Source organism: Clostridium uliginosum, from assembly GCF_900112485.1.
In the GTDB taxonomy this organism is placed as follows: domain Bacteria; phylum Bacillota; class Clostridia; order Clostridiales; family Clostridiaceae; genus Clostridium; species Clostridium uliginosum.
The window spans coordinates 57,672-288,357 of sequence record NZ_FOMG01000001.1; the positions used below are offsets into that span (position 1 = coordinate 57,672).

General features: G+C 28.1%; 202 protein-coding genes, 2 tRNA genes, 8 pseudogenes and 4 riboswitches (1 of these 216 running past the window's edge). Of the genes and pseudogenes, 91 read left to right on the forward strand and 121 right to left on the reverse strand.

Annotated features, from left to right (window positions below; genetic code table 11):
• From BM027_RS00265 to BM027_RS00335, 16 genes and pseudogenes are all read left to right on the forward strand, one after another.
• Positions 1–449, forward strand: the end of a protein-coding gene (locus tag BM027_RS00265; protein ID WP_090087435.1) for a phage portal protein. 838 nt of this gene lie to the left of the window's left edge; 449 of the gene's 1,287 nt are visible here — the last part of the coding sequence; its start codon lies off the left edge, out of view; its stop codon occupies positions 447–449.
• Between the two features lie 166 nt (positions 450–615).
• Positions 616–1,212 carry an HK97 family phage prohead protease gene (locus BM027_RS00270; RefSeq protein ID WP_090087438.1) on the forward strand — a complete coding sequence of 199 codons (597 nt, stop codon included), beginning with the start codon at positions 616–618 and terminating at the stop codon, positions 1,210–1,212.
• A 35-nt stretch (positions 1,213–1,247) separates the two neighbouring features.
• Positions 1,248–2,459 (forward strand): phage major capsid protein, encoded by a 1,212-nt coding sequence (locus tag BM027_RS00275; protein WP_242943256.1) that lies wholly within the window; start codon positions 1,248–1,250, stop codon positions 2,457–2,459.
• Positions 2,460–2,512: 53 nt separating this feature from the next.
• Positions 2,513–2,794 carry a head-tail connector protein gene (locus BM027_RS00280; RefSeq protein WP_090087445.1) on the forward strand — a complete coding sequence of 94 codons (282 nt, stop codon included), beginning with the start codon at positions 2,513–2,515 and terminating at the stop codon, positions 2,792–2,794.
• Positions 2,795–2,808: 14 nt separating this feature from the next.
• The gene (locus BM027_RS00285) at positions 2,809–3,150 is read left to right on the forward strand and encodes a phage head closure protein (protein ID WP_090087449.1); all 342 of its coding nucleotides are present in this window, start codon (positions 2,809–2,811) and stop codon (positions 3,148–3,150) included.
• Positions 3,150–3,557 (forward strand): hypothetical protein, encoded by a 408-nt coding sequence (locus BM027_RS00290; protein ID WP_090087453.1) that lies wholly within the window; start codon positions 3,150–3,152, stop codon positions 3,555–3,557. Before BM027_RS00285 ends, BM027_RS00290 begins: the two co-directional genes overlap by 1 nt.
• Before the next feature lie 4 nt (positions 3,558–3,561).
• The gene (locus tag BM027_RS00295; protein ID WP_090087456.1) at positions 3,562–3,891 is read left to right on the forward strand and encodes a hypothetical protein; all 330 of its coding nucleotides are present in this window, start codon (positions 3,562–3,564) and stop codon (positions 3,889–3,891) included.
• Positions 3,892–3,962: 71 nt separating this feature from the next.
• The gene (locus tag BM027_RS00300) at positions 3,963–4,562 is read left to right on the forward strand and encodes a major tail protein (RefSeq protein WP_090087459.1); all 600 of its coding nucleotides are present in this window, start codon (positions 3,963–3,965) and stop codon (positions 4,560–4,562) included.
• 106 nt (positions 4,563–4,668) lie between these two features.
• A complete protein-coding gene (locus BM027_RS00305) occupies positions 4,669–4,998 on the forward strand; it encodes a hypothetical protein (RefSeq protein ID WP_090087462.1) in 330 nt (109 codons plus the stop codon).
• Positions 4,999–5,228: 230 nt separating this feature from the next.
• On the forward strand, positions 5,229–9,584 hold the full coding sequence (locus tag BM027_RS00310; RefSeq protein ID WP_090087466.1) for a phage tail tape measure protein: 4,356 nt from the start codon (positions 5,229–5,231) through the stop codon (positions 9,582–9,584).
• A gap of 4 nt (positions 9,585–9,588) precedes the next feature.
• On the forward strand, positions 9,589–10,299 hold the full coding sequence (locus tag BM027_RS00315; protein ID WP_090087469.1) for a distal tail protein Dit: 711 nt from the start codon (positions 9,589–9,591) through the stop codon (positions 10,297–10,299).
• Between the two features lie 66 nt (positions 10,300–10,365).
• Positions 10,366–12,120 (forward strand): phage tail spike protein, encoded by a 1,755-nt coding sequence (locus tag BM027_RS00320; RefSeq protein WP_175559909.1) that lies wholly within the window; start codon positions 10,366–10,368, stop codon positions 12,118–12,120.
• Positions 12,117–12,353, forward strand: coding sequence for a BhlA/UviB family holin-like peptide (locus BM027_RS00325; RefSeq protein ID WP_278320172.1), 237 nt, complete (start codon positions 12,117–12,119; stop codon positions 12,351–12,353). The genes BM027_RS00320 and BM027_RS00325 overlap by 4 nt, the downstream gene beginning before the upstream one ends.
• An 87-nt stretch (positions 12,354–12,440) precedes the next feature.
• Positions 12,441–13,400 carry a hypothetical protein gene (locus BM027_RS00330; protein ID WP_090087472.1) on the forward strand — a complete coding sequence of 320 codons (960 nt, stop codon included), beginning with the start codon at positions 12,441–12,443 and terminating at the stop codon, positions 13,398–13,400.
• Positions 13,401–13,557: 157 nt separating this feature from the next.
• Entirely contained in the window at positions 13,558–13,722 is a 165-nt protein-coding gene (locus tag BM027_RS18100) for a hypothetical protein (protein WP_175559910.1), read from the forward strand.
• A gap of 351 nt (positions 13,723–14,073) precedes the next feature.
• Positions 14,074–14,322 (forward strand): annotated as a pseudogene (locus tag BM027_RS00335) (nitrite/sulfite reductase domain-containing protein); the annotation flags it as partial.
• Between the two features lie 113 nt (positions 14,323–14,435).
• Here BM027_RS00335 and BM027_RS00340 read toward each other — a convergent pair.
• The gene (locus tag BM027_RS00340) at positions 14,436–15,083 is read right to left on the reverse strand and encodes an FMN-dependent NADH-azoreductase (protein WP_090087476.1); all 648 of its coding nucleotides are present in this window, start codon (positions 15,081–15,083) and stop codon (positions 14,436–14,438) included.
• A gap of 138 nt (positions 15,084–15,221) precedes the next feature.
• Positions 15,222–16,232, reverse strand: coding sequence for a hypothetical protein (locus BM027_RS00345; RefSeq protein WP_090087480.1), 1,011 nt, complete (start codon positions 16,230–16,232; stop codon positions 15,222–15,224).
• A gap of 555 nt (positions 16,233–16,787) precedes the next feature.
• On the opposite strand from BM027_RS00345, the gene BM027_RS00350 reads away from it, so the two are divergent.
• From BM027_RS00350 to BM027_RS18775, 7 genes and pseudogenes are all read left to right on the forward strand, one after another.
• Positions 16,788–17,714 carry an NTP transferase domain-containing protein gene (locus tag BM027_RS00350; RefSeq protein ID WP_090087483.1) on the forward strand — a complete coding sequence of 309 codons (927 nt, stop codon included), beginning with the start codon at positions 16,788–16,790 and terminating at the stop codon, positions 17,712–17,714.
• 99 nt (positions 17,715–17,813) lie between these two features.
• Positions 17,814–20,378 carry a selenium-dependent xanthine dehydrogenase gene (gene xdh, locus BM027_RS00355; protein WP_090087487.1) on the forward strand — a complete coding sequence of 855 codons (2,565 nt, stop codon included), beginning with the start codon at positions 17,814–17,816 and terminating at the stop codon, positions 20,376–20,378.
• Between the two features lie 56 nt (positions 20,379–20,434).
• Entirely contained in the window at positions 20,435–21,040 is a 606-nt protein-coding gene (locus BM027_RS00360; RefSeq protein WP_090087490.1) for a nucleotidyltransferase family protein, read from the forward strand.
• A gap of 276 nt (positions 21,041–21,316) precedes the next feature.
• The gene (locus BM027_RS00370) at positions 21,317–23,449 is read left to right on the forward strand and encodes a xanthine dehydrogenase family protein molybdopterin-binding subunit (protein ID WP_090087497.1); all 2,133 of its coding nucleotides are present in this window, start codon (positions 21,317–21,319) and stop codon (positions 23,447–23,449) included.
• Positions 23,430–23,897, forward strand: a complete 468-nt coding sequence (locus BM027_RS00375) for a (2Fe-2S)-binding protein (protein WP_090087500.1) — start codon at positions 23,430–23,432, stop codon at positions 23,895–23,897. The genes BM027_RS00370 and BM027_RS00375 overlap by 20 nt, the downstream gene beginning before the upstream one ends.
• On the forward strand, positions 23,891–24,709 hold the full coding sequence (locus tag BM027_RS00380) for an FAD binding domain-containing protein (protein WP_090087503.1): 819 nt from the start codon (positions 23,891–23,893) through the stop codon (positions 24,707–24,709). The genes BM027_RS00375 and BM027_RS00380 overlap by 7 nt, the downstream gene beginning before the upstream one ends.
• A gap of 237 nt (positions 24,710–24,946) precedes the next feature.
• Positions 24,947–25,075, forward strand: a pseudogene (locus tag BM027_RS18775) (DUF255 domain-containing protein); the annotation flags it as partial.
• Positions 25,076–25,142: 67 nt separating this feature from the next.
• Here BM027_RS18775 and BM027_RS00385 read toward each other — a convergent pair.
• On the reverse strand, positions 25,143–25,826 hold the full coding sequence (locus BM027_RS00385; RefSeq protein ID WP_090087506.1) for a LysR family transcriptional regulator substrate-binding protein: 684 nt from the start codon (positions 25,824–25,826) through the stop codon (positions 25,143–25,145).
• A 59-nt stretch (positions 25,827–25,885) separates the two neighbouring features.
• Here BM027_RS00385 and brnQ point away from each other — a divergent pair, with 59 nt between their 5' ends.
• The 11 genes and pseudogenes from brnQ to BM027_RS00440 all read left to right on the forward strand — a co-directional run bounded on the left by brnQ (position 25,886) and on the right by BM027_RS00440 (position 38,560).
• Positions 25,886–27,241 (forward strand): branched-chain amino acid transport system II carrier protein, encoded by a 1,356-nt coding sequence (gene brnQ / locus BM027_RS00390; protein WP_090087511.1) that lies wholly within the window; start codon positions 25,886–25,888, stop codon positions 27,239–27,241.
• Between the two features lie 372 nt (positions 27,242–27,613).
• Positions 27,614–29,663, forward strand: a pseudogene (locus BM027_RS00395) (thioredoxin domain-containing protein).
• 359 nt (positions 29,664–30,022) lie between these two features.
• Positions 30,023–30,562 carry a cysteine hydrolase family protein gene (locus BM027_RS00400; RefSeq protein WP_090087514.1) on the forward strand — a complete coding sequence of 180 codons (540 nt, stop codon included), beginning with the start codon at positions 30,023–30,025 and terminating at the stop codon, positions 30,560–30,562.
• Positions 30,563–30,743: 181 nt separating this feature from the next.
• Positions 30,744–32,858 (forward strand): SPFH domain-containing protein, encoded by a 2,115-nt coding sequence (locus BM027_RS00405; protein WP_090087517.1) that lies wholly within the window; start codon positions 30,744–30,746, stop codon positions 32,856–32,858.
• Between the two features lie 292 nt (positions 32,859–33,150).
• Positions 33,151–33,279, forward strand: a pseudogene (locus BM027_RS00410) (GNAT family N-acetyltransferase); the annotation flags it as partial.
• 106 nt (positions 33,280–33,385) lie between these two features.
• A complete protein-coding gene (locus tag BM027_RS00415; RefSeq protein WP_090087520.1) occupies positions 33,386–33,871 on the forward strand; it encodes a DNA-deoxyinosine glycosylase in 486 nt (161 codons plus the stop codon).
• Between the two features lie 1,165 nt (positions 33,872–35,036).
• Complete coding sequence (locus BM027_RS00420) at positions 35,037–35,843, forward strand: YitT family protein (protein WP_423230308.1); 807 nt, start codon at positions 35,037–35,039, stop codon at positions 35,841–35,843.
• A 182-nt stretch (positions 35,844–36,025) separates the two neighbouring features.
• Entirely contained in the window at positions 36,026–36,223 is a 198-nt protein-coding gene (locus tag BM027_RS00425; RefSeq protein ID WP_090087529.1) for a hypothetical protein, read from the forward strand.
• Positions 36,224–36,249: 26 nt separating this feature from the next.
• Entirely contained in the window at positions 36,250–36,864 is a 615-nt protein-coding gene (locus tag BM027_RS00430) for a DUF488 domain-containing protein (RefSeq protein WP_090087532.1), read from the forward strand.
• Between the two features lie 165 nt (positions 36,865–37,029).
• Positions 37,030–37,518: a L,D-transpeptidase gene (locus tag BM027_RS00435; RefSeq protein WP_090087535.1), complete on the forward strand. Its 489-nt coding sequence runs from the start codon at positions 37,030–37,032 to the stop codon at positions 37,516–37,518.
• Positions 37,519–37,714: 196 nt separating this feature from the next.
• On the forward strand, positions 37,715–38,560 hold the full coding sequence (locus tag BM027_RS00440) for a metallophosphoesterase (protein ID WP_090087538.1): 846 nt from the start codon (positions 37,715–37,717) through the stop codon (positions 38,558–38,560).
• Between the two features lie 240 nt (positions 38,561–38,800).
• Here the strand turns inward: BM027_RS00440 and BM027_RS00445 are convergent, their stop codons facing one another.
• Both BM027_RS00445 and BM027_RS00450 read right to left on the reverse strand, forming a co-directional pair.
• The gene (locus tag BM027_RS00445) at positions 38,801–39,430 is read right to left on the reverse strand and encodes a hypothetical protein (protein WP_090087540.1); all 630 of its coding nucleotides are present in this window, start codon (positions 39,428–39,430) and stop codon (positions 38,801–38,803) included.
• 269 nt (positions 39,431–39,699) lie between these two features.
• Positions 39,700–39,927 carry a hypothetical protein gene (locus BM027_RS00450; protein ID WP_090087543.1) on the reverse strand — a complete coding sequence of 76 codons (228 nt, stop codon included), beginning with the start codon at positions 39,925–39,927 and terminating at the stop codon, positions 39,700–39,702.
• Positions 39,928–40,030: 103 nt separating this feature from the next.
• On the opposite strand from BM027_RS00450, the gene BM027_RS18835 reads away from it, so the two are divergent.
• From BM027_RS18835 to thiM, 5 genes are all read left to right on the forward strand, one after another.
• Complete coding sequence (locus BM027_RS18835; RefSeq protein WP_139209525.1) at positions 40,031–40,153, forward strand: oleate hydratase; 123 nt, start codon at positions 40,031–40,033, stop codon at positions 40,151–40,153.
• 407 nt (positions 40,154–40,560) lie between these two features.
• The gene (locus BM027_RS00455) at positions 40,561–41,187 is read left to right on the forward strand and encodes a DUF47 domain-containing protein (RefSeq protein WP_090087548.1); all 627 of its coding nucleotides are present in this window, start codon (positions 40,561–40,563) and stop codon (positions 41,185–41,187) included.
• Positions 41,180–42,178 carry an inorganic phosphate transporter gene (locus BM027_RS00460; RefSeq protein ID WP_090087551.1) on the forward strand — a complete coding sequence of 333 codons (999 nt, stop codon included), beginning with the start codon at positions 41,180–41,182 and terminating at the stop codon, positions 42,176–42,178. The genes BM027_RS00455 and BM027_RS00460 overlap by 8 nt, the downstream gene beginning before the upstream one ends.
• A gap of 244 nt (positions 42,179–42,422) precedes the next feature.
• Positions 42,423–43,421, forward strand: a complete 999-nt coding sequence (locus tag BM027_RS00465; protein WP_090087554.1) for an inorganic phosphate transporter — start codon at positions 42,423–42,425, stop codon at positions 43,419–43,421.
• 60 nt (positions 43,422–43,481) lie between these two features.
• Positions 43,482–43,593: riboswitch (TPP riboswitch) on the forward strand.
• A gap of 177 nt (positions 43,594–43,770) precedes the next feature.
• Entirely contained in the window at positions 43,771–44,595 is an 825-nt protein-coding gene (thiM, locus tag BM027_RS00470) for a hydroxyethylthiazole kinase (RefSeq protein ID WP_090087558.1), read from the forward strand.
• A 175-nt stretch (positions 44,596–44,770) separates the two neighbouring features.
• On the opposite strand, the gene BM027_RS00475 is transcribed toward thiM, so the two are convergent.
• Entirely contained in the window at positions 44,771–45,883 is a 1,113-nt protein-coding gene (locus BM027_RS00475) for a DEAD/DEAH box helicase (protein WP_090087561.1), read from the reverse strand.
• 476 nt (positions 45,884–46,359) lie between these two features.
• On the opposite strand from BM027_RS00475, the gene BM027_RS00485 reads away from it, so the two are divergent.
• Positions 46,360–46,575 carry a hypothetical protein gene (locus BM027_RS00485; protein ID WP_090087564.1) on the forward strand — a complete coding sequence of 72 codons (216 nt, stop codon included), beginning with the start codon at positions 46,360–46,362 and terminating at the stop codon, positions 46,573–46,575.
• 247 nt (positions 46,576–46,822) lie between these two features.
• Positions 46,823–48,598, forward strand: a complete 1,776-nt coding sequence (locus BM027_RS00490; RefSeq protein ID WP_090087567.1) for a M3 family oligoendopeptidase — start codon at positions 46,823–46,825, stop codon at positions 48,596–48,598.
• A gap of 329 nt (positions 48,599–48,927) precedes the next feature.
• Here BM027_RS00490 and BM027_RS00495 read toward each other — a convergent pair whose 3' ends face one another.
• Complete coding sequence (locus tag BM027_RS00495) at positions 48,928–49,323, reverse strand: bacteriohemerythrin (protein WP_090087571.1); 396 nt, start codon at positions 49,321–49,323, stop codon at positions 48,928–48,930.
• A 462-nt stretch (positions 49,324–49,785) separates the two neighbouring features.
• On the opposite strand from BM027_RS00495, the gene BM027_RS00500 reads away from it, so the two are divergent.
• The 18 genes from BM027_RS00500 (at position 49,786) to miaB (ending at position 69,880) form a co-directional block, all read left to right on the forward strand.
• Complete coding sequence (locus tag BM027_RS00500) at positions 49,786–50,412, forward strand: GntR family transcriptional regulator (RefSeq protein WP_090087576.1); 627 nt, start codon at positions 49,786–49,788, stop codon at positions 50,410–50,412.
• 229 nt (positions 50,413–50,641) lie between these two features.
• The gene (locus tag BM027_RS00505; RefSeq protein WP_090087579.1) at positions 50,642–51,769 is read left to right on the forward strand and encodes an ABC transporter ATP-binding protein; all 1,128 of its coding nucleotides are present in this window, start codon (positions 50,642–50,644) and stop codon (positions 51,767–51,769) included.
• A gap of 4 nt (positions 51,770–51,773) precedes the next feature.
• Complete coding sequence (locus tag BM027_RS00510; protein ID WP_090087582.1) at positions 51,774–53,351, forward strand: ABC transporter permease/substrate-binding protein; 1,578 nt, start codon at positions 51,774–51,776, stop codon at positions 53,349–53,351.
• A gap of 420 nt (positions 53,352–53,771) precedes the next feature.
• Complete coding sequence (locus tag BM027_RS00515) at positions 53,772–54,422, forward strand: HAD family hydrolase (protein WP_090087586.1); 651 nt, start codon at positions 53,772–53,774, stop codon at positions 54,420–54,422.
• A gap of 51 nt (positions 54,423–54,473) precedes the next feature.
• Entirely contained in the window at positions 54,474–55,253 is a 780-nt protein-coding gene (locus tag BM027_RS00520) for a PHP-associated domain-containing protein (RefSeq protein ID WP_090087590.1), read from the forward strand.
• A 281-nt stretch (positions 55,254–55,534) separates the two neighbouring features.
• Complete coding sequence (locus tag BM027_RS00525; RefSeq protein WP_090087594.1) at positions 55,535–55,705, forward strand: aspartyl-phosphate phosphatase Spo0E family protein; 171 nt, start codon at positions 55,535–55,537, stop codon at positions 55,703–55,705.
• Positions 55,706–56,008: 303 nt separating this feature from the next.
• Complete coding sequence (locus BM027_RS00530; RefSeq protein ID WP_090087596.1) at positions 56,009–57,046, forward strand: alpha/beta hydrolase; 1,038 nt, start codon at positions 56,009–56,011, stop codon at positions 57,044–57,046.
• 431 nt (positions 57,047–57,477) lie between these two features.
• A complete protein-coding gene (locus tag BM027_RS00535; RefSeq protein ID WP_090087599.1) occupies positions 57,478–58,080 on the forward strand; it encodes an NUDIX hydrolase in 603 nt (200 codons plus the stop codon).
• 93 nt (positions 58,081–58,173) lie between these two features.
• Positions 58,174–58,899 (forward strand): ABC transporter ATP-binding protein, encoded by a 726-nt coding sequence (locus tag BM027_RS00540; protein ID WP_090087603.1) that lies wholly within the window; start codon positions 58,174–58,176, stop codon positions 58,897–58,899.
• Positions 58,892–60,526, forward strand: coding sequence for a putative ABC transporter permease subunit (locus BM027_RS00545; RefSeq protein WP_090087607.1), 1,635 nt, complete (start codon positions 58,892–58,894; stop codon positions 60,524–60,526). The genes BM027_RS00540 and BM027_RS00545 overlap by 8 nt, the downstream gene beginning before the upstream one ends.
• Positions 60,527–60,817: 291 nt before the next feature.
• Positions 60,818–62,023: an Mbeg1-like protein gene (locus BM027_RS00550; protein WP_090087611.1), complete on the forward strand. Its 1,206-nt coding sequence runs from the start codon at positions 60,818–60,820 to the stop codon at positions 62,021–62,023.
• A gap of 285 nt (positions 62,024–62,308) precedes the next feature.
• Positions 62,309–62,953, forward strand: coding sequence for a pentapeptide repeat-containing protein (locus BM027_RS00555; protein WP_090087614.1), 645 nt, complete (start codon positions 62,309–62,311; stop codon positions 62,951–62,953).
• A 95-nt stretch (positions 62,954–63,048) separates the two neighbouring features.
• Positions 63,049–63,237 (forward strand): hypothetical protein, encoded by a 189-nt coding sequence (locus tag BM027_RS00560; RefSeq protein ID WP_090087618.1) that lies wholly within the window; start codon positions 63,049–63,051, stop codon positions 63,235–63,237.
• A gap of 160 nt (positions 63,238–63,397) precedes the next feature.
• A complete protein-coding gene (locus tag BM027_RS00565) occupies positions 63,398–64,612 on the forward strand; it encodes a BaiN/RdsA family NAD(P)/FAD-dependent oxidoreductase (protein WP_090087621.1) in 1,215 nt (404 codons plus the stop codon).
• A gap of 81 nt (positions 64,613–64,693) precedes the next feature.
• Entirely contained in the window at positions 64,694–65,347 is a 654-nt protein-coding gene (gene cmk / locus BM027_RS00570) for a (d)CMP kinase (RefSeq protein ID WP_090087625.1), read from the forward strand.
• 28 nt (positions 65,348–65,375) lie between these two features.
• Positions 65,376–67,283, forward strand: coding sequence for a bifunctional 4-hydroxy-3-methylbut-2-enyl diphosphate reductase/30S ribosomal protein S1 (locus BM027_RS00575; RefSeq protein ID WP_090087630.1), 1,908 nt, complete (start codon positions 65,376–65,378; stop codon positions 67,281–67,283).
• A 247-nt stretch (positions 67,284–67,530) separates the two neighbouring features.
• A complete protein-coding gene (locus BM027_RS00580; protein WP_090087635.1) occupies positions 67,531–68,382 on the forward strand; it encodes a GNAT family N-acetyltransferase in 852 nt (283 codons plus the stop codon).
• A gap of 163 nt (positions 68,383–68,545) precedes the next feature.
• Positions 68,546–69,880, forward strand: coding sequence for a tRNA (N6-isopentenyl adenosine(37)-C2)-methylthiotransferase MiaB (gene miaB, locus BM027_RS00585; protein ID WP_090087639.1), 1,335 nt, complete (start codon positions 68,546–68,548; stop codon positions 69,878–69,880).
• 227 nt (positions 69,881–70,107) lie between these two features.
• Here the strand turns inward: miaB and ybaK are convergent, their stop codons facing one another.
• The gene (ybaK, locus tag BM027_RS00590; protein WP_090087643.1) at positions 70,108–70,584 is read right to left on the reverse strand and encodes a Cys-tRNA(Pro) deacylase; all 477 of its coding nucleotides are present in this window, start codon (positions 70,582–70,584) and stop codon (positions 70,108–70,110) included.
• Positions 70,585–71,279: 695 nt separating this feature from the next.
• On the opposite strand from ybaK, the gene BM027_RS00595 reads away from it, so the two are divergent.
• Positions 71,280–72,269 (forward strand): tyrosine recombinase XerC, encoded by a 990-nt coding sequence (locus tag BM027_RS00595; protein WP_090087646.1) that lies wholly within the window; start codon positions 71,280–71,282, stop codon positions 72,267–72,269.
• Positions 72,270–72,599: 330 nt separating this feature from the next.
• Here the strand turns inward: BM027_RS00595 and BM027_RS00600 are convergent, their stop codons facing one another.
• The gene (locus tag BM027_RS00600; protein ID WP_090087650.1) at positions 72,600–73,106 is read right to left on the reverse strand and encodes a hypothetical protein; all 507 of its coding nucleotides are present in this window, start codon (positions 73,104–73,106) and stop codon (positions 72,600–72,602) included.
• Positions 73,107–73,413: 307 nt separating this feature from the next.
• Positions 73,414–73,839: a hypothetical protein gene (locus tag BM027_RS00605; RefSeq protein WP_090087653.1), complete on the reverse strand. Its 426-nt coding sequence runs from the start codon at positions 73,837–73,839 to the stop codon at positions 73,414–73,416.
• A 288-nt stretch (positions 73,840–74,127) separates the two neighbouring features.
• Here BM027_RS00605 and lexA point away from each other — a divergent pair, with 288 nt between their 5' ends.
• Positions 74,128–74,736, forward strand: a complete 609-nt coding sequence (lexA, locus tag BM027_RS00610) for a transcriptional repressor LexA (protein WP_090087657.1) — start codon at positions 74,128–74,130, stop codon at positions 74,734–74,736.
• Between the two features lie 74 nt (positions 74,737–74,810).
• Here the strand turns inward: lexA and BM027_RS00615 are convergent, their stop codons facing one another.
• The 4 genes from BM027_RS00615 to mutL form a co-directional block, all read right to left on the reverse strand.
• Entirely contained in the window at positions 74,811–76,100 is a 1,290-nt protein-coding gene (locus BM027_RS00615; RefSeq protein WP_090087660.1) for a methionine gamma-lyase family protein, read from the reverse strand.
• 301 nt (positions 76,101–76,401) lie between these two features.
• On the reverse strand, positions 76,402–76,635 hold the full coding sequence (hfq, locus tag BM027_RS00620) for an RNA chaperone Hfq (protein ID WP_090087663.1): 234 nt from the start codon (positions 76,633–76,635) through the stop codon (positions 76,402–76,404).
• A gap of 52 nt (positions 76,636–76,687) precedes the next feature.
• Positions 76,688–77,617 (reverse strand): tRNA (adenosine(37)-N6)-dimethylallyltransferase MiaA, encoded by a 930-nt coding sequence (gene miaA, locus BM027_RS00625; RefSeq protein ID WP_090087666.1) that lies wholly within the window; start codon positions 77,615–77,617, stop codon positions 76,688–76,690.
• 51 nt (positions 77,618–77,668) lie between these two features.
• Complete coding sequence (gene mutL, locus BM027_RS00630; protein WP_090087670.1) at positions 77,669–79,720, reverse strand: DNA mismatch repair endonuclease MutL; 2,052 nt, start codon at positions 79,718–79,720, stop codon at positions 77,669–77,671.
• A 210-nt stretch (positions 79,721–79,930) separates the two neighbouring features.
• Between mutL and BM027_RS18110 the strand changes: the two genes are divergently transcribed.
• A complete protein-coding gene (locus BM027_RS18110) occupies positions 79,931–80,077 on the forward strand; it encodes a hypothetical protein (RefSeq protein WP_175559911.1) in 147 nt (48 codons plus the stop codon).
• Positions 80,078–80,917: 840 nt separating this feature from the next.
• Here BM027_RS18110 and mutS read toward each other — a convergent pair.
• The 14 genes and pseudogenes from mutS to BM027_RS00705 all read right to left on the reverse strand — a co-directional run.
• Positions 80,918–83,341, reverse strand: a pseudogene (mutS, locus tag BM027_RS00635) (DNA mismatch repair protein MutS); the annotation flags it as partial.
• A gap of 76 nt (positions 83,342–83,417) precedes the next feature.
• Positions 83,418–84,758, reverse strand: coding sequence for an MATE family efflux transporter (locus BM027_RS00640; RefSeq protein ID WP_090087676.1), 1,341 nt, complete (start codon positions 84,756–84,758; stop codon positions 83,418–83,420).
• A 278-nt stretch (positions 84,759–85,036) separates the two neighbouring features.
• Entirely contained in the window at positions 85,037–85,411 is a 375-nt protein-coding gene (gene panD / locus BM027_RS00645) for an aspartate 1-decarboxylase (protein ID WP_090087681.1), read from the reverse strand.
• A gap of 81 nt (positions 85,412–85,492) precedes the next feature.
• Entirely contained in the window at positions 85,493–86,329 is an 837-nt protein-coding gene (gene panC, locus BM027_RS00650) for a pantoate--beta-alanine ligase (RefSeq protein WP_090087684.1), read from the reverse strand.
• A gap of 192 nt (positions 86,330–86,521) precedes the next feature.
• Complete coding sequence (gene panB / locus BM027_RS00655; RefSeq protein ID WP_090087686.1) at positions 86,522–87,349, reverse strand: 3-methyl-2-oxobutanoate hydroxymethyltransferase; 828 nt, start codon at positions 87,347–87,349, stop codon at positions 86,522–86,524.
• Positions 87,349–88,347, reverse strand: a complete 999-nt coding sequence (locus BM027_RS00660) for a Rossmann-like and DUF2520 domain-containing protein (RefSeq protein WP_090087690.1) — start codon at positions 88,345–88,347, stop codon at positions 87,349–87,351. The genes panB and BM027_RS00660 overlap by 1 nt, the downstream gene beginning before the upstream one ends.
• 230 nt (positions 88,348–88,577) lie before the next feature.
• Positions 88,578–89,273 (reverse strand): MgtC/SapB family protein, encoded by a 696-nt coding sequence (locus BM027_RS00665; protein WP_090087693.1) that lies wholly within the window; start codon positions 89,271–89,273, stop codon positions 88,578–88,580.
• Between the two features lie 53 nt (positions 89,274–89,326).
• Positions 89,327–92,590, reverse strand: coding sequence for a DEAD/DEAH box helicase (locus tag BM027_RS00670; protein ID WP_090087698.1), 3,264 nt, complete (start codon positions 92,588–92,590; stop codon positions 89,327–89,329).
• A gap of 88 nt (positions 92,591–92,678) precedes the next feature.
• On the reverse strand, positions 92,679–92,867 hold the full coding sequence (locus BM027_RS00675; protein ID WP_090087704.1) for a hypothetical protein: 189 nt from the start codon (positions 92,865–92,867) through the stop codon (positions 92,679–92,681).
• Positions 92,868–92,959: 92 nt separating this feature from the next.
• On the reverse strand, positions 92,960–94,900 hold the full coding sequence (locus BM027_RS00680) for an ABC-F family ATP-binding cassette domain-containing protein (protein WP_090087709.1): 1,941 nt from the start codon (positions 94,898–94,900) through the stop codon (positions 92,960–92,962).
• A gap of 344 nt (positions 94,901–95,244) precedes the next feature.
• On the reverse strand, positions 95,245–95,907 hold the full coding sequence (locus BM027_RS00685) for a hypothetical protein (protein ID WP_090087712.1): 663 nt from the start codon (positions 95,905–95,907) through the stop codon (positions 95,245–95,247).
• 240 nt (positions 95,908–96,147) lie between these two features.
• Positions 96,148–96,762: a class I SAM-dependent methyltransferase gene (locus BM027_RS00690; RefSeq protein WP_090087715.1), complete on the reverse strand. Its 615-nt coding sequence runs from the start codon at positions 96,760–96,762 to the stop codon at positions 96,148–96,150.
• Between the two features lie 14 nt (positions 96,763–96,776).
• Positions 96,777–97,793, reverse strand: coding sequence for a GNAT family N-acetyltransferase (locus BM027_RS18390; protein WP_242943259.1), 1,017 nt, complete (start codon positions 97,791–97,793; stop codon positions 96,777–96,779).
• Positions 97,794–98,137: 344 nt separating this feature from the next.
• Positions 98,138–99,004 carry an SDR family oxidoreductase gene (locus tag BM027_RS00705; protein ID WP_090087718.1) on the reverse strand — a complete coding sequence of 289 codons (867 nt, stop codon included), beginning with the start codon at positions 99,002–99,004 and terminating at the stop codon, positions 98,138–98,140.
• 203 nt (positions 99,005–99,207) lie between these two features.
• Here BM027_RS00705 and BM027_RS00710 point away from each other — a divergent pair, with 203 nt between their 5' ends.
• The 7 genes from BM027_RS00710 to BM027_RS00740 all read left to right on the forward strand — a co-directional run bounded on the left by BM027_RS00710 (position 99,208) and on the right by BM027_RS00740 (position 107,468).
• Positions 99,208–100,119: a M15 family metallopeptidase gene (locus BM027_RS00710; protein WP_090087722.1), complete on the forward strand. Its 912-nt coding sequence runs from the start codon at positions 99,208–99,210 to the stop codon at positions 100,117–100,119.
• Between the two features lie 31 nt (positions 100,120–100,150).
• Positions 100,151–101,263 carry an amidase domain-containing protein gene (locus BM027_RS00715; protein WP_090087726.1) on the forward strand — a complete coding sequence of 371 codons (1,113 nt, stop codon included), beginning with the start codon at positions 100,151–100,153 and terminating at the stop codon, positions 101,261–101,263.
• A 669-nt stretch (positions 101,264–101,932) separates the two neighbouring features.
• Entirely contained in the window at positions 101,933–103,498 is a 1,566-nt protein-coding gene (locus tag BM027_RS00720) for an ABC transporter substrate-binding protein (protein ID WP_090087729.1), read from the forward strand.
• 75 nt (positions 103,499–103,573) lie between these two features.
• A complete protein-coding gene (locus tag BM027_RS00725; RefSeq protein ID WP_090087732.1) occupies positions 103,574–104,578 on the forward strand; it encodes an ABC transporter permease in 1,005 nt (334 codons plus the stop codon).
• Between the two features lie 15 nt (positions 104,579–104,593).
• A complete protein-coding gene (gene nikC / locus BM027_RS00730) occupies positions 104,594–105,502 on the forward strand; it encodes a nickel transporter permease (RefSeq protein WP_090087735.1) in 909 nt (302 codons plus the stop codon).
• A gap of 15 nt (positions 105,503–105,517) precedes the next feature.
• Entirely contained in the window at positions 105,518–106,498 is a 981-nt protein-coding gene (locus BM027_RS00735) for an ABC transporter ATP-binding protein (RefSeq protein ID WP_090087738.1), read from the forward strand.
• Positions 106,491–107,468, forward strand: a complete 978-nt coding sequence (locus BM027_RS00740) for an ABC transporter ATP-binding protein (protein WP_090087741.1) — start codon at positions 106,491–106,493, stop codon at positions 107,466–107,468. The genes BM027_RS00735 and BM027_RS00740 overlap by 8 nt, the downstream gene beginning before the upstream one ends.
• Positions 107,469–107,685: 217 nt before the next feature.
• On the opposite strand, the gene BM027_RS00745 is transcribed toward BM027_RS00740, so the two are convergent.
• A complete protein-coding gene (locus BM027_RS00745; RefSeq protein WP_090087745.1) occupies positions 107,686–108,189 on the reverse strand; it encodes an AAA family ATPase in 504 nt (167 codons plus the stop codon).
• Between the two features lie 263 nt (positions 108,190–108,452).
• Between BM027_RS00745 and BM027_RS00750 the strand changes: the two genes are divergently transcribed.
• Positions 108,453–108,527, forward strand: a tRNA-Cys gene (locus BM027_RS00750).
• Between the two features lie 110 nt (positions 108,528–108,637).
• Here BM027_RS00750 and BM027_RS00755 read toward each other — a convergent pair.
• The 4 genes from BM027_RS00755 to BM027_RS00770 form a co-directional block, all read right to left on the reverse strand.
• Positions 108,638–109,948, reverse strand: coding sequence for a Na+/H+ antiporter NhaC family protein (locus BM027_RS00755; RefSeq protein ID WP_090087747.1), 1,311 nt, complete (start codon positions 109,946–109,948; stop codon positions 108,638–108,640).
• Between the two features lie 99 nt (positions 109,949–110,047).
• Positions 110,048–110,204, reverse strand: a riboswitch (SAM riboswitch).
• A gap of 277 nt (positions 110,205–110,481) precedes the next feature.
• Positions 110,482–112,281 (reverse strand): heme NO-binding domain-containing protein, encoded by a 1,800-nt coding sequence (locus tag BM027_RS00760; RefSeq protein ID WP_090087751.1) that lies wholly within the window; start codon positions 112,279–112,281, stop codon positions 110,482–110,484.
• 425 nt (positions 112,282–112,706) lie between these two features.
• Positions 112,707–114,929, reverse strand: a complete 2,223-nt coding sequence (locus tag BM027_RS00765) for a sensor histidine kinase (RefSeq protein WP_341465511.1) — start codon at positions 114,927–114,929, stop codon at positions 112,707–112,709.
• Entirely contained in the window at positions 114,901–115,605 is a 705-nt protein-coding gene (locus tag BM027_RS00770; RefSeq protein WP_090087755.1) for a response regulator transcription factor, read from the reverse strand. The genes BM027_RS00765 and BM027_RS00770 overlap by 29 nt, the downstream gene beginning before the upstream one ends.
• A gap of 916 nt (positions 115,606–116,521) precedes the next feature.
• Between BM027_RS00770 and BM027_RS18115 the strand changes: the two genes are divergently transcribed.
• Both BM027_RS18115 and BM027_RS00780 read left to right on the forward strand, forming a co-directional pair.
• The gene (locus BM027_RS18115; protein ID WP_090087758.1) at positions 116,522–116,677 is read left to right on the forward strand and encodes a hypothetical protein; all 156 of its coding nucleotides are present in this window, start codon (positions 116,522–116,524) and stop codon (positions 116,675–116,677) included.
• A 101-nt stretch (positions 116,678–116,778) separates the two neighbouring features.
• Positions 116,779–117,978, forward strand: a complete 1,200-nt coding sequence (locus BM027_RS00780) for an alanyl-tRNA editing protein (protein ID WP_090087762.1) — start codon at positions 116,779–116,781, stop codon at positions 117,976–117,978.
• A 94-nt stretch (positions 117,979–118,072) separates the two neighbouring features.
• Here BM027_RS00780 and BM027_RS00785 read toward each other — a convergent pair whose 3' ends face one another.
• From BM027_RS00785 to BM027_RS00905, 25 genes are all read right to left on the reverse strand, one after another.
• Complete coding sequence (locus BM027_RS00785; RefSeq protein ID WP_090087766.1) at positions 118,073–118,621, reverse strand: BMC domain-containing protein; 549 nt, start codon at positions 118,619–118,621, stop codon at positions 118,073–118,075.
• A gap of 131 nt (positions 118,622–118,752) precedes the next feature.
• On the reverse strand, positions 118,753–120,078 hold the full coding sequence (locus BM027_RS00790) for a 4Fe-4S dicluster domain-containing protein (RefSeq protein WP_090087770.1): 1,326 nt from the start codon (positions 120,076–120,078) through the stop codon (positions 118,753–118,755).
• A gap of 17 nt (positions 120,079–120,095) precedes the next feature.
• Positions 120,096–121,565: an aldehyde dehydrogenase family protein gene (locus BM027_RS00795; RefSeq protein WP_090087774.1), complete on the reverse strand. Its 1,470-nt coding sequence runs from the start codon at positions 121,563–121,565 to the stop codon at positions 120,096–120,098.
• A gap of 20 nt (positions 121,566–121,585) precedes the next feature.
• The gene (locus BM027_RS00800; RefSeq protein ID WP_090087778.1) at positions 121,586–121,855 is read right to left on the reverse strand and encodes a EutN/CcmL family microcompartment protein; all 270 of its coding nucleotides are present in this window, start codon (positions 121,853–121,855) and stop codon (positions 121,586–121,588) included.
• A gap of 10 nt (positions 121,856–121,865) precedes the next feature.
• Positions 121,866–122,720, reverse strand: coding sequence for a flavoprotein (locus BM027_RS00805; protein WP_090087783.1), 855 nt, complete (start codon positions 122,718–122,720; stop codon positions 121,866–121,868).
• A gap of 10 nt (positions 122,721–122,730) precedes the next feature.
• On the reverse strand, positions 122,731–123,552 hold the full coding sequence (eutJ, locus tag BM027_RS00810) for an ethanolamine utilization protein EutJ (RefSeq protein ID WP_090087787.1): 822 nt from the start codon (positions 123,550–123,552) through the stop codon (positions 122,731–122,733).
• Between the two features lie 2 nt (positions 123,553–123,554).
• The gene (locus BM027_RS00815) at positions 123,555–124,211 is read right to left on the reverse strand and encodes a phosphate propanoyltransferase (RefSeq protein ID WP_090087790.1); all 657 of its coding nucleotides are present in this window, start codon (positions 124,209–124,211) and stop codon (positions 123,555–123,557) included.
• 19 nt (positions 124,212–124,230) lie between these two features.
• Positions 124,231–124,509, reverse strand: a complete 279-nt coding sequence (pduA, locus tag BM027_RS00820; RefSeq protein WP_090087795.1) for a propanediol utilization microcompartment protein PduA — start codon at positions 124,507–124,509, stop codon at positions 124,231–124,233.
• Positions 124,510–124,583: 74 nt separating this feature from the next.
• Positions 124,584–124,868 (reverse strand): propanediol utilization microcompartment protein PduA, encoded by a 285-nt coding sequence (pduA, locus tag BM027_RS00825; protein WP_242943263.1) that lies wholly within the window; start codon positions 124,866–124,868, stop codon positions 124,584–124,586.
• Between the two features lie 10 nt (positions 124,869–124,878).
• On the reverse strand, positions 124,879–125,433 hold the full coding sequence (locus tag BM027_RS18640) for a BMC domain-containing protein (RefSeq protein WP_139209520.1): 555 nt from the start codon (positions 125,431–125,433) through the stop codon (positions 124,879–124,881).
• 37 nt (positions 125,434–125,470) lie between these two features.
• A complete protein-coding gene (gene pduB, locus BM027_RS00835) occupies positions 125,471–126,316 on the reverse strand; it encodes a propanediol utilization microcompartment protein PduB (RefSeq protein ID WP_090087832.1) in 846 nt (281 codons plus the stop codon).
• Positions 126,317–126,784: 468 nt separating this feature from the next.
• Positions 126,785–127,948, reverse strand: a complete 1,164-nt coding sequence (locus BM027_RS00840) for a 1-propanol dehydrogenase PduQ (protein WP_090087834.1) — start codon at positions 127,946–127,948, stop codon at positions 126,785–126,787.
• A 312-nt stretch (positions 127,949–128,260) separates the two neighbouring features.
• Entirely contained in the window at positions 128,261–128,560 is a 300-nt protein-coding gene (locus BM027_RS00845; protein ID WP_090087836.1) for a hypothetical protein, read from the reverse strand.
• A 172-nt stretch (positions 128,561–128,732) separates the two neighbouring features.
• Entirely contained in the window at positions 128,733–129,509 is a 777-nt protein-coding gene (gene trpA / locus BM027_RS00850; RefSeq protein WP_090087838.1) for a tryptophan synthase subunit alpha, read from the reverse strand.
• A complete protein-coding gene (gene trpB / locus BM027_RS00855; RefSeq protein WP_090087840.1) occupies positions 129,502–130,680 on the reverse strand; it encodes a tryptophan synthase subunit beta in 1,179 nt (392 codons plus the stop codon). Before trpB ends, trpA begins: the two co-directional genes overlap by 8 nt.
• Positions 130,664–131,308, reverse strand: coding sequence for a phosphoribosylanthranilate isomerase (locus BM027_RS00860; protein ID WP_090087842.1), 645 nt, complete (start codon positions 131,306–131,308; stop codon positions 130,664–130,666). The genes trpB and BM027_RS00860 overlap by 17 nt, the downstream gene beginning before the upstream one ends.
• On the reverse strand, positions 131,295–132,095 hold the full coding sequence (gene trpC, locus BM027_RS00865) for an indole-3-glycerol phosphate synthase TrpC (RefSeq protein WP_090087845.1): 801 nt from the start codon (positions 132,093–132,095) through the stop codon (positions 131,295–131,297). Before trpC ends, BM027_RS00860 begins: the two co-directional genes overlap by 14 nt.
• Before the next feature lie 11 nt (positions 132,096–132,106).
• Entirely contained in the window at positions 132,107–133,114 is a 1,008-nt protein-coding gene (gene trpD / locus BM027_RS00870; protein ID WP_090087848.1) for an anthranilate phosphoribosyltransferase, read from the reverse strand.
• Positions 133,101–133,682 (reverse strand): anthranilate synthase component II, encoded by a 582-nt coding sequence (locus BM027_RS00875; protein ID WP_090087850.1) that lies wholly within the window; start codon positions 133,680–133,682, stop codon positions 133,101–133,103. The genes trpD and BM027_RS00875 overlap by 14 nt, the downstream gene beginning before the upstream one ends.
• On the reverse strand, positions 133,679–135,070 hold the full coding sequence (gene trpE / locus BM027_RS00880) for an anthranilate synthase component I (protein ID WP_090087852.1): 1,392 nt from the start codon (positions 135,068–135,070) through the stop codon (positions 133,679–133,681). The genes BM027_RS00875 and trpE overlap by 4 nt, the downstream gene beginning before the upstream one ends.
• 723 nt (positions 135,071–135,793) lie before the next feature.
• The gene (locus tag BM027_RS00885; RefSeq protein ID WP_090087864.1) at positions 135,794–136,648 is read right to left on the reverse strand and encodes a cysteine ABC transporter substrate-binding protein; all 855 of its coding nucleotides are present in this window, start codon (positions 136,646–136,648) and stop codon (positions 135,794–135,796) included.
• A gap of 13 nt (positions 136,649–136,661) precedes the next feature.
• On the reverse strand, positions 136,662–137,408 hold the full coding sequence (locus BM027_RS00890; RefSeq protein ID WP_090087866.1) for an amino acid ABC transporter ATP-binding protein: 747 nt from the start codon (positions 137,406–137,408) through the stop codon (positions 136,662–136,664).
• 17 nt (positions 137,409–137,425) lie between these two features.
• Complete coding sequence (locus BM027_RS00895; RefSeq protein WP_090087869.1) at positions 137,426–138,103, reverse strand: amino acid ABC transporter permease; 678 nt, start codon at positions 138,101–138,103, stop codon at positions 137,426–137,428.
• Positions 138,084–138,743 (reverse strand): amino acid ABC transporter permease, encoded by a 660-nt coding sequence (locus BM027_RS00900; RefSeq protein WP_090087872.1) that lies wholly within the window; start codon positions 138,741–138,743, stop codon positions 138,084–138,086. Before BM027_RS00900 ends, BM027_RS00895 begins: the two co-directional genes overlap by 20 nt.
• 307 nt (positions 138,744–139,050) lie before the next feature.
• Positions 139,051–139,290: a TIGR04540 family protein gene (locus BM027_RS00905; protein ID WP_090087875.1), complete on the reverse strand. Its 240-nt coding sequence runs from the start codon at positions 139,288–139,290 to the stop codon at positions 139,051–139,053.
• Between the two features lie 402 nt (positions 139,291–139,692).
• On the opposite strand from BM027_RS00905, the gene BM027_RS00910 reads away from it, so the two are divergent.
• Positions 139,693–140,031: a DUF4234 domain-containing protein gene (locus tag BM027_RS00910; RefSeq protein WP_090087877.1), complete on the forward strand. Its 339-nt coding sequence runs from the start codon at positions 139,693–139,695 to the stop codon at positions 140,029–140,031.
• A 13-nt stretch (positions 140,032–140,044) separates the two neighbouring features.
• Complete coding sequence (locus BM027_RS00915) at positions 140,045–140,440, forward strand: DUF2752 domain-containing protein (RefSeq protein WP_207647590.1); 396 nt, start codon at positions 140,045–140,047, stop codon at positions 140,438–140,440.
• Between the two features lie 140 nt (positions 140,441–140,580).
• On the opposite strand, the gene pdxT is transcribed toward BM027_RS00915, so the two are convergent.
• The 7 genes from pdxT to BM027_RS00950 form a co-directional block, all read right to left on the reverse strand.
• Positions 140,581–141,147 carry a pyridoxal 5'-phosphate synthase glutaminase subunit PdxT gene (pdxT, locus tag BM027_RS00920; protein WP_090087879.1) on the reverse strand — a complete coding sequence of 189 codons (567 nt, stop codon included), beginning with the start codon at positions 141,145–141,147 and terminating at the stop codon, positions 140,581–140,583.
• A 3-nt stretch (positions 141,148–141,150) separates the two neighbouring features.
• A complete protein-coding gene (gene pdxS / locus BM027_RS00925) occupies positions 141,151–142,020 on the reverse strand; it encodes a pyridoxal 5'-phosphate synthase lyase subunit PdxS (protein WP_090087881.1) in 870 nt (289 codons plus the stop codon).
• A 327-nt stretch (positions 142,021–142,347) separates the two neighbouring features.
• Entirely contained in the window at positions 142,348–144,300 is a 1,953-nt protein-coding gene (locus BM027_RS00930) for an elongation factor G (protein ID WP_090087883.1), read from the reverse strand.
• Between the two features lie 315 nt (positions 144,301–144,615).
• On the reverse strand, positions 144,616–145,734 hold the full coding sequence (locus tag BM027_RS00935; protein WP_090087885.1) for an alpha/beta fold hydrolase: 1,119 nt from the start codon (positions 145,732–145,734) through the stop codon (positions 144,616–144,618).
• A 174-nt stretch (positions 145,735–145,908) separates the two neighbouring features.
• Positions 145,909–146,250 carry a hypothetical protein gene (locus tag BM027_RS00940; RefSeq protein ID WP_090087887.1) on the reverse strand — a complete coding sequence of 114 codons (342 nt, stop codon included), beginning with the start codon at positions 146,248–146,250 and terminating at the stop codon, positions 145,909–145,911.
• 179 nt (positions 146,251–146,429) lie between these two features.
• Entirely contained in the window at positions 146,430–147,185 is a 756-nt protein-coding gene (locus BM027_RS00945) for an exodeoxyribonuclease III (protein ID WP_090088158.1), read from the reverse strand.
• Between the two features lie 163 nt (positions 147,186–147,348).
• A complete protein-coding gene (locus BM027_RS00950; protein ID WP_090087889.1) occupies positions 147,349–148,002 on the reverse strand; it encodes a TIGR00266 family protein in 654 nt (217 codons plus the stop codon).
• A 333-nt stretch (positions 148,003–148,335) separates the two neighbouring features.
• Here BM027_RS00950 and BM027_RS00955 point away from each other — a divergent pair, with 333 nt between their 5' ends.
• On the forward strand, positions 148,336–148,539 hold the full coding sequence (locus BM027_RS00955; RefSeq protein WP_090087892.1) for a heavy-metal-associated domain-containing protein: 204 nt from the start codon (positions 148,336–148,338) through the stop codon (positions 148,537–148,539).
• 294 nt (positions 148,540–148,833) lie between these two features.
• On the opposite strand, the gene BM027_RS00960 is transcribed toward BM027_RS00955, so the two are convergent.
• Together BM027_RS00960 and BM027_RS00965 are read right to left on the reverse strand one after the other, a co-directional pair.
• A complete protein-coding gene (locus BM027_RS00960) occupies positions 148,834–150,843 on the reverse strand; it encodes a methyl-accepting chemotaxis protein (protein ID WP_090087894.1) in 2,010 nt (669 codons plus the stop codon).
• 503 nt (positions 150,844–151,346) lie between these two features.
• Complete coding sequence (locus tag BM027_RS00965; protein ID WP_090087897.1) at positions 151,347–153,485, reverse strand: YgiQ family radical SAM protein; 2,139 nt, start codon at positions 153,483–153,485, stop codon at positions 151,347–151,349.
• A gap of 240 nt (positions 153,486–153,725) precedes the next feature.
• Between BM027_RS00965 and BM027_RS18120 the strand changes: the two genes are divergently transcribed.
• On the forward strand, positions 153,726–153,863 hold the full coding sequence (locus BM027_RS18120; RefSeq protein WP_175559912.1) for a hypothetical protein: 138 nt from the start codon (positions 153,726–153,728) through the stop codon (positions 153,861–153,863).
• Positions 153,864–154,124: 261 nt separating this feature from the next.
• On the opposite strand, the gene BM027_RS00970 is transcribed toward BM027_RS18120, so the two are convergent.
• The 7 genes from BM027_RS00970 to wsfD form a co-directional block, all read right to left on the reverse strand.
• Positions 154,125–155,480 (reverse strand): PFL family protein, encoded by a 1,356-nt coding sequence (locus BM027_RS00970; protein ID WP_090087899.1) that lies wholly within the window; start codon positions 155,478–155,480, stop codon positions 154,125–154,127.
• Between the two features lie 13 nt (positions 155,481–155,493).
• Positions 155,494–155,763: an ACT domain-containing protein gene (locus BM027_RS00975; protein WP_090087901.1), complete on the reverse strand. Its 270-nt coding sequence runs from the start codon at positions 155,761–155,763 to the stop codon at positions 155,494–155,496.
• A gap of 178 nt (positions 155,764–155,941) precedes the next feature.
• A complete protein-coding gene (locus BM027_RS00980) occupies positions 155,942–158,080 on the reverse strand; it encodes a cellulose biosynthesis cyclic di-GMP-binding regulatory protein BcsB (RefSeq protein WP_090087904.1) in 2,139 nt (712 codons plus the stop codon).
• A gap of 15 nt (positions 158,081–158,095) precedes the next feature.
• Positions 158,096–159,346, reverse strand: coding sequence for a glycosyltransferase family 2 protein (locus tag BM027_RS00985; protein ID WP_090087906.1), 1,251 nt, complete (start codon positions 159,344–159,346; stop codon positions 158,096–158,098).
• 14 nt (positions 159,347–159,360) lie between these two features.
• Positions 159,361–160,833 carry a DUF2334 domain-containing protein gene (locus BM027_RS00990; RefSeq protein ID WP_090087909.1) on the reverse strand — a complete coding sequence of 491 codons (1,473 nt, stop codon included), beginning with the start codon at positions 160,831–160,833 and terminating at the stop codon, positions 159,361–159,363.
• Entirely contained in the window at positions 160,817–161,671 is an 855-nt protein-coding gene (locus BM027_RS00995) for a GGDEF domain-containing protein (RefSeq protein ID WP_090087911.1), read from the reverse strand. The genes BM027_RS00990 and BM027_RS00995 overlap by 17 nt, the downstream gene beginning before the upstream one ends.
• A gap of 13 nt (positions 161,672–161,684) precedes the next feature.
• On the reverse strand, positions 161,685–163,139 hold the full coding sequence (gene wsfD / locus BM027_RS01000; protein ID WP_090087914.1) for a glycan biosynthesis hexose transferase WsfD: 1,455 nt from the start codon (positions 163,137–163,139) through the stop codon (positions 161,685–161,687).
• A gap of 417 nt (positions 163,140–163,556) precedes the next feature.
• Here wsfD and BM027_RS01005 point away from each other — a divergent pair, with 417 nt between their 5' ends.
• Positions 163,557–164,657: an acyltransferase family protein gene (locus BM027_RS01005; protein WP_175559913.1), complete on the forward strand. Its 1,101-nt coding sequence runs from the start codon at positions 163,557–163,559 to the stop codon at positions 164,655–164,657.
• Between the two features lie 923 nt (positions 164,658–165,580).
• Here BM027_RS01005 and BM027_RS01015 read toward each other — a convergent pair.
• The 3 genes from BM027_RS01015 to BM027_RS01025 form a co-directional block, all read right to left on the reverse strand.
• The gene (locus tag BM027_RS01015; RefSeq protein WP_090087921.1) at positions 165,581–166,084 is read right to left on the reverse strand and encodes a QueT transporter family protein; all 504 of its coding nucleotides are present in this window, start codon (positions 166,082–166,084) and stop codon (positions 165,581–165,583) included.
• A 384-nt stretch (positions 166,085–166,468) separates the two neighbouring features.
• The gene (gene galE, locus BM027_RS01020) at positions 166,469–167,458 is read right to left on the reverse strand and encodes a UDP-glucose 4-epimerase GalE (RefSeq protein WP_090087923.1); all 990 of its coding nucleotides are present in this window, start codon (positions 167,456–167,458) and stop codon (positions 166,469–166,471) included.
• Positions 167,459–167,688: 230 nt separating this feature from the next.
• A complete protein-coding gene (locus BM027_RS01025; protein ID WP_090087925.1) occupies positions 167,689–168,372 on the reverse strand; it encodes a GTP pyrophosphokinase in 684 nt (227 codons plus the stop codon).
• A 275-nt stretch (positions 168,373–168,647) separates the two neighbouring features.
• Here BM027_RS01025 and BM027_RS18125 point away from each other — a divergent pair, with 275 nt between their 5' ends.
• Entirely contained in the window at positions 168,648–168,797 is a 150-nt protein-coding gene (locus BM027_RS18125; protein WP_175559914.1) for a hypothetical protein, read from the forward strand.
• A 337-nt stretch (positions 168,798–169,134) separates the two neighbouring features.
• Positions 169,135–169,230, reverse strand: a riboswitch (purine riboswitch).
• A gap of 195 nt (positions 169,231–169,425) precedes the next feature.
• Here BM027_RS18125 and BM027_RS01030 read toward each other — a convergent pair.
• Positions 169,426–170,733 (reverse strand): amidohydrolase, encoded by a 1,308-nt coding sequence (locus tag BM027_RS01030; protein ID WP_090087928.1) that lies wholly within the window; start codon positions 170,731–170,733, stop codon positions 169,426–169,428.
• Between the two features lie 332 nt (positions 170,734–171,065).
• Here BM027_RS01030 and BM027_RS01035 point away from each other — a divergent pair.
• Positions 171,066–171,141, forward strand: a tRNA-Met gene (locus BM027_RS01035).
• Positions 171,142–171,211: 70 nt separating this feature from the next.
• On the opposite strand, the gene BM027_RS01040 is transcribed toward BM027_RS01035, so the two are convergent.
• The 24 genes and pseudogenes from BM027_RS01040 to BM027_RS01150 form a co-directional block, all read right to left on the reverse strand.
• On the reverse strand, positions 171,212–171,553 hold the full coding sequence (locus tag BM027_RS01040) for a hypothetical protein (protein WP_090087930.1): 342 nt from the start codon (positions 171,551–171,553) through the stop codon (positions 171,212–171,214).
• A gap of 102 nt (positions 171,554–171,655) precedes the next feature.
• Entirely contained in the window at positions 171,656–171,838 is a 183-nt protein-coding gene (locus BM027_RS17920; protein ID WP_139209521.1) for a hypothetical protein, read from the reverse strand.
• Between the two features lie 176 nt (positions 171,839–172,014).
• On the reverse strand, positions 172,015–172,995 hold the full coding sequence (locus BM027_RS01045; RefSeq protein ID WP_090087932.1) for a hypothetical protein: 981 nt from the start codon (positions 172,993–172,995) through the stop codon (positions 172,015–172,017).
• Between the two features lie 321 nt (positions 172,996–173,316).
• Positions 173,317–175,041 (reverse strand): methyl-accepting chemotaxis protein, encoded by a 1,725-nt coding sequence (locus tag BM027_RS01050; protein ID WP_090087935.1) that lies wholly within the window; start codon positions 175,039–175,041, stop codon positions 173,317–173,319.
• Positions 175,042–175,073: 32 nt separating this feature from the next.
• Positions 175,074–176,042: a hypothetical protein gene (locus BM027_RS01055; protein ID WP_090087937.1), complete on the reverse strand. Its 969-nt coding sequence runs from the start codon at positions 176,040–176,042 to the stop codon at positions 175,074–175,076.
• 498 nt (positions 176,043–176,540) lie between these two features.
• Positions 176,541–176,819 carry a hypothetical protein gene (locus BM027_RS18400; RefSeq protein ID WP_242943260.1) on the reverse strand — a complete coding sequence of 93 codons (279 nt, stop codon included), beginning with the start codon at positions 176,817–176,819 and terminating at the stop codon, positions 176,541–176,543.
• Positions 176,820–177,128: 309 nt separating this feature from the next.
• Positions 177,129–177,569, reverse strand: a complete 441-nt coding sequence (locus BM027_RS01065; protein ID WP_139209522.1) for a hypothetical protein — start codon at positions 177,567–177,569, stop codon at positions 177,129–177,131.
• A gap of 107 nt (positions 177,570–177,676) precedes the next feature.
• On the reverse strand, positions 177,677–177,838 hold the full coding sequence (locus BM027_RS01070) for a zinc-ribbon domain-containing protein (protein WP_090087942.1): 162 nt from the start codon (positions 177,836–177,838) through the stop codon (positions 177,677–177,679).
• Between the two features lie 299 nt (positions 177,839–178,137).
• Positions 178,138–178,845: a hypothetical protein gene (locus tag BM027_RS01075; RefSeq protein WP_090087945.1), complete on the reverse strand. Its 708-nt coding sequence runs from the start codon at positions 178,843–178,845 to the stop codon at positions 178,138–178,140.
• 124 nt (positions 178,846–178,969) lie between these two features.
• Positions 178,970–179,191 (reverse strand): YdbC family protein, encoded by a 222-nt coding sequence (locus tag BM027_RS01080; RefSeq protein WP_090087947.1) that lies wholly within the window; start codon positions 179,189–179,191, stop codon positions 178,970–178,972.
• A 291-nt stretch (positions 179,192–179,482) separates the two neighbouring features.
• Positions 179,483–181,072 (reverse strand): type I restriction-modification system subunit M, encoded by a 1,590-nt coding sequence (locus BM027_RS01085; protein ID WP_090087950.1) that lies wholly within the window; start codon positions 181,070–181,072, stop codon positions 179,483–179,485.
• Between the two features lie 32 nt (positions 181,073–181,104).
• Positions 181,105–182,274, reverse strand: a complete 1,170-nt coding sequence (locus tag BM027_RS01090; protein ID WP_175559915.1) for a restriction endonuclease subunit S — start codon at positions 182,272–182,274, stop codon at positions 181,105–181,107.
• Between the two features lie 48 nt (positions 182,275–182,322).
• Positions 182,323–185,532 (reverse strand): type I restriction endonuclease subunit R, encoded by a 3,210-nt coding sequence (locus tag BM027_RS01095; protein ID WP_090087954.1) that lies wholly within the window; start codon positions 185,530–185,532, stop codon positions 182,323–182,325.
• Positions 185,532–186,104, reverse strand: a complete 573-nt coding sequence (locus BM027_RS01100) for a restriction endonuclease subunit S (RefSeq protein ID WP_090087957.1) — start codon at positions 186,102–186,104, stop codon at positions 185,532–185,534. The genes BM027_RS01095 and BM027_RS01100 overlap by 1 nt, the downstream gene beginning before the upstream one ends.
• A 335-nt stretch (positions 186,105–186,439) precedes the next feature.
• Positions 186,440–186,964: a hypothetical protein gene (locus BM027_RS01105; RefSeq protein WP_090087959.1), complete on the reverse strand. Its 525-nt coding sequence runs from the start codon at positions 186,962–186,964 to the stop codon at positions 186,440–186,442.
• A gap of 2 nt (positions 186,965–186,966) precedes the next feature.
• Positions 186,967–188,139 carry an AAA family ATPase gene (locus BM027_RS01110; RefSeq protein WP_090087962.1) on the reverse strand — a complete coding sequence of 391 codons (1,173 nt, stop codon included), beginning with the start codon at positions 188,137–188,139 and terminating at the stop codon, positions 186,967–186,969.
• A gap of 265 nt (positions 188,140–188,404) precedes the next feature.
• A pseudogene (locus BM027_RS18995) lies at positions 188,405–188,497 on the reverse strand (PC4/YdbC family ssDNA-binding protein); the annotation flags it as partial.
• A gap of 369 nt (positions 188,498–188,866) precedes the next feature.
• The gene (locus tag BM027_RS01120) at positions 188,867–190,162 is read right to left on the reverse strand and encodes an IS110 family RNA-guided transposase (RefSeq protein ID WP_090087965.1); all 1,296 of its coding nucleotides are present in this window, start codon (positions 190,160–190,162) and stop codon (positions 188,867–188,869) included.
• An 827-nt stretch (positions 190,163–190,989) separates the two neighbouring features.
• A complete protein-coding gene (locus BM027_RS01125; RefSeq protein WP_090087967.1) occupies positions 190,990–191,562 on the reverse strand; it encodes a xanthine phosphoribosyltransferase in 573 nt (190 codons plus the stop codon).
• Between the two features lie 4 nt (positions 191,563–191,566).
• Positions 191,567–192,886, reverse strand: coding sequence for a nucleobase:cation symporter-2 family protein (locus BM027_RS01130; RefSeq protein WP_242943264.1), 1,320 nt, complete (start codon positions 192,884–192,886; stop codon positions 191,567–191,569).
• A gap of 179 nt (positions 192,887–193,065) precedes the next feature.
• Positions 193,066–193,168, reverse strand: a riboswitch (purine riboswitch).
• Positions 193,169–193,278: 110 nt separating this feature from the next.
• Entirely contained in the window at positions 193,279–193,950 is a 672-nt protein-coding gene (fsa, locus tag BM027_RS01135; protein ID WP_090087970.1) for a fructose-6-phosphate aldolase, read from the reverse strand.
• A 344-nt stretch (positions 193,951–194,294) separates the two neighbouring features.
• Entirely contained in the window at positions 194,295–195,134 is an 840-nt protein-coding gene (locus tag BM027_RS01140) for a glycyl-radical enzyme activating protein (RefSeq protein ID WP_090087971.1), read from the reverse strand.
• A 14-nt stretch (positions 195,135–195,148) separates the two neighbouring features.
• Entirely contained in the window at positions 195,149–197,440 is a 2,292-nt protein-coding gene (locus BM027_RS01145; protein ID WP_090087974.1) for a formate C-acetyltransferase, read from the reverse strand.
• Positions 197,441–197,498: 58 nt separating this feature from the next.
• A complete protein-coding gene (locus BM027_RS01150) occupies positions 197,499–198,368 on the reverse strand; it encodes an SDR family oxidoreductase (RefSeq protein ID WP_207647591.1) in 870 nt (289 codons plus the stop codon).
• Positions 198,369–198,848: 480 nt separating this feature from the next.
• Between BM027_RS01150 and BM027_RS01155 the strand changes: the two genes are divergently transcribed.
• A complete protein-coding gene (locus tag BM027_RS01155; protein WP_090087980.1) occupies positions 198,849–199,610 on the forward strand; it encodes a DeoR/GlpR family DNA-binding transcription regulator in 762 nt (253 codons plus the stop codon).
• A gap of 162 nt (positions 199,611–199,772) precedes the next feature.
• Here the strand turns inward: BM027_RS01155 and BM027_RS01160 are convergent, their stop codons facing one another.
• A complete protein-coding gene (locus BM027_RS01160; protein ID WP_090087982.1) occupies positions 199,773–201,332 on the reverse strand; it encodes a PucR family transcriptional regulator in 1,560 nt (519 codons plus the stop codon).
• Positions 201,333–201,480: 148 nt separating this feature from the next.
• Between BM027_RS01160 and BM027_RS01165 the strand changes: the two genes are divergently transcribed.
• The 3 genes from BM027_RS01165 (at position 201,481) to BM027_RS01175 (ending at position 205,213) form a co-directional block, all read left to right on the forward strand.
• The gene (locus BM027_RS01165; RefSeq protein ID WP_090087984.1) at positions 201,481–203,421 is read left to right on the forward strand and encodes an NAD(P)/FAD-dependent oxidoreductase; all 1,941 of its coding nucleotides are present in this window, start codon (positions 201,481–201,483) and stop codon (positions 203,419–203,421) included.
• A 44-nt stretch (positions 203,422–203,465) separates the two neighbouring features.
• Positions 203,466–204,245, forward strand: a complete 780-nt coding sequence (locus BM027_RS01170; RefSeq protein WP_090087987.1) for an acetoacetate decarboxylase family protein — start codon at positions 203,466–203,468, stop codon at positions 204,243–204,245.
• A 200-nt stretch (positions 204,246–204,445) separates the two neighbouring features.
• Complete coding sequence (locus tag BM027_RS01175) at positions 204,446–205,213, forward strand: SDR family NAD(P)-dependent oxidoreductase (RefSeq protein ID WP_090087990.1); 768 nt, start codon at positions 204,446–204,448, stop codon at positions 205,211–205,213.
• A 171-nt stretch (positions 205,214–205,384) separates the two neighbouring features.
• Here the strand turns inward: BM027_RS01175 and BM027_RS01180 are convergent, their stop codons facing one another.
• On the reverse strand, positions 205,385–208,312 hold the full coding sequence (locus tag BM027_RS01180; RefSeq protein ID WP_090087992.1) for a helicase C-terminal domain-containing protein: 2,928 nt from the start codon (positions 208,310–208,312) through the stop codon (positions 205,385–205,387).
• A 253-nt stretch (positions 208,313–208,565) separates the two neighbouring features.
• On the opposite strand from BM027_RS01180, the gene BM027_RS01185 reads away from it, so the two are divergent.
• On the forward strand, positions 208,566–209,090 hold the full coding sequence (locus BM027_RS01185) for a hypothetical protein (protein ID WP_090087995.1): 525 nt from the start codon (positions 208,566–208,568) through the stop codon (positions 209,088–209,090).
• A gap of 310 nt (positions 209,091–209,400) precedes the next feature.
• Here the strand turns inward: BM027_RS01185 and BM027_RS01190 are convergent, their stop codons facing one another.
• Positions 209,401–209,619: a hypothetical protein gene (locus tag BM027_RS01190; protein ID WP_090087997.1), complete on the reverse strand. Its 219-nt coding sequence runs from the start codon at positions 209,617–209,619 to the stop codon at positions 209,401–209,403.
• A gap of 171 nt (positions 209,620–209,790) precedes the next feature.
• Entirely contained in the window at positions 209,791–209,979 is a 189-nt protein-coding gene (locus BM027_RS01195) for a hypothetical protein (protein ID WP_090087999.1), read from the reverse strand.
• 351 nt (positions 209,980–210,330) lie between these two features.
• Between BM027_RS01195 and BM027_RS01200 the strand changes: the two genes are divergently transcribed.
• Positions 210,331–210,705 carry a phage holin family protein gene (locus tag BM027_RS01200; RefSeq protein WP_090088002.1) on the forward strand — a complete coding sequence of 125 codons (375 nt, stop codon included), beginning with the start codon at positions 210,331–210,333 and terminating at the stop codon, positions 210,703–210,705.
• Positions 210,706–211,045: 340 nt separating this feature from the next.
• Here the strand turns inward: BM027_RS01200 and BM027_RS01205 are convergent.
• The 5 genes and pseudogenes from BM027_RS01205 to BM027_RS01220 form a co-directional block, all read right to left on the reverse strand.
• Positions 211,046–211,348: pseudogene (locus BM027_RS01205) on the reverse strand (ComEC/Rec2 family competence protein); the annotation flags it as partial.
• Between the two features lie 52 nt (positions 211,349–211,400).
• Positions 211,401–211,583 (reverse strand): helix-turn-helix transcriptional regulator, encoded by a 183-nt coding sequence (locus BM027_RS01210; protein WP_341465512.1) that lies wholly within the window; start codon positions 211,581–211,583, stop codon positions 211,401–211,403.
• A 69-nt stretch (positions 211,584–211,652) separates the two neighbouring features.
• The gene (locus BM027_RS01215; RefSeq protein ID WP_090088005.1) at positions 211,653–211,925 is read right to left on the reverse strand and encodes a hypothetical protein; all 273 of its coding nucleotides are present in this window, start codon (positions 211,923–211,925) and stop codon (positions 211,653–211,655) included.
• A gap of 218 nt (positions 211,926–212,143) precedes the next feature.
• The gene (locus tag BM027_RS18130) at positions 212,144–212,314 is read right to left on the reverse strand and encodes a hypothetical protein (RefSeq protein ID WP_175559916.1); all 171 of its coding nucleotides are present in this window, start codon (positions 212,312–212,314) and stop codon (positions 212,144–212,146) included.
• A gap of 219 nt (positions 212,315–212,533) precedes the next feature.
• Complete coding sequence (locus tag BM027_RS01220) at positions 212,534–212,746, reverse strand: hypothetical protein (protein WP_242943261.1); 213 nt, start codon at positions 212,744–212,746, stop codon at positions 212,534–212,536.
• 176 nt (positions 212,747–212,922) lie between these two features.
• Here BM027_RS01220 and BM027_RS01230 point away from each other — a divergent pair.
• Positions 212,923–213,411, forward strand: a pseudogene (locus BM027_RS01230) (site-specific integrase).
• A 46-nt stretch (positions 213,412–213,457) separates the two neighbouring features.
• Here BM027_RS01230 and BM027_RS01235 read toward each other — a convergent pair.
• Positions 213,458–213,961: a hypothetical protein gene (locus BM027_RS01235; RefSeq protein WP_090088010.1), complete on the reverse strand. Its 504-nt coding sequence runs from the start codon at positions 213,959–213,961 to the stop codon at positions 213,458–213,460.
• 320 nt (positions 213,962–214,281) lie between these two features.
• On the opposite strand from BM027_RS01235, the gene BM027_RS01240 reads away from it, so the two are divergent.
• Complete coding sequence (locus tag BM027_RS01240; protein ID WP_090088012.1) at positions 214,282–214,701, forward strand: hypothetical protein; 420 nt, start codon at positions 214,282–214,284, stop codon at positions 214,699–214,701.
• 182 nt (positions 214,702–214,883) lie between these two features.
• Here BM027_RS01240 and BM027_RS01245 read toward each other — a convergent pair whose 3' ends face one another.
• The 5 genes from BM027_RS01245 to BM027_RS01265 form a co-directional block, all read right to left on the reverse strand.
• Complete coding sequence (locus BM027_RS01245; RefSeq protein WP_090088014.1) at positions 214,884–217,073, reverse strand: DNA topoisomerase III; 2,190 nt, start codon at positions 217,071–217,073, stop codon at positions 214,884–214,886.
• A 168-nt stretch (positions 217,074–217,241) separates the two neighbouring features.
• Positions 217,242–217,433, reverse strand: coding sequence for a YwbE family protein (locus tag BM027_RS01250; RefSeq protein WP_090088017.1), 192 nt, complete (start codon positions 217,431–217,433; stop codon positions 217,242–217,244).
• Positions 217,434–217,477: 44 nt separating this feature from the next.
• Positions 217,478–217,999 (reverse strand): metal-dependent hydrolase, encoded by a 522-nt coding sequence (locus BM027_RS01255; protein ID WP_090088019.1) that lies wholly within the window; start codon positions 217,997–217,999, stop codon positions 217,478–217,480.
• A 430-nt stretch (positions 218,000–218,429) separates the two neighbouring features.
• Positions 218,430–218,660, reverse strand: a complete 231-nt coding sequence (locus tag BM027_RS01260; protein ID WP_090088021.1) for a hypothetical protein — start codon at positions 218,658–218,660, stop codon at positions 218,430–218,432.
• Positions 218,661–218,894: 234 nt separating this feature from the next.
• Positions 218,895–219,458 carry a beta-class carbonic anhydrase gene (locus BM027_RS01265; protein ID WP_090088024.1) on the reverse strand — a complete coding sequence of 188 codons (564 nt, stop codon included), beginning with the start codon at positions 219,456–219,458 and terminating at the stop codon, positions 218,895–218,897.
• A gap of 565 nt (positions 219,459–220,023) precedes the next feature.
• Between BM027_RS01265 and BM027_RS01270 the strand changes: the two genes are divergently transcribed.
• Positions 220,024–220,233 carry a cold-shock protein gene (locus BM027_RS01270; protein ID WP_090088027.1) on the forward strand — a complete coding sequence of 70 codons (210 nt, stop codon included), beginning with the start codon at positions 220,024–220,026 and terminating at the stop codon, positions 220,231–220,233.
• 93 nt (positions 220,234–220,326) lie between these two features.
• Here the strand turns inward: BM027_RS01270 and BM027_RS01275 are convergent, their stop codons facing one another.
• The gene (locus tag BM027_RS01275; RefSeq protein ID WP_090088030.1) at positions 220,327–222,360 is read right to left on the reverse strand and encodes a penicillin-binding transpeptidase domain-containing protein; all 2,034 of its coding nucleotides are present in this window, start codon (positions 222,358–222,360) and stop codon (positions 220,327–220,329) included.
• Between the two features lie 198 nt (positions 222,361–222,558).
• Between BM027_RS01275 and BM027_RS01280 the strand changes: the two genes are divergently transcribed.
• Together BM027_RS01280 and BM027_RS01285 are read left to right on the forward strand one after the other, a co-directional pair.
• A complete protein-coding gene (locus BM027_RS01280) occupies positions 222,559–223,128 on the forward strand; it encodes a LemA family protein (protein ID WP_090088032.1) in 570 nt (189 codons plus the stop codon).
• Between the two features lie 2 nt (positions 223,129–223,130).
• Positions 223,131–223,916, forward strand: coding sequence for a TPM domain-containing protein (locus BM027_RS01285; protein ID WP_090088034.1), 786 nt, complete (start codon positions 223,131–223,133; stop codon positions 223,914–223,916).
• Positions 223,917–223,987: 71 nt separating this feature from the next.
• On the opposite strand, the gene BM027_RS01290 is transcribed toward BM027_RS01285, so the two are convergent.
• Positions 223,988–224,257 carry a late competence development ComFB family protein gene (locus tag BM027_RS01290; RefSeq protein WP_090088164.1) on the reverse strand — a complete coding sequence of 90 codons (270 nt, stop codon included), beginning with the start codon at positions 224,255–224,257 and terminating at the stop codon, positions 223,988–223,990.
• Positions 224,258–224,500: 243 nt separating this feature from the next.
• Positions 224,501–224,983 carry a methylated-DNA--[protein]-cysteine S-methyltransferase gene (locus BM027_RS01295; RefSeq protein ID WP_090088036.1) on the reverse strand — a complete coding sequence of 161 codons (483 nt, stop codon included), beginning with the start codon at positions 224,981–224,983 and terminating at the stop codon, positions 224,501–224,503.
• Positions 224,984–225,552: 569 nt separating this feature from the next.
• On the opposite strand from BM027_RS01295, the gene BM027_RS01305 reads away from it, so the two are divergent.
• Positions 225,553–228,024 carry a GxGYxYP domain-containing protein gene (locus BM027_RS01305; RefSeq protein WP_090088038.1) on the forward strand — a complete coding sequence of 824 codons (2,472 nt, stop codon included), beginning with the start codon at positions 225,553–225,555 and terminating at the stop codon, positions 228,022–228,024.
• 442 nt (positions 228,025–228,466) lie between these two features.
• Here the strand turns inward: BM027_RS01305 and katG are convergent, their stop codons facing one another.
• A complete protein-coding gene (gene katG / locus BM027_RS01310; protein ID WP_090088041.1) occupies positions 228,467–230,662 on the reverse strand; it encodes a catalase/peroxidase HPI in 2,196 nt (731 codons plus the stop codon).
• Positions 230,663–230,686: the final 24 nt, after the last annotated feature.

Genomic DNA, 230,686 nt, shown 5'->3' on the forward strand with positions numbered 1-230,686 from the left:
AAAGTTTTATAAAAATAGTTCTAAATCCAATTATAAATTCTTTGGAAAGTGCAATAAATAAAGCATTATTACTTGAAGATGAAAAGAAACAAGGGTATTTCTTTAAATTAGATGTAAATGAACTAACTAGAGCAGACATAGATACTAGATTCTTAGCTTATAAAACTTCTTTAGATGCAGGAATAGAATCTGTTAATGAAATAAGAATGAAGGAAAATTTAGAGCCAGTAAACGGACTAGATATTCATAAAATGACTATTGGACAGGCACTCTATAATAGTAAAAATGGTAGTTGGTTTGTTCCAAATACTGGTGTCACTACTAAAGATGGCGAGGTGGTTAATAATGAAACTGATAAACAAACTAAAGTCGATAGTAACAGTGAAAACGATAGAAATATCGGAGAAGATAAAGCTGATTTACAAAAGGAAAAAGTACAAAATAATTAAATATTTTAAAGATAATAGTGAAGATTTATGGTTTCTAGGAGCAATAATATCTTCTTTTTTATTTATATTAATTAAATTTGGATTGATTTATACTTTGCTACTTATAACTTTTATATGTAGCTTAAAGTGTATTTTAATATACATTAGCAAGAATAGGAGGGATTAGATGGAAATACGTAGATTAAATGATAATACTATACATATTGCAGGATATGTTAATGCTGTTTGCAGAGATAGCAAAGAAATACGAGCATTTGGAAAGAGTTTTGTTGAGCAAGTTAGACCTAAAGTTTTTGAAAAAGCACTAAGAAAAAATAATGATGTTAAATTATTATATAATCACATTGAAAATCGTTGTCTTGGTGATACTAAAACTAATGTTGAACTATACGAAGATGCAATTGGACTTCATATAAATGCTGATATACAAGACGATGAAGTTAGAATGGATTCTGATAAAGGAAAATTAAAAGGTTTTAGCTTTGGATTTAATAAGTTAAAAGACAGTTGGGAAACAATAGCAGACGGGAAAGAAAGAAGATATTTAGAGGATATTAAATTAAATGAGATATCTTTATTATCAATGACACCTGCATATTCGGGAACGGTTGTCGAAACTAGAGCAGATGGTGAAGAATCTGAAATATTAGAATTAAGATTTATTGAAAATAAGCAAGAAGAAATTAAGGAAACTAGAAAAGAAAATAATGTTGATATGAGTTCTGTTTATGATACAGAACTATTTTTATGTAAAAATTTATAAATACAAAAAAATACAAATTTGAAAGGATGATAATAATGAAAGAATTACAAGAAAAGAGAAATGCATTAATAACTGAAATGGAGGGTTTAGTAAACAAAGCTAAACAAGAAACTAGAGCATTCGATGAAACTGAATTAGCTAGAGTTGATGAAATTAAGAAAGAAATAAAAGGAATTGATGTAACTATTAAGGCAGAGGAAGAAATGAGAAGCTTTGAAAAAGTAGAAGACAAGCAAGAAGAAAGAAAGGATAATGACAAAGTGGAAGAAAAAAGAAGTCAAAACGAAATCGACAACGAGGAATTAAGAGCAATATTTACTGGAGAAATAAAACCAATTAAACCAATTAAACAAGAAACTAGAGCAGATGCAATGAATACCCAAATTGATAATAAAGGTGGTATTGTTGTAAATAAGGAATTAACTGGCGAGATTATAAAACAATTAGTTGATAGAAGCGATGTAATGAAATTTTTCAATAATACTTCGATTGCTGGGAGTTGCAGAATACCTAAAAAGGCAGGAAGTGGAACTGCAACTTGGGAGGATGAACAATTAAAACCAAATCCAGATTCAAAATCTACAACTCCAACTTTAGATATTTTAGAATTAGGACAAAATAGATTATATAGAGAATCGGCTTTAACACAACAAATGTTAAATACACAAGAAATAGATTTAAAAGCTTTTGTATTAGACGATATAAGTGAAACCATGGATGATGCTATAGAAGATGCAATATTTAATGGAGATGGAGTTAAGAAGCCAACTGGACTTATTGCGGGAATCAAAGTCGCTAATAAAATATCTCTAGCAACTAGAGCAACAATAAGTTTTGATGATATTAAGAAATGTAAAGGTAAATTAAAGAGAGAAGCACAAAAGGGTGCATCTTGGTTTATGGCACAAGATACATTTACTGCTTTAGACTTAATTAAAGATGCAGAAGGTAGATATATTTTACAACCAGACATTACTGGTGCTAGTGGTTATACAATGTTAGGTTTACCTATTGTAATTACAGATGCTATCCCAACAATGGATGTAACTGGTGCTAAAACTGTAATAGTATTAGCAAACCCAAAAGCTTATCATACTAATATCCAAAAAACTTTAGCCCTTTATGTGTATGATGATTCTACTTACAAAAGAGCTGGATTAGTTGGTTATGGTTCTGACATTTATTTAGATGGTAAAGTAAAAGATGACCAAATGGTAGCTTGCATAGTAAATAAAGCAACTGCTTAATTTGAGAGGGTGTAAAAACCCTTTCTCAAATTAAGATGGAAAGGGTGAATTATATGAAAATAAATGAAGTAACAACAGAATTACTAATAAATTATTGCAACGCTTATGAAGAAGATAGCGGTTTATTAGAGATATTTAAGGATGCCAGTATAAATTATATTAAGAGCTACACAGGATTAACAATAGAAGAAATGAACAGTATGGATGATTTAACAATAGCTCTGTTAGTTCTGGTAAGTGGAATGTTTGACAATAGGAGTATTGAAGCTGATAAAAGTAATATTAATCTTATATTAGATAGTATTTTAGGATTACATTCTAAAAATTTGGTTTAAGGTGGTGTTTGAATTTGAAAATTATTGATAGTGGAGAATTTAAGCATCCTATACAAATTGAAAGATTAAGTAGTGGAGTTGATGAAGATAATATTCCCATCGAAGGATGGAATGATATAATACCAAATAAAATTTTTAGAGCAAAAATTAAAAATATGAATGGTTATGAAATAATTGTTGCACAAGGTGACACGTCTATAAATAAAAAAAGATTTTATATTAGATATAAAAAAGATTTAAATTTAACAACTAAAGATAGAATTGTTTATAATAAGCAATTTTATAATATAACTTATGTGAGTGATATAGAAGAAGCACACATGTATTATGAAATTGTAGTAGAGTTGGTAAATTAATGAGTGTAGAAATTAAAGGTATAAATAATCTAATTAATAGAATTGGAAAATTATCTAATATTGAGTCTGAAAAAGTGGTTATTGAAGTTGCTGAGGATATGGCAAAAGTAATAAAAGAAAAGGCTAGTACATTTAGTGAAAATTCGGAAGAGATAAAAGCTTTTAAGCCCAAGAAATTTGGAAAAAGTACCTATATAGACGTAGGCTTAAAAAGTTCTGAAAGTGATTGGGATAAAATAAAAGGTATGTATTTTAATAATTATGGTTATCATCCACGTGGTGGTGCTACTCTTGTTAACGAGCATATAATGTGGTTCGATGAAACTGTGCAAGGTAAAGAAAATCAAGTAAAGACTAGGTTGAAAGCTAAACTAAAAGAAGAAGTAAAAAAATGTTGGGAGGGATGATTGTGTGGAAATAGGAGATTTATTAAAACAATCTTTAAAAGATTTAACGCTACCTTCTTACTATTTAAAAAGACCTAATGATACGAAAGAATGTATAGTGTATACCTATATTGAAACTCCTAGCATGTATGGAGATAATAAAGAATTAGCAAGTAAATATACAATATTATTGAATGTGTATACTGTACAAAGTAAAATTGAAAAAACTAAAAAAAATGTAAAAGATGTAATACTTAATAGTGGATTTAAGAAGAAAATAATTTTACAACCAGTTCAAGAAAAAAATGAAATATACAACATTGCAATGCAATTTACAATTGCTTTAAAAAATTAGACTTTGAGCAATAGTCTTAAAACAGGCTTTATTTTAATACAAAAAAATCAAAATTTGAAAGGATGATAATAATGGCAGAAGAAACAGTTAAAGAATTTAGAAGCATGATAGGGGTTAAAAATATACATTTTGCACCTTATAAAGATGGAATTTGGAAAGAACCAATAAAAGTTAATGGATTACAAGAATTAAGTATTAAAAATACAGTTGCAGAAGGTAGTTTAATAGGTGATATGAGGAAATTAAAATCTAAATCTAAAAAAACAGGGTTAGAAGTTGATTTAACAGTTGCAGAGTGGACACCTTCCATACAAGCTATGCTAGAAGGTTGCTTTAACGAAAATGGAGAGTTAGAATCTAGTCCCGATGACGTAGACCAAGCAGTTGCATTACTTTGGAAAGAAGTATATGACAACGGTGATGAAGTTTATAATGTTGTTTATAATACTAAAATACACAGAGAAAATGCTTTTGAGGGTAAAGGAAATGATGACAAAATTGATTTTGCAGTTACTAAATTAGTAGGTAGTGGTTTAGCAGTAACTAATCCTAATACAGGAAAACCAACTTTTTCTTTAAAATTAGATACAGCAGATGAAAAAGTTGATAAAAATAAAGTTACTAACTTCTTTACAGCAATTCAATTTAGAGGACTAAAACCAACAGCTTAATAATTGATTTATAGAAGACATTACTTAATTGTAGTGTCTTCTATTAAGTTAATTATAAATATTAGCTTAACCAAAAATAAAACAAATATGAAAGGATTGATTATTAATGAGCAATTTGAAAAGAAAAATTGAAAATATAACAATTGATAAGAAAGATTACATAATGGCTTTCGACATGAATAGTTGCGAGGTATTTAAAGAACTAAGTGGACAAAGTATATTAAATAGTTTGCTTAAACTAAATGAACTTGAGGATATGACAGTATTATATTTTATTGCTAGTACATTAAGAGATAAAGAAACAGAGAAAATACTAGGTAATAAGCTATTTAATGGTGATTTTGATTTATTTAGTTTGGTAATTACATTGTTACCAACAGTTATTAATATAGTAACAAGTGGATTTCCACAGGCTGAGGAAAACGAAAAAAACTAAAAAGCAATAATAGGGAATTAGAAGATTTAGATATTGACTATCTCTATTATTGCTATACAAAAATATTAGGAAATTCTGAGAGTGAATTTTGGATTAGTACACCACGTAAAATTTTTAAATTATTGGATATATATGGAGAAATTAACAATCCAAAACATAGTAATAGTGGATATAACGAGAGTACAGAGAAGAAAACTTATAAAGTATTAGATTAGAAGGGAGGGTAATAGATGGCTGATAATGAGAAACTAATAGTCGAATTAGGTATTAAAAATAATAATGTTAATAAAGAAATTTCTAATATAAATAGAGAACTAAAAAACTTAGATAAAGAAGTTAAAAGCACCGATAAAACTACTAAACAATATGGACAAACTAATGATACTCTAAAAGTAAAATTAAGTAGTTTAGAAAAAATGTATAGTCTTAATGCGAAAAAGTTAGAAGATTATAAAAAGAAAATGCAATCTACAACCGATACTATTAAAAAGCAAGAAGAAAAGATCTCTAACATGAAATTGCAAGGACAAGATACGGTTAAAGCAGAGGAACAACTTGCACGAATGAAACAAACTTTATCTAATGTAGGGCATCAAGCGAAAATAACTGAAAATGATATGAAAGGTTTAGAAGGTGCTATAAAGGAAACTAACACAGCTTTAAAAGATACTAATGTAAGTACATATAAACAAAAGTTAGATAATTTAAGTAAAAGTTGTGCTAGTACAAGCGAAACACTTAAAAGTGCTGGTACTACTGCTAGTAACTTAGGGGGAAATATACTAAAAGCTACTGCACCATTGGTCGCTTTAGGAACTATTAGTACTAAAATGGCTAGTGATTTTGAAACAAGTTTTGCACAAGTTACAACTATTGCAGACGAAAATGTAGTAAGTAATGATAAGATGAAAAAATCTATAATGGATTTAAGCAACCAGACTGGTATTAGTAGTAATGAGATTGCAGGAAATGTTTATGATGCAATTTCTGCTGGTCAAAAAACAGGTGATGCAGTTAACTTTGTATCAAATTCTACAAAATTAGCCAAGGCTGGATTCGCTGAGGCTGGTCAATCACTCGATTTGTTAACTACTATTTTGAACTCTTATGGGATGGAAGCTTCAGAAGTTACTAACGTATCAGACAAACTTATAACCACTCAAAATGTTGGTAAAACTACAGTTGCCCAACTTTCAGAAAGTATGGGTAAAGTAATTCCGACTGCAAAGGCAGTAGGCGTTAATCTAGATAACGTTTCAACGTCTTATGCATTATTAACTGCAAAAGGTATCGCAACTTCAGAAGCTGGAACATATGTATCATCAATGTTGAATGAACTTGGTAAAAATGGTACTACTGCTAGTAAAACACTTAAACAAATGAGTGGAAGCACATTTCAAGAGTTAATTGCAAGTGGTAAGTCGCTCGGTGACATACTTGCAATTATGGATGAAGGTGCAAAGAAAAATGGCAAATCTCTATTAGATATGTTTGGAAGTGCTGAAGCTGGTAAAGCAGGTATGGTTATAGCAACTAATGCTGGTAAAGATTACAATGATATTTTAAAACAAATGGAACAATCTGCTGGAGCTACCCAAATAGCTTTTAATAAGATGGATGCAACTCCTGCTGAAAGAATGGCAAAGAGTATAAACAAATCTAAAAATGAAATGATAAGATTAGGTCAGAATATATTGCCTATGATGGATGAAGTATCTTCTGCTATAGGCAAGGTGGCAGATTGGTTCGGTAAACTAACAGCAGAGCAACAACAAACTATTATAAAAACTACTTTATTTACAGCAACATTTGGTGGAGCATTAAAGATATTAGGTGTTTTTACAAGTGGATTAGGTGGTCTAGTTGGTAATATAGGTAAAGTATCTAGTACCCTTTCTAAACTTAGTAAGGTTGGAAAAGTTGCAGAAGAAGTAGAGGGATTAGCTACTGCTACGGAAGTTGCTGGGGTAGGTTTTGCAGGATTATCTACTGCTATATTACCAATTGGAATTGCTTTAGCAACAGTTGGTGCAGGAGTATATGCTTACAATCAGTATCAAGACGGAATGTCTAAATCTTGTGTTACAAGTCGAGAAGAATTAGGTCTATTAAAAACAACATTAATAGAATTAAATGGAGTACATGTTCAATCTCAAGATGAGTTGGAAAAAAGTGGTCTAGCATATAAAAAGCTGGGCGATGATTTAGGAGAAGACTTTAAAAAGAAAGTTGAAGATTCTACAAAAACTATCAATGATTTTAACTACGAATTAGGATTAGTAAATGTTGATGAGGTATTGACTGCCGATGAAGCAGATGGACTTACCACTAGAGTTAATGGAATGGTTAATAGTGCATTAGAAGCGATTAAATCAAAAAGTTCTGAAACACAATCTGAATTATCTAAAATGTTTTTGGTTAAAGATAATCAGATCGACGAATCTGAACAGAAAGTTTTAGATTTTGTAAATACTACAGGGGATAAGGAAATCGAAGAAGTAAATAAGCTACAAGGCGAAATACAAGAAATATACAAAGGTGCAGTAGATAACAAACGTGGACTTAACGAACAAGAGATTACAGATGTTAAAGAAAAAGTTGCAAGAATACAACAAATAGAATTAGAAGCACAAACAAATAACCAAGCTGAACAATTATATGCTAAAAATCAATTTACTGAAAGAATTAAAAAAGCTGATGCAAATACATCGGTGGAATTATTAACTGAACGTAAAAAAGCAATAGACACAGAAACAACAGATTTACTTGCTAATTATCAAACTCAATTAGATATGTTACAACAACAAAAATTAAAAGCACAAGAGCAGGGTAATGCCGATGCAGAAGCAAATATACAAACACAAATTGACATTAAGACAAAGGAAAAAGATGAAATAGTAAAAAAAGAGCAGGAAAAATGGGACGAAGCAAAAAAAGTAATGGATGAGCAACAACCACAAATGATAGGTAAATATAACGAATTTACAGGAGCAATGTTATCTGAGACAGACATAAAGGCTAATCAAATTCTAAAAAAAATGAAAGAAAACTATGTAGGATTAAATGAGATTACAGATAGTGGATATTACACAATTAAAAATACTGCTACAAATGCGATGGAAGAAATTTATGTAAATGTAGATGAAAATACTGGGAAAATAACTGGTTGTTGGAATAAGACACGTGGCGAGTGTGGTGGTGCTACAGATACGATGGCAAAAGATGCAAATAAACTTGGTAGAGAATATATGTCTAGTACAAGCACAATACAAAAAGCATTACAGGATACTACAAATACTACTGTTAATTCTAAAGGACAGATTGTAAATTCAAATGGAGATATAGTTGGAAGTTTTGAAAAAGTAACAGATAGTGCTGGAAATACTTTAACTAAAGTAAAAGATATTAACGGTAATCCAATCGAAATAAAAGATAATAGTGGACAAGTTATAGAAGACATGAGTGGCGTAAGAAAAAAAATAGAAGAAATACCACCGAAAAAAGATATTACATTTAACTTTTTCCAAAATGGACTTAATGAAATAACTAATGCATTAGGCAAAATAGGTACAAAGTCTTCGAAAATTAGAGACTTTGTAGATAATCATGCTACTGGTACTAATAATTATAGTGGTGGATTAAGTACAGTTGATGAAAAAGGAATTGAATTAGCAAGTAATAACAGCGTTGCCATGTTGGGCAGTTATTATGGTAATAGCTTGGCATATATTCCAAAAGGGACAGGTATTAGAACCCATATGCAAAGTATTAGTGATATGAAAGCAGAAGTTAGTAGGCAAGTTAATAATACAGTTGGTGGAGCATTAATTAATACATTATCTAAATCTTTTAATGAGTTGACTAAAATACAGAAAGAAAATAATAAAAAGCAACAAAATGAAATACAAGAAAATAAGAAGAGAAATAAAGAAAATAAAGATTTTCAGAAGGGTATCCTTTATAATGGAAAGTTTATATCTAATGAAAATATAAAAGAAATGAAGGCTTTAAGTAAAGAAGTAAATGGGTTGACATTAGATGGAAAATATTTTGCAAATGAAGCATTAAAGTATATGAGAGCAAAAGCAGATACGAATGGTAATATATTACCAGAAACTGAAAATGAAAAACAAAAAAAAGAGAAAAGAAGATTAAATGATGGATTAACAATAGGAAGTACATTCTATGATAAAGAAGCTTTGGAAAAAATGAAAGTTTGTGCAGATGGGATATATGGAATATGGGTAGAAGGAAAATTTATTAACAATGAAAATGTTAAAGAAATGAGAAAACAACAAAGGAAACAACTTAAATCTGTTAAAGTGAATGGAGAATATTATAGTAAAAACTCCCCAAAATCAAAGTCCTTAGTTGAACATTCTAATAATTATAAGCAAGAAGTAGATTATAACAAAATTGGTAAGCAAGTAGCAAATGCTATGAAAGATATTATACAAGGTCTAGGAATAGAGATAGATGTAAAAAATTATTTAGATAGTAAAGAAATAAGTAATGTACTAACGGATACAGTAATAAATAAACTAGGAAAAATAGATAGAAATAGTAGAGTTAGTAAGGGTAGGTGATGTAATGGGTTATGATATTATTTTTAATATGCAAAGAGCGAGTGATTTAGATTTAGAGGTCGTAAAAAGACCTTTTATTCCTTTGCCTAAAAGACGATTTAAAACTAAAGATATAGAAGGACATGATGGTTCTTATTTTATTGACGAAGGAACTTACGAAGACATGACAATATCTATAGAATTTAATTTTATAGAAGATGATTTAGATAATATAAGACAACGTGTTAGAAATATTATGTTTTGGTTAGAAAATATAATAGATAATAAATTAAAATTAGATGATAATTGGGACTATTATTATAAAGTAAAAAAAGTAGAAGTTGATAATTTTGGATATGGGGAATTATATGAAATACAAAATTTTACTGCTACTTTTACAGTAGAACCATATCAATATTTAAGTTATTCTAAGAAAGAAAAACCTTTATATAAGAATATGCATAATGCTTTTTATATGTCTAAACCTATTTATCGTATCGTCGGAATTGGGAATTGTAACTTTACTGTTAATGGAACGACAATTAATTGCAATGTAGATAAAGAATTAATTATAGATACGGAAAACGATAAAATATTAGAAGCTGATAAAACTTTAGCAATTGGTAAAACTAACATAAAAGCTATGCAAGATTTATATTTAAGGCATGGAATTAATAATATTTCCTTATCTGACGGTTTTAAAGCTTTTTATACTCCAAATTATAGAGTTATTTAGACTAGTAGAAATACTAGTCTTTTATTATGTTCAAATTTAAATTTTTAACAGAGAGGAAGTGATAAATTGAAATTATATCTTAATTTAATACAATTATATACTAGTAATAAGCAAGATTTAACTAAGAATGGAATTATATTAAATCCTATAAATGGGAAAATACACGTTGTTTTAAATAGTGAGAATGAGCTAGAAATAGAAGTAATTTTAGATAAAGATGGATTATATAAACATATAAATAGAGGTTGTCTTATAGCAACACAAACTCCCGAATTTAATAGAGAGCAACAAGCATATAGAATTTATAATACTGTAAAAAATATGAGTTCTAATACAATGACAGTTTATGCTCGACATATCCAATTCGATTTAAATAAGAAAGTTATATTTAATAAAAATGTGCAAGGTAAGGGACAGGAAGTAATAGAGAAATTGCTAGAAGACACTAATTTCAAAGGCACTAGTGAAAGCAATATAACAGATATTAGACAATATAAAATGAGAAATATAACTAATATTTTGAATGGTTCTGAGGAAGATTCTTTCTTGAAAATATGGGGTGGCGAAATTGAGTGTAATAATTATAAATTAAATATTCCATTAAAGCGTGGTAAAGACCGAGGGGTACGAATAAGTTTTGGCTACAATTTAGAAGACATAGAAGAAGATATTAATTCCGATGAACTTGTTACAAGGATATTTCCTTATAGTGGAGATTTAGTTCTAAGTGAAAATACACCTTATGTAGATAGTCCTTTAATTGCAAAATATCAAGATATATATGAACAACCTGTTGAAATGTCTGATATTAAAGTAAAAGAAAAGACAAAAAATAGTGATGGTAATGATACAACTAGCAAGGATGCAGAAGGCTTTGAAACTAGAGCAGAAGCAGAAGCTGAAATGATAAAAAGGTGTAAAAAACTATATGACGAAGGTGCTGACAAAATAAAAGCAAACTATAAAGTAAAAATGCAAGACTTATCTAAAACAATTGAGTATAAACAACTTGGATATGATGTGCTAGAAAAAATATGTTTAGGAGATACAGTACATTGTTATAACAAAAATATTGATATTGAAGTAAGTGCAAGATGTATTTCTTATGAGTGGGATATTGTTAATGAGGAATTTATTGAAATAGAATTAGGACAATTTATATCAAATTTTATAGATAATAATTTAAATGATTTAGATAATCTTTATAGAAAAATAGTATTGACTGAACAATTTATAACGCTTAGGGTTGATAGCTTAGATAATACTTTGCATAGTGAAATAAAGTTGACAGAAGATGCAATTAGAGCAGAAGCAGAGGATACAAAAAAAGGATTGATAAGCAAAATAGAATTAACAGCAAAAGGACTAACAGAAGATTACACAAACAAAACTGATGATTTACATACAGAAATAACAAAGACCGCAAAAGGACTTGAAAGCAAAGTAAGTAAAGGTGAAGATTTTGGAACAGAATTAGAGCAAAATGCTAAAAGCGTATTAATCGCTATTAAAGATGAAACGGATATGAACGTTATTTTCGACCATAACGGACAAACAATTAAAAATGGTGCATTAATAGTTAAAGATTCTAAAAATAAAACAATAATGAGGTTTAATCAAAACGGTTCGGCTGGGGTTAAGGATTTGTATATAGAGGATGTGGAAAAGGGTAGCCAATTTTATACAACACTTCTAAACATGCCACACTTAGACTGCCAACATCTATGTCCTGAAAAATTAGTAATAGAACATAAAAATTTTTATATCGATGACGGCTATGACTTAAAACAATATATTAAAAAAATAATTTCTGAATCATGATTATATTTATAAAAACAGATGTCGATTATATAGAACAAGAATTATTAAAAATGTCGCTTTCCTATGGGATATTTGCAATGCTATTTGTATATTTATTTTTCTATATGCTGAAAGATAGTAAGGCTAGAGAAGTTAAATATCAGAAAATAATAGATAAGCTGACTAATAAGTTTGCAATTGTTGAAAAAATTAAGAATGATGTTGATTATATAAGAGAGAAGATTTCAAAATAAAAGTATTAAAATTTTTACAAAATATTTACTACTTGTCCAAAAAGATGTAAGATTATAGTAGTTTATGTTTTTGTAAGAGGAGATTCTATGAATATTAATATATTTTGGACAAGTATTGCAATAATAGTTTTTTTATATAATTTAATAAAGTCAAAAAGATTTAGGAAACTTATATTTAATTTTGTTATACAAACAATAATCGTAGCAATTAAGACTTTTATACCGTTAGCGTTGTTGAGATTTTTAACAAAACCAGATACATATATGCAGTATAGATATATTTATATTATAGGAATGGTTTTATCAGCAATTATAGTATTAAGATTTGTATTGAGAATTATATATAATAAGAATTTTAATTCATATACGGATTTGCTTTATTCTTTTGGTGCAATATGTATCTTTTTGGGTAATTTAAGTGTTAATATTCAATCTGATAAATTAATACAATACCTATTTGAATTTAATACAAGTTCATATGTGATACAAATATTTTTATTTCATATATATTTGTTGATTAATATGTTTATAATTATTTGTGGAATAATAACTTTTACAATGTTAACAATAAAAAGTATAATACCAATAATAGAAAAAGTTGTAGGTGATGACATAGAAACAATAAAATTTGTAATAAGAAAACTAGTATCGTGGATAATAATTTCAAATAAAAAAATTGAAAAGATATTTAAAATTGATATTATTGAATTTTTTAATAATTGTATCAATCCATTTAAAGAAATAAGTATTAAACCATTATATAAGAACATACCTAAATTAAAATTAATTTTTCTTTTTGCATACTTAATAACAGGAATATTAGTAATACATTATTGGAATGATTTAATTTATTATACTAAATTCAATATAACTATACCAAAAGAAAAAATGGATAGTTTTACTGATTATAGACTTATTTTTATAATTCCTTTAATAGGAATATTTGTAAATAATGTATTTAAAAAGGAAGATGTTAAGATAGAAAAGAGTAAGATTAATAATGATAAGGAAGAAAATTTTGAAATAGAATCATCTATTTTTGATTAAATAATTTTTTTGTTTAGGTAAGAATATGAAATATATTCTTACCTTTTTTTTGTGAATTTAATTTATAGAAATTATTAAATATTTTCATTGTGAAGAGCAATGAGGAGAAATCTTTATTGTTCTTTTTTATGCATAAAAATAGAAGGAGGAATAGATAATGGGTAATAATAAGATTGTAACTAAGAATAAAATTGGAAATAGAGAAGTAACAATAACAATAACCTGCAATAAGCCATCAAAAGAGGCTTTAAAAAATTTAGCAGATGGTATACTATATTTATATAGTAAAAATAGCAATGAGGAGGCGATAGCTAATGGATAAGATTGCTATATACTTAAGAAAATCTAAAGGAGAAATTGAAGATTTAGAAAAACATAAAGAACAACTTATTGAATTAGCAAATAAAAATAAATGGCAATATGATTAGCACCGTGGAGTTTATTCACTGTCCTATTTTTTTGCCTTTTAATTCAATTAGGCATTGAAGTTTATGTTAATTAGGTATATTATTAAACCAATAAATAAATTAAGAATTAAACCAATATATTAGTGTAATAAAATTAATATTTATTGGTGTGTAAAATATTGATTGTAGTATGTGTAAACTAAGCAATATCAAGGTTTACAGGCGTTTTAGATAATCTATTAAAAAATCCAAGAAAACCTACTAATAGTAAAGATGTTGGAATAATTGCTGATAAAACTGGATTTATTGTAACAGCTGGAGGATCAGCGGGTTATAATCCAAGAATAGCAGATATTATTGCTAAAGATATAACAGAGAAGCAAGCGTTAAAGTTAGTAGATAATATTTTTATATATTATAAGGAAGATGCAGAGGATGGAGAAAAACTAGGATTTTTTATTGATAGAGTTGGAATTGATAAATTTAATGAAGAAGTTCTTAAAGATATATTTTAATTGTATTTTTAAAGCAGAGAATAAGTGCCTGCATAGTCAAAAGATAACATAAAAAAATACCTATAGGCTAAACACTTTTTTAACGTGTCTAGTATATAGGTATTAGTTTATATCTATCTTAATACTTCTTCAATAACATTATCAATCTTTTCCATTGCTTCTTTTATAGCTTGTGTTCTCTCTTCTTCAGTATAGCCAGTTCCGTCTACTAATAATTCTTCAAATCTTTTTATTCCAATAAATTTCATTATATCATGTACATAATTTAATCCTTTATTCATTACCATTCTTAATATCCAAGGAATAGATGCTCCTGATGATTGTATATATATCATACCTCTTTTTTTATCAGTTAATAAACCTTCTATTTTATCCTTTTCCATATGTATGGTTTTTCCCTCCATTACTATGCAATCAATATATTCCTTTAATGGAGAAGGAAAAGAAAGACTCCACATTGGTGCTGCAATTACATATAAATCTGCTTCCTTAAACTGATCTGCTAATTTGACCATTTTATGAACTTCTTCTTTTTCATGTTGATTTAGTTTATTAAAATCATTTTCTTTTATCATACAATTTCTTTTTTCAAAATACTGATACTCTAATCTGGGTATATGACATTTATACAAATCTAATTCTTCAAGTTCAAAATCATTATGTTTATTTAAAAATTTGTTTACTAATGCTCTTCCAACTGTTTTGCTAGCTGACATTTCCTCTGGCTTTGAGTTTACTGTTATATAAAGTAACTTTTTCATAATATCCACCTCTTAAGTTTAATTTTCTACTTTAGTATTAACTAATTAATAAATATTATTAAGGCACATTCAAAAAAATAACTATTCAGAATGTTAGTCTATTTTTTTGAATGTGCCTTAACAGAATAATTAACTTTTTTAAAATGAAGAATTACTATAAAAATAAGGTTTCCAATTATCATGAATTTTTTCTTCTCTAATAGAGTAAGTAATATTCTTATAATTATCTATATATGAATTTAATAGTTTAATTTTAGAATTAAAGGAGTTAGAGAAAGCTTTAAGTGATTCAGGTATTAATTTTAATGATGAGTTGAATATTTCTAGTGGATTATAATATCCATTATTTCTAGTAGATGAAATCATTTTATAAGCATCATTACTAGCTTCATTAGCTAATTCATTTATCTTATTCTTTAAATTTTCATCATAATCACTTGGATAAGTTACTTCTAGGGTGATTCTATAACCTATGTTTCTAGATTTTACACACGGTATTTGACTTGTAACCTTATCATCATCTAAATAACCTATGGTTTGAGTTATAAAATCTTCTTTAACTTCAGGAATATCTATAGAAGCTAAAGTTTGAGCATATACATCTCTAGTTCCATCTAATGAATAATCTTTTTTATTACTTAGTAATGATATATCGTCTTGTCTTAAATTTTCACATTTTTCACAAGTATCTTCAAAATTAGATCTATCGTAGCACACAAAAGAATCAATCCTTCTTAAATCTAATCCAAAATAAACCCAATTTCTACCGAGCCATCTGAATCCAGATACAGAAACTCTATCAACATTAAACAAAAAAGTCCAATAGCTTCTACCATTTCTTTCCCAAATATATGTGAATTTATAAAGACAAAATCTTATAGAATTTTGACTAACAGCTTTAGTTCCTGGGCCACCTATACCTGCATTAAAATTTTGAACTCCTGTATCTTTTTTACTAGGAATATAATTTGGTGGTGCAGATTGAGGCATCCCAGGGGGATTAAAGCCTCCACCTGGATAATTACCTACAGGAGGAATTTTATCACCATGTGGTTTTTTTCTGTAAAAAGATTCATAGGGAATAGATGAAAATTCATAGTTTAAAGAATTCATATTGTCTTCATAATTATCATCGTTTCTATTTAACATTTATTTTTAGCCCCTCATTAATTAGTTATAAATAATATATTCATAAAAATTAAATGTGCTATATTTATAAGTTATAAATATTATTAAGAATATTAGATAATCATAAAAATATGGGAAAATAATCAATTATATCCAGTATGACACTCACTTTTTTAGCTTTCCTGACTTATTGAACAAAATGGGGAAATGGGGTAAGCGCAAATTATATATATTTTGGAAAAATGAACAAAATATTGAGTAGGTTAGATAAAAGTTTCTTGAAAATTATTGAATTAATGTATAAAATTAAAACAAAAGTGAAAGTACAGATATTTAGCATGATCAATCCAATTATTAATAATAAGATAATTCTATTAAAAAGTTATTTTCAGCGAGGATGACCGTAAAATTATACTCATTTGTAAATAGCTTTATAAAAAGAAATTTAGGAATTATATGAAATTTAAATCAAAAAAATAGAGCAGTCATAAGAAATACAAAGTTTTCGTGAAAGCATAAATAAAAAAAAGAGGGTGTCAAGCTTGATACTACTCGGACAGAACAAGAGGTATGAATATGAAAAAAAAGGAAAATAAGATAACGGGCGGTATAATTGTTGCAGCAGGAAAAAATGAACCAAGTCCACTATTGAAAATTGGTTCCATTACGGCAGTAAAAAGAATTGTTTTAACCTTTCAACAGGTTGGGATCTCGCCAATTGTGGTGATTACTGGATATCAAGCTGAAGAAATAGAACATGATTTAGCTAATTACGGAGTTATATTTTTGCGAAATCAACAGTATGAAAACTCACAGATGTTTGATTCTGCAAAAATCGGACTAGATTTTTTACAGAACAAATGTGACCAGGTAATATTCAATCCAGTGAATATTCCAATGTTTACACCAGAAACCATTCAAGGGATGATGGAATGTGGCAAAAAGGTGCTTTCGCCATCTTATCATGGGAAAGCTGGACATCCTCTTTTGATATCTTCTGAATTAATTCCTAAAATCATAAAATATGATGGTAATATGGGAATGCGAGGAGCTCTTCAGAATATTGGGGTTGAGAGACAATGGATGGATATAGAAGATGAAGGTATTCTTCATGATACGGATGATATTGATCGGTTGGATCAACTTTTAAAAAAACATAATCAGCATATCCTGCATCCTTTTATTAAAATCAGTATTGAAAAAGAATCCCTGTTTTTTAATTCAAGAACAAAATTGCTTTTGCTTTTGATTCAAGATACACACTCTGTGCGAAGTGCATGCAGACATATTGCATTGTCTTATAGTAAAGCATGGAGTATGCTAAATCAGTTGGAACAGGAGCTCGGGTATGCAGTAGTTGAAAGAAAACATGGTGGCAGCAATGGGGGAAAAACTTATTTAACAAAAGAAGGTATTGAGCTTTTAGAAAAATATCAGCAATTTGAACAGAATGTACGGCAGTACGCAAAAGAGGAATTTGACAAAATTATTCTGAAAATATAAAGCAAGTTCTTTTGACAAAGAATTTGATGAAACTTACCTCCTATTTTATAATAATTATAGAAATAAATTATTAAATTATTATAAAATAGGAGGTAAGTTATGTTTACACTAAATATCAATGGTAAAGATGCAATTTCACAGATTGATAAACCTTTATTATCTTTTTTAAGAGATGATTTGAGAATTACTTCTGCAAAGGATGGTTGCAGTGAAGGAGCATGTGGAACATGTACTGTTTTAGTGGATGGAAAAGCGGTAAAAGCCTGTATACAAAAAGTATCAAAATTTGCAGGAAAACAGATTTTAACTGTTGAAGGTTTAAGCGATAGAGAAAAAGAAGTTTATGAGTATTGTTTTGGAGAAGCAGGTGCGGTTCAATGTGGCTTTTGTATTCCAGGGATGATAATCTGTGCAAAATCATTGTTAGATGTTAATCTTAATCCAACTAGAGCAGATGTAAAGAAAGCAATCAATGGTAATATATGTCGTTGTACTGGGTATAAAAAAATTGAAGAAGCTATTTTAATGTCTGCAGAATATTTTAGGGACAACCTTGCAATCCCACCTGCTCCAACAAAATTGAAAATGGCACAAAAATTTAAGCGCGTTGATGTAGTAGAAAAAGTAAATGGAACAGGTATTTTCGTAGATGATATTAAATTACCTGAAATGATATATGCAAAAGCAGTTCGTTCCAAATATCCAAGAGCTATTGTAAATAAAATTGATATTAGTAAAGCAGAAGCTCATCCAGATTGTTTGAAGATTTTGCTTGCCAAGGATGTTCCTAATAATGTTATTGGACATATAAAGCAAGACTGGGATGTAATGATTGCTGAAGGCGGCATAACTAGATATGTAGGAGATGCATTAGCATTAGTAGCAACTTATCATAAAGATAAACTTGATGAAGTATGTCAATTGGTTGAAGTTGATTATACTGAATTGAAACCGATTACTTGCCCAACAGATGCTTTAAAGGCAGATGCACCTTTAATCCATGCTGATGGAAATATTATGAGTCGTGATATTCTTCAACGTGGTAACGCTAATGAAGCAATTAAAAATTCTAAATACGTGGTAACAAGAAAATATAAGACACCATTTCAGGAACATGGATTTATGGAACCAGAATGTGCAATTGCTATGCCTGAAGGAAAAGATGGTATTTTGTTGTATTCTGGTTCACAGTCTGTATATGATGAACAACGTGAAATTTCAAATATGCTTCAGATTCCAATAGAAAAAGTACATTGTCATTCTCAACTTGTTGGAGGTGGATTTGGTGGTAAGGAAGATATGAGTGTTCAACATCATGCAGCATTAATGGCATGGTATACGAAAAAACCAGTCAAAGTAAAATTTTCAAGACAGGAAAGTCTGGATTACCATACTAAACGTCATCCAATGGAAATGGAGTTTACAACTGCTTGTGATGAAAACGGTTATTTGACAGCTATGAAAGGTATTATTATTGCTGATACAGGTGCATATGCATCTCTTGGTGGACCTGTATTACAACGAGCATGTACCCACGCACCTGGGCCATATAATTATCAGAATATTGATATCTTAGGAATGTCAGTTTATACAAATAATGTTGTTAGTGGAGCCTTCAGAGGTTTTGGTGTAATACAAAGTTGTTTTGCTACTGAAAACAATATAAATTTATTGGCAGAAATGGTGGGTATTTCACCATGGGAAATCCGTTATCGTAACGCAATTCGTCCTGGTCAGGTATTACCAAATGGTCAGATAGCCGATGAAAGCGTTGCCATGGCAGAATGTTTGGAAGCTGTTAAGGATGTATATGAATCAAATCAATATGCAGGTATTGCTATAGCATTCAAAAATAGCGGAACTGGTGTAGGAAATAAGGATATTGGGCGTTGTATTTTATCGATTGAGGATGGTAAAGTTCATATTCGAACTTCTGCAGCATGTATGGGGCAGGGGATTGCAACAATGTGTACTACTGTGTTATGTGAGACAACTGGTTTAGATCCGGCTTTTATCACACATGAAAGAGCAGATACTGTTCGTACACCTAATTCAGGAACTAGTACGGCTTCCAGACAAACTGTAGTAACTGGTGAAGCTATAAGACGAGTATCAGAAAAATTGAAAGCGGAACTAGATAAAGGATTAACGCTAAGTAATTTGGAAGGTAGAGAATTTTATGGAGAGTATTCTGCAAAGACAGATCCAATGGGAGCTATAAAAGAAAATCCAATCAGCCATGTAAGTTATAGTTATGGAGCTCAGGTTGTCATTCTTAATAAAGAAGGAAAAGTTGAAAAAGTAGTTGCAGCATATGATGTTGGAACACCTGTTAATATTCAATCTGTTGAAGGACAGATTGAAGGTGGTATCATCATGGGATTAGGCTATGCTATGACAGAAGAATTTAAAGTTGAAGGTGGTTATCCTAAGACAAAATTAGGTACATTAGGACTTATAAGAGCAAAGGATGCTCCAGAACTTGAAGTTATTCTTGTACAAAGTAAAGACAAAATCTCTGAAACTTATGGTGCAAAAGGTTGTGGAGAATTATGTTTAATTCCAACAGCTCCTGCTTGTTCCCATGCTTATTATAGATTAGATGGCAAATTCCGTGCTCAGTTGCCATTAAAAGATACATTTTATAAAAAGTCAAAAAAATAATAGTATGTAAAGGGAATTATCTTAGTACTGTTTGATTTAGAAAGTGAGGTATATAAATGGAGATAAATGGTATTATACTAGCCGCAGGTTTATCTAGTCGGATGAAAGCATTTAAACCGCTTTTAAAATTGAAGGAAAAAACTATGATTGAACACAGTGTTGATAGTATGTTTCATGCTGGAGTAAATCAAGTCATTGTGGTATTGGGATATCATGCTGAAGATGTTGAAACTCTACTACGTAATGAATATGATTGCTCACGATTATCATTTATATATAATGGGAAATATGCAGAAACTGATATGATAACATCTGTTAAAATTGGAATATCAGCATTGGCTACCTGTGATGCTTTTTATCTTCTTCCTGGTGATATGCCAGCTATTAAAACTAAAACTTTTCTTATGGTGAAAGAGGCTATGGGTAGGACCAATGCTATGGTGGCTTTCCCTACTATTAATGGACATAAAAAACATCCGCCTTTGATTTCTTGGAAATGTATAGATTTTATTCTTAAGTTTCATGGAGATGGCGGTCTTCGGGAAGTATGGAAGCAGCTTGAAAACCAGATAGTAACAGTTCCTGTTGAAGATTTTGGATGTACGATAGATGCAGATACAAAGGAAGAATTCAATAGATTAGAACAATATATGGAAGGCTAGATTTTATCCTGAATAATTTATTTTTTGGAAACACACATTATATAAGGCACAATCAAAAAAATAACAAGTCCATTTGCCAGCCTATTTCCCCATGATGCTGCATCGGCAAATTGACCTAATAGACCCGCTATGAGGGCAATCCGTCTCTTTGCCTGATGAAAAATATTCATGGCAACTTTGGACTTGTTATTTATTTTTATGTGCCTAATACCGTGATTGTAAGGATTAAGGTGTTTATGCAAACACCTATTAATAAATATATAGGAGGCACTCTATATGGAAAATATAAGTATATCTGTAAAGAAAAAGGATCATGAATCTAAAATAACTGGTAGTGCTCTTTATGTGGATGATTATGTAATGGAGGGTATGCTTTATGGCAAGTTGCTGCACTCTGCAAAGGCAAAGGCAAGAATCACCAATATTTCTCTTCCAAAATTACCTGATGGTTATTTTGTTGTTGACAAGAAGGACGTAACAGGTGTAAACCGCGTTCATATTGTTGAAGAAGACACTCCAGTTTATGTTGAAGATACTGTAGAATATGTTGGTGAACCAATTTTAATGGTTGTTGGACCTGATTTTAAAGAAGTTGAGAGAATTTTGAATGAGATTATTGTAGCATATGAAGAAGAAGTTCATATTTTGGATATGCGTAAATCTGATACAGTTTTTTTCAATTACAACTATGCAAAAGGAGATATAGATAAGATTTTAAAAGAAGCTGATCGTGTTTTTATAGAGACATTTCAGACTGGTTATCAAGAACAAGCTTATCTTGAAACTCAAGGCATGATTGCTTATCCTCATGATGGACGAATGACTGTACGAGGTTCTATGCAGTGTCCATACTATGTCCTTGGTGCAGTTACCAAAGCATTGGGCTATGAGGAGAAGGATGTACAGATTATCCAAGATGTTACGGGTGGAGGCTTTGGTGGTAAGGAAGCATTTCCTTCAATACTTGCTTGTCAGATTGCAGTAGCGGCAAAAAAGGTAAATAAACCAGTTAAGGTTATATTTGATAGAAGGGAAGACATGGAGTTTACTTCAAAACGTCATCCATCTATCTCTACCTATAAAGTAGCTATTAAAAACGGTAAAATTACTGGCATGGATATTGATGTTTTATTTAACAGTGGTGCATACACTACACTTTCTCCAGTTGTTTTACAACGTGGCTTGATTTGTGCAAATGGCGTATATCGTGTAGACAATCTTCGTGTTGTAGGACGTGCCGTTAAGACCAATACTGTACCTTGCGGCGCATACCGTGGTTTTGGTGCACCTCAGACTTTCTTTGCAGTAGAGATGATCATGGATCATATTGCAAAAGAAATGGGCGTTGATTCTCTTAAGCTTAAAGAAGAATATATTGTTAAGCAAGGTGACGCTACATCTACTAGTGGCAAGTATCATTTTCATGTACCTCTACCTGAAATGATTGAACAGATTGATAAACTTGCCAATTACCGTGCAAAACGCAATAAGTATAAGATTCAGAATGGTAGATATCGTAAAGGTATTGGAATGTCTTTGTTCTTTCATGGATGTGGTTTTACTGGAAGTGGAGAGCGTGACTTTATTAAGGCTGTTGCAAAAATAAGGAAGAATTCAGATGATACTGTAGAGATTCTTGCAAGTAATTCGGATATAGGACAAGGCCTTAAGACTACTTTTTCTAAAATTGTTGCAGATACCCTTGGTATTTCTTATGATAAGGTGTTTATAAATAACCCAGACACCGATCGTGTTCCTGATTCAGGTCCAACTGTAGCAAGTCGTTCTTTGATGACAGTTGGCGAATTATTAAGGCGTGCATCAGATAGACTTAAGAAAGAGTGGAAAGCAGGAGAAGTTCAAGTTATAGAAGAACATTTCGTTGAACCTGATTTTGTAATTCCATTCAGTCTTGATGAATTCAAGGGAGATGCTTATCCAACCTATTCTTGGAGTGTAAATGCTATTGAAGTGGAAGTAGATACACTTACTGCCACAACAAAGATACTTGGAGCATGGGGAAGCTTTGATGTTGGTGTTCCAATTGACATGAATATTATACAAGGGCAGATGCAGGGAGGTTTCCTTCAAGGTATTGGATATGCATCTATGGAACAGATGAATTACAATGATAAAGGTATGATTCGTAATAATAGTTTCAGTGATTACATTATTCCTACAGCAGTAGATGTACCAAATCTAGTCACTGAAATTATTAATAATCCATATACTCACGGTCCATATGGAGCAAAAGGTGCAGGTGAGCTTCCTCTTGTTGGTGCAGCTCCAGCTTATGTTGAAGCTATGGAAAATGCCCTTGATGCAAACCTAAACAAAATTCCATTCACAACAGAAGACACAATGAGAGTTTTACAGGAGGTGCTAAAAAATGATAAAATTTATTCTTAATGGCAAAGAGGTCACATCCACTGCCAAAGCAAATGAACGATTACTAGATGTTCTTAGAAATGAATTCCGTATTACTGGTGTAAAGTGCGGTTGTAAAGAAGGCGAATGTGGTGCTTGTTCTGTAATTCTTGATGGTAGGTTAGTTAATTCCTGTATGGTAGCTATTGGTAGCATTGAAGGAAGTGCTGTTGTCACCATTGAAGGTTATAGAGAAACTGAACGGTTTGCAGTTCTTGATGAGGCATATGCATCAGTCAGTGCTGTACAGTGTGGTTTTTGTATTCCAGGTATGATTCTTGCATCTGAATGTATTCTTGCCAAGAATCCAAACCCTACCGAAGCAGAGATTCGTGAAGGAATTTCCGGTAATCTTTGTAGATGCACAGGTTATAATGCCATAGTTAAAGCTATTGGCATTGCAGCAAAGGAGGGGAAAGGATTATGGTAAATGGTTATAAACCAACATCTTTAAAAGAAGCATTGGACACCTTAGCAAAAGAATCTGTTACTCCTTACGCTGGAGGTACTGATCTTATGATTAAACCAGATGAAAATGCCACATATTTATTCCTTAATAAAGTACCAGAAATGAAAAATATAGTAGAAGATAAGGAATATATTCGTATTGGTGCAGCATGTACTTTTACTGATATTATTGAAAATGAGCTTACTCCAGCCATTCTAAAGGAAGCAGTTTCACACATCGCAGCACCAGCAATTCGCAACCTTGGTACTGTTGGTGGAAATATTTGCAACGGATCTTCGAAGGCGGACAGTGCAATGATCTTTTTTGCCACAGACTCTAAACTACGTCTTGTAAGTAACAGAGGTGAACGGGTGATTCCTATTACTGAATTCTATCTTGGTAGAAAGAAGACTACTCTTGATAAAGATGAACTACTTGTTGAGATTCTTATGAGTAGAAAGGGTTTAAATAATTACTACTATAAGAAGGTTGGAGAAAGAAATGCTTTGGCAATTTCAAGAGTATCTTTTGCTGCTGTCCTTAACGTAGAAGCTGGTACAATTGCTAACTGTATGATAGCATTCGGTGCAGTTAGCGATGTTGTCATCAGACGAGCAGATATTGATGCAATGCTTATCGGCAAAACTATTGAAGATGCAAAGGCTGTCAAGGAAGAGTATCTTGCAGCATATGATCAGGCGATTGTTCCTATCAGAGGCAGAATTTCAGCAGAATACAGAAAAACTGTCTGTATGAATTTACTTCGTGACTTTCTTGAAAGCAATGGAATCTGATTCGTTCGTAATTAACCACATAATCAATTTAATTTAAAATAAGCATATAAGTGAATAAAAAAAGTTATTTATATAATAAGGCTAGGGAGCAATAAAAAACTTCTTAGCCTATTTTTTGCTTGTTTAATAAAATGGTTCTGTTTTAAAACCGTGTTGATATTAAAACAGAGCCAAATTATTAAAACAGTTATAAAGAAAATTATATGAAATATAGATAATCATAGAGGCGGTGATCTTATGTGTATTAATAAGAAATCCAATAGATTAATTAAGGGAAAATCTATTGGATTTCTTTAACATGCTTACAATCCAATTAACTGGTATCCATGGAGCGATGAAGCTTTTGAAAAAGCTAAGAAAGAGGAATAACCAATATTCTTAAGTATTGGTTATTCAAAATGTCATTGGTGTAACTCCAGTTACTGAAACCAATTTAATTATATTTAGGATAATTGTAACTTATAATGAAATCATACATTTTTTTTACAGCAGGTGACATACATTCTATATTTAGTACGGATATGCCAATAATTCTGCTTGCATCAGGCTTGATAGGGTAGATGTCTACAGGGTATGAAATATCCTGCATGATTAGTTTAGGTATCAAGCAGATGCCAAATCCATGACTTACTAGAGTTATAGTGGATAAATCATCTACCACATGATAAGCAGATTTTATTTTTAAATTATGGGTTGCTAAGTAGTTTTGAATATCAGCATCACAGCTTGTACGTTGAATTACGAAGGCTTCGTTTTTAATTTCATCTAAGGTTATATAATCTGACTGAGATACTGAATAATTTTTTGGAACAACACAAACAAGTGGATCGTTGTATAGTGGATGAATAGGAAGTTTTCCAGCACTTGAAACAGACAAAAATCCAAGATCAACTATACCTGATTTAATCCATTTAATTATATCATCATAAGTACCTTGAAATATTTCTATAGAAATATTTGGGTGAATGGTATTATAGTCACGTACTAAAGAAGGAAGCCAGTTAGTGCAGACACTATTAAAGCATCCGATTCTTACAGTACCTTTTACTAATCTATATAAGTATATTATAATAGAAAAATGAATAAAGGTATTATCAAAAAATGGAAATAAAAACATTTTAGTGAAAAGAACAATAAAATTTTTAATAATATCAAAACATTTAAGGAGGATTATTTATGAAACAAAAGCTAAGCTATCAGCAAAATTTACTGATAGGTTCATTATTATTTGGACTATTTTTTGGTGCGGGTAACTTGATTTTTCCAGTACAAATGGGACAAGAAGCTGGAAACCATATTTTTGCAGCGACTATTGGATTTTTAATTACAGGTGTAGGATTGCCAATGCTTGGGATTATTGCATCAGCTATTTCAAAAAGTGAAAGTTTATTTGATATGGCGAGGCCTATTAGTTCTCGCTATGCAAGTATATTCACTTGCTTATTATACTTAACAATTGGTCCATTATTTGCAATTCCACGTACTGCAACTGTTGCATTTGAGGTAGGAATTCATCCTTTTATTTCAGATGAATATTTGAAGCTCGGACTAATTATTTTCTCATTTATATTTTTTGCTTTTACTATTTATTTTTCATTAAAGCCAGGGCAGATTTTAGATTGGGTAGGCAAATATCTTACTCCTATTTTTTTAGTACTATTATCGATATTATTAATTGCTACATTTGTAAGTTCAATGGGGAAAGTAAGTGAGTATCCAGCTCAAGGAAATTATGCTGCTCAGCCATTATTTACTGGTTTGTTAGATGGGTATAATACTATGGATGCTTTAGCTTCTGTAGCTTTTGCTATTATTATTATTTCTAATATTAAAAAATTAGGTATTAAAGATTCCCGCTTAATTGCTATTGAAACATGCAAATCGGGTTTAGTTAGTATTGTTGCTATGGCTATTATTTATGGGTCATTAGCTTATATGGGAGCTACAAGCTTAGGTAGTGTAAGTCGTGCAGATAATGGAGGAAGTATTTTATCTATGGTCAGCAATCATTACTTTGGTGTTGTTGGTAAAGTATTATTAGCAGCTATTGTAGGAGTTGCATGTGTAAAAACAGCTATTGGTTTAATCACTTCCTGTTCTGAAATGTTTAGTGAAATGTTTCCAAAATCAATTTCCTATAAAAAATATGCTATTATTTTTACACTTTTTTCATTTGTAATTGCTAATTTTGGATTAAGTAATCTTATACAGTTATCTATACCAGTGCTTATGTTTCTTTATCCATTAGTAATTACTTTAATTTTATTGTCGCTATTAACTCCGTTTATTAATAAGCAAAGTGATGTTTATAAATGGACAACTGGGTTAACAATTATTGCAGCATTTTTTGACTTATGTAAATCATTACCACAATATATGCAAGAAAATGTTGTAGTTACACAAATTGTTAATTTTGCTCATTTATATTTACCTGGATTTGATTATGGATTTGGATGGATATTACCAGCACTTTGTGGTTTTTTTATAGGATTAATTATTTGGATTATTCGTAAAAAAAACATACACAGATAAAAAAAGTGCGAAGTGCAACCAAGAACATATAACATTTTTTGATGATACGGAAGTGAAGTAGTAAATTTGTCAGTGGTGTCACTCCAGTTACTATAACCAATAAAAATATTTATATTTCAATACATACAACATCTTATATTATTATAAGGTGTTTTTACTACATTTGGGTACCGCCATTATTAAACAGAACTCAAGGGAATAGACAGTTAAGATGCTTTTATTATATTTTGTGTCTACCAGGGTGGTTACAGTCCAAATTGATTATTTTGGGAGATGTAAATGATATTATGACTTTATTATATAATGCTAAATGCATATATTTTTCAGCAGTAGAGAAACTATTAAAAATAAGAAAAGAAAGAAGGTGATATTATGTTTTCTACAGTAAAAGCCAATAACTTAATAAATGAGAAATCTCCTTACTTGCTTCAGCATGCTTATAATCCTATTAACTGGTATGCATGGAGTGATGAAGCTTTTGATAAAGCAAAAAAAGAAGATAAACCTATATTTTTAAGTATTGGTTATTCATAGATGCGGTTTGTCAACATGTCATTGGTGCCATGTAATGGCACATGAATCTTTTGAAGATACAGAGGTTGCAAAAATTATTAATGAGAATTTTATAGCAATAAAGGTAGATCGAGAAGAAAGGCCTGATGTAGATAGTGTTTATATGACTGTTTGCCAAGCTTTAACTCATCATGGAGGATGGCCACTTACAATAATAATGACTCCAGATCAAAAACCTTTTTTTGCAGGAACTTATTTTCCTAAGAAATCTAGATACAATATGCCAGGGCTTATAGATATTTTATATTCTATAAGCACTCATTGGGAAGATAATAAAAGCAAGCTTATATCATCTAGTGAAAGTATTTTATCAGAGCTTGATAAATACTATGAAGGGGAAAGTAGAAATGTTAAATTAAGTTCTAAAACATTAGAAAATGGTTATAATCAACTTTCACATGTCTTTGATAAAACTTATGGAGGATTTGGAGCTGCTCCTAAGTTTCCAACACCACATAAAATTATGTTTTTGCTTAGATATTATAAAACACATAAAGATATTAAAGCTTTAGAAATGGCTGAAAAAACTTTAGATTGTATGTATAAAGGTGGATTATTTGACCATGTTGGTTTTGGATTTTCTAGATATTCAACTGACAATAAGTGGTTAGTGCCACATTTTGAGAAAATGCTTTACGATAATGCACTATTAATTATTGCATATCTTGAAGGCTATGAAGTTACTAAAAATAAACTATATAAAGATGTAGCAGAAAAAGCATTAGAGTATGTATTTAAAGAGCTTAGAAGTGAAAAAGGTGGATTTTATTGTGCAGAAGATGCAGATAGTGAAGGAGAAGAAGGAAAATATTATGTATTTAATCCTTTAGAAATTTTAGAAGTTTTAGGTGAAGATGATGGAACTTATTTTAATGAATATTTTGATATAACGGCTAATGGAAACTTTGAAAGTAAAAGTATTCCTAACTTAATAAAGAATAGTAATTTTAATAAAGATAATGACAAAATAAATGATTTACGAGAGAGATTACTTGAATATCGAAGTAAAAGAATGAAATTACATAAAGATGATAAAATTCTTACATCTTGGAATGGACTTATGATAGCAGCACTTGCTAAGGCATATAAGGTTCTTGAAGATGAAAGATACTTTGAATATGCTAAAAAGGCAGTTAATTTTATTTTTGATAATTTAGTTGATGAAAATAAAAGATTACTTGCTAGATATAGAGATGAAGAATCTCGTCATAAAGCATATTTAGATGATTATGCTTTTCTTTGCTTTGGACTTATAGAACTTTATGAAAGTAGCTTTGATGTTACATTTTTAAAGAAAGCTATTGATTTAAGCGAAGATATGATTAACTTATTCTGGGATAATGAAAAACAAGGATTTTTCCTTTATGGAGAAGATGGAGAAAAATTAATAGCTAGACCTAAAGAACTTTTTGATGGGGCAATGCCATCAGGAAATTCTGTTGCAGCTTATAATTTAATAAAACTCGCAAGAATTACTGGAGATGCTAATTTTGAAGATATAGCAGAAAAACAACTTGACTTTATTTGTGGAGCTTTATTTAGTGAAGAAATAAATCACTCATTCTTTTTAATTGCAGCATCATTTGCATTAAATCCATCAAAAGAATTAGTATGTGTTATTAAAGATAAAAGTGATGAGGAAAAAATTAAAGATTTACTAAGCGAAAAACAAACATTTAATTTAACAACAATAATTAAAACTAATGAAAATAAAAAGGAGATAGAAGAGATAATACCATTTATTAAAGATTATGATTTTGTAACTGATAAGTCCACATATTATTTATGTGAGGGCAAATCATGCTTATCACCAATTAATAATATTGATGAATTAAAAAAATTACTATAATAGAATGATTATTTGAGATTTAAAATAAAAAATAATCATTCAAAATTTAAAAGTGCACCACAAAGTCTGAGTCATAGATTTTGTGGTGCATTGTTGTCTTTTATTTTATTGTAGATGTAAGCAATAAGGTAGGTAATATTAAGTAGTAAAGATCTCCATAAAGCAACACTTATTGCTCAAAGTTTAAGATTTAGTGATGTATTAAGTAGTCAACAGTGGATGGATAATAAATAATATATATACAGTATTTATAGTGTACAAAATTATTGGGTTATTATAATGTGCTTATAGCATAATTTTGATACTTAAGATATAATAAGTAAAAAAATAGATTATATAATAATTTAGGAGGAATTAATATGAATAAAATAGCATTACTTGTTGTAGATATTCAGGAGGGCTTAGTAGTGAAGAATCCTTTTAATAAGGAAATAACTATTAATAATATAGAGTTATTAATTAAAGAATGTAGAACTAATAATGTAGAGGTGATTTATGTAAGACATGATGGTGGAGAAGGAGATGAATTAGAATCAGGTTCTAAAGGTTGGCAAATTTATGATAAAATAGCACCTAAAAATTCAGAAAAGATTATAGAAAAACAATATAATAGCTCATTTAAAAATACTGAGTTAAAGGAATATTTAGATAGCAAAAATATAGATACACTAATTCTAGTTGGAATGCAAACTGAATATTGTATAGATACAACTTGTAAAGTTGCTTTTGAATATGGATTTAAATTAATTATTCCAGAAGAAACAAATACTACATTTGATAATGGCTGTATATCTGGAAAAGATATATATAAATATTATAACTTTAAGATCTGGAAAAATAGATTTGCAAGATTGGAAAAAGTACAAGATGTTATCAAATTATTTACTAGATCAATTTAAATAACGATTAACTATTGCTATTAATGCACTAAAAAATATATTGGACAAAAGATACAAGAAGAACGTTTACTTGATAAATTTTGTATTATTTAGGTATATTTATATTTGATATTTAAAATATAAAGAGTATTATTTAAAATATTAAGAGTATTATTTAGATAAGTATGAAATTTAGAAAGGAATGATTATATTGGAAAGTATTAAACATGTTGTTTTAATTATAGCTGGTTTAATGGCCTTATATTTATTGATATTTAAGGTATTAGGACTTAGAATAATTGGAACAAATGAAGTGGGGGTTGTGGAGAAGTGGTGGTCTCCAAAAGGAAATTTAAAAGACGGAAAATTTATTGCACTTAATGGAGAAGCAGGATTTCAACCAGATGTTTTGAGAACTGGTATATACCTTAAATCATGTTTAATATATAAAGTTGAAAAATGTCCTTTAGTAACTATACCTCAAGGACAAATAGGATATATATTTGCTAGAGATGGACAACCTTTAAATGAAACTCAAACTTTAGGTAGAGTTGTAGAGTGTGCCAATTTTCAAGATACTAGAGCTTTTTTAGCTAATGGAGGACAGAAAGGGCCACAAAGATCTATTCTTAGAGAGGGAACCTTTGCTTTTAATCTTAGTGCTTTTATTATTTTCACAGAAGCTACTGATTATTATATAAACATTGGCAATAATCTAGAAGTAAAACAGATACAAAGAATGTCTGATGACTTAAGAGCAAAAAATGGTTTTAGACCGCTAGTAATTAAAGAAGGTACTAAAAATGCATTAGGGGAAGCTATTAAAGATCCTATGGGAATTGTAACAGTACAAGATGGACCTTCTTTAGCAAATGGAGAGATAATAGCTCCAGTGGTTGGAGAGGATTCTTCAGACCCAGAAACTTATCATAACAACTTCCAAAATACCGAAGCTTTTTTAAAGGCTGGAGGATATAGAGGAAAGCAGTATCAAGTAATTAGTGATGGTACTTATTTTATAAATCGTTTATTTGCAAGTATAGATATTATTCCAAAGACAATCATTCCTGTTGGTTTTGCAGGGGTAGTAAATTCATTTGTTGGTAAAAAAGGTATTGATGTAACTGATAGCACTTACACTCATGGAGAACTTGTGGAAGAGGGTTGTAAGGGGATATGGGCAAATCCATTAAAACCAGGTAAGTATTCATATAATCTTTCAGCAGGAATTTTAACTCAAGTTCCTACTACTAATTTTATATTGAAATGGGTTCAATCTGAGGTAGGTGGACACAAATTTGATGAAAATTTAAAAGAGGTAACCTTAATAACTATGGATGCTTTTGAACCAACATTACCACTTTCAGTTGTTGTCCATATTGATTACAAAAAAGCGCCTCTAGTTATTCAAAGATTTGGAGATATAAAGAGGTTAGTTGATCAAACCCTTGACCCAATGGTTTCCTCATACTTTAAGAATATAGGTCAAAAAATGACATTAATAGAGCTTATTCAAAATCGTTCTGAAATTCAAAAACAGTCTACTGAGGAAATGAAGTCAAAGTTTCAAAATTATAACTTAGAACTTGAAGAAGTGTTAATTGGAACACCTTCACCAAACGGAGACAAGAAAATTGAAGAAATTCTAAAACAATTAAGTGATAGACAATTGGCCAAAGAAAAGATTGAAACTTATAATAGTCAAATGAAGGCAAGTGAAAAAGAGAAGGAATTAAAAGAATTCCAAGCTAAAGCAGAACAACAATCAGAGCTTACTAAGTCAGAAACTAATATTAAAATTCAAGATAATATTGGTAAAGCAGAACTTCAAAAAGCTAAACAAGATGCTGAAAGACAAAAAACTCTTGCAGATGCAGAATCATATAAGGTTAAGAGACTCGGAGAAGCAGAGGCAGAAATGAAAGCAAGACTTGGTATTGCACAAGCTATTGCCACTAAAGAACAAGTTAATGCTTACGGTGGACCTCAATATCAAGTAATCCAAGATGTAATGACTAAATTTACAGAAGCTATTAAAGAAGGAAAAATTAATATAGTACCTAATAATGTAGTTACTATGGGAGGAGCCGAAAATAGCGGCAATGTAAATGCTGTAGAGAGTCTACTTGCAGTTTTATTATCTGAAAAGATAGGTATTGATTTTAAAACTAATACTGAAGAAAGTGACTTTGCTAAGAAGATGAAAGAAGATATATATAAGAAAATGAATGAAGAAAAAACTGACTATAATGTAAAGTCTAAAGAAGAATGTGAAGTAAAAGAAAAACCTGTTATAGAGCAAAAAGATTTAAAATAAAATTAAGGGACATGAAAGAAAATAATAGACAAGCATATTAGTCTAATATTTTTTAAAATGTCTCTAAGTGTGAAAAGTTAAGCTAAGAAGTCCTAGATATAATCTAGAATTTTTTAGCTTTTTTATTGATATAGACTCTAATCAGGCAATTATTGAATTAATATGGATTGAAAAATTATACTATATAAATATGAAAAATATGGTTTATAAAATGTTATAATTGATTTTATAATCTAATAAACAACAGTAAACATTAAAGTCCTTGCCCATTGCCAAACAACTTGGAATTAACAAAACACTAATTTGTTGTGATAAAGATAATATAGGTTCTGCGAAAACAATTATAAACAATGGTGGAGTTTTAGAAAATGAAGTAATAGAAGATGGAGAAATAACTCAAAGATATTGGATAGAAGTTTAATTTATGAATTAGTTCACATAATACTTAAACATTTGAAGAATTAAAAGCTTATAGAGAAAAGTCAAAAAAATAGTTGACAATTTAAGATGAAGAAAGGATGTTTTATATGTCACAAGTGATACAAACACTTGAACCAATTTATGATGGGAATTCAAAGATATTAATATTAGGTACATTTCCATCTGTAAAATCAAGAGAGGCACAATTTTATTATCAAAATCCTAGAAATAGATTTTGGAAGGTTATATCTGAAATTGTACAATGTAAGGAATATGATACAACTGAACAAAAAAAGAGTATGCTTACAAATAATAAAATGGCAGTTTGGGATGTAATAGAGAGCTGTGAAATTAAAGGTTCAAGTGATAGTAGTATTAAAAATGTAATACCTGCAGATTTAACAATTATATTAGACAATGCTAATATTGAAAAAATATATGCAAATGGAGATAAAGCTTTTAAGCTATATATGAAATACACATATCCAGTAACAAAAAGAGAGATTATAAAGTTGCCTTCAACCAGTCCAGCAAATGCTGCATTTTCATTAGAAAGGTTAATAAAGCATTGGGAAATTTTAAAAGACTATTGATAATATAGTTAATTTAATCTCATTGTCTAACACCAAATATACGTTGCATCTTTTACTTGTTATTTTCTTTAATATGCGTAAGTACTAATATCTGTATGAGCGGTACTATATGTTTTTGTTATTAATTTCATAGTATTATTATTTGCATAATTGAAGAAAATAGTAGTGTAACACTGTGATTAAAATTTTAGGAGGTATAAATGCTATGAGTGAAAAAAAGGATTGCTCTTGTGCAAGCCAACAAGAAAAAGAAAAGAAAGAAAATAATTGTGGAACTAAACATAGTAAAAAGACGCATAAAAAAGACTGATAGTACTTAACTTGTATAATAATCGGAAGAATGAAAATTTTTGACATTCTTCCGACCAACAATAAGTTATGATATTTTAAATTCTTTCTAATAATTTATCATAGTTAATCAATTAAACATTTTCTTTCATAGGCCTAACTTTCCTGGTAGAATATTTTTTTTATTAACATCAAACGATTTTTTAATGTCTAACATATATTCACCTTTCATAACTTCTTTGATTGTTTCAGCAACTAAAAAATAGTTTCGAGTCGTAGCTTTAAGATTTACATCTGAAAAGTTTTTTAGTAAAAATTGCATTAATAGGTTTATGAGTATCACTTTGTACTTCAATACTAAGTAAACTTAATGTTGTTATTTTTTCAACAGTTATAATTTTTCACCTCTTTTATCTTGTTCCATGTAATATGTATGGAAGCAATAGATTAGTACATACTACCATTAAAGATAATTTGCGAAGCAAAATAATCTTTAAAATTAAATAATATGGTATTTATAAATCTATGTTATGATTAATAAGAACATATTTTATGTGAATTAAGTCATGAAAGGAGGAGAATGCAAACTAATAGTTAGCTTTAGGATATCCAATAAGTAAGGTTACATTATAAAAATAGTTTATTTGGTAATTGAAGAAAAAGTATTTCGTATGTTCATATAGTTTAGAATACTTTTGCGTTAATAACTATAATATTGAAGTAAGATGAATACATATAGTAATTTCTTTATTTAATATGCTATAAGCAAATCATTAAACGAAGTTCTAATTCACAAATGTATCAATAAATTTAAAGGAGATGTTATATGAAAAAGAAGCATCACAACGTTTTAGTTAGTATTAAGAAGATCTTTTTTATGATATTAGGTTCAATTTTAGCATCAATAGGTCTTGAGATATTCTTAATACCTAACAATATAATTGATGGTGGAATGACTGGAATATCTATTATTGCAAGTTACTTAACAAATGTTCAACTAGGAATATTTATATTTATATTTAATTTGCCTTTTGTTATTGTAGGTTACAGGCAAATCGGAAAGACATTTGCTATTTCAACTATATTTTCAGTAATATGCTTATCAACAGGTGTAACACTACTTCATCCGGTTTCTGGTATAACACAAGATATACTTCTAGCAACTATATTTGGTGGTATTATACTTGGAGTAGGAGTAGGATTAATTATAAGAAATGGTGGTTCATTAGATGGAACTGAAATTATTGCTATAATCTTAGAGAAAAGAAGTGCATTTTCTATTGGAGAAATAGTGATGTTCTTTAATCTGTTCATATTGGGAAGTTCGGGTTTTATATTTGGCTGGGATAGAGCAATGTATTCTTTAATAGCCTATTTTATTGCTTTTAAGACAATAGATATTACTGTTGAAGGGCTTAATGAATCAAAAGCAGTAATTATTGTATCTGACAAGAATAAGGAAATTTCTGATGCAATAATAGCAAGACTTGGTAGGGGAATTACCTTATTAGATGGAAAAGGTGCCTATAGTGGTACTCAGACGAATGTCATATATGTAGTTTTATCTAGGCTTGAGATAGCTAAATTAAAAAATATTGTAAATGGATTTGATGAAGAGGCATTAATTACAATTACAAGTGTTGAAGGTACTGGGAAAAAATATATAAAGAAAGCCATACACTAAACATTAGTGATTTATATATGTTATTTGGTAAACTTCTTATATCATATAAAAGCATCAGTAATTAAATATAAAAAATAACTTATTAAAATACCATATTATTCAACATGGATTTGTGGTATTTTTTCTTGTACAATTATTTTAATATGGTAAAAATAAAGGTGATTATTTGAGGGGGCGATTATTTGAAATTAAAAGCTCAAAAACTAACAGAGAAACAAGCTAAACAGATATCTACATGGAAATATGAAGGTGAATATGAAATATATAATTTGCCTGCATGGGATGATATGGTTAAAGAGCAATATTCACTATGCGATGAATTAAAAAGAGAAAGATTTATAGCTTATCTTAATGAAGAAAATAAAAACGTAAATATTTAATATGATTATGAAAAGGAGCGTAATATATGGATATATACACAATTGGACATTCAAATTATCCTGTAGAGAAATTAATAGATATGTTAAAGCATTATGATATTAATTGTGTTGTAGATATAAGAGGAACTCCCTATTCTAAATATAATGTTCAATATAATAAAGAAACTATAGCTCATACTTTGACAGAAGCAGGTTTTATATATATTTATATGGCTAAAGAGCTTGCAGCAAACAGAGAAAATAAAGTGTCTTATAATGAAGAAGGATATTCTGATTTTGAAAAAGTGGTTACTGAAAAAGATTTTTTAAAGGGGATTGAACGATTAAAATCAGGATGTGAAAAAGGTTATAAAATAGCACTTCTTGGAGCTATGCAAGACCCAATAAGATGTCATAGAAGTATATTAGTTGGGCGAGCTTTAAGAAAAAATAAATTTAATGTTAAGCATATATTGGATGACTATTCATTAGCATCTCAAGAAAATATAGAAGAAAATCTTTTAAACAAGTATTTCATCAATAGAGCTCAAATAACAATAGATAGTTTGCTTGGAAATTATATGAATGATAAAGAAATGATTGAAGAAGCTTACAGATTAGCGAACAAAGAAATTGGATATAGAATTGAAAACTTAAAATAGGAAGTAAATTATTTCTATATTAAAGCAAGTACATCTTTTGATTTTGATTTGTTTTAATATAAGAATAGTTTTAATATAGAGATTTTGACTTAAATAAGCTCAAAAAAGTCAAAAGTAATACAAGTTACATATACTACTTTTATATTAATAAATAGGACGTTAAATATGAAATTTTTATTTAGACTATTTAGAAGCAAAGAAGATAAAAGTACAAGAGCAGATAATGATAAGTACAATTCTAATATTACAAATTACGTGAATTTAAATAATTTTTCAAGTGCAACTGACTATTTTATTTGGGTAGATCTTAAAAATTTTAAAGTAAATATTTTTGAAGGAAGTACAAATAAATGGGCTTTAGTTCATAGTTATTTATGTACCATAGGGAAATTATCTACGCCAACTCCAAAGGGAACTTATACAGTTGGAGTAAAAGGTCTTTATTTTGGAGTAAATAAAGGATATAAATGTTGGTACTATACTCAATTTAAAGGAAATTATTTATTCCATTCAATAATATATAATTTAGATGGATCTATTAGAGATGGAAGACTTGGAATGGCATTATCTGATGGATGTATACGACTAGCTAAAACAAATGCTAAATGGATTTGGGACAACATTCCTAGTAGAACTAAAGTAGTTATTAGTTAAACAAACAAAATAATAATGTAGAAGTATATATTTATATTTTATTAAATTAAGTTTGAGGGCAAAGATGAATAAATTAGATTACAAAAAATAAAAATCCAAACTCTTATTTACATTTTATAATTGCTATGTTTAAAAGTATACTAGTATTAGTACTGATATTTTTTAATAGAATTCTTAGTATTAATGGAGGAAAAATATGAATAAAAATTTAATGCTTTTATTAGGATTAACTATTACAAGTACCTTTATATATTTTGATAATAATTTATTAAAGGTATCTAAATATAAAGTTAAAAGTAAAAAGATACCACGTGAATTTAATAATTTTAAACTTATGCACTTATCTGATCTTCATAGTAAGAGCTTTGGAAAAGATAATAGTAAACTGATTAAAAAAATTTATATGGAAAATCCTAATATTATTGTGATGACTGGAGATATGGTTAATAAATATGATACTGAATTTGATGAATTCTTAAGGTTGGCTGAAGAGTTAAGTAAAAAGTATGCTATATACTATATTGTAGGAAACCACGAGCAAAGATTAAAAAAGGATAATCTTATTTTCCTTATAAACCAATTAAGAAAACTTGGGATTAGGGTTTTAAATAATGAAAAAATAAAGTTAATTAAAGGTGAAGAGTTTATTAATCTTTATGGAATGAGTATTCCTCTTTTGTATTATAAGGTAGGAAAGAATAAAGTTAATTTTAGAGAAGATACAATGAAAGAACTATTAGGAAACTATAATGATAAAAATTATAGTATTTTGTTAACACATAATCCATTATATTTTGATACATATGCAAAATATAATGTAGATTTAACTCTTTGTGGTCATGTACATGGTGGGATGATAAGGTTACCTTTTATAGGCGCAATACTTTCACCTGAAAGAAAGTTTTTTCCTAAATACAATTCTGGAGAATATGAAATAAATAAGAAAAAGCTTATTGTAAGCAGAGGGATTGGACATAGCATGCCTGGAATAAGAATTTTAAACCGTCCAGAAATAGTGATCATAACTTTATCTTTAAATTAACGCTATGTTTTAATAGAGTATTGATATTTTTATATAATAGCGAACTTGCATTGAAATTTATATAACAATATTAACACGATTTTAAAACATATCGTTAATTAAAAAGTATTGTCTTAAAATTCAAAGTGCACCTAGTTAAAAAGACTGTGTTTACCTAACAAGATGCACTTCATAGTATTATAATATAATCTAGTTATTCTTTTATATTATTAGATAATTAATTCTATATCTATTTTATATTTACTTACATGTTTTAGTTGGAGATCCTAAAAGAAAACCAACACAGCCTGAAACGAAATCTCTCATTTGTGATAGTGGTGCAAGTGAGGTTTCACTTAAATTAGAGGAGTTTCTTGCTATGACTATTACAATGAGAGAAATAACACCGATTACAGTAGCAATTATAATTTGTTGATTGCTTGTTTCTTGTTCAGGGATAGTTTCATCTGGGTGATTTTCAATAGAAATTTCCCCAGTATTATCATTAGAAGATTGAGTTTGATTGGATATAAATCCTATACTATTTTTGGGAGTACTAACATTATCTTTTATTGATTTTGTAGGATTCTCAGCATCTGAGGATAAGGAATTTCCATCTAAAATTTTACCTTTTTTAGAAGAATCATTTTGTTTAGTTACAGATTTTTTAATGAAATTAGCACTTAAAAAATATCCAAAAATAGATGCAGATGTTGTTCTGATTATAACATCAACGCTACTTGTGTCCTGTAAAATAATTTCATGTGAAAATAAGTTATATATAGATTGACTCATGAGAATAATCATAAAAATTATAAGGCATTTGTCAATCAACTTAATTTTTTTTAATGATTTGTTTACTGATATCAATAAGTTACGTAACATATTCATGATATACACCTCTATAATTGTCACCAATATAGATGACTTTTAGTTATAGCACTGTAACATTTTTTCTTGTGTGAATACTTTTTTATTCGTACTGATTTGTATTGATTTATAAAAAAATTTTAATAAAATCCATTATATTTATTATATTAAAAATATTATTAAGTTGTTACATATTTATAAAAACAATAATGATAAGTTAGTTTATATAGAGGAATATAGTAAATATTATTCAAATTAGGATAAGGAAAAATGATAGGCTCTATATTAGTTTAGTATCTTAGTCTATTAGCTAAATAATTTTTGTGTACTGCATTAATGAAAAAACCTGTAATTTCTTCATTAATTTTATTATCCGAATTAGAAGTAACGTTAGTTACTTCTAATTTTTTTATTTGTTTAACAGGGGATATCTTTACATCACTCATTAAAATATCTACTCCTTCTTTTATAATAGATTTCCTTCTTCCTTGTTGATATGTTATGTACATAATTTTCATGGAATATACCTCCTTGATATTATGGTGATTAATTAATGAGAAAACATATATCATCATCAATACATTTAATATATGATTCAAATTAAGTAAACATTACAATAATATTCCAAAATATTTAATTAACTTAGCTTTCATTGGACAATATACAGAATTACCTGATGTTGTATCATTTACAGCTGAAATGTTTGTACGTACAGCTCAAAATGCTGTGTATTCATTTTTTTGATTTACATGATACAAAGGTTATACCTAAATTCTATAAAATGAAAAACAGATATAAGATTTCTTCTTGGTGCTGCTACATCAATGATGAGCTAATACAAAATTATAAAAGGGGACTTAATTATAGTTACCTTTTATATGCATATAAATAGAAATATGTTTTGAAATATAGTTATAATTTTAAAAAAAAGTCGTAATTTATAAACAAATAATAAAAGAATTTACTAAAACATATAATTAAATTCAATAAAAGTTTCCATAATTTTTAAAAATAAATCGGCAATATTAAAATTAGGTTAATTTTTTTAAAAATAGTTTAAAATTGAGTACAAATAGAATATACTTAAACTGAATTTATAAAGTATTAAATAATACTATAGGTGTTTATATTTTACAGGGAGATGTGATAGTATGTTCAAATTTAATCCAAAAGAAGATAAATTTCATAAAATGTTTTTAGAAGCGGCAAGAAATGTAAACGAAGGGGCAGTGGCTTTAAGAGTGAGTTTGGATTCTTTATCCAATAAAGAATTTGAGGTTAACAAGATTGAGGAGCTAGAACATAAAGGAGATAGATTAGTAAATGATGTTGTTAAAGAATTAAATGAAGCATTTATAACTCCAATAGATAGGGAAGATATATATGCACTAATTAAGAAAATGGATGATATATTAGATTTGATTAATTCAACAATGCATAGATTTGTAATGTATGATATTATGGAAAGTACTGATGAATCTAAACTTTTAGCTGATATGATAGTAGAGTGCACTAAACATATTTTAGAATTAATGAATGGACTTATTTCAGTAGGTAACAAAGCAAAACGCATAAAAGAAACAATTATAAGTATACATAAAATAGAAAGTGAAGCAGATTGTTTATTTAGAAAAACAGTAGCAGAATTATTTAAGAATGAAACAAACGCCATAGAAGTTATAAAATGGAAGGAAATATATCAAATTTTAGAAAATACTATTGATAAGTGTGAAAAGGTTGCAAATACTGTTGAGGGAGTTGTCATTAAGAATGCATAGTACAATGGCCATAACAATACTAATAGTAATATTAGTATTAGTATTTGACTTTATCAATGGATTTCATGACACAGCTACAGCTGTTGCTACTTCTATTACTACAAGAGCACTTACACCAAAAACTGCAATAATAATATGCTCAATATTTAATTTTATCGGTGCATTTACTGGAACCGCAGTTGCTAAAACAGTAGGTGAGAATATTGTTAGTAATGCATCTATAGAACAATGGGTTATATTGGGGGTTTTGATTTCAGCTATAATATGGAATTTAATCACATGGTATTTTGGTATTCCAAGTAGTTCATCTCATGCATTAATAGGAGCATTAGTAGGCGGAGGAATAGCTTATAATGGTTCATTTAACGTGGTTAATTGGTATAATCTTTTTCATAGTGTAGTAATATGGTTATTTATTTCGCCAGTTATAGGATTTACAGTAGGTTATATAATAATGATATTATTGAACTGGATTTTAAAGCCTTTTAAAATTCATGTAGTAAATAAAATATTTTTAAAACTTCAAGTTGTTGCAGGTGCACTTATGGCTTTAAATCATGGGGGAAATGATGCTCAAAAATCTATGGGAATCATAACAATGGCGTTAGTAAGTGGTAAATTTATTCAAGCATTTGAGGTTCCTACATGGGTTATAGTATGTTGTGCTTCAGCTATGGCACTTGGAACTTCAGTAGGTGGAAAAAAGATTATTAAAACTATGGGAAGTGGAATGGCAAAACTGACACCAGTAAATGGGTTTGCAGCTCAAACAGGTGCAGCAGCAGTAATATTTATTGCAACGTTATTCCATGCTCCAGTTAGTACAACTCATATAATTTCAACAACTGTAATGGGTGTAGGAGCATCTAAAAGATTTAAATCAGTAAAATGGGGCGTAGCTAAAAATATAGTTTGGGCTTGGGTTTTAACTATACCAATAACAGCAAGTCTTTCAGCATTAATTATAACTATGATTAAGCTATTTGTATAATTAAAAAAATTTATACATTTCAATAGTTATATAGCATGCACAGTACATATTTCTCTAAACCTAATAAGGCATATTCAAAAAAATAAACATATAGATAAGCTAGTTAAAGGCAAGCAATATAAAAATTATATTAGCTTTATTAAAAGTAGTCTAACATTTAGGTAAAATAGAATATAATTTAACGGGGCTATAATATTTAATAATAAGTCGGGTATTTATATTTTATAAGGAGATGTAGTTAAGAATGCATAGTACTATGACAATAACAATATTAATAGTATTTTTAGTAATAATATTTGATTTTATCAATGGATTTCATGATACAGCTACAGCAGTTGCTACTTCTATTACTACAAGAGCACTTACTCCAGCAACGGCTATATTAGTATGTGCAGTATTTAATTTTATGGGTGCATTTACTGGAACAGCTGTTGCTAAAACAGTAGGTGAGAATATTGTAAGTAATGCATCCATAGAGCAATGGGTTATATTGGGAGTTTTAATTTCGGCTATAATATGGAATTTAATTACATGGTATTTTGGTATTCCAAGCAGTTCATCTCATGCATTAATAGGATCATTAGTAGGCGGAGGAATAGCTTATAATGGTTCATTTAACGTGGTTAATTGGTATAATCTTTTTCATAGTGTAGTAATATGGTTATTTATCTCACCAGTTATAGGATTTGTAGTAGGATATATAATAATGATATTATTGAACTGGATTTTAAAGCCATTTAAAATCCATGTAGTAAATAAAATATTTTTAAAACTTCAGATTATTGCAGGAGCATTTATGGCTTTTAACCATGGGGGAAATGATGCTCAAAAATCTATGGGAATAATAACAATGGCATTATTAAGTGGCAAAGTTATTCAAACATTTGAGGTTCCCACATGGGTTATAGTAGTTTGTGCTTCGGCTATGGCACTTGGAACTTCTATAGGTGGGAAGAAAATTATTAAAACTATGGGAAGTGGAATGGCAAAATTAACACCAGTAAATGGATTTGCAGCTCAAACAGGTGGATCATTAGTAATATTATTGGCAACATTATTCCATGCTCCGGTTAGCACAACTCATATAATTACAACAACCGTAATGGGCGTTGGAGCGTCTAAAACATTTAAATGTGTAAAATGGGGCGTAGCTAAAAATATAGTTTGGGCTTGGGTTTTAACTATACCAATAACAGCGTCTATTTCTGCATTAATAATATTTATAGGTAAGTTATTTATATAATTTTTTATTTTGGAAATTAGTAGTTGTTTTACATATTTATATATAGTATAATATAAAAAAATTAAATACTATGGGAGCTTGTTTATTCAGGCTGAGAGGAAGCAAAATGTAGTTTCGACCATTAAACCTGATTTGGATAATGCCAACGTAGGGAATATACATTAACTTGTTTTTAGTGGGATATACCTTTATTGGTATATCCCATATTTTATTTTTAGTCAATAAATTGATAAGTCATATTCAAATAATAGCAAGTTAGTACGTTTAGTCTATTTTATGTCATACTACGCAGGTACGCTTGTCCAATAAATAAAATATTATTAATAATTAGAATGTGGAGGATAAAAATATGTTTGAAAAAATTTTAGAAAATGTGCACAGTAGAACACCCCTTGTACATTGCATTACAAATTATGTTACCGTTAATGATTGTGCAAATATAGTTTTAGCAAGTGGAGGTTCTCCAATTATGGCAGATGATATTAATGAGGTTGATGATATTACATCCCTGTGTAATTCACTTGTTATAAATATGGGAACACTAAATGAATTCACAGTGTCATCAATGATAGCTGCAGGAAAAAAAGCAAATCAAATATCTAATCCTGTAATACTCGATCCTGTTGGGGTAGGTGCATCAAAATTTAGGAATGAAACAATGCTTAATCTTTTATGTGATATAAGATTTTCAGTTATAAGAGGAAATATCTCTGAGATAAAAACAGTTTATAAAGGCAATGGTATAACCAATGGAGTTGATGCTGACAAAAGAGATTATGTAAATGAAAGTAATATTGGAGAGATAATTGAGTTAGCTAAAGAACTTAGTAAAAAGACAGGTGCAATAATTGTTATAACAGGAGCTATTGATATTGTAGCAGATTCTAAAAAAGCTTATATCATAAAAAATGGTCATCCGCTTATGGCAAAGGTAACTGGAACAGGATGTATGCTTACAGCTGTAATTGGTAGCTTTTGTGGAGCAAATGAAGAAAATATGTTGGAAGCAACAGCAGCGGCTGTATGTACAATGGGACTTTGTGGTGAACTTGCGTTTGAAAAGTTGAGTAAAACTGATGGTGGTACAGCTACATATAGAATGTATTTAATAGATTATATGAGTAAAATGACAAATGAAATGTTAAATGAGGGTATGAAAATAAAAATGTCATAAAGAGCAATATTTTTGTATATTGTAAATGAGGAATATAAAATAACAAGTCAAAGATGTGAAGGATATTTTTCATTGTACTGACTTGTTATTTATATATACATGCCTAATGTTAAAAAGGGGATTATCTTAAAATACAAATAACTTTTGATTTAAGATAATCTCCTAAATTTAAGGTTTAAAGAGTTAATTCTCTTCTTGGTATTTTGAATTTGATTTTTCTTTCTATTTCGTCTAAAGTTTTTTGATTTTTGGGATCTATGAACATACAAGTATAGCCTTCTTCTCCAGCTCTTCCTGTTCTACCTATACGGTGAATGTAGTCTTCAGCAGTTTCTGGGATATCATAGTTATATATATGGGTAACTCCACTCACATCCAATCCTCTTGAGGCTACATCCGTAGCTATAAGATATTGGATATCTGCTTTTCTGAACGATTTCATTATTCTTTCACGTTTTGCTTGTGGTATATCGCTATGTAGCTTTTCACATTTAATACCACGTTTACTAAGTCCCATTTCAAGTTCATCAGCTCTTCTTTTAGTTCTACAGAATATAATAGCCATAAATGGATTATCTTCAGCTAAAACAGAACATAAAGAATCTTGTTTTCTTCTGTCTGTAGTTTCTACAACAAATTGTTTAATGTTATCAAGTGTAATTACTTCTTCTTTTGTTACACTAATAACTGTAGGATCAGTCATGTATCTATAAGCTAATTTTTTAACTTGTGAATTCATAGTTGCAGAGAAACAAAGTGTTTGATGATTCTTAGGAGCTTTATTAATAATCGTTTCAACTTCATTTTTAAAGCCCATAAATAACATTTGATCAGCTTCATCTAAAACTAAAGTCTTTAATTTACTAAGATCAACAGTTCCTCTTTTTATGTGATCTAAAAGTCTACCAGGAGTTGCAATAACTAAATGAATATTTTTTTGTAGTTTTTTAATTTGTGATCCAACATCTTTTCCACCATAAGCTGCTAAAATATTTATATCTTTCGCACTCTTAAGTTTTGTAGCTTCTTCAGTTATTTGAATTGCAAGTTCTCTTGTTGGAGAGATAATTAATGCTTGAATTGAATTTGTAGTTGTTGATATGTTTTCAATAATAGGAAGCAAAAAGGCAAGGGTTTTTCCCGTACCAGTTTGTGCTTCAGCTATAACATCTTTCCCATCTTTAATTATTGCAATACTTTCTTCTTGAATTGGAGTTGGCTTGGTAATACCAGATTTTTGTAATAGATTTATTATGTCGTCATTAATGCCTAATTGTTTAAAATTCATTATTTCATACCTTTCATTTTAGAGTGTCATGTTACAATCCATGTGGTGTAATACCTGTCATTGATTCTATTCTAACAAGATATTGACCGTCTGGAGAGTTTATCATAACGTCATCACCTAATTTGTGTTTATAAATAGCCTTACCTAGTGGATATTCGATACTTGTAAATCAATATAATATTATCAACATTTGAAAAAACAGTATATTTAGATTTTAACATAAATAGTATTATGATAGAAGTCGAAGATTGTCAAGGAAGCTAATTATATCAGAAAATATATAGTAAATTTGTGTCTATAAACATTGATATGAAACTTGGAAAAAGGATAGTATATTTTTAAAATATGAATTTTAATGTCAATTAATAATGTAGCAAAAGATAATTTATTATACATTATTATACAAAATTGTATAATAAGAAGGATATTGCCAAATATTATAGAAATATATAATATACAGGAGGGAGGGAGGATTTATGAGAATAACTATTAAATTTTCTCCAGAAGATGTGTGCGATATGAGTTTTTGCGATCAAAATAATTGTGGAGATGATATAAGAGTAGATACTTCGGCGATTCGTAATTTAGAGGACTGGTTAAGTAATGATAAAACTTCGGTGATTATAAATTGTACACATGGTGGTAAAAGGGCATTAGTTAAAAATAATATACTTTATGCAACTATAAATTAATAAATTTTAATTTATACAATATTATATAGACAAGCCACTGTATATTAAGGGGATGCCTCAAATATAAAGCCATATTTGTATTTTGAGACGTCCCTATTAATTTATTTATAGTGGATTAAAAAATAAAAATAGTGCAACTTGTAATAAGTTTGACAATATAAGTTAATGACTTATAATAAATGTATAAAAAGAGAATTATTAAACATGTTAAAAGAGTTTTAAGTATGTGATTAGGGGTGAATTAAGTATGGAATTAAATTGGAGTTTGAACGAAATGTATCCATCATTTAATAGTGATGAATTTAAGAAAGATATTGAGAATATTGGTGAAGTGATAAGAGATATCAATGATTGGGCAAAAGATATAGTTAAAAATAATGATAATGTTGTAATAAAGCTTGAAGAATACATAGAAAAATTTACAACATTCATAGATTTATCCAGCAAACTTGGTATGTTCATAAATCTTAATTTAAGTGTAAATACAAAGGACAAAGATGCACTGAAATATTCAGATATTCTAGATAATAAGTTAACAGATTTGGTAGAAGCATCTACTAAGATTCAAAGATGGATTAGTAATATAGATGATATAGATGCAGTTATAAATAAGTCAAAATTACTTGAAGAACATGAATTTATATTAAAGAATATAATTGAAGCAAGTAAGTATTTACTTAGTAATAAAGAAGAGAGCATAATAGCTAGTATGCAAAATACAGGTTCTAATGCTTGGCTTAAGCTGAAGGATAATTTAATATCTACATTAAAAGTTGATATTGAACAAGATGGCAAAATTAATGAATTGCCTCTTACTGTAGTTCTTAATATGTCTCACGATAAAAATCCAAAAGTAAGAAAGAAAGCTTATGAGGCAGAAATAGCATCTTATAAAAAAGTAGAAGATGGAGTAGCAGCAGCACTTAATGGAATAAAGGGTGAAGTTTTAACAATTTGTGAATTTAGGGGTTATAACTCTCCTTTAGAAAAGACACTTGTAGAATCAAGAATGGATGGAGAGTCGTTAGATGCAATGCTCTCAGCTATGAAGGAAAGCCTTCCAGTCTTTAGAAAATATCTAAAACGAAAGGGAGAAATGTTAGGTCATAATAATGGTCTTCCATTTTATGATTTGTATGCACCAGTTTGTGATGCAGACATGAAATTTACTTATGAAGAAGGCACTAAGTTCGTGGAAAAGAATTTTAGAACTTTCAGTAATAATTTAGGTGATTTCGCAAGAAAAGCTATTGATAATAACTGGATAGATGTTAAGCCAAAAGAAGGAAAGGTTGGTGGAGCCTTCTGTGAAAATATTCATTTCTTAGGAGAAAGTAGATTTTTACTAAACTATGGAGATAGCTTTAGTGATGTTGTAACACTTGCTCATGAATTAGGTCATGGTTTCCACGGAGAATGTTTAAATAATGAGACTACATTAAATTCTGATTATCCAATGCCAATAGCTGAAACTGCATCTACATTCTGTGAGACAATAATTAAAAAGGCTGCAGTTAAGGAAGCTACAAAGGACGATGCTTTAGCTATTCTTGAAGCTGAAATTAGTGATTGTACTCAAGTAATTGTTGATATATATTCTAGATTTTTATTTGAAAAGTCACTTTTTGAAGCAAGAAAAGAAAGTGCTTTAGGCGTTGAAGAAATAAAAGAACTTATGCTAAAGTCTCAAAGAGAAGCTTATGGAGATGGTTTAGATCCAAATTACTTACATCCATATATGTGGACTTGGAAGCCACACTATTATTATGCAGATAGTAATTTTTATAATTTTCCTTATGCGTTTGGATTATTATTTGCCAAAGGATTATATGCACAGTATCTTAAAAAGGCAGATACTTTCCCAAAAGATTATGAAAAACTTCTTTCAATTACAGGGAAAAATAAGATGTCAGATATAACAAAAGTTATGGGAATAGACATTCATGATAAGAACTTTTGGAAAAGCTCTTTAAAAACTGTTGAAGACGATATAGAAATGTTCATTGATCTTAGTAAAAGATAATAAATTGTAATCCATTTTTCAAACTATAAAAAACATGCAGAAAAATAGGTAAGGTATTTTAAAAAAATATACCTTACCTAACAAATACTATTCTTAAGGCACATTCAAAAAAATAACAGACTAGTATGCTTGTCTATTTTGCGTCATACTGCGTTAGTAAATTCAGCAAATAGCTCGCTATTAATTGAACTTGCTTCCTTGTCTGACACGAAATATACGACGCATCTTTGGCCTATTATTTTCTTTCATGTGCTTAATAGAAAGTTTAAATAATCTAAGTAATTAACTTATACAGCTTATTTTGTTATAGATAATTGAAAAAAGCATATTTATCTTTTCTCTCCTATAAGTTTATCATTTTTAAATATATGTTCAGTTAACCAATCATTTAAAAATTGTAGGATGCTTATTATATAATCATCTTGATTTTCATCAATACTTTTTAAATCTACATCATTAAGTTTTTTGATAAATGCTTCATGTTCTATTTTTTGAGTAAACATTTTTTTATAATTTATACTTTCCATATAAGCCTCTTCTGCTTTAAAATGAAAAGCAGTATAGTCTTGTAATTCTTCTATTAAAGCTACTACTTTATCATATTTATCAAGTGTATACTCATTTTTTAATAGCATATAAGTTCTATCAGCTATGTCAAAAAGCATTTTGTGTTGCTCATCAATAAATTCTATTCCTGTTTTGTATTCTTCTTTCATTTCATACATCATTAAACCCTTCTTTCTAAAATTTTAATGGATTTTTTTAATTATTATATACTACAATTATACACTGACACTTAATATTTTTCCATGACTAAAATTTTTATTTTTATGTTGTATTGAAATTTAATTTAAGCAAAATTTTCAATACACATAAAAAATCAGCATCTGCAAACATTAAAATGAGATGATTGATAACCACTATATGAAATAATTATAGTAATTACAAAGAGGAGGATAAATTACTTTTTATTATGACGTTAATGCAACATACCTCTATATAAAAAACTAAACACAAAAAACAACTAATAATAATTAAAGGAAGTTAAAAAGGCATAAATAAATTTAATCTTTAATTCTAAAACTTGAAAAGTATTGGACTTAAATATATAATTAATACAAATAAAATATATGAAATAAAATAAGAAAATATTTTAGCAATGTGATTGTAGGAGAATGAGAATAAATATGGATAAAAAACTAAAAATAGTACGTCCAGTATATCAACAAATAGCTGCTGATATTGCTTCTAAAATAGCAACTGGACAGTATAAAATTGGTGAAAAAATATATGCACGATCACTTCTAGCAAGTCAGTATGGTGTTTCATCAGAAACTGCTAGGCGTGCCATTTGCATATTGTCGGATGTGAATATTGTAGATACCACTAAAGGAAGTGGAGTAATCATAAAATCTTGTGAAAATGCAATTAAGTTCTTAAAACAATATGATGATATTAAAACTATAAATGATTTGAAAAAAGACATATTATGTAGTGTAGAACGCCAGACAAATGAAAATAATTATTTAAAAGAGAAGTTAATTGAATTAATTGATAAAACAGAACGTTTTAAATCAATAAATCCTTTTATGCCATTTGAAATATGTATACGCAAAGAAACACCATATATGGGAAAAACAATAGCAGATATTAATTTTTGGCATAATACTTCTGCAACTATTATAGCAATAAAAAGAGATGATTCTCTTATAATGTCACCAGGGCCTTATGCACTTTTATGTGAAAATGATATTTTTTATTTTATTGGTGACAAAAATTGTTATGAACGAGTAAACACTTATTTGTATCCTTAGGCACATTTAAAAAAATAATAGATCAGTATGCTTCTCTATTTTGCGCCATACAAGAAGGCGAATATACGATGCATCTTTGGTCTGTTATTTTCTTTTATGTGACTTAATTAATCATATAAAGAGGGTGTGATAAAACTAAACTGTGTTTTATCACACCCTCTTTATTATTGACAAAAGTAACAACTTTATTATATTATTAAGTTGTTACTTACTGAAAGGAGAGATTTTATTGATAGAATTTAAAAATGTACGTAAGTTTTTTAATAATAAAACTGTGTTGAAAGATATTTCTTTTAAAATTAATAGAGGTGAATTGGTTGCTATAATCGGTGCAAGTGGATGTGGTAAGACTACAACATTAAAAATGATAAACCGCATTATAAAACCCTCTTCAGGTCATATTTTAATTAATGGTAAGGATATTAGTTCTAAAGATATTATTAAATTAAGACGTAATATGGGTTACGTCATTCAGCAAACAGGATTGTTTCCACATATGACTGTTAAAGAAAATATTGAAATAATTCTTCGTGTAGAAAAGCATAATGAGGAATTTATTAAAGATAGAACCTATGAAGTTATGGAGATGGTAGGACTAGATGCAGAAGAGTATTTAGATCGTTATCCAGTTGAATTAAGTGGAGGACAACAACAAAGAATTGGTGTAGCAAGAGCATTTGCTACAAGTCCTGAAATAATTTTAATGGATGAACCCTTTAGTGCACTTGATCCAATAACACGTATGCAACTTCAAGATGAATTAATTGATTTACAAGCACAACTAAAAAAGACTATTGTTTTTGTAACACATGACATGGATGAAGCAATAAAAATTGCAGATAAAATTTGTATAATGAATGATGGAGAAATTGTTCAATATGATACTCCAGAAAACATCCTAAAAAATCCATGTAATGACTTTGTAAGTGAATTTATTGGAAAGAATCGAATATGGGATTCACCTGAATTTATAAAGGCAAAAGATATTATGATTGAAAATCCAATTATTTGTTATCCTAATATTTCATTGTTAAAGTGTATTAAAAAAATGAATGCTTCAAAAGTTGATAGTTTAATGGTTGTTAATAAGTACAATCACCTTTTGGGAATTGTTAGTGCAAAGCATATCCAAAATAAAACAGATAAAAATGTATCTGTACAAACTGTTATGAACGTTAACTATATAAAAGCAGATCCAGAGGATAGTATAATTGGTGTCCTTGAGCTTGTTAAGAAAAATAAGATATCTAAAGTTCCTGTTCTTAATAAAGAAGGCCTGCTTAAAGGATTAATTACAAAGAGTAGTTTGGTTACAACGCTTAGTCAACAATTTTTAGATACTGAGGAGGTGGATTAATTAGATGGAATTTTTAGATTATTTAATGCAAATAAAGGGACAAGTTTTATCATTATTAATCGAACATATAAAATTAACTGCTTTAGCTGTTATAATTGCAATTACAATTGGGGTTCCAGTGGGTATATTAATAAGCTATATTAAAAAACTTAACAAACCAGTTTTAGGATTAGCTAATATAATTCAGGCAATTCCCAGCATGGCATTACTAGGTTTTGCAATTCCTTTTTTAGGAATAGGACAAACTCCTGCTGTTGTGATGGTAGTGCTATATTCATTATTACCGATTATAAAAAATACCTATATTGGGATTGAAAGTATTAATCATCAAACTTTAGAAGCTGCAAGAGGAATTGGACTAACAAAATTTCAAATTCTTGCAAAGGTTCAAATACCACTTGCATTACCAGTTATTATGGCTGGGGTTAGAATATCTTCTGTAACAGCAGTGGGATTAATGACAATGGCTGCATTTATTGGTGGTGGTGGTTTAGGCTATTTAGTATTCTCAGGAATAAGAACAGTTAATAATTATCAAATTTTAGCTGGAGCTATACCTGCATGCTTTTTAGCACTGTTAGTTGATTTTGGAATTGGAATAGTAGAAAAATTAGTTACTCCAGTTAGTTTGCAAAAGTCTTATAGACAAAAAGGTTCATTAAAACATAAGAAATGCAAAAGCAAAAAAGTTATTCTTGCAAGTACTGCTTGTATATTAGCAGTACTTTTAACTATAATTGGAATATCTAATATAAATACAAATACAAATGATAGGACTATATCAATTGCTAGTAAGGACTATACAGAACAAGAGATTTTATGTCAATTGCTTTCTGAATTAATAGAAGCAAAGACTGATATTTCTGTAAAACGTAATCCATCACTTGGTAGTACACAAGTTTGTTTTTCTGCATTAAAAACTGGTGAAATTGATATGTATGTAGACTATAGTGGAACTTGCTACGGAGATATATTAAAAAATCCACCTATCACAAATGTTGAGAAAGTATATAATACTGTTAAAACCGAGTTTAAACAACAATTTAATATCGAAGTACTTAAACAGATGGGATTTAATAATACTTATGCTTTAGCTGTAAAAAAAGAAACAGCAGATAAATATGATTTGAAATCAATTAGTGACATTAAAGCAGTTGCTGACAAGCTTGTTACAACCACAACATTAGAATTTCTTAACAGAGAAGATGGTATTATTGGATTAACAAAAATGTATGATTTTAATTTTAAAAAAGTTATTGGTATTGATGGGAGTCCACGTTATACTGCTTTAATTAATAATGAAAGTGATGTTATAGATGCATTTTCAACAGATGGACTATTAAAGAAGTTTGACCTAACAATTTTAGAAGATGACAAGGAGTTTTTCCCACCATATTATGCAATTCCACTTATTCGTTCGGAAACATTAGAAAAGTATCCTGAAATAGTTCCTATTGTTGAACAATTAGGAGAAGTACTTAGTAATAATATTATGAGTGAACTTAATTATCAAGTAGATGAATTAAAAAAAGATCCAAAGCAAGTTGCAATAGAGTTTTTAAAAAATAATAATCTTATTTAGTTTTAATACATAAAAACTAAAAATAAATTTGAATGTATTAAATATAATTCAATAAGAAAAAATTGAGGATATTTATAAAAATTAATTTTTATATTGTCAGCTAAAAGCTATACCATATAAGTCTATATAAGGTATAGCTTTTTTGCAATAACAACATATTATAAAAAATCAGACAAATAATCATTTATTATATATTCTAAAAATTACTGTTAATTTGAATTTATTTAGTATGGCTGGTATTTCTTTAGAGATTGACCATATAAATAATGAATTATATTAATTAGAACAATATAGATAAGATATTTAAATTTTAAATTAGACTGTATTTAATTGGCACATAATGTGCAGATAGTGTAAAGTTATATTATAATAGTAATATAAAAAATATGGTTAATGAGGGAAAAAGAGGGGGATTATTTTATGAAAGCAGTAATATTTGACATGGATGGAGTTATTATTGATAGTGAACCAATGCATTTTGATATTGATCTAAAAACTATGCAGCATTTTGGATGCAATATTATAAGGAGTAACTTAGAAAAATATGCAGGTATGACTAATCCAGATATTTGTAAGCAATTAAAAAAAGAATATAATATAAAAGAGTCAATAGATGAGATTATTGCATATCAAATGGATAAAAAAATTAAGTTTATAAATGAAGAAAATATAGAACCAATAGATGGAATAAGAGAATTATTATTAGAACTTAATAATAATAGAATTCCTATTGCAATTGGATCTTCATCACCTAGAGGGTTTGTAGAAACTGTTTTGTTGAAATTTGGAATAATAGACTATTTTAATGTTATAGTAACTGGAGATGAAGTTGAACAAGGAAAACCAGCACCAGATATTTATATTGAAGTGGCCAAGAAATTAAAATTAGATGTAAAAGAGTGTATAGTAGTTGAAGATTCTAGAAATGGTGTTATAGCAGCTAAAAATGCAGGTATGAGCTGTATAGGTTTTAATAATATAAATTCAGGAAATCAAGATTTATCAAAAGCAGACATTACTGTTAATTCAATAAGAGAAATTAATATCACAAATTTAAGTATAAGTTATTAATATAATAGTAAGAAGTATTTAAGTAATATTTAACGCCAAGAGAGGTGAAATATGAATATAGATTTTCACGTGCACAGTATATTAAGTAAAAAGCTTGAATTTGACTCTGAATTATTTTTACAAGGAATAGAATATGCAAAGGAAAGTGGACTAAATGCATTTGTTTTATGTGAACATTTTAATGCAGTAGATTTAATGTCTATTTATTCGTACTTAAGAAATAATTATAAATATCAAGGAGATAGATATTTAGTAAATGGATTTTCAGTATTTGTCGGCATGGAAGTTGATATAAAAAATGGTGGACATATAATTGTATGTGGAAATAGAGATTCTATATTAAAAATTAGAGAGAGACTTGAATTTCATATAAAAAGATCTAATTTTATTGCTTTTGAAGAATTATTAGATATTGGAGAGAAGTATGAGTGCTTAATGATTGGAAGTCATCCTTATAGACCAAAACATAAATTATATTTACAACCATTAAATTTATTAGCAAGACTAGATGCATTAGATTTAAATACAAAAGATATATATAAAAGAGGATTAGAAATTGTTGAAGAAGAGGTATCTAATTTATCTAAAATCCTTAATATTCCGTATGTAACAGGTAGTGATACCCACTACCCAATACAGCTTGGAACTGTAAGAACATGTTTTGAAGCTGAGTGTGACACTATAAAAGATCTTAAAGAGTGTATAAGAAATAAAAATTTTAAAATAGAAGTATCAAAAGCACTTAAATTAAAAGTCTATTCAGCTAAAATCACTAAAAATAATATAAAAAAATTAAAGAAAAATATGAAAGAAGATTTTAAAAAAGAATAAGATGCTTTTTGAGTATAAGTTATCTATACACTATTAGTGTTTAGTAATGGGGATAGCAAAGTCACTCACAAAAACTTAATTACGGTTTTTTATAAATCAATGTAGTTTGAATTGTAAAGTGATTACTCATATAATGCCTCATAAATTTTCAAAATATCTTTTAACAAAAAGACACTTATAGAAATATAGGTGTCTTTTTTATATAACAAATTATATGAAATTACAATTAAAGATAATAACTCCTTTACTAGCTATAATTAAATAGCAAAAGGAGGGATATTATGGAAAAAATTGAAGCGGTAAATAAAAAGATTTGCGAAATGAGACAATTATTACAGGATTTAATTAATGAAAAATCAAACTTATTAGATCCGGAAGTCATTATTGTAAGTCAAGAACTTGATAAAGCTTTGAATGAGTATAATAATTTACTCAAAAAAGTAAACAAGTAGAACAAATGGGAGAGGTTGAAAAACCTCTCCTTATACTTTGAAAATAGAATTAGGAGCAGGTCACAGTTGTAATTTTAAATGTTTGGAAATTAAATTGGAATCAAAATTATATTCGTTGGTAATATTGTACAGATATAAACCTCAGTAATACATAAATTAGATGGTTCTATTATTTTAATAAATATAAAATCAAAGAGAAATAAGTAATATATGACTGTGTATTAAATTATTTATATAGGAGAAATTATTTATAAGTGTACTACTTAATAATTTTATATTGAAACATTATTGGAGGTAAATAATATGAAAAGGAACATTAAGATGATAGGAGTTGTTCTATTTATAGTTATTATAACTGCTTTTTTTATTATAAAAAACTTAACTGAAACAAGTGATGGTAAGATTAATACATATATTGCAGTAAACTTGCAATTGGAGAAAATGTTTAATCCTAAATCAATTCAGGGTAAATCAATTGAAGAAGTTAGAGAACATTTAAATAAGCAATCTACTAAATGGTCAAAAAAACCTATACCATTTTCGAATATTAAAAATATTACAATAGAAGTAAGCTCTGAAAAAATACCAGTACGAATATATACACCAGAAGATAGTGAGAAGTTACCTATAATTATTTATTCACATGGTGGCAGCTGGATTGGAGGAAGCCTTGATACTCATGACAATGTTTGTAGGAAACTTTCGCAGAATACAAAAGCAATTGTAATATCTGTGGATTATTGCCTTGCTCCAGAAAATCCTTTCCCTGCTGGACTTAATAATGTATATAATATACTCAAATGGACTTATGAAAATGCAGAAAGTATAAATGGAGATAAAAAACATATAGCTATTTCAGGAGACAGTTCTGGAGGAAATCTTTCTGCTGCTGTTGCCTTAATGGCACGAGATAAAAATGATCTTCACATAGATTGTCAAGTATTAATATATCCATCCACAAATATATCTGAACTAAATAGTAAATCTTGGTCTTACTTTTCTAACGATTTTAATATTTCAACGGAAGACATGGAAAAATACATTTCATTATATGTACCAAGAAAAGAAGATAGAAAAAATCCCTATGCATCTCCACTTTTAGCTAAAGATTTTAAAGAATTACCTGATACACTTGTGATAACAGCAGAAATTGATCCTCTTCGAAGTGAAGATGAAGCTTATGCTGAGAAATTAAAGGAAGCTGGTATTCAAGTAGATGTTATAAGATATGATGGTGTTACTCATGGATTTATTACAATGGATAAAATAACAGGAAAGGCAGATAAAGCGTTAAATCAAATTTCTTCATATCTCCAAAAGGAATTTAAAAAGTATAAATAATAATAAACATAAAAAAATCTAATTTTAATTGCCTAGTAGTATTTTATTTAAACCTATTATTTAAATAGTTAAGGTGCATGGAATACTATTTATACAAATGATATAATGGTTTTAGAGGATTAATGTTTGGGCAATAAATAGGATTATAAAAACAACTTTGAATTTTAAAATAGTTATGGAAAATATTTTGATACATTAAAATAGTAATTATTTTAGAGGTAAGTTGGACTTTGGAGTTTAATTTACCTTGAATTTTGTTATTATAAAAAAATATTATTATAATAAATTTAATAATATTTTATTGAAATATATTAATTATAAATATCCTATTTAAAACAATAATTCCAAAATACTTTGTAATTAATAAATAGACTAAATATATAAATTCTAATAATATTTAGCTAAATTTAAGTAAAGAGAGACAATAAGATATGAATATAGAGAAAATTAAAGATAAGATTGAAAAAATAACTCCATATATTAATGGGTGGGAAAGAATGAAAAGAGCTTCTGTAATTATACCATTAGTAGAAATTGAGGATGAAGTATATGTATTATTTGAAGTAAGAGCAAAGAAACTAATAAGTCAGCCGGGAGACATATGTTTTCCAGGTGGAAAGATAGATGGAGATGAAATTCCAAAGGAAACTGCATTAAGAGAAGCATTTGAAGAATTAGGATTGAAAAACATTGATATTATAAAAGAATTAGATATTGTTATTAGGCATGATAGCACGATAATACATCCTTTTTTAGGAATTGTAAATGACATTGAAACAATAAAGATAAATGAAAGTGAAGTAGATCATGTATTTTATGTTCCTCTTCAGTATTTATTAACTTATGAACCAGTAGAGTCAATTGGAAAATTAGTAGTTAAAAGAGCAGAAGATTTTCCATATAATTTAATTGTTAATGGAGAAAGTTACAAGTTTAGAGAAGGTAAATATAGATCCTTATTTTATAAATATAAAGATTATGTTATTTGGGGAATTACAGCGGAAATGCTAAAAAGCTTACTAGATAAATTGTAATCATTTACTATGATTTATTAATAAATTTAAGATTCATTTAAGCTTTTATACAATTAAAATGTAGTATACTAGTTTTTAAGGAGGAATAAATTTATGATAAATATAGACAATATAACAAAAAGTTACAATGGTAATTATAAAGCAGTAGATGATTTGAACTTAGAAATAAAAGATGGAGAGATATTTGGGTTATTAGGACCTAATGGTGCAGGTAAAACAACAACTATTAAAATGATAACTGGTATAATAGCGCCAACTATGGGGAACATAGAAATTAATGGCATTAATATTAATAAAGAACCAGTTAAGGCTAAAGAACAATTTGGTTATGTTCCAGATAGTCCAGATATGTTTTTAAGATTAAAGGGAATAGAATATTTAAATTTTATGGCAGATGTTTATGGAGTTTCAATAGAAGACAGGTTAACCAGAATAAATGAAATGTCACAAAGATTTGAAATGAGTTCTGTTATAGGTGATAAGATACAAACATACTCACATGGTATGAGACAAAAGATTGTTTTGATGGGAGTTATAATTCATAGACCAAAGGTATGGATTTTAGATGAACCAATGACTGGATTAGATCCCAAATCATCATTTATATTAAAAGAAATGATGAGAGAACATGCAGATGCAGGTAATACTGTACTTTTCTCTACTCATGTATTGGAAGTTGCAGAAAAGGTATGTGATAAGGTAGCTATAATTAATAAAGGGCAATTAATATTTAATGGAACCTTAGATAATATGAGAAATGAATTTAAAGCAAATGAATCTTTAGAAGAAATGTTCTTGGAGATGACTGGCAATGAATAGACTTAAGTTAATAACAAAGTATTTTATAAAAGATGCCCTAAATGAGATGTTTGCAAGTAGTAAAATTGCACCTGGTTTTATAGTAGCATTAATGATTTTTTTAATTGGTATTTTTTCTCTTCCTTTTACTTTTATGGTAGGTGAAGGATATGAAGCATTTTACTCTGTAGGTCAAGAAGGGTTACTATTAGCTATTGTATTATCAGTGGGATCATCAGTTACTTTTTTATTTGGTATATATACAGTAATGAATGTTTTTTATTTTTCTAATGATATAGAAGAAATACTACCACTTCCCTTTAAAAGTAGTGAAATAATATTTGGTAAATTTACAGCGGTATTACTTAATATGTACATATATACTGGAATGCTCGTGTTACCACTTATAGTCTATGGTATTACATCAAAAGCAAGTTTGATATATTACTTGTATGCAATAATTGTGCTTATAATAACGCCTATACTTCCAATGGTATTAGCTTCGCTTATATGTATTGCACTTATGAGATTTACGAGTTTGTCTAAACATAAAGATGCATTTAGAATGTTTACTGGATGTTTATCACTAATACTAATTGTTGCATTTAACTCTTTTACTCGAGGTTCAGGCAGAAACATGACTTCAGAACAAGTTCTTCACAAGTTTGCAGAAGGCAACAATAATATGATGGATATGATGACTAGTGTGTTTATAACAAATAAATTTTCATCATATGGACTTTTATATAATAATGAATTTAAAGGTTTATTATACATATTAATATCTGTGCTTTTAAGTATAATACTTTTTATTATATATTATAACGTTGGAGGAAAATTATATCTAAAAGGTATAATAGGAATTTCAGAGTCTTATAGTAAGAGGGAAAATATCTTAGAGAATGGAAAAGCTAACAAATTAATAAAGACAAGCTCACCAATAAAAGCGTTAATTAAGAGGGATATTAAGGTTGTACTTAGAACACCTCAATTCTTCATTAATTGTGTAGCAATGATATTTTATATGCCAGCAATAATGGGAATGGCTATGCTATCAGGGGGACAACTATCAGAGTTTAGAAGTTTGTTGAAGAATGGTACAGATTGGTATGCAATTGCTATAGTTATTGCTTTTATAGGTGGAACCATATGTATAATTACAGGAGGAGCAGGTGTAACCTGCCTTTCAAGAGAAGGTAAAGATTTTCTAGTATCAAAGTATATTCCTGTTGATTATAAAACCCAATTACATTCAAAAATTTTATCGTCATTATGTATAAATGAATTTGGATCAGCAATAATTGCTTTAGTATTAATATTAGTAGGAGCAAACCCACTATTATTTATATTAGGAACAATATCATCAGTTGGAGCAATAGAGTTAATAACTTTGTTTGGAATATATATAGATTTCAAATCTCCAAAACTAGATTGGGAAAATGAAAAAGCGATGTTTAAAAATAACTATATGCCCTTACTTATTATGCTTATTATATTTTTATTAGGTGTTATACTTGTACTTGCAGCTGTAATATTGAAAAATTATATAATAGTATTTAGTATTTCTATGGCTATAGTGCTTGTTGGAACTTATATTTTATATAGAAGTCTAATTAAGTTAGCTTATAAAGTATATAATGAAAAATAATAATTACAATTAACAATTAAAAAGTGCACCACAAAGTCTGAGTCGTAGATTTTGTGGTGCATTCTTATTCTTATAAACATAAAAAACTTAATTTATATATGTCTTATTAAATATATTTTATTACTGTATGATAAACTAACTGTAGCATCTTAATTAGAACTTATATATTAGAATTGTTAAATTAACAAATCTAGATAATAGTTTATATAGAGTTATCTTAAAAAGAATTAAAATATTAAATAGAACATATATATATAAATTAGTACAGTATTTTAATTATGGAGGAGAATAATGTCTGACTTAAATAATAGTGAGTTGTTATTATTATCAAATTTTATATATCTTAAATGGGATAAATTTAAAAATAAAAATGTTGGCAAAATTGTGCATGATATGTTATATAGAGGAAAACTAAATGCAGCTATTGTGACGAATGGTGAATGTGTTGAAACTGTAAAAAGAGATGAATGGATAAATGTATTAAGGCAAATTAAAGATAATTCTAATTTAACAAGTTTAAAAATAGAGAATATCAAAAGTGATAATAGTGGAATAAGAACAGCTTGTTTTGTTGATAATCATAGTAATAACGCAACTGTAGTTTTTAGAGGAACTAAAACTAAAGAAGAGTGGGGTGACAATGGACAAGGTGCTTATAAAATTGATACGCCTGATCAAATAATTGCTCTAGACTATGTAAATAGTCTTACTTATCACAATATTACTGTAACAGGGCATTCTAAAGGTGGAAATAAAGCTAAATATGTAGCACTTTTATGTGATAAAGTTAATAAATGTGTTTCTTTTGATGGACAAGGCTTTTCTAATGAGTTTACTGATAAATATGAGAAATTTATAACTAAAAATAATAAAAAAATTATATCTATTAGTGCAAAATATGATTATGTTAATTGCTTGCTTAATTCACTTGATGAAGAAAAAATATATATAGACACAAAATTTCAAAGTAATCCTCTATATTATCATAAGGCTAGTATAATGCTTGATGGTAATGGTAATTTAAGACCACAAACGAAACAATGTATTTTTTCGAATATAATATATAACTTTTCAACATCTTTAATATCTGATACTCCAGAACCATATAAAAGTTTTACTATAAATGGAATGATTGAAATTATAGAACTGTTTTTATGTGGAATAAAATTAGAACAGATTATTTTAAAAATCGTTGGAGATACTGTACTAACATTAGGATATACAAAACACTATAAACTAAAAAAAGAATTTACACTAGCTTATTATCTGTTAAGTAGTCTAATCACACCATTCATGTTCTGGAATGATTTTGTAAAAGCAGAAGAAAGTAAATCAAAAGAATTATTGGACCAAATAATATTAAAAATAAATAATTTAGAAGAGGGTATAGTAGAAAAGGTTAAGAAGATAGGGGATGAAGGGGAACAGGTTGCCTATTGTATTAGCAATGCTAATAGTAATTTTATTAAAGCATTAGAAAGTGATGTTATAATGTAGTTAAGTAATCAATGTTCAAAAAAGTATAAACTTATATTTATTAAATGAATAAAGCGCTAATCGTTGATGGATTAACGCTTTATTTTTTATGATGTAAAAAATAATGAGAGTATAAGTTAATAAGATATTAATAATATTTTTTAAAAATCAATTTTATATTGTAGATCATTTTATATATTTGTTCAAAGTTATGGTAAAATAAATATTATGAATATAAAACATAGCCAAAAAATAAGACATTATAATAAAGTTAAAATTTATTAGGAAAAATAGAGGAGCATAAATATGTCGGATTTAAATAAGTTATTAAAACCTAAACTATTAAATTTTTTAGAAGAAGATAAGGATATTAACTATTCATTAGGTAATGAAAAGTATCTTTCAAATAGTTTAATTAAAGATTGTACAGTAGATTATATAAATGAAGAAAAGGTAGAAATAAACGGTTCTCATTTTATAAATGTTGTATTTTACGAGTGCTCTTTTAGAAAGATAGATTTATTAGATGTTGTATTTGAAAATTGTGATTTATCAAATATTGATTTTTTAGAAGGTAGTATACATAGAGTAGAATTTAAAAATTGTAAGCTTACAGGAAGTAATTTTAGTGAATGTAGTTTTCAAAATGTATTTTTTTTAGAATGTTTAGGAAAGTATTCTTACTTTTCATATTCAAAGATGAAGTTAATAAATTTTAAAGATTGCAATATGGACAATGTAAGTTTTTTAGAATGTAATTTTAATAAAATATCTTTTAAGAACTGTAATTTAGTTCAAGGAAATTTTACAAATACAATTCTTAAAGGAATAGATTTTACAGATAGTGATATTTCTTCAATTATATTAACAGGAAAAGAGCTGAGAGGTTCAATAGTATCACCAATGCAAGCTATGGAATTAGCTAAGATACTTGGGGTTATTATTAAGTGAGTTTCCAAATTTGATTATATATGCTGCAATAAGAAATATTCAATTAATTTTTATTAAAGTGACGATTCTAATTATATTAGTGATGGAGTGATTTTATGAAAATGCAATACGATAAAATAGATATTATATTCAGATTAATTTATGGTGTTTTAGCTATGATGTACATCTTTGTTTTTATGAATAAGTTGAAAGTTTCTTCTAACGTAAACATAATTGTTTGTTTTAGTTTTATAGGCTGTTCAGCTATTTATAGATTTGTTAGAAGAAAATTTATAAAAAAGTAGTCTCTTGAATATTTGTATTATATTTTTTGTTAGGAAATTTGCCTACATAAAATAATTCAAGGTAATTTTTAAAATTAAATTAGTTATATAATAAGTCATACATATGCTGTATAATTGACTTTGATGAAAAATATCAAAAGAACTGGAGCTGATTTTTTTAATGAGTAAAGTTATTGTTATTGGAGCAGGACCTGCGGGTATGATGGCTGCAATAACAGCTGGAAAAGAACATGAAGTAATATTATTAGATGGTAATGAGAGGATTGGTAAAAAGCTTTTTATAACAGGAAAGGGTAGATGTAATGTCACTAATGCAAAGGACATATCTGACTTTTTTGATTATATACCTGGAAATCCTCATTTTTTATATAGTTCCTTATATACTTTTACGAATGAAGATACTATAAAATTATTTGAAAATGAAGGAATTAAATTGAAGGTTGAAAGAGGGGATAGAGTGTTCCCTGAATCAGATAAATCTTCAGATATAATTAGAGGACTATCTAATGCACTTAGCAGGGCTAATGTTAAAATTAGACTTAATTCAAAAGTGACGAATATAGGCGTTGAAAATGGCCAAATAACTCATGTCGAAATAAACAATGAAGAAATTTTAAAAGGAGATTACTTTATTATTGCAAGTGGAGGAGCTTCATATCCTTTAACTGGTTCAAGAGGGGAAGGACAAAATTTTGCTAAGAAACTTGGACATAAGATAGTTAAACTTACGCCATCATTAGTACCAATAGAAATTAAGGATAGTGCTACTAAAGATCTTATGGGATTATCTTTGAAAAATGTGGAAGTAACTATAAAGGATAATGATAAAATGGTATATAATAACTTTGGAGAAATGTTATTTACTCATTTTGGATTATCAGGACCTCTTATCTTAAGTGGAAGTAGATTTGTAAAAGACGGTAAATCTTATACAATTTATATAGACTTAAAGCCAGCATTAAATATTGGAGAACTAGATAAAAGAATACAAAAAGATTTTAAAAAATATTTAAATAAAGATTTTAAAAACGCATTAGATGATTTGTTACCTAAAAAATTAATTCCATTTATTATTTCTTTATCTGAGATTCCAGAAGAGAAAAAGGTAAATGAAATTACTAAAGAAGAGAGAAGAAAACTAGTTGATATTATCAAAGGAATGAAATTAGAGATTAAGGGATTAAGACCACTTGCAGAAGCGATTGTAACAGCTGGTGGAGTAAGCACAAAAGAAATTGATCCTTCTACGATGAAATCAAAAATTATTAATAATCTTTCTTTTGCAGGAGAAGTTATAGATGTCGATGCCTTTACTGGAGGGTATAACGTTCAAATTGCATTATCAACTGGATACATAGCAGGTAGCAATATTTAAGCATTCTTAAATATTATCTTGTTTGAACTAGTAAAAAATCATATAATTATATTAAAGGTTTTTAGAAATGAGGAAGAAATTTTGAGAATATCAGTAGCAATAGATGGACCAGCAGGAGCAGGTAAAAGTACAATAGCTAAATTAGTAGGTAAGGAATTTAACCTTATGTATATAAATACAGGAGCCATGTATAGAGCAGTAGCATTAAAATCTAAGGAGAATAATTTATCTCCCAAAGATATTGATAAAATATGTGACTTAATAAGTAGTATGGAAATGCATTTTGAAAATGATGATTTGATTTTAAATAATGAAAATATCCAAGATGAAATAACTCTTCCTGAAATAAGCAGTATCGTATCTTCTTATGCATCAATAGCAGAGGTAAGATCAAAACTTGTAAAGCTTCAAAGGGATATGTCCAATAAATTTGATGTAATAATGGATGGTAGAGATATAGGAACTGTTGTCTTAAAAAATGCAAGCTTTAAATTCTTTTTAACAGCAACACCAGAAGAAAGAGCAAATAGGAGATATAAAGAATTAAAGGATAGAAACATAGAATGTTCATATGATGAAATATTAAAAGATATTAAAAGTAGAGATTATAAAGATACTCATAGAGATATAGATCCATTAAGAAAAGCACATGATGCTATTGAAATTGATACTACAGGCTTAAATATATCAGAGGTTACGGAAAAAATTAATTCTTATATAAGACAAAAACTATAAACATATAGGAGCTAAGGAGAGTATACTAATGAGGGAAATAGTTTTAGCTAAAAACTCTGGGTTTTGTTTTGGCGTGAAAAGAGCTGTAGATGAAGCTATAAAAATACAAAAACAAGAGGGGAAAAAAATTTATACATTAGGACCATTAATACATAATAATGATGTAGTAGACTTTTTAAAAGAAAACAAAATATATCCTATTGAATTGGAAGATATAAATAATCTAAATAAAAATGACATCATTGTTATACGATCTCATGGAGTACCTGAAGGAGTATTAAAATCACTTGAAAAAATTGGATTAAAGGTTATAAATGCAACTTGTCCATTTGTAACTATTATTCAAAAAAAAGTTAAAAAATATTCAAAGCTAGGATATGATATAGTGATACTGGGAGATGCTAATCATCCAGAAGTAATAGGAATAAATGGCTGGTGTGATAACAAAGCCATAATTTCAAAGGATGGTAACTTTGCATGTGATTTACCATCAAAGGTTTGCGTGGTATCTCAAACAACTGAAAAAGTTCATAATTGGGAAAATATGCTTAAAAATCTTTCTACAAAAGTTAAAGAAATTTTAGCATTTAACACAATATGTGCAGCTACAGAGGTTAGACAAAGAAGCACATATAAAATATCAAGAGAAGTAGATTCTATGATAGTTATTGGAGGGAAAAATAGCTCTAATACTACTAAATTATATCAAATTGCAAAAAGTAATTGTGAAAATACAATACACATAGAAAATATAAATGAGTTGCCTAGTGAATTTATTAAAAGTAATATAAAAAAAATAGGAATTACAGCTGGTGCATCTACACCAGATTGGATTATTAAGGAGGTAATTGGAATTATGAATAACGAAGAAAATATTAATTATGATGATCAATTATCATTAATGAATAAACTTGATAAAAGGTTTTCAATTGGTGATAAAGTTGATGGCGAAATACTTTCAAAAAATAGAGATGCTATTGTAGTTTCATTAGTAGGATATAAAGCAGATGGAGTTATCCCATTTAATGAATTAACTTCAAAAGTAGAACCTACAAGCTTAGCGGAAAGCTTTAATATTGGAGATAAAATTAAAGCTAAGGTTATAAAACTACAAAATCCAGATGGATATGTTGTTTTATCACGATTAGAATACGAAAGAGAAGAAACTCTTAAAGAACTTGAAGTATTATTTAATGAGGGAAAAACTTTTAATGTAACAATTAAAGAAGCTAGAGAAAAAGGGTTAGTTGCATATTATAATGGAGTAAGAATTTTTATTCCAGCTTCACAAATTGATACTAAGTTTACTAAAAATAAAGATATGTTCGTTAATCAAACGTTAGAGGTTAAATTAATAGATTACTCTATTAAAGATCCTATAAAGATAATTGCATCAAGAAGAGTATTATTAGAAGTAGTTAGAAATGAAGAAGAAGCAAAGGCCTGGGAAGTATTAAATATTGGAGATATAGTTAAAGCAGAAGTAAAAAGATTCACGGCGTTTGGAGCATTTGCAGAAATTAATGGAATAGATGGTCTATTGCATTTGTCACAAATATCATGGAATCATGTTAAAAATATAGAAGATGTATTAAAGAAAGGTCAAATCATAGATGTTAAAATTATTGGTATTGACAAAGAAAATAAAAAGTTGTCTTTAAGCAGAAAAGAATTACTTTCAAAACCTTGGGATAATGTTAAAGAAAAATATCCAGAAGGATCTATAGTGCTTGGAAAAGTTGTAAGACTTAATGATTTTGGTGCATTTGTGGAATTAGAGCCTGGTGTAGATGGTTTAGTTCACATTTCAAAGATTTCATATAACAGAATAGAACATCCCTCGGAAGTTTTAGCAATAGGTGATGAAGTTAAAGCTAAGATTTTAGGGGTAGATGAAGAAAAGAAAAGAGTGAGTTTAAGTATAAAAGATATTTAATTATGTATTAAATGACAAGAACCTAAATATAAATTATATGAGGGTTCTTTTTTTATGCTTAACTGCAAATTACTCAATTATCACAACTTATAAATTGATGATGTATTTATAAATATGTTTAAGACTGTATTGTATTCATATGACAAATATAATTTAGAGATTTCAAGAAAAATTAGTAATTAACTAAAATTGACTAAAATTATTAAAAATAATATACTTTATTTATTATAGAAGTGAGGAAAATTTTATGATTATAATAGAAAAACTATCATTAATTAATATAAAATATTTTAAAAGATTATATAGTGAAAGTAAATGCAAATGTATATATAATAAAGATTTTTTTGAAATCTATAATACAAAGTCCTTTATTTCACAGTATATAAAAAGAAAACAAGTAAAGTTATTCAAAATTAATAATAAATATATTGGATATTTGTGGTTAGAATATCCATTAGAACAAATTTACAAAATTCTAGCTCTTTATATACAAGATGAATATATAGATAAGGTAAAAAAAGAGTTATCATTACTATTATCTAATAAATCCTTAGTATTTGATTCATTAGATAATAAATTAACTTATCAAATAATGAGAAAGCTAGGATTTAAACCGGTGAGAATAACTTTATTAATGAAACTTGAAGCTTCTAATTGTAAATTTTATCAATATGATATAGATAACTTTAAGTTTTTTACTGAAAATGAAGATGAAAAGCTAAGATGTTTTGTTCAAAATTCTGTATTTGATGAAAATAATAGAATTCCTTTAGTTCCATATGATATACATTTAGAAGAAGATGAAGACTATTATATAAATGATTTTTGCGTATTTGTAATGAGAGGATATAAAGCTATTGGATATGGGCAAGTTATTTTTAGACAAGGACTATATACTATAGTTAATGTAGGGATATTAGAAGGGTATAGAGGAAATGGATATGGAGAAAAATTAATAAGATATTTAGTACATTTATGTTATAAAAAAAATGTAAAAGATGTGCATATACAAGTAGAAACAACTAATTATAACGCATTGAAGCTATATACTAAAGTGGGATTTAAAGAATATGGTAAGATTACAACATGGACTAAGTGATTCTATTTAGTAATTATTTTAAAAAATTCATTAATACTAAAATAAAAAACTTTTAAAAAATGCATAAATTTAATATAATATAGATAGTGCATAGTAAAATGCAATAAAAAGTTTAAAATATAGGCTAACTAAAAGATGCTTTATACAAAGGAGATTATGATATATGTCAAATACTATAGGTTTAAAATATTATATAGAAACCTGGGGCTGTCAAATGAATGAAGAAGATTCAGAAAAACTTTCAGGTATGTTAAAGAGAATAGGCTATATCCACACTGAAAATAGGGAAGAAGCTTCAATAATATTATTCAATACTTGTTGTGTTAGAGAAAATGCGGAAAACAAAGCTTTTGGGAATTTATGGATGCTTAGAAGACTTAAAGAAAAGAATCCTAATTTAATTATAGGAATATGTGGTTGTATGATGCAACAAAAAGGAATGGCAGATAATGTTCTAAAAAGATTTCCTTTTGTAGACATTATTTTCGGAACACATAATGCATATAAATTTCCTGAGTACTTACATAGAGTACAAACTGAAGGAGTACAGGTTAAGGAGATATTAGACAAGGAAACAGAAATAACAGAAGGTATTCCAATAGATAGAAAAAGTGATGTAAAAGCTTTTGTAACTATAATGTATGGATGTAATAACTTTTGTACATATTGCGTAGTTCCTTATGTTAGAGGAAGAGAAAGAAGTAGAAAATATGAAGATATAGAGAAAGAAATTAAAGAATTAGTAGCTAACGGATATAAAGAAATAACCTTATTAGGCCAAAATGTTAATTCTTATGGTAAAGGACTAGAAAATGAAATTACTTTTGCAGATCTTTTAAGAAAAATTAATGAAATTGAAGGTATTGAGAGAATTAGATTTATGACATCTCACCCTAAAGATTTAAATTTAGATGTTATTAAAGCTATTAAAGAATGTGATAAACTATGTGAACAAATTCATCTTCCAGTACAAAGTGGATCAGATAGAATATTAAAAGAGATGAATAGACATTATAATAAAGAACAATATTTAGAACTTGCTAAAAAGATTAGAGAAGAAATTCCAGAAGTAACATTTTCAACTGATATAATTGTAGGCTTTCCTGGAGAAACAGAAGAAGATTTCAATGAAACATTAGAACTAGTTAAAGAAGTTCAATATGATGCTGCATTTACTTATCTTTATTCAAGAAGAAATCATACACCAGCAGACAAGATGACAAATCAAATACCTGAAGAGGTTAAGCATGAGAGATTTGATAGATTGGTTAAAGTGGTTAATGAGGGGATTGCAAAAGGAAATAAAGCTACAGAAGGTAGGGTAGTACAAGTTTTAGTTGAAGGTTTCAGTAAAAATGATGAAACAAAATTAACTGGTAGAACAAGAAATTCAAGATTAGTAAATTTTGAGGGTCCTATAGAATTAGTAGGAAAATTAGTAAATGTTAAAATTACTAAAGCTAATTCATTCTCGTTAATTGGAAAAATTGAGGAGTAGAGAAGAGTGTAACAATTTTACAACTCAATAGAAGAGTATAAAGCTAGTATTTACAAAACACATAGTTTGTAAATACTAGCTTCATTTTATTAAACAACTTTATGCTTTTGTTTAAATACTTCGCTCTGTTTTAAAACATAGCCAAACACTTAAGGGCAGTTTCTTTAATCTTGTATAAGAATATCAAAAAAATTGCCTCATAGATATCTTACAAAAGTGAATTTAAGTTATTTTATGATATCTTCAAATGAACAATCTATAACTTTTTCAAGATCATTTGGATTCATTTCAATTTGGTATCCTATTTTACCAGCACTAAATACTATTGATTCAAAGCAAAGAGCTTCTTCTTGTAGGAAAGTCTTGAATACTTTTTTCATTCCGAGTGGGGAACACCCACCTCTGATATATCCAGTAATCTTATTAATATCTTTAACATGAATCATTTCTATATTTTTTTCATTGGCAACTTTGCTCGCCTTTTTCATGTCTAATTCTTCAGCAACAGGAATTACAAAAACATAAAATTCTTTAGAATGTCCTTGAGTTACTAAAGTCTTAAATACTTGATTAACATCTATGTCTAATTTATTTGCAACGGCCACGCCGTCTATTTTTCCATCTTTGTTTTCATAACTATGAGTTTGATATGTAATCTTGTGTGTATCTAAAATTCTCATAGCATTAGTTTTTACTTGAGCCATAAAAGTTTTCCTCCTTAAATTTAAAAAAATATTTAAATTTTCATTTGTTTTCAACTCTAAAAGTTGAGCATTTGAATTATCATATACATATATCTATAATTATACAGCATTAGTACTTTTTTAACCAACCGCTAAATATATTAAAATTATATAAAACTGTTTTTTAATACTATGAATTGAACTTTTTATCGATAGTAGATTTCCTAATATAATTTAAAAGTTGAATTCATTTATTTCTCAGAATTGATGTTATAATTTATTGAATATAAGTAATAACTTTCAAAAAAATAAAAATTATAATATTTTAAAAGTCTTTGAAATATTATAATAAGTTAGCGAAGTTTGTAATTTATAAAATGGCTATATTTCATAAATCAACTCAAATGTATTATATAAGAATATGATAAAACATAAAACAGCTTACACATCATAGATTCGAATAATGAAGATATAAATACAATATTTAATGTATTATATAGTTAAACTAGATTTGGGCAATATATATATGATGCTAATAAAAATACCAATCAATAATTTCGCTAAATATACATTTAGCGAAATTATTGATTAAATTTAGAAATACTGTTATAATATACTTAAAGCTAGTGGACAAGCCATTTTTAAGTGCTTTTGCTATTAAAATATACGTTTTTCACATTTGCTTTTAAATTATATAGATTAATTAGGAGAAAAAAATGAAATATGATATTAATATATTAAAGAATAATAATTTACCAGAATGTGTAATGGATTTTTTAAATTATTTAGAAACAATTAAAAGCAAATCGCATAATACAATTGATGCATATAGAATTGATTTAACTATATTTTTTAGATTTATGATGATATATAAAGGCTTTGTAAAAGATGATAAAATTGAATTTGAAGAAATAGATATAAGTAATATAAATATCGATTTCCTTAGAGATATTAAGCTTAGAGATCTATATGCTTTTATGTCATTCACAGAAAAATATAGAGAAAATAGTGCTTATGCAAGAGCTAGAAAAGTCGCTACATTAAAGTCATTTTTTAAATATCTTCAAGGAAAAGCCAAAATTATTATTGATAATCCAACAATTGAACTTGAATCTCCTAAGATAAATAAAAGGCAACCGGTTTATCTTACTTTAGATCAAAGTTTGCATCTACTCCAATCTTTAGATAAAAATGATAAAAACTATCAACGAGATTATTGTATTTTAATCTTGTTTTTAAATTGTGGTATGAGACTTTCAGAGCTTTGCAGTATTCAAAGAGACAAAATTAGAAATGACACTTTAACCATTATTGGTAAAGGTGATAAAGAAAGAACTGTTTATTTAAATGAAGCATGTTTAAAATCTATAAATAACTATTTAAAAGTTAGGAATGATTTAAAAGCTTTACCAGTTCATAAAAAATTTCTATTTCTTTCTTCAAGAAATAGTCCAATAAATAAAAGAACGGTTGAAATAATGATAAAAAAACATATAACAAATGCAGGTTTAACAGATGCTAAATACACTCCTCATAAATTAAGGCATACTGCTGCTACCCTTATGTATAAATACGGAAATGTAGATATAAGAAGTCTTCAAAGTATTTTGGGACATGAAAATATTTCAACAACTCAAATTTATACTCATGTTGATGACGATACATTGAGAGATGCTGTAAAATCAAATCCACTTTCAAAATTATAGTATCCCCTCCTTTTTTATATCTATATTAGTAAATTTGATTTTGAATGAAAAGTAAGAGTAACTTTTAAATCAAAAATGCTTTACTACTCTACTATTAATATGAAATTTAGTATTGCTTTAAAAAGACATATTGAATTTCATATTTTTAAAAAAGTAACTACATTATTATAAACATAGCAACAATCACTTTACATAATATTTATAATGTAATTATAATATGAAATTCAAAATAATGTATCAACCATATAAAACTTCATAAAAAAGGATAAAATAAATTTATTGTTCTAATTTATTTTATCCTTTTGTTTAATATGTATTATTGATAATTATTTATGGAATTATTGTGTTTCCAAGGGTTGTATTAAACTGATCAATATATTTTTTGTCTTTTCCCTCATATACTATAAGGCTATTTCCTTTTCTATAATAGTAAGGTTTATTGGTATACCCTACATCAGCTCCGTTTATAGACATTCCATTAGCTGAAATTGTATTAATATCCGCTTGCAACTTATCAGCAGAATCATACTCGTAAATACGTACTCTATCATTTCCTAGCATATAATCCGTTTCTGTTCCTTTAAAGTATTCCTTTTTACCTTCTGCTGAATCCTTAAGTTTATACCCGGCATTTACAATATCATTTTTTAAATCAATTGCAGTATATTTTATATTATTTCCAACATTAGCTACGTCATCTTTAACTTTTTCAGCACTTTGTTCTATATTAGTTTTTGCATTTTTATCAGTAGTTTTTGCTGAATTACACCCACCTATTAATACTACAGTTGATAACATTGAAACTAAAGTTAACGTTAAAATTGATTTTCGTTTCATAAAATTCACCTCTTATCTAACAATATTTCAAAAGTAGTTTATGTGAAAATAAGTATTGTATACATCAAGTAAATAATTAGCTTATTTAACCTATGTAATATTTATTGCAACTTATATAATATATGTATGTATATATTTCTAAAAATCATTCTTCATTTGAATTTATTCAGTATCTCTATTATCTATTTAGAGGTTAACCATATAGATAATGAATTATATTAATTAGAACATCTATATAAAATACAACAGAACCAGTAACCTTAAAATTTAATGTTACTGGTTCTGTTATTTCATTAATTTATCATTTTTAGTTCTTATTTTTAAATCTTCTTACACCAGGATATATTTCTTCTGTCATGTCTTCGATATTTGATTCATCAAACATTGAAGAATCATCTAAATATTCAATATGATCAAATGCATCTTCATATTCTGAATCTTCTACAGATTTAACTTCTTCTAATTCCTTGAAATTTTGAAATTTAGCATATAAAGCTTTTAAATCAACCTTATTTTCTTCTAACTCTTTTACTTCTTCAACATCTAAAGAAGCTTTTAAATCATTTAAAAATTCTTCTTCTAAGATCTTATTTTCTTCTTTTGTTTTTGCAATATCTTCAATTTTAATTGCTTTAGTGTCCATACCACTAATTTCTAGGCATTTACCACAATTATCACATAATTTATTTTCATATATATCACAGTAATCATCCTCAGTATATTTACTTTTCATTTATAGCACACCTCTATTTCTAATATGAAATCATCATTATATTATATCAAAACCACTCTTTTAAAGCAAATTTTAGAATTGCTTATTTTAACAAAGTAAATCTTGAAATTTTTATCAGAGATTCCTTAGTATATCTTTTGAATAGATATGAGCTTGCTTGTAGTCTTAATAGTAGATATAGATAGACTTCTTACTGCACTTTTTAAAATAATCATATAACAGAACGTAAGTTTGTTATATGGTAAAAGCTATGTTATAATATCTGTAAAGATAGCGAGGTGCATAAGAATGATAGAGAGCAAAGATAGGCAATCAGAAATATATGAATTTTTAAAAACCTATACAGAGAATAAAGGATATCCACCTTCAGTAAGAGAGATATGTGAAGCTGTTTCATTAAAATCAACTTCAACTGTACATGGTCATTTAAAAAGATTAGAAAAAAAAGGTCTTATTAAAAGAGATCCGACAAAACCAAGAGCACTAGAGATAGTTGAACTTTCTAATGCTAAGAGAGAAATGATTAATATTCCTGTAGTTGGTAAAATAACAGCGGGAATACCTATACTTGCTACTGAAAATATAGAGGACTCTTTTCCTATATCTCTTGATTACATAAAACATAACAACGAATTATTTATATTAAGAGTTTCTGGGGAAAGTATGGTTAATGCAGGAATTAGAGATAATGATTTAGCTATTATCGAAAGTTCTAATGAAGCATTAAATGGAGATATAGTAGTTGCTTTGATTGGTGAAGAAGCAACAATTAAAAGATTCTTTAAAGAAACTAATCATATCAGATTACAACCTGAAAATGATACAATGGATCCAATTATCGTGGATGATTGCCAAGTTCTCGGGAAATTAGTGGGAATATTTAGATCTTATAAGTAAAAAAGAGGATATATGAGCACAATGCGATACATTGTAAATAGTGCTCATATATTCTCTTTTTTATTAAACATAGATTATTTGATATCTAAAACTTTACTTAATCCTATTAAAACACCTATTTTACCATGATCAAAGTTTAATCCACCTTGTATATAAGCTATATATGGTTCTCTTATAGGGCCATCTGCTGATAATTCAATAGTTGATCCTGATATAAAGGCACCCGCAGCCATGATGATTTCGCTATCATAACCTGGCATTGCCCATGGTTCACATGTGGCAAAAGCATCTATTGGTGAACCAGCTTGAATTCCATTGCAAAACTGTATTAACTTTTTAGGATTTCCAAATTCAATAGCTTGGATGATATCTGTTCTTTTATCTGTTGACGCAGGAAACCCTTTAAATCCTGCAAGTTCCATTATTCGTGCACAAAAAATAGCGGTTTTAACAGCTTCCATAGCTACATGAGGAGCTGAAAAAAGTCCTTGATAGAAACTTCTCATAAGACCATAAGTTGCACCATACTCTCCTCCTATTCCAGGTACAGTCAATCTATATGAGGCTTGGTCAACATATTCCTTTTTTCCAACAACATATCCACCACCTGGAGCAATTCCGCCTCCAATGTTTTTCATAAGTGAGCCTGCCATAAGATCAGCGCCAACTTCAGTTGGTTCAATATTTTCAATGAATTCACCATAACAATTGTCAACAAATATTATTACATCTTGTCTTACCTTTTTAATTTGTTTAATAACTTCTTCTATTTCTGAAACTAAAAATGATTTTCTAGAAGCATATCCTGTACTTCTTTGAATATGTATTAACTTAATGCTACTATCAGCTACTAATGTATTTTTAATTTCATCAAATTTAAACTTACCTTGTTTATCTAATTCGATAACTTCAGTTAGAACTCCATACTCATCTAAAGAGCCCATATTTTTTTTATCTGAAAGTCCTAAAACTCCAAGTAATGTATCATAAGGCATACCTGAAACACATAGTATTTTATCTCCTGGTCGCACATTTCCAATTATAGCTGCGCCAATAGCATGAGTACCACTTACAAAATGAGGTCTAACTAGTCCAGCCTCTGCTCTAAAAATTCTAGCATAAACTCTATCTAATGCATCTCTTCCTAAATCATCAATTCCATATCCGGTTGTATTTGTAAAGTGTGAATCACTTATTCTTTCATCTTGAAAAGCCTTTAACACTTTAAGTTGATTAAATTCTCTTATTTCATCATACTCACTGAAAATATTTTCAGTATCTTTGATAGCTTGTTTATATAATGTTAATGCCTCTTCATTAAGATTATAATTATTAATTAAAAATTCTTCTGTTATCTTTAACATATTGTGTATTCTCCTCCTAAGTGTAATATAACTATATTAGGCATATAAAAGAAAATAACAAGTCAAAGATACGATTTATATTTTGTCTTAAGATAAGTTCAACTAAATTCATCTGTAGTATAAAACTCCACCTGAAAAGTTTCACTTTATGTCAGACAATAAGATAAGTTTAGCTCGTAACTTATTATTAGCTCGTTTTACTGACACAGTATGACGCAAAATAAGCTAACATGCTGACTTGTTATTTTTTTGTAATATGTCTTATATCAAAAAGAAATAGGCAATAAATTTTGCCTATTTACTAACTTTCATTATCCACAAATAAAATTGGTTTATCTGGAGTTACAGTTGTTATCGCATGCTTGTATATAAGCATTTGATTTCCTTCTGAATCTAAAACAACAGTAAAACTGTCAAATCCTTTTACAATTCCTTTTAATTGAAATCCATTTGAAATATATATTATTACGGGGATTTTATTTTTTCTTGCTCCATTTAAAAAAATATCTTGTAAATTATTTTGCTGTTTATTCATCAAACTATAGTTACCTCCATTGCATTATTTTGCTTTTAAAGATATTATAACTCTACTTATTACTTATGTCATTAATAATTTTAGTTAATATTTTCTCATCAGATAATTTATCTTTATCTAAAAAAACGCACCTTGGATCTCTTCTAAACCAAGTTAATTGTCTTTTAGCATAGTTTCTAGAACCTTGTTTTATTAAATTAATAGATTCTTCTAAAGAAATTTTATCTTCTAGATAATAAAGTATTTCTTTATATCCGATTCCTTGCATAGACTGCATATTTGAAGTATATCCTAGTTTTTTCAATTCTATACATTCTTCTACCAGTCCTTGAGCCATCATAATATCAACTCTTTTATTTATTCTAGTATAAAGTTTTTCTCTATCCATTGTTAGTACATAATAGAAAATATCATAATCAGTTTTATAAAAATCATCCCCAGCATTATATGAACTAAAAGGTTTGCCGGTACTTTTATATACTTCTAAGGCCCTTATTACTCTTTTTCTATTATTAGGATGAATATCATTATGACTTATAGGATCAATTGATTTAAGCATATCATGAATATAGTTATTTCCATGTTCTTGTGCTAACTCTTCTAAGTATCTTCTATACTCATCATCTTTTTCAGATTCAGTAAATGTTACATTACAAGTTAAAGCATTAATATAAAGGCCCGTACCCCCAACTATCATTGGTAATTTACTTCTACTTATAATATCAGCTAGTGACTTTTCACCCATTTCTTTAAAATCAGCTACTGAAAATTGAATTTCAGGAGATACAATATCTATCATATGATGTTTAACATCTCTCATTTCTTCTTTTGTAACTTTAGCAGAACCAATATCCATTTGTTTATAAATTTGCATTGAATCTGCTGATATAATTTCTCCATCTAGTATTTCTCCAAGTTTTATAGAAAGTTCTGTCTTACCCACAGCTGTAGGGCCACCCAGAACTAATATCTTCTGTTTCATTTCACCATTCCTTTATATATACAATAAAATTTTATATGGGTAATATTTTATTTAAACAATTCTTTTGAATTTCTTATCTATATCTATATTAGTAAATTGAATTATTGTAGGTCTTCCATGTGGACAATGGAAAGGATCATCTATATATCTTAATTCCTCAATTAAATTTACCATTTCAAGTTCACTTAAAGTATCATTTCCTTTAACCGCTGCTTTACATGCCTTAGTGGCTATTGCATTATATTTAACCTCACTAGTCTTACCACTACCTAAATTCTTAATATTATCAAGAATCTCTAAAAACAAAGTTTTAGGATTAAGTTTACCTAAAAAATATGGGACTTCTTTTAAGGCAATTGATGTCCCTCCAAATTCTTCTAAAGTAAAACCGGCCATTTTAAATATCTCTTTATTTTCCTCAAAGTAAGAATAATCATCTACCGTTAAATCAATAAGTGTTGGGACTATTAATGGTTGTATTATTAATCCGCCATCATTTATATCCTTTAAATATTTTTCAAACATAATTTTTTCATGTGCTGCATGTTGATCTATCATATAAAGAGTTCCATTATATTCACCTAATACATAAGTCTTATTATATTGACCAATTATTTTTATATCAGGAAATTTAGCAACCTTAATTGAACCTTCATCTTGAGATTTATTACTATTAATACTTGTTTGTAAAGAATTAGTCACATTGCTTTTATTATTATTTTGTTGATTAGCTGTAAATTCAGTTGTATCAGTGTCAGAGGTACATTTTTTATATTCTTGTGGTAACGAAGAATTAGCTTTTAAAAATGGACTTTCATTCGCGAAAGAACAAGCGTTCGCCACTTCATGTTCATTTATAAGCTCATTATTATTACTTTTTAAGTCTACAGGGATACTACAAACAGATTTTTCTTTATCTAATGCATAAATTTCTTGGTTATTTTCGTTAATACAAGTATTTACTGCATTTAATGGGGTTTTTTCTAAAAAAGAACACTTGTTCGATATAACTTTTTCTTGCTCTTCTTCTATCTTAAAAGTTATTTCTTCAATGCTTAAATTATTGCTTTTAGATTTATCACTTTCTTCTTCTGGAATAGCAAATTTATTAAAAACTTCTTCTTTTAAAGCAGTATGTACTACTCCAAATATTTTTTTAAATATAAATCTATCATCATTAAATTTAACCTCTGCTTTTGCTGGATGAATATTAACATCTATATATTCTGGGTATATTTCAATGAATAATATAAAAAAAGGAAATTTGCTTATTGTTGAGAATGACTTAAAAGCTTGTTCTACAGCAATTCCTAAACTTTTATTCTTTATATACCTATTATTCACAAAAATACTTTGATTGTTTCTAGATCCTCTGGCTATTTCTTCTTTACCTACATAACCATAGATTGTGACAAGGTCTGAAGTATCTTCAAAATATAATATGTTATCAGTTATACTCTTTCCATAAATAGTTCTTATAACATCTTTAAGATTTCCATTACCAAATGTATGAATTACTTTCTTACCATTATTATATAACTTAAAGCTAATATTAGGATTTGATAAAGAAATTCTGGTTATAATATCATTAATTAAAGAAGCTTCTTTTGAAGTGGATTTTAAAAATTTCTTTCTTGCAGGTACATTAAAGAATAAATCTTTTACTTCTATTAGTGTACCTTTATTAACTCCACATTCTGTTACTTCTGATGCATTACCACCTTTAATTATAATTTCATATCCATATTCTTCGCCTTCTTGCTTAGACTTTAAATTAACTTTAGATACAGATGCAATTGATGGAAGTGCTTCTCCTCTAAATCCTAATGTGCTTATGTTATATATATCTTCAGATATCTTAATTTTACTAGTGGCATGAGGTAAGAAAGCTTTAACTATATCATCTTTAAAGATTCCATCCCCATCATCAACAATTCTAATAAGTGAAGTTCCACCTTCTTCTATTTCAATTAATATATTCTTAGAATTTGCATCTATGGAATTTTCAACTAATTCTTTTACTACTGAAGAGGGTCTTTCAACAACTTCTCCAGCTGCAATTTTATTTGCTGTGTCCTCGTTTAAAATATTAATTCTTTTCAAATTAAGTTATCCTCCTTTCATGTTTACAATTCTATTTTGAATGAACCAAATTATTTAAAAAATTTTATTTTTCTTTCAAATGTATTATATCTAATTTACATAAGAATAACAATTTAAGTTAGTATACAAAACATAAGATAAATAATATTTTTTAATAATATGGATAAACTAATAGAGAAATTTAATTATTTCTAATATGGAGGGTTTAATATGAATAATGAACATTCTTATAATTCATGCAAGAAAAGTACATCTGATCCAGCATCACGAAATTATGCTAAAGAAGTAAAGAATAAAGCTAATGAAAAAAGTCCTTATGGAGAAGAGGAACCTTCTGCACGTACTACGTATAAATAGCTTATAATTTTCAATTAAAATTAATACATAAATAATTAATCACTCGCTAATCGAATGGTTAATTATTTATACTTCTTAATTTTGCAATATTATAACAATTAGTTTTTATAATATTTGCTATGTCTTTCAAATCATCAAGAGTTATATTTATTTAATAAATATAACTCTATTTTAAAAAATTCACTTGGGAATATATATTATAAATTAATGTTGTGATAACCTTATTGATGATGGAATTCTATTACTTAAACTTATACTAATTTCTTGTATATACCAATTAAAATGTATTAAATTACTTGCAAAATTCAGTTTCATAATAAAATAATATTGCTTATTATAGATGACTAATACTAGATTATTATTTTACCGTTCCAAAACCTTTAAGAGGATAGAAGCTAAATTCATGAGAATAAAATACTATAATTACTGAAGTTTTTTAGCTTCTGCAACTAGCTTATATAAAGTATTCATAGCTTCCATAGGATTTAATGATAATATATCTACATTACTTAATTCCTTAAGTAGAGCTTGTTTTTCCATAAAAGTAAAATCAAGTTGTAGATTATCAATTGAAGTTTCTTCTTTTTTATGCTTCTTATCATTAGATTTTTTATGATCTGAGTCACTACTTATAGAAAATTCATTTGTATAAGCATTTTCTGTTGTCACTTCTGTTACTTCACTTATCATATGTGCACTTGAAGTTGAAACATCACAGTTATTTGTTTCATTTGGCTTAACTTCAGACTCAAATTTAGTTCCAGCTTCACATATAGATTCATTTGTTATAACTTCATTAGAAACATTGTCACAAGCTGCTTCTTTGTTATCCATATTTGTTACCTTATGAATATCAAAACTATTTTCTCCCTCTAAACCTAGCAGTATTTCTTTAGCTCTATTTATTACATCCTCTGGAAGACCAGCAAGTTTAGCAACTTCTATACCATAAGATTCATCTGCTCCACCTTCAACTATCTTTCTTAAGAATATAACACTATCTTTCATTTTTTTAACTGCTACAGAATAGTTTTTAACTCCATCTAATATTCCTTCTAGCTTTGTTAATTCATGATAGTGAGTTGCAAATAATGTTTTGCATCTTAAATTCTTATTTCCAGTTATATATTCAATAACTGACCAAGCAATGCTAAGTCCATCATAAGTTGAAGTACCACGTCCTACTTCATCTAAAAGCACTAAACTCTTTGATGTTGCATTCTTAAGAATATTAGATACTTCCCACATTTCAACCATGAATGTTGACTTACCACCAGCTAAGTCATCAGATGCTCCTATTCTAGTAAATATCTTATCACAAATTGATATATTTGCAGAAGAAGCTGGTACAAATGAACCTATTTGAGCCATTAATGTAATTAGTGCCACTTGTCTCATATATGTAGATTTACCTGCCATGTTAGGTCCTGTAATTAATAATAACTCTTTATCAGTTTGATTTAAGGTTGTGTTATTAGATACAAAGTCACCTTTTCCAATTACTTTCTCTACAACAGGATGTCTTCCATCATTTATTTCAATTATACCCTCTTCATTTAAACTAGGTTTAACATAATCATTCTCTAAAGCTATTAACGATAATGTAGAAATTGCATCTAAACTTGAAATTATTCTAGCACTTCTTTTAAGTCTTGAAATTTCTTTTTCTACATTATCACGAATTTCACCAAATAAAGAGTATTCTAAATTAATAAGCTTTTCTTCTGCACCTAAAATTTTATCCTCCATAGTCTTAAGTTCTTCTGTTATGTATCTTTCAGCATTAGATAGGGTTTGTTTTCTTATATATCTTCCCTCAGGAATAGAACTATAATTTGATTTTGAAATTTCAATGTAATATCCGAATACTTTATTGTAGCCTACTTTTAAAGACTTGATTCCAGTAAAGTCTCTTTCTCTATTTTCAAGGGCTACAATCCACTCTTTGCCATGGAGCTTTGTTTGCCTAAGTTCATCAATCTTTACATTATAGCCATCTTTTATTATATTTCCTTCTTTTATGCTTAAAGATGGATCTTCTTTAATTGAAGAGGATAAAAGTTTTCTTACATCAGATAATTCATCTAAGTTTTCATAGTACTCTTTTAAAAGCTCAGAATTTGCATCCTTTAAAAGCTCCTTAATATAAGGTATTTTTTCTAAAGAAGCTTTAAGAGATAGCATATCCTTTGCATTTACATTTTTATTAGAGATCTTACCTACAATTCTTTCTATATCATAGATTTCTTTCAGAGAATTTCTTAAATCTTCATTATAGCTTATGGAATTAAATACTTCATTAACTCCATTTAATCTTTTTTCTATTTCAGATTTTATTATTAAAGGTTCATCTATCCATTTTCTTAAGGTTCTTCCACCCATAGATGTAGCACTTTTATCAATTACCCATAAAAGCGAACCCTTTTTATTCTTTTCTCTTATGCTTTCTGTAAGTTCTAAGTTTCTTCTAGAATTACCATCTATAGTCATATAATTTACTATTTCATATTGTTCTAATAAATTTATGTTAGTTAAGCTCATTTGTTGAGTTTCATAGATGTACTTAAGTAATATTCTACTAACTAATTCACGAGTTTCAACAAGCCCAGCTACTTCCACATCTGAGAACTGTTCTATGAGTTCTTCTTTTGTAACAGCGAATTCACTAAAGTTCTTCTTTGATATAAGAGCTGTAGTTGCATCTTTTATATCTTTTATAAGAGAGTTACTTAAATTTTCATCTACTAAAATTTCTTTAGGAGAAACCTTTGAAATTTCATCTAATAAGCTTATTTTTATATTATCAAAAGAAGTAGTTTTAAATTCACCAGTACTAATATCAGAAGTTGCTATAGCAAACTTTTCATCATTTTCATATATAGCCATTAAATAAGTATTGTCATTTTCAAGGTTGCTATTGCCATCTACGAAAGTACCTGGTGTGATAATTTTAACAACACCTCTTTTAACAATTCCTTTAGCTTGCTTTGGATCTTCAAGTTGCTCACATATTGCAACTTTATATCCTTTATTAATAAGCCTTGGAATATAAGCTGCGGCTGCATGATGTGGAATTCCACACATAGGAGCTCTTTCATCAAGCCCACAGCTTTTACCTGTTAAAACAAGTTCAAGTTCGCGAGATACAGTAATTGCATCGTCAAAAAACATTTCATAAAAATCACCTAATCTATAAAATAGAATACAATCACTATATTCTTCCTTAGTCTTCATGTATTCAACCATCATTGGCGTTAAAGCCATAATTATTTCCTCCTTTAAATGCTTCCTCAAAGTGAGAACGTCTTAACTCTAAAATCAATACTATTTTATCACAGGGTTAAGCAGTAATCAAAAACAACAATTTTTTTCTATATTTCAAATATGCTGGCACCTCATAGGAAAGCATAACTATCCATCCGAATAAGCAACTAAATGCAATACCTGCTATGCCATAACGTGGTGCTAGTATATATGATAAGATTACTCTAGATAATATTTGCACAAAAGTAGAAATTAAAGTAATTTTCAGATCCCCCATTCCTCTAAAATAGCCCTGAAGTCCATTTGTTAAACCAGGTAATATATAGAAAAATGCCATGCTTTCTAAATAAATTACACCAAGATGAATAACTTGTGCACCACTGTCTGGTACAAAAAGTTGCATTACACTTCTTGCTCCTAAATACACTGGTGCTATTAAAATAAGCCAATAAATAACTTCTATTAACATACCATAGTGAAAAGCTTTTTTTATACGATCAAACTTTTCACCGCCTCTGTTTTGTGCAATAAATGTAGTCATAGCACTAGAAATGCTCTGCTCAGGATTTAAAGCAAAATCATCTATACGAGTAACAGCATTAAATGCTGCTATACTATTAACTCCGAGTGGATTAACAGAGCCTTGAACTAACAATTTACCTATATAAAGGCAAGTCTGTTGGAGGGCCGTAACCCAACTATAGTTTATTGTGTTTTTTAAAAGGGATGTATCTACCGTTATTTCACTTTTAGAAAAACGCAAAATAGGTATTTTTTTATATACATATATAATACATAAAATAGATGATACAGCTTGGGAAATTACAGTAGCAATAGCTGTTCCTAATACACCTAATTTTAAAACAACTACAAAAATAACAGCCAAAATAGCATTTAATATAGATGAAAATATTAAAAATAGAATAGGTGTTTTAGAGTCACCCATGCTACGTAAGGTAGCTGAATATATGTTGTATAAAAATGTAAATATCAATCCACAAAAAATTGTTCTTAAGTACAAATTTGCCTCTGGCACAATTTCAATGGGAGTTTGTGTAATCAATAAAATATTCTTGGATAGAAAGAAACAAATTATACTCATAATGATGGTGAAACCTAATCCAACTATCATTGATGTAGAAATTTCTCTTTTAAGTTTTTTAATATTCCCCTCACCAAAATATTCACTCATTAAAACAGATGTACCCATGCAGATACCAACAATAAAAAATATAACAATATTCATTATTGGATTTGCTGCCCCGACTGCTGCAAGAGAACTTGTCCCCACAAAATGTCCTACTATAATAGAATCTACTGCATTATAAGTTAGTTGAAACATGTTACCTAAAACCATAGGTATAGCAAATTTTACTAACTGTTTTGGTATATTACCACTTGTCATATCATTTGTCACAATATGTCCTCCTTTAATGTGTCAATTTCTGTAATTAATTATTGAATAACTTACTGCAATTGGAGTTGTGACTCATCATTTTATATTTTTATTTATAATATTTACTCCAATTATATATCTTACCACTAAAATATATAATTGTTAATATAATGTAAAAGACTGTAGAAAGATTTTAAAAAATCTTTCTACAGTCTTTTCAAAGTCATATTGGTTAATTTTTCATATAAATTATAGTTGGTTTTAAAGCCTAAATATATACTTCCACTTTATATATTAAATTATTCATTTGATTCATAATTTGTTACTTCTTTTATTGTGTTATCATCTTCCATAAATACAACTGTTGGTTCATGCTTCTTAGCTTCATCTTCATTCAGTTGGCAATAAGCTATAATTATAACCTTATCTCCTGGCTGAACTAATCTAGCTGCAGCTCCATTTAAACAAATGATTCCTGAATCCCTCTTTCCTGGAATTACATATGTTTCTAATCTAGCTCCATTGTTTATATCAACTATTTGAACTTTTTCATTTTCTAATATGTTTGCAGCTTCCATTAAAGTTTTATCTATAGTAATGCTTCCTACATAATTTAGCTCAGCTTGAGTTATTGTAGCTCTGTGTATTTTTCCTTTTAACATTGTAAGTATCATTCTTAATTCCTCCTAAGCATATGCAAAGTTTTGTGGAGTGAGTATTAATTAGATTAAGTATAACCGCACTATAAAACTACACTAAAATATAAAGTTATCTATTAATCGTATCTTTCCTATAAAAACAGCTATTGCAACTAATACACTCTTTTCTATATTCTCAACATTTTCTAATGATTCACTATCTACTATTTCTACATAATCTATTTTAGCTAAGGGTTCTTTAGTTATCTCTTTTTTTATAATGTTTCTAATTTTCCCTACACTTTTTTCACGATTTTTTATTTCTTTTCTAGCTAAAGATAGACTTCTGCTTAGTACTAATGCTGCTTTTCTTTCTTCATCTGAAAGATAAATATTTCTTGAGCTCTTAGCTAGTCCATCCTCTTCACGAATTATTGGACATGTCACTATCTCTACATCTATATTTAAGTCTCTAACCATTCTTTTTATAACAGCTACTTGTTGAGCATCCTTTTGTCCAAAGTAAGCTTTATCTGGAGTAACTATATTTAAAAATTTAGAAACAACTAAACAAACTCCATCAAAATGTCCAGGTCTTTTTGCTCCACAAAGTACACTTGTAAGTCCTGATACACTAACTCCTGTAGATTTGTTATCAAAATACATTTCTTTTGATATTGGATTAAAGACTACACTTGCTCCCGCATTCATGCAAAGAGTTAAATCTTTATCAATATCTCTTGGATAGCTATCATAATCTTCATTAGGCCCAAATTGTGTTGGATTAACAAATACACTAACTACAACCTTATCATTTTCAGATACAGCTTTTTTAATTAAGCTTTCATGTCCTTCATGTAAAGATCCCATAGTTGGTACAAAACCAACTGTGAATCCTTCTCTTTTCCATGCTTTAATCAAACTTCTAAGTTCTTTTATCTCTTTTACTAACATTGGTTCTTACCATCCTTTATTCTTAAATATAGTTTATTTCCACAAAAATAATCATTCATTTCTATTAGGTATATTCAAAAATCTTAATTAATAAAAAAATTGTCAAGGCGACTGTGGAGCCGTCGATTTTTTTCACGCATCTGCCTTTTCGAACGTATTTGAGAAAAATCTGGCAGGCGAAGTTATTTAAAATTAGTATAACTTCTCAAGTTCACTTTCATCAATCTTGAAGCTATGTTTATCTTCTGGAAAAGAGCCATCTTGAACTTCTGAAATATAACCTTTGATAGCTTCTTTCATAACAGTTCCCACATTTGCATATTGTTTAACAAATTTCGGAACAAAATCATTAAACATTCCTAGCATATCTTGGTACACTAGAATTTGGCCATCACAATTTTCACCTGCGCCTATACCGATAGTTGGAATTGAAACTACTTGTGTAATTAACTCTGCAACTTTTTTAGGCACACATTCAAGTACAAGTGCAAATGCTCCAGCATCTTCTATTAATTTAGCATCTTCTATTAGTTTTCTTGCAGTCTCTTCACTTTTACCTTGTATTTTAAATCCACCAAAGGCATTAACAGATTGAGGTGTTAGCCCCAAATGTCCCATTACAGGAATTTGAGCATTTACAATAGCTCTAATTTGTTCTATAACATGTGCACCACCCTCTAGTTTTACTGCATGTGCTCCACCTTCTTTAATCATTCTGCCTGCATTTTTTACTGCTTGTTCTGCTGAAACATGATAAGAAAGAAATGGCATATCACTTACTATCAAAGCATTCTTTGCTCCTTTTTTAACAGCTTTTGTATGATAGATAATTTCATCTACTGTAACTGAAAGAGTATCCTGTTCACCTTTAATTACCATGCCAAGAGAATCTCCAATCAAAATTCCATTTATCCCACACTCGTCAATAATTTTTGCCATTGAATAATCGTAAGCAGTAAGCATAGTTAATTTTTTTCTTTGATTTTTAAACTCTCTAAAAGTTAGTGCTGAGTTTTTCATTACTCTAATCCCCCTAAAATTTTATAAATTTCTGCATGTTTTTTTGAATTATTCATTAAATTTTTTATTGCATTTTCCTTATTAACATTCACAGATTCATTTTTATTTATAAATTCTATTTGTGTATCATTTAAATTTTTAGTGTTTTTATTATCTTTTAAGGATACAAGATTCAATAAGTTTAATGACAAAATTTTATAAAGTTCTTTATGCTCTTCTTTTAAAACAGATAAATGTTTAGTTATAGGAACAACATCTCCTCTTAAAACAGGGCCTGTTAAAGATTTCACAAATCCTTTTTCTGAAATACTCTTAATATTACCTTGAACTAATGGATAGATAGCCATAATAGCATCTTTCTCACTTAGTCCAAGTTCCTTAAGATAGCTTGTTCCTATATCTAATAATGATAAAGTTAAATTAGATACAAAAACATTTGCTAAATGATAAAGTGAAGAGGTTTGCTCACCCCTTATAAAAAACTTATTCCCTAAACTTCTAACAAGATGTATAACATCTGTATACTGATCAGTCACCTTCCCTTCAATTGAAAAATAAATACTTTCTAATTCTTTTAAATCTGTATCTTTTTTAGAAAATGCGAATATTGGGTGTATAGAATAGATTAATGCGCCAGAATTTTTTGCATTAGATAATATTGTTGATGATAATGAGCCACTTGTATGGCAAATAGATTTGTTATTAAGATCAAACTTTGATAATTTTTTATCTATAATTGAAATGATGTCATCAGGTGTTGTAATGAATAATATATCACTTTCATTAATAATGTCTTCTAAGTTATTATAAAATTTTGATTTAGTAGTATTAGCTGCTTCTATAGTTGTTTTGATAGTTTTTCCATAAAAGCCAGTTAACTCTATTCCTTTATGGGTAAAGTAGTGAGCTAAGGATACACCTACCTTCCCTGGACCAATAAATCCAATTTTAATAGTATCACCTCCATGTGTGATACAACATCCTAATTTCAATCTCATTCATTATAGATATGAGTTGTTATATATTTTTAATGCTTTAAAATTTCTGGTGAGGCTCCATAAGATACCACCCAAAATTATTTTAACACCATATAAAAAATTGTACAATAACTTAAATTACGTATTGTTATAAATTTTTGCATACAAAAATAACTCAATATACTAATTTAACAGTATATTGAGTTATGACTCTTAAAAAAATAATAAATTATTTTTGGCTTGAATTTTTTTTACATTACTTCTTCAGCAGAACATACACCATCAATATTATGAAGATTTAAAATATATTCTGTATGATCACATTTTCTATTTAATTTTAAGGTCATTATTAATCCAATTATTTTCTTATTATCTTCATTTAATTTTTTAACTTCAATATTAGATATCTTTGTTCCATCTTTTTTAACAGATTGAATAAAGTTTGTAACTCCTGCTATATCTTCAAGTTCTACGATTATATCCATAACTCTTGAATGAGTTTGCATATATGTGTCTAATTTATGAAGTCCTGTTACTACTCCAAGTAAAAAGACACATGAGATAATTGCACCTTCATAAAAACCAATTCCAATTGCTAAGCCCATACAAGCACAAGCCCAAAGTCCTGCAGCAGTTGTAAGTCCTTTAACCTGACTTTTTCCAACTACTATAATAGTTCCAGCACCTAAAAATCCAATTCCACTTATCACTTGTGCACCCATTCTACTTGCATCAGTTGTCAAATGAAGCACATCAGTCATATATTGACTTGTTATCATAATAATGGTAGCACCTATACATACTAAAATATGAGTTCTAAATCCTGCTGGTCTATTTTTTCTTCCTCTCTCAGCTCCAATAATTCCAGCACAAATTGTTGCTAGAGTAAGTCTTAAAATTATTGATACAGTATTAATTTCTCGTAAATAAAGCATTAAGTCTTGCATATAATCACCTGCCTGAATAATTTTTACTTTAAATTCTTTTAAACTTTATTGTTTTAATTAAATAAATTTAATATTTCATCTTCCTTTAATGTATTTATAAATGACCCTACATTTAAGTCATCTCCTAATATTTTATCTATTAACTCTCTCTTAACATCTTGAAGTTCTACTATCTTTTCTTCAATAGTTCCTTGAGCTATAAGCTTTATAACTTCAACAGTATTTTGTTGACCTATTCTATGAGCTCTATCAGTAGCTTGATCTTCAACTGCGGGATTCCACCATGGGTCAAAATGTATTACTATATCCGCGCTTGTTAAATTAAGCCCTGTACCTCCAGCTTTTAAAGATACTAAAAACACTGAATTTTTTCCATCATTAAATTCATCTACCAATTTCATTCTATTTAGTGAAGATACTGAACCATCTAAATAAGAAAATAAAATATTGTTTTCTTCAAGCAATTTTCCTATATTTTTAAGTACAGATGTAAATTGAGAAAATACTAATATCTTATGTCCTTCAGCTATACTTTGTTCAAGTAAATCTATAAGTGCTTCTATTTTTCCACTTCCACCTAAGTAATTTTCCATTATTACTGATGGATCTAAACATATTTGACGTAATTTTGTTATATAAGATAAAATTTCTATCTTACTATTTTTAAATTCGTCATCTTCAACTTTTTTCTTTATTAGATCCTTTGCATAATCAGAATAAGTTTTATAAACTGTCTTTTGCTCATCACTTAAAGGAACAAGTAACCTCTTCTCAATCTTATCTGGCAATTCTTTTATTACATTTTTCTTATATCTTCTTAAAATAAATGGTTTTACTAACCTATTTATCTCTTCTAAAATTTCTTTTTCTTCTTCAAGCCTTCTATAATATCTTGTAGTAAATCTTTTTTCATTAAACAAGTATCCAGGCATTACAAAGTCAAAGATTGACCAAAGTTCCATTAAAGAATTTTCTATTGGCGTACCTGTTAAAGCAAATCTTCCTTTTGCATTTATGTTCTTAACTGCTTTTGCGCTAAGTGATGAAGGATTTTTGATATTTTGAGCTTCATCCAAAATACAATAATCAAACTCCATAGTATATAAATCTAAATCTCTTCTAAGTAGGTTGTATGTTGTAATAATAACATCATATTCTTTATAACATTTAATCAATTCTTCTCGTTCTTCTTTACCTCCATTTATTATACATACATTCATAGAGGGAGCAAATTTTTTGAATTCGTTAAACCAGTTATATATTAGTGATGTAGGTGCTACTATTAAAGAATTTGACTTAGATTTTGATAATAAAAATACTATGGTTTGTAGGGTCTTTCCAAGCCCCATCTCATCTCCTAGTATTCCTCCAAATCCTAAGTAATCTAAAGTTCTAAACCAATTGTAGCCATCTCTTTGATATTCTCTAAGTTTAGCTTGAATACCATAAGGCATTTGAAATGATTTGTCTTTAATATTCTTAAGTCTATCCTTAAGCTCTTTTATTTCTTCACGTCCTGTTATAAATCTAAGATCCTTATCTTCTAGGTATTGCTCTAAATACGCCCCTTTATTTTCTGGAATTTTTATAATATTATTATTTAATGTTTCATCTAAAAGTAAATTATCTAAGAGAATGAGAGCTTCTTTTAAATTTTCATCTTCTAAATCTAAAAATTCTCCATTTTCAAGCTTATAATATTTCAGATTATTTCTAAAGCTTCTAAGTATATTAGAAGTTTCTTCTTTAGATATATCCCCTAAAATAAATTCAAAATCAAAATAATTAAACTTCCCTTTTCTTATTTCTCCTTTAAAATCTGATTTAGTTAGATGCTTAAGTCCTTTAAAACGCTCAGAATAAAAAACTTCACCATAATTTTGTAATTTCTCTATTTCATACTTAAAAAACTTGAAAATATCATCATCATCCCTTAAAAATATAAACTTATTATTTATATCTTCAAAGCCAAGTCTTTTTAATAAAGCATAAACTTCTCTTTCTTTTTGGGCATTTCTATATATAACCTTATCCTTAAATTCTTCAAAATAATTAAATTCATGTCCTTCGTAAGAAACTTTAAATATTAAGGTTACATTATCTCTATCTTTATCAAAATAGAATTTAATCTTAAGCGGAGCTATTACCACCTTGTTTTTTATTGATTTAGATAATGTCAATTCATTACTTAAATATTGTATTGATGGTATTAATTCTTTTAAAATTCTTTTTTCTTCACTTTTATTAAATGTTACTCCAGAGGTAGCGTTAAATACTTTAAGATAAGGAGTTAACCTTTCACATTGCTCTACTGATGGAATATATATTGAAGTTCCATATAAAAACACATCTTCGTTTTGAGTAAGAGCTTCAGGCATACCTGTTGGTGCTTCTAATATTAATTTATTATTCTTCTCGCATAATGAAAATGGAATTGGTATATCCTCATATAATATTTCAGAGTCTATTATTCTACAGAAAAAACCATCCCCTAAATAAATTCTATGATTTTTTATTACCTCTAAAAAAGACTTAACTAATATATCTGGAATTGTTATTGTCTTACCATTTATTAATTTGTCCTGATTTTTTCTAAAATGACTGTTTGAAGCCTCTAAGTCATTTATTTTATATATAAACTTAATTAATCTTCTATCTTCAAAAGAAAGGCTTTGATTATTTATATTAAAGGTAAAATCTTTGCCATATTTAACTGGCATTTTATTATACATACATGTTAAAAATTGATTTATATCTCTTAATATATACATCTTATTGGTTTGATTTTTAAGTCCTATTTTAAATTCTGCTTGAATCTTAGATGACCAATTATTTCTATTTAATGTTATCTCAAACTTCACTTTTTCTTGAGGTTTATTATTTAACAATAAGGATAAAATATCTTCTTTATTAGAAGAGGAGAATACCTCATTATCTTTGTTATCATTTGAATTCTCTAAAAATATAAATTCTTTTCTTAAATCTTCATCATTATCAAGCTTCTTTAAGAATCCATAAAACGAAGCAACCAAATGTTTACAACAATAATTATCCTTAGAAAATTCCTTTTTTTCAAAATCGAGGCAACTACAATAAGTTCCAACCACTTCTTTTGTCTTACTATCAATTTCAATTTTACATGAATATTCACTAAAAAGACTTTCTGATATAACAGACGACATTATATCTATCATATGCTTATCTACATCTACTTTTAAATCTTTTATTAAATCATTTTTTAATATATTCTCTGCTTTTAATCTATTCTTTCCGCCTATGCTTTTATTAAATCCCTCTAACAAAATTTGCTTTATCATATAATCACCTACAATTGACAATGTACAATGAACAATTGTATACGAAATTCCTAAATTGTTCATTGAGCACTATGCTTTTCACATTAATTTAATTATTAATTTCTTTAGTTGTTCTTATTAACGAAATATCTATATATTCTGATTTAGAAAATCCCTTTCTAAAATACCTTATTTGCTTATATTTTTTCCCTTCAAGTTCTATATCTAGAAGATCGATTCTATCTCCTTTAAATACTGTAGGTTCTTTTTTACCTTTTAAAAATACATGTAATTCCATAATTCGGTCCTCCTTAAGTCTATTAACTAATAGTAATGAACCAATATACATAATATTATAGACTTGCTATTTTTTATGTTAACTTACAACTTTTATTTATTCTTATTTGTTGAATATTCTTCTATCGCTACTGCAATTTCATTTAAATGTTCCCATCTTTCATACTTGTTATCTAACTCTTCTTGAAGTTTTTCTTTATCTTTCATTAATTCATTAAGTTTTCCATAATTCGTAGCATTTTTTTCTAAGTTTTTTTCAACCTTTTCTATCTTTTCTTCTAATGCAGATATATCCTCATCTATTGTTTCAAATTCTTTTTGCTCTTTAAATGTAAACTTTGGTTTATCTTCTTTGTTCTTAACTCTTTCTTTAGAATCTTTTTTAGAGCTATTTTCAGATTTTTGAGAAGTTATATTTTGATTACTTTTTTCTATTTCTTTTGAAATTAAAAAATCACTATAATTTCCATTATACTCTTTAATTTGCCCAGAGCCTTCATATGAAAATATCTTATTACAAATTCTATCTAAGAAATATCTATCATGCGATACCACAATAACTATGCCCATAAAATCATCTAAAAAGGCTTCAAGAATTTTTAGAGTTTCTATATCTAAGTCATTAGTAGGTTCATCTAATATTAAAAAGTTAGGTGATTCCATAAGAACTCTAAGAAGATGAAGTCTTCTTCTTTCTCCACCTGATAATTTTTCAATTGGAGTGTACTGCATTGTACTATCAAATAAAAATCTCTCACACATTGAAGAGGCCATTATTTTAGTTCCATCTTCTGTTGGAATATATTCCCCACCTTCTTTAACATAATCAATTACTCTAAGACTTGGTTGCATATGAGCATTATCTTGAGCAAAACACCCTATCTTAACTGTATCACCTATTTCAATTTTTCCACTATCTAAAGGTAATAATCCTCTAATTAAATTAACTAAAGTTGTTTTACCTGCTCCATTTTCTCCAATTATTCCAATCCTATCATCTCTTAAAAATATGTAATTAAAGTCTTTTATAACTTCTTTTTCTCCAAATGATTTACATACATTATATAGTTCAACTATCTTTTTGCCGAGTCTACTTCCAATAAATGAAATATGTATATCTTCTTGCCTTGCAATTGTTGTAGTATTTACTAAATCATCAAACCTTTGAAGTCTAGCTTTTTGCTTTGTAGTTCTAGCCTTAGCTCCTCTTCTTACCCACTTTAATTCATTTCTTATTAAAGCATCTCTTTTTTCTCCTTGAATTTGCTCAGTCTCAAGTCTTTCAACTTTCTTTTCTAAAAATGCAGTATAGTTACCAGGATAAGTATACATATTTCCTCTATCTAGTTCTATAATCCTATTTGTTACTATATCAAGAAAATACCTATCATGAGTAATCATTAAAAGAGCACCCTTTCTTGCATTTAAAAATTCCTCAAGCCATTCTATAGAGTTAGCATCTAAGTGATTTGTTGGTTCATCTAATATAAGTAATTCACATGGAGTTATAAGCGCTGATGCTAATGCAACCCTCTTCTTTTGACCACCAGATAAATTATCCATTTTTTCATTATAATTATCTATTCCAAGCTTATTTAAAATACTCTTTGCATCACTTTCTAAATCCCATAAGTTAAGCGAATCTATTTGTCCTTGAAGTTTAATCAATTTATTATTCAAATTCTCAAAATCTTCACTATTAGCAGTATTTATTAATTCCAACAACTCCTCATACTCCCTAAGAAGCTTCATCTCTTTCTTATCATCTCTAAATATTTGTTCTAAAACAGTGGCACCACTTTTAAAATCTGGATTTTGAGCAAGGTATTCTATTCTTACATTCTTTCCTTTTGTTATAGATCCATCAAAGAACTCCTCTTTTCCAGCGACAATTTTTAAAAATGTTGATTTTCCTGTACCATTAATGCCGATAAGACCAATTTTATCACCGTCATTAATTCCTAATGATACATTATTAAATAAAATTTTCTCACTATAACTTTTATTTATATTTTCTAAAGTAATTATATTCATTTAAATTAAAAACTCCTTCATAATAATCTACTAACTATTTTAACACATTTTCAAAAATAGTACCTTCTACATATTAATTCTTTGTGCTTTTAAGTTGCTATAGGTTGCATTTTACTTGCCTATATTCCATAGATTTTATTAAGAAAACCGTTGCTACCACTAGATTATGTCGTAATAATGTATTTTAAATAAAATTTATTTTATTATTCATAGTATTTTCTGGATCTATGTTAATATAGTAGGATTACATTTATATACTCCGTAATGTATTTTAGTAACTTATTTGCATTTTACTCGTAAAGAATAATAAAAAAACACCTAAGATAACTAAATCCTAAGTGTTTCTAAAAAATGTTTACCCTTATTAACTTAATCAAATCAATAGTTCCATTATACTCTCCTCTTGCTTCATTTACTTTTATTGCTAATCTGTTACAATTTAATTTTTTGATTTTTGAAAGTTTTCCTAAATAACTTGCTGCTCCAATACCTCTATCTAATAATGTTAATATATCTAACCCTATTTTGGTAGCATCAAATGTTTCTTTATGTGGTGATTCATTTTTAAAATGTTCATGCAATAAATCTGAAGGTTTTCCTTTTATTTCTTTCACACAATCAAAAAAATTACTAATTTTATTATTTATCGATTCATTAATAATTCCTCTTGTTGTTACATATTTACATGCATCAATTCCTAAATCTGATATTGAATCTAACAATGTATTGACAAAATCTAAAGCACCATAGCCTATACTTTTTATTGCATCTCCTGGCGAATTATGATCTTTATAACTACTTTTATCATATGCTTTAAATGCACTTACCCCTTCAGCACAGGGTGCTGACTTATCTGCTTCTCCTAGAATATATTCACCATCTAATGATTTAAATTTTACCATTGTTCCTTCTTCATATTTCTTACTTGAATCAAAAGTTTCTATATCACTTATATTTTTTAATTCTATTCCTGATTTAGGGATTCCATTATGCAAATTAGATTGCATAACAACATTTATATTGTGTCAGAAATATCCTTACCTTTTTTATTCTTAAGAATATACTTAATATTATTATAAGAGGCGAAAAAACTATAATTAAACCTGCTACTTTATTATTTACAAACAACAATGTATTATCATTTGAAAAAACTGATGTTTGAAAGTTGTAATACGACTTAAATGTTAATTTGGAATTCATATTTCTTTAGATAAGCTCTTAATCCCCTACACAATCATTTCATTTTATCAGTACATCTTTTGAACTATGTAATCAATATATCCTTGTTTGATTTTTTGACCTTCATAAATTCTTTCTAAAATTCTATTTTCTTTAAATAAAATTTTCATATCTTTAAAATGCAATTCACCTTCATTGATATTATAGTAAGTATGAATGACTTTTTCTCCTCTTTCTATCTGAAAAAATTCATTTTCTCCAACTTCATCCCCATTTCCATATCCACTGTCATGTAATGAAAGAAAATTTATACAACATACTCCACCAGGCTTTAGAACTCTCTTAATCTCATTGATAGATTTTGTAATATCTTTTTTTGTCATATGAAAAATAGAATTATAAGAATAAATATAGCTTATTGATTCATTTTCAAATGGTAATTTTCTCATATCTCCTTTAGAAATATTAAGTTCAAAACTAAATTGTTCTGAAAAAATTTTAGCCTTTTCTATTTGTGAATCGTTAATTTCAATTCCATATGTTTTGTATCCAAACTCTGAAAAAATAGCAAGTGGTGGATAATCTCCCCCTGCTCCGCAATCTAATATACTTTTTTCCAAATTATACTCATTACAATAATTTAAAAACCTATATAACTGTGGTTGTTTAATTAAAAATTTCATATAATACCCTCCCATTAATAAGAAAATTCCATCTTAATAAATTCATCAGAACCTATTAATGTGTCTTTATTATAAATATCTATAGTTTTAAAACCTGCTTTTTTATAACATTTAATTGCTCTTTGGTTAAAAGATCGAACTTCTAAAACGATTTTCTTATTACCATATTTTCTCTTACATTCACTTTTTAACAAAGCCATAATATTGTTACCTAATCCTTGTCCACATAAAGATGGTTTTAATCCAAGTCCAATTAAAACAAAGTCACTATTGTTTATGAACCTTATATATCCACATAAATCATCAAGTTCATTAATTACCGCCACAAACTCATTTTGTCTTTTTGTTTCTATTGCAATAGCCCAATTTTCTTTAACAATAATATGCCATTTAGGAAAATTATATATAGAATAGTTATTATCATATTTCCAATTACATATTTGTTTTGCATAATTTTCAGTAAAATTTTCTACTCTAAAATTCATAGATTTAGTATGTTTATTATATAATCTGTAATAATAAAATGGTTTCTCTTCAGTTTCACCAGAATTCAATATCATTCTTGTCTCAACCTTTATAAAATCAGATTTTTCTATAACTCTTTGTGAAGAAAGATTATCTAATTCAACAATTGCAATCAAATAATCAAGATTTAAATTATCAAATGCCCATTTAGTCATAGCTTTCGTAGCCTCAGTTATGTATCCTTTGTTACTGAATTTTTCTGAAACAAAATAAGCTATTTCAATTTCATTATCTACTTCTTCTTTATTTCCTATTCCAATCATTCCTATTAATCTACCATTTGTTTTAATAGTAACTGCTAACATTATTCTTGCAGTTGTCCTTGTTACTATTAGATATTGTTTTTCAATCCATTCTATCCATTTTTCTCTAATATCTACAGACGACTCCCAATCAGGCATCCATTTTAGAATATTGGGTTCATTGCAGATTGCATTTAATTTTACTGTATCATTTACAGAAAATTGTCTTAATATAAGCCGTTCTGTTTCTATACAAATATTCATTTTTTTCACCTCGTTTTTTTATTTACATTTGTGTACTACTAATCCTAGAGTTTTTTATTCATTATTAATGAAGTATTCTTATTTATAATCTTTCATTATTAAAATTATACTAATTATGTATATTAATGTCTAAGTATTATTAAAGTTCCAAATAAAGTCTGAACATTTTCTCTCACTTTATTTTTCATATTCCCTACCTTACCTCTTCTTTTCTTCATTAAAAAAAGAGCTAAGGCTATTACTCCTTAACTCTTGATTTTACTGGGATTACTCATTCTTTTTATTTCATTGGTTTATAAGATTTGTTTTAAGTCTAATATATTTATTCATTATTTATTGGATGTCTATGAATTTACTATTTCTCCACCATTAATATGGATAGTTTGACCTGTAATATATGAAGCACATTCTGACGCTAAAAATACATAAGCTCCAGCACATTCAACTGGTTGACCCGCTCTACCCATTGGAGTATTTGAGCCATGATTTGAGGTTTTTACTGCATCAAAACTTGATGGTATAAGTGGTGTCCAAATAGGTCCCGGTGCAACAGCATTTACTCTTATTCCAGTTTTTCCTTTTGCTAAAGCAGTTGATAAACTCCTTGTAAATGATACAATAGCTCCTTTAGTCATTGAATAATCTATTAATGTTTCATTTCCCTTAAACGCTACTACTGAAGTTGTATTTATTATACTAGCTCCACTTTTTAAATGATTCATAGCTGCTCTTGTCATATAAAAAGTACCATATGCATTAGTCTTAAATGTCTTATCAAATTGCTCATCAGATATTTTCTTGATATCACTACATTCATATTGCACAGCTGCATTATTCACTAATATATCTATTTTCCCATATTCACTAATAGTTTTTTCCATAATGCTATTGCAGAAACTAACATCACTAATATCACCAGCTATAAGTGTACACTTTTTACCCATATTATCTATAAGTTTTTTAGTTTCTTCAGCATCTTTATGTTCATTATAATAAACAATTACTATATTTGCTCCTTGATTTGCATAAGCAATTGCAACAGCCCTACCTATTCCACTATCGCCCCCAGTAATTATAGCCACTTTATTATTTAAAATATCACCCTTTTTATTATATGTGGGGTCATTATATATAGGCGCTGGATTCATCTCATATTCAAAGCCTGGATGTTGATTTTGATGTTGAGATGGAAAAGATGTTGGAAAATTCATGTTACTTCCTCCTTTGATTGAATATTTTATATAAAGTATTATGTCCAAACATAAAAAAAATATCATTTTACCTACTTAATTATATTCTTTGACTTTTATATTATTCTGCTAATAATTTAAAAACATACATTAAAATCCATCACATATTAGAATAATTCTTTGGATAAACTATATTTACATAGTTTTAAATGGTGGTGAACATAATGATAAAAAAATTAAGTATTTTTATAATATGTCTTTTAGTTACTGTCAATATACCTATTACATCAAAAGCATCTGAAGATATAGACTATATAATAGAAATGAAACAGGATATTTTAACTCTTATGTTAGCTTACCCAGATTATATAGTTGGAGTAGAAAAAAATAATGATGATAAAGTTTATCTAATTATGAAATCTGGCAAGAAAATTATTTATGACGATAAAATCGAGAAAAGTCATGAAGAAAAATTAGAAAATCCGGATCTCCAAGATATGTTAGAACAGGATTATCCTCTTGATAAAAGTAACAGTATTATGGATAAAACCTTTGATCCAGGAAGAGCTAGACATTATGAACTTTTAAGTGAAGTTTATGGAAATTCTAGAAAGTCTATCGAATCAAACTTAATTAGCTTAAAATATGGCTATACTAATTATCAATTTAACAGTAAAAATAATGCTAATACATCTTTAGAAGCAGCATTAAAAGAACTTATCCCTCTTTCAAAAACTAGAGGTGATATAGGAAGTATTCTTTACCCTGCTAGTGGAACTTATAATTATAGAGTTATATCAGGTACTGGTAGATTAAGTCCTCACTCTTATGGGATAGCAATTGATTTAAAAAGTGATAAAAAAGATTATTGGAAATGGAGTTCAGACAAAGAAGGCGAAAAAAGACTTTCACAGTACCCTAAAGAATTAGTAGAAGCATTTGAAAAAAACAATTTTGTGTGGGGAGGAAAATGGGGTCATTTTGATATTTTACATTTTGAGTATAGACCAGAAATAATATTAAAAGCTAAATATTTCAGCACTTGGAATAATAATAGCAAATGGTATGAAGGTGCTCCTTTAGAAGAGGAAGCTACTAAAAAATATATTGATATAATTGAACAAGAATTACAGTAGAATAATATTCATTTAGAAAGAGGTAGTACTTATGTGGATATCTAAGTTTAAGAAAAACTCATCAATATTCATAGGAATTATTATAATTGCACTTATATGTTTATGTATCAATGTTTGTAGCGAACAAAAAGTCTTAGCACTTACTGATACTGATTCTGAAGTAAAAAGTTATGTAGAAAATATATTTTCAATAAAAAGCAAAGCAATATTAACTCAAGACTTAGACTGCTTAGAGCATATATATGCTACTGATACTAAATTGGGACAATGGGCTTATGAGTATGAAGAAAAAAAGGTAAAATATATAAATAACTGGGCACAAAAACAAGGAGTTAAATTTACAGATATAACACCTAAGATATTAATCACAAAATGTAAAGTTAAAAAAGACAAAGCTTCTTTTTTTGTGTTATGTGATACAGAATATAAATACATCTATCTAAATGAGCCACAGCTAGTTAATAATTCAAGAATTGGAACATCTCATTCTCTTCAATTAACTAATAAAGATGGAAAATGGATAATAGCAAAGGAATGGTATACAGATCCTTTTGCCGATTCGTTAAGTTTAGAAAATATTAAAGCGGATGACATTAAACAATATATCACTTCACAACAAGCTAGAGATCTTTCTAATATTAATGAAAGAAGAAAAAATGCAATGGAATATGCAGAAAAATATTGTGGCTTATCAACTATTGAAGAACATGAATTTAAATATAATAAAAAGTATAAAAATTTCAACTGTGAGGGAGGAGATTGTGCAAACTTTGCTTCACAGGTATTGCATGAAGGGGGCAAATTCAAAAAAAATTCTGCATGGAATTATGAAAAAGGAAATGCAACAGCACCTTGGGTAAATGCTGGCAAGTTTACTTACTACATGTTAAATAGCGGAAGAGCATCAGTTATTTCTACTGGAAATTATGAAAAAGTATATAAGGCTTCCTATAAACTTCTTCCTGGTGATTTTGTAGCTTATGAAAAAAAAGGAGATATAACTCATGTATCTGTGGTTACTGGAGTTGATTCGAAAGGATACTCCTTAGTAACTTGTCATAATACAGATAGAAATAATGTTCCCTGGGATTTAGGATGGAGTGATAAAAAAATGAAGTTTTGGCTAATTAGAGTAAATTACTGATTATAAACAGATTTTTATATCGTTGATTTTTAATTTTATATATCATCCCCCCCTGTTGAGTGTGTATAATTGTACAAAATCAACAGGGGTTTTTTAAGGTTCTTAAAGTAAATTCCTCTGTCCATGAGCTTTATACTACAATATCAACACTCTGTTGAAACAGTGCCTAATTTTAAGGTGTTATTTTGTGTTTTGTATTTTAAATTTTATTAGATTTTTTTATTGTGTTTTTATTTTTTAAGTAAAGGTATGCTACGTTAACGTTATATTGTATAAACTACTTACTCCTACTTGAAATTTCTCTATAATAATTACAAATATTATCTTACGACTTTTTTCTTCATTTTTAATAATCACTAAAATTATCTTCAATTTAAAAGTTTGTAAATTATCATATCGTTAACTTTTTTTAATTTTTCTTATATAATATACAAAGTATCCATTATATTTATACTGATTTGTTTATAAAATATATACTTTTTTATATAAGTATGATATAATCATATAAATTATCAAATGGTAAATTTAAGTATTATTTGAATTATTATGTAAAATATATTTAAGCTATTTAAAAAATAATACTGTTTATATTTAAAATTACATAATATCATTTATTCTTTTTTAATATCCTATAAAGGATAATATTTATAATAATGAGGGGGCTATTTTATGAAAAAGAAAGTATTATCGCTTATTTTATCAGCGATACTTGCTACTACTTTTCTTGTAGGTTGTGGTGGACAAGCTACAAGCACAAAAAACTCGACTGGCAATAAAACATTTATTTTTGCTCAAGGCGCTGATCCAAGGGGACTTGATCCTGCTTTTGTTGATGATGGTGAATCAGCTAAAGTAATTTGTAATGTTTATGAAGGATTAGTGTCCTATGGAGATGACAATACAGATGTTAAACCCTGTTTAGCTGAAAGCTGGGACATTAGTAATGATGGCACTGAATACACATTTCATCTTAAAAAGGGTGTGAAATTCCACGATGGGACTGATTTTAATGCAGATGCAGTAATTAAATCTGTTCAAAGACAATTACCTCCAAATGCAACTGATGACATGCCTTATGCTTCATTTACATTTGCTGGAGTTAATAAGGTTGAAGCTCTTGATAACAATACAGTTAAATTCACACTTAATGCTCCAAGTACTCCATTTTTATCAAATCTTGCAATGGCACTTGCAGCTCCAATTGTAAGTCCAACTGCACTTGAAAAATATAATGGTAACCTAAATGAACATCCAGTTGGTACTGGTCCTTTCAAATTTGTATCTTGGGACAAAGGAGAAAAAGTTACAATTGAAAAAAATAATGATTATTGGGGTGAAAAGCCTATCTTAGACAAAGTAGTAATTAAAATTACTAAAGAAAATTCAGTAAGAGCTAGTGAACTTATGACTGGTTCTATTGATGCTATGGATGGATTAGATCCAAATGATGTTCCAAAATTAAAAGAAAAACAAATAAATATATTTAACGAACCTGGAATGAATATAAACTACATGGCCTTTAACTGTGAAAGAGCTCCATTTAATAATCCAAAACTAAGAGAAGCTTTATCATATGCTATTAATCGTGAAGATTTAGTTCAATACTTATATCAAGGTTATGCAGATGTTGCAAAAACACAACTTCCAAGTTTTATACCTGGATATAAAAAAGATGTAACTTCATATGGATATGATCCTGATAAATCAAAAGCAATGTTAAAAGAACTAGGACAAGAAAATCTTAATATAAAGATGATTACTTATTCAAATCCTAGACCTTACAACTCTGTTGGTGGTCAAAAACTCGCAGAAGCAGTTCAAAATTCCTTAAGCAAAGTTGGTGTTACTGCAACTATTGATGTGTATCAATGGACTGAATATAAAGAAAAGACACAACAAGGTGAAGGTGAGATATTATTCTACGGTTGGAATGGAGATAATGGAGATGCAGATAACTTCTTGTCATTACTTGATAGTAAAGAAATTGCTAGTAGTTTAAATGTAGCTAGATATTCAAATCCTAAAGTAGATGAGTTGTTAGCTAAAGGTAGAAAATTACCTAATGGAGATGAAAGAAAAGCTTTATATGGTGATCTTCAAGATTTACTTGCTAAAGATGCAGCATGGGTTCCAATTTCATATGCAAAGCAAATGGCAGCTTCAACTCCAAAGATTAAAAACTTTACAATTCACCCAACTGGTACAGTCTTCTTTAAAAATATAGATAAAGAATAAAATCTAAATCATATTTTTAGAGGCTCCGATAAAATCGGAGCCTCATAATTTAACATTAAAAAAAGAGGTGAATTTATGATCAAGTATATAATTAAAAGAATATTACTACTTATACCAGTACTTTTTGGAGTTTCAATATTAGTATTTTTAGTAATGCATGTATTTAGTTCTGATCCAACTTCAATAATTTTAGGGCAACATGCAAGTCAAGATCAAATTCTTTCTTTAAGAGAACAATTAGGATTAAATGACCCATTATACATTCAATATTTTGATTTTATGAAAGGTATGTCACAAGGAAATTTTGGTGATTCTCTTATAACTAAAACAGCTGTAGCAAAAGAAATTTTTTCTAGATTTCCTGCAACTATTGAGCTTGCTCTTGTTGCAATAATTGTAGCTTCAATAGTTGGTGTTACTTTAGGCGTTCTTTCAGCTGTAAAACAAAATTCAATTATAGATTATCTTTGTATGGGAAGTTCTTTAATTGGAGTGTCAATGCCAATATTTTGGCTCGGATTAATTTTAATTGTTGTATTTTCAGTTAACTTGCATATATTACCAGTTTCAGGTCGTGCAACTATTGGTTTGGAGCCTGTTAAAGTTACAGGATTATATCTTTTAGACAGCTTATTATCAGGCAATATGATTGCATTTTGGGATTCATTAAAGCACATGATGCTTCCTGTAATAGCATTAGCTTCATATTCAACAGCTATTATAGCTCGTATGACTCGTTCTACTATGCTTGAAGTTTTAGGTCAAGATTATATAAGAACTGCTAGATCCAAAGGACTTGTTGAAAATATAGTTATTAGAAGTCACGGACTTAGAAATGCATTAATTCCAATCTCTACTGTTATTGGACTTCAATTAGGATCACTACTAGGTGGCGCTGTTTTAACAGAAACAGTTTTCTCATGGCCTGGTATAGGTAGTTATACAATTGATGCTATTTTAAAATCAGATTATCCAGTTGTACAAGGATCTGTTATCATAATGGCAATAGTATTTGTTATGGTAAATTTATTAGTAGATTTACTTTATGCATATATAGATCCTCGTATAAAATACTCTTAAAGGAGGACCTATATTATGGATACTAATTTAATACAAGAAAGCTCTACTTATTTAAATGAAGAAAAATTTTCAAGAAATACTATATTAGATAGATTTAAAAATTTTATGTCATTATTGATATCAAACCGTGCTGCTTTAATTGGTTTAATTTTTATTACTTTAATAGTTTTAATAGCAATATTCGGTAAATTTTTAATGCCGTACGATCCTTATAGTGGAGAGTTATCCAATTCTCTTCAAACACCTTCAGCTACTCACTTTTTTGGTACTGATGAACAAGGAAGAGATATTTTTAGTAGAGTAATTGATGGTACTAAAATATCTTTAAGAGTTGGTCTTATTTCTGTTGCTATAGCCTTATCAATAGGAACTGTAATAGGTTCAATTTGTGGTTACTTTGGTGGTAATATTGATATGTTCTTAATGAGAATAATGGATATAATTCTTGCTTTCCCTTCCCTACTTTTAGCAATTGCTTTTATGAGTGCTCTTGGAAAAGGCCTTGACAAAGCTGTTATTGCTATCAGTATAGTTACGATTCCAGAATATGCTCGTATAGTACGTGGATGTGTATTATCTGTACGTGAAAGTGAATATATACAAGCTGCAAAAGCTATTGGAAATAATGATTTTGTTATAATTTTTAAGCATGTGCTTCCTAATATTTTATCTCCAATAATTGTTCGTGCTACACTAGGTATTTCTAGTGCAATTTTAGAAACATCAGCACTTGGATTCCTTGGACTTGGAGTTCAACCACCTCTTGCTGAATGGGGAACTATGCTTGGTGCTGGTAGAAGTTACTTCTATAATGCTCCTCACATAATTTTATTCCCTGGATTTGCAATTACACTTACGGTCCTAGCTTTTAATTTATTAGGAGATGGGCTTAGAGATGCTTTAGATCCTAAGCTAAATGCATAAGGGGGGAATTTAAAAATGCTACTTGATATAAAAAACTTAAAAACAGAATTTATAACTAAAAAAGGTACTATTACAGCTGTAAACGGAGTAGATTTTAATGTAGATAAAGGCGAGGTAGTTGCTATAGTTGGTGAATCTGGTAGTGGTAAGAGTGTTACTTCCCTATCTATAATGGGACTTCATTCGAGAACTAGTAAAACAAAGATGTCTGGAGAAATATTATTTAAATCTGAAAATTTACTTGAAAAGTCAGAAAAAGAAATGCAAAATTTACGTGGTAAACAGTTGTCTATGATTTTTCAAGAACCAATGACCTCTTTAAACCCTGTTTTTACAATTGGAAGACAAATTACTGAAGCAATTATTAAACATGAAGGTTTAAATAAAAAGGAAGCAAGAAACAGAGCAATAGAAATGCTAACTTTAGTTGGTATTCCTTCTCCAGAAGCAAGAATAGATAACTACCCTCATCAATTAAGTGGTGGTATGAGACAAAGGGTTATGATTGCAATCGCGCTTAGCTGTAATCCAGAACTTTTAATTGCCGATGAACCTACTACTGCACTTGATGTTACAATCCAAGCACAGATTCTTGAACTTATGCTCGAATTAAAAAACAAACTTGGTACTGCAATTTTACTTATTACTCATGACTTAGGAGTTGTTGCTGAGGTTGCTGATAGAGTTGTTGTTATGTATTGTGGCAAAGTGGTTGAAAAAGCTTTAATAAAAGATATTTTTAAAGATCCGAAACATCCTTATACTAAAGGCTTGCTTAATTCTATTCCTAAAATAGAGGATGATGTTGAAAGATTATTTATTATACCTGGTACTGTTCCTAATCCACTAGAATTACCAACTGGATGTACTTTTAGGAATAGATGTCCAAATTGTATGGATAAATGCACATATGAATCACCTCCTTTAATATCTTTAGAAAATAGAGAAGTTCGTTGTTTCTTATATAAAAATAAGGAGGATGAAAATAATGGATAAATTAATGGAAATTAAAAATTTAAAAAAATTTTTCCCTGTATCCTCTTCAGGATTTTTTCAAAAACCTCAGTCTGTCCAAGCTGTTGATGATGTTTCTTTTGATATATATAAAGGTGAAACATTAGGAATCGTAGGAGAATCTGGTTGTGGTAAATCTACCCTGGGAAGACTTCTTGTTAATTTATTAGATTCTACTTCAGGTGAAATATTATTTGAAGGAAAAGACATAAATGAAATTAGAAAAGATAATAGAAAAAATATAAGCAAAAATATTCAAATCATATTTCAAGATCCATACGCATCATTAAATCCTAGAATGAAGATTGGAGATATAATAAAAGAACCTATGAAAGTAAATAATATTGCAAATGGTAAAGAACTTGAACATAAAGTTAATGAACTTCTAAGATATGTTGGACTTGCTCCTTACCATAAAGATAGATATCCACATGAATTTAGTGGTGGTCAAAGACAAAGAGTTGGAATAGCACGTGCAATATCAGTTAACCCCAAAATTATAGTTTGTGATGAAGCTGTATCAGCATTGGACGTATCAATTCAAGCTCAGATTTTAAACCTTTTGTCAGATCTTCAACACAAATTAGGATTTACTTATTTGTTTATAGCACATGGCTTAAATGTTGTTAAGCATATTAGTAATAGAGTTGGTGTTATGTACCTTGGTAAATTAGTTGAAATCGGAGATGTAGATTCTCTCTACTCTAACCCACTTCATCCATATACTAAAGCATTATTATCCGCTATACCTATTCCTAATCCTGAAGTTAAAAAAGAAAGAATTATATTATCAGGTGACGTACCAAGTCCTATAAATCCACCAAGCGGTTGTAGATTTCATACAAGATGTCCAAAGTGCATGGATGTTTGCAAACACTTTGAACCTAAATTTGTTGAATTAGAGACTGGGCATAAAATTGCTTGTCATTTATATGATAAAAATAATGAATAATAGATTAAAAGACTTTCTATGTTATGCATTAGAGAGTCTTTTGTTTTCACATTTACATAATCATATTTATCAATATCTATAATTAAAACTTCTGGAGCATTATAATGATCACTAACTCATTTAAGGCACATTCAAAAAAATAACAAGGAAGTCAGCTAGTCTATTTCGTATCTTTGACTTGTTATTTTCTTTCATGTACCTAACTTATAATTTCAAATTATTGAATAATATTTTTGATTTCATTTACAATTGTAGTTATTTCTTTAAATGTAGTATCCACTTTTAATGTATCCATTTTTGAATAGAGATCTAACCTTTCTAAGCTTCTATTAATACTATTTTTTTCTCTTTTACCTTCTAATATGTCAAGACCAACTCTTTTTATCAACTCATCTTTAGAACATGTCAAGGTTATTTTATAGATATTAAATGATTTTGTTTGCATATTATCTAATATTAGGTTCATAATATAATCACTATCAATAACCCAATTAAATATTACATATTCCAGTGATGAATTCATTAAGAAATTATTTAATATATAAGTTATATTCTTTATAACCATTTCCTTATTTTCTTCATTTACGGTAAAAGGATTAATCATCCAGCACCAATCACCATCTAGCCATGCTGAGTTTGGTAAAGTTTTATGTAAATTTTCACATATAGAAGTTTTTCCTACACCCATTGTTCCATTTATTATTATAAATTTTTTAATCATTTCTCCACCTCTTACATTAAACTGTTACTTTATTGAAATTTAAAGCATGCTCTTAATATAAAGTTTCAATACACTTAATGAAAATATATATTATAACTATATTTTATTTTCTCCTGGATTAAATGTAAAGTTATGCTTGAACATAAAAAGTAGAAGCTATTATTAATAATTAAAAATACATATAATAAATTTTATTATATGTGTAACACTTTTGGGCAAAATTACTAATATATTTATATAGAGAAAATTAAATAATTTTGTATGGCACTATAGCCAAGCGGTAAGGCAGAGGTCTGCAAAACCTTTATTCTCCAGTTCAAATCTGGATGGTGCCTCCACAATAAAAGCTAGTAAACTTGGAATTTTATTATTTCCCTGGTTTACTAGCTTTTTTATCTTCTTAAAAACACTCACATTTTACTCATACTAAAAGTACTTTTTCATAATATTAAGATACTTTTTCTTTTATATTTAATTTTTCAGATTTATTTCTATGATACCAGAACATTGATATTACTGCGCATACTCCCATTAAGTATGGATATAATAAATATTTCATTATAGCAAAGGGGGATATTCCCGCCAATCCAGATGCTGAAATCAATTGAGCTCCATAAGGAATCATTCCTTGAAAAACACAAGAAAACATATCCATTATTCCAGCAACTCTTTTAGGTTCTAAATCAAACTCATCTGAAATATTTTTAGCTATTGGTCCTACAGTTACTATAGCTATAGTGTTATTTGCAGTACATACATCTACTAAACTTACTAAAATCGCTATTCCAAATTCTGCATCTCTCTTATTTTTAAATTTCTTTAGACCTTTCTTTAATATATATTCTATTCCACCATTTTCTTTAATTAAAGCTATTGTTCCTGCTATTAATAAAGATATAATTATCAATTCACTCATTCCAGATATTCCGTTAGAAATTGAACTACATAATCCAATAATATTAAAGCTACCATAAGCAAAACCAATAATTGCTGCAATAATCGTTCCACCAAATAAAACAACCATAACATTTAATCCAAATAATGATGATGCTATCACTACAATATATGGAATAATTTTCACCAAGCTATAGTTTAATGCTTGTACATCTGTTGCTACTGCATTTCTTGTTAATATAGCAAAAATTATTGTTGTTATTATTGCTGCTGGAAGTACAATTCTAAAATTCATTTTAAATTTATCCTTCATTTGACAGCCTTGAGTTCTTGTTGCTGCTATAGTTGTATCTGAAATTATTGATAAATTATCTCCAAACATAGCTCCACTAACAACAGCTCCAACTGCTATAGCTACTACAACTCCAGTTTTATCTGCTATGCCAACTGCAATTGGAACTAATGCAACTATAGTTCCCATAGATGTACCAACTGAAAGAGCTATAAAACATGCAATTAAAAACAAACCAACAATTAATAAATTGCTTGGTAATATTGATAAGCCTAAATTTACAGTTGAATCTACTGCTCCCATATCTTTTGCAACTTGAGCAAATGCTCCTGCAAGTATAAATATTAATATCATTAAAATAACATTATTATCTCCTGCTCCTTTACAAAAAATCTCTAATTTTTCATTCAGACTCTTTCCTCTGTTCATAATTAATGCCGTTACTGCTGATGCTAAAAATGGAATTATTATTGATACTGCATACATATCTCCAGCTAACAAAGATACCCCAACATAAACTACTAAAAATACCAATAATGGTATTAGTGATTTTATACTTCCTTGTTTTTTCATTAAGATTCTCTCCTCATATTGTTAATTTTGAAATTTTAAGCAAAAAATTAAAGCTTCAACCAGTAGTGAAGCTTTACATATTCTTATACTATATTAAACTCCTTATCTAATAGGATTTAGCACCACATCTTTTAAGTTAAGTCGATTTGCTAATTAAAAAGCTTTTATTAGTACCTTAGCAATACTTAATTCTTAACTACTAAAAGTAGGTTGCTGGGCTTCATAGGGCCAGTCCCTCCACCACTCTTGATAAGTTATTCTTTTTTCAAGTGTAATTTTAACAATATAATTAACTGCTGTCAACTACTAAAGTTATACTCTAACCTATTAATACATATGTTGTAATTTATAAACTTATGGTAAAAACTATTTTAAAATTGGTATATTAATATTTATACTGTAGCATCATTATTGAAACATATATAATAAATACATTACAAAATTAATTTAGGTAGAAATTAATTTTGTAATAATATTATATTAATTACACTGTTAAAATATTATTTTATTAAAGTTTATTTAATTTATCAATATTAAATTTTATACTTCTCCAAATCATTTTTAAAAGTTTCAGTAATTCCTTTAAAATCATGTATATTATCTATAAGTTTTTTAATCTCATTAGTATAGTTTATTACATTAGCACTTACTTCCTCAGAAGATGCTGAATTTTCCTGTGCAATAGCTGCTAAAGATTCTATACTATCATAAACATTAGTTATAGAATTAGCTTCAGTATTTAGTTTATTTATAGTGTCTATCATCGAAGTAGCTACACTTTGTACAGATTGATTAGATTCAAAGCTTATATTTCTAACAACACCTAAATTATCAGTCTCCTTTTCTAATACAACATATTGAATTTCTATATCTCCTACTAAAGACTTTATTTCATCAACAAACTGTTTTAAATTAGAGTTTATTTCTTGCACTGCCTCTTTAGACTGTTCAGCTAACTTTCTTATAGCCTCCGCTACAACTGCAAATCCCCTACCTTGTTCACCAGCTCTAGCTGCCTCAATAGATGCATTTAGAGCTAATAAATTGGTCTGATCAGATATTCCTGAAACTATAGAAACTATGTTAGTTATATCTTTTGCTTTACCTTCAAGATGTGTGCCTTTAACTTTAACCTCATTAAATTTTTCTAGAGATGTTAAAATATTTTTACTAGCACTATCTACATTTTCATAGCTATTATTTATCTTTTGCATTGCATCTTCAAGTTGTAATTTGTTTGTGTTTTCATTTTCAACTATACCTCTTAAATCTTCAATATTTCCATTAAGTGCTTGTACTGCAATATCTGTATTTTGTGCTTGTATAACAGCACCATTTGCAACCTGCTCCACAACACCACCTATCTCATTAGATGTGTGATCCATTGAAGCAGATATCTTATTTATTGTATCTACAAAAGTATTCATTTCATCTGTAATACCTTTAAATCCAACAAAATCAGCTTGTATAACTTTTTTATGTTTCTTAATCAAAATATATATTTCCTCAAAAAAATCATTTGTTACAATTTTTCCATCAATGTTATATTGATTATTTATAATTCGTTCAAGTTCTTCTTTTATTGCATCCATAGGAGACATCATTAAAGAAATTCCAACAAATGCTCCAATACCAGCTATAAAACTTCCAATTAATGCTTTAATTATATTGTCAAGACCTAACATAGGTATCATAACTATTGCAGATATCAAAAATGTAAATACTCCAGCCTTAACCCCAAAACTTTTTATAAATCCTAATGAAAGCAATTTGTTAAAGAAATATTTCTTAGTATAATATATATCCTTATCAAAAATAAGCTTTAACTTTAGTTCAGTGTTAGTTTTTGATATCTCTTCTATCTGTACTTTTTCATTGAAATGTTCACATGATCCGTCTAACATCCCAAGAAAATAATCAAACATACCTCTCGATGAATTATAACTAAATATAGCTTCCCTTCTTGAAATAGGCTCAATTAATACTAACGGTGGCTTTGCTCCAGCAAATTTTTTTGTCATTACTACATGTACATCAAACATAGATTTCAAAAATGAATATACATTATCATGTCTAAAAAATGCTGGATAATCCTTACTAAAAGATTTTATATTATCTTGTCCAATTTTTCTCCATAGCATACCAACTTCCATATTTTTTTCCTTTGCTATATATGAAATTATCTTTTTTACCTCTTGATCATCTACATTTTCAATAGGTGAAAATATTTTAGTACTTCTCCAACCCACATAATCCATTGCTTTATCAACTATTGAATCTCCAAACAGCTTCCTATTTGTCTTCATCCAGGTTGCTACAACTGTTCCTTTCATTAACATATACCTCCTAATTTATTTTTAAATAATAATTATTATTTCCTTGTAATGTCTATTATACACTAATATAGATTTATTAGTAATATTATATTTTTAGAATAACTTATATATTAGATAAATTCTTATATATTCATAATAATTTACTCTTTAAATATTTTAGACTTTAATTATAGATATTTTATTTTGAGGTATATTTTTTAATTTTATTAATTTTTTATTGTGTATTATATTTAATAAAGGTATGTTGTGTTAACGTTTGATTATTCTTATACTTATGACTAAAAAAATTCTGAAATAACAAGTATAACAGATTATATTCTAAATATAAAAAGAACCTATACAAATAAATTCCTTTTTATAGACTTCTATTTGTATAAGTTCCATTTTAGTTTTCAATATAGACTTATTCATTTATAGTATTATTATCTCTTAAATTCAATTATTACTTTGAATAAATCACCATCAATATCAATATTAAAATTTCCTCCTTGAAGCTCAACAAAGCTTTTTGCTATTGCAAGACCAAGGCCAGAACCTTCTGTATTACGAGATTTATCTCCTCTTTCAAATCTTTCCACAATATCAAGTGGTGCAAAATCAATTTCAACAGCAGACATATTCTTTAATGTAATTTCTACACTCTCTTCTTTTTCTAAAATATCTATATATACTCTTGAATTTTTCATAGCATATTTACTAATATTACTTAAAAGATTTTCAAAAATTCTAAATGTTTTTTGACTATCTAGCTGTAAAATACTTTTATTTTCTGGGAAATTATTCCTGAAAATCAATCCAGATTTCTTTATTTTATCCTCCAATTCAATCTCTATTTGCCTCATTAATTCTACTATATCTACATTAACTAAATTTAAATTAACATTACCGCTTGTTGCTTTACTTACTTCAAATAAATCTTCAATTAAAAACTTTAATCTTTGTGATTTTTTATCTAAAGTATCAATATAAGATTTACGATCTTCTTCATTTATATTTTCATCTTTTAATAGATCTATATAAGTTATTATTGATGTAAGAGGAGTTTTTAAGTCATGAGATACATTTGATATAAGCTCAGTTTTCATTTTTTGGCTTTTAACTTCTTCATCAACAGCATTTTTAAATCCCATTTGTATTCTTTCTACTTCTTCCTTAAAAGGGTTGAACACTCCTAAATCTTCTTGTATTTGTACATCTAGATTTCCTTCTGCGATTTTATTTGTAGCATCTAAAAGAATTCCAAATTTATTCTTTATACCAGTATAATATTTTCTAAGTAAATAGAATAACACTATACTATAAATAAAAGATAAAAATACTCCCAAAAACCAAAACATACAAAATATTGACATTATAATTAGATTAAGGCCAATCACTTTTATGATAAATTTATTAGATTTCTCAGTTAAATCTATATGTGCTACATAATTAATAACTTTACTTAAAAACTTCTTTATTAATCTTAATATTTTAATAATAAGTAAGTTTTCCTTAAAATACTTAACTATTCCTATAGTAAATATGTGTTTTAAAAGCATAGCACCCACAAATATTAAATATATTATTACTATCCACATACCTATATTGATAACATCTGTAAATACTGTATCTAGTCTTGTATTTATATTAAAGTCTAATAATTTTTTAACTAATCTACTATCTAATGTGAAAAATATGGCAGCACCTGACCCTACTGCTGAAAAAAATGCTGTGCACCCAAATATAAAACAATTTATTTCAAAAGGGATTTTTAATACACTTTTAATTCCAAACACTTCTTTACCTTTTTTATATGGAACTACTAATGATAAAATTAATATACTTGCAAATACCATCATTACATATAATACTACAGCATTAAAATTCACATTATTTTCCAGCAAGTTTGCTTTTTTACTTATAAAATCTGAATATTTTAAATCCTTTGGAATTGCATAAACAAAAGTTGTATTTACAATAGGATTAAATTTAACACTATCCCCCTGTATATTAGCTTTTTCTTTCATACTAAAATTTGAAAAGCTGTTTCTCACGTTGTATCCATAAGCACCATGAACATTTTTTACTTCTATTACACCCTTTTCATCGAAATTAACAACCATATACCAATCATAAATTTTGTTTAAATTCTCAATATTGCTAGCATTTTCAGTACCCTCTGCTAGTAATGAATCTAAATTATTATTAGTATTTGTCTTAACTTTTTTTCCATCTTTGTCTAATACCAAATAATTGAGGTTTTTTAAGTCATCCTGTGACATTCCACTCCACTCGTTTAATGTTGTCTTTATTTGTTCTACTACCAAATTATAATCAACGTCTGTTTTATCTGTATTCTCTTTAATGTATACTTGATCATAAGTCAATGCTTGTCCCTTTTCCTTTTCTAAAACATCTTTATATAAAACATAGCTGAACTCATGAATATTTTCTAAAAGACTTATACTTTCATAAGGAGACCTAACATTATCGCCCTGTTTTGCCATATTTTTTATTGTAGGATAAAGACTACATATCAATATTGATAAAATAAACATTACTATAATTGCTATTATATTTATATTATATGATTTTTTATTGACATCTAACTTTTTTTCTCTTTCTTCATTAAACTTTTTATTGTTTTTCAATTTTATACCCAACACCCCACACCACCTTTAAATATTTCGGATTTTTCGGATTAATTTCTATTTTTTCTCTTATATTTCTTACATGAACCATAACTGTATCAGTATTAACAGCTTTTTCATTCCATACCTTTTCATATATATCATCTGCTGAAAATACTATTCCTGAATTTTTCATTAATAAATTCAATATTTTAAATTCTATAGGAGTAAACTTTACTATATCTCCATCCACTATAACTTCCTTTGTATCAATATTTAATTCAAGTCCTCCAATCACAAAACTGTTATTCTCTTTTTCTGAATTATTTACCAACTTCAAATATTTAGAATACCTTCTAAGCTGTGAATTAACTCTAGCTAAAAGTTCCATTGGATTAAATGGTTTGGTAACATAATCGTCAGCCCCTATATTAAGTCCCATTATTTTATCCATTTCTTCCGATTTTGCTGATAACATAATAACAGGAAAGTCATGACATTCCCTAAGCTTAACAGTCATTTTAATTCCATCCATCTTAGGCATCATTATATCTACAATAGCTAAATGTAGAGTCTCTTTATTTATAATTTCTAAACCTTCTAATCCATTATTAGCCTTAAAAACATTGTATCCTTGATTCTTTAAATATATTGCAATAGCATCAGCTATTTCTTTTTCATCTTCCACAATTAAAACATTATATGATTTCATAGTACTTACACCCTCACTAAAAATAATATTAGGCATTTAAAGTAAATTAATTTTTCTATAATACCTTACAATATATATAATATCATAGGATGTCCAAACAACTTCTTATGTTTATACTGAATCCTTTAATAGTATATTTACCTTCTTACTATGTTTTCATTTTAATCACAACCTTTCATGTAATGATTAAAGTATAACTTTTATAATTAAAGATACTCTTCAGCAAAAATGAAAGATTTTCTAAAGAAAATTCCAAAATTATCTTAAATCCTATTGGTAATAATTAATAGTCAAATATAAAAATAAACTGATTTAATTTTTAAAACCTATGTTTTAATATAGTGTTGATATTGTTACATTTTTGTGAAGCGTGCATTAGAATTTAACTTTTAGAACTCTTAAGTGAGAGTCCAAATTTTACATTTGGTATCTCAAACTTACTCAGCGAACGTATGTGAGTCGAGTTTCCTTGAGTATTGTCACATTAGTTGCTTGTCCAAAACTTGTTTTTGGAACAAGCTGGAATGGGACAATACTAATTAAGATGTTCTTAAGTTCAATTCTTTAGCACGCTGAACAATATGTAACAATATCAACACGGTTTTAAAACATAGCCTTTTTTTAAAATATTATATGTATACCTTAAAATTATATTGCTGATAAAGTTGCAACATAGTAAATTAAGAACTTAATATGATTAATTATACATTTATTCATATTAATAACCACTTTAATAATTAAGAATTTGCTAATACTATAAACAAAGTTCTTTGTTTCAGATGGGGTTTTGGAGCTATCTGAAGCTTAGAAATTGTTATCTATGAGCGTGCATCCGTCATCTTACACTTGTATAAGCTAAAGTGTTAAAGATGCTAGCTATTGGATAAGTATATTAAAATTTAAGGAGATGATTTGTTTGGATACTCAAAATAAAAAGGTGTCTTCAAAAGAAAATTATTTAAAAAATGGATCTAAAACTCAAGGTCAAATGGCCAAAAGTAGTTTTAATACTACTATAGAAGAGCCTGCTTTAAATGAAAGTGGAATAGAGGCTAAAAAGAAAGGATTCTAAAATTCATCCTTTCCAAAAGTATATTTTACTTTTGGAAAGGATATTTTCTGCTATAATATACTTAAGACATATTCAAAAAAATAATTTTTAGGAGTACATTAATGGAAAAACTTTTTTACGAAGATCAATATTTGACAAATTTTACAGCAGAAATTATAGAAATACAAGAACTTAACGGTAAATTTCATGTAGTTTTAGATAAAACAGCATTCTTCCCTGGTGGAGGTGGTCAATACTGTGATTTAGGATCTATTGGAGAACATGAAGTTTTAGATGTTTATGAAAAAGATAATTTAATTTATCATATTGTAGAAAAAAAGCCAATAAAGATACATAAAGTTAAATGTTCACTTGACTGGAATAGGCGAAGTGATGGAATGAATCAGCATTTAGCACAACACGTTTTATCAGCATGTTTCTTTAAACTTTTTAACATAAATACTATAGCTGTTCATCATGGAAATGAAGTAAGCACTATAGATTTTCAAACACCTTTAAATGAAGAACAAATTAAAAAGTCAGAAAGGTATGCTAATAAAATTATAGGTGAAGCCTTAAAAGTAGAATTTTTAATTCCTTCAAAAAAAGATCTTAAAAGCATGAATCTCAGAAGAGATCTTCCTAATACTAATGAAGAAATTAGAATTGTTAAAATAGGTGATTTAGATATTAATGCTTGTTGCGGTGTTCACCCAAGCTCTACATTAGATCTTAGACTTATAAAAATAAAGAAATGGGAAAAACATAAACAAGGAACTAGAATAGAATTTCTTGCTGGCACAAAAGCTATAAATGATTCTTTCTTAAAAGATGATTTTTCAAGCTCTATCTGTAAATACTTAAATTGTAATGAAAATGAAGCTGTAAATGGAATTAAAAACTTAAATAACAATCTTAAGGAATCAAATGAAGAAAATAAAAAACTTAAAATTGATTTAGCTAAATATGAAGTTAAAGAAATGATTGAAAACGCTAATAAAATTGGAGAGATTAATGTTGTAAAAAAAATATATACTAACCAAAATGTTAAGTATGTAAGTAATCTTATCTCTAAGCTTACTGAAATCAAAAATACAATTGTGCTTATAGCAGTAATTTCTGATGAAAAGGCTAATCTTATATTTTCATGCTCTAAAAATTTAATAAACATTAGTATGAATGAAATTTTAAAAGATGCAATAACGCTTATAGATGGCAGGGGTGGTGGAAGTCTTACCTTAGCTCAAGGTGCTGGAAAAAATAATTCTAATTTAGAAAGCACGTTAGATTATGCATTTAACAAAATAAAAAATACTCCATAAAATTACATAATAAGAAAAATCAACCGTTATCTCTTTAACTCTTTGGTTGATTTTTTATTATAATTTTTTATAGCATTTCTAATTATAATATCTTTTATAATAGTGTTGGAATTAATTCTTTACTTGGAGATGGAATTACAACAGTTGTTATAATATCTCCAGTTTCCGCAAGTCTAGTTTCTGCGGCCTCTACAGCTGCTTTAACCGCTGATACTTCTCCTGTAATTAATATGAATCCTTTTCCGCCAAGGCCTCTAGCTACTCTTACCTCTAATAAATCTACATTTGCAGCTTTTAAAGCTGTATCTCCTGCAATTATAGCTGCAACTGCAGATATTGTTTCAACAATTCCAATTGAAGAAATTTCATCATAGTCAGCAGTTGCTGTTATAGCTGGAAATACCTTTTCATGTACATTAGCTATAACATAATCGCTAATAAGGTAACTTAGTCCAATATCTCTACCTACTTGCACAGCATTTGTTACTGCCCCTACATCACCAGATAACATTATAATATACTTTCCTGGACATAATGGCGTAGATAATATCAATTCAACATTTGCAGATTTAACCATTTCATCTGCTGCTTGAATTCCTTTTGCAATACTTTTAAATTCTAGTAATCCAATAGATCTTCCCATTTGATATTTCCTCTCTTTCCTAGCATATATTTATAGAACTCTAAATAATACACACTCATAACTTTATATTGTTTTAATCAAATTCACTAATATTTATAAGATGTAAGTACATATAAACTATTAATTTAATACTATTTTGATATAACTATAGCATCATCTGTAATTTCTTTTATAACTCCATCTATGCTAGCATGAATTTTTGCTCCTAATTTATCACTAGCAATATCACCTATTAGATCTCCTTTGTTGACTCTATCACCAACTTTAACGATTGGTTCTGCTTTAGCTCCTATATGTTGTGATCTTAAAATTACAACTTCTAAGAAATCATATTCCTTATTATCAAGAGGTGCTTTAGCATCGTATTTCTCTATATTAAGTCTTTGTTTAAGCTTATGAACTGGGAATTTTCTGTATTCCCTAAATTCATCACATTTTTCTGGTGCAGCATGATTGGGATTTTTTATTCCATTTTTAGCTAATTGACCTTTAAAAAATCCATTTAACTTCCAAGGTTGAAGTCCCATAACACAAACTTGTTCGCAAAGTCCACATTCGCTACATAAGAATGCACTTGTTGGTAGCACCTCTTTACTACATGTGCCTCCATAACTTGCAATTCTCATCATCTTATCAGGTTCCATTTTGTGTCCAAGTAGGTGTCTTGGACATACTTCTGTACATAAAGAACAGTGACAACATGCTGTTCGTGCTTGTTTTATCATAGCTTGTATACTTCTATTTTTTGAGGTTACTATATTATGATCCTTAGGAAGAACTATCAAACCCTTTGTATTTTTCTTTATTGGCATATTAATGTCTGCTATAAGTTTTCCCATCATTGGACCACCATCTACTACTTCAAAATCATCTATTAAAGTTCCACCAGCTAAATCAAGAGCTTGTTTCACAGAAATTCCTATAGGTACTTTAATTGTAATAGGGTTTTTGACTTCTCCTGTTACTGTTAAGTATTTTTCTGTAACTGGACGTCCTTCTAATGCATTATATACATTGAGTAATGTCTCTACATTAATTACTATAACTCCAACATTTAATGGGATTCCTCCTTCTGGAACAATCTTTTTTGTTACTTCATAAACAGTTACCTGTTCATCTCCTGCTGGATAAAAGTTTCCAAGTTCAAATAATTCTAATTTAGGATAATCTCCAATTTTCTCATTTAAATGTTTAATCGCTTCTTTATACTTTCCTTTTAATGCAATAACTCCTCTTTTTGCATCAGTTTCTTCAACTACTTTATTTAATGCATATAAGAGTTCACCTGCTTTTTGATCCATTAATTGTTGATCTACCTTAAGCAAAGGTTCACATTCTGCTCCGTTTACAATAACACATTCTACCTTAGCATTTAATTTTACATGAGTTGGAAAACCAGCACCACCTGCACCAATTAGTCCACCATCCTTTATTAAATCTAAAAAGCTTTTTCCCACGACTCTCATCCCCAATTCTATTTAATAGAGAAATTATCTACCATTACGCATCTTCTTTTTCTTGTAAATGTCTTAGCAGATGTTAATCCTTCACCTGTTGGTCCTGCAATAGTAAATGTTCCATGTCCTTCTGCTCCATAACCAATACCTGCATATGAAGGTGCATTTTTTACAAAAATAGTTGTTTGAACTGCTTTTGCAAATTTGCTTAAATTATCAATATGTTTTGAGTGCATTATAGCAGTGTGTCTATTTCCATGTTCTAATTCAACACCCAATTCTATTGCTTCATCTACATTTTTAACTCTTATTACAGGAAGGATTGGCATCATAAGTTCTTCTACAGCAAATGGATGATTTCTATCAACTTCTGCAAAAACTACTCTTATGCTTGGATCTATATTTATTCCAAGTTGTCTCATAATATAATCTGCATTCTTACCAACAAATTTCTTATTAACTGTTCCCTTTTCAGTTAATACTAAATTTTCTAATTGTTTAATCAAATTCTTATCAGTTATTTCCACTGCACAATATTTTGACATACATGTCTTTAAATAATCTGCAACTTTATCTACTACTATAACTTCCTTTTCACATATGCATGGTAAGTTATTATCAAAGCTACAACCATCTATAATATCAATAGCAGCTTTTTCTATATCAGCAGTTTCATCTACAACTACTGGTGGATTTCCAGCTCCAGCTCCTATTGCTTTTTTACCTGATGATAAAGCAATCTTAACTATACCAGGACCACCTGTTGCACAAATCATAGTAACCTTTGGATGACTAAGCATTATATTTGTACTTTCAATACTTGGTTTTCTAACGGTAACTATAAGATTTTTAGGTCCATTTATACTTTCTATTGCCTTATTAATAAGTTGTACTATAAATACTGAAACGTCTTTAGCACCTGGATGAGGTGAGAATATAACTGTATTTCCAGCTGCAAGCATTGAAAGACCATTGTTTATTATTGTTTCAGTTGGATTTGTTGAAGGTGCAATTGCTCCTATAACTCCAAATGGAGACATTTCATAAAGAGTTAAACCACCATCTCCTGTTGTAACTCCAGCTTCAAGATCTTCTACACCTGGAGTTTTATCTAATGCAAGTTTATTTTTTAATACCTTATCTTCATATCTTCCCATACCAGTCTCTTCAAAAGTTCTACGAGAAATTTCTTCTACATTTTTTCTAACTTCAGCTTTAAAAGCTTCAAGTATTTGAGTTCTTTTATCTAAGCCAAATTTTCTATATTCTTGTTCTGCTATCCATGCGTGTTCAATTGCATCATTCATATCTTCAAATACACCAAGTTCTCCCTCTGAAGACATATTAGTGTTTGCAAATCCAATTATTTTCTTTTCAATATTCATAATTGGATTTGCACTTGATGCTTCAACTGAGCCATTTCCTGTAAGTTCTTTAACAACATTTTTAACTATACTTTCTATATCAATCATATTAAAATCATTCATTAAATCGTTCCCCCTAATTATTAATTATTAACTTCTATATTGTCCACTATAGCTACAATTGCCCTATCTATAGGATTCTTTTCCTCATCAAACACTTGTCGTGCTGAACTACCAGTAGACACTAATACAATTTCTCCGGTACCTGCTCCAACAGAATCTATTGCTACTTCACTATTACCAATTGGATTATAATCAGTATTTAATGGTTGTACTATAAGTATTTTTTTTCCTACGAGTGCTTCATTCTTAGTTGTAGCAACAATTACTCCAACAACTTTTGCTAAATACATATCTTTGTACCTACCTTTTAATTATTTGTATTCCAATCTCATCTGCTAAATCTCTTGCAAGGGCTGTAATTATCGAATAACTTGGAACTACAATCTTTTTATTTTCACTATTTAAAGCAATATCTTCTTTAGAAATAATTTTTTTATTTAATTCATATTCTGAAGATATTTCTTCAGTCTGAATGCTATTAATCTCCGATGCCATATTATTTTCATTATTAATTTTAGGTACTATTCTATCTTTAATTTTAATTGATTCATTCTCTTCAGAATTATCTTGCATTGCATAATCAAATAAATCTATTGAATTAATCAACTTTATACCATACGACTCCAATTTATCTAAATATCCCTTAATCATATTAATGTATGCAATAGGTATTTTTTTATAAGAATTATCACTTTTCTTTAAATTGTCTAAATCTGCTGCATTTTTTGAAACTATGATTTTAGTACCATTTATAATACATTTTGATATAAATGCTGTTGGCAATGTATCACTAATTCCTGTTGCTATCTTTGCTATGGAGTTTATACTTAAATTTGCACATATTATCAAATCAAATTCTTCATTGTATATAACCTTATTATCTTGACACTTACCATCTATATAAATATCTTCTAAATTGAAAATATCATTTATTACATTCATATCAATAACATTTAAAGCAGCCTGCGATAAAACTGCCGTCATGTTTACTCCATGATTTTTTAACTCTCTTATCTGCATAATACTTTCTTCTAAACCTATTGTAGTACCTGTAAAAATCACAGCAACTTTTTTATCACTTTTATTAATTATTTGATTATCTATTTTAGCCATTACTTCTTTTAAGACAGCTTGGACAAGTTCATCTAAATTCAAATTTATCACCTCACTTAATACAGCTAGCCGCAATACCCAAAGGTGTAACTAAAAGTGGTCTCTTAGGTTTTATAGTTTCAATACCTATAACTTTTTGGAAAACTTCCTCAAATTCACTAAAGCTACAAGCTCCTCCTACTACATATATTTTTTCAACAGGATATCCTTGTAAATGCCTTTTAACAATATGAGCCATTTTTTCTACTACAGGCCTGACTAATAAAAAGTTTTCCTTTTCCTTTTCTGCATTTTTTTTCAGTTCTTCAGCTTCTTCAAAAGATATTTTATAATTCCCTGCAAGTACCAAACTCATATGAGTTCCGCCAGTTGGTTCATCAGCAGTATATAAAACCTTCCTATCTTTTAAAATACTTACTCCTGTAGTTCCACCACCTACATCAACTACTGCGCCATCTTGAATTTCTAAAATTGCTGCAGCTGCTGTTGGCTCATCAACAATACTTACAACTTCAATATCTGCAGCCTCTAATACATTTCCTATAGCTTTTACATTGCCACTTAAAGTACCAGGTGGAATAGCTGTTGATCCATAAGTTATTTGTGTGCCTAAAATATCTTCCACCTCAGCTTTTAGCTTTCTTACAATTTCTACAGCTCCAATGTAATCCACTACTAATCCGTCTTTTACAACAGATGCTGGATATGATGCTCCAGCAACTGGATTATTAAATTCATCTACCACTGAAAGTACAATATTTGCTGTACCTAAATCTACTCCCACTTTTAGGTTATTGCTATATTTGTTGCACTTTTTATCTTTTATTAGATTGTAAAAAATATCCAAACTATTGTTTGCATCAATTAAACTCATAGCTAAACCCCTTCAACTTTAGTTATTTTTATCATGTCTCCATTTTTTAATCCAGAAGCATTTGCTTCTTCTATATCAACATGCATTTCAGGTATATAATCATCACAAACTCTAATGAGTACATTATGAAAAGTTACCTTCCTCGGACCATAACTATCTACACATACCAATTCACCATCTTTATATCCATACTTATTAGCATAAGCTGAAGATAAATGAATATGTCTTGAAGCAACAATTACACCACTATCTATTTTAATTTCTCCTCTTGGTCCTCTAAGGGTTATTCCTGGAGTTCCATCAAGTTTACCAGATTGTCTGATAGGTGCATCTACACCTAATTTAATTTTATCTGATATTGAAACTTCTAACTGAGTAGCTTCTCTTAATGGTCCAAGTACTCTTATTCTTTCAAAAAATCCTTTTGGCCCAATTGCTTCAACTGTCTCATCATAAGCATATTGTCCTGGTTGCTTTAATTCTTTCATTATATTAGGCTTGTATCCTTCTCCAAATAAAACCTCCAGCTCTTTAAGTCCAAGATGAATATGCTTATTAGATATACCTACCGGCACTAAACTGTCATCATATTTGTTCAATTCTTTAAGTACTGCACTTGTAACAGCTCGTACAATTTTTTCTATATCTACTTGAACCATATGAAATTCCTACCCCCTCCTAGTTGTTAGATTGTGGTAATATTTTTTCAGTATCCATGTGTGGTCTTGGTATTACATGAACAGACACTACTTCTCCTACTTTTTGTGCTGCTGCAGCGCCTGCATCTGTTGCTGCTTTTACTGCTCCAACATCTCCTCTTACCATTACTGTAACTAATCCTGATCCTATTTTTTCATATCCCACTAATGTTACATTTGCACTTTTGACCATTGCGTCTGCTGCTTCTATAGCACCTATAAGTCCTTTTGTTTCTACCATTCCTAATGCATCTTTCATATTGAAATTCCTCCTCTTATAAATTTAAAATTGATTTTATTTACATAACAAATTTAATATTTTTTGAATGTGCCTTATTCAACATTTACTTTAGGTAATAATTTTTCAGTATCCATATGTGGTCTTGGTATTACATGAACAGACACTACTTCTCCTACTTTTTGTGCTGCTGCAGCTCCTGCATCTGTTGCTGCTTTTACTGCTCCAACATCTCCTCTTACCATTACTGTAACTAATCCTGATCCTATTTTTTCATATCCTACCAATGTTACATTTGCACTTTTAACCATTGCATCTGCTGCTTCTATAGCACCTATAAGTCCTTTTGTTTCTACCATTCCTAATGCATCATGCATAATAATATCCCCCTTATTTTTTTATTTCGTTATAATGTATACAAGAAATTCTAACGTCTCCTTTTTTTCTAGAACATTTTGGATCCATACATAAATTACAAATTTCCTTTTTCTCTTGCTTTAAAGGTTCTGTTTTATTTGGTTTTTCTTCTAAAACTGTTACTTCTTCTTTTTTATTATTTAATAACTTTTCATCAAAAACCTTATCTTGAAGTTCTGTTTCTTGTATCTTTAAATCTTTAGCCACTGGATTTTTATTTTCATCTTGCAAACATACTCCAACAGTATCATTAGTAAATATCATATCTTTAATTTCAGCATTTGGCCTTGGTATAATCGCTGTTGATAATACTTTATTTACTCTTTGTGCTGCTGCAAAAGCAGATTGTATAGCAGCATTCACTGCACCAACATCACCTTTGATTTTAACAACCATTGTTCCACCTTTTGAATTTTCATACCCTATTAACTCTACATTTGATGATTTTATAGCAGTATCTGCCGCTTCAATTGCTGCTACAAGTCCAACTGTTTCAATAAGTCCTAAAGCAAAGTTTTCCAGATCCATCACCTCCTTTAATAAAGTTAGAATTGAACAACTATTTTTAAATATATGGAGTTGTTTGTGAAATAGGTGTCCCTCCCATCATTGATAAAAGCTTAAGACCTACTTCTCTAGCCACTAAGATGGCTTGTTTAACAGCTTCTGCGTCTCCACTAATTGTTGTAACACATTCGTTGCTGTGACTAGTTTTATGTGCGGGTGACCAATATTCAATTATCTCAACATTTGCAGATTTCATAGCAGTATCTGCAAGTAGAAGCCCTATTGCTGCTGGTGCACCTACAATTATTCCAAAAGCTTTTCCAATCGGTGCCTTGAATGCTTTATTGCAAGCATAGCTTGCTCTTGCAGTATATTGAAATTCTAAATGCCCCCCTTCGTTTATATAAAGATCACCAAATGTTCTATTTAAATCATTTAATGTAATCTCTACTGCTTGTCTTACATCTGACACATCCTCTGCTCCAAATAAAATCAAAATTCCATGTCCTGCACCACCTTTTGTATCTCTTGCAAGTTCCACTGATATAACTTCTGCATTAGTTGCTTTAACAGCTTCATCAGCTGACATTATTTGAGCACCAGCCCCTGTTCGAGCTCCTATTATGCCAATTGATTTATATTTCTTATCAATATTCATCATCTCGTGTAATGAGTGATCAAGATTTGCAATTACAAGTCCTATTGTATCTCCTATGGCAGTGTCAACAAATTCTGTAAGGCAGAATTGTTTATTGCTTTGGTTTTCTACTAAACTTTGCTTATTATATTTTTCATTTTCTTTATTTACTACTACTTGCTTAATTGGAGTTTCTATTTTTCCAATGGGTTTTTCTATTTTTTTTAGGACCTCTGACATAATTTCTTTTATCAATTGGTCATTCAAAATTCATCTCCCCTTTAGAATTTATCATTTTAAGTTTTGGCATAATTTACTTAGCTATAACTAGGAACTTCTATAAAATTAACAGCTAATTAGTTCTCATTTTATTTTTAGTAATACTTACGTTAACTGGTTGTAATGTTAAAAATATTTGAAAATTACACCTTTAAGTAAGTTTTATTTTTGGTAATATTATTTTTACTTGTCTAAAAGCAACACAATATTTAATATATACTTTGTTAAAAAAAGAACAAATGAAAATATTTTAATTTCATGTTTTTCTTTTTAAAAAATACTTTTTAAAGGATTATACGCAATTAATGTCATTTTACATCATGTTTAGTACAATATATTCATAGTAATTAAACATTTTTACCAATATAGTAATTAATTTGGTATTATAATTGCTTTGTCATGTTAATTATTTAACAAATATTTTTAAAAAAAATTGTCCTTTTTTACTTAATTACATTACTTTCCATAGTAAGCCTTCATTAAAACACTGCATATTCCTTTTTCATTAGTAACTCTTGGATTTCCTAAAGTACACATATCTTTCATTGCAGTTTCGCACATTGATTTCATAGCAGAGTTAAACGCATTTTCATCAACACCTAAATCTTTTATAGCAAGTGGTATATTTACTGATTGTAATAATGCTTTTAATGCCTTTACAAACATAACTACCCCTTCTTTAAAATCAGACTGTGGTAACCCTAAAAGTCTAGCTATTTCACTATATCTTTTTGCAGTTTTAAAATCATAACAATCATTTTCATCAAACAATGATGAATTATATTCTACAACATATGGTAATAATATTGCATTAGCTCTACCATGAGTTATCTTAAATGTTGCTCCTAATGTATGTGCTATACTATGATTTATTCCAAGTCCAGCATTTTCAAAAGCGATTCCTGCCATGCAAGAGGCATTATGAATTTTTGTTCTACTTTCTTGATCTAAACCATTTTTATATACTTTTTCAGTATAATCAAATACAGTTTCTATTGCACTCTTAGCTAGTGCGTCTGTATAATCTGATGACCCTACTGATACGTAAGCTTCAAGTGCATGAGTTAATACATCTAATGCTGTATCTGCTGTAACAGTAGGTGGCACTGTTTTTGTAAATATCCAATCAAGTAAAGCCACATCTGCATACATTTCATCACTTTTTAGTGGTATTTTTGTATGTGTTGCTGCATCAGTTATAACAGCATATGATGTTACTTCAGATCCAGTTCCACTAGTACTAGGAATTGCTATGAACAATGGTTTTTGTTGGTTTGAAGAAGGTACTTTTTTTTGTAATACATTTAAGAAATAAATCATGGCCTTTGATGCATCTATTACAGATCCTCCTCCAACTGCAATTATAGTGTCACCACCATAATCCAAAAATCTTTTAAATCCATGTGTAACTACTTCCATTGTAGGTTCTGGTTGTACTTCTGAGAATATTTCATATTTAATTGAGTTTTCTTCAAGTATATTAGTTACATTATCAGTTACTCCAATATCAAACATAACTTTATCTGTAACTATAAATACTCCTTTTGAGTTTAATTTCTCCAAATATTGTATAGCATTATCTTCATACAATATTTGTGTTGGAATTCTAAAATTTTTCATCTACTCTATACCCCCATATTGTTTAGAGAATATATAGCTTGTTAATATAATAACATTCCTAATTATTTTGATTTTACCATATTTTATAAATATTTCAATATATTTTTAAAAAAAATTTGAAATATTTATTTTCATATGATTATTGCATAATTTAATTCGCATTATATAGTATTTTAAATATTATATCTTATGTCTTTAGTTAATTATATCAAATTTCTGAATATTTGTACAATTGTTTTTTTATTTTTTTGTTAATATTTTAACTTATTTTGAAAAACTTATTACAACAACCATAATTTTGTGTTTTGAAGTTTATATTTTAGAATTTACTTTTTCGTAAAGCTCATTTAAATATTCAACCTCTACATTATTTTCTATTAACTTATCTATTCTATTTTTTATCATAGTTAAAGTGCTTTTTGCTTCTCTTAAATCTTTATCTTTAACACACTTACTCGCATAAGTTATCAAATAATCTATTTTCAAAACATCTTCTGCTAGTTTTTCTTTATCTTGATTAACTAAATCAACTAATAAAGAATAAACCTTAGGACTTGTTGTTGCCTTAGTGTCTTTTAATAAATCATTGTTTCTACTATTTTTCTTTGCCATTTATAGCACCTCTTTTCTAGCAAAATTATATCACAACTAAAACATGTATGTTACATAAAATTTAATACAACATACATGCATGTTGAACAATTTTGATATTTTCTAACATATTTATGGAAACAATTCCTACTACTATTCTTTATTGATTTAAAATAGTAGTAGATACATTATTTTATAAATCTATCTCTTTCCTAATTTCTTCTATAAATTCATATGCATTATCTCTACTTTCACTCATTCTCCTAATAATTGCACTTCCAATAATTACTCCATCACAAAATTCCTTCACTTGTTTTACAACCTCTTTAGATGATATTCCAAAGCCTAAACATATTGGGACATCGCTAATAGTCTTAACAATATTCAAGTAATCAGTAATATCTCTACTTAATACACTTCTTTCTCCTGTTGTTCCATTAGAAGAAACGCAATAAACAAAGCCTTTAGCTCCATTTGTTATTTTTTCTATTCTTTGTTTAGAAGTAGGTGCAACTAGTGGAATTAAGTATACTCCATTAGATTCAGCCATTTCTTTAAGTTCTCCTCTTTCTTCAAGTGGAATATCTGGAATTATTAAGCCATCGAAACCTGCTTCCCCTGCTTCTTTTAAAAATTCATCTACCCCATAGTGATGAACTAAATTATAATATATCATTATAACAAGAGGAATTTCACTTTGCTCTCTTATCTTTCTTCCACAAATAAAAATATCCTTAACCTTTATTCCACCTTTTAACGCCCTAGTATAAGCATTTTGAATAACAGGTCCATCTGCTAACGGATCGCTAAATGGTACTCCAATTTCTACAATGCTAGCACCCGCTTTTTCAAGTTTTAATACTGCTTGAACTGTCTCATCTAAAGTAGGGTCGCCATTGGCTACAAACGGAATTAATGCTTTCTTATTTTCTTCTTTTAATTTATTAAAAATTAAATCTATTCTATTCATAATGATCCTCCATATATTTTATTATTGTATCCATATCTTTGTCTCCCCTGCCTGAAATATTTATTATAAGTATATTATCTTTAGGAAGAGTTTTCGCAAATTTTCTAGCACAAGCTACAGCATGTGATGATTCAAGGGCTGGTACTATTCCTTCTATCTTTGTTAAATATAAAAAAGCATCTACAGCTTCTTTATCTGTTATACCAACATACTTTGCTCTTTCTGTTTCACAAAGATATGCATGTTCTGGTCCAACTGATGGATAATCAAGACCTGCTGATATTGAATATGCCTCTTTTATTTGTCCATCATCATCCTTTAAAACATAAGACATCATTCCATGTAACACTCCTGTTTGTTTGCTTTGAAGTGCTGCTGCATGTTCTCCAGTTTCTATGCCATAACCTGCCCCTTCAACGCCTATGAGATTAACATCCTTATCTTTTATAAATGGATAAAAAATTCCCATAGCGTTACTACCACCACCTACTGGTGCAATAATATAATTTGGAAGTCGTCCTTCTCTTTCTAAAATTTGTTCTCTAGCTTCATCTCCAATAACTCTTTGAAAATTCCTAACCATTACTGGATATGGATGGGGTCCTGCTACAGTTCCCATTATATAATAAGTATCATCAACATTTGAAACCCAATATCTAATAGCTTCATTAACCGCATCTTTTAATGTTCCATTTCCACTTGTAATAGATATAACTTTAGCACCTAAAAGTTCCATCTTCTTAACATTTAAAGCTTGTCTTCTTATATCCTCCTCTCCCATAAATATTTTACATTCCATTTTAAACTTAGCTGCTACTGTTGCTGTTGCTACTCCATGTTGACCTGCTCCTGTTTCTGCTATAACCTTTTTCTTACCCATTCTCTTCGCCAAAAGAATTTGTCCTATAGTATTATTTATTTTATGGGCTCCTGTATGATTTAAATCTTCTCTCTTAAGATAAATCTTAGCCCCGCCTAAATCTTCTGTCATATTTTCTGCATAATACAATGAGCTTGGCCTTCCTACATAATCTTTTAGATAATATCTATATTCATTCATAAATTCTTCATCATTTATAGCTCTTTCATATTCTTCCTCTAGCTCATTTAAAGCATTCATAAGCGTCTCTGGAACATATTGTCCTCCAAATTGATTAAATCTTCCCTTCATAGTTTTCCCTCACTTTTCTTATTAGTTTTTTCATTTTTTCAAAAGATTTCATTCTTTCTCCATTTTTATTTATAAATTCAACACCGGATGAAACATCTATCCCATTAGGATTTGTAGCTTCTATTCCAGCTAAAACATTCTCTTCATTTATTCCTCCTGCAAGAAAAAACTCATTATTAGCTATTTCTTCTTTTTTTATATTACTCCAAGAAAAAATTTCTCCACTTCCAGGGTTTAGTCCATCTAGTATAAAATTATCAATATAATCACTTTTGTACTTTTGCAAATTTATTTTTTTATCTATCGATAATGCCTTCCATATTTTAATTTGGTGATTTATAGACCTTCTCAATAACTCTATATAATTCTCATCTTCATAACCATGAAGTTGAATCACATCTAAAGGTACTTCTTTAAGCACGTCTAAGATTTCTTCAATAGAATTATTTCTAAACACGCCAACTTTTTTTATTTCATCTATTAATCCTATGCTTAATAAACAAGCTGTTTTTTTATCTATTTTACGTTTACTCTCTGTAAATACAAAACCTATATACTCAGGCCTTAATTCATTCACATAATCTATTTCCTCAAGATTTGTTATTCCGCAAATCTTAATTTTTACCATTTCTAAACTCCATATATGCGTTAATAAAAGTTTCGTTGTTTATATTTCGCATAAACATTTCACCTACTAAAATTCCATCTGCACCTATCTCTTTTATCATTTTCAAATCATCTATGCACTTTATTCCACTTTCAGATATAATAACCTTATCGCTCGGAATATACTTTATTAAATCTTTGCTTATATCTGTTGAAGTTTGAAATGTTTTTAAATTTCTATTATTTATTCCTATAATTTCACATCCACAGTCTAATGCTATATCTAATTCTTCTTTATTATGAACTTCAACTAAAGGTTCTAAATTGAACTTTTTCGCTTCATTATAAAAGTCATATAGTTTATCCTTTAATATACTTACAATAAGAAGAATTCCATCAGCTCCTAAAACCTTACTTTCATAAATTTGATAAAAATCTATGATAAAATCTTTCCTTAGCACAGGACAATCAACTTTACTTTTTACTTCCTTAATATACTCATCTTTTCCTAAAAAGAAATCTTCTTCTGTTAAAACTGAAGCTACATCTATTCCTAATTTATTGTAGTAATCTCCAATACACGAAATATTAAAATCATGTAGAATTATCCCTTTTGATGGAGATGCTTTTTTAAATTCTCCAATTACAGATAACCCTTCCTTTTTTAAATTACTTTTAAACTTATTTCCCTTCAAATTGTTTTTCTGAAGTAAATCAAATGCTTTTTCATATATATCTTGTAACGGAATAATAAGTTTTCTATCATAAACTCGTTTTGTTTTTCTATCTACAATATCATCTAAAATCAAATTTTCTCCTCCTAACAGTAAGCTACAAGTTCTTGATATTTTCTATAAGCGTCTCCACTATCTATTAATTCTTTAGCTTTTTTAACTCCTTCTTCTAATGACTCTGCTCGCTTTCCAACATATAGTGCAGCACCACTATTTAAAACTACTATATCTTTTCTTGCGCCTCTTTCACCTTTTAAAATATTTAATATTATTTCAGAATTTTCTTTTGGTGTTCCTCCTTTTATTTGATCTGATTTTGCTTTTTTTATTCCAAAATCTTCAGGATTTATCTTATAAGTTCTTAATTTTCCATCTTTAATTTCACATACACTCGTTGTTGTGGTTGTTGTAATTTCATCTAAACCATCATCTCCATTAACAACCATAGCCCTCTCTAATCCAAGATTTAATAGAACTTCTCCAACAGTTTCAATTAAAGTACCATCGTATATTCCTAAAAGCTGTCCTCTTATTGGTGCTGGATTAGAAAGTGGTCCAATAAGATTAAATAATGTTCTTGTTGAGAGTTCCTTTCTCTCTTTTGCTACATTTTTCATAGCACGATGATAGTTTGGAGCAAATAAGAATGCCATTCCAACATCTTCTATAACCTTTTTGCTTTCTTTTTCATTAAAATCAACCCTTATTTTAAGTTCTTTTAATACATCTGAACTTCCGCTTTTACTTGAAACTGCTCCATTTCCATGCTTTGCAACCTTAACTCCACCACTTGATGCAACAATTGCTACTGCTGTAGATATATTAAAAGTGTTTCCACCATCTCCACCTGTACCACAAGTATCTATTAAATTTTCACTATTTAAATCAATAGGAATCATATTATCTCTTAATGCCTTTACAGCACCTAAAATTTCATTAGTTTTTTCTCCTTTTACTCTGAGTCCTATTAAAAATCCACCTATTTGAGATGAAGTGGCTTCACCCTTCATTATTTGATTTATTGCTGCTCTTGCTTCTTCTTGACTTAAATCTTCTTTTATTACTATTTTTTTAATTGCATCATCTATATTCATAACAAACCCCCTCTACAAAATTTCCGATTATTTTTTTACCCTTTGGTGTATATATAGATTCTGGGTGAAATTGAAGTCCAAAAACTTTGTTTTTTTTATGCTTTATTGCCATAATATCTCCAGTATCCACAGTTTCTCCAATCACCTCAAGCTCGTCTGGAAGTGAATTTTTATCCACTATTAATGAATGATATCTCATAACGTCTAATTTTCTACTAATCCCTTCAAAAATATCCTTTCCTTTAACTTGAATTTTTGAACTTTTCCCATGATATATTTGATTAGCTCTTATTACATTTCCACCATATGCAGTTGCTATAGCTTGATGTCCTAAGCATATACCAAGTATAGGAATTTTATCTCCTAATTCTTTTATAATATTTACAGATTCACCTGCATTCTCTGGCCTTCCAGGTCCTGGTGAAATAACTATTCCTCTTACTTTCAAGTTTATTAAATCTTCTGAAGTTACTTCATCATTTCTAATAACCTTAACATCTGTAAATTCACTTAAATACTGATACAAATTAAAAGTGAAAGAATCATAATTATCTATTAACGCTATCATTTTAATACCTCCTTTAACACCATTAATTTATTTTGTATTTCATCAAACTCTTTTTCTGGCACTGAATCATATACAATTCCCGCTCCCGCTTGAAGATATGCAACCTTATCTTTTAAAATTAGTGTTCTTATTGCAATCGCCATATCCATATCTCCACCATAAGAAAAATATCCGACAGCCCCTCCATAAATTCCTCTTTTAGAATTTTCAAGTCCTTCAATTATTTGAATTGCCCTTATCTTTGGAGCTCCAGACACAGTTCCTGCTGGAAGGCAGGCAGATAATGCATCAAAGGCATCATTATCCTCGCTTATATCTCCAGTTACTGTTGTTGTAATATGCATAACATGAGAAAATTTTTCAACTTTCATAAAATCATTGACTTTCACAGTTCCTATTCTACTTATTTTTCCTATATCATTTCGTCCTAAGTCTACTAACATAACATGCTCTGCTATTTCTTTTTCATCTTCTAATAATTCTTTTGCTAATTTATCATCTTCCTTTTCATCTTTTCCTCTTTTTCTTGTTCCTGCTATAGGATTTGTGGCAACTTTATTTTTTCTTACACTCACAAGACTTTCTGGAGAAGATCCTATTACTTGATAAGTCTCATAATCAATTAAAAACATATATGGTGAAGGATTTTCTTCTCTAAGTCTTCTATATATTTCAAAAGGAGTTTTTTTTGTGTTACAAAACATCCTTTGAGAAAGTACAATTTGAAATATATCTCCTTCTAATATGTGCTCTTTAGCTTTTTTAACATTTTCGATAAACTGCTCTTTAGAGCTTTCAAAACTAAAACTAACATCTTCTTCTTGCCTATTATTAGCATTAATAGTTATATTTTTATTAATCTCTTGAAGATATTCTTTTTGTTTATCTATAATTTCTGCATAACTTCTTTTATCATCTTTAAAAATATTATCTATGATATAAACTTTATGAGTGAAATGGTCATAACAAATATAGTTCTTATAAAAATTAAATCTAATTATAGGTACCTTTAATTCATCTTCATTTTGAAAATTCAACTTTTTTTCATATAACGAAATTGAATCATAACCCATATATCCTATTCCCCCACCTTTAAAAGAAAATATATTACTTTCATTATCAAATTTAATTTGCACTTCTTTCTTTACTTTTAATATATTTTCTTTTTTATCTCCTTTAATTTCTACATAAGGATTTTCTCCTAAAAAAGAGTATCTTCCAAAATGATTTTCTTTTGTGCCCCCTTCTAAAATGAATTTTCTTCTTCCTTTCAATCCATTAAATATTCTTATGGGAGTAATTTCATCTCCTCTAAACTCACTTATTACAGAAAATATAACTCCTTTTTTTCTTTTAATTTGAAATTGTTCTTCTGAAATATTAATCATATCTATTTCACCCCTTCTATTAAATTAAAAAACATTGCTTTTTGCTTATATTTGTATCTCTGTTATAAATTTTTTTATAAATTTTATAATATTTTATATAAAAAAAAGCCACTTCATCCTAATTAATGGGACAAAGTGACTTGTGGTGCCACCCATTTTCTATATGCAACTAAAGCAATTCTTGAATTGCAGTGGAATTTATTAATCAGAATACTTCTTTATGATTAAAACATTTTATCCAAAACAACTGTACATTATACACTTATTTATATTTCGGATAAAAATTCTAATAAAAACAAAAAAGTATTTCATCCTAAACAGGACGAAATACTAAAATTCCGTTTATACCACCTATATGTTGTATATACTTTATCAGGTACGAATAATATAAAAATTACTTTATACCCTGTCATTTTAACGGCTGACTCCCGTATACTCCTACTATAATTCAAAGTATCACCTCAAAGACCCATTCAATAATAGCTACAGTACTTGGATCACACCATACCAAATTCTCTGGAACTAAACTCTATTATCTACTCTCTCTCATCACAGGCTTTAACTGTAATGTTATTATATTCAATATGATTATATATATCTACCATCAAATACGGCCTTAAAATGAGCTTATATTAATAATATATATGATAATCTATATAATGCTCAATTAATCTCATTATTTCTTATTAATATAATAATTATATTGTTTTATATTTTTATCCTCTAATTTTGTTCTCCACCTTCAATTATTATATCTTTATAATTTATTGAATCTCCATACGCTGGTAATAAAGTTGCTTCATAAGCTTCTTTTATAAAGTTTTCTTTTCCAAGTTCTTTAAGATCATTATTAATCCAATCTAATAACTCTTTATTACCCTTTTTAACAGCTGGAGCAATTGTATCTTGATCTCCTAGTGATGACATTGCAACATTATAGCCTTTATTTTCTCTTGCCCATGCAAAAAGTAGTGTATTATCATGTGCTAAAGCTGCTCCTCTGCCATCTTTTAAAGCTTCAAATGTTTCTGTATTTTGATCAAACTTTAATAGTTCTATATCTGGATAATTTTTTGTAAAATAAGCATCTGCAGTTGTACCTTTGTTTACTATTAGTTTTTTACCTTTTAATTGATCTAATGAAGTAACCTCTCCACCTTTAGAAACAACACCCAATCCAACTTTCATATATGGATTTGCAAAATCAACTGCTTCTTTTCTTTCATCTGTAACTGTAAAATTAGCTAAAATTATATCTACCTTATTGGATTGCAAAAACTCAACTCTGCTTGCTGCTTCAACTAATACAAATTCTACTTTAGATTCATCTCCAAGCAAATCCTTTGCAAGTCTTTTTCCTATATACACATCAAACCCTTGATTTTCTCCATTTGAGTCAACAAATCCAAATGGTGGCTTATCACTAAATACACCTATTCTAACTACACCACGCTTTTTAATTGCCTCTATTGATCCATCAGTAGAAGCATTTGAACCTTTTTGTCCGCAACCTGTAAGCACCCCTACCGCTAATACAAGCGTTAATAATATTCCTACTATTTTTTTACTGTTTTTCATTATTACATCCCCCTTAATTTTGATATTTAAATATATTTAAAAATCTCTTAGCCCTTTCGGTCTTTGGATTTTCAAAAAACTCTTTAGATGTTCCAGTTTCACATATCCTACCACCATCCATGAAAATTATTCTATCAGCCACTTCTTTTGCAAAATTCATTTCATGAGTTACAATTATCATTGTCATTCCACCTTTTGCAAGTTCTAACATCACATCTAAAACTTCTCTCACCATTTCAGGATCTAAAGCTGCTGTAACTTCATCAAATAACATTATTTCTGGATTCATACATAAAGCCCTAACTATTGCAATTCTTTGTTTTTGTCCACCTGATAATTTCCTGGGAAATTCTTCCTTTTTATCTAGAAGCCCTATTCTCTTTAATAACTCTTTTGCTTGAGTTTCTGCCTCTTTTCTATTTCTTTTTTGAGCTTTAGTTGGTCCAAGTAAAATATTACCTATAACATTCATATGTGGAAATAATTCATAACTTTGAAATACCATTCCTATCTTTTGTCTTACTTCAGTCCACTTAATATCCTTTTCTACTACCCCATAATTTCCAAAACATATTGTCCCATCATTAATTTTTTCAAGTCCATTTAGACATCTAAGAAATGTACTTTTTCCACAACCTGATGGTCCAAGAATTACAATTACCTCACCTTTATGAACCTCTAAATTTATATCTTCAAGTGCTAACACTTCATCATAATTCTTTTTTAGTCCTTCTACCTTTAACACAATTTCATTTTCCATGTTTTGTCCTCCTCAACTTATCCTATCCATTTGTTCTCTAATACCTTTGACAATTTTGAAAGTGGATAACAAATTATAAAATAAAGAAAAAATATAAATCCGTATACCCAAAAAGATGCTGTTGGTGCTTTTAAAATCGATGTTTCTACTATTTGTTGTCCAACTTTAACTACTTCAACAACTCCAATTAAAACAACTAAAGAAGTGGTTTTTATCATTCTCGTAGCTAAATTTATTGCTCCTGGTATTATTCTTTTTATTGCTTGGGGAATTAAAACATAAATAAATATCTTTACATTATCTAATCCCAGTGCTATTCCTGCTTCTTCTTGATGCTTTGGTATTGATGTAATTGCTCCTCTAACAATATCGCCCATTTCTGCAATACCCCAAAATGAAAAGACTATTATAGATACAATTTCTCCATCTAAATTAAGATTAAATGTTTTAGCAACTCCAAAGTATAATATGAATAACCATACTAAAATTGGTATTATTCTAATTGCTTCAAGATAAAATCTGCATATAGCTTTTATTACCTTATTTTTTGAAGTCATTATTACTCCAAATATTACTCCAAATATTAATGCTATTAATACTGATATCAATGCGATTCTAGCTGTTATTAATAATCCTTGCAGTATTCTCTCTAAATTATTTCCTTGAAAGAGCACTTTATAATCCATATTGAGCATAACGTGATCTCCTTTCAAGTACAGTTGTAAGTATTGAAATAGGAAGAAGTATTATTAAATATGCTACTACTAACATAAATAGTGCTTCGCTTGTTTTGTAATACATACCTATTAAATCTTTAGCAACAAACATTAAATCAGCTACAGCAATTGCTCCAACTATAGATGTTTCTTTCAATAAGAATAAACAATTTGCTCCTATTGATGGTACTGATACTGAAAAAGCTTGTGGTAATATTATATATTTAAAAACTTGCATTTTAGATAGTCCAACACTTATTCCAGCTTCTAATTGAGCTTTAGATACAGATTCTAATCCTCCTCTAAAACTTTCAGCCATATAGCTTCCCCCTAAGAAAGCTAATCCTATTATTCCACAAGCAAAGCCACTAATTTTAACACCTAGCTTTGTTAAACCATAGTATAAAAAAAATAATTGAATTAATAATGGCGTATTTCTTGAAAGCTCTATATACAATTTAACAATTACCCTAGCCCCTTTAACTTTAAAATATAAAATACTACTACATAAAAAACCTATAATAAGCGATAATAGTATCCCTCCAATTGCTAAAAGCAAAGTCAAATATGTAGCATGAATATAAACTGGTATATTCTTAATTATAAAATTCCAATCCATAATTTTATGCCCCCCTTTTAATATTATTATTCCGATAAGTTTTATAGGATATATTATAACGTTTATAACAAAAATGTCAATATTATTTTTGTATTTTGAGAAAATTATCAACATTATTTTTAATTAAGTAGTAAATATAGAACCACAAAAAAACCTTTACAGAATATTACATCAAAAAAATTCCGTAAAAGCTTATTTATTATTTAGCTTAATTACCACTATATTTAAATTACATAAAAAAACTGTCTCAAATAATCTATAAATCATTTTGAGGCAGCTTTTCTTAATTAGGGATATTATATTTTTTTTATGCTTGTTGCATATCTTCAAATATCTTATTAATAATTTCCACTCTTGAAGATTCTAGCGTATTAGCCAATTTAACTGGCATATGTCCACCTTTATAAACACTATCTTCATTAGCATTAATAATCTTTACAACTTTACTTTCAAATTTTTCATAAGATATAAGTCCTTCTAAATATGTATCTACTAAATCCTTTAAACAAGTTGCTAATTCCCCTGGATTTCTATAAACTGCCCTCATTAGCTCTCCTCCATATTAATTAATATAAATATTTTTTCTATTGTTTATATGTTGTAAGATTATTTCTTCATGAAATTTACCACTGGGCACTTAAAATCATGTAGATTTCTAATTACAACATATATATTATATAATAATATTATAAATTTTCATATACTTAAATATATATATACTTAAGACTATATATATTTTTAAAACTTTTTATATATTTAAATTAAAACTTTATTATAAAAAGTTAAATATATTAATATTTTTTAATAATATATTTGAATTAAAGGTAATTTTATCTTATAATTTAAGATAGCTTTGTCTTAATATGTATAATTTTTTCTAAATTACACATAACTTTATGAAATTTTTATATAAATTCAAAGCTATATAGTAAAATTAGGAGGAATTTTTATGATTAGAAAAAGAGAGGTTGGAATTTCAATTCTGCTATCATTTGTAACTTGTGGTATTTATAGTCTTTTTTGGATGGCCTTTTTAAGTAATGAAACAGCAGAATACACACACGAAAATCCATCAGGTGGAATGGACATACTTCTTGGAATAGTTACATGTGGACTTTATTTTATATATTGGAATTATAAAATGGGTAAAAGAATATACGATATTCAACTAAATGCAGGAATTTCAGCTGCTGACAATAGTGTTTTATACTTAGTTATAAGCATACTAGGCTTCTCAATGATTCCTGTATGGATAATGCAATCTGATTTTAATAAAGTTATTGCATAAAAGTAATTTATTAATGAATATTTTAAAAGACTATTTTAAAGGTCTTTTAATGTTATGTGGAATAGGTGTACTTGCCTTAATAATCAGCCATTATATAAATCAGCCTATTTGTATATTTTATAGATTTATTGGTATCCCGTGTCCAACATGTGGTATGACTAGGGCTTTTGAAAATATATTGAAAGGAAATTTAATTGAAGCTCTTAAGTTTCATCCTTTATTTCCTCTAATATTTTTATTTCCAATGTTCTTTACCAAGTATTCAAAAAAGTTTATTTATATACTTAGTGCTATTTTTGTAAGTGTATGGATAATAAGAATGTTTTTATTTTTTCCAAATATACCACCAATGGATATAAATAAAAATTCAATTCTATTAAAAATATTATCAGTACTCTTTAACAAATAGTAGAGTTATAAATCAAATAAAGATATCTTTTAATTCATATTAAGGCACATTCAAAAAATAAAAAATACCTTATAGGTAGACAATTTTAAAAAGTCTACCTATAGGGTATTTTTATTATAAACTTTTATGAATTATTTGTATTAGGCAAAATCTTTTATAAAGTATTCTAAAAATGTTGTATCATCTGTTAATTCTGGATGAAATGATGTTGCTAACATATTTCTTTCTCTTACCGCAATTATGTTATTATTCACTTCTGATATAATTTCTGTTTCTTTATTGCATTTTATAACATATGGAGCTCTTATGAATACCATCTTAATAGGATTTGGTGATATTTTTTCAATTACTTTATTGCTTTCAAAGCTATCTATTTGTGTTCCATACGCATTTCGTTTAACTTTTATATCCATAACTCCTAAATAAGTATTTTCTTCGCCTTCAATTTCTTTAGCTAATAAAATCATACCTGCACAAGTTCCCCATACTGGCAATCCTGAGAGAATTTTACTTCTAAGAGCATCTAGCATTCCTGTAATAATTAAAAGTTTTCCTATTGTAGTACTTTCTCCACCTGGTAATATTAATGCATCTATATTATTAAGATCTTCAACTTTTTTAACTTCAATTGCTTTATGTCCTAACTTTTCTATGTGCTTAATATGTTCTATAACTGATCCTTGAAAAGCTAGCACTCCTATATTCATATATTACCATCCTCTATTAGCATATTTATCACTTACATCTCTTGCAGATTGTCCACTCATTGCTTCTCCTAAGTCCTCTGAAATTTCTGCTAATTTTTCTGCATCATTGTAATAAGTTGTAGCAAGTACAATTGCTCTAGCTCTTTTCTCTGGATTATCTGATTTAAAAATCCCTGAGCCAACAAATACTCCTTCACTTCCTAATTGCATCATTAAAGCTGCATCTGCTGGAGTTGCTATTCCACCTGCTGCAAAGTTAACTACTGGTAACTTACCATTTTTCCAAACATATTCTATTAAATCATATGGTGCATTAAATTCCTTAGCTAAAGTCATTAATTCTTCTTTAGGTGCATTGTGTACCCTTCTTATTTGATCCATCATTGTTCTCATATGAGTAACTGCTTCAACTACATCTCCTGTTCCAGCTTCTCCTTTAGTTCTAATCATTGAAGCGCCTTCACCGATCCTTCTTAATGCTTCTCCAAGATTTGTAGCTCCACATACAAAAGGTGCTTTAAAATCATTTTTACTAATGTGATATTTATCATCGGCAGGAGTTAACACTTCACTTTCATCAATAAAATCTATGTTAAGTGCTTCTAAAATTTGTGCTTCTACAAAATGTCCAATTCTAACCTTAGCCATAACTGGAATAGATACAGCCTCTTGAATTTCTTTTATCATCTTAGGATCTGACATTCTAGCCACTCCACCATCTTTTCTAATATCTGATGGAACTCTTTCAAGAGCCATAACTGCACATGCCCCAGCTTTTTCTGCAATTAATGCTTCCTCAGAATTAACCACATCCATTATTACTCCACCCTTAAGCATTTGTGCTAAATTCTTGTTTAAATTTTCTCTTATCATTAATAAGTCCCCCTTTTTTATTATAGTTTTATTGCTATGTCTGATATAATATACCTAAAATTATAAAGTGGCAAATGTATCGTTACAATATTCTATAACATTTATAAAGTATTGAAAACACTAAGATTATTAAGTCATTAAGTCATTAAGTTGTTATATTTTAAATTTTGGCTATGTTTTAGCAGAGTGTTGATATTGTTAATTTAAGCATACAAAAAGAGGCTTACCATCGCAAACCTCTTCTTCTCATTTTTTCTATCACCATATTTATCAAATAAATTTTTCAAAAAAATCTCATTATAAAAAAAATATATAAGGCATATTAAATTATAAGCAATGCATATGTGATCTAACTTCTTTTGCTTCTACTACATATCCCTGTCCTTTAGAACAAAATATTGAACTTGATATGTACTCTTTGTCTGCATTTTTATTGTAGCCTATTTTCTCAATGACCTCTTCTGCATTATGGCATATATCATATCCATCAAAGGCTAAATTAATACTCCCAGTTCCTTTTGTAAATGCAATTAAATCTAGAGGATAATTCATAAATGTTGATACTGGTCCTCTTCCTCTAATTAATGTTTTATTTCCTAAGGTTTCTGGAATTTCAAATGTACCATTTAATTTTTGAACATCAGATAATACCTTGCCTATATAATCTAATTCAACTAAAATTTTAAATCTATAAAATGGCTCTAATAATACATTTTCTGCTTGTTCAAGCCCTTGTCTTAATGCTCTATATGTAGCTTCTCTGAAATCTCCCCCACTTGTATGTTTTAAGTGAGATCTTCCATTTAAGAGTGTAATTTTTAAGTCTGTTACCTTAGATCCTGTTAAAATCCCTCTATGATCTCTTTCATGTATATGCGATGCAATAAGATTTTGATATCCTATTCCTAAATCATCCACATGACATTCACATTTAAAAACTATTCCACTATTTCTCTCACCAGATTCTAATTTTAAATATACTTCTGCATAATGTCTTAAAGGCTCAAAATGTCCACATCCGTTTACTGCATTTAAAATACTTTCTTTATAAAGAACTTCACATTCTCCAAATTCAACCTTAAAATTAAATCTCTCTTCTACTATTTCTCTTAATACTTCTAATTGAATTTTCCCCATTATATGTACATTCATCGCTTGTAAGTCTTCATCCCATATTGCATTTAAGCCTGGATCTTCTTCTTCTAATATTTTAAAAGCAGTAAGTACTTCTTTTATGTTTATAGAGTTATCAAATATCAACTTTGATTTTAATGTTGGAATTATTCTGTAACTAACCTTTTCTTTTAAAGCTCCAATTCCATCACCAATTTTAAAGTTAGATAGTCCTGTCACTCCAAATACTTCTCCAGCATAAGCCTTATCTGCTAAAACGAATTTATCTCCATTATATATTCTTATTTGATTACATTTTTCACTAAATTCTTCTTCATTTTCTTTATAACTTAAATTTTCTTTAACCTTTAAGCTTCCACTTAATGCTTTTATATATGTTATCTTAGTTCCTTTTTCATCATGACGTATTTTATACACTCTTCCTCGAAATTCATCATCACTTTTATATTCTGTATAAGTCAATAAATCTAACTTTTCTATAAACTCTTCTATTCCTATATCTTGAAGCGCAGAGCCTGAAATACAAGGGAATATTAAACCTTTCTTAATTTGATTTTTCATACTAGTAAGCCATAATTCTTCCTCATAACCTTGTTCTAAGTATTTTTCAAATAGCTCTTCATCTCTTTCAGCAATAAATTCAGTTAAACTTTCATTCATTTTTCCATTATTAAAAGATTCATCAATTAAACAAACATCATTAGTTAATTTAAGTGAAATATCTTTTAATACGTTTTCTATATTTGCACCTTCCCTATCAATCTTGTTAATAAAAAAGAAGGTTGGAATATTATATTTTCTAAGAATATCCCAAACTGTTTCAGTATGTGCTTGTACTCCCTCAATTATACTTATTATGATTATTGCATAATCCATTACCTCAATAGCTCTTTCCATCTCAGTTGAAAAATCTACATGTCCAGGTGTATCTATAAGATAATAAGTACTATCATTATATTCAAATACTGCTTGATCTGAAAATACCGTAATACCTCTTTCCCTTTCTATTCTGTGATTATCCAAAAATGCATTTTTATGATCAACTCTTCCTCTATTTCTAATACTTTTTGTATGATAAAGTATTTGCTCTGCAAATGTGGTCTTGCCTGCATCTACATGAGCTAAAATACCTATTGTCTTCTTCATAATTTAATATCTCCTTAGTGTATCTATAGAATAATATTATTATATCATAAAGTAAGTAGGTCACCCTTAAATACACCATTTACACTTAAATGATTTATTATTAAGTTTTAGTTGAAAATTTATATAATGCACATTCCAAAAAATAAGCTATCTCAAAATATCTGAGATAGCTTATACTTTATTTACTTTATTACAGAGTTTTATTCAAATCTAAAATACCATTAATAAGTCACTTTCAAAAAAATAATAGACCATTATTCTTGTCTATTATTTTTTTTCATGTATCTAAGGCATCTCTGAATATCGATAAATTCGTTATTCCGTTTTTAAATTTTTATTATAAAAATCAAATACATTATTTAAATAAGGTTTTAATACACTATCTTTTTCTCTATAAGTTTCATGTTTAGAACCTACAGATAATATCACCTTACAATTTTTTGCATATTGTGCAAACATATTTTGTCCCCTTGGTTTTACATAAGTATCCTTTTCTGCTTGAAATAACAATACTGGTATTTCTATTTTTGAAGCATTTTCCTGTTTAGTAATTTCTTTAGTCGCTTTTATAGAATTCCTAAGCCAGTTATAAGAAGCTCCACCTCTTTGAAGATCATTATTAGAAGATACTATATCATAATAATATTTATATCTCACATCAGAGCTTGTACATGATTTTTCTAGATTATACTCTAAATTATATGGCTTTTGAGTTGCTACATACTTATCTCCAAATGAAAATGTTGTATATATCCATGAAATAGATTCAGCTAAAAATTCTGGCGTATTTCCTGTATCTATTTCTAGCATTGGTGCATTTAATATGGCTGCATCAAAATACTCTGGATATTTTTCTAAAAACTTAGCCCCAATAGCACCACCCATCGAATGAGCATATAAAAGCATCTTTTCTTGACCAATATTTGGTTTAACAATATCATCTATAAATTTTTTAAAATCTGAAACATAATAATTAAAATCTGTTATATTTACTTGGCTTTTATCAATCACTCCTAATGAACCAGATCTTCCATGTCCCCTATGCTCGATTCCATATACAGAGTAACCGCTCTTTAAAAAATAATAAATAATTTCACGATATTTTTCTAATGATTCTGAAAATCCATGACTAATAACAATAGTGGCTTTGGGATTTTCTACACTATATTTTTGATAATACAATTTTGTATTTTCATCTATTTTAAGATATCCATCTTCCCTTTTCTCATCAAGATATACTTGTACTACTTCTTTCATAGTTTTTTCATATTCATCTTCTGTAATAAATAGTTTGTTAAATTCAACTTTTTCGTTCTCATCTGCATAAGCAGTAATTATTGAACTGTTGAATCCTAAGGTGAATTGCAAACAAAATATAATTAAAAATATCAAACTTTTTATCTGTACTCTAACTATTTTCTTATTTATTTTCATATTTCATCCCCCTCTTTTTTCTTTGTACTAATAAAATATATAATAAATATTTTTATTATATAAGTTCTAATTAAAATTCTACAGTTAATTTATCATATGCTAATGAAATATATGTAGTATCTTTAATAGAACATATATAGTACATTTTTAACGGATTAATTGTAGATATATTAATTACTCTAATATATCTATAATCCATTTATTGCATGCAGTACATTTGTAAACTCTTATTACAAATAAATCAAGTTCTGCATTTTTAGACGTTACAGGCATTTGATCCACTTCTTCTTTTGTAATAAATTCATCGTCTTTATTTATATATCCATATATTTCTACAATATAGTTCTCTTTAGTATCTTCACAACATTCATTTGAACCCGCAATTTCTATTTTTTCGTAACTTAAAAAACCACTTAAATCTTGTATTATAGGTAATATATCCTCAAATTCTTTTATATCATCTAAAAATTCCTCTTTATAAAATACTAAATCCTTTATTCTAAAAAGTTCTTTCATAAATATTTACATTCTCCTTTTCATATGTAATTTTTCAAGACTCATATAGTTGTGTATTAGGCATATGAAATAAAATAGCAAGTCAAGTATGCCAAATAGACTAGCATACTTACTTGTTATTTTTTTGAATATCCCTTACTTATAATAAGACTACTTACAAGTCTAAGAATAATTTGATTTTATTTAATTATTAATTCTACCGGACAATGATCTGATCCCATTATTTCTGTATGAATACTTGCATCTACTAATCTATCTTGCAATGCCTTAGATGTTAGAAAATAATCTATTCTCCATCCAGCATTATTCTCTCTTGCATTAAATCTATAAGACCACCAAGAATATACCCCTTCTTTGTCAGGATTAAAATATCTAAAGGTATCTATAAATCCAGAACCCAAAAGTTCTTCAATCTTTCCACGTTCTTGATCACTAAATCCAGCATTGTTCCTATTGCTTTTAGGATTTTTAAGATCTATTTCATTATGAGCAACATTTAAATCTCCACATAATATTACAGGCTTTTTTTCATCTAATGCCTTTAAATATTCTATAAAAGCATCTTCCCAATTCATTCTATAATCAATTCTAGCTAATTTTTGTTGAGAATTAGGAGTATACACATTAACCATATAAAAATCTTCAAATTCTAATGTTATTACTCTGCCTTCTTTGTCATGTTCTTCTATTCCAATACCTAAATTTACACTTAATGGCTTCTCTTTAGTAAAAATTGCAGTACCTGAATATCCTTTTTTTTCTGCATAATTCCAATAATCATAATATCCATCTAAATTTAAATCTATTTGTCCTTCTTGAAGTTTACTTTCTTGAATGCAAAATATATCTGCATCGCTATCCTTTAAAATGTCTAAAAAACCCTTTTTAACACAAGCTCTTAATCCATTAACATTCCATGAAATCAACTTTTTCATATACATTCTCCTTATATCTTCTTCAATAGCTTTTAACATAATTATTGTAACATAAACCTCAGCTTTCATGTAAAAAATAATTTCCAAATTTTTTAGCATTTATTTTTATCCTTTTATTTGACGAATTTTTTGACTAATATCATTTTTCATCCCTAAACTCTTTCTATTTGCTAGGTTGAAGCATGTTTTTAGGGTTCCTTGTTTGTATCCATACAGTTCCCGGTCCATTAAATTTACAAATTAAGCCTTCTCCTCCTGCGATTGAACCAAAGAAACCTGATATTAATTCTGTGCTATATTTCATTTGGCTATCCCACAATACCAAATGATCAGAGTCCACTATATAAGTTTCTCCTACGCCAATTTCTTTTTCATGAATAGCACCATATGCACTTATAAAAAGAGTACCAATTCCTGAAGCTTCCATTTGAATAATTCCTTCTCCGGAAAGCATTCCATTAAATCCTCCAGATTTAGTTTTCACTTCTATTTCTGAAGTTGATGCTAAAAAGCTTGATTTACCTAATCTATAGTTTCTTGATCCATCCATTTTAACCTTTTCTATATCCCCTAAAAATTGTGGTGCTAAAAGTAATTCACCACTTCCCTTTGCTATAAAGTGTTGAATAAACATTGACTCTCCAGAAAACATTCTTCCAAGTGTCTTCCCTAATCCTCCTGTTTTAGCCTTTACCTCAAAAACGTCACTCATTGAAACCATAGCACCTGATTCTACAGTATAACGTTCTCCACTCTCAGCATTGATTTTTAAAACCTTATTCGTATTTCCATATAATAATTCATATTTTTCACTCACTAAATTCTACTCCTTTTACTTTTCTATTTTACATATTATTTTCTTCTTTATTAAAAGTTATGAATATATATTAACACATCCTTGTAATATATCTATATAAAGTAAAGTAAAATTAAGGTTAATTTATGAATTTACAATATGTAATAATTCTATTAGGTGAAAATGCGGATGTAGTATAACACAAAATATATTACTCTTACTAACTTGTTATTTTTTTAATATGCATTAAACCTAGTAAAAATAATATTACTAATAAACAGTTAATTTTTAATATAATAAAGTATTTTTGAACATACTATATTTGTGATTTTTTATATGAAAGGAGATAATGATATGGAGAGACAACACTATATTGTTGATGGATTAGCTAATGAGAATATTAAGACTCAAGTTAAAAACGCACTTGAAGATATTGTTGGTGTAAATAAGGTTTGTATTGACCTTGGACGTGGAAGCGTTGAAGTTGCATACAATGAGCCAGCTACAGAACAGCAAATTAAAAGTTGCATTGAAAATACGGGTCACCATGTTGAATAATAAAAAACTTAATCTAAATTACCAATAATTAGGGATAAAAATCTTACTATGTTATCAAAAAAATAACAAGTCAGTATGTTAGTCTATTTTGAGTCATACTACGTCAGTAACATTAGCTAATAGTTTAATGTTACTTCCTTGTCTGACTCAAAATATACGTCACATCTTTGACTTGTTATTTTGTTTCATATGCCTTAGTGAAATTTTTCTAGTCTTCTTTAATAAATGTTACTTCTATTTCTTTGTTATTACTTCACTTACTAATTCTGAAACAGCCCCAACCATATTTAAGAATTATATGGTAAATTTATTAATTTCTTTATTTAAGTCTTCTATTAATTTTACTAATTTATCTGAAACTTTATTAATATCCTTACTAGAAAGAGTAAAATCTTCTGCTGTTGCATTTACTTCCTCTGTAGTTGCAGCTAATTCTTGTGATATAGCAGTAGCAGTTTGTATTGCTTCTACTATACTGTTTTTCTTATCATTATTGTTATTAGATATATTCGATATTTCCTGGATTTTAGGAGTAATATCACTTAAAAGTTTTGTAATATTATTAAATGAATTTACTGTATTATCAATTCTTTCTTTTTGAGTGATAACTTCTGAATTTATACTCTTAGTCGAATCAATTATATTTTTACATTCATTAAGTACATTATTAACAATATTACCAATTTCACTTACTGAATCTTTACTTTGTTCTGCTAATTTTCTTATTTCATCTGCAACAACACTAAATCCTTTTCCAGCTTCTCCTGCTCTTGCTGCTTCAATTGCAGCGTTTAAAGCTAATAAATTAGTTTGTTCTGCTATCGAATTAATAGTTGTTGTAATATTTCCAATAGATGCTATCTTAGTATTCATGCTAATTATATCAGTATTAAATTTGTTAAAACTATTATCAAAATTATTTATAGAAGCATCTAATTCACTCATATTACTATTACTTTCAATTAATTTTGATTCTATACTTGAAGAAAATTTAGCAACAATATCTATATTGTTGTCCATATAATCAATATTTTTTCCAAACTCTTTCATTTCTTGATTAATTCCCAAAATCTCACTTGATTGATTTGTATTTGCTTTTGCTGATTCATGCATTGCAAGCGATATATTTTCTGATCCAGACGTTATATGAGTTGAAGTATCTTCTAATAATTGTGATTGCTCTTTTAACACTACAACATCTTTTTTTACTTCTTGAATAATATTTCGTATAGAATCCTTAGTCTTACTTAATGCTCTATTAATATCACCAATTTCATCTAAGCTTGAATATTCTTTTTTATTTAATTCTTTATTAAATACACCTTCAGATAAAACTTCTATACTACCTTTTAATATATTTAGTCTTTTTCCAAGTCCTTGTCCAAATATATAAAGTATGGCTATAAGTACAGCTATTCCTAAAAATGCAACTATAATAAATAAACTTATAATAGCACTTAATTCTTTATTGGCATCACTAGTGTTTACTTCTAAAGCCATTGACCATCCTTCTGTTCCTAAAATTTGGTTGAATACAATGAATTTTTCTTCTCCTCTTGAATACTTTTCAACAGCACTTTCACCATTAATCATTCTTTGATGAATTTGTGCTAGTTCTTTTAAGCTTTCATCTTGTTTTGATTCTGTTATTATATTTTTTTTATTTTTAACATCATCTAGTGTTTCAGATGCAATTAAATTACCACTAGAATCTAATATATAAGAGGTTCCTGTCATATTAAAATATCTAAGATTATTTATATCTTGTGATAAAAAACCACTATCAAAAGTACATGTTAAAACTCCAACTACATTATTTCCATTTATTATAGGTACTGCTACAAAAATTAGTTGATTATCTGTTCCTGGTGTAAATGTAGGGTTACTTATATATGTTGCTTTACTACTAAATGCATTTTTAACATAGTCTTTTTTTGCCACATTTTCACTATAACCATCAGTTGAAATTAATTGTCCATCTGCACTAATCATGCCTATAGATTTTATGTTTAACTCTGCAACATACTTTAATAACCTTTGATTTTTTTCTTGTTGTGTTAAACTCATATCCGAAATAGTAGAATCTGCCGCAATAGACTTTGCCATAGAAAGTTTGTTGTTTAGTTTTTCTTGAACAATCGTTGTAGCATCGTTTATGATTTTAGTCATACTATTCTTTTTTATAGATGTTAAGTTTTTTTCTACCACTATAAATGTCCCAAAAAATGCTAGTCCAAATACAATTATAAATCCTAATGATAACTTTTTTACTAAATCTACTTTTATACTTTTGCTTTTTGCCATGTTTCCTCCTTGTATTATATTAGTTATTTATTTTACAATGCCTTAAATAATATATTTTCTCAATATCATGTTATAATTTATATGCTTTATTGTCAATATAAGTTATTTTTTATTTATTGTTTAATAAATGTAATTATTTACTTTTAGCTATTTGTTTACTTTTAACTGATACTTTATGTTATATTTTGTAATATAAGTTAAATTTATAAATATATTTTATTAGATAAACAAATTATAAAATAATAATAAAAAGAGTATTAGATAATCACTTTAACTATCTAACACTCTCTATATAATTTTTCTTTTTTAAAGCATCTACTTAAGGCATATTCAAATAAATAACAAGTCAGTATGTTAGTCTATTTTGCTTCATACTGCGTCGATAAAATCAATCCATAGCTTACTATGCGTTACTTTCATCTCCTTGTCTGACTCAAAATATACGTTGCATCTTTGACTTGTTATTTTCTTTAATATGCCTAATAAGTTTTGGTTTAGTTAATTTATCTACCTCTTTTATTTTTACTTCCGCTTGTAGATTGTGTTTTTCCCTTTAACGATCTTCTGTCGTTACTTCTACTACCTTCATTTTTGCTTTTTTCTTTTAAATTACTATCTGATTTATTGCCTTTATATTTAGAATCAGATTTATCCCTACTGCTAACTTCTGATTTATATTTTCCTTTATCCTTATCTTTATACTTAGAATTTCCACAAGCATCTTTACCACTTGATTTCTTATATCCACCTTCGAACTTTCCTTTAGAACTTCCCTTAGATTTATTAGCCCTATCAGTATTACCTTTATTTCCATCTTTACTATATTCATCATATCTTCCATTATTTTTATCTCTTATAAGACACTTTGGTCCTTTCCCAATCAAATCTGTTCTATTAGCTTCTGTTAATGCTTCATATACCAATTGATAGTACTTTGGATTTTTATATTGAAGAAGTGCTCTTTGCATAGCCTTTTCATGTTTAGTCTTTGGAACATAAACTTCTTTCATAGTAATTGGATCTAATCCTGTATAATACATTGTTGTTGCTAAAGTTCCTGGAGTTGGATAGAAATCTTGTACTTGCTCTGGTTGATAATTTATATCCCTTAAATACTCAGCAAGTTCAACTGCACATTTAAGTGTACTTCCAGGATGGCTAGACATTAAATAAGGAACTATGTATTGCTTCTTTCCAAGCTTTTTAGTTATTTTATCAAACTTTTCTGTAAATCTATCATAAGTTTCTCCTGATGGCTTACCCATATACTTTAGTGCTTCTTTAGAAACATGTTCTGGTGCAACCTTTAACTTTCCACTTACATGATGCTCTACTAATTCTTTAAAGAATGTATCATCTTTATCAGCCATTATGTAATCATATCTAAGCCCTGAACGCACAAAGGCCTTCTTAACGCCTGGCACTTTTCTAATATCTCTGAGTAAATCTAAATATTCACTATGATCAATATCCATATTTTTGCAAGGATTAGGATATAAACATTCTTTAGTCTTACAAGCACCAAAAGCTAATTGCTTACTACATGCAGGTCTTCTAAAATTCGCTGTAGGCCCTCCAACATCATGTATGTATCCTTTAAAATCAGGAAGATGTGTTATCTCTTCAACTTCCTTTAATATAGATTCCTTACTTCTACTTTGAACAACTCTACCTTGATGAAAAGTTATAGCACAAAAATTACAATTACCAAAACATCCTCTTGAACTTACTGTACTAAATTTAACCTCTTCAATTGCAGCTATTCCACCTAAACCTTCATAACTTGGGTGATAATTTTTCATATATGGCAAATCATAAACTTCATCTAACTCTTCTCGACTTAAAGTCATTTCAGGCTTATTTTGAACTAAATACTTATTTCCATGCTTTTGTACAATTATATTTCCTCTTATTGCATCTTGTTCTTGATATTGCACTTTGCTTGCCTCTGCGTATTTATACTTATCTGCACAAACTTCTTTATAAGATGGAATTTCAATATAATCCTGCACTTCTTCTAAATTTTCAGTAACATAACAAGTACCTGGCACATAGTTTATATCTTTTGCATCTACTCCATTTTTTAAACTTTCTGCAACAGAAACAATTTGCTTTTCTCCCATACCATAGATAAGTAAATCAGCTCCACTATCTATAAGCATTGATTTTCTGACCTTATCACTCCAGTAATCATAATGAGCAAATCTTCTAAGACTTGCTTCTATTCCACCTATTACAATATTAACATCTTTATAAGCTTCTCTTATTTTATTGCAATAAACTATAGTGGATCTATCAGGTCTTAAACCCATCTTTCCACCTGGTGAGTAAAGATCCTTTTCTCTAAGCTTTTTACTTACGGTATAGTGATTAACCATAGAATCCATATTTCCTGCATTAACTAAAAAGCCATACTTAGGTCTTCCAAGCTTTTGAAAATCATAAAGTGACTTCCAATCAGGTTGTGCTATTATACCAACCTTATATCCATGAGCTTCTAGCACTCTTGATATAATTGCAGTTCCAAAACTATGATGATCTATATATGCATCAGCTGTTACTACTATAAAATCACATTCATCCCAGCCTCTTTCTTTCATATCTTTTTTACTTATGGGTAAAAACTTCTTTTCATTTACCATATTTCCACCTACTTAATTTTCTTATGTTTTTGATTTTTCTCTTTCGCTATTATAACATAAAGGATCTAATTCTGTATCTATATAATATTATTTCTAATTTTTAAATGGCTACAATTTTACTTACATATTATTTATAATTTCATATTATCATTTTTAACTTTTCTTGTGTAACGCTTCTTAATTATGTTGAATATACTATTACTATAACAAATAATTAAATATACAAAGGAGAAATGAACTATGAATAATTGTTGTAACGGTTGCCATAGAAATTGTTGTAGATGTTGCCATAGAAATTGTTGCTGCAATAACTGTTGTGGATTTAATAATGGAAATTGTAATTTTTTTAATTGGTGGCCTTTATTATTTTTCTTTTAAAGTTTACTGATTACCACTTTTAGTTCTAAAATTATTCTTAATTGCGAAGATACTAATGATGAATTCTCTATCTATATTTATATGCAAAAAACTTTATTAACCATAGATATGATATTGAATAAGAAAATATAAAAACGCATAGGAAAGTTATAAATTAAACTTTCTATGCGTTTTATATTTTTTATACATATGTGTTATTTTTTAATCATTTCTGTTCATTTGATTAAAATCATCATATTTTTTAATTAAATATATTTTAAGCTAGTTCTTAAATGAATGTATAGGTGCTGGAATTCTTCCACCTCTTTGTGCAAATAACTCTGATGAATTTGGATTAACTTTCATTACAGGTGCTGTACCTAAAAGTCCTCCAAATTCTACCATATCTCCAACTTTGCATCCTGGTGCTGGTATTATTCTAACTGCTGTAGTCTTATTATTTATTACACCTATTGCTGCTTCATCTGCAATCATACCTGCAATTGTTGAAGCTGGAGTATCTCCAGGAATTGCAATCATGTCAAGTCCAACTGAACATACACATGTCATACCTTCTAATTTTTCTAAATTTAATGATCCGCTATTTACTGCAGCTATCATTCCTGCATCCTCTGATACTGGTATGAAAGCTCCACTCAAGCCTCCAACATGACTACATGCCATAACTCCACCCTTTTTAACCGCATCATTAAGCATTGCAAGCGCTGCTATAGTACCATGAGTTCCAACTTGTTCTAAACCTATTTCTTCTAATATTTCTGCAACTGAATCTCCAACAGCTGGTGTTGGTGCTAGTGATAAATCAACTATACCAAAAGGTACATCTAATCTTCTTGATGCTTCTTTTGCAACTAATTCGCCCATTCTAGTAACTTTAAATGCAGTTTGCTTAATTGTTTCAGCAACAACATCAAAAGATTCTCCTCTTACTTTTTCAAGAGCTCTTTTAACAACTCCAGGTCCACTTACTCCGACATTTATAATTCTTTCAGCTTCTCCAACTCCATGGAAAGCTCCTGCCATAAATGGATTATCTTCAACTGCATTTGCAAATACAACTAGTTTTGCACATCCAAAACCCTTTGCGTCCTTAGTTAATTCAGCAGTTTGTTTTATAACGTCTGCCATGTCTCTTACAGCATTCATATTTATTCCTGCTTTTGTACATCCTACATTAACAGATGCACAAACTTTTTTAGTTACTGCTAATGCTTCTGGAATTGACTTAATTAAAATCTTGTCTCCTTTAGTGCATCCTTTTTGAACTAATGCTGAGAATCCACCTAAGAAATCTATTCCTAACGTATGAGCTGCTCTGTCTAAAGTTCTTGCAAACTCAACATAATCAGTTTCATTAGTAGCTCCTGCAATTATTGACATTGGAGTTATTGAAACTCTCTTATTAACTATTGGAATACCAAATTCTGATTCTATTTGCCTACCTACTTCTACCAAATGTTGCGCAGATTTTGTAATCTTATCATATATCTTAATTCTAGCTTTTTCTCCATCTGAATCTATACAATCAAGTAATGAAATACCCATTGTAATAGTTCTTACGTCAAGCTTTTCTTCTTCAATCATCTTTATTGTCTCAAGTATATTATTAGTATTCATAAGCCCCTCCTAATTATAGTGAATGCATTGATTTAAATATTTCTTCTCTTTGAATCTTAACTTCTACTCCAAGTTCATTTCCTTTAGATGTTAATGCTTTATGGATATCTTCAAATTGTCCTTTCATATTTTCACAATCTAATATCATCATCATAGTGAAAAAACCTTGCATTATAGTTTGATTAACATCTAATATATTGATGTTAAATTCTTGTAGCTTTGCGCTAACGCCTGAAATAATTCCAACTTTATCTTCCCCAATTACTGTTAATATTGCTTTCATGCTTATCTTCTCCATTCATATTTTGATTTGTGATCAATATAAATATATTGATAATACTTTCTAGGATAATTTAAATTTTATAAAAACGCCCTAAATAGTAACTTTATTCTATAATTTATATAAGCTTTTGTCAATTTTATAAAGAACATTTTTAATTATTTTCTTGTTATTGTTCGTGTTATTTTTTATTCCTTTTCTTTTCTATAGATTTATTTTTTGAATAATATAACATACTTGCAACTATTGCAAAAATTATAAACAATATCATTAACCCTAAAAGTCCTTTAGAGGTAGTGTCTAATGAAACTAATCTACTATAAACAGGCTCTTTTGTCTCTTTTTTCATTTTATAAGTTTTTATGTTTCCATACTGATCAATAACTGCAGAATCTCCATTAAGCTCAAAATTTTTTTTTGATGAAGATAAATATTTTAATGAGTTTCTTAATATATCCTCTTTTGGTGATGTTAATATAAGCATTGCTTTTTGAGGATTAAACGATGATATATCTAGTTGGAAAGTAGCAATCTCGCTAGAATATGGATCTGTTAAAATTAATTTCTCATTAGATAGGAATTTTAAATTATTATCGTCATATTTAAACCACAAATCATCATTTATTTTTTTTATAAGTTTATTATTTTCTGGAGTACCATAAATTATTAAATTATTTTCCTTTTCTTCTCCATTTAAGTTTAAACTTCTGATAGCCTTTAAATTTCCATTATTATATGCTAAATCTTTTCCTAAATAACTAAACACTTCCCCAATAGCACTTAAATCTTCCGAGGATAAATTATCTGGAATAACTATTAATGTATCATTGTAAAGTCTATCTTTAATAAATGGGGTTCCATAAGTAGAAAAGTAATAATCTTTTATATCACTTAATCCAGTATAAATATATGAATCCCCTGTTACTAATGCCCAAGGCATTTCTTCTTGTCTTTTTTCACAATATAAATTTGGTATCTCTAAATCAAAAGCTACTTTCAATTCAATGTAGCTTGTCATTTTTACATCATTTGGGATAGCTAATTCTACTTCATCTCCTGTAGCACTTTCTTTTTCTAGTTTCTTGCTTCCTATAGGCGTTCCATTCATATAAACTGTTACTAATGCACGATCAAAATCCAAGTTTTCTGAATATCTCATGAAAAGCTTTATTTTATCTCCTACAACTAACATTCTATTTTTAGGTAATCTATAACTTAAGGTTGCACTTCTTGTAAATGCTCCTTTCAAATTAATTTCATCTGCTCCCATATCTTTAAATGTAATTTTTTCACTTTCGTCAATTGTTTTTGTTTCTTCTTTTAACTCTTTATTAACATTAAATGTATCACTATTAAATTGGAATTTAAGATCATCATTCATAAGTGCTTTAACACCTTTTATAAGATTTTTTTCATCATCACATAAAATAACCATAAGCTTAATATTTGAATTATGATTATATGGTGAATTTAAAACCTTAATTGTACAATCTTCATTATTTTTATGGTCTACATTTATCTCTTTAGGAATGTTATTATAATTTCCAATATAAATACCATTAATATATCCATCTTTTGAAAAATCACTATATTTTACTATTTTTCCGTTATAATCTCCATTTGCATATATCTTACCAAAATATGAATTTAAAAGTAATGCAGCACTTAATTCACTATCACTATATTTATCGGGAATTATTATAGATGAATTTGGACTTTTTTCATCAATTTCCTTTAAATATGGATATGGAAAATTTGAAATTTTATTATCAGCTACAATATTATTAAAGTTTACCTTAACATTAGAATCTCCCTTTATTGTAATCCAATTAGCAAGGTTAACATCGTCTACACAAGGTAAATCTGAAATTCTTAAATAACTCTCTAATTTAAATTCATTATTTCCACTTATAAGCATACTACTTGGAATTGTAACCTTAATGTTTTGAGTTTCTAAATTTGAATCATAATATATTTTTTTAGAATAAAACGGAGCACCATTTACAGAAAATGATACATAAGTATCTTTATTTTTATCTACTAATTGGTTAATTGATAATTTAACCTCTGCTTCTACAGAACTTACCTTCCACCATTTATTAATATTAAAATACCAACTATGACTTGAAAATACTCCTTTAAAAACTATATCACTACCTGATTTATAAGTTTTAGTATTAACTGCATTCTCTATATTAGCTGAATTTATAATTGGCTGTGCTTTTACATTTAAAGTTAATAGACTTTGAAGAAAGGCACTTATTAAAAATATAACCAATACAATTTCTATTTTATCCCTTATATACCTATAATTTCTCATATTAATACCACCTTATTAGAATCTCTCAGTCTTATACCACTTAGCTTCTCTCTTAAATAATACATCCTTTACATAATTATAAAATCCTATAACTGCAACAACTGCCCATAATTTACAATAAGTAAAATACATGATTAATATAACAAATATATTCTTTAAATTTAATTCTCCCTTTTCAGTTGAAATTGCAACCATTATTGAAAGGTCAAATACTAAAAATGCCATAACCCATAAAAGTATCCCATATCCACTAATATGTATATGAATTATATCTCCAAAACCTAAAATAAATAAGATATCTGATAACACACTAGCAGATAAAAAAAATAAATAAATCATAGTATAATAAAGTATGTCAAATCTAGTAACCCCTGCACTTCGCTTAAATAAATACTTGAAATTCTTGATTACAACATAAGTATTTCCCTTTGCCCATCTAGTTCTTTGTCTAATCCATACCTTTAGAGTTTGAGGTTCTTGCTCCCATGTCACAGCTAATGGCATGAATTTTATTTTATATCCCATTCTATAAATTCTAAAACTTACTTCTGTATCCTCTGTTATAGCTTTTGTGTCCCAACCATTCATTTTTTCTATTATGCTTCTTCTTACTACAAAATTAGTACCTGGAATAGTACAAAGTTTAAAAAGCTCCCATCTTCCAGCTTGTGCCATCCATTGATATGTAATTGTTTCTACATTTATAAAATTAGTTAATAAATTCTTATCTTTATTTCTACACCTAAACTTTCCAATTACTGCACCTAAGCTTTTATCTTCAACTAGTGTTTGCACTAAATATTTTAAAGCTTTAGAATCTGGAGTGTTATCAGCATCATAAACTGCTAATACTTCTCCTTTGCTTTTTCCAAGTCCAATATTAAGTGCATTTGATTTTCCCCTTCCACCAGTTATATTATCAGTATTTATTATTATTAAATTTCTATCTGGCACACCATCTTTAATCTCTTGTAAAATTTTACATGAATTATCGCTAGAATTATCATTTATTATTATTATTTCATACTTGTCCTTAGGATAATCTAATTCTAATAACGATTTTACTGTTTTTGTGATAACTACAGCTTCATTATGAGCTGGAACCATTACTGATACAAACGGATAGTGTTGAAGTTCTTCATTCATCTTCTTATTATGTACTTTTGAATAATATATATATCCAAAAATAACTAAAATAATATTTATAAATATTATTATCCATATAACAATCAATGAATATAGTGCCATATAATCAAATATATTCATGTTTATTTTTTCTCCTACTTAAAGAATTTGTTTCTGTCTATTTTAATACTTATTGAAACAATTATGATAAAAATAATTGCTACAATAAAAGTAATCATCACTATAATTTTATTGCTCTTAGCTAAATTTATAGTAATTTCTTTATCATAACTTTTAACTTCTGCATTTATGACATTTTTATATTCCTCACTATTAATAAACCTTTTTTGTGTTACAGCTTTATTTGATAAAAGAATTCCTTTTTTGTTGCTTTTAATATCTATGTTCTTATAATTTATATGAGCATTTATATTATAAGTACTTTTAAAATTTATATCTTTATTTATAAAATAGTCTACACAACTTTTAAACTTATCTATGCTTAATTTACTACTAACTGTTACTGCTACATTATTATATAGTTCTTCTAAAGATTGATTGTTCTCACCATTAAATTCAACTTTTTGTATTATATTTTCATAAGGTCCATTAACGTATCTGTTAAAATCTAAAACTCCAATTTCATCATTAGACTCTAAAAACAATGTGTTACTATTTTCTAATAGTATTTTTAAATCATCTCTGTATAGATAGTATTCATTTATATCAAGTGCAATCGGATAAACCCAATAATTTATGTAATTTTCAAAGCTCTCTTCTATATTTTTATTTATTATATTTCCACCTATTTCTCTGCTCTTTAATGCTGGAAAACTTAAAACTATTTCTCCCCCATTTACCTGTGCATATCTTAAAACTTCTGCAAATCTCCCCATTGCTTCTAGATTTTCATTTTCAAACACTGGTGTTACTTTCATGAAAAACGGAATACCAAACTTTTTTAAATAGTTAATTTGCTCTACTAAAAGATTGAGGTCATTAAATGGAGTTACTTCATCAATGTAAAAATAGATATTATTACTTGAATTTTCTTCTTTTCTAAAAGACTGATAAACTGCATTATATATATGTCTATATTCATAATTATCAAATTCTAAAATTCGTATGTAACTTATATTATCAATTTCAGTAATTAATTTAGTAATATCATTACTTTCTTCATTATGTTTCGCTTCATTCAAATTATCCAATAATCCTTTATATTCAATTTCTGATATTTTATATTCACCTACAAAATTTACAAAGTTTTTTCCAAGCCAAAATATTTTTTTGTTATATCTAACTAAATTTTTTTTAACTTTTTGGCTTAAACTATCATCTTTACTGCACACTATAAATATCCCATCATAACTTAATAAATCTTCATCTTCATAAGATTCTAACCTAATAATATCAACCTTTTTTCCAGTAGCTAATGCTAATTTATTTACATCATTTAAAACATTCTTTTCTTCTCCATATTCTTTATAAGCATCGTACAAAATTAATACCTTAGCTACATTATCATCACTATAAGCTACATTTACAAAAAATAGACTATTTATAATAATAAAAATTTCTAATACGAATATCCATTTATAATCAAATAATTTATTCTTGTATATCATACTCAACTTCCTTTTCCGCCAGTTTTAAAAATGTCATAACATCATCTATGGATTCATCAAAAGTGTAAGTTCCAATTTGAATATCTAAATTAATATTCTTATAAATTGAATCTTTTATAAATTCAAAATTATTAATATTTTCTCTAAATCTATTTTTGACAATTTTAGAACCTTCCTCATTTGTAATAGTTATAAATGCCAATGTCCTGTCATTTACTATATATTTTACATCTTCTTCTCTTAATGATTTATCAAAAACATAACAAGCTTGAATTAATAATTCTCTATATTTTTCCCTTCCTAAAATACTTTTTAATTTATCACTAAATTTAAATTTAACCATAATTAATGTTACAGGTAACTTATGTCGCTTACTTATTTTCATATATATTGGTAGCTCCATCATTAATGCTCTATTATTTCTTATGCCTGTGCTTTGATCAATCATTATAAGTTTTGAATTTTCTTCTTCTAGTATTCCTACTTTTATTTGTAGTTGCATTATATTTTTTGATAACAAAGATATTATTAATGCTGTAATTGGAATTAATATAAGCCAGTAATATGTATTAAAGTTAATATCAACATTATTTACAATTTTAATATATAAATTAAAACTCATATAACAAAAATCACATATTAAAGTTAATACTAGTGCAAGTGTAACATTTGTATAATAACTTACAACTCCAATTATCATAACAACTGTAAGCATGAAATAATTCTCAAATGAATTAACAAAATCAAAAATTTTAAAACCCATACAAACCATAAAAAAATATGCTATTAAAATTGTTATCAAAATATCAACTTTTTTTCTAACATCTACTTCATTCATATTCTATATCACCTTATGCTTTCTTTAGCATTAAACTAATTAAATAGATAAATATTAAATCAAATGTCATATTATACATAAATACATGTTTTGCTAAATCTGCATCTCCTGCACCTATCACTGAAATAATTACTTGAGAAAATCCTACTAAAAATATATAAAAATACGCTTCTTGTATAAAGATCTCCTTAATATTTTTATCTCTTTTACATTTTATAAACCTTCTTATAGAAATATATAAATAAATAGCTATTGTAACTAATGAAAAAAGTATATTCTTGGGTATAATTTTATCTTTAAAAGTACTCCATAAAGCAAAAAAATAAGATTTTTGACCAAATGTTTTATTTGCTTTTTTTTCATAATTTCCTATAACCTCTGGTCTAATTGAATAAGAATTTGAAAAACTTGCCTTTGCCATTTTTAGTATTACTTTCGGATGAGTAACGTAATATGATAGTATCTTCCCTATTGGAAATTTCTTATAATAATCATCAATTAGATCTTTATCATATAAATCTGTTAATGTAGTTTCTTCAAAAAAGTTTGTATCTTTTAATAATGAATATTGACTACTTATATTAAAATTTTTTAAAATTTCGTCTGGATTATCTTCATTTAATAATATTCCTCTATTCATAGCATGGTAACTATTAATATATTTAAAATCTCCAGTTATAGATTCATAAAACACTGCTGAGCTTATTATAAAAATTATAAATAAAATAAAACTTATTCCTTTTAATATTTTTTGTTTTTTTAAAGTTCCTATTTTAGCAAAAATAAACGCTATTAAAATGCCAACTGGTGCTAATTGTTGCTTTGCACCAAAAAATAAAAATGATGAAACTCCAAATAAAAACAATGTGCAAACATTAACTTTATCAAATTCTATCATGTACATAAGTATTCCAATGCTTAATAAGAAGCAACAAATATTAACCCCTTCTCCAAAAAACGAATTATAATATGCAAAATATCCTGTATCACAAAATATTAAAGTAATTAATAACACAATTATCATTTTATATTTAGGCTTATCTATTTTATTAATTAAAACCTTAACTAGTAAATAAATTCCTGTTGCTTGAATTAATAAAAATAAGGCTGACATAAATCTAATATCTAAAATATAGTCTTTATTAAAGAGCTCATCTATAAACACTGCTATTTTTATAAAAATTGATTGAGTTGATATCAATATCTTTGCGTAATCATTATTATATTTATATATTCCATAATCTTTATTAAAATAGCCTAAAAATATATCCTTATCTTCTTTATTTATATGATAGACTCCATTTTGATTCATAACTCTATAAAAATCTCCATTATCTGCCATACCTATAATTGGTGATACAAATAAAGTGAAAATTCCTATAATAATAACTAGAGAAGCAGCTAAAAATGGATAATTAATTTTGTTAAATATCTTATTAACTTTAAAATATAATACAGATTTTTTCACTGTATTTCACAACCTCTCTATACTTAAAATAAAACACCTTAAATTTATATTTATATTTGCTAAAAACATTATATAAATATATTATTATCAAATTTTGTTTAATTATATATTTTCTAAAAACTTTCTTCATAATAATTGTACAGAAGATTTAATATCATGAAGAATATACCTAAACAAATTTATAATATAAGGAATTGTAAAATAAATAACTATTAAAAAGTACATAATATAATTATATTTTTATATTTCAGAGCATGAATTTTATTGATATTGTTATATATGTATTACAATATATAACAATATCAATGCGGTTTTTAACAAGCACTTATTAATAAGTTTAAAATTAAAACTTTAGTACTAAGGCACATCTTGAGACTGTTATTTTATTTAATGTGCCTTAATAATATGGAGGAAAAAATGAGACGAAATGAAATTGATTGGATTAGAAATATATGTGTATTATTATTATTATTTCTCTTCCATACTGCTTCTATATTTACATATTATGAACCTTGGTACATTATTTCTGAAAATAAAAGTTGGTTAGCAACCATAATTTATATCTTATGCGTTCCTTGGCACATGCCTATATTATTCTTTTTAGCTGGTGCATCAACAAAATTTTCTTTAGATCATAGAAGTAAAAAAATATATATTCAAGAAAGAATAAAAAGATTATTTGTTCCGTTTATATTTGGAATGCTAATTTTAGTACCACCTCAAGGTTATTTTGGAATACTTCAAAGAGGAAGAAATGTAGAAAGTTATTTTCAACAATGGAAATATTTTTGGAGTAATGTAACTAATATACCTTATGATGGTAGCTGGGGACCAGCTCATCTGTGGTTTATATTATATTTAGTTATTATTTCTTCATTTGCTTTAGTTATTATTAGAAGTTTAAAAAAAGAGTTTATGCAGAAATTTTTACTAAGACTTAAATGTAAGCTATGTAGTAGGTATTCCTTAATTTTTATGATACTAATATTGTCCATTGCTGATGCTACTCATTTAGCAATTGCCGAAAAAAATATATTAACATTATTAATAGTATTTTTAATGGGATATATTGTTTACGATGATACAGATTATTTGGATTATATAGACAAACATAAAAGAAAAAGTTTATTCATAACTTTCTGTTTGATTGTACCTTATATAAAAGTTATTTTATATTATTACAATATAAATGACAGTTCTAATTTAGGATTAGAAACAATATTATCTGTACTGAGAAATGCTATTATGATAACGACTATTGTAACTATTATTGGATATGGCAGGAAGTATTTATATAAAGGCGGAAAGGTTCTTAAATATTTCAATAAGGCTTGTTTTCCAGTATACATATTACATCAAACAGTTATTGTAATACTTGGATATTTTCTTCTTAAGCTTAAATTACCTATTTATTTATCAATTTTAATAATTATAGTGAGTTCAGTAATTATAACATTTGGTATTTATGAAATTTTGAGGAGAATAAAACCAATGAGATTTTTACTTGGAATTAAGTAGAATAAGGAATTTTAACACTTCCTTATATCTTCCTTAGCAACTTTTGTATTTATTAAAATACGTTTTTCATCTAAAATTCCTTTATTTAGGTATTGTAAAATAAATAAAATGAGCCCCATTAGGCACATGAAAAAAAATAACAAGTCCAAAATTGCCATAAATATTTTTCATCAGGCAAGGAGACGAATTGCCCTCATAGCAGGCCTATTAGGTCAATTTGCCGATGAGCAGAGAACCAAAATCTATGATTTTGTGTGAATCGCTTACTCAGTGAGCGTATGCGAATCGAGCTTCCTATGATGGAAAATAGGCTGGCAAATGGACTTGTTATTTTTTTGATTGTGCCTTAAGTAGATTTCACAATAATTACTATTGTAAAATCTATTTATTAGGGCTCATTTTAATTTTTGGCTCTGTTTTAGAATAGTGTTGATATTGTTATATAATAGCGAACTGACATTGAAATTTGCTTTGTAGAACTCTTAATGGATATTTGTACTATTAATTGCTTGTCACAATCTTTGATTGGGAACATGCATTAATAGAACTAATATTCATTTTAGAGTTCTTAAAGTAAATTTCATCGTCCACGAGCTTTATATAACAATATCAACACTCAGCTAAAACAGAGCCTAATTTTTAAATAATAGAATAGTGAATAATCCTAATAAGTATCAATGTTATTATTAATAACAGTTTATAAGTGAAATTATTTGGTATTTTAAATCCTTCATCATCTTCTTCACTTTGTTTTTCTTTTACCATATCTATTAGATCTGAGACTATTGAAAAAAATAGCACTGCTATCAAAAAAATATATACAAATATATTCACCTGCTTTTCACATCCATAATATTCTTTATATAATATATGCATTCTTTAAGCAGTTTACTAACCTTATAACTCTTGTACTGTTATTTTTTTTAGATGCCTAAAATTAATTTTTTATACTTATTTTGAATTAATTTAAATACAGGTATTCCTAAAATTGTTACCACAACAAATTCTCCTATTGCAACTTCCCCTATTGATAACAAAAGTGGTACATCCAATAAATAATTAAGCATGCATCCAATAATTAATCCATTAAATATTGTTGGCCATAATGATGCAATAAATAAGGCTATTTTATTGTTTTTACTATATTTAGATGTTAAAGAAATAGCAGATACACTAATAAATGTAGCTAGTGTTCCAAAAACCACATCCATCATTCCATTTGGACCAAGTAAATTTGCAATAAAACAGCCTAATGTAAGTCCACCAATATAAAATGGATCAAAAAATGCTAATAAAACCATTATTTCTGATATTCTAAATTGAATATTCCCATAACTTATAGGCGCTAAAGCAAAGGTTAATGCTGCATAAAGTGCTGCTATAATTGCTGTCCTTACTAATCTTTTAATTGTATTGTCTTTTACCATTTAAAATATTCCTCCTAAAGATTTTAATTATAATTTAAGCATTCTAAATAAAATAAATAGATAATAATTATTAATATTACTAAAAACATATAAAGATAATAATCTATTAACTTTTTTTATAATAACTTAAACAAAATAACCATAAAAAAATCGTAGGATCTTAATCCTACGACAAATAAAACATAACAAATTTAAAAAACTTTTAGTGAAAAATACATAAAAGTCCTAATATTCATTAATTATTAACCGTAGTTTTGTTTTAAGTCAGGAGGCTCACGAACTGACCATATATTAAATTTAATTCATATACTTAAAATTGTATCAATTAATCTTAGATATTACAATCTTTCTTTGTTATTCTTTTGAATATTCCTTGTTAAAAGATTATTTTTCATATCCATTTTTATTGTTTATATGCCACATCCATGCATCTTCTATAATCTTCTTTATGTTTGTTCTAGTTGGATTCCATCCCAAAATATTTCTAGCTTTATCTGAAGATGCTACTAATTTGCTAGGATCTCCTGCTCTTCTTTCTCCTATTTTAGCTGGAATAGGATGTTTTGTAACTTCTCTTGATGCCTCTATTATTTCTTTTACAGAAAAGCCTTGACTACTTCCTAAATTGAAAATATTACTTTCTCCACCAGAAATTAAATATTTCATAGCTAAAATGTGAGCTTCTATTAAGTCCTCTACATGAACATAGTCCCTTACACATGTACCATCTTCAGTATCATAATCTTCTCCATATATAGTTATAAAATCTCTTTTTCCTAGTGCTACTTGAAGTACTATAGGAATTAAATGAGTTTCTGGATTATGATCTTCTCCAATGCTTCCACCGTCTCTTGCACCTGCAACATTAAAGTAACGAAGAGATACATATTTCATTCCATATGCTTTATCACACCACTTCATTATTTTTTCCATAGTAAGTTTTGTTTCTCCATAAGGATTTGTAGGTTTAGTTTCCATATCTTCTGTTATTGGAATTTGTTTTGGTTCTCCATAAGTTGCTGCGCTTGATGAGAAAACTATATTTTTTACTTTAAATTCATTCATAACTTGAAGTAATATTTGTGTACCATATACATTGTTATTAAAATATTTAATTGGGTTTGTCATAGATTCTCCAACTAAAGAGTTTGCAGCAAAGTGAATAACTGCTTCAAATTTTTCTTTTTTAAAGACATCTCTTAAAAATTCTACATCTCTTATGTCTCCTTTATAAAATTTAGCTTTTTTATTTATTGCATCTTCATGTCCTGTTTGAAGGCTGTCCACAACTACTACATCATAATCATTATCTATTAATTGATTTACTGCGTGAGATCCTATGTATCCTGCGCCACCTAAAACTAAAATACTCATCTTGCAAAACTCCATTTCTTTTTTATTATATATGTTCTAACTTAATATAATTCATTATTTATATTGTTAATCTCTAAAGAAATACTAGAGATACTAAATAAATTCAAATGAACAATTATTTTTAGAATATGTATATGTTATATCATATTATTAGCTTAACTAAACTTTACTAAATAAGTCAAGCTTTTATCTTATAAATCTAATATTTTTCTAAGATTTTCCTAATATTTTTATCGCCACAATTTTTCCACTTCTTTTTGTATATTTTGCATTTTTATATCTGTTGCTGATATAACATCTGCGCATTCCTTTAAATCTTCTTCTATATGTATAGGAATTACTTCACCTTTTTTATAATACAACTTATGTTCTAAGCTTGCCCAAAAATCCATAGCAATTGTTCTTATTTGCACTTCTATTTTTACAGATTCTACATGGTCTGAGAAATATATAGGAATTTCTAAAACCATATGAAGACTTCTATATCCATTAGGTTTTGGATTCTTAATATAGTCCTTTTCTTCAAGCAATGTAATATCGTCTTGACTTTTAAGCATATTAGCAAGCTCATATATGTCACTAACAAATGAGCAAATAACCCTTATACCTGCTATATCATTTAAGTTTTCCCTTGCTGATTTAGTACTTACTTCTAGATCCCTGCGTTTAAGTTTCTCCATTATACTCTTAGGAGTTTTAACTCTAGATTTCATATATTCTATTGGATTTCTTTTTCTTCTTGTTTTAAACTCATAATCTAAAATATCAAGTTTAGTACTAACTTCTTTTATAGCAGAACGATAAATCATTAAAATTTCTTGTAATTCTTCTATTTTTTCTTCAACATTTTCTGAAGGTATTACTATGTCTCCTCCATCTAGAAATATTTTATTACTTTCTCTCAATTCACTCATAACAATTCTCTTCCCCCATGTTCTTTTTTAATAAACCCTCTTTCAATTCATATGTTAACATATACGTGCTAAAAATCAATACTTCACATATTATATTAGACATATTCAAAAAAATAACAAGTAAGTCAGCTAGTCTGTTTTGCGTCATATGGTGTCAGTAATATGATCATTCAATTAAAACATAGCCAATTATTTTTAAATTTTTCAAATGAATAGATTCTTTTTATAATGACAAAATAAGTATTGAAGAAAAAACATAAATAGGAGGTTGCGCTATGAGTAATGAAGAAAATATATCCACACGTGATATAGCTAAAAAAATGATTATTGCTGGTGAATCTTTTGATGTCATTATGGATAAAACCCATTTGCGATTAAAAGATTTGAAAAGAATTCAAAGGGAAGAAATAGATCCCCACTTTTAAATTTAAATAACTAATGTATATTTTAAAAAATAACAAGTCAGTATACTAGTCTATTTTTTGTATCATACTGTGTCGGTAAAGTCAGCTAATAGATATACTATTAACTAATCTTACCTCCTTGCCCTTACATAAAATATACTTTGTATCTTTGACTTGTTATTTTCTTTTATATGCCTAATATTTCTTAAACATATCATTATAATAATCTTGATTTTGACTTTTACTAATAATTTTCATTATCCCTTATTATTAATGGATACTACTATAAATCATTTTATAATTTATGATTTTTTATAATAAAAAAACCAACTCTCATAATAATTTGAATATAGTAATCCCGTTAAAAGGATTAACTTATAATCAACTATTATGGTAGTTGGTAGAAACGTTCAACCTATTATGAACTTATATAAGTTAAAATATATTAGTTATATACTTAATGATTAATTATTATATGGTTTATACTAATAATTAATTGGTATGTTCTAATGTCAACACCAATATTACTTTCGGTTTTCTTTTATGCATTAAAATACATAAAGATTATAATTTATCGCTACCGCCATCTTGCTGTATTTAATATTTTATCCGATTACTACCATTTCTAATAAGTAAACTCCATCTGAACCTAAGAATCACTTGGTAATCTTAAAAGTGCGAGTTTTTCATTTTTAATTCGATTCACATTATAATATACTTTTTCCATATCTATATTAGTAAACACATCATCTTTATATACAACATTACCATCTATCATTGAAAGACAAATATCACTTGCTTGTGCTGAATAAAGGATATTTGCTAACACATCAAATGCAGGTTGCATATGTGGTTTATCAAAATCATAAATTACAATATCTGCTCTATTGCCAACTTTAATACAGCCACAATTTTCTCTTCCTTGTGAAGTTGCACCATTTAAGCATGCAATATTCAGCATATCTTTTTGTCCTAAAAATAAAGGATCTTTATTAATACCCTTATGCAATAAAGCTGCAAGATTAACTTCTTCTATCATGTTAAGATTGTTATTGCTTGCTGCTCCATCTGTTCCTATTGTAACATTAATGCCATAGTCTAACATGGTTTTTAATGGAGCTATTCCACTACCAAGCTTTAAATTACTACTTGGACAATGTGATACCGTAACCCCATTTTCCTTAAGAATATTAAAATCATCGCCTTCAACAAAAACACAATGTGCAGCGGTTGTTTTACTCTTAAATGTGCCACATTTTAGAAAATATTCTGCTGGTGTTAAACCATATTTCTCCTTGCATATTCTTTGTTCTTCTTCAGTTTCTGAAAGATGAATATGCATGTTCATATCTGTAGAATTACAGTATTCAGAAATCTGTCTAACTAATCGTTCTGATGAAGTATATTCAGCATGAATAGATACGTCTGCACGAATACGATCATTATTAGATTTCTTCATATATTTACGAACAAGCTCAGTTTCTTTATATGAATTGTGTTTAAAATAATCATCATTTTCCCCTACTTTAAGATATGAGTTTGAAATATTAGCTTTAATTCCTGTTTCATCAATAGCTTTAATTAAAGTTTCAAGGTGTGAATACATATCTGTAAATGACACTACTCCACTTTTTATCATTTCAGAAATTCCAAGTAGTGTTCCAAAGTAACAATCTTCATCTGTAAGTAAAGATTCAAAAGGAAATATTTTTTCATTTAACCAACGTTCAAGTGGTAGACCTTCTCCATAACCTCTGAGTAACGTCATTGGTACATGACAATGGGTATTAAAGAATCCTGGCATTGCCACTTTATTTTTTCCATCATATACTTCTCCACAATACTCTTCAGGTACTGTTGAAGCAATATAGCTAATCTTATTACCTTCTACGACTATATTAGTATTTTTAATAACATCATATTTTTCATCAATCATTGTAATATTTTTAAATAACATAATAAGCATCCTCTTTTCTTTTAACTTTTGCGGTAGCGGTTGCTTATAATTTTAAATTATCTTAACAAAAATAAATAAAAAAAGCAATTATTATTTTAGGTGCTTTTTTAAAACCTTGTTGATATTGTAATATAAAGCTCATGGACAGAGGAATTTACTTTAAAATAGCTTTATCAATAAACTTTACATCTATAATTCTCTTTATTAATATGTATTTTATCTATAAAATATGATTAAATCCCTGTTTTTTAAAACTAATGAGTTTAATTCCTTGACTTTATGTGCTTATTAAGGTATAGTAAAGCCCTAGACAAGATTTATAAATATATTGACGCGGGGTGGAGCAGTTGGTAGCTCGTCGGGCTCATAACCCGAAGGTCGTAGGTTCAAGTCCTGTCCCCGCAACCATAAAAACACCTATACTTATGTATAGGTGTTTTTTTATTTTAAGCATATGAAATAGTCTTTCCATATATCCTTAAATAAATTTACTTAATCTATCTTTTAAATTTACTTCATTTTCAATTAGCCAGCCTTCTTCTTCACAGGTATTTCCCCATTGAACTATATCATTTATTTCATTCTTAGTTAACTCAACAGATATTTTATCAATAACTTTTAAATTTTCCTCATAATATCCATTATACATTTTTAGAGCATTAGTTTCTCCTTTTAACCCTAAAGAATATAAAGGTGTTCCTTTTGCATCTTTGTGATGTGCCACAACATATAGTCTTACTCCATGACTCTTTTTATCGATTTCTGAACCAGTATTTTTTACTTCAACTAAAGTCCCCAATTGTATATTATACTTATCCATAAATTCCACATCCTCTCTTTATATAAATTCTACATAATAATTTGATTCCCTTTGTTTTTAGAAAATTCTTAATATTATTGTAAGCGTCAAAGAAATTGACGCCTACGAAGAATTATATTTTTCTTTATCATGATAACAGCTACTCAAACCTATATCACCTAATTGCTTTACCACTGCTGAATGAGTTCTTCTTTTATGCTTCTTGTCCCAGCAGCTATTGCTGTTAAAATCTCCACCTATCAAAAGGTTATTTGTCCTCTTTAATTTTTCTTTATGAATTTGCAAATATACGTAGATATCCTATACACGAAAAAAATCTTCTACTAAATATTGTTAAAAAGATAGGCCCCCTAAAGCACAAAAAAACTTATCTACCTGTATTACAGATGGTATTTTTACAATATATTTTCTCCACTTCCTTCATTTCCATTTGCCTTACTTGTAGTCAATTCATTGTCTTGTTATTCCTCGCAATGTTTTTTCTTTAAAACAATCATATCAAATAAATCTCCAAATTCATTTTGAAAGCTCAGTTCCTTTTGTTCAAAATGAGAGTCTATGTATGCCTTGAATTTGATATTCTTTTTCTTTTTCTTATTTAATAGAAATCCAGTAGAAGTTTCCACATACCATGAAACATGCCCAAATAAATAGTAACTACAAAATGAAAGAAAACGCTTTTTTGAATTGTCTATAATTATGAGACCATCATCGTTCAACACACTATAGAATTTCTCAAAAAGTACCTTTTGATCAATATCACTTCTAAGTGAATACCACAGACTTCCTTTTATGTCGAAAATCACATCAGCTTTTGTTTCTCCTACTTCTAACAGGTACTCTCCTATTTTCAAGGCCTCTTTTCCAAGGAAAACTCGTAGATTTTCATCGTTAATGTCTTTTGCAGCATGGTTTTCAATTTCATCTATGTCCCCAATGACAAATTTTATTGAAATGCCCTTTTGTTTTAGATCATCGTATAGGAATTTTTCATAAACTCCTTTATTTGCTGCTGGACTCACAAAGGTTAGTCCTAATTTTTTTGGGACAAAGTTCTCTTTTTCGATGGCGCTATACATATGTACAAACCAATCGTTTCCTAGAAACCTTCGTGTCGTATCGTACCACTTATCTAATTGAAAATTCTTTTTAGAATTTGGATTTACCTGATTTCTTCTAAAAAGTAACCTTTCACCGATACTGAATCTTCCTAACCAAAAAATATATAATACTGATATGGGGAACAGAATAATCAGCAAGGAATTAAATATCAGCAAGTTATTCACAGCAATATTCTGCATTACGACTTCTGACATACGGTTTGATTCCACTAAATAAGGTAATACTTCCAACAAACAATTACGAACATAAAGCGGATAAAAAAGCAAAACAAGTATTGCAAGAGCAAATACAAATAAACGTAAATACCTAGCTCGATTCATAGTAACCCTTCTCCTTCTCCTTATTTTAGAGTGTTCGTCTTTCTGGGTCTACAATATTATACTAACACCCTAGTAAGTCCTTGAGTTCATCATCAATTTCTTCATACCTCAAAACTGGTACACCCCATTATAAATTAAAATAGAAATACTATCCATACATTTTTAATTTTAAAAATACATACGGAGAATTTTTGACGGTTACCCAATGACTATTAAAATGAATACAATAATCTAAAAGTATAACCTTCTTAACCACTGTCTCCACATGCCTTGAGGCAGTGAAAGAGATATATTTTACCGCATTATATAGTTATATTTCTTTTATACTTCTTCTGATTCAGATAGGTCAACGGCTATATTACATACTAAATTTTCTTTATTAATAACATCAATAATACTCTGAAATGACTTACTAATTTCTTCAAATTTTGAATTATTATAATTGAATAAAGCATAACACTTTTCTAATTCATTAACAAAATTATCAATTGAACTTATTATTAAATTATGTTTATTAACATCCATATTTATTCTTATAAGCTTATCAAACTCTTTTATAATATAATCCATTGGATTTTTTACAGATTCTATCATCTCATAGATTTCTTTAGAAACCTCCATTAGATTATTAGAAATTTTGTTAATTTCATTTGCAACTATTGCAAAACTCTTCTCATTTTTATCCGCTTTTGCTGCTTCAATACTAGCATTTAGCCCTATAAATTTAGTTTGCTCAGCTATGCAATTAATTTTTTTTGCAAAGATATCTATTTCTTGAAAAGAATTTAATTTTTTAATTTGATCTCTAAGTTGTTCAATTATTTTAATTTGCTTTACATCTGCTACGAATTCCTCATCAATGTTTGATTTTAATTTATTTATCCGAATTTTCAAATTCTCTGTAGAAATCAAATCTGTATCAAACGTATTTTCGTTAATATTTTTAAAACCTGTTTCAAAATACATTTTTAATAAATTTATGTTTATATTTTGAGTTTTTATTAAATACTCATATTCTTTTGATAATTTATTATTTTGATTCTTTATACATTCTACAATTTCTTTATTCAATCTTTTGTCTTGAATTAAATTTTGTTCACTTATTATATTTATGCTTTTATTATCAATATCATCTTCAACTTCATTTTTCAATTTATCTTTTACTGATAATACTGAACCAACTGCTATCACTAAACAAAGCACACTTGTAAATGCAATTATCACTGAAACCAGCTTACTTTGAAATATTTGCGGCACTATATCTCCATAACCTATTGTAGTAAATGAAATAATAGTATAATAAAATAAATCAAAGATATCTATTGAATGCCCTGATATTGAACAAAAGTAAGCATTTTCATAAGAATACGACACCATTATAACACATAGAAATAAATTAAGTATTATTAGAATAAGCAATATAATTGCCCCAGACATTGTAATTTTCAAAACTAAATTTCTATCATCCTTGTTTATATTTTCCTTATCATATATAAAAAAACATAATGGATCTATAATGATATTAATTAACATCTGAAAATTTAACATGTATGATATTGCTAGACCAATAAAAACAATGTTCTTATAATATAACATAGTATCTTTTGCTATAGATAAAAAGAAGCTATAAAAAATTATTATTGAAAAACTTATTATTAGTTTAAAGCTGATTTTATTATTTTTTATTTTATTTATTACCTCATCAAATTTGCTCAAAATTAGTAATGGTATACCGAATAAAAAATACATACAAATAAATACAAATATAAACAAAACCATAGTCAAAATAATAATTTTTATACTAAACACTTGTCCTGTTTTATTTATTATTTTAATATATGACATTATAACCATTTGCAATATAATTGCCATAATAACGATTATCAATAATACTTTTATAATTTTTCCTTGACTATTGATTATTTTAGAATATGATTTGTTGATATTTAAAATAAACGCTTTTACTTTTTTAACTTTATTATCTATTGTTGCCATAGCCAAAATAAATAATATTATTGATATAAAACATATTAAAAATGAATTCATATATATCTACCCCATTTAAATAAAATTTGAAATCACGAAAATTTTGTTATAAATTCATTTATTCCTACAACTGCTGTATCAATATTAAAAACTCTATAAATAAACTGAGTTTTTTCTTGTGTACTTTCATCTTCAGTAATAAAGTAATTAGCTTTATAAGCATAATATATATGTTTTGAATCTCTTACAATATTGCTCAACTTATTTTTCTTTGTTATTTTTTCTTTAAAATATGGATGGAAATCTAGTAGCGAATAGGCTAACGTAATTTTTTCACCAATTTCCATTTTATCAACATCATTTCTTGTTGCTGACATATACTCTCTAAATATTCCCATGAAATTTTCTTCAAAAGTTTCAATATTATTATTTTTAATATCATTAATAAAAGGTTTTATATTTTCATAAATTTTTTCTTGATGTTTATTCATAGTTAAAGTTTCATTTTTATCAATTGCTTCAATAACATTAGGTATATATTTTCTAAAATCTTTATAGGGATCTATTTCTATAAAAACTTTATCATATAATTCCTTATGAAATGATTTCATTAATTCAGGTGAATACACACCATCATTCTCTTTTAACTTCTCATAAAGTGGATTATCTTTGTCCATCTTATCCATATCAACTTTAAAAGTACCATTAGGATCATTAATGTTAGTAAGGTCTAATTCCTTATTTTTTTCAGATATAATTTTCTTAAATAACATTTCCGAGTCATAGTCAACTATTGTAAATCCACCTTTATCATTAATTCCTATCGCTTTTTTATTCGATAATTGATTTAAAAACTTCAAATCAGCGTCTACATATTTCTTTGTCTCTTCATTGTATCCATTTGTTAAATCTTTTAAATGAGCTTCACAAAATGGAAATCTATATTTTTTACTAAGACTATTCACAATTTCTTTAAATAAGATATCATTTTCTAAATTATCCTGTCTTGGCTTTTTTATATACTTAATTGCGTTCCAGTCTAAATATATATATTTCTCCATCATACCCTCCAAAATCTTATATAAAAATAAATACTGTTCCTTCTAATTTAGTTAGTACACTATAATATATTAACATATGCAAATTCACCAAATTTTTTATATGTATACTTCATTATAATGCATAAAATTCCAAATTTCTATATAATTACATTATTCTTTATATTTGCAATATTTATTAACATAAAAATACGTTAGCTAAAGAATATCACTTCTATCCGCTAACGCATTAAATATTTTATCATCAAATCTACAGACAAATTTTTCCGCTTTCTATGATATTTTAAATTTTGCCCCTATCAATGATCTTAACCTCTAATTTTCCTATTTAAAATATGTTAATACTAATAAAACTACAATAATAACATCAAATAATAGATTTAACTTTTCATACTTAGTCATATTCTATCCCTCCAATTATATAGCTATATTATACCATATTATGTTTATTTTAACATTTATTATATTTTCATAATATTATATCTTCTGCTAATTTTAATACTAAACTCTTTCTTCAACTCTCATTCCATTCCTCAATATAAAAACAAAATGCGTTGGTTCAAGAATCTCAATTCTATCTACCAACGCATTAAATATTTTATCATCAAATTCTGTTAGCAAGCCTTCCTGCTCTTTTATAACTTTTATTATTTCATCAACTCTTTCTTTATATTGCTCTATACTTACATTTCCTGTTTCAATCTTAGATTTATCCTGTCTTAGTTTTTGAAGTTCTCCTGAAATCCTTACATACTCTTCATTATAAACTTCTTCATACATCTAACCTTTTATCTGTAATTTTATAAGTCCTTTTAATTCTTCCTTTGAAGCTTCAATCTTGTTTTCAAGTCCTATCAAATCAGTATTCCCAGCTCTTTTTGATATTATCTTTTCTATATGATTTAATATCCTCTGCCCTCCACCCTCTTAAGTATCTATATAAAATTCATGTGTTTATTCAAAGATTTCACAGTAATTAAATTATACTCCTCAATATTACCAATTTGAAAATTTTAAAATAAAAATAAACACCAGTAATTAAACTGATGTTTTCTCTTTTCAATTATAAATCCATTGATAAGCATTTCTTTAATTACTATTTGGTATTTGAGTTTGTAATTTTTTATATACTTCCATAAACTTACTTATTTTTTCATTCTTATTATTATTAAAAGATGTAATATTCCCCTGTGGGCTCTTGGCTAAATCTATTGTTACTTGATATGAACTATTTAACTCTAACAATGTATCATATACCTTTTCATACTCTTTTGGTTGTTTTTGTAATTTCTTCATCATTTCAGAAACCTTAAGTTCTGATGATTTAATGTTTTCGGTTTTTGTTTTAGTGCTACTGTCATTAAAAAGATAACCTAATGGCTTATTAAAATCACTTTCCCAATATCCATTTTTTCTTGTATATTTATCTGTTTCATTATCAAATTTTTTATAAATAGCATTAGACCAAACCTTTGAAGTTAAATTCATTAAACTTTCAGCATCTGAGCCACTTGATAGCATCTCACTCATTAAAAGATTAACATTTGTAGAATATTCTTTAGCTTTTTGTTTGCTATATGATAAATATCCAACAAATATAATTGCTCCAATTATTAAAATACTGACTATTAAAGTAATTAATTTCTTTTTTTGCTTGCTTCCATTTTCAAATTTACAGAAGCTATTTCTACTTTTTGTGTTTCATTACTTTCCTCAGTCAATGGAAATCCACAATGTGGACAACTTTTTACTTGATCTGATATCTCTTTAGAACATTCCGGACATGTTATTAAAGCCATAAATCATTCCCTCCTATAGTACTATTTCAATTATAGCATTTATTGGATATTTCAACAATATATATGACTTTTACCTTTATATTAACAATATGCCTCTCTCATTACAATATTTCCTGCTGGATCTTTTTTAACACAAATTTCTCTTAATGAATTTATTAACAAATCTGATTGATTCCAACCCTAAACTTTATTGTTCTGATATCTAACTCTCCATCTTGATTAAAAAGTTCTCTTCTCCTGTTTTTTCACTTAAATTTATATAGTTAGAACTCTCCATTATTTGTAACCCATCTCTTAATTTATCTATTTATATTTGTATAATCCGCTCTAAAATAAACTTTATAATTATTTACCTTAATCCCATATTCCTTAAGTATCTTAACTATTAAATTTCTGATTGAGTTTCCACTCATATTAGTTTCAATATATATTTTATCAGCTACTTTTTCTGGCTTTCGCAATTTGTTCTCATCTATTGAAAAATATTTATTCTTTTTACCATTCATATTTTTATTATTTTCAAAACCCAAGAATTTTTCTGAATCTATAGAAATAAACATATCACAAGTCTTTAATAGCATTTCTTGCCACGTTTTTACTTCTATAAATTCACTATCATTAATTCTAAATCCGAATGGTCTTATATGCGTAAAATTTTCATATAAAGTATGCTCCACTTTATTGTCAACAACATACTCATCATAATTAGGTAGAATTCTAGTTATATCTTCTTCAGCATTCTCCTCAGTAATATCAGCCTCTTCTATTATTGTAAAATTAATTATTTCATCAATTTTTGTTTCATAGAAATTAATTGCCTTACCGAGAATCGTGTATTTTTCAATAGTTGAGAAGTCTCTATTGGAATATGATTGTCCTATTTTTTCATTTATTCTATTCATAACATCATCAATAGTATCCATTAAAAGACCTAAACTTTCTGATATATCAATTGATTTGTCTGGGAAATTTTCTTTTATAATTTTTAAAATCTCTTCAAGCTCCATAAATTACACCTCATTACATAATTTCATATAATTACAGTATTCTTTATAAATGGTAATATTCCTCCCAAATTCCAATTGTTTGTATAAAAAAACACCAGTAGTTAAACTGATGTTTCTCTTTTTATTACAAATCCATATTATTAAGTATTTCTTTAAGCTTTCTCAATTCTTCTACTGATAAAGTAACACCTTTACCCATTTTATTATGTTCAGAATCCCAATCTCTAATGTCATACTTAGCTTCTTTATCATTCCAAGAAATGAGATTTAATTCTTTCTTCCAACCTTTTGCTGACTCTGATAGAACTCCAGTTGTTTCTTTAATTTCAAATTTTATATCTGCCATATTTTTCACTCCCTTAGCTCTAATAACTTTCATTTTTGTATTTATCTATTTTTCTTCAAATTATCTTTAAAATTCTATCTCATATAATCTATAGCAGCTTTTAATATCAGTACCAGATATTTCTCTTTTGTATCTTTTGAATAAACATCCTTTTTATTTTTGTAACCTTCTTTGCTTCCAGAACTCATGAAATAATTTGCACTAAACTTACTTATTGATCTCTTACTAATTTAGTGTAACAATCTTTTATAAAAGGAAGATGACATTTCCATCTTTCCTGTATAAAACAATTTAAATTCTAACCCCTAATATCTTCAATTGTTCATTAATATCAGCTTCTAGCTCAGCAATTTCCTTATTATCTTGTTCTAACAGCTTATTTATTTCTTCTAAATCAATTGGTTCTTCTTCCTCAAAAGTATCAACATAACGTGGTATGTTTAAATTAAAATCATTTTCTCTAATTTCTTCAATAGATGCCAAATGAGCATACTTTTCAACGTCTTTACGTTCCTTATATGTTTTTATGATTTTATCGATATCTTCATCTCTTAAATTATTTTGATTTTTATTCTTTTCAAAATCATTACTTGCATCAATAAATAATATATCTTTATTTTCACGATTCTTCTTTAACACTAAAATTACTGTTGGAATACTTGTTCCATAAAATAAATTTGCTGGTAATCCAATTATTGTGTCAAGATAATTCTTACCAATTAAAGTTTCTCTTATTTTTCCTTCTGCTGCACCTCTAAATAAAACTCCATGAGGTAAAACAATAGCCATTGTTCCAGTCTTATTTAAATGATATATACTATGCAATATAAAAGCGTAATCTGCCTTTGAAGCTGGTGCTAACTTTCCATATTCACTAAAACGTGGGTCTTTTAATTTAGTTTCATCATTATCCCATTTTGCTGAATATGGTGGATTGGCAACTACTGCATCAAAGCTACGTGGATGATCAATACCTTTTGCATCTGGACCATCTGGCCAATCACTTTCCAAAGTATCAGCATTACTTAATACCATATTGTTATAAGATATACCATGCATCATTAAATTCATACGTGCCAAGTTATATGTAGTTGTATTCAATTCTTGACCAAAGTACTTCATGGGAGTACCTTTTGATAATTCTTGACCTACAGTAAGTAATAAAGAACCTGATCCCATTGTTGGGTCATATACGCTAAATAATTCATCAGATTTTTCTACACCTTCTGTTACTACTTTCGCTAAAATCTTACTTACTTGATGTGGTGTATAAAATTCTCCACCTTTTTTACCAGCACTTGCTGCAAATTGACCAATTAAATATTCATATATTTCACCTAAAATGTCTTTTCCATCATTACTTTTGTATTCAATACTATCAACTAACTTTACTATGTTATTAAGTGATTTAGCACGTTCATTTGTAGAATTGCCCAGACGAGAATCACCTAAATTAATATCATTAAATACTCCACGGAAATCTTTTACTGCTTCTTTATTTAATTCTGCATTTTTATTAAAGTTATCAAAAATAGTTTGATAGTCACTAGGAATAACTTGTGAATCATTAATTTTATCAATCAATGACTGCCATGTATCCTTTGGAGCAATTGCATATCCTAAGCTTGCTGAAATGTCTTGTAAATAATCTTCTAACTCAGACTCATCTACTTGTGAATTATAGGATTCATTAATAGACTCCCCCTCTATAACATCTATAACATTATTCTTTAACAAATACTCCTCTTGATGTTCTGATAAATATCTATAAAACATAAATGCCAATATATAATTTTTATACTCCGACGCATCCATAGTTCCACGTAATTCATTTGCCATTGCCCATAATTTATTTGTAATTGATTGTATATTATTACTCATTATTTTTACTTCCTCTCTTTGATTAATTTGCTTTAAATAAACATCTGTTGTAAAAGCCCCTTCTTCTGTTGTTGTAAGTGTTCTAATTTACGCTTATGAAGGGTGATAAGGTTGTCTAGATTGGTGAAAAATTCGGCAATTTGTATTTGCTCTTCACGATTTGGCAGTGAAATCACTTCAGAATGAACATCATTTCGATTTAATGTCGGTACTCCGCTACCTGTACCAAAACGATTCAAATTCAATCTTTGGTACATATAATAGATGTAACGAGGATAGTTACATTTGAAGTCTGTTACCCATAATGCGGTATTATGCGGCCAATAATTGCACTCTGTATAGTGTAAGTTCCCGATTGTACCTGACCTGCCAGTTATAACACCGGGGCCTTTCACTTTATATTCAGAATGATATCCATTTATTCCATTTGACATAATAACTGGATATGGACCTACCTTCATTTCTCCTTTAGGTAAATCAAATCCTCTTTGTAACGGTGCAGTATCCATAACCTTACGCTGTTCCCAAGGGTCAGTAAATCCAGGAAAACGAACTTCCGGAAATATTTCTCCCTCTTTAGGAAACATTTTTTGGAATAACCCCTTCTTCTTATCTTTTAGGTGTTCTAACTTACGCTGATGAAGGGTGATAAGGTTGTCGAGTGTCTCCAAAAAAACGGATATTTTTGTCTGTTCCTCGTAAGACGGAAATATAACCAACCCTAAAAGCGCATTATCATCACTGACCTTCATATCATTTTTTGCGCCCTTATTAACCAATGGCTTAAGGTAATTATTCAAGCGATAATCCAACTCAAAATAACACTGTACAAAGTTTGGATTTGTATTCTCTTTGGGTTTATACACCGCATAAAGAGTAGATACAATACCTGATTTTCCTTTATTCGTTTTGATTATCCCAAAGGGATTACGCTTAAGAGGGGACTTGGTGTATACGATACTTCCAGTATTAACTACACCGTAGTTAGAAACAGATGCTCCTGCAAAACTTCTTCCTTGAAATTCTATCTGATTGACAATACCAAAATTGCCAGACACAGATAGAACATCATCCTTGTTATAAACATCGTCACTATTTTTTTCATTGGATGTTTCAATAAATTCATTCAACTTACGCTGTTCCCAAGAATCAGTGAATCCTGGAAATCTTATCTTAGGTACATTTACTTTATTTTTATCCATTTTATCTCCTATCCGAACGGAATATTAAACTTTCAGTTCAAAAAAACATTAATTCTCTACTTGTTCATCTGCCAATTTATATATAGCATTACGCAAGCCGTTACGATACTTCATCTTTGGAAGATTTTGAATTTCTTCATCATGTGCTAATCTCACATAATCCAATGTTGCTTTTGCAACTATATCTCTTATTTTTCCATTATCATCTAAATCCTGTGATCCATAATGATGCGTGCTGAATAATTCTCTCATTTCAGCACTTGTTATGATATCTGTAATTCCCCATTTAACTCTAAAGTCTAAAAATGTTCTATCTAAACTTACATTATTAGCTTGCTCTATAATAACATCACTGCTTTGTAATTTGATTGGATATTTTACAATAGCACCTGCTGGTGGATAATGTCCTTTAATAATAGCATTTGCAGCATTCATAATTTTATTAGCGTAATTTCTATCATCTAATCCATTAGCAAATTGGTCTATCTTATCCTTTGTTTCCTTAGCCTCTTCTTTTTTACCTTCATGAACTTCATTTAATAGTCGTTCCACCAATTCAGTTAAATAATCATAATTAATTCTAACATATTTTACATGTGTCATCTTTAATTCAATTTGATGCAAAGGTATATTCTTTTCTTTTGCTATATGTTGCTTTAATTCATTTGTTAAAACTGTTGTAAGCATAACCTCTTGCTCACTTGTCATACCTAACATTTCAACTAATTCATCTGGATTATCATAGTTAAATCCTACTATATTACCATCAACCTCTTCAGAGTTATACTGCTTAAGTTTTGCCATACCAGCATTGTAATCTCGTAATAATTCAAGCATCTCTTCCTTTTTCTTCTCCGAAGATGGTAATTGTTCAAATTCCTTAGTTAAATCACTTAATTTTTCAACTGTCTCTTTTACTTCATTAAATATATCTTCAAAAGGTTTTGCTACAATTCCATCTTTTTCATTAGCTTTACGTTGCTCCTCATCTGATAAAATTGCTGAATCCTTATTTGCATAAATTGCCAAAGCCTTATTCATAAGCTTCTCATTATATGCAGGCCAACGATAATTAACAATACGTCCCCAAGGTTTATCTTGCATATCTGCAATACGATTTGTTCTTGAATATGCTTGTATAAGCCCAGCCCCTTTTAGTGTTCTATCAACATAAAGAGTATTAAGTTCTGGTGCATCAAATCCAGTTAGAAGTTGATCTACAACAATTACAATATCTAAGTAATTCTTATCTACTGCACTTTTATTTAAACGACTTGTAACATCTTGTGTGTACCCTGCAACATCATCCATTCCAAAGCTTGTGCCAAATTCTTTATTATAAATATTTATCGCTTCAAATAAACCTTTATTAGTTTCTAGCATATTATTATTATTAGAAGAATTTAAACTAAATGTAACTGCAACCTTCAGTACTTGTCCACCATTCTTCCTGTTCTCATCATTTACTTTCTTAAACTCTCTAAAATACATCATTGCCATTGGTGTACTAGCCTTACCAGCACCTACATGTGTTGTAAATAATGCATTATACTTACCTTCGTTTGAACGATTTCTCCAGTTAGTAAAGATATCTTCAACTACAAGTTTTACATGATCAATATTTTCATCATAAAAACTTGGTTCAATTGCATCATCCATATCTTCTTGATTTAAATTATTTATTTTTTCTTGTATCTGTTGTTCTGTCCAATTTGGATAACGTTCTCTATAAAAAGCTGGTAAGTATTCTCTTTTCATTTGTTCTTCATCAATTGTTGTTTCAAAATCAACTTTAAATCCTAGAACATTTTTATCTGCAATAGCTTCACGAATTGTATAGGCATGTAAAAGTCGTCCAAAAATATCTTCTGTTCTTAACCCTGTTGTAGTTTCATCAAACATTGGAGTGCCTGTATATCCTATCCAAGCAGATTTCTTAAAAGCTTTCTGTATCTTTTCAAAATTTTCACTACCAGTTGAACGGTGTGCTTCATCTACAATAAACACTATATTTTTATCAGGTGGTTGAAAAGATTTACGCTTCACTAAAGTATCAAGCTTTTGAACAGATGTAACTATTATATTATTATCTTTACTTTTTAATTTTCTACTTAAATCTGTTGTATTATTAGTATTTTGAACACTACCAATCATATCTTCACTAGAATCTGGGTCATAAGCTCTGTAGTTCTCATTTGTTTGTTTAGTTAATGCTATTCTATCTACTACAAAAACTACTTTGTCCACCTTTGGCATACGACTTGCAAGCCATGCTGTTTTAAAACTAGTAATTGTTTTACCTGACCCAGTAGTGTGCCAAATATATCCTACCTTATTAGTTCCAAATTCAAAATCTACTTTTTTTATCTTTTCAATTACATTTTGTGTGGCATACACTTGATATGGTCTCATCACCTTTAATGTTTGTTTATTTTTTGTACCATCTAAAATCATATAATTAGTAGCCATTTGATGTGCCATAGGGATACTTAACATTGAATCAGCAAACTCTTTCCAATTTCGTACAATTGAACTATCACTTTTTCTTTGCCAATTAAAAGCAAAATCCTTATTAAATTTATCAGCTGTAGTATTTGCCATATACTTCACATTATTAGGGGTAATAGCCACTAAAATCTGTAGTGTTGAAAAAATATCACCATATTGATTTTCATCACAATATTGATGCATTTGATTTAATGCTTCATTAACATCATGAGTATCACGTTTTTCTTCTATTTGTATTATAGGCAATCCATTTATTAATAGCGTAGTATCAAAACGACGATCTTGCTTTCCATTAATAATTGCAAGACGTTTAATTTGATTAACTACTTGATATACTGTATCTCCAGCACCAACTTGTTTTTGATCAAAAACAGTTAAAAATACATGACGTCCATCATCTAAATCAATTTCAATTTGAGATACACCATTAAGCCCATATAAAAATTGTCCTGCTTCATATGGTGTCTTAATATCAGAAATAGCCTTTTTAACTTGATTAAACTCAACAACACTTAGTGGATTATCAAGGGTATTTTGATTGTTTCTTTCAAGTATTTTTTTAAAATTATTCCAAAGTTGTTCTGTAGTCTTAATCTCTGGTTCATAAGTCCATAGCTTTGATTTTACTACATAATCAACATTATCTTCAGCAATAACAAATCCCCCTAATCCCTCTAAATGTTCAGGTTTTGTTATTGCTCCAGTAGTAATATATTGTATTAATTCTGTTTCAAATTTATCCTCTGTCATTATTTAATAACCTCCTCTAAATTGGCTAAAATAATAGTTGATTTAAGTTTAGCTGCCCTATGTTTAAGAGCCTCAAGTCTTAATTGATTAAAATAAGCTTGTCCGATTATCCTTTGCTTATCAATAGATGGCATTTTAGGTATATCCAGTTCTTTTAGTTGCTTTAGTGTATATTTTAGAACTTGTGATCCTTGTAATCCCATAATTAACTGTTTCTTGATCATTTTATTTTCATTTATAAGATATACCAGAAACTTTGAATCAATATCATTACTAGGTAATAATTTAACGTAATTTTGTGTATAAAGATATCCTTCATGATTCCTTCTTATTATAGTAGCCATTCCAGTAATCAAACTAAATATAACATCATTCTCACATAATGTACTTACCTCATCATAAGTTCTTACTTGCTTATTCTCTATCCCCTCAGAAATAATCCCAACCAAATCATCAGTTAAGTCTGTTTGGCTATAATAATTAAATACAGATGCATATTCATCAGCAACTTCTGTAATTCTAAATTGAGGTGAACCGCTTATAAATTCAACTAATTCATTTAATTTCCTCATAAATATTGTGCCTTTCTAAAATTAAATTATTTACTGTAATACAATAATACCACAAAAGGAAATTTATCTCAACCATTAAATAATGTAATTTTTAAAAATTACATTATTTAATGGTTGAATTATATCATATTTTCCAATTCCTAATATTGATCTACTTAAATTTATTCCTTGTATTTATTAGCACCTAACCTAAAAAATTCCCCAAAACAAATTTGGGGAACATTAAGAGAGTTCTTAGAGCTTTAGCTCTTAGAACTCCTTATCCTGTGGATATAAAACATATTATGAAATTTTCTAAAAATCCTTGAACCTATACCCAGTTTTGTTTAATTAATTTATTTCAATAAATCACAAAGAGTATTCTCTCCCTTGAGTATTTTAGCAAGCCTCTTATGTTCGTAAATTGCTTTAACTAATTCATCAATATCCTTAAAATAGTTTTTTACAAATTCATAATTCTTAACAACATGACCATATTTAAGATTCTCTTTGCAATAATCACTAGGTTTATCCTTGCCAGACTTCTTATATTCTTTATATTTTCCTTCTTTATATATTATAAGCATTTCAATTTCAGGTGCTGTTATAATATTAATTACATTTACTTTATCTTTATAAGCTGCACTTAATTTGAAATTTTCTCTCCTTGAATCTAAAATTCTATATACAGTTATTTTTTTACCAAAAAACTTTCGTAAATATTGAGTCTCAAAGTTTTTAGCACCTCGGCATCTAATAATACCTTCTTCAAGCATCTGCTCTTTACTAAATTTTAATTTATTATTTTCAAGAAGTAAGTCCATTATCGCTTGTTCCGCTGATCCTTCACAAATAAATGCTACATATTCTTCTAATTCCATAATCATACCTCATCAATTCTGCCAGAAATAATAGCATTTTTAAAATTAATATATGATTCATAAGCTGGTGCAGTACCTTGTAAATAACCACTTTGGTAAGCTTCACTTTTTTTAATATCATTTCTCTTCAATATTTTAGAAAGTTTTTCAACGTTTATACCATTTTTATTTCTGACAATATAAATATCATCGCTTCTTTCAAATTCATCTAATAACTGTGAATAGTGTGTTGAGAATATTATAGTTGCACCTTTATAATTAATTTTCTCATTCATAAAGAATCGGATTAATGTAGAAACAATTTCTCTATTAAAATGATTTTCTAATTCATCAACAATCAGATAGCCTCCATTATTGAAAGCTAACATGGCATTTAAAAATACATTTATTCCCTTTATAGTGCCAGAAGATAAGTAATTATTTAGTTCCACTGGATCATATAAAACAATTTCTTCCTTTTCTTTAAATTTTAATCTGATTTCTAATTTTTTACCATCATGTTTTAAATTTAAATACTCAATACTAGGATCTAAAAAAGTTATTAACTGAGGCGGGAATTCTCCAACAAAAGTAATTTGGTTTGTATTCGTCAAGTTTATAATATCTCTAATATAAAAGTGTGAATTATATTTTTTATTTAAGGAAATAATGATACTAACATCTTCCATCAAAAATTCTTCATCTGCATTTCTTATTTGAACTGGATTCAATTTCTCAAATTCAAAAAGGCCTTTTTTAGTTTTTACTGCGCTTAAGTTTTTTCTCCAAAGTTTTTCTTCTTTAATTGTATATTTATTTTCACCATCTTGGGATTTATCATCTCTTTTTACAACAGTTTGTAATTTGTTTATATAATTTTCTTCTGAATAAAAATATGTCTCAAATATCACTTCATCCTCATAATTTATTCCATTTAAAATATCGTTGTAAACAATTTTATTTATTGGTTCATTATTTAACATATTAATTACAAAAGATATAACTTTTAGAATTGACGTTTTTCCTGACGCATTAATTCCTATTAAAGCAATAACATTATTAATATAAATATTAGAAAACAATTTAGATAGCATTTCATTTTTTTCAGAACCAACACGTTGTTCAGCAAAAAAGTCTATTTCGAGTTCGTCTTTAAAAAGTTTTAAACCTCTAATTTTGATTTTTAGTAATTTCATCTTTTCCTCCTAAAATCACTATTTTTGTTTTTATACTATATATAATATATTATATTACCTACTTATTCAATATTTATTCAAAATAAAAACGTGTTTATCGTTTTTATTTAAATATTTTTTTCTAAAATTCGGCAAGTAATTTTAAAAAACAAAATTTCTTGATTATTAATAGCTCAACTTTCTCAGAATAGAAGCACTAACTTTTGCTTCATAATAACAATGCAAAACCTCAATAAATCTATCAATTATTGAATCGCTAATTTACTTTCAAATCATATTTAGCCTCTTTATCATTCCAACTTATTAGATTTAATTCTTTAGTCCATCCTTGTGCTGATTATGAAAGAACTCCTACCATTTCTTTTATTTCAAATTTTATATCTACTTTTTATATAGCAGAACCACTGTCTCCACATGACTAGTCTATGGAAACATATTAAGTTTTCCATCCTCCGTAAGCCATATATTTTCAAAGTTTTGTATATATCTCCTTTTAATCTTATAGCTTGTCTTAATATAAGGTGTTTAAATAAAAATATTTATCAATTGATTTTACCCTTAACCCGCATTTTATAAGCATATTCTTCAGACCAGCTAGTTGTAGTCAAGTTATTTGTAAAAATTTTTTAACTACATCTAGAATTAATTTATTGCACAATAAACAAGCCATTAAAATATACGAACAATACAAATAATGGTAATTTTTTATGCTATAAGAAAATTAATTCTATGCACTCTTTTCTAAGTTGAACAAATACATATGTTTATGTATTTTAGGTAGACGTTCTATGTATTCTTTTTGATCTCTTAAAACCGCAAAAATGTAATTAGTTATTTTATGCATTACAGCTCCAAGTGCTACTTTTTTTGCTTTATTTTTTTGATTTTGTTCATAATAATCTTTCAACACTTTATTCATTGGTTTACCATTTCTCTTACTTCGTATAGACGCCATAGCAGCCGCAAATAAAACTCTACGTGCAATCTTTGAACCTCGTTTTGACATTTTATTGCGAGTTCCTATAAACTTGCCTGATTGATTAACACTTGCATCTACGCCAAGATAAGCTACTAATTGTTTAGGCTTGTTAAACCTTTTATGGTTCCCTATTTCAGTAATTAGAGCCACTGCTGATATGAAATCTATTCCTATTATTGAATCTATTAATTCTATATTATGTTTAAGGTCACTAGGAAAGTTTTTATCATTTATAGTGCTTCTAATTTCTATTAAAATAGCTTCAATTTGTTCATTTAACGTTTCAATCATAGTAATATTATTAATAATTCTAGTAATTAATCCTTGAACAACAAATCCTATTGTTTTAGCTTCTTCAGCCATTTTAATAAGTTCATCATATTTATTATTAGACCAAACACGGCCTTTTCTAGAATGTAACAAAAGAATATTAATTATCTCATTTTTATCCGCGCTTAGCAACGCTTGCGGGCTAGGATATTTCTTTAAAATCTCCAATGATGTTTGGCAAGTCATAGAATTGAAAATCTTCTTGTATCCTGGTAGAACTAAATGAATGTCAGCACTAAATTTCTTTTTGTAAATTGATCTTATGTCAACTTGTTTATAATAATCTCTTATTAAACTTCTTAAGCTAAAAATCTCAGGCTCAAAATAATCATAAGCTTTTATTTCTTGAAACTTTCCTAATCTAGCAATATTTAAAGAATCCCTTTTATCATTTTTTTCTTTTCTTATGTCTTTATTTTTGCTAGAATTAGTAATTAGAGGATTTATTAAAAATGCCTCTAGTTTTTTGTTTTTCAAAAAGTGGAAAAGAGAGATATGGTATATACCAGTAGACTCCATGAAAATGCCAGTTTTCATGGAGAATTTCTTTTCCACTTCTTCTATTTTATCTAATAAATAGTTAAAACCACTTAAATTATGTTTAATATTAAAAGTCTTACAATACAGACTTCCGTCTGGCGATAATATTGAAACCACATGAAATCCTTCTGATATATCAATACCAACAACAGGTGAATTAAAATATTTAGACATATATAAATCATCTCCTTATAACTTTAGTTTTATAGAGTATCCAATGAATCAATAGGATTATAATCTCGTTTGTGACGCGGGTAATTCTCTTAAAAAGAGAAACCCAACCAGCTAAACATATAACTCTTACTGATGGATTGATACGCTGATTTACGGGTATATCTCTGAAAGAGATCCCTGAATATAGACATCTTTTCTCTATCAGAATTATTATATATTATTATGTTTAATTGGTTGAGTATTTAAGAAAAATAATACAAAATTATAAGATATTATAGAAATGTTAGATATGTATATTAAAAAATAAAAACCGTATAATGTTCGTTAAGAAATAACAGTAGGACGTATTACATTTCTTAACTACATTATACGAGAATATATATGGTAATATTCTGAAGAATAAATATGGTTTAGAATAAATATTCTAATATTCTGTAGCATATTTATGAACTTAAAGTTATGAAGTTCATAACATATATAGTATTTTTACTTACTTTCCGAAATAATCTCTCTATAATACTCTTCTTAAATAATAAATGGGCTATTTCATAATACAAATCATTTAATAATATGATGTATATTCAAAAAAAGAAATAGAAATAACATTTGTGTAAGAAACATTGAAAAATAAGCTTAGAGTTTCTTCATTTGAAGTTGTTCCATAAATGATTGTCCTAATGCATATTAGGAGCAATCTTTTATGGGTACAACTTTAAATGTTAGAAACTATTAGCGAAATTTTTCTAGTCTTCTTTAATAAATGTTATTTCTATTTCTTTGTTATTACTTCACTTGGTAATTCTTAGACAGCCACTTTATATTTCGTATTATTTTACGAATTCTATACTTCCTTTTCCAAGTTTAGCTATTCTTGCTAATGAATATACATCATATCCTTTATCTTTTAACATCTTAGGACCAGGTTGGAATGATTTTTCTATTACAATCCCTATTCCAGCAACCTTTGCTCCAGCTTCCTCGACTAAACGTGCTGCTCCTAGCGCTGCTTCTCCATTTGCTAAAAAATCGTCTATTATTAATATATTATCTTCTTTACTTATGTATTTTTTAGATAATGTTAATTCATAATTCATATCTTTTGTATATGAATGTACAGTTGTTTGATAAACATCTCCACTTAAAATCTTTGAACCTTGCTTTTTTAATGTAACCATAGGTAATTTCATTTGCATTGCTGTCATAACAGTTGGTGCAATACCTGAACTTTCAATTGTAAATATCTTTGTAACCTTGTGGTTTTCAAAGTAATTTTTAAAATATGTTCCCATTTCATACATTAAATCTGCATCAACTTGATGATTTAAAAATGAATCAACTTTTAATACATTTTCTGATAACGCCTGTCCTTCTTCTAATATACGTTTATGTAAATTTTCCATAATATTAGTTCACCTCATTAACTTTCTCTTCTTTTAAAACTATATTTAAAATTAATGCTACAATAGTACCTGTTGAAATACCTGATGAGAAAATCATCTTCATTCCTTCAGGGAATTGACTTATAAATTCAGGACGGAATGTAATTCCAACTCCAAGTCCTATTGATGTTGCTATTATTAATAAATTACGATTATTTAATTTAACACGACTTAGTGTTTTAATTCCTGATGCTGCAACTGTTCCAAACATAACTATTCCAACGCCACCTAAAACTGGTTGTGGCATTATGTTTATTAGTGCTGCAAACTTAGGTAAAAACCCTAAAATAATTAATATGATACCCGCCATCATAGCAACATATTTGCTTGCTACTTTAGTTAAAGGAATTAATCCTACATTTTGACTAAAAGATGTATTTGGAAAAGTTCCAAGTATACCACCTAGCATACTTCCAATACCATCTGCCAATATTCCAGAACCAATTCTCTTATCATCCATTTCAATTTGTGATACCTCTCCAATAGCTTTTAAACATCCAATGCTTCCTATAGTTGTAACAACATAAGCTGGTGCAAAAGGAATTATTAATTTCCAATCAAAATTTACTCCATGTGCAAATATTTTAGGAATTGATAAAAAGCTTGCTTCTCTAACTGAAGTAAAATCAACCATTCCAAGAGGGATACATATAATATATCCAACAACCATTCCGATTAAAATTGAAGCACTACTTACTAGCCCTTTTCCATATCGATTTAAAAGTAGAGTAATAATCATTACAATCATAGCTATTGAAATATTAGTTAAATTTCCATATTGTGTTGATCCAACACCACCAGCTGCCCAGTCCATTGATACAGGGAGTAGTGTTAATCCTATTAAGCATACAACTGTTCCTGTAACTAATGGTGGAAAGAACTTTATCAAAGGTCTTATAATAAAGCTTAAAATTATCTCTACAAATGATCCTAGTATTGTAGCTCCTATAATTCCTGGAAGTCCATAAACTCCTCCAATAGCAATTGATGGTGCTACAAATGTAAAGTCAGTTCCCATTATACACGCTACTCTTGATCCAATAGGTCCAATTCCCCTTGATTGAATAAAAGTTGCCACACCAGCTGATAATATTGTTGCACTCATTAATGCAGTTGATGTAACTACATCAAATCCTAAAGCACTTGAAATAACTAATGGCACAACTATAATTCCACCAAATGCAGCAAATATGTGTTGCAATCCTAATAATATTTGTGTCAATAAATTTGGTTTGTCATTAATTCCATAAAGTAATTGCATATCTTCTTGTTCATTCAGATGCATTTCATTTTCTAAGTTCTCATTTGTTTCTTTTTTTAATTGCATATCTTTTATTTCTCTCCCTATGCTAAAAAATATAATCATACATTGTACATCGTAAATCATAATACATAAGGCACATAAAAAAAACACCTCAATTTAAAATTGAGGTGTTGCATTTTTTAGATAAAGTAATAATACCTAAAATTAAAACAATACCTCGTAGTCTGCTAATTTATGGATAGCAGGTAGAAACTTTCCAACCATTATTATCGGAAATATACGAGTCTTTTGTATGAACTGTTGGTTTATTATATCATATAGGCATTGTTTATACAAACACATTGGGCATAAGAAAGAAAAATAACAAGTTAATATGTAATGCATATTTAACTCGTTATTTTCTTTCTTATGTCTTAATTATTAGTTTTTGAACCTTTTCCAAAAGCATTTTCCCAATCTTTTATAAATTGATCAACACTCCAGTCAGTTAATGGATGATTCATCATAGCTCTTGCAATATCTGGTGGAACTGTAACACTATGTACTCCACATCTCATTAATTCAAGAACTTGTTGTGCATTTTTGAAGCTTGCTGCTAAAACTTCACAGTCAAATCCATATTGATCTATTATTTGTACCAAATCATTAACTGTACCTACTCCATCTGCTGAAATATTATCTAATCTATTTACATAAGGAGCAACAAATTTTGCACCAGCTTTAGCTGCTAAAAACCCTTGATGTGCTGTAAAAATAGCTGTTGCTGTAATATTAATTCCTCTTTTACTAAGTTCTTTTATAGCTTTCAATCCTTCACTTGTAACTGGAATTTTTACATACATATTCTTTCTTAAAGCACTTATAAACTGTGCTTCTTCTATAATATCTTCACATTTTGTACTTAATACTTGAGCATGGATTGGAATATCTTCTCCTACTATTTCTCCTATTTCAGCTATTAAGTCAGTGAATTTTTTCTTTTCTTTAGATACTATAGTTGGATTAGTTGTAACCCCATCTATTGGTAAGATATCACTTAATAATTTTATTTCCTCAACATTTCCTGTGTCTAATATTAATTTCATAATAATACTCCTCCTAAAATTACTTTTTATATTTCACTATGCTTTAGAATAGTGTTGATGTTGTTATATTTTTGTAAAGTGGACATTGAAATTTGACTTTTAGAATTCTTAAGTAAGAGTCCAAATTTTACATTTGGTATCTCGAACTTACTCAGCGAACCAATGTGAGTCGAGTTTCCTTTAGTGTTGTCACCTTTCTTGCTTGTCCGAAGCTTGCCTTTGGAGCAAGCTAAAAGGGGACTATACTCATTTAGATATTCTTAAGTTCAATTTCTTAGCCCGCTTTACAATATATAACAACATCAACACGGTTTTAAAACAAAGCCTTATATTTTAATAAATTATTATCCTCCTATTATTACTTCTACGCCATAAGTTTCTATTATAGCTTTTATTTCTTTCACTCTTTCATCTTCTAAAACTTCTAAATCAAGTAACTTATAATCTCGCTTAAGTCCTTTATATTTTGAACTTCCATATTGATGAAATGGTAATATATGAACCTTTGTTATTTCAAATTGTATAACAAATTGTATAATTTTTTTTATGTTTTCTTCATTATCAGTGTACCCTGGAATTAAAGGTATTCTTGGAATTACATTCACATTTTGTTTTGTTATTTCTATGAAGTTATTTTTCATAACTTTTATGTCTTGATTAATTTCTTTCTTCGCTATTTCTGAGTTCATGATTTTAAAATCCCAAAGTACTGTATCTAAATATTTTGCAATTTCCTTAATCTTATCAATATCACCCATACCAGTTGTCTCAATTGCAGTATTAATCCCAATCATCTTTAATTTCTTTAAAAGTTCAATGCAAAAATCAACTTGGCAAAGTGGCTCTCCACCTGATAGAGTAACTCCGCCTTTAGTGCTATCATAAAAAATCATATCTCTTTTAACTAAATCGATTACTTCTTTAATTGAGTATTCTTTTCCAACATACTCAATAGCACCAGTTGGACACTCTAAAGGAGAATTAATGCATTTGTACGGATCTTCACTACTACATTTTATACATAATCCTTCTCTTACAATTACCTCTCTTTTAAAACTTTGTGATTCAGGATTTGAACACCATGGGCATATAAGAGGGCATCCTTTGAAGAATACTACTGTTCTAATACCTCCACCATCATGCAAACTATATCTTTGAATATTAAATATCAAGGCATTTTCCATATACACATCACATCCTATAATACATGTTCTGCTCTATTTATAATATCTTCTTGGATTTTCTTATCAAGCTCTACAAACATAGCACTATATCCAGCAACTCTCACAATTAAATCTTGATACTTTTCAGGATTTTTTTGTGCATCTCTTAATGTTTTTACTGATACAACATTAAATTGTATATGCTGTATCTTTAGTCTACTAAAAGCTTGTATATATCCAACAAGTTTTAATACTCCATCATTTCCTTTAAGCGTACTCGGTGAAAATTTAACATTTAATAAACTACCATTAGATGTTAAGTAATTATCAAGCTTGCTTACACTTTTAAGACTTGCTGTTGGTCCATTTTTGTCTCTTCCAACCATAGGTGATAATCCACCATCAGAAAGTTGTTCTCCAGACATTCTTCCATCTGGTGTAGCTTTAACACCTTCTCCAAGTGGAATGTGTGCTGATACTGTATAAGAGCCAGGTTGGAAAATTCCTTCTCTTATATTTTTATATTTTGTAACTTCTTCAGCATAATATGATAAAAATTCACTTCCTATCTCATCAACTTCATCTACATCATTTCCATATTTATCATACTTTGAAATAATACTTTGGCGTAAAGCTTCATTATCTTTCCAATCATTTTTTAATATCTCACATAATTCTTTTAATGTCATATCATTATTTTCAAAAACCATCTTTTTGATTACATATAAAGAATCACTTAAATTAGGACATCCAATTCCTTGTACTCCTGAAAAATTATATTTAGCTCCACCATAAGTTACATCCATTCCTTTTTCTACACATCCAGTAATAAAATTAGATAAAAATGGTGTAGGTGCACACTCTCTATGTGCCATATCTATTATGTTAGACCCCTCAATCATATACCTTATATATTTAGATATATTAAGTTTTATGCTTTCTACTAAATCATCATAGTTATATATATTATCTTTTTCATTAGTTAAAGTAACTTCCATTACTTTAAGAAGGTTAAATAAAGCAATATCATGAAGTCCATATGTCTTGCCTGGAATTGATAATTCAACACATCCTACAACAGCATAATCTCTAGCATCTTTTAATGAAACACCTCTATTTACATATGATAAAATATTTACTTCATCATTAAACACTTGTGGCATTCCAAAACCCATTCTTATAATTTCTGCTGCTTTTATTAAAAACTCTCTTGGAGATTTCTCGCTAACCCTTATACTCATGTTTGGTTGTGGCAATTTTATTTCACCTAATATATCTAACATTAAATACGAAAGTTCATTTGTAACATCCTTGCCATTCTCATCTACTCCACCTAATACAATTGTGTATCCAATAGGAAAACCAGCAAAGTATTTTGCGCTTTCTGTGCTTCTTAACGCTACGATTGTATTAAATTTTATATATAATGCTCTTAAAATTTCTTTTAAAAATTCATCATCTTCTCCATCTTCTAAAGATTTTTTATAGTATTTATACATATATTGATCAAATCTTCCTGGTGAAATTGAACTTGCATTTGATTCATGTTGAAATACTAAACTAATATACCAAAATAATTGAATTGCTTCATAAAAGTTATCTGGCTTTTGATTTGAAACCTTATTTGCAATTCTAGCAATTTCTTTTAGTTCTTTTGTTCTTTCTAAATCCTTTTCATCTTCTATCATTTTTTCAGCAATCTGAGCATGCCTTTTTATATAACTCTTAGTTGCCTCTAACGTGATTAAAGACGCCTTAAAAAAATCATTGTCTGGGTTGTTTTCTAACTTATTTTTAATAGAATTAATAAGAAAACTTAATCCATTACTAAGGACGCCTTCATAATTTGGTATAATATGTCCTTGTCCTTTATCTGTCTGATTAAGTGCTACTATTTTCGTTTTAGTAGAATTTTTAATGTACTGTGGTATATTATCCTCACAATAATCTTTTAATGACTTACCCTTCCAATAAGGAAGTAATTCATTTTTTAAATACTCTTTATCTTCTTTTAATATTTTAAATTTATCTTGAGGTCTTGATTCAAACGTTTCCAATTCCTCTTCAATCCAATATGGAGACATTTCAGGAGAAGCTACCCCTGCTCTAGGTTTTTTTGTCCTATCTCCAACTATCAATTCTCCACACTTAATTTGTATTTCTACATTTTTTAATATATATTCTAACGCTTTTGCTCTTCTTATAATACTAGGTTGTCCTTCTGTACTTTTAAAACTTTCAGTATATAACTTAGCTCTTTCCAAAGATATTTGTCTTTTTTCTTTAAATAATTCATCTTTTAGATTTTGAATTCTATTACTTAGCAAACTATACTCCTTCCCAACTTTAAATTAAAACATTAGTATTTTAAAATAACTCCTAAAGTTAAAGTTTCATTTTGTAATCTTTTATACATTTACTTATTGCATCTTTACTACTACTAAAAACTAGTCCACATTCTTTAGCTTTATTAGTATTTAATCTTACATCTCTTTTGCAATTTTCATTATACTTTTCATTATCTTTTATCAATACTTCGTCTATTCTATTTTCTAATCCCATTTCGCATAATATATGTTTAACTATCTCATATCTACTTAAATCATTTTCGCTTCCAAGATTGTAAGTGCCATATGGAAGTGAGAATATTTTTATAACATTCTCTATCATTTCTGTATCATATGTCATCCCTCTAAATTCATATGAAGAAGCCTTTATTTTTTCACCTTTTAAAAGTTTGGTTATACTTTCCCAAATAATATTTGTTGCCATATTACATTCTTTTTCTGGTAATCCAAACAACCATGTAAATCTTATAATCCAAAGTTCATCTAATAAATCCTTTAGTAATCCTTCTGCCTCTAATTTATTTTGTCCATATACAGTATTAGGTACTGCTATATGTTCTTCGCTGTAAGGTCCAAGTTCTTTATTTCCATTAAAAATTTGTTCTGTGCTTATAAAGATCATTTTTGCATTTATTTTCTTACACGCTTGTCCTACATTTATAGCGCCTTCAACATTTATTTTATAAGCTATTTCAGGATTTTCATTACAAAAATCTGTTACAGCAATTGCAGCTGCATGTATTACATAATCTGGTTTAATTTCGTTGAGTTTATTCAAGACTTCTTCTTTATTACTAACATCTAGTTCTTGTCTAGACATTAATACAACTTCAAATTCATCTTTATATCTCTTAAAAAATCTTGTAGAAAAAAATCCTTTTCCACCAGTTAATAAAATTTTCTTCACAATATCATCTCCATATTATAATAATTTAGGCTATGTTTTAGCAAAGTGTTGATATTGTTATATAATAGCGAACTGGCATTGAAATTTGCTTTGTAGAACTCTTAATGAATATTTGTCCTATTATTGCTTGTCACAATCTTTGATTGGGAACATGCATTAATAGGACTAAGATTTATTTTAGAGTTCTTAAAGTGAATTCCACCGTCCAAGAGCTTTATATAACAATATCAACACGGTTTTAAAACAAAGCGATAATTTAAAATAAAATAACATATCATTTATTCTTGTTTTATATTTTTTATTCTTGTTTAATAGTATTTTATATTATTTTATATTTATTTGCAATGACTTTTGTGTATAATTTATATATAATGTTTAAAAGAAAGTATTTTAGACATATGAAATAAAAGAACAAATCACAGATGTGATGGATATTTTCTTTCATGTGCCTAAATTTCATATAGAAAGAGGTGTTTTTATTTGTTTGCAGAAGAAAGACTAGATGAAATACTAAACTTACTTAATACAACTGGTAAAATTAAGGTTAAAGATTTAAGTTTACAATTTAATGTTTCTGAGGATTGTATAAGAAAAGATTTAAAGTCGCTTGAAAATAAAGGTTTTCTAAAGAGAACTTATGGAGGGGCTGTCCAAGTTAGAGAGTCGTCTAATTTTCATGACATGCCTTTAAGACAAAAAACTGATATATCAACCAAGACTATTATCGCTCAAAAAGCTTTAGATATAATTGAAGATAGAGAAACTATTTTTTTAGATTTATCTACCATAAACATATTAATTGCTAAACTACTTAGAAAAAGCAATAAAAATATTATAGTTGTTACAAATATGCTAGAAATAATGAATATATTATCTAATCAAAATAATATAACTTTAGTAGCTACTGGTGGAGTTTTAAATAAGGATTTGATTGGCTTTACTGGAGCATCAACAATAGAATTTATTAAGAAATATAAATTTGATAAGGTATTTATAGGAAGTTGCGGTATTGATGTTTTTGACAGGAGTATCACAACCTTTGATATAGATGACGGGATAACTAAAAGTGCAATAATTGAATCTAGCAAAAAATGTTTTCTTGTTATGGAAAATAAAAAATTCCACATTGATGGAAATTATAAATTTGCTAAAGTTGAGGATGTAGATACTATAATAACTGATTCTAGTCCATCAAGAGAAATCCTTGATATATTAAATGATTATAATATTAATGTCATGTAGGGCTGTAAAAAAAATGAACTAGCATACTGATTTTTTATTTTTTGGCTCTGTTTTAATATAGTGTTGATATTGTTACATTTTTGTTCAGTTGCCATGGTAACTAGATGAATTAAAGATAAGCATCTATTAATTGTTATCTTTAATTCTGTCTTTACCTATTCATTAAAACATAGAAGATGTCTTTTTAAGATAATCGGTTATTTTATAGGACATATATATATTTAAAACTTCTTCAATATTAGAAAAATCTATATTAACCAGTTCTACTATCCTTTTTATCCTATACCTTGTAGTATTTCTATGTATAAAAAGTTCTTCTGAAGTCTTTTCCATGCTTTGATTATTTTTTAAATATATAAATAATGTTTTATATAAGTCAGTATGCTTCTTATTATCATATTGTTTTAATTTAATAAGATGTGGGCTGTAAAAATCTTTATAATCAAGTGTATTATATGAGCCAAGCAAATCATAAAGCTGAATTAGTGAGTAAAATGTACTATTATTTTTAGAATTTAATATTTTTCCTATATCTAATGCCTTTACTGCTTGAATATAATACTTTTTTGCCTCACTTATGTCTGAAAATTCCTTACTTATTCCAACATAAATATTATTTGATATTAAAAAATCTTTAATCTTTTTATCCACTTTAGTACTATTTGTAAAGGCTCCTGTCTCTTCAATTATAATAACTTTATCATTATAATAAATTGGGTCTTTTATAGGAAACGTATAATTAAAGTTATCTGTTAGATAACCTAAATACTTATTTTTATAATTATAATTTGATATATTAAATGCAAATACTGATAAATTCTTTGAGAATTTTATATTTGCACTCTTAATTCTTTCCTTAATATCTTCTTTATTAACTAAAATTCCATCAAGAATATCACAAATTAATCCTTCATATCCAACATCATTAGCATTTCTATAAAAACTATTCTTTTTCATTTCTTGTGCAATAATTCTACTTGTAAGAGCTAAAATCTCCTTATCTCTAGGTGAAAATTTCTTTTTGCATTCTAAGACTATTACACTTGCTATATGTTTGTTATTTACCTTTACTCCAGAAATTAATTTTAATATTGAACTTTCTGTACATGTAAATTCATAAGGTTCATCATCTTTTATATTTTTATTTTTTCTTTTCATGTTCTTAAATCCAACTATAAATTCATATGAGCAATAACGTTTTGTTATATTTTTTCTCCAATATGGATCTAAAATATCTTCTTTATTTGAATAAGTTAATATTTTAAAAGATGAATCTATTACAATTATCGGATTTTTAAGTATATTTGAAGCTAACGTTACAATATTATCAATTCCATTTTCTAATATAGATGCTTTTAATAATATTGCACTATCATTTGCAATTTGAATATCCTCATAAAAAATTTCTCTTATTTCATTATATATTTGAAATATATCTTCATTCTCTTTTATTTCAATAATATTTGCACTTTTCCTAAAGAAATTTTCAATACATGTTTTATTATCATTTATAAGGATTAGACTTATATTTTCTTTATTTCTTATTTTCTCTTGTAACATTGAAGTTTTGCATATATAAATAAAATTTTCACAATAATCTATTTGATTTTGTGTTATTAATTTAGCATCATCAAACTTTATATCTTCATTATTTCTATCCAAGTAAACATTTTCAGTTTTTCCCTTAAAGTGTTCAATAAACCTTTTGAATGTAATACTCATACCATTCCTCCTTATAATTATTATAGTGCATCATGCACAATAATAATACCTAATTTTTACATATTGAATATGTTAATTATTCTTTTCATTTGTTAAATTAATATTAGGCACATAAAAGAAAATAATAATATATGGGGGTATTGCTTAAATGAAATATTCAAAATTATTCTCAAAAGGTAAAATTGGTAATCTTGAACTTAAAAACAGAATTGTTATGCCTGCAATGGGAACTTCTCTAGCTACTTCAACTGGTGAAGCATCTGATGAGATTATTAAATATTATGAAGAAAGAGCCAAAGGCGGATGTGGACTTATAATTACAGAAATAACAAGAGTTGATAATGAGACAGGCATTGGTACTCCTAATCAACTTTGTGCAACTGACTTAAAACATATTCCAAGACTTGAAAAGTTAGCAAGAACAATTCATAGATATGATTCAAAAATATTTCTTCAACTACATCATCCTGGTAGACAAACTCATGAAAAAATGCTTAATGGAAAGAAATTAGTTGCACCAAGTGCTATCATGTCTTCAGCTGTACTTGAAATGCCAAGAGAACTTTCAACTGAAGAAGTCGAAGGATTAGTTAAAAAATTTGTCATTAGTGCTAATATAGCTAAAACAAGCGATATAGATGGGGTTGAAATTCATGCTGCACATGGATATCTTATTGGAGAATTTTTAAGTCCTCTTACTAATCTTAGAGAAGATAAATATGGTGGTAGTTTTGAGAAAAGGATGAGATTTTTAACTGAAATAGTTGTTGGAATTAAAAATACATGTGGAGCTAAATTTCCAATATGCGTAAGAATTGATGGTGATGAATTTGTTCCTGGTGGATTTACTCTTGATGAAGCTGTTAAAGCCTCAGTTCATCTTGAAAATTTAGGTGTAGATGCTATTAATGTAAGCGCTGGAACATATGAATCTGTAAATGCAATAATAGAACCTATCTCATATCCTCAAGGATGGAAAAGACATCTCTCACAAGCAATAAAAGATAAGATTAAAATTCCTGTAATTGCTTGTGATGTTATAAGAAAGCCTGATTTTGCAGAAAGCCTTTTAGAAGAAGGAAATCTAGACTTTGTTGCACTAGGACGACAACTTCTTGCTGATCCTGAATGGGGCAAAAAAGCAGTTGAAGGAAGAGAAAAAGAAATTCGTCCATGCATTTCTTGCCTTCATTGCATTGAAAATGTTATGGGTTGCAAAACAACAAAATGTGCTGTTAATGCTAGAACTGGTAGAGAACTTGAATATCCTGCTTTTGAAAAAAATGGACAAAATCGTGTTGTTGCAATTATAGGTGGTGGTCCTTCTGGTATGGAAGCTGCAAGGATACTTGCAATTAAAGGCTTTAAACCTATTTTATTTGAAAAAGGAAACACTCTTGGTGGAAGTGTAAATCTTGCAAGTAAACCACCGTTAAAAGATAAACTTACCTGGTTTATAGATAACCTCATATATCAAATTAAACAACTTAATATTGATATAAGACTTAACACTGCCCCAAGTATTGATGATTTGAAATTATTAAATCCATATGCAGTCTTCTTAGCTACAGGTTCTTCTCCTATAGTTCCTAAGATACCTGGAATAGAGAAAAATGATGTGTACACAATAGTTGATGTGCTTAATAGAAGTACTTCTATTAAAGGAGAAAACATTGTAGTTGTAGGTTCTGGTATGACGGGACTTGAAACAGCTGAATTATTGGTATCACAAGGTAAAAAAGTTACAATAATTGAAATGCAAGATAAGATAGGACCTGGAATGTATCTTCCTAACCTGATTGATATAACAACAAGGCTAAAAAAATATAATGTTGGAATGATTCCTTCAATGAAACTTGTAAGTATTGATAAAGGTTCAATCACTATTGAAAATACAGCTGATAAAACAGTTGTTAATAAGGTAGCTGATGCTATAGTTTTATCACTTGGAGTTAAACCAAATAATTCTATGGTAACAGAATTAGAAAATAATTTTTCTATAGTAAAAGTTCTTGGCGATTCCTTGATTCCTGGAAGAATAGCTGATGCTATACAAACAGCATTTGAAAAATCATATGTTCTTGAATAAAACAATATACTATATAATCACTTAAATAATGAGGGGGAATATTCATGGGAAGTTTTGTTAAAAGTATTGAATATCTTAAAGCACTTAGTGGACATGCTACTACATTTTATGATGCTGAAATGTTAACACTTTATTGGGAAACTAAACCAGAAATTATAGCAAAGTTATTACCACCACCTTTAAAACCAGCTAAGAGACCATTAGTACATGCTTTTGTAGCTAATTATCCTAAGACTAGCTTTGCGCCACCTTACAAAGAAGCAGGATTATTTATACTTGCAGATTATAATGGTGAGCTTGGAATGTATTGTTTATCAATGCCTATAACTGATGGTATGGGTATGGCAATGGGTAGAGAAATTTGTGGATTACCAAAAAAGATGTCTGATATTTCTTTTGAAAAAAATGATAATGTTTTGAAAGCTTCTGTTAGTCGTCATGGTATAGAATTCTTTAATATAACTGCAAGTTTAAATGACAAATTTAATGAATCTGATGCAAAATCAATAATTGATGAATACTCTCCTGATGATCTTCCTTATTTCAACGTAAAATATTCAAAAGCAATAGATGGTAGTGGTTTTGATTTGCCTCCTACCCTAGTAAAACAAAGTATAACTAAAGATTATAAAGTAACTAAAGACGCTGAAGTAAGGATTAATATGATTGATTCTCCTACTGACCCGTGGACTGAATTAGAAGTTGTTAGAGTTTTAGGTGGAGTATATACAGTAAGTACCAATGTACTTTTAAAGGGTACTGTTTTAGAGCAAATACCCCCTATGACATACTTACCTTACGCTCAAATCAAATGGGATTTTTAGCTAGATCAATCTATATTGATTTAAACTTAGATAATTTTTCTTAATATATATTGTGCCTTAGATAGTTTTTTATAATTAACAACTAAGCTATCTAAATATTAAACATATTTGTATTTATTTAATATTTGACTCTATTTTAAAACCGTATTGATATTTAAATTTTTTATAAAAATAAATAAATTTATGAGGAGATGTTTTATATGAGTAATTTATTTGATTTAAGTGGCAGGGTTGCAATTGTAACTGGCGCTTCTAGTGGTATTGGAGTTCAAATGGCTAAAAGTTTGGCAGAGCATGGTGCAGATGTTGCAATATTTGCAAGAAGAGAAGAAAAATTAAAAGAAGTTGCTAAAGAAATTGAAGTTATAGGCGTAAAGGCTTTGCCTGTAAAATGTGATGTTACACATGAGGATGAAGTTAAAGCAGCTGTAGCTACAGTACTTGAGAAGTTTGGGAAAATTGATATTTTAGTAAATAATGCTGGAGTAGCATCTAGATTTGGAGTACTTGATTTAGAAGAAAATGAATGGGACAGAGTAATGAATACAAATGTAAAAAGTATTTATTTAGTTTCGAAATATGTTGCAAAGCATATGATAGATCAAAAATATGGTAAAATTATAAATACATCTTCTATATTTGGCATAGTAGGTTCTGCATCTGCTCATCTTCATGTTTATGAAGCTTCAAAAGGTGCTGTAATAAATTTAACAAAAGGAATGGCAGCTTCATGGGCTCAATATGGAATAACAGTAAATTCTATTGGACCAAGCTTATTTAAATCAGAAATGACTGAACATACATTATTTGTAGATTCCTTCTTAAAAATGTACAATGCTGTATGTCCTTCTCATAGGCCTGGAAAAGAAGGCGAATTAAATGGTGCTGTAATTTACTTTGCATCAGATGCTTCTAACTACACTACTGGTCAAATACTATTTGTTGATGGTGGTTGGTCAGCAATTTAATATAATATTGATTATATAGTGTGAAAATTATAAATACAAAGCTATGTTTTAAGTGAATGTTGATATTGTAATATAAAGCTCATGGACAGTGGAATTCACTTTATATTAAAATATCAACATTATTTTAAAACATAGCCCAATATAAAAATAACATTAGTCATATGAACTATATTATTGCTTTGCTTTTAAAACATAATTAATATTTCTAAAATAGTATTGCCCGTCTTTACATCCTAAAAGTTCCCAAAATAATTTATGTTTTTTAGCTTCATTATTAAAATCATTTTTAATATCCTGTTTATTTTTTTTTATATCTTTTATGATAAGATTAAGATTATATTTTTTCCAAAAGTTATAATCATCATCCATTACATCTAATACCATATTACATCCTGTTATTTGAATTTCTGGTCCTCCGAGATCCCTTTCAATGTTCCTTATTGTATTATAATTTTTACCTGGATCTAAAATAATGAAATATCCATAATCTAATGTACTTCTAATAAGCCTTCCATATATCTGTTTTAACTTTATACATAGCTGAGGATAATTTACATCTTGGTATCTCTTATTTTGGTAATTAGTAACTGCTTTTAAAATAGGATACTCTATGCTATGATTAGGTAATTTATCAAGCATTACACAAGTTAGTCCTTCTCCTGCTACGTCTATTCCTTCAAAAAATCCCTTGCCTCCTAATATTATTACTATTCTATTTTTATCATTTAAAATTGGTATTGCTTTTCTATTAGTATGAACTTCTATCTTAGATCCTCTAGTTAATAAATCTAATTCTTCAAAAACTTCTTGTTTTCTTTTATTATTATTAAACAATACAAGTATGTGTCCATTTAATTTTTTAGCAGTATTAAATATAAAATCTGCCATGTTTTTTATATAATATGGACTATCATAAGCTCCTATATCATTTAATCCAAAAATTTTAGTTCTTTGTTTAAGATTAAAAGTTGGAGGAATTATAAACTCCTTTGAATTTTCTTGTGCTAAATGCTTTTTTATCTTATCAAAAGAGTTTTCTATTCTTAATGTTGCTGATAAAAATGTAGTACTTTTAACTTCCTTAAGCATATGTTCATTAACTAATTCTCCAACATTTAAAGGAATATTTCTAAGCATAAAACCTTTATATTCTACATCTATTTCTAGTACCTTTGCATAAAATGTACTCTTTTCTAAAAATTTATCTAATATATCAAAAACATCTTTTACCTTTTTTATATAATCTGATAAATTTTTATAATCTCTATCTCCAGTAATCTCATCCTCTAATGTAATATTCTTAACATAATCATTTATCATCTTGTATAGTGGATATATACATTCTTTTAAATTTGATATTTGAGAAGATAATACTTTCATTGACTCTTGCAATTCCTCTTTTGGCAAGAAAAACTCAGTTGTAAAATTATATGTTCCTTCTATAAGTCCCATCCTTCTAAATTCATTTAAAAGTATAGCTATATTAGTATTAATATCTTCCACTAAATGTTTTAGTTTATCTAATTCAATAGTTTCTCTATAACCAAACGCTGCATTTAAACTTCTAAGTTGAGAATAAATACTTGGATGTCCTTTTTCTATTTGATTTAATAATTCTATAAATTCATATGAAGAGAACTCCTCACAAAAAAAGTCATAACACTTTTCCATAAGGTTATGTGCTTCATCAATTATCAAGTGATTTATCTTTTTCTTTTCACAGTATGGATAGCATGCTAATAATGAATGATTAATTACTGTTATATTCTCCTTTGGAAGCTCATTATATCTTTTTCTTAAATAGCAAGGCTTTATACATCTATCTAAATTGCAAGCCTCATTATCACAATTTATTTCATTTAAATATTTATCAATTTCAAAGTGATTATATGCCCAATAGCTTATATTTTCTATGTCTCCATATTTGCCATCTTCACATAATCTTCTTAGAAAAAGCTGAGATAAGTTACCCTCTTTACTTTCAATTAGTGCATCACATTTATTTAATCTATCTATGCAAATATAATTTCTTTTGCCCTTCATAGCACCATAATTTAATTTATCCTCTAAACCTAATTTTTTAAGTATCATTGGAATATCTTTATCAATAAGTTGATTTTGTAACTCTTTAGTATTTGTAGATATAAAATAACTCGCATCATCTTGTTTTTTATTCTTTTGATTCAAATAAGCTTTTGTTACTGCTATAAGTAAATAAGCAAATGTTTTCCCACTCCCTGTTGGAGCTTCTATAAACATCCTCGTATTTTCTTCAATATTTTCTCTTATATTCTTAGAAAAATTCTTTTGATCTTCTCTATACTGATAGCCAAAATCTCCCCCATTATTCCAAATCTCTTCGTTCAATAACAATTCTTCATACTTTTCATAATCTACAAGTATTTTTTTGAATTTAATTTCTTCCTTTTTGTTTTCTTCATAACTTACATATGGATATTCCTCTATAGTAAATAAAATTGGTTTTAATAAATACTCTTTCCAATCCCAAGATTTTAAAAATTCATAACTCTTATTGATTATAGAATATAACGACTTCTTCCCTTTTCTGCTCTCTTCTCTAGTCCATTCTCTACAAAGAAGTGAATTTACAACCTTTAAAGTATCTATAGAATCCTCAAGGCCTCTGTGTAATTCATTCTTATCAATACTCGTAACTTCTCTAAGCAGAGAATCTAAATTATATTCCTTTCTCCAAGGCTCTAAAATAGATGCAAGCTCCATAGAATCAATTATCTTATTTTTAATTTCAGGAATATGATAAGAAAGAAACTTGTTTTCAAATCCTCCATTATGACATATTAAAGGTAAGTTTTCTAAAAAGTCTACGAGTTCATTTTTTATGTCATCTAAAGCCCTTGCATTCATTAACTCATCTTCATTTAGACCAGCGCAAAGCTTGTAAATACTAACAGGCACTACTCCATTTGGCTTTATCAAAGTTTGATATGTAGTTATAACAGAATCTTTAATCTTAACTGCACCTATTTCTATAATTTCACAGCTTTCCTCATTAAGCCCTGTTGTTTCAATATCTAAATATATAACATTATCCAAAACGCTATTTAAATTCTCTATCATTTTTTTGCTCCTATTATGAATATTTAATTGTTAATAAAATCAATTGTATTCTTTGATTTTAATTTATTGGTTATTTCTTTTTTTCTACTAAATTCAATATCTTCACCTACGTTTTTAATATGATTTAGTTTTAAATATATTAAAATTATATCATACTAAAAGTTTGAAAAAATAAATAGCACTTTTTTCTAACTTGCTTTAATTCATATGGTATAATTTACTAGGTAAATTTTATCCTGAGAGGGGGATGTTCATGAAACTTTATTTTTTAGCACCTATATTTTGTATTTCATGTTGTATACTTATTGTTTCTATTGAACTTATAAACTTTAGAAAGAACTTTTATTCTAAAGGCAATAAATCAATTATAAAATATAAAAAAGGGGTATTTCATTTTATTTACCAAGTATTACTATTCATATTTGTTTTTTTTAATTTAAATACTTCCACTAAACAAGATTTAATATTATATATACTCTTATTAATTACTATTGTTATTATTATGCCTTTTGAATATTTAAATAACCGTATATGTCTTTATGAGCAAGGAATTTTTCTTCCTGTTGGGAAACTTAGACTAGTCAAATCTGTTCCATATAATGAAATTGAAACATTTGAATTTCTAGAATATGAAAAAGGTAAATTTATTTTAACTATTAAACCCTTAAATTATAAAAAGGAAACTTATAGAATTAAGTTAGGAACAAAAGAAAAAATCACTTCCTTTATTAAAGCAATAAATCCAGAATATAAATTCTCATATGTAAAAGAATATTAGATATCTTCAAAAAATAATTAGTTAAATAATAGTCTCTTTTAGACTGTTATCTTTTTTTATATGCTTTGATTTTTGTCTTTGTTTTAATGCAATAAAAAATCTCTAGAAGCAATTTTTAATTGCATCTAGAGATTTCCAAAATAATCAATCTACTTTATGTATTTAGCATCAAACTATACTACTAGGCTAAAGTAGTAATATTAATATAATTTATATTTGATATAATATACAATAAAGAGTATGATTTATTATTTTTTCGAAAGGAATAAGTTTAAAACTTATATTCTTAATATAGATGTTCTATTGTTTTTTATTTAGAACAAGAACACCATTGATTATCAGTAGCACTTTTTTCATTTTTTTCACAAGATTCTTTAATATCATAATTTTGTGATACTGATGTCCAACTATTACATTTTGCAGATTTTTCAGAACTTGCAACTGCATAATTGTTAGTAGCATTATTTATATATTTACTACTACTATTTTTTTCATTTTCATTACAACAATATTGTTTTTCCTTATTCATGACAAACACTTCCTCTCTGAACAAATAAATTGTATAAACCTGCCTTTGAAGAAATTTCATTTAAGAAAAATTATTTGTTGAATATTATTTACAACAAAAGTATCACTAATTATAAATATCATTTTAGTTATGTTTTTACATGATCTTACAATATTATGCTACTTAATTTTACTAACTATATGTGGAGCTTTCTCCAGCTACATCATTAAAGCCTTTAACATGATAATGTTCAGTCACTGGATTAGAAGCTACATTGGTCATTGAATGCTCTGAAGCAAATGCATCTTCATGATATCCATCTCCACTATAACGTTTAATATTCTTTTCTTCTTCACTACAACATCTTTTTGGATTATACATAATAAACACTTCCTTTCTACACTAATATATTGCGTAAAAAACAAGTTTTTATACATGTTATTATTATAAATGTAAATTGCCTCTAAAGTTAAGTATATACTCATATAGCATTAAATTTGATAATATATTTTGACATATTTTATATTATTTACAGTTTTAAAATTATATTTTTATCTAACATATATATTGTAATAAAGTCTGTTCATTAAATATAATGATAATTTAAAGTTACTGTATTTCCAAATATAACTTTAATAATACAAAATATATAATGTATTATATTTTTTAAAAATATGAGCATAATATATATCATGTTCATATAAAATTTATTTTTTAAAGGAGGTAATTTTAATGGGACATAAACAATATGAAACAAGAGAACATTCAAATGATAGAAGTGTTTTTAAATGGTTAGGACGATTATTATTAGTTGCAGTCATTTTAGGAATAACTTCATTTTTCACACCTGGTTTTACTATTAATGGGTTATGGTCATTTTTGTTAGCTGCAGTTGTAATAAGTGTATTAGATTATTTAGTAGAATCATTTATGGGCGTTGATGCATCACCTTTTGGAAAAGGGGTAAAAGGATTTTTTATTTCTGCTATAATATTATATTTAGCACAATTTTTAGTTCCTAATATGAGAGTATCTATAATGGGAGCAATATTATCCGCTTTAGTTATTGGAATTTTAGATGCGGTATTCCCAACTAGAGCAATGTAATTTCTATATAAGGTACATTTAAAAAAATAACAGACCAGTATGTTTGTCTATTTTGCGTCATATTGTGTCAGTAAATTCAGCTAATAGCTCGCTATTAACTAAGCTTACTTCTTTGTCTGGCTCAAAATATACAACGCATCTTTGGTCTGTTATTTTATTTCATATGCCTAATACCTACAAGTAATATATTATTTGTAGGTATTATTTTTTGTTAATAATTAATAAATAATTATTTGTAATCCTTAAGTGTTTATAAATTTTTGACGTTTTTATTGTCGCTGATTGCTGAACCTTTGATTATTCTTGCCTTTTACCCTCTAATTCGTTTAATACTTCTAAAAATATTATTAGCTTTAAGCTTGTCTAGTGTTTCTTTATGTGGATGTCCATAATCATTTCCTTTAGCATCACTTATTACAGAATACTTTGGATTAACTTTATTTAGGGAATCTTGACTTGTTGATAAATGACTTCCATGATGACCTAATTTAAGAACATCCTCTTGAATATCTAGTTGTTTATCTAAAATTTCACCTTCTGATAACACTTCAGCATCACCCATGAATACAAATGAATTGTTACCATATTTTAACTTACAAGCTATGTAATAGTTATTTAAATCTTCATATTTTGGACTATTTGGTACTTTTGTCAAATAATATAAACAAATAATTTATAAAATAAAAAATAAAGCACTATTCAAAATGCCATATTTCAGTTATTTTCTTATTTAATTTTTTAGCTATCTCAAAAGATTTCTCTAATGTTGGATTACTTATGCCACTTTTCCACTGTAAATACGTACTTCTTGGGGCATCCAGTAACTTGGCAAACTCTATTGATTCATTAAATATTCTCTCATTCGGATTTCTTTTAATTTATTCTTTACTGCCATAACATCATCCTAAGTATATTGTAAAATATTTCAAATAAAGAAGCTAGAAAATTTAATCTTTTTCAATTCGTTTATTATCTGTTCCTATGCTTCCACTTGACTTTGTTGATAAGGAATACTGTAGGAATATTTCTTTGCACACATCCTTAATATCATCTAAAGCATTTTCCACATAAACATTTAGTTCTTCATCAATACTGTATTTACTTAGAGATGACTGATTTCCTTTTACAAATAAATTATAAAAACTTGCTTTTTTACATGTAACTTCTTTTTTGTTACCAATATCAAAACCTATAATTGAACTAACATCATTATAGAACATAAATACTATTGCTTTATCTATATCTACAATAAACTTTACAAAATCATAATACTCTATCTCATTAATAGGCTCTATTACAAATTGAACTCATGAGATCGTGCTCTCATATATGAGTTCTTTTTCTTATTGTATAATATTTCTACAAAATGGATAGGTTTTCCACAAAATAAAAAAAGAGATAAGTTAAATATTAAAATCTAACCTACCTCTAAAAATAATTATTGAGCTTGTAAAAATTTTTCATAGTTTTCTATTTTGTCCTCTCTATGTGTCCTTTTTATCCAATCATTGTATTTTAAAATAACTTCTTCTACGCTTTCTAATTTGAATTCATTGTTAGTTTTTCTTTTCATTTCTAAGTACATATTAATTTTAATTATATTTCCCATTTTTCTCATCTCCCTTTGTATTTAATAATACAATTGAGTTCTTGTGATTTTAGTACTAAAATTCTTAAGAAAAAATGAACATCATATGATTTCAGTAAACATTATCATTGTCATGTTCACTGGATTTAGTTTCAAGCTTATATTATAGTCATAACTATTATTTCTAATATAAATAAAGGGTAACAAATAAGATTTCTCCTATCTGTTACCCTTCGTCTTCTAATTGTGTAATTTAGATACACATATTATAAATACTATTAAAATAAATTTTAAATATTTACTGTTTTTGAAATTATATATTATTAGATAAATTATAAAATAAATTCCCTGATATATGGTAAAAGTTACATTTAATTTACTATTTTTTATTTTGATTTCTTTAACATCTGATTCTATGTTTTCAACTACATCAAACTTCTCAGCTAATTCCAAAATAACCTCTTGATTCTTTCCTATTGTTCCTTGTATCCATTAAGAGCCACACAAAAAGTACAGCTCAAGCCCCTTGGCTTAATATAGTTTTAAATACTTCATTTTCCATCATTCACCTCACATTAAAAATTTAGAACAATAAATTATAAATTAAAGAGTATACTCCTATCATATTAATAGCTGGTACTTGTGGGTTGAGAATTGGAGAAATTATGGAGTTGACTTGGGATGATATAAATTTCAAAGAAAAAACATTAGTTGTAAATAAACAATGAAAAATTATATCCTCTGAATCTAAAAAATATGACTTTGGAGAATTAAAAAGTAAAAACTCATATAGGACTGTTCCTATTCCCCAAAGTACTCTAGATTATTTAAAAATATTAAAAGATTCTTGTCCTATAAACTATATGAAAAGAATAATGAAAAATAGAAGTACATCTGAAACTGATGCGTTTTTAAATAGAAAGTTTAAAAAATTAGGTTTTAATATAACCATACATGAATTAAGACATACTTCTGCCACAAAACTAATTGTTGGTATAGATTTTAAAACAGCTGCAAAATTATTAGGTCACTATGTTAAAGAAACAATGAAAACTTATTCTCATGTCAATGATGATATGATGCAGAGAGCAACTGATTTAATTGGTAAAATTTTTTAAAAATAATTTTTGACGTTTTTATTGTCGCCGATTGCTGAACCCTTAATTATTCTTGCCTTTTACCATCTAATTCGTTTAATACTTCTAAAAACATATTATACATTTCTACTTGATCATCTTCTCTGCATAAAACTGTTATACCAAAACATGTAATTACAAACACATAACAAATTAATGATAGTGGTCCAAAATTTTTAATATATTGTGTAGAATAAGCAAACATTCCGCTTGCTGTTAAATTAGTTAAAAGTGATGCTCCTATTCCACATCCACCACTTAAATATGATCCAAGTTTAGTTTTTACATGAATTTTTTCCATACTAACATTTAATTTTTTTTCACTTCCATACCATTTTTTTACTTTTCCGTACATTATATATAAAGTGTGATCTCTATTATTCGTAAGTTTATTTAAAACTTTAAATGTAGATTTATACTTTTTAACCATGTATGGAGTATAAATTTTATACTCATTATTAGCTACTTCTTTAGCAATCTTTTCATGCTTTGAATATATATTAGTTAGATCTAAAACTTTACTCTTTTGCACTGTATATTGCCTCCACAAATTGCTATATAAATTTCACTTTTTAATTTTTTGTCCTATCAATATTATAAAATATTCAAACTGTATTTAAATATTGCAAACTATTTACAAAAAATCTTATATTAACTTTATAATTATATTTAGATACTTGTATAATAAACTCACTTCCATTGTCTTTTAAAAATATATTAAGTGTATTCAATAAAATCGACTATATTTCTATAAATATAACAAATATTAAATTTTTTTTATTATTTTGTAATCATATGAATATATTTGTCATACAATGAATTGTATAATTAATAACACAAGTTGAGGTAATAATGGAAAATTTTAGTAGTTGTAATGGTACTATTGATATGGATGACACTCTGGATAATGCTTTTGATGCCGGACAATTGAACGGATTGAAGAATCTAAATTGTATAAGCAGTCAACAGCAATCCTTAATAATACTGCTAATAATATTATATGCATGGTCAAATCAATATACAAATAATTATCTTATGAGTACAAATAATCAACTAATTTGTACCATGTCTTGCTTACTTGATAAGTTAGTAGATAGTGCTATAGAGAATTGTAAGGACTGTAAGTACTGTACTAAGGGTGCCAATGAAGCAGCTGATCCTGGGCATAGCCATAAGCATAGACATAGGCATAGGTGTAGGCGTAGGCGTGACAATTGTGATTGCGATTGTCAGTGTGATTGTGATTGTGATTGCGATTGTGATGAGTGTTAAACTAAAAGAACAGTTTCAAAACTGTTCTTTTAGTTAGGCATATAAAAGAACATAACAAGTAAAAGATGCGACGTATATTTTGTGTGAATCACTTACTCAGCGAGTGTATAGGAGTAGAGCTTCCTTATGACGCAAAATAGACTAGCATACTGACCTTGTTATTTTTTTGAATATGCCTTATATTACTTAAAATCTTTTAAAAGTGCTGCAAATGGATTATCATTAAATTCCTCTGCTTCTTTTTTCATTTTCTTCATATAATTATTAACTTCCCTTTTGTCTACTTTTCCTTTTTTGTCAAATCTCTTATTAAACTGTGCTGCCTTTTCTCTAAAGTTACAATTAGTACCTGGACATACATATATTTGACCATCTCCATGTCCCCTAAGTTCTAGCTTTTTCTTACATTCAGGGCATCTAGCATTTGTAGTTCTTGAGACACCTTCTCTATAACCACACTCTCTGTCTTGACAAACATTCATTGTACCATTCTTACCTTTTACTTCAAGCATGTATTTTCCACACTGTGGACACTTCTTACCAGTTAAATTATCATGAACATACTTATCTGTACTAAACTTAACATCTTGAACTAAAGCTGTTGCATAATTTCTCATTCTTCCTGTAAAAGCATTAACATTTTCTTTTCCCTTACTTATATCATCAAGTTCTTTTTCCCATCTAGCTGTTAAAAGTGGTGATTTTAAATCCTTTGGTACTAATTCAATAAGTTGCTTTCCTTTTGAAGTTGGATATATATCTTTTCCCTTCTTTTCCATAACAAAAGAATTAAATAATTTTTCTATTATATCTGCTCTGGTTGCAACTGTTCCAAGCCCACCTGTTTCTCCAAGTGTTTTTGAAGCTTCTTTATCCAATTGAATATACTTTTGTGGATTTTCCATAGCCGATAAAAGTGTACCTTCATTAAATCTTGCTGGTGCTTTAGTTTTATGGTTTTTAATTTCTACTGAATTAACCTTTATAATATTTCCCTTAGATAAATTAGGAAGTACTTGATCCTTTAGTATTCCTTCTTCATTTACCTCTTCAACATCATCTTCTCTATCATAAACCATCTTCCAACCCTTAGATTTTATCACTTTACCCTTAGCCCTAAAGTTTTCATTTCCAACCTTAATTTTAATTGAAGTTTGAATATATTCAAAAGGTGGTAATAATACACTTAAGAATCTCTTTATAACTAAATCATAGATGTTCTTTTCTTCCTTACTAAGCATTCCTAGAGACACTCTTTGTTCTGTTGGAATTATAGCATGATGGTCTGAAACCTTCGAGTCATCAACAAAACTCTTATTTGCATTAATAGTTCCTTTTAAAATCTGATTAGCAGGAGCTGCATAATTTCCTATAGCAATTACTTTTAATCTTTCTTTTAAAGTTGGCACAACATCCCTTGTTATATATCTTGAATCAGTTCTTGGATAAGTTAAAATCTTATAATTTTCATAAAGTCTTTGCATAATTGATAATGTTTGTTTTGCTGAATATCCAAATATTCTATTGGCATCTCTTTGAAGTTCTGTTAAATCATAAAGAGCTGGAGCAAATTGTTTCTTTTGGCTTTCTACAATTTCTAATACTTCTCCATCTTTACCTTTTAAAGACGCTACTACCTTTTTAGCTAAATCTTCATTAAAAGTTCTATTATTGTTATCTGAATTTACCCATTCCATAGATAAATTATTATTTTTAGCAATTATAGTGTAATAATCTTTAGGCTTAAAAGTTCTTATTTCTTCTTCTCTTTGCACAATCATAGCAAGAGTTGGAGATTGCACACGTCCTGCTGATAATTGAGCATTATATTTACAAGTTAATGCTCTTGTTACATTAAGACCTACAAGCCAATCAGCTTCTGCTCTTCCTTGTGCTGCTTTATATAAATTATCATAAGCTGAACCAGGCTTTAAATTCCTAAATCCATCCAAAATTGCTTTATCAGTTTGAGATGATATCCATAATCTTTTTATAGGCTTTCTAAATCCAACTTTATCTATAATCCATCTTGCAACTAATTCTCCTTCTCTTCCAGCATCTGTTGCAATAATTAATTCACTTATATCAGGTCTAAGCATTTGCTTTTTTACTTCAGCAAATTGCTTCCCAGTCTTCTTAATAACTGTAAGTTTCATGTTTTTAGGTAACATTGGAAGTGTTTCCATGCTCCACTTTTTATACTTATCTCCATATCCTTCAGGATCAAGCAACGTTACTAAGTGTCCTAATGCCCAAGTTACTATATAATTATTTCCCTCTATATATCCACCTTTATTTTGGTTACATTTCAATACCTTAGCTAAATCTCTACCAACACTTGGTTTTTCAGCTAATACAAGAATTTTACTCATATTTTTCTTCCTCTCTGAAAAAGGCTCTAACAAAAAACAAAAATGTATTTTGAAATAGCTCTAAATTTTATGTCATATCATTTAATTATATCATAAATTTGCCTTAGCAAATTTAGTTTGCTTTTATTCACATTTATTCATTCTTTTATTTTTACTAGAAATCCTTAATTAAAGGATCTTTTGAACTCTTCCAACTACATTATCTTCAAGCATAACTTTTATTCCGCGATGATGATTTTGTGAATTTGTGAGAATTCTCTTAACTACTCCTTCAGTTAACTTTCCTGTACGTTGATCTTCTTTCTTTACAACTAATACTTTTGAACCTATCTTTATATTTGATCTATTTGTTCCATCCATTACTAACTTTCTCCTCTATCTTTTATATTTTATTAATATCTATCTTAACCTTGAGTAAAAGTAAATATTGAAGTTATCTTAAGTATATCAAGTAATACCACTACATTTACACAAAGCAAAATTCCACACAAAGTAAATTCTAATTGACTATTTGTTTTTATATGAGCTAAAGAAAATCTCTTTTTACTTATTGGATAAAACCATGGTAATCCTCCAACAGTTAAACTATCTAAAAACAAATGTGAAAATATTCCTAGGAATAATCCAAATAGAAAATTTAATCCTAGTTTATTTGTAACTACACTCATACTTCCTATATACAAAACTAAGTATAGTATTGGTGAATGAAATAACTTTCTATGACCTGCTAATTTATTTATCACCTTAGAAACAGGTTTAACTCTTTTACCAATATAGCTATTTTTATGATCAATATCAGGTAATAAGCTTCCAATAATTGAGCTTCCTAAAAATATAGCTGTTGGTAATATATTGATACTTTGCATTTGAGAAGTGATGTAAAGTCCTGCTAAAATCCCTCCATTTATATGTGTTTTGTAATTCATTTTTAACACTCCTATTTTAGCTCTTTAATGTTAAGGCACATTCAAAAAAACAACAAGTAAGTATGCCAGTATATTTCATGTGCTTAAATTATTTTTATTTTTAGATAAATTCAGTTTCATCTTATTTTTAAAAAGCTATTTTCTCTTTCGTTTAATATTAGTCTATTTTGTATTATACTATATATTTACTCTATCACCAAAATTATAATTAGTTAAACATATAAAATAAAATAATAAGTCAAAGATGATATGTATATTGACTTGTTATTTTTTAATATACCTTAAATAACAAAAAAGCATCTAACTTCATTAAAATTAGATGCTTTTTTATATGTGGCAATTAAAAATTACTTACTTTATACATTCTTACTCAATCAATAAGTTCCAATTATATATAGAAATTTTGATATTACTTTACACATTAATGTACTTAATCATTTATCATCTTAAGCAGTTCCTTAACAGTCTTTTTAGCTCTATCAGGCAATTTATCTATTGCTTTTTCTTTTTTCTTTTCGTCTTGTATTTGTGCTATTCTCATTACTTCTTGTTGAAGTCCTTGAATATTATTAAGTTCTGCTATTGCACTATTAAACTTTTTTGCGAATTTTGGATCTTGCATCTTTTGCTGAACTTTCATTATTAGTTCATACCCAGTCATCTTCACAAACCTCCTACAAAGTGATTTTACATAATGCATTTTTTTGAAAATAACTAATCAATATACATAGCATATTGGATTGTTATTTTTTAAGATGCCTTATAATTTCATAATATTCACTTGTAGTTTAAATGGTACTTATATAAAAAAAAATTATAATGCACATGAAAGAAAATAATAGATAATGATACTGGTCTATTATTTTCTTTCATGTGTCTAAAATGAATCTACATTTTATTTATCATATCCATCAATAACAACTTCTAATTTTCCAGTTTCCGGATCTATTATAAGTCCATGAATAAAAACATCTTTAGGCATCAATGGGTGATTTCTTATAATTGCTACACTCTCCTTAACAGAGTCATGCACACATCCAAATCCATGTAGCCAACTTTTAAGATTAATGCCTGCATATTCAAGGGTTGAAAGTGTATCTTTAGAAATACCTCTTTCAATAATTTTATTAATAGTATTTGAGGTATCAATATTACTCATTCCACATGAATGATGACCTATGACCAAAACTTCATTAGCTTCTAGTTCATAAATTGCTACTAAAATACTTCTCATAATACTTCCAAAAGGATGTGCTACCACAGCTCCTGCATTTTTAATAATTTTAACGTCACCATTTTTTATATTTAAAGCTCGTGGAAGAAGTTCCGTAAGTCTAGTATCCATACAAGATAATATAACAATCTTTTTAGATGGGTATTTAGATGCTTTGTATTTTTCATATTCTTTATTTTCAACAAAGGTTTTGTTATAATCTAATATTTCTTTTAATTTGCTCATATTTTTTCTCCTCATATTATATAAAAAGATTAGATTTCTCTAAACCTTTTTTTAATTTTGGCTATGTTTTAAGTGAATGTTGATATTGTAATATAAAGCTCATGGACAGTGGAATTCACTTTAAGAACTCTAAAACGAATATTAGTCCTATTAATGCATGCTCCTAATCAAAGATTATGACAAGCATTAATATTACAAATATTCATTAAGAGTTCTACAAAGCAAATTCCAATGCCAGTTCGCCTTTATATTAAAATATCAACACTATTTTAAAACATAGCCTAAATTTTATTAAGTATAAGACATATTCAAAAAAATAACAAGTCAGTATACTAATATAAAGTGTAAAAATTCTTTTTTTGCAAATACTACTTAAAGCATTGTAAAATAAATAACTCTTCAAATATTCTTAGAATTTTTTGAACTAGACAATAAAGTGAATGCAGTTAATACTGCTGTTATTAACTGCATTTGCTAACGTAGTATAGTACAAAAAAGATAAAACTATTAACTAGTTATTTATTGGGATATGCCTAATGATAATTAATATAAGGAGTGATTGCTTATGTCTAGTAGAACCGGTGTAGTTAAATGGTTTAATGAGGAAAAAGGGTTTGGGTTTATATCCTGTGATGAAGGTGATGATGTCTTTGTGCATCACTCACAAATTAAAGAAGATAGAACTGATAAAGATTTGCACGAAGGTGAAAATGTAACCTTTGATATACAAGAAGGTGAAAAAGGACCTATGGCTACAAATGTGAAAAAATTATAGTATCTAAAAAAATAAAATGGAGATAAGCAATTCAATAACTGCTTGTCTCCATTTTATATATTGCTTTATTTTAAAACCGTGTTGATATACTTACTACTTTATTGTTTCCAATGCTTTTTTAACCTTAGGAACTACATAATGACTTCCACCTCTATTTTTAACATCCTCTGCCATTGTTACTACTAGTAAATTATTAGGTGCTTTATTTGTAGTCATACCTACAAACCATCCAAGTTCAGTTCCTTCTGTATCAGTTTGTGATAATTTTATTTCTGCCGTTCCAGTTTTTCCTGCTATTGTTAATCCATCAATATAAGCCTGATGCCCTGTTCCACTTGGATTTTTAACTACTTGAATTAAATCCTGAAGTACTGTATTTTCAGCTTCTTTTGAAACAACATTAGCTTTCCATACTTTACTTTTTTCACTTTCTTTATATTCAATATAAGGAGTTAGTATGTTACCTTCATTCTGAAATAAAGTGTATATTGAGGCTAAATGAACTGGATTTAATAGTATTTCACCTTGTCCATATCCACTATCAGCTAATTGTACATCGGTTTTGAATTGTCCGTCTGTAGCAAATTGCGAATTATATAATCCATATTCAAATGGAATTTTCTCTCCAAAACCAAAACTATTTAACTTATCTTTAAAAATATCTTTTCCGATATCTAATGCAGCTTTTGCAAAATATATATTATCTGAGTAAACAAGAGCATTTAAAAGATTAGAATCACCGCCATAAGCGCTTACTCTTGTAACAAAATAATTTCCCCAACTACTATCTTTTTGCCAACTAAGTCCACTTATATTTTTATTTATATTAGGGTCAATCTTTGCACTGTCAACTCCAATTACTGCAGTAATTGGCTTAAATACAGATCCAGGAGCTACATTACTTTGAAATCTATTATATAAAGGTTTATTTATGTCCTCATTTAAGCTCTTCCATTTGTCATCAGATAATCCCATAACAAAATCATTAGGATCATACCCCGGAGCACTTACAAGAGCTAAAACCTCACCAGTGTCTGGATTCATTGCAACTGAAGCTCCTTTATCATTTTCTAGCTCTTTATATAACAGACTTTGCATATTACTATCAATAGTTAATTTAACATTACTACCATTTTTTACTGCCTTAGATATAATTGAAGTCTTTTTCTTACCATCTTTATCTTGTATGTATATTTCAACCCCATCTATTCCTCTTAGCTTATTCTCATATATTTTTTCAAGACCAGTTTTGCCGATTACAGAGCTTTTGGTATATTCAGCACCCTTATTCTTTTCTAATTCTTCAGCATTTATATTTTGCACATATCCTGTTAAATGAGCTGCTTGTACATTTAGTGGATATATCCTTGCATCCTTGTTATTAACCATAATTCCTGGTATTTCTAAAAGCTTATAAACTCTTTCATCACCGTCTGCTATAACTTTTATAGGGATAAACATATCATTCTTTACATAAGACATGTTTAATTTACTATTTATATATTCAACAGAAATCCCTAATATAGTTGCTATTTTCTGAATAGATTTTTCTTTATTATCTCCTAATTTTCCAGGGATGATTCCCACATCTGCTGAATTTCCATCAGTTGCTAATGGTATTTGGTTTCTATCTAAGATATCTCCTCTTCTGGCTTTAGTTTCATTTACTTTAACCTTCTCATTATCACCTAATTCAGGAAATATAACTTTTGAATTCCATTTTATATTATATTTTTTTCCGCTTTCCCTATCCAAACTTATATTATTTGAAAATGATAAATCACCAGCTGAAGTATTCATACTTGTTTCATAATCTATTGATGCTTCATTACCTTGTTTTAATACATTCTTAACCTCAATTTTAATATCATTAGCTTGAATACCTTCATATATATTTTTATTTTTTAAAATAAAATCTTCTTTAGAAATTTTTCCCTTACTTTCATTATCAATCATATCATACATAGCTTCATATTCTTTGCTATTCAATAAATTCATGTACTCACTTAATTTATCTTCAGGCTTATTTGCTTTATTATACCTAAAGAGAATTACCATTGATATTATTAGTGGAATAATTATGGCTCCTATTCCCATTGCTATATACACCATTTTCTTCTTTTTCATAAAATCATACTCCTTCTTTAAATTACACTCCTTAATTGTATCTCTTTTTTTAATTTATGTCTTTATAATTATAACCTGTATAAATTGCTTTTACATTCACATTTTTTAAATTTATATTTAATTATTAAACCATTAATACCTTCATATAATATTTCAATTTCTACACATAATAAACAGTATAGAAAGGAGATTAATTTTATGAAGAAAAGCGTGAAAATATTAATAATAACAATTTTAGTTGTACTCCTTATATTTATCCCTATCGTTGGAAGCTACAATAGTTTAATTTCACTTGAACAGAATGTAAATACCACTCAGTCAAATATTGACACTCAAATGCAAAGAAGATTAGATTTAATTCCTAATCTAGTTAATACTGTGAAAGGATATGCAACACAAGAAAAATCAATATTTACAGATATAGCTAATGCAAGAAGCAAATTATCTGGTGCCACAAATGTACCTGAAAAGGCTGATGCAGATAATCAACTTTCTAATTCACTTTCAAGATTATTAGTAATTGTTGAAAGTTATCCTGATTTAAAATCGAATCAGAATTTTAAAGATTTATCCATTCAATTAGAAGGAACAGAAAATAGAATTGCAGTAGCTAGGCAAGATTATAATACTTCTGTAACACAATATAACACTAAGAGAAGAAGCTTTCCTAGTAATATACTAGCCTCATTATTTGATTTTAAAGAAAAACCACTTTATAAAGCAAGTAATGGTGCAAACGAAGTCCCTCCAGTGGATTTTGCTCATTAAAAATGTTTACTAAAAATAAATCTTTAAAGCTATTTCTATCTTCTCTTTTGTTAATAATTTTGATTTTCTCTTTTCCTGTAAATGCTGCCATTGAAGTTCCTTCACCAACAAACTATAAATATTTAAATGATTATGTTGGTATGATTAGTGATTCAGAAGCAAGCAATATAATATCTATAGGAAAAGAACTAGAAGATAAAACAGGTGCACAGGCTGTTGTAGTTGTAATAGACTCAACTAAAGGAATTCCTATTGAAGACTACGCTATAAATCTCTTTAGGAGCTGGGGAATTGGACAAAAAGGTAAGGATAATGGCCTATTAATTCTTGTAGCTATAAATGATAAAGCATGGAGAGTAGAAGTTGGTCGTGGTCTTGAAGGTGCGATTCCAGATGTGCTAAGTAATAGGGTTATGACTTCAATTGCAAAACCTAGCTTTATAGAAGGTAACTATGGAAGTGGTATACTTCAATCCTATAGTACACTGTGTGATTATATAGGTAATGAATATGGAGTTACTTTAGATAAATCCTTAAACATATCACTGCCTAATAATATTTCTAAATCTAATAATAGTAGTTTAATTGTATTAGGTGTTTTTTTAGTATTATTAATACTAGATTTTATATTTAATAGAGGTAGAATATTTCTTACTCTTTTGCAAATTATTTTTATAAGTAATATATTTGGAAGACATGGTCCAAGAGGTGGTGGCTCTAGTGGCGGTGGATTTGGTGGGTTTGGTGGCGGTTCTTCTGGTGGAGGAGGTTCATCTGGAAGTTGGTAAAAAATAGTTTGTGTTATAAGCAATCTCCATTTTGTTATATAAGGCACATTCAAAAATGGAGATTGTTTGTTTTATTTATCATGTCTAGGTGAATTACTAACTATCTCAATTGCTTTTGTAACTTCAATTATTATATCTGTTTCAAATTGTTGATACATTCCACTTAACTTGGTCATTACTATCCCCTTTGTTGTAACCACATAACACGGTTTTAAATTATTAAGTGCAAGTGCATAAATATCTTTTTGGCACTTATTGCACTTACATACATCACTTTCTTTTAGTAGTTTTTCCATATCATCTTTTACCCATATTTCCATATAATTAATAACTTTTTCCATAATATAACTATCCTTTCTTCCTTTGTAATTTTTCATAAAACTTTTCATCATGTAGTGCTATTTTCAATATTGTTTTTTTCTTTCTTTTTGATTTTTCACTATATCAATTGTTTCTAGTAATCATTTGAATATTGTAACTGAATTAGACAAATAATAAATACTATTTTTTATATTTCGAAAATAATTTTCTTATATTATAATATTCGTAAATAATACAAGGAACTTTAAAATCACTATATTTATCTATAAATATCCAATGTTGTTTTTATTGTGCTTTTCCATTTCTAAAAGTTTTTCTTTTATATCCAATCCTCCTGCATAACCAACCAATTTACCATTGGCACCAATAACACGATGGCAAGGAATAAATATAAATATTGGATTTTTATTGTTTGCCATACCTACTGCACGACAGGCTTTTATGTTACCAATATTTTTTGCTACATCTTTGTAACTATAAGTTTGGCCATAAGGAATTTCTTGTAATGCCTTCCATACTTTTTGCTGAAATTCTGTGCCTTGTGGTGCAAGTGGTAAATCAAATACCATCCTTTTTTCATCAAGATATTCTTGAAGCTCTTGATTTGCTTTTTTTAGCAAGGGCGTTTCAATTATATTTGCACCTTTTAAGACGCTTTCTCCAAAATACATATTAGTAATTGATGTGCCATTCTCAACAATTGCTATTTTTCCGATCTTTGTTTCATAGTAAAATATATTATTCATATTTTATCTTTAGAAAGAGAGCATACTGTAAGTACTAAACTCCCACTAAAGTCACCTCCATTCATTGTATACACTTTTTTAAGTCTAACAAGTTATTCTTAATTGCTCATTATTATTTGTGATTTAAAAAATCTTTCTTGAAATTTTACCAGTTCTTTAATTTGTACTTTACTATACTTATCTATCTCTTTACATAAAGCTAACTAACTTATCTTCAATATCATTTTCTCTTTTTATTATGACTACAACATATAGATCATACTTTTCAATAATTCCACACTTTCTTATTTTATTGTCTTTCCTACTGTTCAATATAACATTATAAATTCAATAACCCAAACACTTTTTATAAGTGTTCATTTATAGTTGTGAGTTTACAAAATATACGACGCATCTTTGGTCTATTATTTTCTTTCATGTGCCTTGTTGAAAGACTGTAACAGATATATTAATTAACAGCTTGTATAGAAGTTATCTAAATAGCACATATTACATTTATAAAGTTTATTAGTTATATCAACATTCAATTAAAACATAGCCTATAATTTCTATAAATGAGGTGATTATAATTGCGTAAAAACTTTAAAGTAAGTATATCTATTTTTTTAATCTTATTAACCTTTTTTCACTCTTTAACAGCAAGAAGTGTAATAGCAAAAGCTTCTGACCTATCAGTAGACACCAACAATGTAAATCTTATTTTGGATTCATCAAATTATAAGAACATGACAAAAAATTTTCGTAAATCTTCTAATTTAGAAAACATACAGAATAATAAAAATTTAAATCTTAACGGACTAAACACATTAAATATTTCTGGTAGTCAACAATTTTCAGAATATAGTCTACCTCTTGTAATAAATAGTATAGGAACTTCATTGCCTATAACAGTTATTGACTTAAGGCAAGAATCTCATGGATTTATTAATGGTGCTCCTGTCAGTTGGGCAAATTCAAAAAATTCTGCTAACACAGGTTTAACAAAGGAACAAGTTTTATCAGATGAAAATAATAAACTAAATAGTATTAAATTAAATGTACCTATTACTTTTTATAATCATCCTGTTATGACTACAGTTCCAACAAAAGTCCAAAATGAAGATATGCTTGTTAAGTCTAAATCACTATCATATATTCGCATCCCTGTTACTGATGGTAAAATACCTACAGATGATATGGTTGATTACTTTGTTGAGTTAGTAAAATCACAATCTAAAAATACATGGTTACATTTTCATTGTAAAGAAGGTATAGGAAGAACTACTACTTTCATGATTATGTATGATATGATTAAAAACTGCAATCAAGTTACGGATGATGATATTATAAAAAGACAACTACTACTAACAAATTTTGATGAAAATCATATTAAATCTTTTTCTAATAATGAAAGAATTAATTTTTTGAAGAATTTCTATAAATACTGCAAAAAAAATAACAATGATTTCAATGTTAAATGGAGTGATTGGAAAAAAACTCTCACTACTAATAGTAATAGTTTTTTTCCTGTTACTTCCATATTCCAAAACACATCTAATTATATAAAAAACCCTAGAATTCCAACTTATTTATATGTTATTTCTCAAGATATAATGACTCCTAGTGAAAGAACAATGATAGCTACCCTGCAAGGGGTAGTTAATAATCATTGTTCTTTTCAAATATACACACTAAATTCCTCACAACCAGATTATCAAATATGGCTAGATGATTTAAAAAATAATTATGGAATTTTATACAAAACTGTCTCAGATCCGTGGGAATTATTAGATATATTTAAAAATTATGTTGATGGATATGTACTTTATAATAATAAATCTCTAAAAGATCCTTCAATAAATAATGCTTGTTCTCTTGCCTCATTAAATAATTGCATTGCAGTTGATGAAAGTATCCAAGATAAAGTAAAAGTCCATGGTATAACAAAGATGAAAGGAGATTGTAGAAACACAGATAAGGATTGGGCTTACAATAATTTATGGAATTCTGGTTTGAACCACTCAATGCTAATTCAACTATCTCCAGACAAAGATACTGCCTTAAGAGACTATGCAATAATGACCAAATCCCTAGTATTTTATGAGGATAACATAGAAGATACATCTCTTAGAGATAAAATATTTTCATCTATGAAAAAAGATTCAATTTGTTTAGGTTGGGGACCAGATGAATTTATTAATGTAAGTACAGCTTCAAAACATGGTATAAGTATGGTTGCTGCAGATTGGTCTTATAATTTAACTGTATTAAGTGCCTTTCCATCATTACCTATGACTCAAAAGGCATTGATGAACTTTCCTAATAAAAAAAATGTTCATTATGTAACATTCATTATGTCTGATGGAGATAATCAACAGTGGAACCTTGGCACTAATTATTGTTCTCCTAAATGGTATGGTTCTCCTTATAGAGGTAAATTTAATTTAGGTTGGTCCTTAAGCCCATCTCTATATTATCTATCCCCTACTGTTTTCAAATTGTATTATAAAAATGTAGCTCATGGATCTACTAATGATTATTTTATAGTATCACCTTCTGGAAATGGCTATATGTACCCAAGTAAATTTGATAAGAATGCACTAGGAATATATATTAATAAATTAAATAATTATATGAAAAAAGTAGATGAGAAATATATAGCAATTATAGATGATTCTTCTTTTCATGATACTAATCTTTGGGATAAATTTACTATAAAGCCTAATATACAAGGATTATTTTATCTTGATTATCATAAACATGACAACTATCATGGAGAAATTATTTGGTCTAATAATAAACCTATAGTGTCCTGTAGAGATTTACTTTGGGCTAATCTAGAAAGCGAAGATGAGTTAGTTGAAAACATTAATCATCGAATTGACTCTGGACAAGTAGACATTTGTAATTCTAACAGTTACACCTTTGTTTACGTTCATGCTTGGAGTAAAAGCTTGGATAATATTGAAGAGGTTGCAAATAAACTAAAGGAAAACCCTAAAGTAGAAATAGTCACCCCTGAAATATTTATGGAATTGATAAAGAAAAATGTTATTCACTAATATCATTTACTTATGGTATGCTTCAGCGTACCATAAGGCAAACACTTCCCCGTATACAGTATATTTAATCTTATATTCAACTTCAAATTAATAATATAATTTTTTCAAAGTAAAAAGCTATAAAAGTCATGTTAAACTTTTATAGCTTTCTAATTTATTCTAGAGTATTTTCTATTTCTTCTATTATTGGTAATGTCCACTACTTTATACTAACATCATTATCCATTTTAAATTGCTTATTAAAATCTACTCTTTCATTCATAATACATTCCTCCAATGTAATTTTCAGTAATTGTCACCACCGCTTTTATGAGAATAAGTTATTATAAAATTTTTTTCAATAATAATTTTATTATTTTTTCTAATAATTTTTTCCTCAGATATTAGCCAAAAATAGCTAGTAAAATTTTTATTATTTTACTAGCTAAAATTTAATCAATACTTATTCTTTAATATCAAAACGATCTGCATTCATTACCTTATTCCATGTTGCTACAAAATCTTGTATGAACTTTTCTTCATTGCAATTAGATGCATAAACCTCTGCAACTGCACGAAGCTCCGAATTTGAACCGAATATAAGATCAACTCTTGTTGCTGTCCACTTCACACTTCCTGTTTGCCTATCATAACCTACAAACATTTCCTTAATATCAGGTAAAGCCTTCCACACAGTATTAATATCAAGAAGATTTACAAAGAAATCATTTGTAAGACATTCTTCTCTATTGGTAAACACCCCATCCAGTGACTGCTTATAATTAGTGTTTAACACACGCATACCACCAATTAATACTGTCATTTCTGGAATAGTTAGTGATAATAGTTGAGCTCTATCTATTAACATTTCATCTGATGTTACTTCATAATTGTCTTTCATATAGTTTCTAAATCCATCTGCCTTAGGTTCAAGTACATTAAACGACTTTATATCCGTTTCCTCTTGGGTTGCATCTGTACGTCCTGGAGTAAAAGGAACAGTTATGTTGTACCCTGCATTTTTTGCTGCTTGCTCTATGCTAGCACATCCACCTAATACAATAATATCAGCTAAAGAAACCTTTTTATCCTTTGAGTGTGAATTATTAAAACTACTTTGAATTTTTTCTAGTGATTCTAACACCTTATTAAGTCTTTCTGGCTCATTAACTTCCCATTCTCTTTGTGGCTTTAGGCGTATTCTTGCCCCATTTGCTCCTCCACGCTTATCTGACATGCGAAATGTTGATGCAGATTCCCAGGCTGTTGTTACAAGGTCTGATATTGAAAGATCTGAATCTAAAATCTTTTTCTTAAGCTCTGAAATATTCTTTTTATTAATCAATCTATAGTTAGCTTTTGGCACTGGGTCTTGCCAAATAAAGCTTTCTTTTGGAACTTCTGGTCCAAGATATCTTGATATTGGTCCCATGTCTCTATGGGTTAATTTGAACCAAGCACGAGCAAAATCCTCCTCAAACTTTTTTGGATTTTCTAGATAATACTTTGCTATTTCTCTATAAATAGGATCATAAATAAGGGCTAAATCTGCTGTGGTCATCATAGGTCTATGCTTTTTTAATGGATCATAGGCATCAACTACCATATCCTCTTCATCAACATCTTTAGCTAACCATTGGTATGCTCCCGCTGGACTTTTAACTAATTCCCACTGATATTTAAATAATGTTTTTAAGTAACCCATTGTCCACTTTGTTGGCTCAGCCTTCCATGCACCTTCAAGCCCACTACTTATGGCATCTGGCCCTTTACCAGTTTTATAGCTATTTTTCCACCCCAAACCTTGCTGTTCTATAGGTGCAGCTTCTGGCTCTGGTCCAACATATGTGGGTGATGCAGCACCATGACATTTACCAAAAGTATGTCCACCTGCTATAAGCGCAACAGTTTCTTGATCATTCATTGCCATACGAGTGAATGTTTCCCTTACTTCTTTCACTGATGCCTTAGGGTCTGGATTTCCATTTGGTCCCTCTGGGTTTACATAAATTAATCCCATTTGTACAGCTGCTAGAGGGTTTTCAAGCTCTTTTTCATCTCTATTACGATCCTTCCCAAGCCATTTCTTTTCACTACCCCAGTAAATATCCTTCTGTGGTTCCCAAACATCCTCTCTTCCACCACCAAAACCAATTGTCTTTAGTCCCATAGATTCAAATGCACAATTGCCTGTTAATATCATAAGGTCAGCCCAAGATATTTTGTTTCCATACTTCTTTTTAATTGGCCAAAGTAAACGACGTGCTTTATCTAGGCTTATATTATCTGGCCAGCTATTAAGTGGTGGAAAACGTTGAAGTCCTTGTCCTCCGCCTCCTCTACCATCACCAATTCTATAGGTTCCTGCACTGTGCCAAGCCATACGAATAAAGAATGGTCCATAGTGACCATAGTCAGCTGGCCACCATTCTTGTGAGTCTGTCATCAACTTATATAAATCATTCTTTAGTTCATAATAATCTAATTTCTCAAATTCTTCAGCATAGTTAAAATCATTAGACATAGGATTGCTTTTTTCACAGTTTTGGCGAAGAACATTAAGCTTAAGCTGGTTTGGCCACCAATACTCATTAGTGGTTCCTTCTCCTGCTACTGCTTTGCTTATTCTTCCTGTCATGGGACATTTTGCTTCTGACATAACATTATCCTTTCTTATATAAAT

Excerpts from the sequence above, each read along its gene's own strand:
- BM027_RS01120 (WP_090087965.1), bottom strand. The coding sequence starts at position 190,162 with ATGTCTAAATATTTTAATTCACCTGTTGTTGGTATTGATATATCAGAA.
- BM027_RS00580 (WP_090087635.1), top strand. The coding sequence starts at position 67,531 with ATGATTATAATAGAAAAACTATCATTAATTAATATAAAATATTTTAAA.
- BM027_RS00545 (WP_090087607.1), top strand. The coding sequence starts at position 58,892 with ATGAATAGACTTAAGTTAATAACAAAGTATTTTATAAAAGATGCCCTA.
- BM027_RS00560 (WP_090087618.1), top strand. The coding sequence starts at position 63,049 with ATGAAAATGCAATACGATAAAATAGATATTATATTCAGATTAATTTAT.
- BM027_RS00945 (WP_090088158.1), bottom strand. The coding sequence starts at position 147,185 with ATGAAAAAGTTGATTTCATGGAATGTTAATGGATTAAGAGCTTGTGTT.
- BM027_RS01290 (WP_090088164.1), bottom strand. The coding sequence starts at position 224,257 with ATGGAAAAAGTTATTAATTATATGGAAATATGGGTAAAAGATGATATG.
- BM027_RS01160 (WP_090087982.1), bottom strand. The coding sequence starts at position 201,332 with ATGAGTATTACATTCAAAAGGTTTATTGAACACTTTAAGGGAAAAACT.
- BM027_RS01140 (WP_090087971.1), bottom strand. The coding sequence starts at position 195,134 with ATGGAAAATGCCTTGATATTTAATATTCAAAGATATAGTTTGCATGAT.
- ybaK (WP_090087643.1), bottom strand. The coding sequence starts at position 70,584 with ATGGCTCAAGTAAAAACTAATGCTATGAGAATTTTAGATACACACAAG.
- BM027_RS01270 (WP_090088027.1), top strand. The coding sequence starts at position 220,024 with ATGTCTAGTAGAACCGGTGTAGTTAAATGGTTTAATGAGGAAAAAGGG.
- BM027_RS01075 (WP_090087945.1), bottom strand. The coding sequence starts at position 178,845 with ATGGAGCTTGAAGAGATTTTAAAAATTATAAAAGAAAATTTCCCAGAC.
- BM027_RS00800 (WP_090087778.1), bottom strand. The coding sequence starts at position 121,855 with ATGTATTTAGCAAAAGTTGTTGGAGTAATTGTTGCTACAACTAAGAAT.
- BM027_RS00440 (WP_090087538.1), top strand. The coding sequence starts at position 37,715 with ATGAATAAAAATTTAATGCTTTTATTAGGATTAACTATTACAAGTACC.
- BM027_RS18110 (WP_175559911.1), top strand. The coding sequence starts at position 79,931 with ATGAATAATGAACATTCTTATAATTCATGCAAGAAAAGTACATCTGAT.
- eutJ (WP_090087787.1), bottom strand. The coding sequence starts at position 123,552 with ATGAGTTTAATTGATGCAAACAATAGTTTGGATATTTTTTACAATCTA.
- BM027_RS00980 (WP_090087904.1), bottom strand. The coding sequence starts at position 158,080 with ATGAGAAATTATAGGTATATAAGGGATAAAATAGAAATTGTATTGGTT.
- BM027_RS00900 (WP_090087872.1), bottom strand. The coding sequence starts at position 138,743 with ATGGATTGGAATTTTATAATTAAGAATATACCAGTTTATATTCATGCT.
- lexA (WP_090087657.1), top strand. The coding sequence starts at position 74,128 with ATGATAGAGAGCAAAGATAGGCAATCAGAAATATATGAATTTTTAAAA.
- BM027_RS00715 (WP_090087726.1), top strand. The coding sequence starts at position 100,151 with ATGTGGATATCTAAGTTTAAGAAAAACTCATCAATATTCATAGGAATT.
- BM027_RS00490 (WP_090087567.1), top strand. The coding sequence starts at position 46,823 with ATGGAATTAAATTGGAGTTTGAACGAAATGTATCCATCATTTAATAGT.
- BM027_RS00455 (WP_090087548.1), top strand. The coding sequence starts at position 40,561 with ATGTTCAAATTTAATCCAAAAGAAGATAAATTTCATAAAATGTTTTTA.
- BM027_RS00280 (WP_090087445.1), top strand. The coding sequence starts at position 2,513 with ATGAAAATAAATGAAGTAACAACAGAATTACTAATAAATTATTGCAAC.
- BM027_RS00450 (WP_090087543.1), bottom strand. The coding sequence starts at position 39,927 with ATGAAAATTATGTACATAACATATCAACAAGGAAGAAGGAAATCTATT.
- BM027_RS01030 (WP_090087928.1), bottom strand. The coding sequence starts at position 170,733 with ATGTTATTTAAAAATATTACAATGATTGATGAAAAATATGATGTTATT.
- BM027_RS00965 (WP_090087897.1), bottom strand. The coding sequence starts at position 153,485 with ATGGTAAATGAAAAGAAGTTTTTACCCATAAGTAAAAAAGATATGAAA.
- BM027_RS00675 (WP_090087704.1), bottom strand. The coding sequence starts at position 92,867 with ATGGAATTACATGTATTTTTAAAAGGTAAAAAAGAACCTACAGTATTT.
- BM027_RS00970 (WP_090087899.1), bottom strand. The coding sequence starts at position 155,480 with ATGAATACTAATAATATACTTGAGACAATAAAGATGATTGAAGAAGAA.
- fsa (WP_090087970.1), bottom strand. The coding sequence starts at position 193,950 with ATGAAATTAATATTAGACACAGGAAATGTTGAGGAAATAAAATTATTA.
- BM027_RS00445 (WP_090087540.1), bottom strand. The coding sequence starts at position 39,430 with ATGAATATGTTACGTAACTTATTGATATCAGTAAACAAATCATTAAAA.
- BM027_RS00310 (WP_090087466.1), top strand. The coding sequence starts at position 5,229 with ATGGCTGATAATGAGAAACTAATAGTCGAATTAGGTATTAAAAATAAT.
- BM027_RS00955 (WP_090087892.1), top strand. The coding sequence starts at position 148,336 with ATGGAGAGACAACACTATATTGTTGATGGATTAGCTAATGAGAATATT.
- BM027_RS00380 (WP_090087503.1), top strand. The coding sequence starts at position 23,891 with ATGGTAAATGGTTATAAACCAACATCTTTAAAAGAAGCATTGGACACC.
- BM027_RS01255 (WP_090088019.1), bottom strand. The coding sequence starts at position 217,999 with ATGAATTACAAAACACATATAAATGGAGGGATTTTAGCAGGACTTTAC.
- pduA (WP_090087795.1), bottom strand. The coding sequence starts at position 124,509 with ATGAAAGATGCATTAGGAATGGTAGAAACAAAAGGACTTATAGGTGCT.
- BM027_RS00735 (WP_090087738.1), top strand. The coding sequence starts at position 105,518 with ATGCTACTTGATATAAAAAACTTAAAAACAGAATTTATAACTAAAAAA.
- BM027_RS00720 (WP_090087729.1), top strand. The coding sequence starts at position 101,933 with ATGAAAAAGAAAGTATTATCGCTTATTTTATCAGCGATACTTGCTACT.
- BM027_RS00795 (WP_090087774.1), bottom strand. The coding sequence starts at position 121,565 with ATGAATGATTTTAATATGATTGATATAGAAAGTATAGTTAAAAATGTT.
- BM027_RS00400 (WP_090087514.1), top strand. The coding sequence starts at position 30,023 with ATGAATAAAATAGCATTACTTGTTGTAGATATTCAGGAGGGCTTAGTA.
- BM027_RS00555 (WP_090087614.1), top strand. The coding sequence starts at position 62,309 with ATGTCGGATTTAAATAAGTTATTAAAACCTAAACTATTAAATTTTTTA.
- BM027_RS00475 (WP_090087561.1), bottom strand. The coding sequence starts at position 45,883 with ATGAATTTTAAACAATTAGGCATTAATGACGACATAATAAATCTATTA.
- BM027_RS00600 (WP_090087650.1), bottom strand. The coding sequence starts at position 73,106 with ATGAAACGAAAATCAATTTTAACGTTAACTTTAGTTTCAATGTTATCA.
- BM027_RS00745 (WP_090087745.1), bottom strand. The coding sequence starts at position 108,189 with ATGATTAAAAAATTTATAATAATAAATGGAACAATGGGTGTAGGAAAA.
- BM027_RS00525 (WP_090087594.1), top strand. The coding sequence starts at position 55,535 with ATGGAAAAAATTGAAGCGGTAAATAAAAAGATTTGCGAAATGAGACAA.
- BM027_RS00705 (WP_090087718.1), bottom strand. The coding sequence starts at position 99,004 with ATGAATTTTCCAACATCTTTTCCATCTCAACATCAAAATCAACATCCA.
- BM027_RS01285 (WP_090088034.1), top strand. The coding sequence starts at position 223,131 with ATGTTTACTAAAAATAAATCTTTAAAGCTATTTCTATCTTCTCTTTTG.
- BM027_RS00405 (WP_090087517.1), top strand. The coding sequence starts at position 30,744 with ATGATTATATTGGAAAGTATTAAACATGTTGTTTTAATTATAGCTGGT.
- BM027_RS00550 (WP_090087611.1), top strand. The coding sequence starts at position 60,818 with ATGTCTGACTTAAATAATAGTGAGTTGTTATTATTATCAAATTTTATA.
- BM027_RS00885 (WP_090087864.1), bottom strand. The coding sequence starts at position 136,648 with ATGAAAAACAGTAAAAAAATAGTAGGAATATTATTAACGCTTGTATTA.
- BM027_RS00725 (WP_090087732.1), top strand. The coding sequence starts at position 103,574 with ATGATCAAGTATATAATTAAAAGAATATTACTACTTATACCAGTACTT.
- pdxT (WP_090087879.1), bottom strand. The coding sequence starts at position 141,147 with ATGAATATAGGAGTGCTAGCTTTTCAAGGATCAGTTATAGAACATATT.
- BM027_RS00530 (WP_090087596.1), top strand. The coding sequence starts at position 56,009 with ATGAAAAGGAACATTAAGATGATAGGAGTTGTTCTATTTATAGTTATT.
- BM027_RS00840 (WP_090087834.1), bottom strand. The coding sequence starts at position 127,948 with ATGAAAAATTTTAGAATTCCAACACAAATATTGTATGAAGATAATGCT.
- BM027_RS01165 (WP_090087984.1), top strand. The coding sequence starts at position 201,481 with ATGAAATATTCAAAATTATTCTCAAAAGGTAAAATTGGTAATCTTGAA.
- BM027_RS00385 (WP_090087506.1), bottom strand. The coding sequence starts at position 25,826 with ATGTTTTTATTTCCATTTTTTGATAATACCTTTATTCATTTTTCTATT.
- BM027_RS00665 (WP_090087693.1), bottom strand. The coding sequence starts at position 89,273 with ATGCAAGACTTAATGCTTTATTTACGAGAAATTAATACTGTATCAATA.
- BM027_RS00345 (WP_090087480.1), bottom strand. The coding sequence starts at position 16,232 with ATGTTAAATAGAAACGATGATAATTATGAAGACAATATGAATTCTTTA.
- BM027_RS00340 (WP_090087476.1), bottom strand. The coding sequence starts at position 15,083 with ATGAAAAAGTTACTTTATATAACAGTAAACTCAAAGCCAGAGGAAATG.
- BM027_RS00350 (WP_090087483.1), top strand. The coding sequence starts at position 16,788 with ATGAAAAAAAAGGAAAATAAGATAACGGGCGGTATAATTGTTGCAGCA.
- BM027_RS00815 (WP_090087790.1), bottom strand. The coding sequence starts at position 124,211 with ATGGTTCAAGTAGATATAGAAAAAATTGTACGAGCTGTTACAAGTGCA.
- BM027_RS01190 (WP_090087997.1), bottom strand. The coding sequence starts at position 209,619 with ATGAATAAGGAAAAACAATATTGTTGTAATGAAAATGAAAAAAATAGT.
- BM027_RS00495 (WP_090087571.1), bottom strand. The coding sequence starts at position 49,323 with ATGTATGAAATGAAAGAAGAATACAAAACAGGAATAGAATTTATTGAT.
- BM027_RS00575 (WP_090087630.1), top strand. The coding sequence starts at position 65,376 with ATGAGGGAAATAGTTTTAGCTAAAAACTCTGGGTTTTGTTTTGGCGTG.
- pdxS (WP_090087881.1), bottom strand. The coding sequence starts at position 142,020 with ATGATAAGAGAAAATTTAAACAAGAATTTAGCACAAATGCTTAAGGGT.
- BM027_RS00890 (WP_090087866.1), bottom strand. The coding sequence starts at position 137,408 with ATGGAAAATGAAATTGTGTTAAAGGTAGAAGGACTAAAAAAGAATTAT.
- BM027_RS00325 (WP_278320172.1), top strand. The coding sequence starts at position 12,117 with ATGATTATATTTATAAAAACAGATGTCGATTATATAGAACAAGAATTA.
- BM027_RS00940 (WP_090087887.1), bottom strand. The coding sequence starts at position 146,250 with ATGAAAGAACTTTTTAGAATAAAGGATTTAGTATTTTATAAAGAGGAA.
- trpD (WP_090087848.1), bottom strand. The coding sequence starts at position 133,114 with ATGAATATAGATGATGCAATTAAAAAAATAGTAATAAAAGAAGATTTA.
- galE (WP_090087923.1), bottom strand. The coding sequence starts at position 167,458 with ATGAGTATTTTAGTTTTAGGTGGCGCAGGATACATAGGATCTCACGCA.
- panC (WP_090087684.1), bottom strand. The coding sequence starts at position 86,329 with ATGTTAGTAAAAGAGATAAAAGAACTTAGAAGTTTGATTAAAGCATGG.
- nikC (WP_090087735.1), top strand. The coding sequence starts at position 104,594 with ATGGATACTAATTTAATACAAGAAAGCTCTACTTATTTAAATGAAGAA.
- trpA (WP_090087838.1), bottom strand. The coding sequence starts at position 129,509 with ATGAATAGAATAGATTTAATTTTTAATAAATTAAAAGAAGAAAATAAG.
- BM027_RS01025 (WP_090087925.1), bottom strand. The coding sequence starts at position 168,372 with ATGAGTGAATTGAGAGAAAGTAATAAAATATTTCTAGATGGAGGAGAC.
- BM027_RS18640 (WP_139209520.1), bottom strand. The coding sequence starts at position 125,433 with ATGGATCTGGAAAACTTTGCTTTAGGACTTATTGAAACAGTTGGACTT.
- BM027_RS00915 (WP_207647590.1), top strand. The coding sequence starts at position 140,045 with ATGAATATTTTAAAAGACTATTTTAAAGGTCTTTTAATGTTATGTGGA.
- BM027_RS01015 (WP_090087921.1), bottom strand. The coding sequence starts at position 166,084 with ATGGTAAAAGACAATACAATTAAAAGATTAGTAAGGACAGCAATTATA.
- BM027_RS01095 (WP_090087954.1), bottom strand. The coding sequence starts at position 185,532 with ATGACAGAGGATAAATTTGAAACAGAATTAATACAATATATTACTACT.
- BM027_RS00330 (WP_090087472.1), top strand. The coding sequence starts at position 12,441 with ATGAATATTAATATATTTTGGACAAGTATTGCAATAATAGTTTTTTTA.
- BM027_RS01055 (WP_090087937.1), bottom strand. The coding sequence starts at position 176,042 with ATGGAGAAATATATATATTTAGACTGGAACGCAATTAAGTATATAAAA.
- brnQ (WP_090087511.1), top strand. The coding sequence starts at position 25,886 with ATGAAACAAAAGCTAAGCTATCAGCAAAATTTACTGATAGGTTCATTA.
- BM027_RS01080 (WP_090087947.1), bottom strand. The coding sequence starts at position 179,191 with ATGGCAGATATAAAATTTGAAATTAAAGAAACAACTGGAGTTCTATCA.
- BM027_RS00540 (WP_090087603.1), top strand. The coding sequence starts at position 58,174 with ATGATAAATATAGACAATATAACAAAAAGTTACAATGGTAATTATAAA.
- BM027_RS00500 (WP_090087576.1), top strand. The coding sequence starts at position 49,786 with ATGGATAAAAAACTAAAAATAGTACGTCCAGTATATCAACAAATAGCT.
- BM027_RS00510 (WP_090087582.1), top strand. The coding sequence starts at position 51,774 with ATGGAATTTTTAGATTATTTAATGCAAATAAAGGGACAAGTTTTATCA.
- BM027_RS00780 (WP_090087762.1), top strand. The coding sequence starts at position 116,779 with ATGGAAAAACTTTTTTACGAAGATCAATATTTGACAAATTTTACAGCA.
- BM027_RS00760 (WP_090087751.1), bottom strand. The coding sequence starts at position 112,281 with ATGAAAGGAACAGTTGTAGCAACCTGGATGAAGACAAATAGGAAGCTG.
- trpE (WP_090087852.1), bottom strand. The coding sequence starts at position 135,070 with ATGATTAATATTTCAGAAGAACAATTTCAAATTAAAAGAAAAAAAGGA.
- BM027_RS00415 (WP_090087520.1), top strand. The coding sequence starts at position 33,386 with ATGTCACAAGTGATACAAACACTTGAACCAATTTATGATGGGAATTCA.
- trpB (WP_090087840.1), bottom strand. The coding sequence starts at position 130,680 with ATGAAGGGAAGATTTAATCAATTTGGAGGACAATATGTTCCAGAGACG.
- BM027_RS00375 (WP_090087500.1), top strand. The coding sequence starts at position 23,430 with ATGATAAAATTTATTCTTAATGGCAAAGAGGTCACATCCACTGCCAAA.
- BM027_RS00895 (WP_090087869.1), bottom strand. The coding sequence starts at position 138,103 with ATGCTCAATATGGATTATAAAGTGCTCTTTCAAGGAAATAATTTAGAG.
- BM027_RS00595 (WP_090087646.1), top strand. The coding sequence starts at position 71,280 with ATGAAATATGATATTAATATATTAAAGAATAATAATTTACCAGAATGT.
- BM027_RS00315 (WP_090087469.1), top strand. The coding sequence starts at position 9,589 with ATGGGTTATGATATTATTTTTAATATGCAAAGAGCGAGTGATTTAGAT.
- BM027_RS00975 (WP_090087901.1), bottom strand. The coding sequence starts at position 155,763 with ATGAAAGCAATATTAACAGTAATTGGGGAAGATAAAGTTGGAATTATT.
- BM027_RS00460 (WP_090087551.1), top strand. The coding sequence starts at position 41,180 with ATGCATAGTACAATGGCCATAACAATACTAATAGTAATATTAGTATTA.
- BM027_RS00435 (WP_090087535.1), top strand. The coding sequence starts at position 37,030 with ATGAAATTTTTATTTAGACTATTTAGAAGCAAAGAAGATAAAAGTACA.
- BM027_RS01085 (WP_090087950.1), bottom strand. The coding sequence starts at position 181,072 with ATGAGTAATAATATACAATCAATTACAAATAAATTATGGGCAATGGCA.
- BM027_RS00615 (WP_090087660.1), bottom strand. The coding sequence starts at position 76,100 with ATGTTAAAGATAACAGAAGAATTTTTAATTAATAATTATAATCTTAAT.
- BM027_RS00995 (WP_090087911.1), bottom strand. The coding sequence starts at position 161,671 with ATGAATGAAGTAGATGTTAGAAAAAAAGTTGATATTTTGATAACAATT.
- BM027_RS00875 (WP_090087850.1), bottom strand. The coding sequence starts at position 133,682 with ATGATAGCGTTAATAGATAATTATGATTCTTTCACTTTTAATTTGTAT.
- BM027_RS00770 (WP_090087755.1), bottom strand. The coding sequence starts at position 115,605 with ATGAAATCATATAATGTTTTAATTGTGGAAGATGAAAAAGAAATAGCT.
- BM027_RS18100 (WP_175559910.1), top strand. The coding sequence starts at position 13,558 with ATGGGTAATAATAAGATTGTAACTAAGAATAAAATTGGAAATAGAGAA.
- BM027_RS01175 (WP_090087990.1), top strand. The coding sequence starts at position 204,446 with ATGAGTAATTTATTTGATTTAAGTGGCAGGGTTGCAATTGTAACTGGC.
- BM027_RS18125 (WP_175559914.1), top strand. The coding sequence starts at position 168,648 with ATGAGTAATGAAGAAAATATATCCACACGTGATATAGCTAAAAAAATG.
- BM027_RS00935 (WP_090087885.1), bottom strand. The coding sequence starts at position 145,734 with ATGAAAATAAATAAGAAAATAGTTAGAGTACAGATAAAAAGTTTGATA.
- thiM (WP_090087558.1), top strand. The coding sequence starts at position 43,771 with ATGTTTGAAAAAATTTTAGAAAATGTGCACAGTAGAACACCCCTTGTA.
- xdh (WP_090087487.1), top strand. The coding sequence starts at position 17,814 with ATGTTTACACTAAATATCAATGGTAAAGATGCAATTTCACAGATTGAT.
- BM027_RS01280 (WP_090088032.1), top strand. The coding sequence starts at position 222,559 with ATGAAGAAAAGCGTGAAAATATTAATAATAACAATTTTAGTTGTACTC.
- BM027_RS01005 (WP_175559913.1), top strand. The coding sequence starts at position 163,557 with ATGAGACGAAATGAAATTGATTGGATTAGAAATATATGTGTATTATTA.
- BM027_RS00905 (WP_090087875.1), bottom strand. The coding sequence starts at position 139,290 with ATGAGGGCAGTTTATAGAAATCCAGGGGAATTAGCAACTTGTTTAAAG.
- BM027_RS00740 (WP_090087741.1), top strand. The coding sequence starts at position 106,491 with ATGGATAAATTAATGGAAATTAAAAATTTAAAAAAATTTTTCCCTGTA.
- BM027_RS01215 (WP_090088005.1), bottom strand. The coding sequence starts at position 211,925 with ATGTTCTATAATGATGTTAGTTCAATTATAGGTTTTGATATTGGTAAC.
- BM027_RS00370 (WP_090087497.1), top strand. The coding sequence starts at position 21,317 with ATGGAAAATATAAGTATATCTGTAAAGAAAAAGGATCATGAATCTAAA.
- BM027_RS01195 (WP_090087999.1), bottom strand. The coding sequence starts at position 209,979 with ATGTATAATCCAAAAAGATGTTGTAGTGAAGAAGAAAAGAATATTAAA.
- BM027_RS00465 (WP_090087554.1), top strand. The coding sequence starts at position 42,423 with ATGCATAGTACTATGACAATAACAATATTAATAGTATTTTTAGTAATA.
- BM027_RS00485 (WP_090087564.1), top strand. The coding sequence starts at position 46,360 with ATGAGAATAACTATTAAATTTTCTCCAGAAGATGTGTGCGATATGAGT.
- BM027_RS01180 (WP_090087992.1), bottom strand. The coding sequence starts at position 208,312 with ATGATAGAGAATTTAAATAGCGTTTTGGATAATGTTATATATTTAGAT.
- BM027_RS00670 (WP_090087698.1), bottom strand. The coding sequence starts at position 92,590 with ATGATAAAGCAAATTTTGTTAGAGGGATTTAATAAAAGCATAGGCGGA.
- BM027_RS00680 (WP_090087709.1), bottom strand. The coding sequence starts at position 94,900 with ATGAATATAATTACTTTAGAAAATATAAATAAAAGTTATAGTGAGAAA.
- miaA (WP_090087666.1), bottom strand. The coding sequence starts at position 77,617 with ATGAAACAGAAGATATTAGTTCTGGGTGGCCCTACAGCTGTGGGTAAG.
- panD (WP_090087681.1), bottom strand. The coding sequence starts at position 85,411 with ATGATACTTACAATGTTAAAAGGAAAAATACACAGAGCTACAATAACT.
- BM027_RS00985 (WP_090087906.1), bottom strand. The coding sequence starts at position 159,346 with ATGAATATATTTGATTATATGGCACTATATTCATTGATTGTTATATGG.
- BM027_RS01250 (WP_090088017.1), bottom strand. The coding sequence starts at position 217,433 with ATGGATGGAACAAATAGATCAAATATAAAGATAGGTTCAAAAGTATTA.
- BM027_RS00535 (WP_090087599.1), top strand. The coding sequence starts at position 57,478 with ATGAATATAGAGAAAATTAAAGATAAGATTGAAAAAATAACTCCATAT.
- katG (WP_090088041.1), bottom strand. The coding sequence starts at position 230,662 with ATGTCAGAAGCAAAATGTCCCATGACAGGAAGAATAAGCAAAGCAGTA.
- BM027_RS01050 (WP_090087935.1), bottom strand. The coding sequence starts at position 175,041 with ATGAATTCATTTTTAATATGTTTTATATCAATAATATTATTTATTTTG.
- BM027_RS01265 (WP_090088024.1), bottom strand. The coding sequence starts at position 219,458 with ATGAGCAAATTAAAAGAAATATTAGATTATAACAAAACCTTTGTTGAA.
- BM027_RS01170 (WP_090087987.1), top strand. The coding sequence starts at position 203,466 with ATGGGAAGTTTTGTTAAAAGTATTGAATATCTTAAAGCACTTAGTGGA.
- hfq (WP_090087663.1), bottom strand. The coding sequence starts at position 76,635 with ATGAATAAACAGCAAAATAATTTACAAGATATTTTTTTAAATGGAGCA.
- BM027_RS00960 (WP_090087894.1), bottom strand. The coding sequence starts at position 150,843 with ATGGCAAAAAGCAAAAGTATAAAAGTAGATTTAGTAAAAAAGTTATCA.
- BM027_RS00930 (WP_090087883.1), bottom strand. The coding sequence starts at position 144,300 with ATGAAGAAGACAATAGGTATTTTAGCTCATGTAGATGCAGGCAAGACC.
- BM027_RS01295 (WP_090088036.1), bottom strand. The coding sequence starts at position 224,983 with ATGAATAATATATTTTACTATGAAACAAAGATCGGAAAAATAGCAATT.
- BM027_RS00290 (WP_090087453.1), top strand. The coding sequence starts at position 3,150 with ATGAGTGTAGAAATTAAAGGTATAAATAATCTAATTAATAGAATTGGA.
- BM027_RS01070 (WP_090087942.1), bottom strand. The coding sequence starts at position 177,838 with ATGGCTTTAATAACATGTCCGGAATGTTCTAAAGAGATATCAGATCAA.
- BM027_RS00910 (WP_090087877.1), top strand. The coding sequence starts at position 139,693 with ATGATTAGAAAAAGAGAGGTTGGAATTTCAATTCTGCTATCATTTGTA.
- BM027_RS00420 (WP_423230308.1), top strand. The coding sequence starts at position 35,037 with ATGATATTAGGTTCAATTTTAGCATCAATAGGTCTTGAGATATTCTTA.
- BM027_RS00785 (WP_090087766.1), bottom strand. The coding sequence starts at position 118,621 with ATGGGAAGATCTATTGGATTACTAGAATTTAAAAGTATTGCAAAAGGA.
- BM027_RS00690 (WP_090087715.1), bottom strand. The coding sequence starts at position 96,762 with ATGAAATTTTTAATTAAACAACCACAGTTATATAGGTTTTTAAATTAT.
- BM027_RS01200 (WP_090088002.1), top strand. The coding sequence starts at position 210,331 with ATGGGACATAAACAATATGAAACAAGAGAACATTCAAATGATAGAAGT.
- BM027_RS01045 (WP_090087932.1), bottom strand. The coding sequence starts at position 172,995 with ATGAATCGAGCTAGGTATTTACGTTTATTTGTATTTGCTCTTGCAATA.
- BM027_RS01040 (WP_090087930.1), bottom strand. The coding sequence starts at position 171,553 with ATGGATAAGTATAATATACAATTGGGGACTTTAGTTGAAGTAAAAAAT.
- BM027_RS00270 (WP_090087438.1), top strand. The coding sequence starts at position 616 with ATGGAAATACGTAGATTAAATGATAATACTATACATATTGCAGGATAT.
- BM027_RS01125 (WP_090087967.1), bottom strand. The coding sequence starts at position 191,562 with ATGGAAAATTTACATAAACGTATATTAGAAGAAGGACAGGCGTTATCA.
- BM027_RS01240 (WP_090088012.1), top strand. The coding sequence starts at position 214,282 with ATGGAAAATTTTAGTAGTTGTAATGGTACTATTGATATGGATGACACT.
- BM027_RS00605 (WP_090087653.1), bottom strand. The coding sequence starts at position 73,839 with ATGAAAAGTAAATATACTGAGGATGATTACTGTGATATATATGAAAAT.
- BM027_RS00305 (WP_090087462.1), top strand. The coding sequence starts at position 4,669 with ATGAGCAATTTGAAAAGAAAAATTGAAAATATAACAATTGATAAGAAA.
- BM027_RS00515 (WP_090087586.1), top strand. The coding sequence starts at position 53,772 with ATGAAAGCAGTAATATTTGACATGGATGGAGTTATTATTGATAGTGAA.
- BM027_RS01065 (WP_139209522.1), bottom strand. The coding sequence starts at position 177,569 with ATGAGTGAGATGCTATCAAGTGGCTCAGATGCTGAAAGTTTAATGAAT.
- BM027_RS18400 (WP_242943260.1), bottom strand. The coding sequence starts at position 176,819 with ATGTATGAAGAAGTTTATAATGAAGAGTATGTAAGGATTTCAGGAGAA.
- BM027_RS00565 (WP_090087621.1), top strand. The coding sequence starts at position 63,398 with ATGAGTAAAGTTATTGTTATTGGAGCAGGACCTGCGGGTATGATGGCT.
- BM027_RS00660 (WP_090087690.1), bottom strand. The coding sequence starts at position 88,347 with ATGAGATTGAAATTAGGATGTTGTATCACACATGGAGGTGATACTATT.
- BM027_RS18390 (WP_242943259.1), bottom strand. The coding sequence starts at position 97,793 with ATGAATATTTGTATAGAAACAGAACGGCTTATATTAAGACAATTTTCT.
- BM027_RS01275 (WP_090088030.1), bottom strand. The coding sequence starts at position 222,360 with ATGAAAAAGAAGAAAATGGTGTATATAGCAATGGGAATAGGAGCCATA.
- BM027_RS00685 (WP_090087712.1), bottom strand. The coding sequence starts at position 95,907 with ATGCAATCTAATTTGCATAATGGAATCCCTAAATCAGGAATAGAATTA.
- BM027_RS00755 (WP_090087747.1), bottom strand. The coding sequence starts at position 109,948 with ATGAAAAAACAAGGAAGTATAAAATCACTAATACCATTATTGGTATTT.
- BM027_RS00275 (WP_242943256.1), top strand. The coding sequence starts at position 1,248 with ATGAAAGAATTACAAGAAAAGAGAAATGCATTAATAACTGAAATGGAG.
- BM027_RS01100 (WP_090087957.1), bottom strand. The coding sequence starts at position 186,104 with ATGAGGAAATTAAATGAATTAGTTGAATTTATAAGCGGTTCACCTCAA.
- BM027_RS00710 (WP_090087722.1), top strand. The coding sequence starts at position 99,208 with ATGATAAAAAAATTAAGTATTTTTATAATATGTCTTTTAGTTACTGTC.
- BM027_RS00845 (WP_090087836.1), bottom strand. The coding sequence starts at position 128,560 with ATGGCAAAGAAAAATAGTAGAAACAATGATTTATTAAAAGACACTAAG.
- BM027_RS01090 (WP_175559915.1), bottom strand. The coding sequence starts at position 182,274 with ATGGATAAAAATAAAGTAAATGTACCTAAGATAAGATTTCCAGGATTC.
- BM027_RS00860 (WP_090087842.1), bottom strand. The coding sequence starts at position 131,308 with ATGGTAAAAATTAAGATTTGCGGAATAACAAATCTTGAGGAAATAGAT.
- BM027_RS00520 (WP_090087590.1), top strand. The coding sequence starts at position 54,474 with ATGAATATAGATTTTCACGTGCACAGTATATTAAGTAAAAAGCTTGAA.
- BM027_RS18120 (WP_175559912.1), top strand. The coding sequence starts at position 153,726 with ATGAATAATTGTTGTAACGGTTGCCATAGAAATTGTTGTAGATGTTGC.
- BM027_RS00430 (WP_090087532.1), top strand. The coding sequence starts at position 36,250 with ATGGATATATACACAATTGGACATTCAAATTATCCTGTAGAGAAATTA.
- BM027_RS00990 (WP_090087909.1), bottom strand. The coding sequence starts at position 160,833 with ATGATATACAAGAATAAATTATTTGATTATAAATGGATATTCGTATTA.
- BM027_RS01185 (WP_090087995.1), top strand. The coding sequence starts at position 208,566 with ATGAAACTTTATTTTTTAGCACCTATATTTTGTATTTCATGTTGTATA.
- BM027_RS00360 (WP_090087490.1), top strand. The coding sequence starts at position 20,435 with ATGGAGATAAATGGTATTATACTAGCCGCAGGTTTATCTAGTCGGATG.
- panB (WP_090087686.1), bottom strand. The coding sequence starts at position 87,349 with ATGAAAAACTCAGCACTAACTTTTAGAGAGTTTAAAAATCAAAGAAAA.
- BM027_RS01110 (WP_090087962.1), bottom strand. The coding sequence starts at position 188,139 with ATGAAATTACTAAAAATCAAAATTAGAGGTTTAAAACTTTTTAAAGAC.
- BM027_RS01245 (WP_090088014.1), bottom strand. The coding sequence starts at position 217,073 with ATGAGTAAAATTCTTGTATTAGCTGAAAAACCAAGTGTTGGTAGAGAT.
- BM027_RS01105 (WP_090087959.1), bottom strand. The coding sequence starts at position 186,964 with ATGGAATTAGAAGAATATGTAGCATTTATTTGTGAAGGATCAGCGGAA.
- BM027_RS01130 (WP_242943264.1), bottom strand. The coding sequence starts at position 192,886 with ATGCATCTGAATGAACAAGAAGATATGCAATTACTTTATGGAATTAAT.
- miaB (WP_090087639.1), top strand. The coding sequence starts at position 68,546 with ATGTCAAATACTATAGGTTTAAAATATTATATAGAAACCTGGGGCTGT.
- BM027_RS01260 (WP_090088021.1), bottom strand. The coding sequence starts at position 218,660 with ATGACTGGGTATGAACTAATAATGAAAGTTCAGCAAAAGATGCAAGAT.
- BM027_RS00300 (WP_090087459.1), top strand. The coding sequence starts at position 3,963 with ATGGCAGAAGAAACAGTTAAAGAATTTAGAAGCATGATAGGGGTTAAA.
- BM027_RS18130 (WP_175559916.1), bottom strand. The coding sequence starts at position 212,314 with ATGGGAAATATAATTAAAATTAATATGTACTTAGAAATGAAAAGAAAA.